We start from the raw sequence: 230686 nt of genomic DNA, 5'->3' as shown, positions 1-230686 counted from the left end.
ATAGATAATGAAGATATAAGATACAAATTTTTTCTAAGACATGAAAATTCCTTTGTTACAGATTATGCAGCTACAAGCCCAAGCGAAGATATTGCAGAATCCTTTGCTTATTTTGTGATAAATGAAAAGCCTATGGGCAATGAAATTTGGGAGCAAAAAATTAGATTCTTTTATGAATTTGAGGAGTTAGTAGAAATTAAAAATAATATTAGAAAGAGGCTTTCCTCTCTTGAAATAGCAGCCTAAAATTTTGAGTCATGTTTATAGAAGCTAGAAGCTTTTAATAAAGATGGCTCATTTTTTCTGATTAAATAAAATTAAAATATTGCATAACTATTACTTATAGTTTATACTGATAATAATAAATTTATGATAATAATTATCATTAACAATGATGAAGGAGGCTTCTTATGAAAGCATTGCTAGTTGGAGCTGATAGATTAGGAAATATTCCTGATACTTTAAATAGTTATGGAATAAATGATTATATACATTGGCCAGGAAGAAAAAAAGGTATGAGAAATTATGATATCCCTGATGAAGTAGATATGATTATTGTTTTCTATGATTTTATTGAACACGGACTTACTGAAAATGTTAAAGAGAAAGCTAGAAAGAAAGAGATTCCATGTATATTCTCAAGACGTGCCTGTAGCGATTTGGCAATGAGATTAAATAGCTGCCAGACATGTAAGTTCTGCCCTCAAAAAACATCTTAACATATTGTATACAAAATATTTCTTACATAGTCGAAAACCTGCATACTGCAGGTTTTTTTGAGTGTGTTTTTTTAAAAGATTGCAATAAAATACATTAAGTTATAGAATAGAGAAGGATAGGCTAAAATATATATTAACGAAAGAAGGGTAAGCTTTGGAAACAAAATCATTTTTCTCCTACGATATTAAAAATCTAAAAGGAGATATTATGGGAGGTTTTACAACAGCAATTGTAGCGCTGCCTCTTGCGCTAGCTCTTGGAGTAGCATCTGGAGCAGGAGCGAAGGCTGGTCTTTATTCAGCTATAATTACAGGAATTCTATCGACTTTATTTGGTGGTACGCCAGCTCAGGTTAATGGCCCTACAGGAGCTATGACAGTGGTTTTAATCGAGCTTTACGAAAAATTTGGGGCAGAAGCTTTATTTGCAGCTATGCTAGTGGCAGGAGTCACGCAGATTTTAATTGGAGGCTTGAAGCTTGGAAAGTATATTCACTTGATACCTCAACCCGTAATTGTTGGATTTACAAACGGGATTGGATTTTTGATATTTTTGAAAATGATACCATATTTTGAAACAGGCCCTGTTGTTGCACTTATAACGATAGCAGTGATGCTGTTATTTCCTTTTATAACAAAAAAAGTCCCAGCATCTCTAATGGCTCTTATTGTAGGAACAGTTGCTGGAACCTATTTGCTTCCAGGGGGAGAACTAGTTGGAGCTATTCCTAGTGGATTGCCACAGTTTACATTACCATCATTTCCAGCAAATCAGCTGGTTGATATAATCCAATCAGGAATAATACTAGCAATGCTTGGATGTATTGAATCTCTTCTAGCTGCTCTTGTGGTTGATGAGATGACAAAGACCAAGCACCATTCGAATAAAGAGCTAATAGGACAAGGTATAGGAAATACTGTAGCTACATTATTTGGAGCACTTATAGGAACAGGAGCTATAGTAAGATCTGCAGTAAATGTAAATGCAGGAGGAAGAACTAGGCTTTCTGGTATACTTCATGGAATAATTTTACTTGTAATTACACTTAAGTTTGCACCTTTAGCATCACAAATACCTCTGGCTGTTTTAGGAGGAATCCTAATGGGGACAGCTATAAAAATGGTAGAGTACAGTGCAACTAGAAAGTTTACATATGCATCTAAGCGTGCAGGGAGTGTTATAATTGTAACTACTCTTTTAACGGTATTTAGTGATTTAGTTATTGCTGTTGCAGCTGGAACACTGCTATCTATGTTTTTATTTGTACTTAGCATGGGAGAGGTTTACTTAAAGCAGTATCCTATTTCAATAAAGGGAGGCAAAAAAGTTGCTTCTTATACTGTAGAGGGGCCATTGTTCTTTGGCGTTTCAAATGCTATTGCTAGTAAGCTGGAAATAGAATCAGAGGATGCAGATATTATAGTTCTTAATCTTATGAATATGCCAGTTATGGATTCAACAGGAGCTATTGCAATTAAAAGTATAAAGCAGCTACTTGAAGGAAATGGGCAGACACTAATCCTAGCTGGAGTAAAGGAACAGGCTGGAAAGCTTCTTACAAAGCTAGAGGTAATATCTGATGAGGATTTACAAATTTCTTCTATGAGAATAAAGGATGTTTTGAGCCATATTGAAATGAATATGGTAAATGCTTAATAAATACTGAAACTGTTAAAACATAATAGCTGTAAATAATTACGAAACCTTAGCTATGCTAATAATAAAAAGCACAATCCTTATGCCAATACAGCAAAAGGATTGTGCTTTTTTAATTTTAATCTGTGTACAAAACAATACAGTTTCTACCAGCTTCCTTTGCTTTATAAAGAGCTTTATCAGCCTTGTCAAAATGCTCATGGTAATTGTATTTATGTATATTTCCAGCAGAAATACCTATGCTTACTGTGACATAACCAGATTTTTTTTCTCTAGTATATGGAATTTTTAAGTTTTCTATAGATTTTCTAATTTCTTCTCCAAGTACGGCAACATCACGTTTTTTAATGTCAGAAGTAAAACATAAAAACTCTTCGCCACCATATCTGCCTGCGTAAATACCAAAAGAAGCTAGTTTAGTCAAAGCGCCAGAAATCATTGATAAGCAGACGTCACCTTGAAGATGCCCCCAGTAATCGTTGTATAGCTTGAAATTATCTATATCTAGAAGAAATACACAGGAAATTAAATCAGAGTTACTTTGAGGACTTAAATCTGCAAACATTTTTTCTATTCCTCTTCTGTTGTAAAGCTTGGTCAATTCATCTATCAAGGTCTCTTTAGTAAGAGAAATATTTTCTTTTTTTATTTTTTCGAGCTCATTATTTACTTGAGCTATTTCTCTTTTTAGCTTTGAGGTTAGATTTTTAAAATTATCATTTTCTCGTTTCTCTTTATAGTAATTGAATTCAATTGAAATAATTTCAAGCCTTTTTGATAGATTGATAGCCTCTATTTCCTTTTCTTTATTATGATAGGCTTTAAAGTGATGAAGCGAGGTTTTATAATCTTGAATTACTTCGTAGTAGTCAGCTAATAGCTTATATATTTGACTAGTTTTGGATTGTAGCTGGTTATCTATAGAGTGATTAAGAGCTTCATTTAAATATTTAATTGGATTAAGACCTTGACGCTGGTCGCAAATAGCCATATGAATCAGTAAATCAATGAGATAAAACTTGTTATTTATTTGATTGAGCTTCATAAGTGATGACAAAAAATAATCTCTAGAAGCGGACAAGTCACCGAGTTCAAACATTACTCTTCCAAGCTTTGTCTCGATTTCAGCTTGATTTATCATATCTGTATGATTTAAAGCCAGTGCATATGCTTTATCAAGATGCTGCTTAGCGGCTTCGATTTCTCCACTAGTCAAATATACATCACCAATATTTGAGTATATAACGGATGAATTTAAATCGATTCTATTCTTTAGAGTTATTTCTAAAGCTTTGTTATAATATTCTAAAGCTGAAGTTTTATTTTTTGCTTCCCGATATATCTCGCCTATATTGTTTAGTATTGAAGATTCGAGATTTGGGTCTGGGTAAGATTTTATAATCTCTAGTGCAGTCATAAAATTTTCAAGTGCCTCAGAATATGAACCAAAATAAAAATAAGTTATTCCTATCATATTTTTGGCTTTCATAATTCCGAATTTATAATTAATATTTTCATAAATATCTAGGGCATCATATACATGTGTGAAGCATTTAGCGTAATCAGACATAACTCTGCAGGCGTAGGCCATATGAAGCATACTATCTGCTTTTAATTGAATTAAATCTAAAGATATTGCAAAATATAGAGCCTTTTCAGCTAATTTATATGATTTTTTTGGATTAGCGAAAGACATAAGCTTTGACTCTTTTATTAAGGATTCAATTTTATCTGCTGTCAAAATAATGCCTCCCATCTGCGAAATAAGCAAGAACTCGACTCATTAAAGTAGATTAATAATTATTCATATGTGTATATTATACTTTAAAAGGGTACAAAAAAATATAAGTTTTAAAGATTTTCAAATGGAAGGGGCTCTATTATGAAAATACTTGTTGCTGACGATGAAGCCATAAACAGAAAACTACTGGAGCTAGAGGTAAAGGAGCTGGGGTATAAGGTATTAACAGCCAAGGATGGCTACGAGGCAAAGCAGATATGGGAAAATGAGAGACCTTCAATAGTTCTTACAGATTGGAACATGCCAAACATGAACGGAATAGATTTGGTTAAGCATATTCGAAATAATGAAGGCAACGACTACACCTATATAATAATGGTCACTGCTATGGCTAGGGAAGATGATTTGATTGTAGGCTTTGAAGCAGGAGTAGATGATTATCTTACAAAGCCTGTTGGGAAGCATGAACTATACTGGAGGCTAAAGGCAGGACTTAGACTTATTTCGAACAATGACAAGGATATGCTTATTTTTGCGCTCGCGAAGCTTACAGAAATAAGAGATGAAGACACAGGTAACCATATAGAAAGAATAAGGCTATATAGTAGGCTGATAGCTGAAGAACTTTATAAACGAGGGGAAAGACCACTCGAAATCAATCAAAAATTTATTGATGATATTTATATTACCAGTGTACTTCATGATATAGGAAAAGTAGGAATCCCTGACAACGTTTTGTTCAAACCGGATAAGCTAAATTCAGAAGAATATAATGTCATAAAGAATCATACCCTTATAGGGTATAAAACAATTGAATCACTTATTTCAAAGAGTCAAAGAAAAACTACCCTTAGTATGGCTGGAGAAATTGCTAGAAGTCATCATGAAAATTGGGATGGGAGTGGTTATCCAGACGGATTAAATGGCGAGGATATTCCTCTAAGTGCTAGAATAGTTGCTCTTGCAGATTTTTATGATGCACTTGTAAGTAAAAGGGTATATAAAGAATCGTGGACCCATGATGATGTAGTCAAAGAAATATTTAGACAATCAGGGAAAAAGCTAGATCCATATGTTGTATCGGGGTTTTTAAGTATAGAATCAGAGTTTCAAAAAATAAGCTCTGCACTAGCTGAGTGACCTAATATTGGATTATAAATATTAAATTGATTTAGCTTCTGGCAATTAAATTATATTTTTTAATTTCAAGTAAAGAGAGTGTTTTTTAGATATGACGTTTTATCATAAAAATACACTCTCTTTTTTTATTGGCTAATTATAGAGTATAAATACTCTTGACAAATATACCCTGAGGGGGTATCCTAAAATTATAAAGGTCAATTGATATTAAAGAAATAATAGAGTATTAACTAATGCAATTTAGATATTTTTATTAGTGGACTTCTTTTTAATGAAAAAATGAGGTGAGATTATGTCAAAGAAAAAAGTTATTTTAGGTATAGATGGTATGACCTGTGCTTCTTGCTCTGCAGCAATTGAAAAAACTCTAAATAAAAAAGAAGCCGTAGAAGCAAATGTTAATTTAGCAATGGAAAAAGCCTCTATTGAGTTTGACGATTCAGTGATAGGCTTAAAGGAAATAGAGGAGACAATTGAAAAGCTGGGCTACACTGTTGTGAAAAATAAGGTGCTATTAGAAGTAGATGGTATGACTTGTGCGGCTTGCTCTAGCATAATAGAAAAAGTAGTAGGTAAATTAGAAGGGGTATATTCAGTTTCTGTCAATCTCACTACTAATACAGCTCAGATTGAGTATAATGAAAAGCTTATAAGCTTAGATGAAATTCAAAAGAAAATGGATAAGCTAGGATATCCTTCAAGGCTGAAAACTGATGATAAAGATAAAAAGGCTAAACAAAAGGATGAACTTGTCACTAAAAAAGCCAAACTAATTATTTCGATAATCCTGTCTCTACCACTTTTATATACTATGGTAGGGCATATGCCTTGGGAAACAAATCTTCCTATGCCAGATATTCTTATGAACCCGTGGTTTCAGATGCTACTAGCTACCCCAGTTCAGTTTATTATTGGCGGGAGCTTTTATGTAGGCGCATATAAGTCGCTAATGAATAAAAGCGCAAACATGGATGTACTGATTGTAATAGGAACCTCGGCGGCATATTTTTACAGTGTATACGAAGGTTTAAAATCAATTGGGACACATCATATGCCTCATTTATATTTTGAGACTAGTGCTGTGCTTATTACTCTAGTGCTACTTGGCAAATATCTTGAAAGTAATGCAAAAGGAAAGACAAAAGAGGCTATTGAAAAACTACTTAGTCTTCAAGCTAAAGAGGCTACTGTCATAAGAGAAGGAAAAGAAATAAGACTTCCTCTTGAAGAAGTTAAAAAGGGAGATGTAGTAGTTGTAAAGCCAGGAGAAAAAATTCCTGTCGATGGTATAGTGATTTCAGGAAATAGCTCAGTAGATGAATCTATGCTTACTGGAGAATCTATTCCTGTTGAAAAAAGCTCTGGGGATGAAGTTATAGGTGCAACCATAAATAAAAATGGTAATTTTACCTTCGAAGCTACTAAGGTAGGAAAAGATACTGCTCTAGCTGGAATAATAAAAATAGTTGAGGAAGCTCAAGGTTCCAAAGCACCTATACAGAGAATGGCTGATAAAATATCAGGAGTATTTGTTCCTGTAGTAGTTGCTATTGCCTTTGTAGCATTTTTAGTATGGTATTTTATAGCAGACAAAGGGAATTTTGCTCATGCTCTAGAGGTTGCTATTTCAGTTCTTGTTATATCATGCCCATGCGCCCTAGGTCTTGCTACTCCTACTTCGATTATGGTTGGTACAGGCAAGGGAGCAGAAAACGGGATACTATTCAAAGGTGGAGAGTATCTCGAAACTACGCATAAGATAGATGCAGTACTTCTTGATAAAACAGGTACAGTGACAAAAGGAAAACCAGAGGTGACAGATTATTTTGAACATGAAAAAGGTGCTTTAGCTTATATAGTGTCAGCCGAAGCGAAATCTGAGCATCCTTTAGCAGATGCAATAGTTTTATATGGAGAGACTAAAAATATTAATAAGCTAGAAATAAGTAGCTTTGAAGCTATACCAGGCAAAGGCCTACATGCTAAAGTGGATGATAAAGATGTATTAATAGGAACAAGAGCTCTTATGAAAATGTATGACATCAATATTGATTCTGGTGAGGATGAATATGTCATGCTTGAAAACGAAGGAAAAACAGTGATGTTTGCAGCAATTGACGGGAAATTTTCAGCGAGCATTGCTGTTGCTGATACAATAAAGCAAAGCTCAAAATCAGCAATAGAAAAAATAAAAAAATTAGGGATTGCAGTGTATATGGTTACAGGAGATAATCGAAGAACTGCAAATGCAATAGCATCACAGGTAGGTATAGAAAATGTATACGCAGAGGTACTTCCTGAACAAAAAGCTGATGTAGTAAAAGATTTGAAAGATAAAGGATATAAAGTTGCTATGGTAGGAGATGGGATAAACGATGCTCCAGCTTTAGCTTTTGCAGATATAGGTATGGCTATAGGAACTGGCTCAGATGTAGCGATAGAAGCGGCAGATGTTACTCTAGTTGGAGGAGATTTAGATCATATACCAAAATCAATAGATTTAAGTAGAAAAACTATGAGGAATATAAGGCAGAATCTATTTTGGGCATTATTTTACAATACAATAGGAATTCCAGTTGCAGCAATGGGATTTTTAGAGCCTTGGGTAGCTGGGGCAGCTATGGCATTTAGTAGTGTTTCTGTTGTAAGCAATGCACTTCGTTTAAAAAAAGTTAAGCTATAGGGAGATGTGTGATGAAAGATACTAAAAATGATGAAATAATGCCGTTACTTCAAGAACAGAAAAAGCCTTTAGTCCCTAGAACAGAGGATGAAATGGTAAAACTTTTGTCTAGGCTAAAGAAAATAGAAGGTCAAGTAAGAGGCCTTCAGAAAATGGTAGAAGATGAGAGGTATTGCATAGATATACTTGTTCAGATATCAGCAGTAAATGCAGCGCTTAAAAAAGTTGGTATGCAGGTTTTAAAAAGGCATACAACACACTGCGTAGCAGATGCGATTAAAAAGGATGACTCTGAAGAGACTATAGATGAGCTTATGAAAACTATAGAATTATTTATGAAAATATAAAAAGAAAAACCAGCTGTATTGGTGAATATACAGCTGGTTTTTCTTTTGTGCTTAGGGAAATATATAATTAGGAAAATTGCAATCTGCCTTTAGTTGCTACCATACAAGCCTTGTATACTACAAGAGTTATTACCATATTAGTAAGTGAGGTAGGTAGCACGATTGAAGTAAATAACACCATAAATGGAGCAGGAAGACCAACTATAAATAGTGCACTTCCTAGAAATACTGTTCCGCTTATAGCAGTACCTATTAGCCCTATGATAGCCATCTTTAGTTTATCGTTTTTAAGTGAAGCCATTGCTTTAATCATTAGATAAACTATAAGTGCTGTAACCATTTTATCTATAAAATTAGGAAGCTGGCCTCCAGGAAATGTAGTAGTAAGAGCAGTAATCATGCCACCAACTGCACCAGCTAAAAGTGCATTTTGCAAAGTTGGGTAAATAACTATGCTTAAAAACATAAATGCTAAGAATAAATCAAATTTCATTCCGAATATTCCAGGTACACTAGAGTGAAGTATAAAGCCTATTGCTAAGAAAAGTGCAGTTAAAATCATGTTTTTTGTTTTCATTGTAAGTTCTCCTTTTAATATTAATTATTTTAAATTTATACCAATGTGATATATCTGATTGAGACAATTCGTTTGAAGTTCATAACATAATTTCTACACCTCCTTTGCTTTGATACAATAAAAAAAGACTGATTACTCCCTGTAAAGGAGCAAACAGTCTGTGTTCGCGGTACCACCCTTTTTAAGATAAAAACTTTATCTCATCTCATACGGATACTAACATATCCTGCCTCTATAACGTGAGGACACGGTCAACAGCTACTACAATTTTCACCTGACATCTCATGGGTCCATTCTTCTAAAACCACTTGTCTTATCTCACCATCTAAGACTCTCTGTAATAGCTTAATTTAGAGTACTACTCCCAATCACTGATTCTGATATTAAGTTTTACTATTGATAGCTATTATACTAGCAAAAAAAATAAATGCAAGTAGGTTTTATATAAAAATTTAATTTTATTAGGAGCTTAAAAACCTTCATAGTCAATTCAAATTTTTGGACATAAAAATGATTGATTTATAATGATTGATTTATATAGAATATTAATACCCAGTTATAGACATAAGACCAAAGACTTAAATATATAGGATAAAATAATATTTATGAATAAAAAAGTTTATTTGCTCAAAATCAAGGTATATATTAACTAAGAAAATAATAATTATTGTCAATAAACATTATAATATTGACTATTAAAAGGAGGAATTATAATGGGAATTATTGCTTGGATTATTTTAGGTGCTCTTGCAGGTTGGATAGCTAGTAAATTTACTGGTAATGATGCTAGTATGGGAGCGTTTGGTAATATTATCGCAGGTATTGTAGGAGCTTCTGTAGGAGGCTTTGTATTCGGTATGATAGGTGGACAGGGAGTTACTGGATTTAATATATGGAGCTTGTTTGTAGCAGTGGTTGGTGCAGTAATAGTACTGTCTATTATAAATATGGTAAAAAGATAGTTAAATGATATAAAAAAGTATCAGTTTAAAAGCAGTTAGGAATTTGATAATTTAAAATAAAAGGGACTGTTAGAAAAATAAATATATTGTAGTTTTAAACAAAACCAATATATTGTATTTATTTCTATGCAGTCCCTTTTTAATTTTTAAGCAATCAAATTAAATTAAAGAAAATCTAATGTTATTTACAAATTAAATAAAAGAAAATTTAATGTTATTTATAGTTTTTTAATAAATTATTAACTTTATACCTTATATTGAAGTAAAATTTTATTTGATAAGTCAAATTTTTGATTTTTATTTAATAGCTTCATTAGGGAGATTAAATCTCTCTCGTTTAAAAAATTAGCTAGTTTATCTGATTTATTATTAATTACTTCTTCTAAGATATCAACAAAATTAGCTTCATTGTCACAAATAAATTCTAGTATCTTTTTATATGATATTCTATCTTTATTTTTCAGAGCAAAGGATAGAGCTGTTTTAAGATACTCGTTTGCTTTAGATATATTTTTTAAATAAGTATACCCAAAAGCCATATTAATAGAAATATCTGAAATGTAGGCTGGAATATATTTTAAAGAGCTGAGGTGGTCATCTAGGATATCAATTTCTTTTTGAACACTTTTTTTATTGCTCTTAAGTGTAAATATTTTTACTTTCATTGAATTAAGAAGGTCTTCTATTTCATCCTCGTTTTGGATAAGAGCCTCTGTAGTATTTAGAATTTCTAAAGCCTTCTTATAGTTTTTGTTTTCTATACATACTAGAATTTTTAAAATATTAATATCTACAATTCTCGATGATTCAGACACTTCTAGATATTTATCTAATTGAGTCAAATGCTTAGATGCTTCATCGTAATTTTTATTATTATAGTTTATAGAAGCAAGCTTATACCATATAGGAATCATACATTTCATATCTTCAGAAAAACAATGGGCTTGAGCTATCTTACCTATTTGAAGCGCGTCATTTGTTCTTCCTAAATGTACACATACATCCATAACCCTAGGAGCAAGATTTAAAACTATCATAGGATTTTTATCTATTTTAACTGCATTTTCAAATGTTTTTATATAATACGAATAGCTTGTTGGGATATCATTGTGTTCTAGATAATACTTTGCAATTAGCTCATAGATATAAGTGTTTTGAGGCTGAAGATCCCATTTGCTTACAAATAAAGCTATTTCATCAATTTTATCATTAGGAATTTTGTAGTTATTATAAGTGGCTTCCTTAAGATAATCCATATAACCTCTAGCCTTACTTTTTGCATCATAAATACCAGGAATGAATAAATCTCTAAATTCAAGCTCGATATCTATACCTCTAGCTTTGCATAGACTATTCATATTTCTAACCAAAATCTCAGCGTTACCTCTATTTAAGGTAGCACGGTTGTTTTCTATAAGACTAATCAAGTTTCTAGTTATATCATCAGCAGCTAATTCATGCTGCTTGAATCCAAGCTCTTTTCTTATTTTTCTTAGAATATCCCCTGGCGTAAGTGTAGTTATATTATCCATAGTTCACCTCAAATAGAGTTTAAAATAAATGTAAAAAAATTTCACATTGCTATATACTATATTATATATAAAAAAAGATAAAATAGGGAACAAAATTGTTAAAGTTAGCAAAATTGTTTGATTCTAAGTCATTATATTAATCCGTGCTCTGATTAAGAATAGTTATCAAAAATAAAAGACTTTTTTTATTTTTTAGCATATAATGAAATATAAATAGACTTATTTAGGAGATGATAAGAGTGCCTAAGATTTTAAAAAAAATAAAAGATCCTGTTAGTTGTCTTACACATATGGCAGGAGCTATAGCATCAATAGTTGGGATGATTTTTCTCATTTTATTAGCTGTTAGAGAAGGAACTCCATGGCATATAGTTGGATTTTCAATTTTTGGAGCTAGCTTAATTTTGCTTTACAGCGCTAGTACAATTTATCATATGCTAGATATCTCAGATAGAGTCAATTTGATACTTCGAAAGGTAGATCATATGATGATATTTGTGCTTATTGCAGGTACTTATACACCTATATGCATAACAGCTCTTAGAGGTGGACTTGGATGGACACTGCTTGTTGTAATTTGGACAGCTGGAATTTTAGGGATGATTTTAAAGGGTGTGTGGATGAATGCACCTAGATGGTTATCTACTCTTATTTATGCTGTAATGGGTTGGATGATTATACTTGCTATTTATCCACTAGCAAAAGCTATACCTGCTCAAGGTACAGTATTTTTGGTTATGGGAGGACTCTTCTATACTATAGGCGCAGTAATTTATGGCTTGAAATGGCCAAAGATTAATTTCAAGTATTTCGGATTTCATGAAATATTTCATATTTTTGTATTAGCTGGTAGCTTAAGTCATTTTTTTATGATGTATTATGTCATATAAAATCCTAGGTTAATTTTTGAAATAAAAAATATAAATAAGAAAAAATTAGATTGGAGAGATATATTCATGCAAGAAACAACTCTAGACAAAATCAAGCAAATATCGATTAATTTATTTAACGAAAAGAGCTACGAAGGAACTAGCTTAAAAGATATTTTCAACTTGATTGGAATATCTGCACCTTCTTTTTATTACTATTATTCATCTAAAAAAGATTTATATATAGAGCTGATTAAGGATGCAGAAGAACTTCACAGGAAAGCGTTTATGGAGGTTTTGGAAAAAGGCAAAGCAAAATCAAGCAAACAACAGCTAGAGGCACTTATAAAGCAGTACTGGGTATTTAAAGCAGAAAATCCAGATGTAGCCAATTTTTTAGCTAGGAACGCACTTTTTCCTCCTTTTGAATTTAGAGAGGAAATCTGGGCTATGCTGAAAGAGCAATATATTAAATATCATGAATTTGTTCAAGAAATAGTAACAAATGGAATGGAAACTAATGAGATAAACCAAGAGGTTTCGGTGGATTATATTGTAAAAATGTTTTTTCAAATGCTAATTGGCAGTTATATTAATGTAAGTGCCCCCACAAAAGATTCTCTAGATGATAAAGTTAATTTCAGTCTCCAAGTATTGTTCGATGGTATAGGTGCATAAGTAAAAATACCTTGAATATACTAAATTACTGGTGTACAATTTAATTATTTATTGTATACATTGAGAGGAGGCATTAGGTATTGGAAAAATATAATCATAAGCCTATAGAAAAAAAATGGCAGGATATCTGGGAAGAAAAAGGCGTATTTCATGCATCAAATGATTCAGATAAAGAGAAGTTTTATCCTCTTGTAGAGTTTCCTTATCCATCAGGGCAAGGACTGCATGTAGGTCATCCTAGATCATATACTGCACTTGATGTTGTTGCTAGAAGAAGAAGATTGGATGGATATAATGTACTTTATCCTATCGGTTGGGATGCATTTGGCCTTCCTACAGAAAACTATGCAATCAAAAACAAAATTCATCCTAAAATAGTTACAAAGGACAATATAGCTAACTTTAAAAGACAGCTTATGTCTCTTGGAATATCTTTTGACTGGTCAAGAGAAATAAATACTACTGATGAAGGGTATTATAAATGGACTCAGTGGATATTTATTCAGCTTTTCAACAAAGGTCTAGCTTACAAAAATAAAATGCCTATAAATTGGTGTAACAGCTGTAAAGTTGGCCTTGCAAATGAAGAAGTTATCCAAGGAACTTGTGAGCGCTGTGGCGGAGAAGTCGTACGTAAAGAAAAAAATCAGTGGATGCTTAAGATTACTGAGTATGCAGATAGATTGATTGATGATTTAGATTTGGTTAATTATATAGAAAGAGTTAAGATTCAGCAGAAAAACTGGATTGGTCGTTCATATGGAATGGAGATTAAATTCCCAGTAGACGATACTAGCTTAACTGTATTTACTACAAGACCAGATACTATATATGGAGCTACATATATGGTAATTTCTCCTGAGCATCCTATAATTCAGGAAAAAAGCCACAAAATTCAAAACTTAGATGAAGTTCTTGCATATAAAGAAGAAGCTGCTAAAAAATCTGAGTTTGAAAGAACTGAAGTAAACACTGAAAAAACAGGTGTAAGAGTCTTAGGCTTAGATGCTGTAAATCCTCTTACAAAACAAAATATTCCGCTTTTTGTTTCTGATTATGTTCTTATGACATATGGAACAGGAGCTATAATGGCAGTGCCAGGTCATGATACAAGAGACCATGAATTTGCAAAGGTATTTAATCTTCCTATAGTTGAGGTAGTATCAGGTGGTAATGTTCAGGAAGAAGCCTTTACTGATATAGATAATGGTACTATTGTAAATTCACCGATTATAGATGGACTTTCTGTTAAAGAAGCTAAAGAAAAGATATCTGAGTATATAGAAGCTCAGGGACTTGGAACTAAAAAAGTAAACTTTAAATTAAGAGACTGGGTATTTTCTAGACAAAGATACTGGGGAGAGCCTATTCCACTTGTGTATTGTGAAAAATGTGGTTGGGTCCCACTTCCTGATAGTGAGCTACCGCTTACACTACCAGAGGTAGAATCTTATGAACCGACAGATGATGGAGAGTCACCTCTTTCTAAAATCACTGATTGGGTAAACACTACCTGTCCTTGTTGTAGCGGACCAGCGCAAAGAGAGACTGACACTATGCCTCAGTGGGCTGGCTCATCATGGTATTTCTTAAGATATGCAGACCCTGACAATAATGAGGAGCTAGCTTCTAAAAAAGCTCTTGATTACTGGATGCCAGTAGATTGGTACAATGGAGGAATGGAGCATACTACGCTTCACCTTCTATATTCACGTTTCTGGCATAAAGTTCTATATGATATAGGTGTAGTTACAAACCCTGAACCATATGCAAAGAGAACTTCTCATGGAATGATTCTAGGTGAAAACAACGAAAAAATGTCCAAATCAAGAGGCAATGTTGTTAATCCGGATGAAATAGTAGAAGAGTATGGTGCTGACACCTTTAGAATGTATGAAATGTTCATTGGAGACTTTGAAAAGAGTGTACCATGGTCATCTCTAGGAATCAAAGGCTGTAGACGTTTTATAGAGCGTACTTGGAAGCTTCAAGAAATGATTAGAGAGGAAGACATATTCTCTGAAAAAATAGAATCTAGCTTGCACAAGACTATCAAAAAAGTGACAGAGGATTATGAAACTCTAAAATTCAACACAGCCATAGCGGCTATGATGTCATTGATAAATGAAATTTATGATATGGGTGGAATAACTAAAAAGGACTATCGAACATTCTTGATTTTATTAAATCCAGTTGCTCCTCACGTTACTGAAGAACTATGGCAGCTTATGGGATTTGATGGATTCTTAAATGAAGCTCCTTGGCCAAAATATGATGAATCAAAGCTTGTAGAGTCTACTATAGAGATACCTGTTCAGATTAATGGAAAGGTAAGAGGCAAGATAGTAGTAGCAGCAAACATATCTCAAGATGAAGTAATCACAATGGCAAAATCTGATTTAGTTGTAAAAGATATGCTAGACGGAAAAGAAATTAAGAAAATAATTTATGTTCCAGGAAAAATATTAAATATAGTTGTATAAAGTAAGAGCCTCAGTTTAGACTGAGGCTTTTTTTAATCTCAAATTTACATAGGGATAATGAAACCTTAATATTAGTGGGATATAAATGAAGTAAGTACAATTATAAGGAGTGATTACATGGCTAAGGTAGTGGATGTGATTCATGAATACAAAATTTTGAAGACGAAAAGGGATTTTGTAGTAATCAATACACGAGGTAATAATTGTAACCATTCGCACTTCCTTCATGAAAGAGCTGCAAGAAATTTAATCGATATAGTTTTGCGTAAAAAAATACCAAAAAGTATATATTTCCAAGAAGCTGCTAAAAGAATAATACTAGATGAAATTTATGCAGAAAAAATAATTTTAAACCAAAGAAAAGGTAAAAAAGATAAGTATGTAAATAATTGCAGATGATTCAATCGTTCTAAACCTCTTATAAAGTATGATATACTTATTAAAATATCAGATTAAACTCATATGGTTAAGAGGTAAACTATGATGAAAAAATATATTAGATTAAGTATAGAAACTGAAGATAAGATAGGAGTAACTCTAAAAATTCTAGGTAAAATTTATTCTAGACATATCAGCCTAAATTCAGTTGAGGTGTTTTCTAAAAGAGTAAATATCCAGATTGAGGATATTAAAAGCCAGGAAATTCAAGATATTACAAATGATTTGATGCAATTAGAGGACGTTATTTCTATTAAAGAAATTAAGCTTTTAGAATTTGAAAAAAGCTCAAAACGTCTTGAGGCCATTATAGATTCTGTAGATGAAGGAGTAATAGCTCTAAATCCAAAGCTAGAAATTGAATTTTTCAATGACTATTCAGAGAAAATATTTGATTATGATAAAACAGAGCTACTAGGGAAAAATATAAAAAGCTTTCTAGGAAAGAGTACAAATTTAATAGGTTTCTTGGAACAAGGGAAAAATTATGATAATATAGAAACTTTCATCCAAAATGAGAGAGTAGAAGGCAGATATTTGGCTAGCGGAAGAGCGATAAGGGATGATGATGGATATTCTGCTGGAGCAGTTCTAACTATTAAAGACTATAAAAAAGCAAAAGAGCTGGCAGATATAGTGATAAGCTCTGAAGATGATCAATTTAAAGATATAATAGGAAATAGCAATGCTATATACAACCTTAAAAAAATAGCTAAAGCTGTTGCGAAAAGTGATTCGACTATTCTTATAAGAGGAGAAAGTGGAACGGGCAAAGAGCTTTTTGCAAGAGCAATAAAGAATCTAAGCCAAAGAGAAAATCAGAGATTTATAACTATAAATTGTGCTGCTATTCCTGATTCTTTGATAGAGAGTGAGCTATTTGGCTATGAAAAAGGGAGCTTTACAGGAGCTCTAAACAGTGGGAAACTAGGACTTTTTAAAGAAGCGGATAAAGGAACTTTATTTCTGGATGAAATAGGAGAACTATCCCTTGCAACCCAGGCTAAACTGCTAAGAGTATTGCAAGAAGGAGTGGTTAGAAGAATAGGAAGCAGTAAAGAAGAAAAAGTCGATGTGAGAATAATTTGTGCAACTCATAGAAATTTGGAAGAAATGATTGAAAAAGGAATGTTTAGAGAGGATTTATACTATAGGCTTAATGTTATACCTTTAGAGATTCCACCTCTGCGTGATAGAAAAGAAGATATTCCACTTCTGGTTAGTTATTTCGTACAAAAAATGAATAAAAAGCTTAATAAATCTGTTGGAAGTACTAGTATGGTTTTTTTGGAAAGACTTATGAGCTATGAATATACAGGAAACATAAGAGAACTAGAAAATATTATGGAAAGAGCTATGAATTTATGTGAAGGGGCCATACTTTCAGAGGAACATCTAATGCTAAATCCTGCCAAAGAAAAGGATAATGAAAAAGCATTTGAAATTAAAAGAAGCGAAGTTTCATTAAAGAAACAATTGGAAGATATAGAAAGACAAATATTATTAAGTAATATGGAAACTGATATGAGTATAAGAAAAACAGCAAAAAAACTTGGACTTTCTCATACTGCACTAATTAATAAATTAAAAAAGTATAATTTGAAAATGTAAGTGTAATTTAAAAATGTAAATATAAATTTACAGTGGAAATATATATTTACTATTTAATTGTGATAATGGAAATTAAAAATTCCAATATATAAATTGGCAATTGGATTTTAAAGAAAATTTCAACTTTTGCTTAAATTAAAAATAAAATTATGTTGTAATAGGATAGATGTAATTAATTTTTATATAAAAATAATAACATCTATTTTTTTTGGCAAGCTTATTGCTTCTGTATTTAACCAAATAAGTATGTAATTTTTGGATAAATTAAGGAGGATATTATTATGAATAAAGATGCTTTAAAGAATATGGGATTTGCTACAAGAACTATACATGGTGGATATCAGAAAAATGAAATGGGAGCTTTAGCTACTCCTATATACCAAACTTCTACATTTATTTTCGACAGCGCAGACCAAGGTGGAAAACGTTTTGCTGGAGAAGAAGAAGGTTACATATACACAAGATTAGGAAATCCAAGTAATACTCCTGTAGAAGAAAAGCTAGCACTTTTAGAAGGAGCAGAGGCATGTATGTCAATGGGCTCTGGAATGGGAGCAATCAGTTCAGCTCTTTGGACGGCTCTTAAGGCAGGGGATCACGTAGTTGCAGCAGATACACTTTATGGCTGTACTTTTGCTCTTCTTAGCCATGGTATGCCTAGATACGGAGTAGAGGTTACTTTCGTAGATACTAAGGATCCTCAAAATGTTAAGAATGCAATGAAACCAAATACAAAGGTAGTTTATTTAGAAACACCAGCAAACCCTACTCTAGATGTAGCTGACATACAAGCAATAAGCGATATAGCTCACGAGAATGAAGGGTGCTTAGTAATGGTTGACAATACATTCTGTACACCATATATTCAAAGACCAATAGAGCTAGGAGCAGATGTCGTAGTTCACTCAGCTACTAAATATCTTAATGGACATGGAGACGTAATAGCAGGGTTCGTAGTAGGAACCAAAGCGTTTATAGATCAAGTGAGATTTTTTGGAGTAAAAGATATGACTGGAGCAGTTCTTAGTCCATTTGATGCTTTCCTTATAGCTAGAGGTATGAAAACTCTTCATATCCGTATGGAGAAGCACTGTGAAAATGCAGTGAAAGTTGCTGAGTTTTTACGTAATCATCCTGCAGTAGATAAAGTATACTTCCCAGGCTTTGAAGATTTCCCACAAGCTGAAATAGTTAAAAAACAAATGAGTCTTCCAGGAGCAATGATTGCTTTTGAAATAAAAGGAGATATCGAAAAGGGTAAAAAGGTTATGGACACTGTTCATCTTTGCGTACTTGCTGTAAGCTTAGGAGACGCAGAAACATTGATTCAGCATCCAGCATCTATGACTCACTCTCCATATACAGCAGAAGAAAGAGCAAAAGCGGGAATAAGCGATGGATTAATCAGACTTTCTGTAGGCTTAGAGAATCCTGAAGATATAATTGCAGATTTAAAGCAAGCTTTAGATGGTATTTTATAAATAGCAAATTAATTTAATATGCTTAATTAACAAAAGCCCATAGATTATTATGGGCTTTTTTGTAGGCACAAGAATGGCTTTGAAAACAATAGTTAGCATATATTTATTAAATAATTGATAAATTAATAAAGGTGTAACCTAAATGTATTTAATATAAGTTATAGATTTGATATAATAAAAAGACGTTATTAAAAACCAATATATTGGGTAAATTATATATATGATTAATTTATTTGAATTTATTGTTAATGTAATAAGGTGCAAAAGAACCATATAAATATTCGATTCTATGGTTTGTATTTTCGAAAAAAGGAGTGTTATTATGAAGTATAAAGGTGTAGGAAGTTTTATTCTCGCCTTTGCAATTTTATTTTCTCCGATATCATCATATGCCGAAACACTTAATCCTCAAATACCAATAGAGAATCAACCAGTATCCACAACTACAGATTCAGCTATAAAGGTTACAATGCCGGAGGACTATATAGGAACAATTAGAATTGCAAATGGCTTAGGTCAGATTTATGATTTTGATGCTACAAAAGTATTTAAGTTTTTACCTAATCCCAGTGGGGGAGTAATGCTTCTTCAAATGGATGAAGTAATATTTTATCAAGAGCTAGAGAACATGAAAAAAGCGCTTAATAAAAAAGGCCAAAATGCTGCGACTAGTATAAATACAAAAGGAGAGCTAGTAGCTATAACACCAGGGGTTCAAGCTATTGAAATGGACATTGAAAAAGCTAAGCAGGATTTGATTATGAAAGTGAGACATCAGGATTTTACTCCTTATCAGCCTGTGTTTAACTACGGACAAGTTCCAAGTAGGACTACTGAAGATATGAAAAAAATAAATTTTATTCTTTCTGAGTTCTCTACTTCTTTTAATTCTAAAGTTGCAGGAAGATCAGAAAATATATCACTGGCTGCCAAAGCAATCGATGGAACTATATTGATGCCAGGAGAAGAATTTTCTTTCAACAAGGTAGTTGGCCAAACTACTCTTGCTAGGGGATACAAAAATGCACCTGTAATTGTGGATGGAGAGTTTGTTGAAGGAGTAGGCGGAGGAGTGTGCCAGGTTTCTACTACTTTGTTCAATTCTGTATTAAGAGCAGGCATGACAGTGACTTCAAGAAGAAATCATTCTCTTCCTGTTGCATATGTGCCTAAAGGAACGGATGCCGCAGTAGCATCTACTTTGGATTTTAAATTTAAAAACACATTAAACAATCCGATTTATCTTCAAGCCTTTGTAGAAAATTCTAAGATATATTTTAGAATTTATGGAAGTCAAGCTGATGATAAAGAAGTAAATATTTCTGTAAAAAAACTGGCAGAGCGAAAGTATGAAATGACAAGAACTGTAAATGGTAGCATACAGGATAGATTCATTTCAAGCTATAGAGAGCCTAAAAAAACCAATTAAATTATAGTAAGCTTTTATTAATCAAAATAATAAACATATAATATAGTAATACCTGAATGAAAATAGTGATTTATGAAAAAATCCTGTATTGTTAAAACAGGATTTTTTTATGAATTTAGATACTTTAGTTTTATGATATTAGTATAAAGTAAGCGCATATAATGGAGGAGTAAAAGATGATAAGAAGAATTGAAAAAGCAGATAAAGAAATATATATGGAATTTGCGAAGGACTTCTATAGCTCAGATGCAGTAGACCATACAGTTCCAGAAAGTCATTTTGAAGCTGCTTTTAATGAGTTTTTTAGGTCTTCAGATTATTTGGAAGGATATATCTTAGAATACGAGTCTAAGTCTGTAGGGTATGGAATAATTTCAAAAACTTTTTCTCCGGAAGCTGGTGGAGTAGTAATTTGGATAGAGGAGCTTTATCTTCTCGATGAATATAGATCAAAGGGACTTGGAAGAGATTTCTTTGAGCATTTAGAACAAAAAGCTAATTCAGAAGGAATAGCAAGACAAAGACTAGAAATATCTCCAAGCAACGAAAGAGCTAAGAAGCTCTATATGAAAATGGGCTTTAAAGAGCTGGATTATAAACAGATGGTTAAAGATTATAAATAAGCATGTTAATAACTAATATTATTATTGTGAAAATAAACGGCTCCGAAACCATCAGGAACATTTGATTTTTGGATGGAGCTTTCATTAAGGTGGTGTCTATGATAAATTATACAAAACCAAATATGGATATATGGACAGGAAGAATAGATGATGATAAAAACTACAATGCTTTTAGATGGCATCAGTGGGTTAAGCCTCTTAATCTGATGGATGAGACTATTTACTTAGATTCAAATCAAGCTGGTGTTGCTTTTATTGGATTTCTTAGCGATGAAGGAGTAAGGAGAAATTTAGGCAGACCTGGAGCTGTAAATGGTCCAAAGAGTATAAGAAAGGAATTATGTAATCTTCCATGCAGCTTTTCATCGGATTTGAAATTGTTTGATGCAGGAGATATTTACTGCGAGGATAATGATTTAGAAACAGCTCAGAAATCGCTAAGCTTAGCAGTATCAAAAATTATGGATATGGGGTTGTTTCCACTTGTTTTAGGTGGGGGACATGAAGTTGCTTTAGGAACCTATATGGGAATAAAAACCAAAACCAATTTAGGGATTATAAATTTTGATGCTCATTTTGATATTAGACCATATAAAAATGGAGCTTCTTCTGGTACTATGTTCAGACAAATAGCAGATTACTGCAAGCTTAATGAACTTCCTTTTAATTATTACTGCATAGGAATTCAAAAAAGAGGAAACACTGTAGAGCTTTTTAATACTGCTGATGCACTGGGGATAGAGTATCTTTTGGCAAAGGACATCGAAGAAGGAGCCTTAGAAGATGCTTTTGCAAGCCTAGATAATTTTATAGAAAAGCAAGAAAGTATTTATGTGACTATATGCAGTGATGTTTTTTCTTCTGCATTTGCACCTGGAGTAAGTGCAGTTCAGCCACTAGGACTTCATCCGAGTAGAGTACTAAAATTCTTTGATAGAATCTTTACTCATAAAAAAGTTATAGCAATGGATATAGCAGAGGTATCGCCACGCTACGACCAAGATAATATAACCTCTAACTTAGCGGCTACCTTTATATTTGCAGCTGTAAATTCTATAGCAAGTAATAACATAAAGCTGTAATTCAGTAATATAAAATAAAACATAATAAATACCTCCGAAAAAGAAAATCTATTAACTAGGTTCTCGTTTTGGAGGTATTATTTTAAGTAAATCAAGGCTTTAAAAAACTACTTGTAATTTTCCTCAGAAATAATATTAAGAGCCTATTTGCTACTGAACATTATTTCCTTTAAGTAAGTCTCTATATAGAAAATCAGAGCCACTGATATGCTTAAATAGCCATGTAATAAGGAATTTTAGCAAATCATTAGTATGTTTAATCTGATCTTCGTCAAAGCTTGACAAATCTAACTCTTCTATGTCATTTACAAGCTTGTCGTGCTCTGACTTATGAGTATCCTTGTATTCATAAGAATACTGGTCAAAAAGATTTTCTTCATATTTGAAATGATAAATAGTATATTTTTTTAAATCACCTATAACAGCTACAACCTCGTCGTAAATATCTACGCCTTGTTTTGCTTCTATTAATAAAGCAGCCATTTTGTTAATTATGTTTACTAGTTCCTTATGCTGGTCATCTATAGACTTGATTCCTAGCTCATACTGTGTTTCCCAACTTATCATTGTAATAACCTCCATTTAGTGTTTTGAATTATAATGTTTATATTAGTAATAAAAAGTATTATCTACTACTCACTTTATTAGATTCAGTTATATAATATCATAAATTGAATCTAAATCGCTGATTTCATAGGTAGGTGAAAATTCAAAAGTATTGCTGATTTTGTTTGGATTGTACCAGCAGGTATCAATTCCAAAGTTTATACCGCCTTTTATATCAGAAGTTAAGCTATCTCCTATCATAAGTACGGATTTTTTATCGTTGTGATTCATTTTATTTAAAGCATAGCTGAAAATTTCTGGGTTTGGCTTTGAAAGATTGATAGCTTCTGAAATAATTATTTCTTCAAAGTAATGGGCTATGCTAGATTTTGATATTCTATTTTCTTGAACCTCAGTTAAACCATTGGTAATGATAGCTAGCCTATGAGATTTGGATAGCTTATCAATGATAGCTGTAGATTTTTCATATAGGAAGGATGCCTGTCCTAGATACTTCATATATGTTTTTGAAAAAAGCACCGAGTCATAATCTAAATCTAAGATATCAAAAAATCTTCTAAAGCGCTCCGCTTTAAGTGCGTCTTGAGTTATTTTTCCTTGTTCAAATTCTTTCCATATATCGTGGTTCACCTTGTGATATAAAGGTATATGAACGGATTCTTCATAAGCTATATTAAAATGCTTAAGAGATTCTTCAATTGCATACCTCTCTGCTTTTTTAAAATCAAAAAGAGTTTCGTCTGCATCAAAAAGTAATAATTTATATTTCATTTTTACCTCCATTCTTCCATACAAATTATATCATGATAAATTGTTTTTAAAAAATAAATAATTGTTAACTCTGTGGGTATTCTATATAAGAGAACTAATGAGAGGGTGTTGAGTTATGTCTAAAAGAGGCAAGTTAATAACACTAATCCTTCTTGTAATAGCTATGATTGTTATTTCTTTTTTAGTGCTACTAGGACTTCCACAGAAAAATATCGAGGAAGATTATCGCTTGACAAACGAGTCTATATCAAAGCAAGAAGAATTTGAGCTTCCTAATCAGAAGAAGCTAAATTTAGATGATATAGATAATGAAACCTTTGAGCGATATATAGATGAAATCACTAATAGCTTCATACATGTTGAGTCTGAAATAGGTACACTAGAGTCAAAATCATGGTATGATGAATATATGGAAATGCAGGTAAAAAGTTATTATAAAGAAGATAATCTATACAAAATCTACGCATATGATAAAAGTATGAATTTCGAGATATATTACTGGGACAATAAGGTGACGTTTATTCTAGCCGTACCAACTGAGTATAAGGACCAGAAAAATAAAAATGGTGAAATAATTGGGTATAGAATGTTTTTTGTTGAAAATACAATGATAGCATCTATGGATTTAGATGGAAACTCTGTAGATCCCAAATCTGCGGATTTTAAAACTATGGAGGATTTTGCTCTAAGATTATCTTATTATTTTACACTGATTAATAATAAACCATAGGGGTGGTATTTTGTCAGATATTAATACGCTAAATATAAAGGGCTGGGAAGAAGTTTCAGATGAAGCAAAAAAACAACTTGTTTCTAAAGCCCAAATTATAAACTATACTAATGAAACCTTGCTCTATCTAGAGGGTGAAGAGGAAATACCAGTATTTATAGTTTTAAGTGGAAATGCTATACTTTCTAAATTTTCGGAAACAGGTGAAGAAAAAATATTATATATTTTTGGAGAAGGAGAGCTTATAAATGAGCTTTCACTTGATGGCCTAAGAACCTCAAATAGCACTAGAGCCCTAAAAAATTCTGTCCTACTCAGCATAAAATCAACGGAGCTTTTAACTCTCATGCTTAAGTATAAAGAGCTAAATATATTAGTAATAAAATCTCTTACAAAAAAAGTAAGAAGAACTCAAAGACAGGCTCTTAATCTAGGAAGACTAAAAACTGGACAAAGAATAGCTTCAAAGCTTTGGAAGCTGTCAAGAGATTATGGAATATCACATCCAGAAGGAAGCCTTATAAACCTAGATATAAATAGAACCGATATAGCAGCAATGGTAGGAACTTCCAGAGAAACAGTAAGTAGATTTTTGACTACACTAGAAAAAGCCAAAGTCATATCACTTATAGATAATAAAATAATAATTAAAGACAAAAAAGAGCTATTGAAATATGTGAAAAGCAGTGAATAAAAAGCTATGAATCTCATGAAAGTTGAGATTCATAGCTTTTGTTGTAATAAAGCAAGTTTATCTTAAAGTAAATCTTCACCTTCAGACCAGTCTACTGGGCAAAGTCCACCTGTTTGTAGCGCTTTAAGTACTCTTAAAGTTTCATCTACACTTCTTCCAACATTCAAATCATGAACCACGCTGTATCTAACAACACCTTGAGGGTCTATTATAAATAATCCTCTTAGAGCAATTCCTTCTTCTTCGATAAGTACACCGTAATCGCTTGCAACCTTTTTAGTAAGGTCTGCAGCTAGAGGGAAGTTTAGCTTGCCTAAATCTGAGTTTATCCATGCTTTATGTGAATGCTCACTGTCTATACTTACACCAAGTACTTCAGCGTCCATACCTTTAAATGCATCGTATTTTTTTGAATATCCTGTGATTTCTGTAGGGCATACAAATGTAAAATCTAGGGGATAAAAGAAAAGTACAAGCCATTTGCCTTTATAGTCATCAAGAGAAACTCTTCCAAATCCACTACCGTCTCCTAGTGCTGTTGCCATATTAAATGATGGAGCTTTCATTCCAACTATTCTTTCCATTGTAAATTCCTCCTATAAAATTGATTTATTTTAGTAGTATTTCTTAATCTGTTTAGAATTATATCATAAATGTAATGATTACAAAAGAAGTTTTTTATTAAATTGATATAAAAATTCATTTGAACGCTTTCTTTGAAATTAAAATTGATAAGAAAATTTTGCAATACGGCGATATAAAAGATGAAATCTAGCAAATTTTACATATTTGGAGCTTATATTGTGATAATTATCACAGAAAGATATTTTTTTAAGTGATATTGTATCGTTAGATGATTAACAAACGATTAATGGGTATATTTATGAAAGTAACAGGAAAAGATTACCAAAGATTTAAATCACGAGGAGGGAAACTATGAGCTATAAGATTAGTAATTCAAAGTTCAATGAAATCCTTGAAAGGCTTTCTAATGACTATGAAATCTATGCGCCAGTTAGAATTAAAGGCAGAGGAAGATTTTCAGACACAGATAATATCAGATATCAAAAAATATCAAAGGTAGAAGAAATAGAATACAAAGAAAAATCGAGATTTTCTGCAAAGGAAATACCTTTTCCTGCAACAGAAACCATTTTTAATATAGTTGGAGAGCAGTTACTTGAGCCACTAGTTAAAAATAGAAAGTTTTTAGTATTTCTGAGATCATGTGATATTCATGCTATGGATAAACTAGATTCAATTTTTCTGAAAAATGGAGATGTTCAAGACCCTTATTATAAAAGAAAAAGAGATAATATCAGCTACATAGTAATGGGATGTAATAAAAGCTTTGAAAATTGCTTTTGCGTAAGTATGGGAACAAATAAAACTGACAATTACTCTATGGGTATAGGCTTTGAGCAAGACTCAGTAAAGCTAGAAGTAAAAGACTCAATATTTTTTGATTACTTTAATAACCTTGATAAAATTGATTTTAAACCAGATTTTGTTGAGGAAAACGATATAGTTGTAAATCTTCCAGATGGCGAAAAGATTGACACTAGCTTATTTAACGATGAAATGTGGGAAGAATATGCAAAGAGATGTATTGCTTGTGGACGCTGTAATTTTTCATGTCCTACATGTTCATGCTTTACTACTGTAGATATAGCTTATGATGACAATGTGGACAATGGAGAAAGAAGAAGGACCTGGGCTGGATGTCATGTTGATAAGTTTACAGATATGGCTGGCGGACACGTGTTTAGAAATGACTATGGCTCTAGAATGAGATTTAAAACTATGCATAAAATATATGATTTTAATAAAAGATTTGGAAGTCATATGTGTGTAGGCTGTGGCAGATGTGATGACCAGTGCCCAGAGTATATATCATTTTCAAACTGTATTAACAAGGTAACTAAAAAAGTAAACGATACTATCAAGGAGGGATAAAATGAATCCATATATTCCATTTCCAGCAGAAATAATTAAAATTAATCAGCAGACAGACATAGATTATACATTCTTTGTAAAATCAGATTTAAAGGTTAGAAGTGGGCAATTTGTTCAGTTATCCATTCCTAGAGTAGGTGAAGCGCCAATTTCAATCAGTGATTTTGGTGATGGCTATATAGAGATGACTATAAGAAAAGTTGGAAAAGTTACTGATGAATTATTTGAAAAAAAACCAGGTGATTTTATATATTTAAGAGGACCTTATGGCAACGGATTTAGAGTTGAAGATAATTTTGGCAAGGATTTAATATTAGTTGTAGGTGGAACTGGCCTAGCTCCAGTAAAAAATCTTATAAACTACTATTACAACAATCTGGATTCACTTAGTAGCTTTAGACTTATTGTTGGATTTAAGTCTATGAAAGACAGACTTTTTGTACCTGAGCTAGCAAAATGGGGAGAGAAATTCCCAGTCAATGTAACTCTTGATAGACCAGAAGAAGGATGGTTTGGAAGTACAGGCTTTGTTACTGAGCATGTTCAAAAAATGGTAATAAAGGATATTGCAAAAACTCATGTAATTATAGTAGGACCACCTCCTATGATGAAATTTACTGCACTTGGCTTCGAGCAGATAGGCATGCCAAAAGAACAGATTTGGATGTCCTTTGAAAGAAAGATGTCATGTGGACTAGGAAAATGTGGACATTGTAAAGTAGATGAAACCTATGTCTGTCTTGAAGGTCCAGTTTTCAGATATGATAAAGCTATCAAACTAGTAGATTAGGAGGGGTAAGGATGCTTGATTTAAATACTAAAAAAATAAAAAAGAATGCATTTCGTATCACAAAACATAGAGGAACTACCTCTCTAAGAGTAAGAATTCCAGGTGGAGAGCTTGATGCAGATATTATGCCAATACTTCACGATATAGCCAAGAAATATGGAGATGGCAAGATGCACATCACTATAAGACAAGGTTTTGAAATAACAGGAATAAGGTTTGAGGATATGCCTGAAGTCAACAAAATGATAGAGCCTGTAATTCAAAAGCTTGAGGTTGATAATGGTGTAGAAATAGGTGAACCAAATAAAGGATATCCAGCAGCAGGAACTAGAAATATATCAGCATGTATTGGAAATAAGGTCTGTCCATTTGCAAACTATAATACTACCCAGCTTGCAAAGAGAATCGAAAAAGCAATATTTCCTCATGACCATCACTTTAAAGTTGCCTGTACAGGATGTCCAAACGACTGTATAAAAGCTCACATGCAGGATTTTGGAGTAATAGGTACGGCAAAGGTTGAATATGACTATAGTCAGTGTATAGGCTGTGAAGCCTGTGTTAAAAACTGTAAGATTAGAGTTACAGGAGCTCTTTCTATGAAAAATGGAAAGGTAGTAAGAGACGAAAGAAGATGTGTAGGCTGTGGGGAATGTGCCCTTACTTGCCCTACTCAGGCATGGAGCCGTAATCCACAGAAATACTACAGACTTGTTATAATGGGAAGAACAGGAAAGAAAAATCCTAGAATAGCTAGAACCTTCTTAGAGTGGGTAGATGAGGACACAATAGTAAAGGTTATCAAAAATACCTATGCCTTCGTAGATGAATATATAGATAGAAGCCTTCCGAAAGAGCACGTTGGCTATATAGTAGACAGAGCTGGCTACCAGAAATTTAAGGAATATGCTCTAAAGGACGTAGTTCTTCCTAAAGGGGCAAAGGTAGCTGAATATATAGATTTTGGTGGCTACAAATACGAAAGAGATGCATTTATGATAGAAGCAGAGTAAAAGCTAATTAAATAATATCAATGACATAATACCTTCAGCATATAGTGTGTTTTATTAAAATCACATTATATGCTTGGAGGTATTTTTGATATTTTATACCAATCGTGGGTACTTATTAAATAACAAATCAAATCGTGCGCAGAAAATGTTTTAGGAGTATGTTTCTTTTTTATAACCATGAAAGGATAGGGTCATATGAAAAAACAGGTGCTAGATAGGTTTAATAGACAAAATTATTTTTGGACCATAAATCAAGACAAGAAAAAAAGACTAATAAAGACTGCTGTTGCAAGTTCTCTAGCTACGGCGCTTATAGTTTCTAGGCTTATGACACCAGTATATGCAGCCGATGAAAAAATAGGGATAAGCGAATATAAAAATGATAATGCTGTTATTTTTGCTATATCAGATTCAGATGATATTACAGATGAAACGACTGACGGCTTAACAGACGAGACTACAGACGGAATTACTGATGGCGTGACTGACGGAATCACTGATGAAGTAACAGATGGAATAACTGACACTTATACAGATGAAAATACTGATGGAATATCTGATTATAACTCTTATGATTTTTCTGATGAAATATCTGATGAGTGGAATACAGATGAAAGAGCAGTTCTTATTGGACCAAATGGGCAAAATATAGCTTTATTTAGGCTTGATAAAAATATCTTATTTATGAATAACAAAAAATTTAAGCTAGATTCACCTCCTACAATATATAACGAAAGAACATTACTTCCGGTTAAATATATAGCTTCATCAATGGGAGCGGATGTAGGCTGGGATCCAGTAGATAAAAAGATCACTATAATTCAAGCTGATAAAACTATTGAATTATGGATAGACAGCAGTAATGCTAGAGTAAATGGAGTAACTACTCAAATTGACCCAGATGATAGTAGCGTTCAGCCAAAAATAATTAAAGGAAGAACCATGGTTCCTGTGAAATTTGTTTCTGAAAATTTAGGAGCAAATGTTTTTTGGGATCAGAGCACAAAAACAATTTCAGTTAAGTTCTGATAATATTTATAAAACTTTAATTATGTTGATTGAAATAAATATAAATACTTCCGAAGAAAATTGCCTAAGGGCAAGCAAAATCCTCGGAAGTATTTTTTGTGAACGCAAGAACAGATAAAAGCTTTAGTAAGAAATATTAGCTAATTAGATTACCACAAACTTTATCATTAGTTTTTACTATTTAAAAATGCACAAAGATTTGTATTGTTATCCTTAAAAAAATGCTCAAAGCAAAGTTTAGCTAGCTTTGAACTAAAAATACCAGCTTCAACTTGAGGCCATTTTGGAGCTTGGTTATAAAAAACTACCTCATTTGTCCAAGGCTTTAGGTCAAATCTACAGATGATTTTATCATATCCAAGTGCAGCAAGTGCAGCTATTCTGTGTTGACCTTCACTTATTACATACCTATAGTCGTTTTTTCTAACAAGAAGATATCCTGTAATATACCCATCTACATACAGGTCTGGGTTATATCCATTTAATTTTAAAGATTCATAGACACTTACAAGTCTTTTAAATTCAGCTTCTCCAAATTCCTCCGTATTAGGACCGAAATTGTGATTACCTCCCTTTCTAGTTTCGAATCTAGCTAATCTAAGAGGTGGATTGGCCGGCTTTCTCCAAGGATCATACAGCCAGCCATGGTCCATGGGAAAACAATCAGCATCAAAAGACCATAAATAATTATCTCGTCTATTTGATGGGGTGAACTTCTCGTAATAGTATTTTAAGTAAGACTCTCTATAAGTGATGTTAGGATTACTGATATATTGCTTTATAGTTTCAACAAAATAATGACCTTTACTTGAGTACATAAACCCGTTATTATCTCTGCATTTATCTATATCTACTCTAAATATTAAGCTTTTGCTTTTTAAAACCTCAAGTCCGTCAAGAACTGAAGTTTTTCCATATGGAATATGTGTAGATAATTGGTTATCATATACAGAATCAGAAAAATTATAAATAGCTATAGTATCGTCGGCTAATATAGATTCTAAAAATAACTTTTCTGCTTTATAGTCATTTACTATCCAAATAAATAAGTCTATATTATGATTAAACTCATTTCCTATACAAAGCTTTGGAAGAGGAGCTTTCATATATTCTCTTTTATATACAGGAAAATTGCTAAAAACTGCTCTGCTCCAATTAGTTTCATCTAGGGTATAGCCAACAGAATTATGCCCAGAATTTGAAAAATAGTTAAACAGATATCCATCAGTATTTTCAAGATAGCCTATAGTTTTATTGGTTAAATCCACGTTATTTTCAATTTGATTTAAAAAGTTCTTATATTTGCGAGAAACACTATATGCGAATTGCTTTTCTTCATTAATGCTTTTGATTTTTATGTTATAGGATTTATAATCATCACTTAACTTTGAGTAGCTTTTTATTTCCTTTAGGATTTTTTTTGCTGAAATAACATCTTCTTCAGTGCGACTTTTCATACATTCAATAAATGCGCTTATGTGTTTTCCGGAATTTAGTAGGTTGTTTATTTCTTCTGTCATAATACACCTCCTAGTATTCAATAATACCCTTTTAATACAGTAAAAGTCAGAGAATATATTTAATGTCTATAACTTTTTACTTTGTTTTAGTTAGCCTTAGTTCGATTGATATTTTATGATATAATTAAGAAAATAATTTATATAAAAGGAGAGTTAAATATGAAGTTGGTATCTTGGAATGTGAATGGAATAAGGGCCTGCGTCAAAAAAGGCTTTTTAGAGTATTTTGACGAAGTAGATGCAGATATTTTTTGCATACAGGAAACTAAGCTTCAAGAAGGCCAAATAGATTTGATGCTTAATGATTATGAGCAGTATTGGAATTATGCAGAAAAAAAAGGCTACTCAGGAACAGCAGTATTCACTAAAATAAAACCAATTTCTGTTGCTTATGGAATAGATATAGAGCATCACGATACAGAAGGTAGAGTAATTACTTTGGAATATGATAACTTCTATCTTGTTAATGTATATACCCCAAATGCTCAGCCAAAATTAGCTAGACTTGAATACAGAATGCAGTGGGAAGATGATTTTAGAAATTATTTAAACGAGTTAGACGAGAAGAAGCCTGTTATAGTTTGTGGAGATTTAAATGTAGCTCACAATGAGATAGACCTTAAAAATCCTAAATCAAATAGGAAAAATCCTGGATTTAGCGATGAAGAAAGAGGGAAATTCACTAATCTATTAGATAGTGGGTTTATTGATTCGTTTAGATTTTTCTATCCAGATGCTACTGAAATGTATACGTGGTGGTCATATAGATTCAACGCCAGAGAGAATAATGCAGGCTGGAGAATTGACTATTTCTGTGTATCAAACAAACTGAAAAACGAGCTAAAAAATGCTGAGATTCATATGGATATTCTTGGCTCTGACCATTGTCCAGTAGTGCTTGAAATATTTTAATCTAGGAGAGATAAAATGAATAATGAATTAAATGACTTTTTTGAAGTAGATATAGCTACCCTTAATCCTACAAATAAACTATATTATTTTAATCCATACATGATAGAGGCAAGTTCTAATATAGTAGCTATACTTAAGGATAAAGATTTTTATAAAATTGTACTTGATGAAACATTATTTTATCCAGAAGGTGGGGGACAACCCAGCGATAGAGGAGAAATAGAAGAAATACCAGTTTTTGATGTAAAAGAAAAAGATGGGATTGTGTATCATTATGTAAATGAGCTTCCTAAAAGTTCAAAAGTTAATTGCAAGATAGATTTTCACAGGCGATTTGATTTTATGCAGCAACACTCTGGAGAACATGCTCTTTCTGGAGTCATTCTAAAATTATTTGGTGGAGCTAACAAGGGCTTTCATATTGGAGAGCAATTTGTAACTATAGATATCAATATAAAAGATATGACAGAAGAGATGCTGACTGAGGCAGAAAAGGAAACCAATAGATATATTTTTGAAAATCAAAAAGTAGACCAGATAGTTACAGACACAGAAGGCTTAAAAGCATACCCAATAAGAAAAGAAATAACTGCTGAGGAAGATATAAGAGTAGTATCTATGGGTGAAGCTGATTGCTGTGCATGCTGTGGAACTCATGTAAGAAATCTAGGAGAAGTGGGTATAATTAAAATAATAAAAGCAGAATCGTATAAGGGAATGACTAGGATTTCTTTCCTATGTGGATATAGAGCCCTAAACGATTATAGAGAAAAAAACGATATTATTAAATCATTAAAAAAGGAACTTTCAGCAGAAGAATCAATGATTTTGACGAAGGTACAAAAGCAAAGAGAAGATATATCTGCGTTAAAGAAGCAAAGTGATATAATAAGAAAAGATCTTGCAAAAAATATTTCACTTAATATAAAGGCCGATGAAACGATAGCTCTTATTTTTGACGATATAGATTTTCCTACACTAGCTCATATAGAGTCTATTTTGCTTGAAAAATCAAATACAGTTATTCTTGCAACTACGATTGATAATAAGATTACTGCTGTTACAAAAAATGATGCCATAAATCTAGGACAGTTTTTTAAATCAAATATAAAAACCTATAATGGAAAAGGCGGAGGTTCAAAAGATAAGGTACAGGGAAGCTTTGAAACTAAAGAAGATATAATTGCTTTTTACACTAGCTTGATGTCAGAGGTTGTCAAATAATCGTGATAGGTAATTAGTCCCTTTAGACCCATAAATTTATTTTTATGCCTAATTTAACATAGTACTATTGACTAAGATAATTTCTGGGTGTATAGTTTTAGTTAGGAGGGATGTAAAATGATTTTACTATACGATAAAAAATATGCTTGTCCAAATTGCAAGTCAAATTTTACAACTAAAAAACCCCTCAGTTCTAAATTAAGAGTAGAAAAGGTAGAATCTGATAATCATAAAATATACAAAGGGGTAAATCCTTACCACTATGAAATAAATATCTGCCCACACTGTGGATATGCATTTGGAGAGAATGCAAACAAGAGGCTGACTATACAGAAAACGGAAAAGATTATTCAGTACCTTCTAAATATAAAGGATTTTACTAGACTTACAGGTGAAAGAACACATGAGGATGGACTGAGAACCCTAAAACTAGGACTATACATCGCCCAACTAATAGAAGAGCCATATTATGTAAAAGCAGGATTGTCTTTGAAAATAGCTTGGCTTTACAGAGAGCAAGGAAATATTGAAGGTGAAATGAACTATCTTAAGCAGAGTTATGACAACTATAAAAAGTGCTATATCAACGAAGATTTTGAAGCTATAGGCTACAAAAGATATTTTATGCTTTATACTCTTGCAGAGCTAAGCAGAAGACTTAATGATTATGAAGATGCAAAAAGATGGTATGCTGAGTTATTTGCAGAAAGAAATGTTCCTAGAATAACTATGAATTCAGCTAGAGATTTATGGATAGAGTTTAAAGAAGAAAGAAAAAGTTCTGCGCATTTTGAAACACAAAAAGGCGCCTGACACAGCTCTAGTTTTTGAGGATGATTTTGAATTTAGTAATTTATAATTAAATAATTTATTTTGAAACTAAGAATCAGCTTATACGTGATTCTTAGTTTTTTATTTTTTGCAAAAAAATAATGCTTGCTTTAAAAAAATTGATTTTCAGATTATATCAAGAATCATAAAGCTATTCTATAAAGATTAAATAGCATATGCTAAAAACTTTTATTGACATCAAAAATTATAAGAGTATAATCAAAAATATAAAAGGCATATGCCAATAAAGAAATAATAGGAGATGAAAGCATGAAAATAGCTATACCAGTAGATGAAAAGAACATAGAGTCAAAGGTTTGCATATCGTTTGGAAGAACTCCATATTATATGATATATGATACTGACTCAAAAGAAGCTGAGTTTTTTGACAATGAAGCTGCATCTAGCCCAGGAGGAGCTGGAATAAAAGCGGCTCAAAGCTTAGTTGATAGAAAAATTGATGTACTACTTACTCCAAGATGCGGAGGAAATGCTGCGGATGTGATTAATGGAGCGAATATTAAAATGTACAAAACTCAAGGGGACTCCATAAAATCCAATTTAGAAGCTTATGAAGCTGGAAAGCTTAATGAACTGACTGAAATTCATGAAGGAATGCATAATCATGGAAAGTAGGCTCAAAATTGCAGTCCTTAGCGGTAAGGGTGGTACTGGTAAAACTTTAGTTTCTGTAAACTTAGCTTACACTGCGAAAAAGGCTCTTTATTTAGATTGTGATGTAGAAGAACCAAATGGCCATCTTTTTTTCAAACCCGATAACTTGACTAAAGAAGATGTATCGGTAAAAATTCCATATGTGAATGACTACCTTTGCAATGGATGCAGGAAATGTGTAGATTTTTGTAAATTTAACGCTTTAGCTTACATAAATAACAAAGTAAAAGTATTTAGTGAAGTTTGCCACTCTTGTGGAGGATGTATGGAAATTTGCCCTGAAAGTGCGATATCTGAAATTAATAAATCGATAGGGAAAATAGAAAAAGGTAATCTAGAAGATGTTACAGTTGTGTCAGGTATATTAAACACGGGAGAAGCTTCAGGAGTTCCTATAATAAAAGCTATGATAGAAAATGAAAATATAAATGAGCAAGTTACTATTGTAGATTGTCCACCAGGCAGTGCCTGCATAGTTATGGAAAGCATAAAAGATGCTGATTACTGCCTACTAGTAGCTGAACCTACATTGTTTGGTAGTCATAATCTAAAGATGGTTTATGATTTAGTAAGATTATTTAAAAAACCTTTTGGTGTTGTTCTAAATAAAGCTCAAGATGGATTCAATCCCTCAAAGGAATTTTGCGAAAATAATAAAATAAAAATATTAAGCGAAATTCCATTTGATGTTGAGCTTGGAAAACTCAACTCTGATGGGAAAATAGTTTCTAAAGAAAACAGGCGTTATCATGACTTATTTGTAAAGCTGTTAACTGATATCACTAAGGAGGCTCAAAATGAAGCAATTATTAATTCTTAGCGGTAAAGGTGGAACAGGTAAAACTACAGTAGCTACAGCATTTATTAAGCTTTCAAATGCAAAAGGTTATGCTGACTGCGATGTGGATGCTCCTAATTTGCATTTGCTTATGCATCAAAACACAAATAAAATAAGTTCAAATTATTATGGTATGGATAAAGCTGTAATTGATTCTGAAAAATGTATCAGTTGTGGGTTTTGCATGGAAAAATGCAGATTTGATGCCATAGAAAATGAATCAGATTACAAAGTAAATCCTTTTGCATGTGAAGGCTGTAGTCTTTGTGAATATGTCTGCCCGGTAAATGCCATCACTATGAAAAAAGATGTAGCTGGAGAGCTTATGCTATATAAGTCAGATGCTGTTTTTTCTACAGCAGAGCTAAAGATGGGCAGCGGAACATCTGGAATGTTAGTATCTGAGGTCAAAAAAGGATTAAGAGATAATCTAGTCACTGATGAGATAGTTATTATTGATGGTTCTCCTGGCATAGGATGCCCAGTAATAGCATCTATTACAGGAGTAGATTTTGTTCTTATAGTTTCAGAGCCTTCTATTTCAGGAATTAGTGATATGAAAAGAATAATAGAAACAGCAAATCATTTCAAAACTAAAGTTGCTGTTTGTATCAATAAATATAACACCAATATAAAAAAAGCAGAGGAAATAGAAGAATATTGCATACAGAAAAATATACCTTTTGTAGGAAATATTCCTTTTGATAGCAAGGCTGTAAAAGCTATAAATGAAGGCAAAAGCATAATAGATGAAGATACAGTTTCTGGAAAAGCAGTAAAAAATATTATAGCTAATATATTAAATTTTATAAAATGTGAGGATGGTGCTAAAAATGTCTAAACGTATCTCTTTAGGAAGTACTTTATCAAACACTAAAATGAGGACACCAGAGAATCTATCACTTAGCTCAGGCATGTGCTGTGTATGTACTGCAAATTGCGTAGGCCCATGTGAAATAGGACTATCAGCAGTGAGAGGCTCAGAAGCAATTTATCCATATGCTACAGACATAAATCAATTTGCATCAGAAAAAGAATACTCACTTGATTTTTCTCATTTTAATATCAATGGAAGAGTTTTTCAAGCAAAAGGCGAGAGTATGGATCCTTATGAAGTAACCTATCCTAAAGCAGAAATAAAGACTACATTTGGCATAAAAAATCCTATACCTGTAAAAGGGCCCTATATATTACCCGCGATTGCTAAGTTAAACTGGCAGGATTACTATGCTGGAGCGGCAGTGTTTGGAGTTCCTGTAGTTATAGGGGAGGACGTAGTAGCTAAAGATAAAGCTCTTGAGCTAGACCATAATAAAGTTGTAAATTCTCCCTTAATCAAAGAAATGGTAGATACATTTAGAAATTATTATCATGGTTATGGAGATATTATACTTCAAGCCAATATGGATGATGAGTATCTAGGAGTTTTAGATTATGCCATAGAAAAATTAGGAGTGGAATCTGTAGAAATAAAGTTTGGACAAGCAGCAAAAGGCATACAAGGAATGGGCAGAATTAAAGATATAAACGATGCTCTTAAATTTCAAAAAATGGGCTATGTGGTTTACCCTGATCCTAGTGATTCAAAAATTGCAGAAGCTTATAAAGCAGGAATTGGCCAAGTTTTTGAAAGAATTGGTAAATTACCTGTTTGGGATGAAGACCATTTTGAAAAAAGAATTGCAGAGCTTAGAGAAAAAGGAGCAAAGAGAATTTGCTTTAAAACAGGCCCATTTGACCCTGAGGATTTACTTAGAATATTAAAGATAGCCTCTAAGTGTGAAGTTGACCTGGTTACATTTGATGGAGCTGGCGGCGGAACTGGAAATAGTCCAGTTAAAATGATGAATGAGTGGGGAATCCCAACAGTAGAGCTAGAATGCATAGTATATGCACTTTTAGAAAAAATCTATAGTGAAGGCTATAATAAAGTTCAAGTTGCAATTACTGGTGGTATAGCTATGGAAGATCAAGTATATAAAGCTCTGTCCCTTGGAGCTCCATATATTAACTTTGTAGCTATAGGAAGAGCTGCCATGGCGGCTGCAATATCAGGAAAACATGTGGGAAATGCTATTGATAATGGCAAAATCTTCCCAGACATACAGCGATTTGGAAATACTAAAGAAGAGATTTTTGAAGACATTAAGCAACTCAAAACTATATATGAGGATGCTGTGAGTCTTCCAGCAGGGGCTATAGGAGTCTACTCATATTTAGAAAGAGTAAGTACAGGAGTAAAACAGCTCATGGCTCTTAATAGAAGATTTGACATAAAGGATATATCTAGAGCTGATATATTACCTATGACAGCTTTGGCTTCAGAGGTAAGTGGTTTAGATAGCTACAGTAAGCGTTTATCAAAAATATTAAAATAAAAACATTTTTAGGAGGAAGATTATGAAAATAGCAATTGCAAGTGACAGAGGTATGGTAACACAACATTTTGGACACTGTGAGCACTTTCATATTTATGAAGTGGATGGCAAAGAAGTAGTAAGCTCTGAAAAAGTTAAAAACCCAGGTCATAGACCAGGATTCCTTCCAGTATTTTTACATGAGCAAGGAGTTAATGTAATAATTTCTGGTGGAATGGGAGGAGGAGCTATTGAGATATTCAATGAAAAAAACATTGAAGTAATAATAGGAGCTCAGGGAGAACTTGAAAATACAATAAATGCATATTTAAGTGGTGAACTAAAATCAACAGGAAGTGTATGCCATGACCATATGCATGAAGGCGATGGATGTGGACATTAGAATATAGTGGATTTTAGTTGAATACAAAAAAGGTAGTGCATATGTACTACCTTTTTTTGTATGAATTATGGCTATTAAATTAAATATAGTTTGAAAAAGGATAATTATAAATATCTTATTCATACGTTATAGTTACAATATATTAATCCTCGAAGCTTTCACCATCATCTTCAGGCAAAATTGCATATCTTTTAGCCCATAGAGTTTTATACTTTACAGCATGGTTATGGAGCGCAGTAGTATCCTCAGGAAGTTGTTTAAGAATTTTTGCAGGGACACCTGCAAGCATAGAAAATGGTGGCACTACCATATTTTCCTTAACTACTGCTCCAGCACCTATAATGCTTCCTCTTCCGATTACCGCTCCGTTTAGTATAGTAGCTCCCATGCCTACTAGAACATGGTCTTCTATAGTACAGCCGTGAAGAATAGCTTTATGGCCTACAGTCACATAATCGCCAATAATTAGTGGATAGTCATCATCACAGTGAAGTACACTTCCATCTTGAACATTAGAATATCTGCCAATCAAAATTTTATTTACATCGGCTCTAGCTACAGAGTTAAACCAAATGCTACTGTATTCTAACATTTCTACATTTCCAATGACCTGACAGCCATCAGCTACAAAACATTTATTATCAATTACAGGACTATGTCCTTCGAATGCTGCATACATATTATAATACCTCCAATTTAATAGATTTTTATTGTGGATAAGCAAGGTTTTAGAGACTCACTGGCAATCTTTAGTTGCCTTAATGGATGGAGTTCTTTTTTTGTAAAATAATTTTCAATAATCAACTACTTATTTGTAGTATAATAATTATTATATCAGAATATGAGAGAGTTTTTGTATAAGATTAATTAATTAAAAATGGAGATGAGATGAATTGAGAATAAGTAATAATATGGTAGAGACTATCATAACTAAATTTAAATCGCTTTTCTACAAAAAAAATGAGACTAAAGCTATGGAAATTTTGAAAGATAAAAATAAGGTATCAAAGCTACTTGAAGAAGCTATGAATAAGGCTAAGGCAAATAGAATTGGACCTATAGATGAAATTTGGAGCAAGCTTCAAATAGTATTTTCACTATTAAAGGACTGGATTTCTGGAGAATACAAGCAGATTCCTATGGGTTCGCTTATGATATTAGTTGTAGGCCTTATATATTTTATAACGCCAATTGATATTTTGCCAGATTTAATTCCAGGTGGATTTGTAGATGATGTAGTTATTTTTGGATTTTTATTTAAGCAAATTTCCGCAGATATTGATGCATATAGATCATGGAAGGAAGAAAAAGCAGCTATTACTTTTTATGAAAAAAATGGAGATGCATATGCCGACGAAACTCTGTTTATAGATATGTCTGATGTATATGAAAGATTTGAAGTATATCTTAAAGCTGGAGATAATATATTAGATGCAGGATGTGGCGCTGGAAGAGATAGCAAGCATTTCCTAGAAAAAGGTTATGATGTAACTAGCTTTGATGGATGTAAAAAATTGACCCAAAGAGCAAGTAGCTTTATAGGAAAATCAGTTATAAATATGAAATTCACAGAGCTAAATTATAATGAAGATTTTAACGCCATTTGGGCCTGTTCATCTCTTATACATTTAACTAGAAAAGCCTTTGTAAAGGTCTTGCTAAAATTTTATGAAGCACTTAAGCCAGAAGGTCATGTATATATATCCCTTAAATATGGTGATTCTGAAAAAGTAGAGGATGGAAGAGTGTTTACTTCTTACACTCAAAGCTTAGTAAAGGATATAATAGATACCAAAACACCTTTTAAAATTGAAGAAATCTGGATTACATCAGACAAAAGAGCAGGTAGAGAAAACGAAAAATGGCTTAACGTAATCCTATATAAAAGCTAATATAAAAAATTATTTTTATTTATAATATTTCTTTCTATGTATATTATTATTTGTTACAATTATTACAATGGGAAAAAACATATACTAAGGAGGAAATATGAACTTTCATAATATCGACAAAGAATATATTCTTAACACAGCAAAGAGCCTAATGGAGTTTCATAGTCCAAGTGGATTTTGTCACGAAATAATTGAAGAAATGAAATCTTGGGTAAAAGAGCTAGGATATGAAATGACAGTGAACCAAAAAGGCTGTGGATTTATAAGCATAGCAGGGAAATCAAAGGACAGAGTAATAGGGCTTTCTTCTCATGTAGATACATTAGGAGCTATGGTAAGATCCATAACATCAGATGGTCAGCTTAAATTTACTTTAGTTGGAGGACCGATAGTACCGACACTAGATGGTGAATACTGCCAAATAAAAACTCGAGATGGAAAGCTTTACACAGGAACATTTTTAAGCACTAGTCCAGCAGTTCATGTGTTCAAGGATGCAAGCAGCAAGCCTAGAGATACTGAAAACATGGCTATTCGCATAGATGAATGTGTTAAGACAAAAGAAGATGTAGAAAACCTAGGCATAATGCCAGGAGATTTTATATTTATAGAGCCTAAAACTACTATTACGCCTAGTGGTTTTATCAAGTCTAGATTTATAGATGACAAAGGAAGCGTTGCTTGTCTTTTTGGACTGATGAAATATCTTAAGGATAACAATATAACTCCTGAATATGATTTGAGAATTGTTTTTTCAGTTTACGAAGAAGTAGGGCATGGCTCATCGAATATCCCTGAAGATATAACTGAGCTTATAGCAGTTGATATGGGATGCATAGGCGAGGACTTAACCTGTACAGAGTATGATGTATCTATTTGTGCAAAGGATTCTGGTGGACCATATGATTACAATATGACAACTACCTTGATTAATCTTGCAAAAGAAAACAAGCTTTCATATGCTGTGGATATTTATCCTTTCTATGGCTCTGATGTTAGGGCAGCGCTTACTGCAGGCTATAACATAAAAGGTGCTTTAATTGGACCAGGAGTACATGCATCTCATGGAATGGAAAGAACTCATTACTCCGCATTTGAAAACACATTAAAATTACTTATATCATACATAACACTAAAATAAATATAAAATAGACTTGATTTTTTAAATCTTTAGTTGTAAACTGAGTCACAAGAGCAAGAAATAATTTAATAAATTAGACTAGGGGTGCCGATTAAATCGGCTGAGATAAAGATGTGTTCTTTGACCCTTTAACCTGATCTGGATAATGCCAGCGTAGGGAAGTTAGGCCGTTTATTTATATTGGGCATAAATCCTAGATTGGGTTTATGCTCTTTTTATTTTCAAAAAATTATATTAGGAGGAAGTAGGATGAAGATTCAAAAAATGGTATTTGCATCATTATTGGTAGCCATAGGAACTATGGTAGGACATGTAATTTATATTCCAGTAGGGGTAGCTAAATGTTTCCCTATTCAGCACACGATTAATGTTATTTCAGCTGTACTGCTTGGACCTTATTACGCTGTATTAAACTCATTTTTGATATCACTGCTTAGAAATATACTTGGAACAGGCTCTATACTTGCATTTCCAGGAAGTATATTTGGAGCCATACTGGCCTCGTATATGTATAAAAAGTTTAACAAAATTTCGCTTTCTGCTTTGGGAGAAATAATTGGAACAGGAATCATAGGAGGTCTAGTTGCTTTTCCTATGGCAAAATTCATTCTTGGAAAAGAAGTAGGAGCATTTTTCTTTGTAGTTCCTTTTATGCTAAGCACTATCGGTGGAAGCATAATAGCAATAGCAGTACTTAAGTCTGCATTTGCTTATAAATTGACTAAAGACGATGGGAGGCATAGTGCATGAAGAAGGTTCTGACTATTGCTGGCTCTGATTCTTCTGGTGGAGCAGGAATCCAAGCTGACTTAAAAACCTTCTGTGCTCATAAGGTATATGGCATGAGCATAATAACCGCCGTAACTGCTCAAAACACTTTAGGAGTAAGCCATATAGAGACTCTCTCATCTCTCTCAGTAAGAAAACAAATAGAAGCAGTGGCAGAGGATATAGACATAGATGCAGTAAAAATAGGGATGCTGTCAAATGCTGAAATAATTCTCACAGTAGCAGAGCTAATAAAGCGCTATAAGTTTAAAAATATTGTCTTAGATCCTGTCATGATATCTACTACTGGATTTGATTTACTTGAAAAGGATGCAAAAGAAGCTCTGATTCAAGAACTTTTACCTCTAGCTGATGTAATTACACCAAATCTTCATGAGGCGTCTGCTATATTAGATGGCTTAGAAATAAAATCAAAAGATGATATGGAAAAGTCAGTTCATGCATTTAGGAAACTAACATCCTCGGCTGTACTTATTAAAGGAGGGCATCTAGTGGATGATGCGGCAGATTTACTGGCCTATGAAGATAAATTCAGATGGTATGATGCTCCAAAAATTAATACAAATAATACCCATGGTACAGGATGTACTCTTTCATCTGCTATAGCATCTAATCTAGCTCTTGGATTATCTGTAGAGCAAGCAGTATTTGATGCAAAGGAATACATCACAGGAGCTATAAGAAATAGTTTGGATATAGGAAGTGGAAATGGTCCCACAAACCACTTGTACAGACTTATTAGATAGCAAAAAGCTAAAAGTTAGTAAGAAAGGAGATTTATGATGAAAGATAAAGTTATAAGTTCGCTTCATAAACTTAGAGATATTAGTCCGCTAGTGCATCATATTACAAATAGTGTAACTATAAATGACTGTGCCAATATCACCCTAGCTATAGGAGCATCCCCAGTTATGGCTGATGATGAAAATGAAGTAAAGGAAATGGTAAACTTAGCAAAAGCTCTAGTGCTAAACATAGGAACCCTAAATGCTAGAACAGTAGAGTCTATGCTAATTGCAGGAAAAGAAGCAAATAAAATTGGAATACCTATAGTATTAGACCCTGTAGGAGCAGGAGCCACAAGTTATAGAACTATGTGGGCGCAAAGATTATTTGAAGAATTAAATATTTCAGTGATAAGAGGAAATGCTTCAGAAATAATGGCAATGTCCGGACTTACAGGAAATACAAAAGGAGTAGACTCATCTAGTGAATCAGATGTAGCTATATCCTGTGCAAAAGAACTCATTGGATTTAAACCTTGCACAGTAGCTATAACTGGAGCTGTAGATATCGTAATAGATGAGGTTAGAGAGCTAAGATTAAAAAATGGAACCAAAATGATGAAGCAAGTCACAGGAACAGGATGCATGGCTAGCTCATTAACAGGAAGTTTTTGTGCATCAGGAGTAGAGCCATTTTTGGCTGCAGCTTCAGCTCTTACAGTAATAGGAATAGCTGGAGAACTAGCAGAATGCAGTCTTAAGAACAACGAAGGAATAGGAACCTTTAGAACTAGATTATTTGACTACGTACATACTATGGATGCCAATAAAATTAATCTGTATATGGAGGCTTTGGAAAATGAAAAAATCAGAGCTTAGAAAAAAAACTGACTACTCACTATATTTAGTTACAGATAGACTTTGCCTTTCAGGGAAAGACTTATTTCATAGTGTTGAAGAAGCCATAAAAGGCGGTGTGACTGTAGTTCAGCTAAGAGAAAAAACAGCATCTAGCAGAGAATTTTATCAAATAGGATTAAAGCTAAAAGAAATCACTAGAAGTCATAATATTCCTCTCATTATCAACGACAGAGTAGATATAGCTCTAGCCCTAGATGCTGAGGGAGTACATGTGGGACAAGATGATTTAGATGCTCAGCTTGTTAGAAAACTTATAGGAAAAGATAAAATTTTAGGAGTTTCTGCAAAGACCTTAAGTCAAGCTACAAAAGCAATAGAGAGTGAAGCTGATTATATAGGAGTGGGAGCAATTTTTCCAACCTCAACTAAAGCTGATGCTAGTGAGCTTGGACTTTTAGATATTTCTGATATATGCAGTAAAATTAATATTCCAGTGCTTGGGATAGGCGGAATAAATCAGGAAAACATTTCAAAGCTAAACAATCTTGGACTAGATGGTATTTGTGTAGTATCAGCAATATTAGGGCAAGCAGACTGCCTAAATGCTACAAAAAATTTAAGACAATCAGTTGATAATCTATTAAAAATTTAAAAAATAAAAAGGAGATTACTATTATGAATTATTCAACTCAAATGGATGCAGCAAGAAAAGGCATTGTAACTAAAGAAATGGAAATAGTAGCAAAAGAAGAATACATGGATATCAATGTACTTATGGAAAGAGTTGCAAATGGAAGTATAGCAATCCCTGCAAATAAAAATCATAAAAGCCTAAGTCCTAAAGGAGTAGGTCAAGGGCTAAGTACAAAAATTAATGTGAATTTAGGTATATCAAAGGACTGCCCAGACATTGAACCAGAGCTAGAAAAAGTAAAAAAAGCTATAGAGATGAAAGCTGAAGCCATCATGGACCTTAGCTCATTTGGAAAAACAGAAGAATTTAGAAAAAGACTAGTTGAAATGTCATCTGCTATGATAGGAACTGTGCCTATATATGATGCTGTTGGATTTTATGACAAAGAGCTTAAGGATATCACAGCAAAAGAGTTTCTGGATGTAGTAAGAAAGCATGCAATCGATGGCGTAGATTTTATGACTATCCATGCAGGCATAAACAAAGAAACAGCTGAGGTTTTCAAAAGAAATAAAAGACTTACTAACATAGTATCTAGAGGGGGCTCTTTAATGTATGCATGGATGCAGCTAAACAATGCAGAAAACCCATTTTTTGAATACTATGATGAGCTACTAGATATATGCGCCGAGTATGATGTAACCCTTAGCCTAGGTGATGCTCTTAGACCAGGAAGTATAAATGATGCATCTGATGCTTGCCAGATAAAAGAATTAATCACACTAGGAGAGCTTACTAAGCGTGCTTGGGAGAAAAACGTACAGATTATAATCGAAGGACCAGGTCATATGGCTATAGATGAGATTCAAGCAAATATGCTACTTCAAAAAAGACTTTGCCACAATGCACCATTTTATGTACTTGGACCTATAGTTACTGATGTAGCCCCTGGATATGACCATATCACTTCAGCAATAGGTGGAGCAATAGCAGCTACCTATGGAGCGGATTTTCTATGCTATGTTACTCCAGCAGAGCATCTTAGACTTCCTAACCTAGAAGACATGAAGGAAGGAATAATAGCATCAAGAATAGCTGCTCATGCTGCTGATATAGCTAAAAAAATTCCAAAAGCAAGAGAATGGGATAACAAAATGAGTAAGGCTAGAGCTGATATAGACTGGGAAACCATGTTCAAGCTATCTATGGATGAAGAAAAAGCAAGAAGATATCGCAAGGAATCAATGCCTGAAAATGAAGATACTTGTACAATGTGCGGAAAAATGTGCGCGATGAGAACAATGAACAAAATAATGGCAGGAGAAGACTTGAATATTTTAAGAGAAGCATAACTTTAAAATGTAACCTATAGTACAAAAAAACCAAGAGGGACGGTTCTTTTTGATTCCATCACATCTTGGTTTTTTATTGTTTATTAGTCTAGATTTAGATAGTTTTTTGACCTAAATCTTGCATAAATCTTAATATATAGCCATCGGGATCCATAACTATAAAGTGCTTTTCTCCATGCTCCATATCGTCTTTTTTATACCAGCGTTCTTCTAAAGGACAAAGCAAGCTGATATTAGCTTTTTCCAAATTAGAAACTAGTTTATCGATGTCATCAGTTTCTATAGAAAAGTTAACGCCTCTTCCAAAAGGATATTCTAGCTCATATTTCTTCCATGCTTCATTAGAATTTTCTTGAAGTAAAAGCTGAGAGCCATAAAATGAAATAAAAGAAAAATCCTTATCCTCGCCTTCGTAAGTTTTTTCAAAGCCTAAAACATCACAGTAAAAAGAAAGGCTTTCTTTAATAGATGTTACAGTGATTTCAGGTATCAGTCTGTTATAGGTCATAAACTCCTCCTAGTTATAAAAAAATAAATTATACTCTAATTATAATGTATTTAATAATAAATGGATAAAATTTTTGTTTGAGCACCCCAGGCATAATCTGCGCCAAAGGCATCCACTATAAATGAAATAGGAACCATAGTTCTATTATTTAATATTATAGGAGCTGTATCTATACTTACATTCTCGCTATCAACACTTGCAACAGCACTATTTATTGTAAGCTTTACTGATTTTGGGCCGCGTGCCAAGGTAACAGATTTTTCTGCTTGATTCCAGTTTACTTCATAATCAAAATTCGAAGCTATTGTTGAAATAGGAACTAACATTCTATTGTTTATTATTACAGGTTTTTGTTCCAAAACTATTTGCTCGCTATTGATATAAAGTTTGATATCATCTGAAAGCTCTGTTATATTGTTCCAATTGACACTAGATTCTGCTACATATTTATAGGGATAAGTGACAGGAGCTGTTTTGTTCATAGCACCAGTAAAGAAAAAAGATTCTCCTGGTTCAAAGCTTATAGCTTTTAAATCATCTATCTCAAAAGTTCCTTGAGCAATTAGCTCATCATTCATACTTTTCAAAACTACATCGATATCATTAAACCCATTTATATTTGTATTGCCTAGGTTGTAAACTATAGCTTGAATTATTACACTTTCCTCATCCTCGTAAATATCATTGACTTTAAAATTTACATCTACGATTGGAGACTGTGCATAGCTAGGATTTAGTCCAAACAAACAAGAAAATATAACTGAAGTTATTATAATATATTTTTTTAACATAATTACTACTCCTTTAAAAATAAAATGAATGGTGAATAAAATCAAAAACAATGTAGGTTTCATCGTAGCCTTCATTATACTATAAAAATACTAATATAGAATAGCTTGGATAGTTAAAAGTGCAAATTGTGATATAATTGAAATCAAAATTAAAGATATATTCCGAATAAGTTTAACTGCAGGAGATGATAAAAATGGAAGCAACAAAAAGAAGACTGGAGATAGAAAAAAGATTAGTAGATAGCGACATTTATTTAAGTGGCTCAGAGCTAGCTAAGGAATTTAAAGTTAGCAGACAAGTAATAGTTCAAGATATTGCAATACTAAGGGCTAAAGGTATTCCAATACTTGCTACCCCTCAGGGCTATATCATTTCAAAAATAAATGAAGAAGGCTATAGAAAGGTAATTGCGTCAAAGCATGATACCTTGGAAGATTTAGAGGAAGAGCTAAAAATAATTATTGATAATGGCGGAAAGATATTAGATGTAATTATAGAGCATGATATATACGGCGATATTAGAGTTGATTTAGGTATTTCATCTAGAAAGGAGCTTAAAAATTTTATTGCAAAGCTCTCAACTGGAAACTCAAAGCCATTGTCGGCAATAACTGATGGAGTTCATTTTCACACTATAGAAGTAAATAAAAAAGATGATATGACAGACATCTTAAAAGAGCTAGATGAAAAAGGATACTTGATTGCAGAGCAATAAAATAGTATACTTGTTTAGTAGCTGACAAGACAGGTGTTTTACATATGAAAAGAGGTGTATAGTGTGAAAAATTATTTGATTAAAACCCTCAACGGAATGGCTCTAGGATTGTTTTCATCGCTTATTATTGGACTTATACTCAAACAAATAGGAGATTTAAGCTCTATAGAGCAGCTATCTTTATTCGGTAGAACTGCACAGTTTATGATGGGACCAGCTATTGGAGCAGCAGTAGCTCATGCCATAGGTGCAGGGCCTCTTGTGATTTTTGCTTCACTTGTAACTGGAGCAATGGGAGCAGGCACTGTAAAGTTCGTAGAGGGAGTCGCGACTATAGGAATAGGTGAGCCTATGGGGGCATTTGTAGCAGCTCTTATAGGAGCAGAAATAGGAAAAAGAATTACAGGAAAAACAAAAGTTGACATAGTGCTAGTACCAGCTATAACTATTATAGTAGGGAGCTTGGCAGGGATATTTATAGCACCTTTTGTAGCTATGATGATGAAGGCGATAGGGTCTTTGCTAAATAGAGCAACCGAGCTTCAGCCTATACCTATGGGAATAGTACTTGCAGTATTTATGGGTATGATTCTAACTCTTCCGATAAGCTCAGCGGCACTGTCTATTGCGTTAGGATTAGAAGGCTTGGCAGCGGGGGCTGCGCTTACTGGCTGTTGCTGCCAGATGATTGGTTTTGCAGTTATGTCTTATAAAGAAAACAAAGTAGGTGGGTTAATTTCTCAGGGATTAGGGACATCGATGCTTCAGATACCTAATATAATAAAAAATCCTCTTATTTGGATACCGCCTACATTAGCAAGTGCGCTACTAGGACCTATTTCAACTACAGTTTTCAAAATGAAAGCTGATAGCGTTGGAGCAGGTATGGGAACCAGTGGACTAGTAGGTCAGTTTTCAACATATTCAGTTATGGGAAATGAAGCGTTTATAGGAATAGCCTTACTTCATTTTTTACTTCCAGCTGTACTTAGCTATGCGATTTCTATGTACATGAGAAAAAAAGGATATATCAAAGAAAATGACCTGCTGCTACAGAATAAGTAAGATTAATATATAATAAAAATTATGGTTGTATATTATACAAATTTGATTGACTTTTGTTTGTGAATCTGTTAACTTATGTAGGAATATATATTTTTTTACATATTGGAGGGAAGTATGCAAAACAATCAAATTATTGAAAACAAAGTAGTTACTGCAGATCCTACGGCATTAGGTCAGTTTGGTCTAGCAATGGTAACTCTAGTAGCAGCATCACAAAAGCTAGGATTAACTGAAGGAACTGCTCTTGTAATACCATGGGCTATTTTCTTAGGAGCCTGCGCACAGCTTTTTGCTTCATTTAAAGATGCTCAAAAGAACAACATTTTCGGAACTACAGTTTTTGGAGCTTACGGGTTTTTCTGGCTAGGAGTAGCTATGACTTGGATGATTCAAAACGGAGTGTTTGGAGAAGCTATGGCAGCAAAAGCAGATGTTCGTCAGCTAGGAGTCGCATTTATAGGATACTTTATATTTAGTATGGGAGCTACACTTGTAGCTGCTGAAACAAACAAGCACTTATTCATTGTTATGTGTTTTATCGACTTACTTTTCCTAGGTCTGTTCTGCTCAGTTCTTGGAATAATGGAGCATGAAATGCATTTACTAGCAGCTTATTCAGAGCTTATTATTTCATTACTTGCTTTCTATGGAGCTATAGCACATTTAGCAAACAACCATTTTGGAAGAGTTTTCCTTCCACTTGGAAAGCCATTTGGAATATTTAAAAAGTAATTAAAGCATGTAAATACTCAAGGCGACTTGGGTATTTATTTTGCAAAAATTTCAATAACTTAATTAAGGTTTAAAAAATTTATCAAATTAGTATAAATTTTACATCCTAAGTATTTGACAGAATTAGTTTTAGGTTGTAATATTTTGTTATATAGGAATGAATTTAAATGCATATTTATGCATAGATTGGGGTAGTTTTGTATGAAGATAACACAAGAGTCAGATTATGCGCTTAGGATAGTACAATACTTGGCAAATCAAGAAGAGAGCAGAGTAGGTGCGTCAATAATTGCAAAAGAACAGGATGTACCCCTTAGATTTGCGCTTAAAATTCTTAGAAAACTAAACGCGGCAGGTATAACAAAAGCTTATAGAGGAGTCTCAGGGGGCTATGCTCTGACAAAGGAGCCTGGTGAAATATCTTATAAGGAAGTAATAGAGGCTATCGAAGGCGATATTTACTTAAATAGATGTCTTGCAAATAAAACAAATTGTACTAGAGATGCAGCTGATAAATGCTCTATACATAAAAAACTTTTAGGAATCCAAAAATTTTTAGACGAAGAACTAGGAAAAGCTAGATTCTAATTACATATTTTAAAACTAAAAAGCTCTTTTCGAGCTTTTTTTTACTTTTTATATTAATTCAGCTAGGTTTGGGTATTAATGGCTTAGAGTTTGGTATGAGAGGGGATTAGTTTATGGATACAGTTCTAAAAGAAAAAATAAATTTAGGAATAAGTGCTTGTATGTATGGGTGCAAGGTGAGATATAATAAAAAAGGCTGGAATATGTCAGAGCTTTTTGGAAGAGATCAGACTTCATTTATTTGGCATCCTGTGTGTCCAGAGAGTTTATCTGGAATGGGAATTCCTAGAAGTCCCATCAGAGTTATAGGAGAAAGTGGAAGAGCTGTGCTAGAGGGAAATTCAAAAATTAAAAATAGGGAAGGCAAAGATGTTACTGATATGCTCATAAAAGGCTGCAATGCCAGTATAGAAGCTCTTGAAAGAGCAAATGTTTTTGCTTTTGTATATATGGAAGGCAGTCCATCATGTGGAGTATATAGAACTACACTCAAAAACAACCGCATGGGAAAACCACCAGGAGTTTTTGGAGCTATGCTACTTGACAGAGACTTTTTCCTTATACCTGCAAATGACCTTCAAAGTCCAGTTAGAAGATGGGACTGGAAGAGAAGACTCTATGCTTTTGCTTGGGCAAAGGAAGTAGATATAAATAGTAAGGATGATTTGTTTCAGTTCTGGCATATAGTCAAGTTTTTGTGTCAGGAAATTGATGAAAAAACTGCTAGAGAAATAGGAAAAAGGCTAGCCGAGCTTCCAAAAGGATTTGATAAAGAGTCAGCTGAAACCTTAAGACACGAAGTAATGATGATATTAAGGCAGCCTTCTAGCTTAGAGAAAATCAAAAATAGACTTTGGAAGCACTATATGTATTTTAAAAGAAAAACAGGGGTAGAGCTTGAAAATGTAATGGAGCCTACTGATATGAGAAATATGAATCACATTGCAGATGAGCTTATGCTCATGGAAAAAACATCATTTAGTACAGAGGTGCTTTTTGGAGCAGCTCCTATACTATACAGAGGAAGATAAAATGACATAAGAGAGGAAAGAATCTATGGATAACGTTTTATTAGCATTTGGACTTACAGTTTTTGCTGGATTATCCACTGGGATAGGAAGTGCTATTGCTTTTTTTGCAAAGACAACTAGCAAGAAGTTCTTATCTATATCACTTGGTTTTTCAGCTGGAGTTATGATTTATGTATCTATGATTGAAATATTTTTTAAGGCTCAGGATTCTCTCATAGCTGCTCTTGGAGAAAAAAATGGAAGCTGGACTACTATTGCAGGTTTTTTTGGTGGGATGGCAGTTATAGCTCTAATAGATAAAATGATACCTTCTCATGAAAATCCCCATGAGGTTAGAAATGTAGAGGATATGCAAATTCAAAATGAACCTGAAGATGTAAGAGAGTATTGTCAAAAAATAGCTAACAAGGATAAAAGCGAAAAGATAAACGCAAGCAGAGAATTACAAGCAGAGGAATATGATGAAAAGGATAAGCAAAAGCTTATGAGAATGGGTGTATTCACTGCACTTGCAATCACTATACACAACTTTCCAGAAGGACTTGCTACCTTTGCATCAGCACTCCATGATCCTTCACTTGGTATAGCAATTGCAATAGCAGTAGCTATTCACAATATTCCAGAAGGAATAGCTGTGTCAGTGCCGATTTATTTTGCTACTGGAAGTAAGAAAAAAGCATTTATGTATTCTTTTTTATCAGGGCTTTCAGAGCCAGTAGGAGCTATAGTTGGCTATACGATTCTTAGACCATTTTTTAATGATGTGACCTTTGGTATTTTGTTTGCAGCTGTAGCTGGAATTATGGTATTTATTTCATTTGACGAGCTATTGCCTTCAGCTAGAGAGTATGGAGAGCATCACCTTTCTATATATGGATTAATCGGAGGGATGGCAGTTATGGCTGTCAGCCTTGTGTTATTCATGTAAAAAAATATCCTCTTAATGTGTAACCTATGTTACCGCGAATATTAGAATTATTCATTAGAATATGATTTATAGAGTATGAAATTCAAAGCGAAAACCATTAGGAGGATATTATGATTAGAAAGATAATAACTATAGATGAAGAAAAATGTAATGGATGCGGACTATGCGTAGATGCTTGCCATGAAGGTGCAATAGTGATGATAGATGGCAAAGCAAAGCTTATTTCAGATGAATACTGCGATGGACTAGGAGACTGCTTGCCAGAATGTCCTACTGGAGCTATTAAGCTTGAGGACAAAGAGGCTATGCCATTTAATAAAGAGCTAGTAGAAAAGAGAATGGCTGAAATCAAAGAGCAAAAAGAAAAGGAAAAAGAGAAAAAGCCTTTATTCCTAGCCGATATGCCTCCGATGTTTGCAAATGTTCATGGAAGTGGAGACTCTCAGCTGAAAACTTGGCCAGTTCAGATTAAACTAATGAATACTAAAGCAGGATGCCTAAAGGACGCACATCTTTTAGTAGCGGCCGACTGCACAGCTTATGCTTATTCTAAATTCCATGAAGAGTTTATCAAAGATAGAGTAGTTCTTATAGGCTGCCCAAAGCTAGATGACAATGAATTTTATATAGAAAAGCTAACTGAGATATTTAAGTCTAACGATTTAAAAAGCATTACAGTAGTAAAAATGGAAGTGCCTTGCTGTAACGGAATGACCTACGCTGTAAAGCAAGCTATGCTTAAGTCGGAAAAAATTGTACCATATAACGAAGTTACTATTACTACTGAAGGAAATATCCTATAAATCAAATAATAAATTTCAAAATCCGTTTTATTTAATAAACGGGTTTTGTTTTTTTGAACTAAGTTATTGACAAATCTATTTTTTTTGGTAAATTATAGTTAGCACTCGAATTAAGTGAGTGCTAACTATAACGAAAAATCTTAAATATAAATATCATATGAAAGGGAGTTATATGAATGGCAAAAAAGGAATTTAAAGCGGAATCCAAACGTCTGCTTGATTTGATGATTAATTCTATTTACACCCACAAAGAAATATTTTTAAGAGAGTTAATTTCAAATTCTAGCGATGCTATAGACAAGATATACTACAAAGCTCTTACTGATGATAACATCAGTTTTTCAAAGGATGACTATTTTATCAAAATCGAAGCTGATAAGGATAATAGAATCCTAAAAATAAGTGATACTGGAATTGGTATGACAAAAGATGAGTTAGAGGAAAACCTTGGAGTAATAGCAAAAAGTGGCTCATTTGCATTTAAAAAAGAGAATGAAATTAAAGATGGATTTGATATTATAGGCCAGTTTGGAGTAGGATTTTACTCTGCGTTTATGGTTGCTGACAAAGTAACTGTAATTAGTAAAGCTCTAGGTGAAGAAAAGGGCTACAAATGGGAATCAACTGGAGCAGAAGGCTACACTATAGAAGACGCTGATAAGGCTGAAGTAGGAACTGAAATTATTCTTCAGATCAAGCCAAATACAGAAGATGAGAGCTATGACGACTATCTTAATGAATATAGACTTCGCTCTATTGTTAAGAAATATTCTGATTTTGTGAGATATCCTATAAAAATGGATATGAAAACAAGCAAGCTAAAAGAAGGCAGTGAAGAAGAATTTGAAGAGGTAGTAGAAGAAGAGACTCTAAACAGCATGGTGCCACTATGGAGAAAAAATAAAAGTGAGCTTACTAAAGAAGACTACGAAAACTTTTACTCAGAAAAGCATTATGGATTTGATAAGCCTCTAAAGTACGTTCATATCAGTGCTGATGGAGCTGTAAGATATAATGCTATACTATATATCCCAGAAAAAATGCCATTTGATTTTTACACCAAGGAATATGAAAAAGGCTTGGAGCTGTATTCTAGTGGAGTAATGATAATGAACAAATGCTCTGACCTGCTTCCAGATTATTTCAGCTTTGTAAAAGGCATGGTGGATTCAGAGGATTTATCTCTAAATATCTCTAGAGAGCTTTTACAGCATGATAGACAGCTTAAGCTAATAGCTAAGAAAATCAAAGATAAAGTAAAAAGTGAGCTACTTAGCCTACTTAAAAATGACAGAGAAAACTATGAAGAGTTTTTCAAAAACTTTGGAAGACAATTAAAATATGGAATCTACAGCAACTATGGAATGGAAAAAGAAGTACTTCAAGATTTGCTTATGTTCTACTCTTCTACTGAAAAGAAGATGGTTACTCTTGATGAGTATGTAGAGCGTATGAAAGAAGATCAAAAATACATCTACTACGCAGCAGGAGAATCAAACGATAGACTTGATAAGCTTCCTCAGACTGAGCTTCTAACTGATAAAGGCTATGAAATTCTTTACTTTACAGATGAGGTTGATGAATTTGCAATCAAAATGCTAATGTCATATAAAGAAAAAGAGTTTAGGTCTGTATCTAGCAAGGATTTAGGAATAGATATGGAAGAAGAAAACAAAAAAACAGAGGAAATAAAAGAAGAAAATAAAGACCTATTTACATTTATGAAAGAAGCTCTAGAAGGAAAAGTTACTGATGTTAGACCGTCTGTAAGATTAAAAAATCATCCAGTTTGTCTATCTGCTGATGGAGAGCTAAGCATTGAGATGGAAAAAATCTTAAGCGCTATGCCAAATGCTGAAGGAGCAAAGGCTGAAAAGGTATTAGAATTAAATATAAATCACGAAATATTCGAAAGCTTAAAAGCAGCTTTTGAAAATGATAAAGAAAAACTTAAAATGTATACAAATCTTCTTTACAATCAAGCTCTATTAATTGAGGGGCTAAGCATAACAGATCCTGTAGAATTTACGAACAATATCTGTAAGCTAATGTCATAAACTATAAACTATCAAAATTAACAAAGGCCCCAGCAAAATCTGCAGGGGTCTTTAATATACAGCAAATTAAAACTGTCTCATTATAATTCCAAGTATTAAAAGATGAGCTGGATAAAATACATAATATACCCATCGTGGAAGCATATTTGGAGCTACGTCCTTAAATCGCTTGATGATTGGAACAGTAAGTAAGGAAGCGCTTTGAACTATCATAGTAGAAACATTAATAAGTAAAGGCAGAATGTATATGAGCTTAGGGTAGATGGACTTTTCTTCAATAGAAAAGTTATAAAAGACTAGAACCATTGCTACTCCATACATCATATAGTCAGTTCTCAAAAAGAAAGCTACTAATATCATAGCTACTACTCCAAGATAACTAAGAGCTACATTTTTTCTGTCGTTTTTATATTCCTTTGCTTGGTTTATAAATTTAATAGCCATAAGCGCGAAGCAAAAAGTAAATCCGATATTTAGCCCTGGATGACCTATAATTGCTGGATTTGCAAAGAAAGTAACCCCAGGTAAAAATGATTTAAATGAAAGCTCAAGTAGTGACATATCAGCCATGCTTACTGAAGGTGACGAGTAAACAAATGGAATTTGTGAAATAAAGGCAAAAATGAGCATTCTAGATATATAAATATCTAAATCCCTTGTTCTTTTGGCCCCAGTTGCAACCATATAGGCAAATATTGGAAAAGATAACCTTCCTATAATGCGCAGGAAAAAAAACTGAGGGAGTAACTTAGCACCGATATGGTCGATTAGCATAACTACAAGTGCGATGAATTTTAGCATGATATCCTCCTAGGCTTCTAATTCATAGCTATATGAATATATATCATATTTATTATGAATATAGTTTAATGTTTTCCAGATGTCTTCTTCATTCTGACCAAAGGTAAGAATATAAATTTTGATGCTCATGTGGTTTGTTTCATCAGAGCGTCTGCTTTCTATTCCTCTAATAGTAATATTTTTGTTTTCAACAGATGATCTAAAGCTTTTTATAACTTCCTCTTCCTGAGCATCATTGCATTGAAGCTTTATTTTATAGTTGAACTCTGTATCTCTATTGCCGTATTTGCTATGCTCTACTCTTATCGCAAGAGGCTTTAGAAATATATTAGCACCTAGAATAAAAGCAGTCCCTACAAAGGCATAGTTTATATATCCTTGACTGATAAGCAGACCAAGAGCCGCAGAGCACCAAAGTGTGGCAGCAGTGTTTAATCCTCTAATGCTAAAGCCATCTCTGATTATAACTCCTCCGCCAAGAAAACCAATTCCAGATATGACCTGTGAGGCTAATCTTGCCTGTTCATTTGCAGAGTCATGCATGGCAAAGGATAAAAATAAAAATGAGCCCATACAGACTAAAACATTTGTAACTACTGCTGACATCTTGTGCCGTAGCTGTCTTTCTAAACCTATAATTAATCCGCAGAGAAAAGCTATAAATAGTCGCTGGATGAATATATCTATAGGCATAGTAACCTCCATTCGTACTAATTTTTTATAATTATCATTATACTACTTTAGTTATGATATCAGTTGTTTTTAAACTATTTATGATTTATAAATTTATCTGTTAATAAGCGTTTTTTATTTATGTTACTTTTATTTATATCTTAAATTATAGCTAAGTGCAATTGATTAATTCTAATTATTGGGTATTAATAAGATGTAAAATCAATATAATAGTACTTTTAAACCTTATATCCTATTTAGAAAAAATTTATGGATAATATATTGCGTTTAATAAACAAAAATGTTATAATTAAACAAAAGTTATATTAATAAACAAAAGTTTAATTTTGTAAGTTGGAGAAGGATTGGAGGTTGGCATGACTTCTAGAGAAAGAGAAATACTGGAAATACTAAAAAAAGAACCCATGATAGCTCAGCAAGCCCTAGCAGATAGACTGAAGCTTAACAGGTCATCGGTGGCTGTGCACATAGCGAATCTTATGAAAAAGGGCTATATTATGGGAAAAGGCTATATAGTGAGCGAAGAAAAAAAAGTCACTGTAATTGGAGGCTCAAACATAGATCTTCAAGGATTTCCAAATGAAAGCTTAAAGCTATACGATTCAAACCCAGGAAAGATTGAAACATCGCTCGGTGGAGTAGGTAGGAACATATCAGAAAACCTAGCAAAGCTCGATATTCCAGTGAGACTCATATCTGCAGTAGGCAATGACTTTTACGGACAAAAGCTCATAAAAGAAAGCGAAGATATGGGTATAGATATGAAAAGCTCCTTGATATCTGATAGCTATCCTACATCGATGTATTTATCTATAATGGATGAGCAAAATGACATGCGAGTTGCTATATCTCAAATGGAAATATACGAGCTAATAGATGAGACCTTCATTCAGGAAAATCAGCTGCTTTTAAAAAATGCCAATATAATCGTACTGGACACCAACATTCCTAAAAAAACTATAGATTATATTGGGATGAATTTTTCAGATATCCCGATATTTGTAGACCCAGTATCCAGTAAAAAAGCTATGAGATTAAAGGATTCACTAAAGTATATCCACACTATAAAGCCCAATAGACATGAAGTAAGTGACTTACTTGGAATTCCAGCAGATACCATAGATGATATAAGAAAAGCTGGAGAAAAATTCTTAGAAAAAGGCTTGAAGCAAGTGTTTATAAGTATGGGTAGTGAAGGTGTTTTTGCCTGTGATGAGAAAATTGAAGTTTTTCTTAAGGCAAAAGCAAAGGATATAAAAAGTGCAACAGGAGCAGGAGATGCTTTTATGGCAGGAATTATCAGCTCCTATCTCAAGGGAAGTCAGCTTGATAAAGCCTGCACCTATGCGACTGGAGCTTCACTTACAGCACTGAAAAGCTACAGTACAATCAATCCAGCAATGTCAGAATCAGAAATAGAAAAAACGCTAACTGATATAGAATTTGAAATTAAATTATATTAAAAACGGAGGATAATTATGAAAAATTATTTAGAACTTAGCCCAGAGGTAGAAAAAGCAATAGTGGAAAAAAGACCAGTAGTAGCACTTGAATCGACTATCATATCACATGGTATGCCTTATCCACAGAACCTAGAAACCGCTCTTAAGGTAGAAGAAATCGTAAGATCATATGGTGCAGTACCTGCCACTATAGGTATAATAAAAGGTAAGCTAAAGGCAGGACTTACAAGAGAAGAACTAGAATATTTTGCAACAGCTAAAGATATAGTAAAAGCAAGTAGAAGAGATTTACCTTATATCACAGCAAACAAAATGAATGGAGCAACTACAGTAGCATCTACTATGATAATTGCTCACATGGCAGGAATAAAGGTATTTGTTACAGGAGGAATAGGCGGAGTGCATAGAGGCGCTACAGATACCTTTGATATCTCAGCAGACCTTATGGAGCTAGCTCAGACACCTGTTGCAGTAATCTGTGCAGGAGCAAAATCTATACTAGATATCGGACTTACGTTAGAGTATTTAGAAACTCAAGGAGTTCCTGTTCTAGGCTACCAAACAGAAGATTTCCCAGCTTTTTACACTAGAGAAAGTGGATACAAAGCTGACTATAGTATAGAAAATCCACAGCTTATGGCAAAGGTTATAGCAGATAAATGGAACATGAAGCTAAAGGGTGGAGTAGTAATTGGAAATCCTATCCCAAAAGAGCACGAGCTAGAGCCAGCATTTATCAATAAGTCTATTGAAGAAGCTTTAGAAAAAGCTGAAGCAGGTGGAATAAAAGGAAAGAAAGTAACCCCATTCTTGCTTGATTACCTTAAGAGTGCTACAAAAGGAGATAGCTTAGCAGCAAACATAGAGCTAGTATATAACAATGCGAGAGTAGGCTCTCAAATAGCAGTAGAGCTAGCTAAATTAGATTAATTTGATAAACTAACAAAGAGGTGAACATAAATGAACATGGAGAAATTAACCCAAAAGTCTCAAGAAGCCATAGTTCAATCACAAGAAATGGCTTTGAGACTTGGCCACCAGCAGATGGAAACAGAGCATCTGCACTATGCACTGCTTGCAAGCGAGGATAGTCTCATATCCAAGCTACTGACTATGATGGGCAAGAATGTTTCAGCAATTTTAATAGATCTTGGAAATCATCTAGATAAGCTTCCAAAGGTTCAAGGAGAGTCAGTAAGCAGTGTATATCCATCCAGAAGATACAACGAAATTCTTGTAAAGGCTCAAGACGAAGCTAAAGCATTTCAAGATGAGTATATATCTGTGGAGCATTTGTATCTTGCTATTTTAGAGCAAAATCAGGGCTATACTAAAGATATAATAAGCAGATACCATATTGATAAAAATGAATTTCTTCAGGCTCTAAGCAAGGTGAGGAGCAATCAAAAAATAACCAGCCAAAACCCAGAGGATACCTATGATGTTCTAAACAAATACGGTAGAGATTTGGTTGAGATGGCTAGAAAAGGCAAGCTTGACCCTGTAATTGGAAGAGATGAAGAAATAAGAAGAGCTATTAGAATTCTATCTAGAAGAACTAAAAACAATCCTGTACTGATTGGAGAACCTGGAGTAGGTAAAACTGCTGTAGTAGAAGGACTTGCCCAAAGGATAGTAAATCACGATGTACCAGAAGGCTTAAAGGATAAGACTATATTTGCACTGGATATGGGAGCCCTCATAGCTGGGGCAAAATACAGAGGAGAGTTTGAAGAAAGGCTCAAAGCTGTACTAAATGAAGTTTCAAAATCTGAGGGACAAATTATTTTATTTATAGATGAGCTTCACACTATAGTAGGGGCAGGTAAAACTGAAGGAGCTATGGATGCAGGAAACCTTTTAAAGCCTATGCTTGCAAGAGGAGAGCTTCACTGTATAGGAGCTACAACCTTAGATGAATATCGTAAATATATAGAAAAAGATGCAGCTTTAGAAAGAAGATTTCAGCCAGTTCTAGTAGACCAGCCAGATGTAGAGGACACCATATCCATATTAAGAGGGATAAAAGAGAAATTTGAAATTCATCATGGAGTTAGAATCACTGACAATGCTATTATTGCCTGCGCAGTGCTGTCAAATAAATACATCTCAGATAGATTCCTACCAGATAAAGCAATAGACCTTATGGATGAAGCGGCTTCAATGATAAGAACAGAAATTGACAGCATGCCTACGGAGCTGGATGCAATAAGCAGAAAAATCATGCAGATGGAAATAGAGCAGCAAGCACTTAAAAAAGAAACAGATACATCATCAAAAGCAAGACTAGAAGACCTTCAAAAAGAGCTAGCAATCTTAAAAGAGCAGTATAGCTCGATGAAAAGTCAGTGGGAGCTAGAAAAAGAAAATATAATAAAAATAAAAGACCTGCAAAAAGAAATAGAACAAACTAGACATAAGATAGAAGACGCAGAAAGAAGATATGATTTAGAAGAACTAGCTATGCTAAAGCATGGAAAGCTTCCAGAGCTTGAGAAAAAGCTAGAAAGTGAAAGAGAAAATCAAGCAAAAAGTAAAGCTCAGCTATTAAAAGAAGAAGTAACAGAAGACGAAATAGCTGAGATTATATCAAAATGGACAGGAATACCTGTAACAAAGCTCGTAGAAAGCGAAAGAGAAAAACTACTGCATCTTCCTAGCCTTCTTCACAACAGAGTAATAGGACAAGACGAAGCAGTCGATTTAGTTGCTGATGCAGTGCTAAGAGCAAGAGCAGGACTCAAAGACCCAAGAAGACCTATAGGTTCCTTCATATTCTTAGGACCTACTGGTGTAGGAAAGACAGAGCTTGCAAAAGCTTTAGCCCAGGCTTTATTTGATACTGAAGAGAATATCGTAAGAATAGATATGAGTGAATATCAGGAAAAGCATACAGTAGCGAGACTTATAGGAGCTCCTCCAGGATATGTAGGCTATGAAGAAGGGGGACAGCTTACTGAAGCTGTCAGAAGAAAGCCCTACAGCGTGATATTGTTTGACGAGATAGAAAAGGCTCATCCAGAGGTATTCAATACCTTGCTTCAGCTGCTTGATGATGGAAGATTGACAGACTCAAAGGGAAAGACTGTAAACTTCAAAGATACTGTAGTTATTATGACTTCAAATATAGGAAGCAATTTACTTTTAGATGGGATGCAGGAATCTGGAGAGATTTCAGATGCAGTGAAAGAAAATGTACTAAATATACTAAGAGCGAACTTTAAACCAGAGTTTTTGAACAGAATAGATGATATAGTGATGTTCAAACCTCTTACAAAGAGCGAAATAGTAAAAATAGTAGAGCTTAGTCTAGCAGATATTCAAAAGAGATTAAGTGATAGAAATATCAAGCTAGAAGTAAGTGATGATGCAAAGAATTTCATTGCAGATAATTCCTACTCAAAAGTATACGGAGCAAGACCAGTAAAAAGATATCTGCAAAAGCATATAGAAACTCCTATTGCTAGACTACTAATTCAAGGAGAGGTTCAAGATTATCAGACAATTTATATTGATAAGCATGAAGCAGACCTATCAATTGGCAGTAAAATCTGATAAAATAAAAATTAGATATAATTTTTTAATTAAGGAATGGCTATGCCATTCCTTAATTTGAATTAAAAGCGAAAAGAGGAACTAAGATGGACCTGTCTAAAGCGAATATCAAAAAAATACTGGGAATAATAACCTTTGCTATAGTTCTCTATGCTATCATGTCTAACTTGCCAAAAGTACTATCAGTGATAGGCTATGTGGTTTCACTTTTGACACCCTTTATTGTAGGGCTGTGCATAGCATTTATACTAAATGTGATAATGAGATTGATTGAGGATTTTTTAAAAAAGAGATTAGAGCAGTCTAGCAATACTAAAAATTCTTCGAAAATTGAAAAATGGATAAGACCAATTTCATTGCTATTAAGCTTATCCTTAGTAGTTGCAATGGTGTGGATTTTACTATTTTTAATTGTACCCGAATTTAAAAACACAGTAGAAATAGTGTCTAAAGAATTTCCAGATTTCATGAAAAAAATTCAAAATTGGCTAGGTGGGATATTGGCATCTCTTCCATTTGAAATAAATTCAATTGCATTTTCGGATTTAAACTGGGAAAAAATAGGGCAGTGGATATCTCAGTTTCTATCAAGAGGAAGCTCAGCACTTTTCAATACCACTATAGGAATTACATCATCGATATTTAGTGCATTATTAAACTTTGTGCTTGGGTTAGTATTTGCAATATATGTACTGCTCCAAAAAGAAACTCTATCTAAACAATTTAAAAAGCTATTATATGCTTATCTTCCGGAAAATATCGTAATAGAAATTCTAGATATTGCTAAGCTTTCAAACGGAATTTTCTCAAGTTTTGTAACAGGACAGTTTTTAGAGGCTGTTATTATAGGAGTGCTTTGCTTTATAGGAATGTTGATACTTAGACTTCCATATGCTTTAGTAGTTTCAGCACTTGTGGGATTTACTGCACTTATCCCTGTATTTGGTGCATTTATAGGAACTATAGTTGGAGTGTTTCTTATACTCATGGTCAGCCCTATAAAAGCCCTGTGGTTTGTTATATTCTTCTTGGTATTACAGCAGCTAGAAGGAAACTTAATATATCCAAAGGTAGTAGGTGGTTCGATTGGACTTCCAAGCATTTGGGTGCTTGTAGCAGTTACACTAGGAGGTAGTGCTTATGGTGTGCTTGGAATGCTACTCGGAGTTCCTCTTAGCTCAGTGCTATACAGTCTGCTTAGAAAATCTGTTCATAAAAGACTGGCAAAAAAAGAAATTGAGCCTGATAGTGTATAAAGAATAATTGAGACAAGTTTTGGTTTAAGTGGAGGATGAGTGAAATGAAAAAATTAATGGTAATGGATTCGCCTATAGGAAAGCTTACACTTATAGAAGAAAATAAAGAATTAATCTGCTTAGATTTTGGAGAGACAATCATTAAAGACATCCCTAGAGAAGAAACTGCATTTTTGAAGGAAGTAAAAAATCAGCTAGCAGAGTACTTTGAAGGAAGAAGACAAAGCTTTGATGTAAAGCTTAACCCAAAAGGTACAGAATTTCAAAAGAAAGTATGGAATAATCTCTTGACTATCCCATATGGAGAAACGGCAAGCTACAAAAAAATAGCTACATTATCAGGAAATGAAAAAGCTTCTAGAGCAGTAGGCATGGCAAACAATAGAAACCCTATACCTATAATAATCCCATGTCATAGAGTAGTAGGAAGCACTGGAAAGATGGTAGGCTACGGTGGAGGACTCGAAATCAAAGAATATCTTTTAGAATTAGAGGGAAATAATAAAAATTGATTATAAAAGATAATTACAATTTTAATCAAAAAACAATTGGATTAAAAGCTTGACTGATAATTTTGAAATATATAAATTTTATAACAAAACACTTGACATATGGATTTATTACTCGTAATATAGTCAGTAATTAAAAATATCCATAAATTATGAAAAGCGTTGAGTAAGGATAGTAGTAGTGTGAAAGGATTACAGAGAGTCGGCGTAGGTGAGAGTCCGATATCAATAAATACTATGAATGGGCTTACGAGTGGAGACTGAATTAAAGTAGGAACCCCGGGTTCTCCCGTTATAGAGATAGAATATCGGCCATTGTGGCCCGTATTTGAATGAGTGGGTTTTTCTATACCAATTTGAGGTGGCACCGCGAGCAATCGTCCTCTATACATGAGTTATTTATGTATGGGGGCTTTTTTTATGGAAAAAAGGAGGAAATGTAATGGAAAGAAACAATGGTTATTTTGGACAATTTGGAGGAGCCTTTGTACCAGAGGAATTAAAAAATGTACTAAAAGATGTGGAGGAAGCTTTTTATAAGTACATAGAAGATGAGGAGTTTTTAAATGAGCTTGCCTACTACCAGCGCCAATATATAGGACGTGAAAATCCTCTATATCTTGCAAAAAGGCTGTCTGAGCAACTTGGAGGAGCAAAGATTTATTTAAAGAGAGAAGATTTGAATCATACAGGAGCTCACAAAATAAACAATGCAATGGGACAGGTACTTTTGGCAAAGAGAATGGGCAAAAAGAGAATAATAGCAGAAACTGGAGCTGGACAGCATGGAGTGGCAACAGCAACGGTATGTGCTCTGATGGGACTTGAATGCATCATCTACATGGGATCAATCGATATAAAAAGACAAGAGCTAAATGTCTTTAGGATGGAGATGCTAGGAGCTAAAGTCGTTCCAGTAACTACAGGAACAGCAACTCTAAAGGATGCAGTAGACGAAGCTTTAGCTGATTTTGTTGCAAATGCTCACGATACATTCTATCTTCTAGGCTCAGCAGTTGGACCACATCCATATCCTACAATGGTAAGAGAATTTCAAAGCGTAATAGGAAAAGAAGCAAGAAAGCAAATCCTAGAAGCAGAAGGTAAACTGCCTGATTATATAGTAGCCTGCGTAGGAGGAGGAAGTAATGCAATAGGATTGTTTGCACCATTTGTAGATGACCTCTCAGTAAAAATTGTAGGAGTAGAGCCAGGGGGAAAAGGACTAGATACAAACGAACATGCTGCATCTATTTCTAAAGGAAGTGTAGGAGTTATCCATGGCTTCAAATGCTATACTTTGCAAGATGAAAATGGTGAGCCTCTTCCAGTTCATTCTATAGCTGCTGGACTTGACTATCCTGGAGTAGGACCAGAGCATAGCTATTACAAAGAGAGTAATAGAGCTGAGTACATTGCTATAACAGACGATGAGGCGATGCAGGCATTCTTTCTTCTATCCAGAACGGAAGGCATAATACCAGCAATAGAAAGTGCTCATGCAGTTGCATATGCAGTAAAGCTAGCGAAAACCTTATCAAAAGATCAGACAATCATTGTCAATCTATCAGGTAGGGGAGATAAAGACGTAAATCAAGTAAAAGAGATGAATCTATTAGATAAAAACTGAAAAGAAGAACCCTAGATTAATCTGTGATAAAACCATCACTATGAGTAATCTAGGGTTTTATTAGAAATTCTTTATAATATCTCTTTGCTCAGCTTTCCAGCCGAAAATTCCACCAGTATGAATAAAGAGTATATTTTTATGATTAGATAAATTGCCTTTCTTAATTTCATTATATAGACCATAAAATGCTTTGCCAGTATACACAGGGTCAAGAGCTACACCTTCTAAGCTAGCTATGTATTTTATAAAATCTATTTCATCTTTAGTACTAAGTCCATAGCCTCTTCCTGCATAGCCATTAATAATCGGAATTTCATCGTAAGAAAGGCTGATATTCTCTCCAGTATAATCGTTCATCTCAGCTATGATTTTTTTAGTTTCACCAGCGAAATACTCTCTGTCAGCTGAGATATTTATACCATAGACTACGGCATCATTTTTTACGAGGGTGTTGGCATAGAGAAGCCCTGCAAAAGTACCAGCCGAACCCACAGTTGTAACTATAGCATCAAAATGAATACCTAAATATTTTTCCTGCTCTAGAATTTCATTCATGGCATGAAAATATCCAAAACCACCTATACCATTTGATGCTCCAATAGGGAGCACGTAGCCTTTTCTTCCTTTAGTCTCTAGCTCATCTTGCTTTGCTTTTAGTAATGTATCTATATTCTTAAATTCCTCGCTACTTACAATATCTATACTTGCACCAAATAATCCATCTAAAAAGTAATTTCCTTCAAAGACATCTTCATTACTACCTCTTAAAATCAGGTGACATTTTAAGCCAATCTTTGCTGCAGCGGCAGCAGTAGCTCTGGCATGATTGGACTGAACAGCTCCGCAGGTGATAAGAGTATCATAACCGTTATCAATAGCTTCAGCTATAGCAAATTCAAGCTTTCTAATTTTATTTCCAGACACCTCAGTTCCAGTTTGGTCATCACGCTTAAGATAGATAGCTACATTTCCAAGCTCTGATGATAATCTTTTTAAATGTTCGATATTTGTTGGTAGATTAGCAATAGTTAGCTTTCTTGGCATCTTCATATTTATGAAGCCTCCTTAAATTGATTTCTTTATTTTGGATTCATTGTGAATACAGAATATTTTGGGACAGATTTATTGTTATAATTGGCGTATTTCTTATTATTACAGCATTGCTATAGCTCTTGTTGGAGAACCATCAGCATCAAAGGTCTTAAGTGGTAGAGCACTAAATGTAAATTGCTTTTCTGGAATTTCACTTAAATTAGTTAGATTCTCTATAATTATGAAATTTTGGTTAAGAAATACATAATGATTGTCAAAATCTACAGTATCTACAGCATCTATAGAGATAGCGTCAATACCTATTCCTTTAAGCTTGAAGTTAGAGAGCCATTTTGCCGCATCGTGCTCTAAAACTGGAAAGTTGTCAAAATACTGCTCTGAACCCCAGTACTTGCTCCAGCCTGTATAAAAAATTACGAAATCACAGCTTTCTATAAATCTTTCATAATCAATCAAATCTGGGAGAGTAATGTTATCTGATACCTCTGTTACATCAATTAAAATAGCTTTTCCTACAAATTTTGATATATCAAAATCATCAAGCCCAAGTCCTTCTTCTACCATGTGTTTAGGAGCATCTATATGAGTCCCTGTGTGAGAATACATACTAAACAGCTTTTCAGCAAACCCATCTACTTCTATAGTGTTAGTATTCTTAAGTGATGGGGGCTCGGTTCCTGGATAAACTGGCATTTGTTCTTTAATCATATGAGTTAAATCGAATATTTTCATAGTATCCACCGCCTATTCTTTTTTTAAGTCTATCATGTAAAAATAAATAAAAAAAGCCCATAAAAAATACTCCTCTTGAAATAAGCTTATTTATCTTGCTTATAATACAAAAGGAGTATCTTAATATACATTTTATACAGAAAATTAATATAAACTAATTTTCAGTTTTAGTAATATAACGGCTATTGACTTCTATATGATTTAGAAATAAAAGCAGTCTTTCATATACTGGATGAGCTTTGTCACCGAACTTAAGTTCAAGAGCTTCTCCTATTTCTTTAACAGTTTTTATTCCATCTATTTGAAGGAACACAAAACTTGCATACTCATCAAAAGCTATTTTTTTATATTCAGGTATTTTAAACTTTAGTTTTCTAAAGAAATTTTGAACCTTATGATTTTGCTTTTCTAAAATTGTCACTACGCCTTTGTTGTCTACATCATAGGTAAGGCTCTCATTTATTTTATAAACTATATTTAAAACATCGTCATTATTTTTGTACATTTTTTACCTTACTATTCATGATAGGAATAATAGTAGCAACTACAAGACCAGCTAATATTATAAATGCCATGCCGTTTGATGCAGCAAATCCGCTTGGACCGGCACCTTTAATAACACCAGCTACTTGCAATATAATACCGATTAATCCGATAATTGATCCACCAGCAACTAATCCAGATGATAAACTGATTCCGTTAGAAACCTTTGTATCTTTTTCTACATCTGATTTAGAAGTTCTTTCGATAAATACTCTAACTAATGCTCCAACTAAAATGATAGAAGTAGTTGCGATAGGAAGATAGAATCCTATAGCTACTGTCATAACTGGAAGGTTAAGAAGGAATAAAACAACTCCCATAACTGCTCCAACGATAATCATTACCCATGGAAGCTCTCCAGACATTATACCTGCTGTAAGTGTAGACATCAAGTTAGCTTGTGGAAGTGCAAATGGAACGTTAGCTCCTGTCATAGCTAATTGGCTAGATAGTAGCATGATAGTACCAACAACAACTGCAACACCAACTATACCAGAAATAGCAAAGTATTTATCCATTTCTGATTTATCTCCACCAACTATAAAAGTAACCTTTTGTGACTGAGAGTATCCTCCTGCCATAGCTATAGCTGTAACTATAAATGTACCAAATAGTAATAGAGCTTTGTTGTGCTCTGGATTAGTCCAGCCCATAGCAACAAACAGTAAAGTTACTAAAACTATAGATGCTATAGTCATACCTGAAACTGGAAGATTTGATGTTCCGATTGTTCCAGTTAAACGTCCAGCAACGATAACAAATAGTAGTGATAAGAATAATGATAAAATAGAAGCTGTGATAGCCATCATAATATTTCCACCAGAAACTACAAAACCAGCTAGAAAACCTACTACAAGTCCTCCAAGTAAAATCATAGTACCGATTTTAGATGCATTGTTTCCAGAAGTTTTAGCATTTAAAGTTTCTTTGATTGAAGAAATAATTGTAGGGATAAGCTTTATAGCTCCGATAAGTCCACCAGAAAGCATCATACCAGCTCCGATGTATTTTACATAGCTACCAGCGATATCACCAACTCCCATAGCGTTAATAGAAACATCAGGGTTGTTCCAAACTACAGCGCCTTCTTTTCCTAGCTCAGAGAAATAACCGATAAGAGGAAGAATACCGAAGTTTGAAAGAAGTGAACCAGCAAACATAGTAAGAGCAACTTCAAGACCTACTATAAATCCGATTCCTAGTAAAAGTGGGTTTACTTCAAGCTGAAGTCTCCACTTGTAAAAGCTTTCATTAACATAGCTGATAACGTTATTTGTAACATTTAAGAAAGAACTAGTTACAACAGTTATAGCACCACCGATACCAAAACCAATTCCCATGAACTTCATAGAATCTCCAGCACCTTCTGAAGCAACAAGTGTCTCAGAAATAGCCATTGACTCTGGGTACATAAGCATTCCGTGCTCTTCAACTATTAGGTAGTTGTAAACTAGAGATGCAATACCTATTCCAAATAGTACTCCGCCAACTCCTACAAGGAAGCCTTCTAGGAATGAAATTTGAGAACCAATTAATAGTACAGCTGGTAATACGAAAATAATACCACTAGCTACAGACTCTCCACCACTTGCCATACCTTGAACAAGGTTTTTGCCAAGGATACCCTTTTGCTTAGCAAAAGCAGCTATAAATGCAGAACCTATAATTGATCCTGGAATACCAGCAGCAACTGTAAGACCAGATTTCATACCTGAGTATGCAGTAGATGCTGCAAAGATAACAGCAAGAATAATACCGATAATTAAAACAACTGTATTTCCGCCTGATTTAGAACCAGTAGAAATATATGGAACGTAATCTTTTCCAGCTACGCCACCATATGCATCTTTTGATAACTTATGATCCATAAGTCTACCTCCTTAAAAAGTTTATAATTATTAATGCAAAACACATTATATCATATACTTTACATATATAATGTTAATTATTTATATAAAAATAAAAAGTAAATCTATTGGCAAAATTTCAACAATTTTGATAGTCAGAATTGAGAAAAAATGTTTGCGAATCAAGTATTGATAGTGTTTTACGTAAAAGACATTTACTGAATATTAATGAATATAATAGGGGTTAATATTAAATAATAATTAAAATTTAGCAATAAGATTCCTATCCATTACAAAAATATAAGCGTGTACATAAAGCTTGAAATTTTTTTATACAGACAATAAAAAAATAGCTCCTATATAAAATAAGAGCTATTTGAAATAACTTATTAAATTAAAAAACTATAACTGAACTGACTGAAGCGATACTTCTTTTTTTCCACCAGCTACCATTTGCTTTCCTACTTCTTTAAAACCAAAAGCTTCATGGAATTTTAATGACACTGGGTTTGGTGGTTTAATATCGATTTCAGCAGTCACTCTATCAACTCCAGTAGATTTTGCATGATTAAAAACTTCGTTATAAATAAGTCTTCCTATGCCCATGTGCTGATAATCCTCTGATACCACCACTCTGTCGACATATAAAAATTTATCGTAATTATCTAAGAACCATTTGTAATTTACACTAGCATAAGGCTTGTTTTCTCTTACTGCAATTAAAAAAGCAGCAACCTTTCCATCTACTTCTACCACTTTGAACATCTCAGCCATATTACCAAGCTCTGTAAGTGAACCCATATCCAAGTCTGAAAGAAAATGTACTAAATCTTGATTTAATTTTAAAATTTCTTCTAAATGTTTTTCAGTTGCGTCGAGTATAATAGGTTTATTGTTCATATCCGTCTCCTTTGATTTTATTATATAATGATACTATAATTTAGTTTATACACTATAGGGAGGTAAAAAACAATGGATAAAAAAATTGGATTTATAGGATGCGGAAATATGGCTCAGGCAATGATATCAGCTTTAGTCAAATCAAAGCTAATAGAGTCAAATCAAATAATAGCAAGCAATCGTTCAAAAAATATACTTGAGAAAATGAATAAAGAATATGGCATTACTATTGCATCTAACAACATAGAAGTTGCAGAAAAATGCGATATCGTGTTCTTAGCTGTAAAACCAAACCTTTATGAAATGGTTATGAAGGAAATCAAAGACAGCGTAACAAAGGATAAGATATTTGTTTCAATAGCACCAGGAAAGACTATGGAGTTTCTAGAGGCTCATCTAGGGGCAGATGCCAAAATTCTTAGAACTATGCCAAACACTCCATCTATGGTAAGCGAAGGGATGACAGCGATTTGTCCAAATTCTAACATTGACTCAGAAGAGCTAGAGTTACTTATTAAGCTAATTGAAAGCTTTGGAGCAGTAGAGCTAATAGAAGAAAAATTGTTTGATGCTGTAGTTGCAGTATCAGGCTCATCTCCAGCCTATGTATTCATGTTTATAGAAGCAATGGCAGATGCAGCAGTGATTCAAGGAATGCCTAGAGCTCAGGCATATAGATTTGCAGCTCAAGCAGTGCTAGGAAGTGCAAAAATGGTACTAGAATCTAAGAGCCATCCGGGAGAACTTAAAGACATGGTATGCTCGCCTGGAGGTACTACTATAGAAGCAGTAGCAGTGCTAGAAGAAAAAGGGATGCGCTCGGCTGTAATAGAGGCAATGAGGAAATGTGCTCAAAAATCTAAAGGTATGTAAAAGCAAATAAATCATTGCGACTAGTTTTGATTGCTAGAGTTCTTGCTTGTAAGTAATTTTTGTGAAAATTTATATGATAAAACTGTGCTTATAGATATTAATATAAATCCTATAATAAAGTCCTTGATAGATGCTATGGGTGGAATTAAAGTAGTTATTGAGCCTAATACAAAACCCAAAACCATGAAATAAGTCCATCCGTAGTATTTTTTAAACATATAATTAATACATTTTGACAAAAACAAAGTTGAAAAACCGAATCCTAGTCCTAAAGGAAACAAAATATCTATTTTAATAGAGCCTATTGCGTCCAAAATTAAATTATAAACTCCTGCATACATCAATAAAATTGATGAGCTGATTCCAGGTATTATGGTTCCAAGAGATATAACACCACCATAGAATATGCTTTCTCTAAAACTAAGAGATGAAAGCGTTTGAACAGCAATAGAATCATTCTCCATAAAAGCAAAGCCTACTGTCAAAAATAATGTGAAAAACATAGGCAAGAAATAATATTTTGTAAAGCCTTGTTTTTTCGCTTCATTAAATATAGAGGGAAGGGATCCAATCATTATTCCAACAAAAACGAATTTAGAGGCAAATTCATGCGAAACGAAAAGATATTCCAATATTCTGCTAAATCCTATAATGCCTATCGCAACACCTAAGCTAATAGAACATAAAAAAATCATCTTGGATTTGAAATCCACGTAAAAATTGCCTATAGCATCAGTAATTTTATCATAAATTCCAAGCATCATGGCAAAAGTACCACCACTTACTCCAGGAGCTATACTTCCTATTCCTATTAAAATCCCTTTTAATATATTCTTTAATATCATTAATTAGTCCTCATTTTCTTTTTGATTTATTATTTAACAATGAAATGTCTTCTAAAGTTTAACAATGAAATGTCTTCTAAAGTTTAACATTTGAATTATCATCTTACAACCTGATAAATGGTATATCACTTAATTTTCAGTTGACGTAATCATAAATTAGTTATAAAATTATTATCAAATTAATTTTGAAGGATGTGAAATTTAATGGAAGACGAATCGGAAGAAGCGGATAGGTATTTTAGTATAATAAGATTTAAAAAAGGAATAATATTTTTTAAAACTTCATCCTACCATCGCAGGCCGTAATCCAGTTGTTGCTGTTTTTGGGTCTTTTTTTATTGTAATTTTTTAGGAGGATGATACTATGACTACACAAATTCTTTTTTTAATATTATTGATAGGAGTAAATGCTTTTTTTGCAGCTTCTGAGATAGCCCTGATTTCTTTAAATGATAATAAAATAAAAATAATGGCTGACGAAAAAAATCTCAAAGCCATACAGTTAGTAAAATTGCTAAGTGAGCCAAGTAGATTTTTAGCAACCATTCAAATTGGGATAACATTAGCAGGTTTTCTTGCCAGTGCATTTGCAGCAGAATCATTTGCTGATCCACTAGTGAATATTATCAAGGCTTACGATTTACCAATCACGGATTCAGTTTTAAGAGTATTAACAGTAACTGTAATTACTATAATACTATCCTATTTTACGCTTGTACTTGGAGAACTAGTTCCAAAAAGAGTAGCAATGAAAAAAGCAGAGTCAATAGCTTTTTTTGTGGTGACTCCATTAACCGTACTATCAAAGGTAACAAGTCCTTTTGTAAAATTTCTTACAGCTTCGACAAACTTTTGCGTAAGATTATTCGGAATTGATCCGAGTTCTAATGATGACGATGTCACAGAGGAAGAAATAAGAATGATGATAGATGTAGGTGAAGAAAAAGGTACTATTCATGAGCGAGAAAAAATTATGATAAATAATATTTTTGAATTTAATAATAAAACAGCAGAGGATATTATGACTCATAGGATGGAACTTGTAGGAATACCTCATGATATTGGATTGAGAAAACTTATAGATATAGTTAAAACTGAGCAGTATTCTAGAATACCAGTTTATAATGAAAGTATAGATAATATAATTGGGGTACTATATGTAAAAGATTTATTGCCACTAATTGTAGAAGAGGCAGAAGATGATTTTGAATTAGATTCTTACATTAGAAAGCCTTTTTTTGTTCCCATTCAGAAAAAAATAGACGAGTTATTTTTTGAGCTTCAAGCTACCAATATTCATATTGCAATTGTTATAGATGAGTATGGAGGTACCGCTGGGATAGTAACAGTTGAAGACTTGCTTGAAGAAATTGTAGGAAATATTTTTGATGAATACGATGAAGAAGAGGATAAAGAATTTAAACAAATAGATGAGACTATTTTTGAAGTAAAAGCTATGATTAGCTTAGAGGAGCTAGAAGAACATTTAGAAGTTGAGCTTCCGGTAGAAGAATATGAGACATTAAATGGATTTTTAATCGGACTGATTGGAAATATACCTTCAAAGGATGAAGAAATTGAGGTTCAGTTTAAGAATTTATATTTTAAAGTAACTGAAGTTACAGATAAAAGAATAGAAAAAGTTATTATAGAAGTAAATAATGAAGATGATACATCTACAAAAAACAACTATCTAAAAGAGGATTTGAAATATTAGATACAATAAGATTATACATGTCAAACACTCTTTTGGTAGTGTAAAATAATTTGTGTTTTATCCTCTGAATTGGGATAATCATAAGAAAGTTTGATGATTGAAAGAAAAGTTTTAAGAGCTAAATACAATCAACAATTTAAAAACATTGAAACATAACGACAAAAAGGCTGTCAAGAGGCTTCATTTCTTGACAGCCTTTTAATATACAATTTAAATCTTTATTCTTCCTTCAAAATTATTTACAGTCTCATTAATTGAATAATATGTAAAGAATCATATCATGCATATCTTGTTTCTGCCGGTTTTCTTTGCAAGATATAATTGCTTATCAGCAGATTCAATCATACTTTTGCAACTGGTTTCCTGAGTTGGAATTACACTGGCGATACCTATACTTACAGTTACGAAAGGTTCAACCAAAGAATTTTCATTTGGAATTTTAGAGTCATAGATTTTCTTTCTAATATTTTCTGCTATTTCAAAGACTTCTTCATTTGAGTCACCTACAAATATACTGGCAAATTCCTCGCCACCGTATCTAGCTAAAAGACCCTTTTTTTCACAAGTATACTCAGAAGTCATAGATGCGATTTTCTTTAGACACTGGTCCCCCTCTTCGTGACCATATAAATCATTATACGCTTTAAAGTGGTCTATATCAAATATCATAAGAGATAGCTTTCTATTGGTATTAAAGCAATAATTCAACTGCTCCCATAAATACTCATCAAACTTTCTTCTATTAAAAACTCCAGTAAGTCCATCTAAGTAAGAAATACTTTCAAGATAATCTCTGTGCTTTTTAAGCTCAGAATGTGTATTGACCCTAGCCTTTACGATAACAGGGGAAAAAGGCTTAGAAATATAATCTACAGCTCCCAGCTTAAAGCCATAAGTTTCATCCTCAACGCTGATTTTTCCTGTAATAAAAATTATAGGAATATTTTTAGTTAGAGGAGTATCTTTTAATTTTTTACATACATCATAGCCACTGATACCAGTCATTACGACATCTAGCAAAATAATATCGGGCAAGGTATCAGAAAAAATTAAATCTAATGCCTGCTCTCCACTACTCGCTGTTACTACAACATAATCATCCTTAAGCACATCAGTAAGAATAGCTAAGTTAATTTTTGTATCATCAACTATTAAAATCTTTTGTTTGTTATGATTCTTATGCATCTTCTATACTTCCCCCAGATATAATTTAGCAGATATTTTTTAGATTCAAAATTTTTATATAGAGTAGATTGTATCATAGGAAAATAGAACTTACTATCATAATAGTTCGAAATATTTATAATTAAATATAAAATTAAAATTATACTGTATCATTAATAAAATTAATGCTTAGATTTCTAAAATGGATGTCATATTATGATTGAGTTTTCTACGTTTAGTTTATATTTTAAGACATTGGGTATTTGATATATAGTAATCTAATAAAAATTTCAGATATATAAATTTGCTTAATTTAGTTCTAAGTGTGAATAGTAATTTGATTGAAAGTTAAAGGAGGAATGAACGTGGGCATAGTTTATGAAAAAAGTACAAATAAAAGTCTAACTGAGGCAATCAGTTCTTTAGAGAGTAATTTAAAGGAAAGTGGTTTTGGGATACTATGGCAGCTTAATTTCAAAGATAAATTACAAGAAAAAGGTCTAGAGTTCAAGGATGATTTTGTAGTATTAGAGGTATGTAATCCAAAGCAAGCAAAAGAAGTTCTAGAGGAAAACATTCATATAGGTTATGTTCTTCCATGTAAGATGGTAGTTAGAAGAGAAGACGATAAAACTTATATAGGAATGACAAGCCCAGAGGCCCTTATTGGATTGTTCGAAGGTAGTGACTTAAAAGAAGTTGCTAAAAAAGTTGAAGAAGCTCTACAAAATTCAATAGAAGCTTCACTGTAAAATAAGCCTTGCAAAGGCAGGGCTTATTTTATAGATTATTTCATTATGATGACTAGTTTTATACACAATAATTTATAGTTCGCTAATTAGAATAGCAATTAAAATAGCAATAGCACCAAAAATCATTTTAAGTGTAATAACATCGCCAAGAATTAACACAGCAATAATAGTTCCAAAAACGGCTTCCATGCTAAGAATAATCGATGTAGCTGTTGGACTTGTATATTTTTGGCTTAGGATTTGAAGATAATATGCAGTAGCTGTTCCGATTATCCCGAGATAAAAAACCGATAGACTAGTTGGTGAAGTGATGTCAGTAATAATAGTTATAAAACTAAAATCTTTCATAATAAGTAAAAAAATTGTGGATAAAATCCCTATTACTCCAAACTGTACAGTGGACATTACTGCTGCATCTTCTCTATCAATATAATAGCCAGCTATTACTATTTGAGCAGCAAACATAATACTACTAATTAGAGTTAATATATCACCTATGTTGATGCTCATATCACTGTTAAATGAAAGAAGAGAAATTCCATAAAAACATATTGCAGTACCTAAATAGGTTTTTAAATTTGGCGTTTTCTTAAATGCAAACCAAGTAAGAAATGGAACGGCAATCACATATGCTCCACTTAAAAAAGCTTGCTTACTAGCTGTAGTATAAATTAATCCATAAGTTTGCAATATAAAAGCTAAAAATAAAGCAAGCCCACATAAAAAACCACCTATACAATTTTTAAATTTAATGTTCTTAAATTTTTTTCTAAAAATAGTAATCATTAGAATAAAGGCAATCATAAATCTTGTTGCCATGAGGCTTATAGGAGTTAGTCCATAAAGAGCCATTTTATTAAAAGTAAAAGTTGAACCCCAAATAATAGCAACTAGAACTAATCCGATTAGTGAAGCATTCTTTTTTGAAATCATTACTCAATTCTCCTTAAAAAAATATTTATCCCCAATAAGTTTCCAAGTATTCTGTCAATTTTGACAATCCCTTTTTAAGAATATCTTCACTATTTGCATAGCCAATTCTTATATAACCTTCCATATCTAGAACTTTACCAGGAACAAGCATTACGCCTGTTTTATCTAGTATATCTTTGCATAGCTCTTCTGAACTTATATCCATGGAATACTTTAAAAATGCTGTTGTACCACCTTTAGGGCGAATATATTTTAAGTGTTTTGACTCGTTAACCCATTTATCTAGTATTTCTATATTTTTTCTTACTATGGAAAGACTTCTTGCTAGAATCTTATCTTTGCTTTTTAAGGCAATAGTCGCAAGATAATCGTCTATCATACCACAGCTAATAATATTATAGTCTCTTCTTTTGTTGGCCATTTCAATAAATTGTTTAGAACCTACTACCCATCCAATTCTAAGCCCTGCAAGAGAAAATGTTTTTGAAAGACTTGCGGTGCTTATACCTTTTTCATATAAATCTACGATTGATGGAGTAAAGCCTTCTACATGATCAAGACCACGATATACCTCATCACACAGAACATAGGCATCAACGCTTCTTGCTACATCTACTATTTGATTTAGCAAATCAAGACCTATGACAGAACCAGTAGGATTATTAGGATTATTAATGCTAATAATTTTTGTGTTAGGTTTAATTAGCGATTTTAGTTCATCAATATCAGGAATAAAATTATTTTCCCATCGTAATGGTAATATATCTACATTGGCTCCTAGAGACTCTGGAATAGAATAGTGCTGTTGGTAGGTTGGTAAAACAGATATAGTATGGTCGTTAGGTTCTATAAGAACATCATAAACAAGAGCATTTGCTCCTATTGTTCCGTGTGTAACTGTGACATTAGCTATATCGATATTTTGATATAACTTACAAATCTCTCTTCTAAGGTCTAGGGAACCTTCTATGTCGCCATATGTCATCTTCATTTTTCTAATATTATCAAAAGCACTATCTTTTATATCTGACATCTCAAGCAATTCATTTATAGTGATTGAAGAAACACAAGTTTCAGCAATATTGTATAAAGCGTTATTTTCATACTTTGCCATCCACATTTCTACTCCAAAATCTTTTATATTCATGGTTGACCTCCCGTGCTTTATTGTAATTTAGAATTTAACTTCAGTACCGATATTGATTTTTTTTGCTTTTTGAATCGCGATGTATCCTGCAGCTATGTCTTGAAGACCAATACCTGTAGAATCGAATACAGTGATGTCATTATCAGATGTTCTTCCATCATATTCTCCATTTAATACATCACCGATTTCACAAATTATATCTTCTTTAGTTATTGTGCCATTATTGATTCCAACCTCAAACTCTCCCACACTTACAGATTGCAAAATATCATCTGTAAAAAGTTTTGCAGATTTAAGTATATTTTCATCGATTTCCTGTTTCCCAGACATGTCTGAACCCATACAGCTAAAATGAGTGCCAGCTTTTACCCACTCTTTCATAATCAAAGGTTTTTTAGATGGGGTTGCAGTAACTATAATGTCAGAATTTGCTACAGAGGTTTCTAAATCTTGTACAGGGATATATTCTATACTATCTAACTTATATTCAAACTTAGATATAAATCCTTTAGCAGATTCGAAGTTAATAGGGTCATATACAAAAACTTTTTTTAATCCTTTAATTACTGTTTGCATTGCTCTTATCTGATAAGAAGCTTGATGACCTGAACCTACCATTAACATTACTTCTGAATTATTTCTAGCTAGATATTTTGCTCCAATAGCTCCTGCGGCTCCTGTTCTCATTCCAGTCATATGTTCTGCACTTATTGTCCCAATAGGCAGTCCTGTACTTGAATCGAAAAGCATAACAATTCCAGAAAGCGATGGCAATCCTTTAGAAGGATTATTACCAAACCATGAAACAAGTTTTAATCCGTAAACTCCCATTTTATCAAGTGTGCCAGATTTAATATCCATATCAGCAACACCTTTTTCAAATTCATGAAATACTAGAGGAAAAACCTTTCCGCTTCCGCTGGATTTCTCTTTGTAAACATTTTCTATACCTTCTATAACTTCTTCTAATTCTAGCAACTGCCTTGTATCATCTTCTGATAAAACAAATATTTTATGCATTTTGTTTAAACCTCCTTTTTATTTAATAATAAGGTAATTTAAAAAATGTATCTTTGTTTTGAATAATAAAAAAAGCCATTACTTTTGTATTTGTTCACAAAAGTAATGGCTAAGGTTAAGAGTTAAAATCGTCGTGTAATAAATGAATTTTAATTGCTAAAGATAAATTCTCATAAAAAACAAAATCATTAGCATTGGGGTCTAGTTTTTCGCGGAGTTTATTCATTCGATATCTAACCGTATTTTCATGAATAAAAAGATTGTCTGCAGTCAATTTTGGATTTCCCTCACATTTAATATAAGCAATAGCAGTTTTTATTAGTTCCTTAGAAGAATCAGATGGATTATGTGTAATCGGATTGAGGTAATTTTTCATATATTGGTTTATATGCTTGGATTGCTGATTTGATATTATAATGCTCCAAGTTCCTAAATCAGAATAATTTTTTCTTTCTTCAGATAATAATTTAGCAACTTTATTACTCCATATAGCTTCTTTAATACAGAAATCCAGATTAATTACAGGATTGTGTATTGAACTAGTTCCCACTGTGTAATTCGAGATTTTAATACCAGTTAAATTAAGAATATCTAAAAAAGATTTTTCGAATTCTGATTTTAAATCCCTATTAGATATTAATATTATTAAAAAAAACTCGCGATACTTATATAGAAAGCTTTTTTCATCACGGTATGAATGATTATTGTAGCTATTTATTATATAGGTCATATCTATAGATGATAAAGGAATATATGGACTTAGACAAAATGCAACCGAATATTTTAAAGGAGAGATTCTCATCTCTTTAGAAATAAATCCAACTTCACCACGTTCTAAATCGTTTAAATACAATAATTCTATTTTTGTTTCAATTCTTTTTATCCAATCTGATACTTGAATTATATTATCAATTTCAGTGATGATTTCTTCAAAATATAATGAATTGTCAAACAAAACAATAGGAAAATCTTTATTGTTACAAAGGTCAATGATGCTTTGAGGTATTTTTTTAAAGAAAATATTTTTAATGGCTAAACCACTAACTTTAAGGGCTATAAGCTGTTCGACCATTTTCAAAAGTTCAGATTCATCCCCATTAGTAAACATAAGGCTTGCAACTAAAAAATCACCATAACCAAACGGCTTATTATTTTCAAAAAAACCTTCAATTGAAAATTCATAATCTATTATACCTGTTTTTATAACTTCGCTTTCTAACCCAGCACAACCACATACCACAGGGAAAGCACTTAGACTACTATTTTTTATAACATCGGATACTGTAATCATAATTCAACCTCATATTTTCTATTTGAAGTATTTTAAACCTTTTTTTACTTTGAATATATTATATACTGAATTATTCATATAAAAACACAATAAACATTAAAAGATTTCGATATAACAAAAACTAATATTAAAATTCTATTGACCTTTCGTTAAGTATTAAAATGACTGACCATCATTGCTAAACCAATATCAAAGCGATAAAATAGAAATAGTATATATAAAAATACCCCCAAACAATTAAGTAAACTAATCGGAGGAATAAACATGACAAGTGCAGCGCAAAGAGCTGAATTACAATCACAAATATGGAAAATAGCAAATGATGTAAGAGGTTCTGTAGATGGATGGGATTTCAAACAATATGTCCTAGGAACATTATTTTATAGATTTATAAGTGAAAACTTTTCTAAATACATAGAAGCAGGAGATGAAAGTATAAACTACGCAGAGCTTCCTGATGATATCATAACTAGCGAAATCAAAGACGATGCAATCAAAACAAAAGGCTACTTTATATATCCTAGCCAGCTATTTGAAAATATTGCAAAAACTGCCAACACAAATGAAAGCCTAAACACAGACCTAGCATCTATATTTTCAGCTATTGAAAGCTCGGCTAATGGATATCCATCTGAGCTAGATATCAAAGGACTATTTGCAGATTTTGACACTACTAGCAATAGACTAGGAAATACAGTAAAAGATAAAAATTCTCGCCTAGCCGCAGTTATAAAGGGAGTTTCAGGGCTTAAATTTGGTGAATTCGAGGATAACCACATAGACCTTTTCGGGGATGCCTATGAATTCTTAATATCAAACTACGCCGCCAACGCTGGGAAATCAGGAGGAGAATTCTTTACGCCTCAGAGCGTATCTAACCTTATCGCCAAATTAGCAATTCATGGTCAAGCCTCAATCAACAAAATCTATGATCCAGCGGCTGGGTCTGGCTCGCTATTACTTCAAGCAAAGAAGCAATTTGATGAGCATATAATAGAAGATGGATTTTACGGTCAAGAAATAAATCATACAACATATAACCTTGCTCGTATGAATATGTTCCTACATAACATAAACTACGATAAATTTCATATAGCACTTGGAAACACTTTATTAGACCCTCATTATGGAGATGAAAAACCTTTTGATGCAATAGTATCTAACCCTCCATATTCTGTAACTTGGATAGGAAGTGATGACCCTACCCTTATAAATGATGATAGATTTGCACCTGCAGGAGTTCTAGCTCCAAAGTCAAAAGCAGACTTTGCCTTTGTACTTCATTCACTGAGCTACCTATCAAGTAAAGGTAGAGCCGCTATAGTATGCTTCCCTGGTATATTCTATCGTGGTGGAGCAGAGCAAAAAATCAGAAAATATTTAATAGACAACAACTTTGTAGAGACAGTAATATCACTAGCTCCAAATCTTTTCTTTGGAACTTCTATAGCTGTCAATATCCTAGTCCTATCAAAACATAAAACAGATAACAAAACCCAATTTATAGATGCAAGTGGAGCAGATTTCTACAAAAAAGAAACCAATAACAATGTTCTAACAGAAAAACATATAGAAGAAATAATGAAGATATTTGACACTAAAGAAGATATCCCTCATGTTGCAAAATGCATAGATTATGAAGCTATAGTAGATAATGACTACAACCTATCAGTAAGCTCATATGTAGAGGCAAAAGACACAAGAGAAATAATAGATATAAATGAGCTAAACAAGGAAATAAAGACTACTGTAGCAAAAATAGACAAGCTAAGAACTGAGATTGATGAAATAATCGAGGTGATAGAGGGATGATACAGTCAAATTTTATGGAAAAGTTGCTTGATGGGGTTGAAGTTGAGTGGAAGACATTGGGAGAGGTTGCAGAAATTTATGGAGGACTTTCTGGAAAAAGTAAAAACGATTTTGCAGATGGAAATGCTTTATATATTTCATATAAAAATATATTTGATAATATAGAAATAAATTTTGATAAACTTGAATCTGTTAAAGTATCAGATTCAGAAAATCAGCATGAAGTAAAGTATGGCGATATTTTATTTACAGGTTCATCAGAAACTGCAGAAGAAGCTGGAATGTCTTCAGCTGTTACAACAAAATTTACGAACAAAATATATTTAAATAGTTTTTCTTTTGGAGTTAGATTTAATGATGATATTAATATAACACCAGAGTTTTCAAAGTACTTATTTCGCAGTCATTTTATGCGTGTTGAAATTGCAAAAACAGCTAGTGGAGTCACTAGATTTAATATATCTAAAGCAAGATTTAAAAAGATTTTAATCCCTATCCCCCCTCTAAAAGTACAAGAGGAAATAGTCCGCATTTTAGACACCTTTACAGAGCTTACAACAGAGCTTACAACAGAGCTTACAACGCGTAAAAAGCAATATACTTATTACCGTGATAAGCTACTTAGTTTTGAAGAAGGAGAAGTTGAGTGGAAAACCTTGGGAAGTGTGGTAGAAATTCAACGAGGAAAAAGGCTTGTTAAAAGTGAGTTAGAAACATTAGGAAAATATGCTGTTTTCCAAAATTCTATGGTTCCTCTTGGATACTATCATAAAAGCAATGTTAAAGCTAATACAACTTTTATTATTAGTGCAGGTGCAGCTGGTGAAATTGGTTACAGCAATGTTGATTTTTGGGCTGCAGATGATGTTTATTTTTTCTTGCATAATAATAAAATTAAAAGCAAATATCTTTATTACTTTTTATTAACCCAGAAAACTAAAATTTCTAGTCAAGTTCGTAGAGCAAGCGTTCCAAGATTGTCAAAAATGGTAGTTGAGAAGCTTATCATTCCAATCCCACCTTTACTGGAACAAGAAAGAATAGTATCCATCTTAGATAAATTCGATGCCTTAACATCATCTATCACTGAGGGTCTACCTCGTGAGATAGAGCTTCGTCAAAAGCAATACGAGTACTATAGAAATATGCTTCTTAGCTTTCCAAAACAGGAGGTCTAGTCATGGCAGATTATAAAACTATTGCAGAATCAAAGAAATTCATAGTTCTAGATAAATACACTAAGTGTCCACAGGTAAATGAAGCATATCAGAGCGAATACAATTTAGAGAGGGAATTTATCACTGATTTAGAAAATCAAGGCTATGAATATGTACAGGGGCTAAATAATACCGAGAAAATTCTAGTTAATATTCGGATTCAGCTAGAGGAGCTTAATAAAGTTAAGTTTACAGATGCTGAGTGGGTTAGATTTTGTGAGCAGTATTTAGACAAGCCTAGTGATAATCATATTGACAAGACTCGTAAGATTCACAATGACTATATATTTGATTTTGTGTTTGATGATGGGCATATTCAAAACATCTATCTAGTAGATAAAAAGAATATTGCAAGAAATAAAGTGCAGGTCATTTCTCAGTTTGAGCAAAAAGGTTCTCATGCCAATAGATATGATGTGACTATCTTGGTAAATGGTCTACCTCTAGTACAAGTAGAGCTGAAAAAAAGAGGAGTAGCTATACGAGAAGCCTTTAATCAAGTCCATAGATATAGTAAAGAGAGCTTTAACTCTGAGAACTCTCTATATAAGTATGTGCAGATTTTTGTGATTTCTAATGGTACTGATAGCAGATATTTTGCTAATACTACTAGGCGTGATAAGAACAGCTTTGATTTTACTATGAATTGGGCAAAATCAGATAATACTCTTATCAAAGATCTAAAGGATTTTACTGCTACATTTTTTCAGAAAAATACTCTGCTAAGTGTATTACTCAAATACTCAGTGTTTGATACTAGTGATATTCTCCTTATTATGCGTCCATATCAGATAGCTGCTACTGAGAGAATATTATGGAAGATAGAAAGCTCATATCAAGCAAAGAAGTGGAGAACTACTGAAAGTGGTGGGTATATTTGGCATACTACAGGCTCGGGTAAGACTCTTACAAGTTTTAAAGCGGCTAGGCTAGCAACTGAGCTGAGCTTTATTGACAAGGTGTTTTTTGTGGTAGATAGAAAGGATTTAGACTATCAGACTATGAAGGAATATCAGCGTTTTTCTCCTGATAGTGTCAATGGCTCAGAAAACACAATAGGGCTAAAGCGAAACATAGAAAAAGATGATAACAAGATTATAGTTACTACTATTCAAAAGCTAAACAATCTAATGAAAAGTGAAACAGACCTAGCTATATATGATAAGCAGGTGGTATTTATTTTTGACGAAGCCCACCGCTCACAATTTGGTGAAGCTCAAAAAAATATAAATAAGAAGTTTAAAAAGTTCTATCAATTTGGCTTTACAGGTACTCCTATATTTCCAGAAAATGCTCTAGGCTCTGAAACTACAGCAACTGTATTTGGCAGGGAGCTACATTCTTATGTAATCACTGATGCCATAAGGGATGAAAAGGTACTTAAATTCAAAGTGGATTACAATGATGTGCGCCCAAAGTTTAAAAATATAGAGACTGAGCAAGATGAAAAGAAGCTATCGGCTGAGGAAAACAAAGAAGCTCTTCTTCATCCTGAGAGAATTAAGGAAATATCTCAGTATATCCTTAATAATTTTAAGACAAAAACTCATAGATTGACTGCAAATGGAAAAGGGTTTAATGCTATGTTTGCAGTTAGTAGCGTAGATGCGGCAAAGCTATATTATGAAGCTCTAAGTAATCTTCAAAAGGGCAGTGAAAAACCTCTTAGGATAGCTACTATATTTTCATTTGCGGCAAATGAAGAGCAAAGCGCTATAGGTGAGATACTAGATGAGACATTCGAGCCTTCTGCTATGGATTCTAGTGCAAAGGAATTCCTAGGCTTAGCAATAAAGGATTATAATGCTATGTTCAAGACAAACTACAGCGTAGAAAGTAGTGAGTTTCAAAATTACTATAGAGATTTAGCTAAAAGAGTAAAGGAAAAAGAAATTGATTTACTAATTGTTGTAGGGATGTTTCTGACAGGATTTGATGCTCCTACTCTAAATACTTTATTTGTGGACAAAAATCTTAGGTATCATGGACTTATCCAAGCATATTCTAGGACCAACCGTATATATGATTCGACCAAAACCTTTGGCAATATCATTACTTTTAGAGATTTAGAAAAAGCAACTATAGATGCCATTACTTTATTTGGAGATAAAAATACTAAAAATGTAGTTCTAGAAAAAAGCTATACGGAATATATGCAGGGCTTTACAGATGTGGCAACTGGAGATGCTCGCAGAGGATATGTAGATGTAGTAAAGGAATTAAAAGAGAGATTCCCAGATATAGATAATATAGTTACGGAAAAGGATAAAAAGGATTTTGCTAAGCTATTTGGGGAATACCTAAGAGTTGAAAACATCCTGCAAAACTACGATGAATTCACAGCTTTAAAAGCTATACAGCAGCTAGATATTACTGATGAAGAGCAAGTAGAACAATTCAAGGTTACTTATTATCTAAGCGATGAAGAAATACAGGCTATGAAAGAAATAGAAGTTCCAAGCGAAAGAACCATACAAGATTACCGTTCTACCTACAATGATATACGTGACTGGCTAAGAAACCAAAATGCTGGAGAGAAACCAGAAAAATCTACTATTGATTGGGATGACGTTGTATTTGAAGTAGACCTACTTAAATCTCAAGAAATCAATTTGGATTATATTCTAGAGCTTATATTTGAGCATAACAAGAAATCAAAGGATAAGGAAGCCTTAGTTGAGGATGTGCGTAGACTCATTCGTTCTAGTGTGGGAAATCGTGCAAAAGAAAGCCTAGTAGTTGACTTTATAAACCAAACAGACCTAGACAAAATCAAGGATAAGGCTAGCATCATAGATGAATTTTTTACATTTGCCCAGGCAGAGCAACAGCGTGAGGCAGAAGAATTGATAATCTCAGAAAAACTCAATGAGGATGCTGCTAGAAGATATATATTAAGCTCATTAAAAAGAGAATATGCAAGTCAAAATGGAACAGAGCTTAATGAAATCTTACCTAAAATGAGTCCACTTAACCCTGAATACCTCACTAAAAAGCAGAGCGTATTTCAAAAGATAGCTGCTTTTGTGGAGAAGTTCAAAGGGGTGGGGGGGAAACTATAACTAAATAAAGAGTGGAGTTTATATTTCAGGAGGATATTGAAATGCAAAATAAGTTATTTAAAGTATTTAATATAATCATGATTATAATAGTACTAACTTTAGTATTAACAAATTGTAGGAGTGAATATTCGATTGATAGTGAAAACTTGTCCTATAAAGTAGATGAGTATGTCAGTGCTTTAAATAAATTAAATTCAAATCCAACTGTTAATGGAACTATACTGATTGCAAAAGGGAAAGATGCTATTTTTAATCAAAGTTATGGGTTTAGTGACATTGAAAATGAAGTTGAATTTAATAATCAAACCAAGTTTAGGATAGCTTCTGTCACGAAACTCATTACTGCAATAGCTATTATGCAATTAATTGAAGACGGAAAACTTGGACTTGAAGATGAAATATCGAAATATATACCAGATTTTAATAGAGGGAAAGAAATAAAAATACACCATCTTTTAACACATACCTCAGGGATAATAAGAGATCCTGTTGTGACAAACACACAGTACGTTTCCAAAGAAAAATTGATTAATAGTTTTAAATATAGAAATTTGGAATATACCCCTGGGACACAGTGGAGGTACAGTAATTGCAATTATCAAATATTGGCTTACATTATAGAGAAGGTATCTAAGCAAAGCTATGAAGATTATGTAGAGCAAAATATTTTTAAACCTGCAGAAATGCAAGATACCGGTTGTGATATAGGAAAAGATGAAATAGAAAATATTGCTGTTGGATATTATTCTTTAGATGGCGAAATTAAGAAAGCATCTCCAGTCAATATGTCTGTAACTTTTGGCTCAGGACATATTTATTCTACAGCACAAGATATGTATAGGTTATACAATGCATTAATCTCAGAAAAACTAATTACTAAAAACAGTTTTAAAGCTATGTCTAAAAATAATACTAAATTAGATATGGAATTTGGATATGGTACGTTTATGGGAAATATTGCAGGACATAGATGGATTGGACATTCTGGAAACTTATCAAATGGATATAGTTCAAGTTTTGTGATTTTCCCAGATGAAGATATAGCAATTATTTTATTGACAAATATATCATTCCAAGATATGAACGAGTTGACAAACACAATCGGAGCAATCATATTTAATAAAGATTATCTTCTTCCTAAAAAAATTGAGGCTGTTAAGCTTAAGAATGAAGTACTTGAAAAATATGAAGGAGTATATAAGTCGAATGACGGGCAGAGAGTCAAAATTAAACTTGTAGATGATAGGTTATGCGTTGTTGGAGAAGCATCTACTTTTTTTGAATTGGTTCCATACTCAGAAACAGAATTCTATGTTAAAGAGCATCAGTCAACAAAAATAAAAATGCTTCTAAATAAAAAAGATGAAGTAGAGGGTCTGATTTCTAAGGAAAACTCAATGATAATAGAAGCTAAAAAAATAGAATAAAGTTTAATCCATTGTTGAAGTTTGCATGTCAAACTTTCACAAAAATCAAAAAGTACTTAATTCAAAAAGCATAAACATGCTTTATACTCCAACAATTAATAAATTAGGAATTTATAGTTTAGTTTTTGATTCATATGGTCTTGGATATTACTTAGACAATCTTTCAAATGGGAATCAAGCTATTTCCCATGGAGGGATAGCTGAAACTATTTGAAGTGTTAACAAAGCCAGTATTATCTTAGAAACGTTAGAAATTTAAAACTAAAGAATAAACTATGTAAAACTTTATCAAACAACAAAAGCCTTGCAAATGCAAGGCTTTATGTTTGTTCTTCATATTGGTGGAGATGACGAGAATCGAACTCGTGTCCGAAATCCATTCAATAAAAGCTTCTACGAGTGTAGTCGTTGAATTTAAATTTCGCTTCCTTGGCGCCCCAACAACTAAGCTCCCTATCAGCTACATCTGAATTATTCTACTTTATGTCCAGATATCCACAAAGCAGTGCCCTACTATCTGACGTTTTCATCCAAGTCGTAGGAATCTCGGTGAAAACGAGCAGCAACTAAGCCGCTAAAGCGTAATTTTCGTTTGCGTTTAATTTAAGTTCCCCATAGTTTTACGTGATAAAGAGGAGTTACACGACTCGCTACCCGTACCTTCAAGACCCCGTCGAAACCATTACATCCCCGGTTGCAAACGTAGTATCTTAATGATATATTAACACAGAATCTTCAAAATGACAATTTACATAGATATTACAAAATGAAGATTCAAATGCTTAGTTTATCGTATAGGAATAAAAGTTTAAAAGTGTTAAAATATACATAGCATTTATATTATAGCAAAAGGAGAGCTTAATTATGCCTTGGAAATTAAAGTATGAAAAAGATGACGATATGGTAGCTTTGGATTTTGAAACAAAAAATCAACTAGATGATTATATTAAATCAAATAATCTAGAGCATGCCTGGAAAGTAGTAGAACAAATTAAGGCTGTTGTTCCAGCTGATAAAGAATAAGCTAAATTTCCATAAGTAGAGCCATTCTGCCAGAGCTTTCTTTATCTCTTCTGTAGGAATGAAATCTCATATCAGAAAAAGTAGATAGGTTACTCAGGTAGATATGCTCTTTTAAGATTTTGTTATCAAGGGCAACTCTTTGAATTATAGATACCAAATCAATATGATATTTGTTAGCTTTTTTAGAGATTACTTCATCAGCAAAACTAAATGAACTACGAAATATTTTAGCTACATCCTCATCCACTTCAAAATCATCATATCCTATAGATGGCCAGATAAAGCAGTGAATATCTGATGGCTTTGAATCATAGTTTGAAATCATATCAGTTATTGCTGATTCGATTATTTTTAGTGATGTGCCTTTCCAGCCTGAGTGAACAGAAGCTAAAACTTTATTTTTAGTATCCCATAAGGTTATAGGTGTGCAGTCTGCATACTGAGTTATTAAGGTAATGTTAGGCATGCTTGTTATGAGTCCATCTGTATTATCTAGATATCTGCCTAGGAAAAATTCAGTTCCATCACTTAAGGAGTTTATTATTCCTATGTTTTTGTCGTGGATTTGCTGTGCGAAGTAGGTTTGCTTGGAGTTTAGCTTAGCAAATGCTTTTGCTTTATCATAGTTTTGAATTAGGTTTGATTTATCATTGTTTGTTTTTACTCCCATATCCTCTGGATATGTTGTAAAGCAGTGCTTGATTCCGAGGTTACTTAGCTCGTCCCACTGCATATAGCGTGATGATTCAGAAGCAATAAATTTAAGAGACATTGTTACCTCCTAGATTATTTTGTTTAATTTAATGGTAATTTGAGTATATCATATCATAGCATGAGTATCGATTCTTATATGATGTTTGTTAGCTTTATAAAAAGGAGATTGAGTGTTATGAAGTTTAATGAAGGCTATTTTGATAGTCAAGGAGACATCAAGGTATACTATTATAGCTGGGTTCCTGAAAATCCAAAAGGAGTTATCCAAATAGCTCATGGCATGTGTGAGAAGGCACTAAGATATAGTTATGTAGCTGAAAAATTAGCGCAAAATGGATACGCTGTTTATGCAAACGACCATAGAGGGCATGGAAAAACAGCAGCCATGGAGTATGGATATATGGGCAAGGGCGATGGATTTTTACTTATGGTGAGAGATATGAAAAGTCTCACTGATATTATTGCGAAAGAGCATCCAAATCTGCCGATATTTTTGCTGGGACATTCTATGGGCTCTTTTTTGAGCGTAAGATATGCTCAGCTTTATGCAAATCTTCTTTCAGGTGTGATTTTTTCTGGGACTGGAGGATTTGACCAAGTAGCATCAAGTAGAGCAGGAGCAAGGCTTGCTAGAATTTCTATGAGCATTTTTGGACCGAAAAGAAAGGCTTATTATATAGAAAAGACCACTAAAAAGCTATTTAATAAAAGAATAGATAAGGTTATTACTGGGGCTGAGTGGTTATCTAGAGACAACAAAGTAGGAGAAGATTTTGCAAGTAAAGCAGATTTAGGTTTTATCTTTACTTCTTCAGCATATTACTATATGTTTAGAGGGATAATAGAAAATTTTAATGAAGCAAATATGAAAGCTATTCCTAAGTCGCTAAAGATATATTTATTCTCAGGGGAAGAAGACCCTGTTGGAAATTATAGTGATGGGGTAAAATATATGTATAGTCTTTACAAGGATCAGCTAGGTATAGCTGACGTTACACTTAGGCTTTATGAAGGAGCAAGACATGAGATGCTCAATGAAATCAATAAGGATGAAGTAATAGAGCACCTGATTGATTGGTTAAATAATAGGAGTTAGTACGATTTGTAATAGATTTGAGATGAACTAAGGAGGAGTTATTCATGGTAAGTATAGACATTCCAGGTAAAGGGAAGATGAATATAGAAAATCTTGTACTTGATTTTAATGGTACGATAGCCTATGATGGCAACATTAAAAATGGCATTAGAGAAAAAATCCAAAGAGTACATGAGATGGGAATAAATATATATATTTTGACGGCAGATACTTATCATCAGGCTGCTGAGCAGTGCAAGGATATGCCTATTACTTTAGAGATTTTTGATGTGGATAACGCAGCTCTTAGCAAAAGAGAAATCGTGAACAACATAGATTCAAAGATGACTATGACCATAGGAAATGGAAACAACGATGTAGAGATGTTTGAGGAAAGCATATTATCTGTTGCAGTCATAGGAGATGAGGGATGCGCAGTAAAAGCTATTTTTGCAGCGGATATCATAACCAATAATATCGACGATGCGATTGATTTATTATTAAATCCACATAGAATCAAGGCTACACTTAGAATGTAAGAACTAGGAAGGAGTGCGCTGATGCTTAGAATTTTTAAAACTATAGATGATGTGACTGGCGAGATAGATGAAATGGAAGATGGCGCATGGATATATATGGTTAGTCCTACCCCAGAGGAAATAGAAACTGTAAGGCTAAGATACAACGTAGATGAGAGTCACATGAAAGCAGCACTTGATGAGGAGGAAAGCCCTCGTATAGATGTTGAGGATGAAAGCACTCTTTTTATTATTGACGTTCCAGTTCCTCAGGAAGACCCTAGTGGTAGGCTTTATGGAACTATTCCTATAGGTATAATTATTGCAAAGGAAGCTATTATAAGTATATGTACTAAAGATGTAAAGATTCTTACTGACCTTATAAAAGGGCGAATGAAAGGCTTTTATACTTACAAGAAAACTAGAATTATACTTCAAATCATGTACAAAGTAGCTACTTATTTCTTGCTTTATCTAAAGCAAATTGATAGAGTGAGTGTCCAAGTAGAAAGAGAGCTTCACAAATCGATGAAGAATAAAGAGCTTATTCAGCTATTATCTTTAGAAAAATCCTTGGTTTACTTTACCACGTCCTTAAGAGCAAATGAAATGGTGTTTGAAAAGATGCTAAGGCTCGATGCAGTTAAAAAGTATCCAGATGATAAAGAATTACTAGAAGATGTAATCATAGAAAACAAACAGGCTATAGAAATGGCAAATATCTATAGCAATATACTAAGCGGTACTATGGATGCCTTTGCTTCTGTGATTTCAAATAACCTAAACATAGTGATGAAGGTGCTTACATCTATCACTATAGTTATGGCTATACCAACTATTATTGCAAGCTTATTTGGAATGAACGTGCCAGTGCCTTTTGCTGCCAACCCAATGGGCTTTTGGATAATTATTTTTATAGCATCAGTAATGTCCTTTTTAGCAGCACTATTTATGGTGAAAAAGCAGTTGTTTTAATAGCAATAAAAGACAGTGTAAACTAAGGATTTATTATCCGAAAATATACACTGTCTTTTTTGATAAAATGTTTTAAAAACTTTAAAATCAGGATTGTTTAAAACAAGTAATTAGCATGAGTTTTTATTACTTATTTAGCTAAGGATTTATAATATACTCAGGAGCAACCTGCGCCTCATCTGGATTTTCTGTGTAATTTTGTATTTTGTCACTTGAAGGTTCATCTGATTCTTTTGGTAGCAAAGGAAGCTCTTTTAAAAGGTTTTTTGCTCCATTAAGATGAACATCGTTATGAGGGACAAAAAATATTTTATAGGAGGTATAAAATGATATTGAAAATACAATGGCAAACAGAGAAAGAATGATGACTAAGTATAGTATAAATCTTATAATTGCGTGCTTTAGTTTATTTTTCATAATCCACCCCTGAGGCTATTATACCCAAAAATAATAAATGAAATACAATTTTTAGAAAATTAAAATAGCTTTTCATGAATAAACATTTATGTTATAATCGCGGATGATTGGAGGGGAAATTATGGTAAGTAAGAGACAGCTGACAAATATTTTGGAAAATACTCCTGTAATACCTGCTATAAAAAACGAGCAAGGATTAAAGAAGGTAATAGAAACAGATAATAAAATAGTATTTATTTTGAATGCTGATATTTTAGGGATAAGGAATATAATTGAAACTTTGAAAAAACACGATAAAATCCCATTTATTCACGTAGACATGATAACAGGATTTGCATCAAATCCTATAGTTATAGATTATTTAGTTTCCCAGTATAAAAATGAGTGTGGAATAATAAGTACAAAATCAAGCATGATAAAAAAAGCTATGGAATCGGATGTAAGGGTAATACAAAGATTATTTGTATTAGATTCACTTTCTATAGAAACCAATATCCAGCAGATTAAAAAAATGCGACCTGACGCAGTAGAGATTATGCCTGGAATAATTCCTAGAGTTATTAAAAGGATTAAGTCAGAAATACCGGAAATTCCAATAATAGCAGGAGGGCTTATTGAATCAAAAGAAGATATCATGGATGTATTAAAAAGTGGAGGAATAGCTGTATCTACGAGCAAAGAATCTCTATGGGATATATAGATTAAAGAAAGTGAAATCTATAAGTTATTGATATCAATATGTTTTGACTAGGTCAATATTTGGAATATTTAAAATAATTAAAAAAATTTCAGGAAAACGTTTGACAAAATTTAAAACCTAGGATAATATAGTTACAACAAGTCCATATAAAATTTATTTTCAATGACAGGAGATGGGAGAGTCGTGAAATTTCACGATTCTCCTTTTTTTGTTTTTTGAAAATGGGACTAACAATTTAAAGGGGGTTTTACTATGATTTCACCGTTTTTAGCAGAAGTAATTGGAACAGCATGTATTTTACTTTTTGGTAGTGGAGTAGTTGCTGGATGTGTACTTAAGGATTCAAAAGCCGAAAATGCAGGCTGGATTGTTATTACTTGGGCCTGGGGTATAGGCGTAATGCTTGGAATTTATGCATCAGGAAATATCAGTGGAGCTCATCTTAATCCAGCTGTAACCATAGCATTGGCTACTATAGGAGAGTTCCCTTGGGCGAGCGTTCCATCTTATATTTTGGCACAGTTTATAGGAGCATTTATAGGATCTACTTTGGTTTGGGCAGCGTATTATCCTCACTGGGAGAAAACAGAAGACAAGGGAGCGAAGCTAGCAGTATTTTCAACTGGACCAGCAATTAGAAATCTTCCTGCAAATATGCTTACTGAAGTGATTGCAACATTTATTCTAGTATTTGCAATTTTGTTTATAGGAACTAACAATATAGCAGATGGCATGAACCCATTTATAATCGGACTTTTGATTTTAGGACTAGGACTTGCTTTTGGTGGACCAACAGGCTATGCTATGAATCCTGCTAGAGATTTGGGACCAAGAATAGCACATGCAATACTTCCTATAGCTGGAAAAGGTGACAGTGATTGGGGATATGCTTGGGTGCCAGTTGTAGGACCAATAATTGGTGGAGTACTAGGAGCTTTGACTTTTGCTATGATATTTTAAATAAATGCGATTAGAGTTATGATTTTTGAATATATATCAAATAATAGAACATTTAGGAGGATATTATGAAAAATTACATACTAGCGTTTGACCAAGGTACAACTAGCTCTAGAGCAATAGTGTTTGATAAAGATGGTATGATAGTGGGCACATCTCAAAAGGAGTTTACTCAGATATATCCAAAGGCTGGATGGGTAGAGCACGATGCCATGGAGATTTGGGGAACACAAAGTGGTGTAGCTAGAGAGGTTCTTGAAAAAACAGGAGTAAGACCAGAAGAGGTAGCAGCTATAGGAATAACGAACCAAAGAGAGACTACAGTAGTTTGGGATAAAAATACAGGAAAACCTATATATAACGCTATCGTATGGCAATGCAGAAGAACAGCTGCTATATGTGACGAACTAAAAGCAAAAGGCTTAGAAGCTTCAATTAAAGAAAAAACGGGTCTTGTTGTGGATGCATACTTCTCAGGAACAAAGGTTAAGTGGATACTTGACAATGTAGAAGGAGCCAGAGAAAAAGCTGAAAATGCAGAACTTCTATTTGGAAATATAGATACTTGGCTTATTTGGAATCTAACAAGAGGAAAAGTACATGTTACAGATTACTCTAATGCGTCAAGAACCTTACTATATAATATAAAGGATTTAAAATGGGATGATGAAATTTTAAGTGAATTAGGGATTCCTAAATCAATGCTTCCTGAAGTAAAACCTTCTAGCTGTGTATATGGACATACTGACCCACAAACTTTTGGTGGAGCAGAAATTCCTATAGCAGGAGATGCTGGAGACCAGCAAGCTGCATTATTTGGACAGGCGTGTTTTGAACCAGGTATGGCAAAGAACACATATGGAACAGGATGCTTTATGCTTATGAATACAGGGGAAAAGCCAATTGAATCTAAAAACGGCTTGCTTACAACTATAGCTTGGGGAATAGGAGATAAAGTTGAATATGCTCTTGAGGGAAGTATATTTATCGCTGGAGCATCTATTCAGTGGCTTAGAGATGAACTAAAGCTAGTATATGATTCAGCTCAATCAGAGTATTATGCAAACTTAGTTGAAGATACAAATGGAGTTTATGTAGTTCCTGCGTTTACAGGACTCGGAGCACCATACTGGGATATGTATGCAAGAGGAGCAATACTTGGACTTACAAGAGGTTCAAAGAGAGAGCATCTTGTAAGAGCGACACTTGAATCTATTGCGTATCAGACAAAAGACGTACTTGAGGCTATGCAGGAAGACTCTGGAATAACTCTAAAAGATTTAAAGGTAGATGGAGGGGCAGCGGCAAACAATTTCTTGATGAAATTCCAAGCTGACATCCTATGTGTTCCAGTTAAAAGACCTAAGGTTTTAGAAACAACAGCTCTAGGAGCAGCTTATCTAGCTGGACTTGCAGTAGGCTTTTGGAATGACCAAAATGAGATAAAAGCAAAATGGGCAGTAGATGAAGAATTTACAAATTGTATGCCAGAGGCTCTTCGTACAAAGAAATACAATGGCTGGAAAAAAGCTGTTAAGAGAGCTATGGACTGGGAAACTGAAGAATAAAATATATTAACAAAAGCTTATTAGAAAATGGAGAAAAGCTTAGGCTTTTTCTCCATTTTTTGAATTTTGGACATAGTTTAGGAGGCGTAACGATGTATGATGTTACAATAATAGGAGCAGGGGTAGTAGGAGCTAGCATTGCTAGAGAGCTATCTAGATATATGCTTAAGACTCTAGTTTTAGAAAAAAACATAGAGGTTTGTCAGGGGACGACCAAGGCGAATAGTGCCATAGTTCACGGAGGCTATGATGCATATGAGGGCAGCTTAAAGGCTAAGCTAAATGTATGGGGAAACAAGCTTTACTCTCAGCTTACAGAAGAGCTAGAGGTTTCTTTTGATAGAATAGGCTCGCTAGTTGTTGCATTTAATGAAGAAGAAATGAAGGAACTTGAGGTTTTATACAAAAGAGGGCTAAACAACCAAGTAGAAGGCTTGGAGCTAGTAGATGGAGATAGAGCTAGAGAGCTTGAACCGAATTTATCAAAAGAAGTTATAGGAGCACTTTATTGTAGTAGTGCTGGAATAGTATGTCCTTTTAATATGACCTTTGCTTTGATTGAAAACGCTATAGAGAATAATGTAGAGCTAAAAACAAGTGAGAAGGTTGAGTCTATAGAGAAACTAGATGAAGGATTTAAAATTACAACATCAAAATCAGAATATAAAACAAAATACATAGTAAATGCAGCAGGTCTATATTCAGATAAAATTGCTAATCTTATAGGAGACAATGAATTCGAAATTCTTCCTCGAAAAGGAGAATATAGAATTTTAGATAGAAACGCAGGAGATAATGTTACAAAGGTTATATTTCAGGCACCTACTAAGGTAGGTAAAGGGATATTGGTGGCACCTACTGTACATGGAAATATAATAGTAGGGCCGACAGCAGATAATGTTGATAGTGTTGAAGATACTACAACTTCAAGCTCAGGAATTGAGAAAGTTGATGAGCTATCAAGAAAATCAATACCGAATCTTCCTCTGAATCAGAGCATAAGAGTTTTCGCAGGAGTGAGAGCATCTAGTGATAAAAAAGATTTTGTGATTTATCCTTCAAAAAATGCCAAAGGGTTTATAAATGTTGGAGGAATAGACTCTCCGGGTTTAGCATCTTCACCTGCTATTGCCAAGTATGTAGCGAAGCTACTTAATGAACAGGGACTTGAATTAGAAGAGAATCCATCATTTAATCCTAAGAGAAAGGCTATTTTAGGATTTGAGCATATGAGTCTTGAAGAAAAGAAAGAAATCCTAAAGCAAAATCCTAAATATTCCAAGATAATCTGTAGATGCGAGAGTATAACAGAAGGAGAGATAATAGAGGCTATAAAAAGACCAGCAGGAGCTAGAACTCTTGATGGAGTAAAGCGAAGAGTAAGACCAGGCTCTGGAAGATGTCAGGGAGGATTTTGTGCACCTAGGGTTATGGAGATTCTATCTAGAGAGCTAAACATACCTATAGAAGAGCTAGTTAAGGAAAATCACGGTTCAGCCCTTGTAGACTCAAAGATTAAAGGCGGTGACAGGTAATGAAGTATGAAGTAGTCGTAATAGGAGGAGGACCAGCTGGACTAGGAGCGGCTGTAGAAGCAAAAAAAAGCGGAGCAAACTCAGTCCTTATAATAGAAAGAGATAGAGAACTTGGTGGCATCTTGAATCAGTGTATCCATAATGGATTTGGACTTCATGAGTTCAAAGAAGAATTAACAGGACCAGAATATGCACAGAGATTTATAGAGCAGGCTAAAAAATCTGATATAGAAATAATGCTAAACACCATGGTTTTGAATATAGATGATGAGAGAAATATAATAGCACTAGGAGAGCAAGGAATTATGGAAATACAGGCAGGTGCTGTTGTGCTTGCTATGGGATGCAGAGAAAGAACCGCTGGAGCTATTGCAATAAACGGCTACAGACCAGCTGGAGTATATACAGCAGGAATGGCTCAGAGAATTATAAACATGGAAGGCTATATGGTAGGCAAGGAAGTAGTTATATATGGCTCTGGAGATATAGGTTTAATTATGGCGAGAAGAATGACTCTCGAAGGAGCTAAGGTAAAGGCTGTCGTTGAGATTATGCCATATTCTAGTGGACTTTATAGAAACATAGCACAGTGTCTTGAGGATTATGATATCCCTTTGATGCTATCTCACAACATCCACGAGATTCATGGAAAAGACAGGATAAATGGAGTTACAATTTCAAAGGTTGATGAAAATAGAAGACCTATAAAAGGCACTGAGGAATTTATTTCATGTGACACCTTACTGCTCTCTGTTGGCTTAATACCAGAAAATGAGCTATCTCAAAAAGCAGGGATAGCAATTGATAAAATTACTAATGGTCCAATAGTTGATAGTAAAATGCACACTCAAGTGGATGGAATTTTTGCTTGTGGGAATGTGCTTCATGTACACGATATAGTTGATTTTGTAACTAAAGAAAGCAGAATAGCTGGTAAAAACGCAGCCTATTATGTAAGACAGAGCCTAAATAAGGACAGCTATGTATCTACAAAAAGCAATAAAGGAATAAGATATATTATGCCTCACAAAATACTATTAAACAGCGAAGAGGATGTAAATCTATATATGCGTGTAGATGGAATATATAAAGATTCAAAAGTTATAGTAAAATGCGATAATAAAGAGATACTTTCTAAGAAAATGAGGCATATGATACCTTCAGAGATGATTAATATAGTACTTAATAATGAGCTTATAAAAGATTTGTCTGGAGAAATAACTGTGGAAGTGGAGGGCGAAAAACATGCATAGTGAATTGACTTGTATAGCCTGTCCTATGGGGTGCAGGCTTCAGATAGAGGAAACAGAAAATGGTTATATCATAGAAGGACATACTTGCCCAAAAGGCAAAAAATATGCACTTCAAGAGTTAGATGATCCTAGAAGAATGGTTACATCTACTGTAAGAGTAGAAAATGGATTTTTAGCTTTAGTTCCTGTAAAGACAGCAGAGCCAATTCCTAAAAACTTGATATTTGACGTTATGACTCAAATCAATTCTGTAGTAGTAGAAGCTCCAGTATTTTTAGGCGATGTTATAGTTAAGGATGTAGCTGGGACAGGGATAGATATAGTTGCAACTAGAGATATGCCCAAGAGCATCTAAGTAAAAAAGAGATAATATAGTTTAAAATCATAAAATTTATTATGGAATTTGAATTGATTAAGGATGATTTAAAAATCAAAAATATAAAGATACAAAACAAAAGATAAAAAATATCAAAAGAAAATGATTATCATTTCTCTAAATGGATATCTATATTAACAGATAACAAAAAAACTTTATATATAAAATATTAGATATTTTTAAGGAGAGATGAATTATGATTTTTAAATTACCTGAACTAAACTATTCTTATGATGCACTTGAGCCACATATCGATAAACAAACTATGGAAATTCACCATACTAAACATCATCAAGCTTATGTTGATAAACTAAATCAAGCTTTGGAAAAGTATCCAGAATTTCAAAATATGGAGATAGAAGAGATATTAAAATCTTTAGATAAGCTTCCAGAGGATATAAAAGCAGCTGTTAGAAATAATGGTGGAGGTCACTATAATCATGACTTATTTTGGAAGATTATGTCACCTGATGGAGAGAGAAAGCCTGTAGGAGAGCTTGCTAAGAAGATAGATGAAAAATTTGGAGATTTTGAAAGCTTTAAAGCAAAGTTTAAAGATGCTTCAGTAGGTAGATTTGGTAGTGGCTGGGGCTGGCTAGTTCTAAATTCTGATAACAGCATAGATATAGTATCTACTCCTAATCAAGATAATCCTATATCAGAAGGCAAGAAAGTTATTTTTGGATTGGATGTTTGGGAGCATGCATATTATCTTAAGTATATGAACAAAAGACCAGATTATATTGATGCTTGGTGGAATGTTGTAAACTGGAGCATAATCGAAGAGAGATACCAGTCTTTAAAGTAAAATTGAATAAATTTGATTAAAAAATCAGAGTGTAATATCAAAAATAACCCCACAAAAAAGCTATACTAATGTTTGATGGGGTTATTATTGAATTCACAATAAAAAGTGTAGATGAAGGATGCCTTACTTTGGCCTTTTGTTTACACTTGTTTTTTGTGTAATAATATTGTTAATCATAAACTTGAATTTTGGTATAATATATATAAAACTAAATCGTATATAAAACGGGAGATGAGTTATATGGGTAATAGGATTTATCGTTCGAATTCAGACAAAATATTAGGAGGAGTATGTGCTGGACTAGCTGAGTATCTAGACATAGACCCAACTATCATAAGAATTATTTGGGCAGTTTCATTTTTTTCAGGATTCGGTTTTTTAGCATATATTATAGCATGGATTGTTATTCCGCAAAGACCATATGGTATGGAAACCTATCATAATCAAACATATCATGCACCTAGTTATCCTAAAGAGCCTCAAGGCGAAGGTGAAGAAATACCAGCTGAAGAAGTAGATTATAATCAAAGTAATGAATACACAGCATCAAGTAAAGCAGAGCCAAACTATAACAAAGCTCCAGACTATAATAATGATAGAAGCGATAAAAGTGCAAAGGTTATAGGCATAGGACTGATAATAATCGGAGGAGGCTATCTTGCCAAGAAGCTTCTTGGCTTTATAAATATCGACGATAAATTGGTATTTAGTGCGCTTCTTATAGTAGTAGGACTATTTTTGATAAGTAAGAAAAATAAATAAAAAACAAGTAATAATATTAAACAATACTATAATCAAAGCTTGCAAATAAGTTCTAGAAATCTTGTTGATTACAAAATATTTATTACAATTAAAAGCCCAGATACATCATATTAAGATTTGAAATGGAACCTATAAAATAGACACTTGAAAAAGACTATTTATATAGGTTCCATTTTATGATGATAATCAAGGCTTATTTTTATGTTAAAAATAACAGGGCTACTGAAATCTTGATTAGAGTTAATACAAAAGACTATTAATTTTCTTTTAGTTTTTGTTCTAAATCCTTAGCGTACTTACTCATACTTTGGTTTATATGAGGAAGGTTTAATATTGAAAGAGGTTCATTTGCTTGCTCCATAAGAGCAAAGTTCGGAGCTAGCCTAAATCCTTTATTAAAGCAAAAAGCTGATATTATTTGCCCTGCAACCATGTCGAAACCTGAGTTTGCAGATACGATAATAGCGTAGAGGTATTTATCAGAAAAATCCTTTTGTCTATAAATATAGGTCATCCTGTTAATCATGGCGAAATAGTTTGCTGGCATAGAGTCGTTGTAGTTTGGACAGGCAACAATTAGGGCCTGTGATGAATCAAGAGATTTGAATATATCCTTTAGCTTGTCACCTTCATAATAGCACACGCCGTGATTAGAAAAATTCATGCACTGCTCAAAGTCACAGCCTCGGCAGTCCATTATTCTTTCCTCAGCTAATGAAAATATGCTTTTTTCAATAGATAGGTTATCTAATATCAGCTTCATAAGAGCATAGGTGTTTGACCTATCTATGTGACTAGCATGAACTGCAGTTATTTTAGGGTTTTGATTTAATTCATGCTTGTCATTTTTTAGCCTTTTGCCTAGATTCATACATTCTTCGAGGCACAGCTGTTTTAAAGATATATTGTTCAGCCTTTGTTTGTTTTTGAAATTATTATAGCTTTCTATAGCTTCGACCATAGGCTTTCCGATGAATTCTAGACCCATGTTGTTTGTCAAAAATGCTATATGGCTTGAAAAATATTTTGTGTAAAAAATCGTCTTGCTAAAGCATAGGATAGAGCCTTTGCAGCCACTAAAAAATTTAGGCGAGCTTAAATATGCTTTGTGAATGAGCTTTAAAATACTAGTATCAACACCGCAGATATCAGCTTCCCAGGCAAATAGGACTTTGTCATGTTGCTTTAGTGAAGGAAGATTATCTAGAGCTACAAATTTAAAGTCAGAATAAGAATGACAAAAAGCATTAATCATTTCTGAGAGCTGGATTGAAGGTGAATCCGATGAAAATATATATAGCATTGTTCTATTCCCCCTAGGTTAACCAGTTGTCTATATTATAAATCAGAAAAAGTAACAGCTAGTTTGTTTATTAGCTTTTCAGGCAAAGCTAAAGCTTCTATTTGGACACCGCTTTTAGTAAGCCTATTTTTACAGCCTAAGAATTTCCCGTTTATAAACACTGAGCTATAATGCCAGTCACCTCTTATTGTGGCTAGGAGGCTAAGACAGCCTGAAGACAGAGCAGGTGCAATATAAGGCTTGAAGCCTGTGGCTCTTACATCTAAATTTGAGTGCAGAGCAAGCTGAGTAAGCTGCTCACTTAAGTCTTCATCGTAATTATCTATGCTATTTGCTATGATTAGACCTTTTCCGTGAGGGCCATAGGCTCTTCCTTCTTCTAAATACGAAGCTAAAGCAGGATTTCTTTTAGCGTGATATACTGCTCTTGCATGCATCACTCCTAGTCCATACCCTTTGATTTGGTCGCTTGCTAGACCTAGGTAATCTTTGGTTCCAGAATCATCAGTATTGCTTTGTTCATAGGCAACTCTGCATAGCTGGTCTACTGGGTCAGAAAGAATGGCAAAAAGACCTTTGAACTTAGCTTCTCTAGCTTTTTTTGCATATATTTTTAGTATCTTAGAGTTTTGTTCTAGCTGAGCCATTCGTACATCCTTTATTTCACTGCCAACTGGAGGAATAAAGGTAGCTACTGTAAATGCGAGCACATCACAATCAAAGATGTCATTTTCATCTAGGCGAATAACCTTTGGCATACTTAGTCCGTCAAAGTGAATTTGCTCCATCTCTTGTTCATAGCGAAGCATTTTGTTTTCATCCTTATCGTAGATGCCTATAGTTGAGATATGGTTACCTCCTGTAAGCTTCAGCCCTGTAAGAAGCGTTCCGCCTACATCTCCTAGACCTACTATGTTAAGGTGTATAGGTTTAGAGGCTGGAAGAGGATTATTACCTAAGCAATCTTTCCAATTTGGATGAGATAAATTAATGCTCATCACTCTTTGAGCTTTTATTAAGCTCAGAAAATCTGGATCTATATTATTTTGAATATCACCAGCTTCTTGCTGATAAAGAAGAGATATATCTTCTTTATCAGCATTCATTAAGCCTATGCTATCTAGTAGGAATGAACGTCTAAAATCACCTTTAGGCTGAATAGTAAAATAATAGATGTCATCAGACTCCTCGATATTCTGAAATTCAATTAGATTAGAATCTGATAATAAGCTTTGAAACGCTTTTTCTATGGCTTCATTTTGAATGCATAACACTTTGCTATTAGTTTTGAAATATTTCATAGGTCACCTACTTTAGTATCATTTTTTTAAGTCGTTTAAGCCTTTCTATATCATCGAGTACATATGATGACGGAGTTTGATTTTTTGAATACTCCAAGTTGTTGCCATAGTCTACTACTCTAGGGTAGACCAAAACCTCATTTAATGCAGAAACTGTGAGTCTTCTCTCAAACAGCTCTTCATAGACTTCTTCTAAGCTCTTTAATATGGCATAAGCATTTTCAAGGCAAGTCATAGAGAAGTTATATAAATCATGAGCATTTGTATCTTTAATATAGTGTGGAGAGGTGTATGGAAGTATGAGGTTAATAGATGGAATCATTGAACCTATTAAGTTAGCATCCTCAATTCCATCTCCGCTAATAAACGGATAGAGGATTCCCTCGTTAAACCATACGTTTAATTTTGGAATAAAATACGCACTGTCCACATCTCTGCCTTGGATTTCCATAAGCTCTTTGCCTTTGCCTGTTAATATGCCTACAATTACTTTAGACACTTTGACATTCTGTCTTTTTAGTATTGGATCTAGAGCGTTGATTCTATATCCTTTGTTCAAAATATCATCCACAAGGATTACTTCTTTAGCAAAAGATTTGATGGTTTTTACCTGTTTATCTAGAGATAGATAAAATGGATAGGCTCTAACAGTAAAGCCACTCAAATCTTTGTTGAATATTTTTTCTGTGTGAAGCGATTTTGACACGGTATTAGGAATAATTAGCTTTGAAAGTATGTGTCCAAAAGGTACACAGATTTTTTCACCTAATTTTCTTGGTACAGTAGGTGTGTGTGGCACTTGATTTTCCTCACAAATTTTAGCAATTAATTTTTCCTTGAACATCCTATTGTCAAAAGGAATAATTAGATTTGCTGGATAGAGCTTTGCAATAGCAGTCTGAAGATTTGTTCTAGTGCTTTCAATAGTAGACTGTATTTTATCGTTATTTAAAAACGGCTCTTTAATAAAGTTTTCAAGGTCCAAGTTTAAAGTACACGGGTTGCTCATATTGACGTAGTAGATGGATTTTCGACTCTGAATATGAGTAAAGCCACTAAGCGTTATAATTTCTTCTAAAGCTTTATTTTCGCTAGACATTGTTTCATTTGAGTAAATCATGAAGGTGTAGTCCTTGCCTAGTGAATATGTCAGGGTTTCTGTAAATAGTATAGTCATTGTTTCTTTATTTCCAAATATTCCGCCTAGGTGCACGATTCTACCTACATATACATTTCTAATAAAGTCACATACAGTTTTATCTTCAAATCTTGAATATATGCTAGTTGATGGAAGCCACTTGAATACTGAAAAACCTAGTACTTCACTAGAATGATCGTTTAGAAGCGCTATACATCTTGTGTTTTCATCATCTATGAAAGCAAAAAGCTTATCCAAATCTACATCTGCAAAGCTCTGAGCTAGCTTGGCTATTATAGTTTTAGGCGGATGCTTGTAGATTTCAACTCTTCTATTTATTTCTTTAGCATCAGACTTAAATAGAGGTTCTTTTTTATACAGACCTTTGTCGTAGATATACTTTTCACAAAGAGGGTCTACCATGTTTGAAATATCTTTATCTTGGTCTATACAGCTTCTTATAAGAGTTGAGCTAATATGAGTAAATGCATCATCTAGCTGAACATAGGTATATGGTTTCTTTAGATATTGCTTGAAATCCTCTTGTTCATTTGCATCTTTAGGAAGCTGCATGTCTTCTCTTTCGAAAACTATATGAGGAAGCTCTCTGATTTTATAATCTCCTCTATAGGCTGAAGCGTTGTATATTACATCCTTTCCAGTGACCATGTGTACGTCTCGATTAGGAAAATTATTTACAAGGTGGTCTACATCCTTGTCATTAGCTATGTTTACAGGCATGCTACTAGGATAAAGATAGATATCAAATTCATCAGCAACAGCCATTCTGGCTATTTCTCTTCTTATCATGTGAGGCTGAGTTCTTTTTGACCACGAAAATTCATCTACAGAAAGGTAGACTTCGAGCCCCATATCTCTAATAGTTTTTGCGATGCTTTTATGACCTAAGGTAAATGGATCAAAGGTTCCAGGGAAGAATGCAATGTTTTTTTTGTTTTCATACTCCACAGCTCCATTTTCAAGCTCGTACTCGCAGATATATCTATAAATTCTATTCATGCTTGAACCTATGCTGAGCTGACCGATATCGTCTGTTTTTGGAGGAAGCAGGGTTAACATTTTTTTAGCCATTTTTTTAAATATGGATGCTTTTAAGGCCTCATCTATAGTAAGGCAATCGAAGATATCCTTTGAAATCACTTCTAAAGCTGCTCTTCTCACTTTCTTTTCATAGTGGACTAAAGCACACATGAGGATTCCAACTATACGAAACAGGCTTTTGTAATTCCTGCTTTCTTGAGGATAGTTTTCGTAATATCTACTATATAAAGAGATATATCTTCCTAAGGTTTTTAAGATAAGAAATACTATGTTTGATTCTGATGTCTTAATATTCATTTCAAAATCATCTAATATCTCATCAAACTCCTTAGGAGAGATGTAAAGCAGGATTTCGCCTAGATAATGAGGTATGAACTTTGCAAATTTATAATCTTGCATCTCAAGTGAACGTATGAGCTCTATCGCTATATCGTTTCTTTGCTCAATATTCAAGTGAGGGAAAATCTCAATAAGTGAATGCCCAGCTTTTGTTCTTACTATTTCTATTTCGCTGACCTTTAAAATATTGCAAAAGTGCATAGCTGTATATGCGCCCATATAGTTGATGTTTTCGAGGGCATTTTTTTTCAAAATGTCAATGTGTACGATTTTTTGAATAAACGAAGTAGCACTTTTGAGATTGTTTAAAAATATTTCTGAAAGTCTACTTTTAGTGCTTTGCATAGCTTGCTCATAGAGATATTCTAAATCTCTTATGCCAAGTGCTTTAGAAAGCTCTAGAGAAAGATAATTAAATGAAATATTGTCAAGATTACCTATATTGTTTTGAAGGCTTTCTTCTATTGTGGAATAAAGCACGCTGTCTTTTGTTATTTTATGTCTGTAGCCTATTAGTAGGAGCAAGGCTAGGGCTTTGATGTCTTCATTTTCACTTTTTATAGAATGTAGAGCTAAGAATAAAGCATCATTAAGAGTATTTTCATTTCTTAACTCTATGCTGATAAGTGCAAGCAATAAATATTTGATTTGATTTTCTTCACCTGCGTGATTAGTTAGTAGTTTTGCACATGAATTTTCAAAGTCAGTTCTTAAGCCATCTGGTATATATATGGACACTGTTTTGATAAAGTAAGCAAAAGAAAGCCCGAGCCATTTTTTGTGAATAGGAATAGTTTTTATATTGGGCTCTATCATTTTTGTAGCATACTGAGAAAATAATTCTAGAGCATTGGTTTCTGGATTATCTATAACGGCATTTTTAGGAAGCTCTTTTCTATATTCTTCATCAAAATTTGATATGAGCTTACCTAGGAAGGTGGCTGATTCTATTCGAATATCTTCTTCATGATGGACAGTCATATCAAACAAGAATTTCATCATAAGTAGTTTTTGCTTTTGTGAAAGGTGAGTAGAGTATTCCTTAAATACGTCTATATACTCTCTGAGTCTAAGAGGATTGCGCTCTGTTCTTGCGTATTCCAGCAAATGAGTTAGTGAAGCTTCACTTCTAAGCAGATGCATTATGGTTATATTTTTAGATATTGAATAAAATTTGAGGTTATCAGTGATTTCCTGGTCAAATAATAAAGCATAAGGCTTGGGCTTTGCACTTATTTTAGGCTTTGATTCATCTAGGATATCTATATTTAAGGATAATAAATAGTTCTCAAAGTCTTTGAGCTTTCCATAGGCTCTTTTATATCTGATAGTTTTTTGTTCGTCGACATTATCTAGCTTTTCTAGAATTACATCGAAGGATTCGTCTAAAGAAAAAATATTCATTTTTCCCTTTGCATCATTTTTTACTCTAAAATCGGAATAGATAAGAACTAAGGATTCTATAGGAAGATTTTCAAGCTCAATATCCCAAACAGAATGATTAGTAGCTATATGACCTATCATAGGCATAGCATTATCCTTAAACCATTTATCAGTATAGTAATAGTGAAGATAAGGAACTCTAGAGACCTCGTCGCCTATGCAACCGAATTTGCCTATATCATGCCCCATTGAGGCAGCTGAAACCTTCCCTAAATCTATTTCTACATGCTTTGATGTCATTTGCTTGCCTATAAAAGTTGCTAAGTGATGAATCATAATTACATGGTCAATTGTATTAAATCCTTTGAATTCCAATCCTAGCCTCATGGCTTCATAGATATATAGATTGTAATATGACTGGATAAATGTTGAGTATTCTGCAGAAGATTCGTAATGAGAAAACTCATCTTCATCTAAAAGCTCAACTTTATATTTTGAAAGATTTGATTCTGCGTCTAAATCTTTTTCTTGAGAGTAAAGCTCTCTAAGAATTAACATAAAAAATTTATACAAATTAAGAAATTTACTATCATAGGAAAATTTGTCAGGAAATGACAGGGCAAGTACGTATTCATACAAATCCTTTTCAAAATTTGACGATTCAGGATAATTGTACGAATTTAACAAAGGTGTAAAGAGATTTTTTAGCTTTGAGTATGAAAACTCAAGATTTTTTTCCATTTCTATCAAAGTTGTCTTATATTCTTCAGATTGAGCTATGGTTTTTAATATCTCATGATGAGAATCAAGTAGTGAAATGACATCCTGTGAATATATCAATCCCTTTATTTTATTTAGCAGGCTTTTCATAGCATGATACCTCCTTTATAATAGGAATATATAGAAAAATATATTGTTGTAATTTGATTATATCAAAACTAACTATTTTAGGGGGAAAATATGTTTAAAAATGTTTTGAAAGCTGGATTTTCAGACATTACTTTGGAAGAAACCTATATGATTTATCTATTGGCAAAAGCTCAAGCGGACGAAGAGGTTTGCGAGTTAGCTCTATTAATGAATCAGCTGCTTAATGAAGATGGTGATTTATCAGGGCTATTCAGTAAGGCTAGCGATAAAGCTAAAAAGCTTATCGATATAGTGTTTCAAAATAAACAAATACTACTTGAGGGTAACACTGAAAAATATTTTAATTGGATAAGGAATTTCAGAAATGATTCAATTAAATATGTGATTTGCGCAAAGGCTCTTGCAAATTTGGAGCTGTATCCAGATACTATGCAAAAAAATGATTTATTTAATCTTGTAGCTGCTTTAAATATGGATAGAAGACATACTATATATGACCATCTTTGCTGCAAAATAGAAAGCTGCTATAAGGAGGTTCCACTGAGCTATTTTTTACAGGACAAAGACATTGACGAAATTTCTGAGGTTTTTGATATTGATAAGGCTATGAATAAACAAAAAGATATAAATAGAGTTCATTGTGGTATTATTAGAGTGCTAGAGACTTTGGACAGCAATTATAATGAGCTATTTAGCGATGATACAAAAGCATTTTTTGATAGATTTAATAATATTGCAGTGTCCACAGAGTATGATAAAGATAGTGCAAAGGTTATTTTGACGATGTTTTACCTTTTGGAGGAATATTTTATGTTTAAGTGGGAATATATAAGAGAGCAAGGCCTAGAGGGCTTTGTTGAAAAATATATATGTTTTGACAAGTAATTATTTAAGGAGAGTGAACGTACTTGGATACGATTGATTATTGGCAGGGGTTATTTTTAATTGTTTTGATTGGGGCATCAGCTTTTTTCTCAGCTTCAGAGACAGCATTGCTATCGCTTAGTAAGATTAGGCTTAAGCATATGGTTAAGGAAAATGTTAAAAACGCTAAAAGAGTTGAAAAGCTTTTGGATGATCCAAATAGATTAATAGGAACAATATTGATTGGAAATAACGTTGTTAACATTGGAGCATCTTCTATAGCTACAGCTCTTGCTATAAAGCTGTACCCTAACGGAGGAGTAGGTATAGCGACCGCTATAATGACAATTTTGGTTCTTATATTTGGAGAAGTAACACCAAAAAACTTGGCGATTCAGCATTCAGAAAAGTTTTCGCTTAGAATTACTCCTATTATAGACTTTTTGGTTAAACTGCTTTCTCCTCTAGTGTTTGTACTTACGAGAATAACTAATCTCATAATAAAAATTTTAGGCGGAAAGCCTGATGATAAAAAGCCGTTTATTACAGAAGAAGAGCTAAAGACTTTAGTCGATGTTTCTAGTAAGGAAGGGGTACTAGAGCACGAAGAAAAAGAAATGATTTATAATATTTTTGAGTTTGGAGACCTAAGAGTAGCTGACGTTATGATTCAGAGAATGGATATAAAAGCAATATCTGTTGAGGATACTTACGATGAGATTATAGGGATGTTCAAAAATGAGAAATTCTCTAGACTACCTGTTTATGAAGACACTATAGATAATATTATTGGAGTTCTTTATGCGAAGGATTTATTCTTTTTGGATAGAGAAGCAGATAGGCTTAATTTTGATGTGAGAGACTATATGAGACCTCCATTTAACACTTTTGAATTTATTATGATATCTGATTTTTTCAAGCAAATGCAAGGTAATAAAATTCATATGGCTACTGTTCTCGATGAATATGGAGGAGTAGCAGGAATAATTACTATGGAGGATATAGTAGAAAGTATTTTCGGTGAAATAGACGATGAATATGATGATACTGAAGAAGAAATTGAAGTGATAAAAGAGGATGAATATGTTGTGAATGGAGCAGCAAGACTTTCTGATTTAAATGATATGCTAGGTATTAATTTGGAATCAGAGGATTTTGAATCTGTTGGAGGCTTTATTATTGGAGAAATAGGAAGGCTTCCAAAAACTGGAGAGGTAATACAGCATAAAAACATAAAGTTTATCATAGAAAACGTGGATAAAAATAGAATTAAAAAGGTAAGAATTTTTACCTGATTGAACAATTGCAAAGCTTATAGGGAAATGTGACTATAGACATTGCTGGATATTTATGTAAGAATTAAAGTAGTGTGACAAAAAACAAATCTAAAGAGGTGTAAAAAATGAAAAAATTATCACTAATTATGGCAGTTTTAATGATTATGCTTTCAACTATGGGCTTTACAAGTGTTGAAAAAGCATATTGGGAAGAAAACAAAAAAATAATGCAGTGGGAAGGCGTAGAGTCTGATCAAGATCTTAGTCTTAATTTTAAAACCACTGATGGATTTTCAATCAATTACAAAATGGATATTAAATCAAAAGGTATCATGAAAGATATGGTAACTTATATTGAGGTAAACACAGAGGCTCTAGAAAATTCTCCAGCCATTCCTCAAATTAAAATGTATACTAAAGGCGCAGATTTATATATCAATAAAGAAGCTTTTCTTGCTTTTGTAAAGCTATCTAGCCAAAAAGATATTGAAATAGCTGAAGATTTTGTGAAGATTACAAACGAGCAAAATGTAGAAATAAGTGCTTCACTTATGGATGAAATTATGAAATTTGTAGAAGAAATCGACTTAGGAATGGATATGGGTATGGTGCAAGATGGAAATAAATATACCCTTAACTTAGATTCTGATAAAATGATTGACTTATTAGATGCATATATGAGATATATCTTCAACAACATGGATAAGCTGCCTTCTAGCTTAATGCCAGCAGATTTTAAAATGACTGAAGAAGAAAAGCAAGAGATGCTAGCAATGTACGATGCTTTTGTTACTCCATACAAGGATACTGCAAAAGCAGCAATCAAAGGAAGCGCTTACTACCAAGTTGATACTTTTGAAGAATCAAAATACTCTCAAGAAGCAGTTCTAGATATCAAAACTCCTATGGGAAATGGAAAACTTGCTATGAATAGCGTATCAAACAAAGTAAGCGATTTAAAAATTTCTCTTCCTGCTTCAGTTAAAGTAGTTAATCAAGAAGAACTAAATGAGATGATGATGCCTGAAATGCCACCAATGCCACTGTCAATTAGTCTTGACGGTTCATATGTAAATTTTAAAGGAAATGATTTTACTGAAGGCAAAATAGAAATTAAAAATGTTAATGGAGCAACATATCTAAATGTAAATCAATTATCTAGATTACTATCTACTATAATTGAAACTAAAGAAGATTATATTAGAACTACTGATTTAGCTAATCTTGGATTTGATGTACAATGGAATGCTGAGTCAAAAACTATAGATATCTATTAAGATAAGGCAATATAAACTGAACATGAAGGTACAAAGCAGAAGAACAATCTTTTGAATTGTACCTTTTTTTTGCCAAAAATTAGCTGATTATAAAAATAATTTTAAGGGTATATATTCCTAGTAGCTTTATAATGAAAAGATATGGGGTGTGGATATGACTTTTGACTTAGATACTGCGCTTAAAGATAGCTTCTATATGATTGCTTCGTTTGATGAAACTGGAGATATTATTTATAAAAATAATAAATTTAATATGTACTTCCCTGATGTTAAGTCAAAAGATGATTTCATGGACATAACCTATGAGCAGGAAGTTTTTAGCAGAAACAGGAAAAGAATTATTGTGGAATCACCAGATATGGATGGGATAATTAAATTTGAGGTTAATTATTCAAAGGGCATAAGCTCTTATATAGGAACTAAAATTAATTATGATGAAATTATTGAACTGGGTCATTACACAGGGATACCTGTAAAAAAAGATAAAGCTAGACTTAACTCCAAAATATCAGTATCAAAAACTAAAATGAACGCTTATGCTACTATGCTAGTAGGTAAGGATGAAAAAATAAAGTATATAACTGATAACATATATGAGATTCTTGGCTCGAATATTTACCTAGATAAAACTCTTACTGAAGTTTTTGGAAATGACATAGCCTTAGAAATAAAAAATAGAATCAACTATCTAAGAGTATTTGACGATACTACTCTAGAAATAGATGGTAAACTAATAGTTCTATCTGAAATGAATTCAAAATACTTAGTCGTTAATATCTATCCTTATTCTGCTAATGTTATGAATAAATTTGAAGAGGTATCATATTTAAGATATAAAATAAAGAATCTAGAATCCGAGATTAGCTCTAGAGATAAATTTATTAAGGCTCAAAAGGAAGTCTACAAAAATATATCAACAGTTGACAGCCTTACTAAGCTATATACTAGACGTTATCTTATTGATAGATATAATGAAGCTCTAAATAAATCTAAGAATTATGGGTATAAATTCTCCCTTATAAATTTCCATATAGAAAATTTCAAAAAAATAAATTCTGATATAGGGTATGATAAAGCTGACGATTTACTTAAAAAGCTATCAATGCTTATTAGAAAAACCATGGACCATAAGCATGATTTAGCTTTTAGAGTTTCAAGCGCTGAGTTTGTAATTTTATCTTCATTTATAACCAAGGAATTAGCTAAAGATAAATATGAATCGATAAGAAATCAGTTTCAGGAGCAAACTGGATTTGATTTGAAGATGAGGGTTATAGATTCTGAGGATGAAGTTGCTATGAGTGAAAATACTGCACTTACCAATATAGAAGAATAAGAATTCTCCAATAAAACTATATGTATTGCTAATTGCTCCTAAAAACCTTGTTTTATTTAAAATTAGAAACTTGTTGTAGTGACAATAAGAACTTTATTGTATTAATAAAATATTAAAGGATTGCTGATGAATTATGTCTTCAGCAGTCCTTTTTTAATTGTGATTTTTAATTAAATCAAGTGGTGTATTTTAATCTAGAAGTTATTTAATATACAGCTCGCTCAGAATACTTCCATTGTTTTCTATATCAATTAGAACTATTTTACCTGAATATATGATAGCAACTGATCTTGAACCATCTTTTGGAATAGAAGTGCTTCCAGGATTTAATACTATTAAGGAATCGTATTTTGTAAGCTCCTTTTTATGAGTGTGTCCATAGATTAAAATATCGGCTTTAAACTTTTTAGCCTCTTCAATCATATCCTCTTTTGATTTAGTATAGCCATGGGTAATCAATATATTTAGATTATCCGCATCAAGAACTGTATAGGGACTCTGGATAGGGTGATTTATAACCATCTGATCAACATCGCTATCGCAATTACCTTTGGCAAATACAATATTATCTAGTGCATTTATTTTTTCAGCAAGCTCCTTTGGATTGTATCCTCCAGGGATATCATTTCTAGGACCGTGATATAATATGTCGCCTGCATGAATTATTTTATCGCAATCTTTAAGATAGCTCATTGCCATTTCAAAAAAATAAAGACTTCCATGGGTATCGCTTATTACACCTATTTTCATTTTTATCATCCTTTCTGATTCTTTACAGAAACTTTTCTGTTACCTTGCTCCAGAATTCATATCCCCCAAGTCTAAGCAGCTTGATGTTTATAGTAGAGGTCTGAAAGGTAAGGTCTACTATTTGATTATATCTATGCTCTATTCCGTCTGTAACAAATACCAAAGAGTCCTCAAACCTATATTCAGGGCTGATTTTTACTATTGCGTCAGAGGGTAGGATTATGCTAGAGGTAAAGGATCTATAAGCATTTGTATTTATAGGAGATAAAGGTGTTACTTGTATGAGCTTTAAGCTAGGGTCAACTATACTTCCTCCTGAGGAATAATTATATGCAGTAGAACCTGTGGGAGTAGATAAAATAACTCCATCTCCACTAAAGCATTCTATAAAGTTAGTATTTACGCTGAGGTTTAAATGAATAGTTCTACTTTTGTCACCTTTGACTACGAATTCATTGATAGCCTGTAGCTCAACACAGCTAGTTCTAGTGCAGATTAATGCCTCTATAGGATGAATCTCTTGGATAGTATATCTTTTATTTATATAGGCATCTATAAAGTTGTCTATTTGGGGAGGCATAATCTCTTGAAAAAAGCCTAAGTGACCTGTGTTTATACCGATAATCGGTACCTCTGGAAAATCATAATCGTGAAGTGTTTTTAAAAAGGATCCATCTCCTCCTATGGCTATAAATAGCTCAGCTTCAGGGTCAGGCTTTTCTAAAACCTCAAAGCCAGCAGATGCTAGCTTGGTACGCAGTATTTTAGCTGTTCTTATAGAACGATCATATGAGTTATACGTAATAATTATTTTTCGCTTCAATCGTATCGCTCCTGTCTCAAATTTAGATATTGCGATGGAAAATTAGGTTTAAGTAAATGTCCAGTTAATATATAATAATTGTAATTACATATACATCATATTATAATTTGACTTTGTATGCAAAGCCAATTATAATGTTTAGAGTTTTACTATAAATATATAAAGAATCTCTATACATAATAACAAGCAGTGATTTAGCTAAAGAATAGAATTAATATATGAATGCTAAAGGAGTTTAAATATGTGGTTTAATAACCAGCAATATAATAAATTAGTATGGAAAAATGAATCGAGAAACGACACCCTAAAGCAAATACTCCTAAATGATATGGGAATATCTCTTAGGTTACTATACTCTTTGAAAAAAGATAAGCAGATATTTGTAAATAAAAAATTTTACAAAATGCATGAGCTTGTAAATATAGGAGATATAATAGAAATTAATTTGCCGTATGAAGCAAATGAGTACGATGCTGAAGATATGGATATAAAACTACTTTATGAAGATGCAGATTTGATGGTTGTAGAAAAAGAGCCTTTTGTGGTGGTTCATCCGACTAAAGGACATCAAAGTGGTACTCTTGCCAATGGACTGATTAAGCTATTTAAGGATAAGTCAATAAATTCTAAGATTAGATTCGTAAATAGGCTAGATAGGGATACGTCAGGAATTTTAATAGTAGCAAAGAATAGCTACTGCCATAGTATACTTACTAAAGATGATGCAATGCACGAGATGGGAAAAAAATATTATGCTGTTGTAAGTGGGCATTTAGAGAAGGAAAGCGGAGTAATTGACCTTCCAATAGATAAAAGTGAAGATGGTATAAGAAGAATGGTTTCAGAAAAAGGACAAAGAGCAGTAACTAGATATAAGGTTATAGATAAACTAAAGCAAGCAACACTACTTGAAATATCATTGGAAACAGGTAGAACGCATCAGATAAGAGTGCATTTTTCTCATATAGGGCATCCCCTTGTGGGAGATGAGCTATATGGTGGAGATATGAGTTTATTAAATCGACAAGCTCTTCATTGCTTTGAGCTAGGATTTTATTCACCTAGAAAATCTGAAATCATCTATATAAAATCAGAGCTCCCTCATGATATGAGAGAGCTGGTTAAAGAGTTGACGCCTACTTATTGATGAGCTTCTACATATTCTACCATTTCTCTAACCGTAGTAAATTGCTCGATAGCTTCTTCGTCTACTTCGATAGAGAATGCATCTTCAATGGCCATAATGATTTCAACAGCATCTAGAGAATCTATTTCGAGATCTTCATTAATAGATGTATCAAGTGATATCTTACTTTCATTTATACCAAGATGCTCTGCAATGATAGTTCTTATTGTTTCATAAATCATAAATTCAATCCTCCTAAATCAACACTATGAGTTCTTCGAAGATAGTTTATTATAAAGTAGCCCATTTTGCAATAAAAATATTGTTATATTATAAAGGAGGTCAATCTTGAGGTATAGGAAAGCTAAAAATTACAAAGAAAAATTGTCAGTATTTGAAGGAAAAACCTATATTGATTTAAGCTCGATTACAAAGCTGGATATAAAAGAAGCATATACTAAAAATCAGCCGTTAATGCTTGAAATAGGCTGTGGTAAGGGTGGATTTTTATTAGAGCTAGCTAGGAGAAATCCTGAAGTAAATTATTTAGGGATTGAAAAAAATGATGCCCTTTTGTTAGAGGCAGTAACAAAGGCCTCCGAAGAAAATCTAGATAATATAAAATTTGTAAGCTTTGACGCTAGTAAAATAGAGAATTTTTTTGCTAAGGGTGATGTCTGCAGAATATATCTTAATTTTTCAGATCCTTGGCCTAAAGCTAGACATCATAGGAGAAGATTGACTAGCAGATGTTTTTTAAGTAAATATACTGAGGTTTTAAATGAAAGCAAAAGCTTAATATTTAAAACAGATAACAGAAACCTTTTTGAATTTACTTTACTTGAGTTAAGCGCAAGAAAAGACAGCTTGATATCAGTAGATTTAGATTTGCACTCTAAGGATTTTGAACCAGATGATGAAAGGCTTATATTAACTGAATATGAAAAAAGATTTATGGCACAAAAATTACCGATTTATCGTCTAGAGGCTCAGCTTTTGGGTAATAATAGGTTGTAAATTATTAATCGATACGATTGGGGGAGGGAAAAAATGGCAGTAACAATTAAAGATGTCGCAAAGATGGCTGGTGTTTCTATTTCTACAGTGTCTAGAGTAATTAATAATTCTAAGCCTGTAAGCAGTGACATTAGAGATCAAGTACTTAGAGTGATAAAAGAAACTGGATATGTTCCAAATCCAGTAGCAAGAAGCTTGGTTACAAAAAAAAGCAATATTATAGGAGTTATAGTTCCTGATATATCGAGCTTGTTTGTAGGAGATTTACTTAGTGGAATTGAAGAAATAGGAAGAATGTACGAATATGATATATTTCTTTGTAATACCTATGGAGAATCAGAAAGGGAGCTTAAATATATCAACCTTCTTAAATCTAAAGCAGTTGCAGGTATTATATTTGTGAGTGAAAAACTAGAAAAGCCACAAATAGACTTGGTTAAGGAGAGCCAAATTCCATCAGTTTATATTAGTAAAAATGCTAAAGATTTTGACGTATATTCGATTGGAATCGACCATAAGCAAGCTTCTTATGATATGACTCACTACTTCATAAACAAAGGGAAGAAAAAAATTGCTTTTCTAAGAGCATCAGTGGAAGATAATATTGAGGATTCAGAAAGATATAAAGGCTACAAAAAAGCTCTCGAGGATTCTGGAATTGATTTAGACAAGAGCTTGGTGCTTCAGGGTGATTCGACTAATGAATCTGGATATAGGATAGTAGAGATGCTGATAGAAAAAGGAAATATACCAGAGGCTATATTTGCATCGAGTGATGAGCTAGCAGTTGGTGCCCTTAATGCACTTCTTGATAACAGGATTAATGTGCCAAAGGACGTTTCTATAGCTGGGTATGACGACACTAGAATAGCTTCTATGATTAGACCTTCGCTAACAGTTATAAAACAGCCTATTTATGATATGGGTGCAGTGGCTGCAAGAATCATTGTAAAATTAATCGATAATCAAGATGTAGAGGAAAAATATATCATTTTACCACATACATTGATTGAAAGACAAAGCTCTTAATTATTTGTATTTAACACAAACGTAATTTGTAGTATAATAATATATATAGAACCTGGGGTGTTCGTTTATCAGCTTTAAATTCAACCGACATATTTTATACGGGAACTTTATAGTTTGGTAGTGGAAGAAATGCCTGAAGAAGGACTTCTGAAATTAACAACAAAGTACCCACCTGGGTTGATCTCGGGTATTGAATTTGGGCAATGACGGCATCCTGGGTTTTGTATTCATACTTTTAAAAATTAGTTTTAGATATACTCCATACTCAACTAGAACCATAATTGAGATTTGGAGTATTTTTTATGTCAAAAAATCCTGCAAAATGCAATTTTAAAAATGAAATTTTCATAACTTCGTATTTAATTATTGCAAAAAAACATGCAAAAAATCTCAAAAATGTTGAAAAATAAAGATAAAAACACGAATGGATATTTCAGGAAAATGTTTTTAAAAACACAAAAATGATTTTATGAATGTTAGATTATGCATTGACAGATATAAATGCAAATGATATTATAGGATTATAAAATTGCAAACAGATTATTTTATTATGGAGGTGCATAGCATGACAATGCAAAACAAAGTAGGTAAAACAACTGATAAAAAAGAAATTAAAGGATTTGCTTCGCAAAGAAAGTGCGGATTTATTACTTGCATTCATTGCATAAATGAAAGATGCACTACTAATAAATGCGATATGTTTGAAAGAGAATATATTCAAGAAGGTTAATAATCATACTATTTAAGCTTGCCTCGTAAAATGATGGCAGGCTTTTTTAATTTCGTACTGAATTTATTTTATGATAGAGATAATTTATGACTAACTTAGCAATTTTTGATTATTTTTTTTATTTATCATATAATGTAAGCTATATTAGTTAAGAAAAATACTATGGATATATAAAGAGGTAGCTATGGAAAAATTTAGAATTGATTTTAAAAAGGAAAATGGACCAAAGTATATCCAGCTTTATAAGCATATTAAAAATCTGATAGAGAATAGTAAGATAGAAGCTTCTGAGAAGCTTCCGCCTCTAAGAGAAATGAGTGCTTTTTTAAACATTAATATATCTACATCCGTAAAAGCTTATGATTTGCTTGAAAAAGAGAAATATATATATAAAAAAGAAGGCAGCGGATCTTATATTTATCCTCAAGCTTCTACCTCAAAGGAAGTGTTAAAAGCTGTTAGATTTGATCTTGCAAATCCTCAAGCTAATATGTTTCCGGTCGATAAATTTAAAGAGGCTGTGGCTATTGCTATTGAAAAAGAAGGGGAGACTTTATTTGATTATCACGAAGGCTTAGGATATGAGCCACTTAGGATGAGCCTTTGTGATTATATGAAGAGTTTATCTATAGAAAGTGGGCCAGATAGGATACAGATTATATCTGGAGCCCAGCAAGGAATAAATATAATTGTAAATTCTATACTTAATTATGGGGATGTCGTGTTTATTGAAGAGCCTAGTTATCCAGGAGCAATTGATGTATTCAAAGAGCATGGAGTAAAGGTCGTAGGGATTCCTGTACTTGACGATGGAATTGATATAGGCATTCTAAAAATGAAGCTGGAAAAAATTAAACCTTCGATATTATACACCATGCCCAATTATCAAAACCCTACAGGTGTATGCTATAGCGAAAAAAAGAAAAAAGAGATACTGAATCTTGCTAAGCAGTTTGACTTTATGATAATAGAAGATGATTATATGAGTGATTTTGATTTTAATAATACTAAAATAAAACCTCTTAGAGCTTATGACGAAGAAAACAGGGTAATATATATTAAGAGTTTTTCAAAAATACTGATGCCAGGGCTTAGAATAGGTTTTATGGAAATGCCTATTCACGTTAGAAATATAATAAGTAGAATAAAATATTCTATGGATATATCTACATCGAGCTTTACTCAGCTTTCACTATATTATTACATGACTTTTTTCGGGTGGAGAAATCATTTGGATATCATAAAAAAGGTTTATGAATCTAGATTTAAAATTGCGAAGAAGTATATAGATAGTAATTTTTCTGATATATTAACTTTTAGAAAGGCTTCAGGAGGTGTGAATTTCTTTGCAGCACTTCCAAAGGACTATAGCTCAATTGACTTAAAAACTTTCTTGGAGTCAAAAGGAGTTAAGATTCTTGAGGGACCCTTATTTTATTATAATATTAAAGCTGAAAATGAATTTCGAATAAGTATTGCACATATGCAAGAAAATGACATAGAAAACAATTTAAATACGCTTAAAAATGGTATAATAGAGTTCTTAAGTGATGAAAAAAATAAAATGAAGTATAAAATTCCAAATTAATGAGTAAGAGGTGAACCATGTCGGAAGAAGAATTGGTAAAAAGAATAAACTTTCTTTCAAAGAAATCTAAGCAAGAAGGTTTGAATGACATAGAAAAGCAAGAGCAGAAAAATTTAAGGCAAGAATACGTAAATAGATTTAAGAATAATCTAAGACAACAGCTAGATAGTATTAAAATTCAAAAAAATTAAGGAGGGCTTAGGATGGCTGAAAGAAAATATGTAGTTTTTAAACTTGACGAAGAGGAATATGGCATTGATATTATGAGAGTAAAAGAAGTGACTGAATTCGTTGAGGTGACTAAGGTTCCTAATACTCCTCACTTTGTGGAAGGTATAATAAATCTTAGAGGAGAAATTACTCCTATTATAAACCTTAAAAAGAGATTTTCAAAGCCTGAGGAAACAGCTAATGTAGCTCATAGAGTTTTGGTTCTTAATCTTGAGGATAAGCTTGTTGGATTTATGGTTGATGATGCTTCTCAAGTTATAACAATGGACGATAGTCAAATTCAAGAAACTCCAGCTATTATTGCAGGCGAGGATAAAAAATATATTGAAGGTATAGGAAAGCTAGAAGAAAGAATGGTTATAATATTAGACTTAGTACAAGTTCTAAATGAAACTGAGAAAAAAGAACTACTAGACATGTAAAAATAAAGGGCTATATGCTCTTTTTTTGCAATTTAGCTAAATTCTATATAGCAATTTGTAGAAAAAACTGTATATTATATTTATAATAATTTAAGGGGCTAGAAGGTTATGAATGAGTCAGGGTTTTCTCCTAAGAGTTTGGACAAAGTAATAAATGATGTCATTTTATCTATTCAAAGTGGACAGGAAGAGATATTCAATATTTCTGAAAACGTTTTAAAGGAATGCGAATTAATTCTTCAAGAAATAGAAAAATTTAAAGCAAAGGTTCTAGTTGTAATAAAAGAGGCAGAGAAGCTTACTAAGGAAGAAAAGGAAAGCAGGCAAAAACTTTTTTTAGTAAGCAAAAATATAGGAGAATATTCTGAGAGTGATATTAGAAAAGCTTATAATGAAGCTAAAGATAAGCAAGTTCAGCTTCTTTTAAAAAGAGAAGAGGAACAAAATCTTATTAGAGAGCGTAATCAGCTAGAAATCAGACTTAAAAAAAATTATGAAATAGTAGAGCAAGCTGAAAGTCTAATGTCTAAAATGAAATCTGTAATGGATTTTCTGGTATCAGATTTAGTGGATTTAGGAAAAACAATAAGTAATTTAGAGGATAAAACTCAAATCGGAATGAAGATTATCAAGGCTCAAGAAGAGGAAAGAAGGAGAATTGCAAGAGATATTCACGATGGTCCGGCTCAAAATATTGCGTCTTTGGTGATAAAAACAGAGATTGTTGAGAAGCTTTTAAAAAGAGGCAATATACATATAGAGGATGAACTAAAGGACATCAAAACACAGCTTAGAGCAGTTTTAAAAGAAATCAGAGGTATAATGTACGATTTGAGACCTATATCTTTAGATGAGGTTGGTCTTATTCCTACGATTGAGCGTATGGCTGCGGATATGAGTTATGAAAAGAATATTGCAATTGAGATAAAGAAAATTTCTGATTATCCAATATTCAATTCCTTAAACAAGCTAATCGTATATAGGATTGTCCAAGAATCTCTAAATAATATAATAAAGCATTCTGGAGCGAAAAATGTCGTTATACGTATGGACGTTAGACAGGACTCTATAAATGGCAGTGTTTCTGACGATGGAAAAGGCTTTGATGCCGACAGCCTTATGGAAGCCAAAGATAAGTCTTTTGGGCTTTCTTCTATGAAAGAAAGAGCAGAAATAGCTCATGGTTCAATAACAATAAAATCTGTAGTAGGAAAAGGGACTAAAATTATGTTTAGTATACCTAATGAGGAGGAGCCAAATGAATAAAATAAAAATTATGATAGTTGATGATCACGCCTTAATGAGAGAGGGTTTGACAAAAATTCTTGAGATGGAAGACAACTTCGAAGTAGTTTTTAAAGCGGCAGACGGATATGAGGCTTTGGATTATATAGAGCAAAACCCAGTAGATATTGTACTCTTAGATATTAATATGCCAAATATGAACGGTATAGAAACCCTTAAGAAAATGAAGCAGATGGATTTTGAAACTAAGATAATAATGCTTACAGTATACGACACTAGAGAGTATTTAATTGAGACTTTGAACCTAGGGGCAAATGGATATATGCTTAAAGATGCTGAAACGGATTCACTTGTAAAGGCTATTGAGGCTGTTTATAATGGAGGAAGCTATATTCATCCTAATCTTGCAGGAGAGCTGTTTAAAGAAATCAACAGACAAAGAGTAAGTAGAAACATAAAATCAGGGGTAGACTCACTTACGAGAAGAGAGTACGAAGTTCTTCTTCTGATAGCTGAAGGTATGAGTAACAAAGATATTTCAGATCATTTAGTAATCAGTGAAAAAACTGTTAAAAACCATGTTTCAAGTATTCTTAGAAAGCTAGATCTTCAAGATAGAACTCAAGCAGCAATTTTTGCAATCAAACAAAAACTAACAAACTCCTAGTCGAATGACTAGGAGTTTTTCGTTAAAATGGATAGAAGCTTTGTGAAAACCAAGTAGATTGCATAGCATTTTTAACTTCCTCTTCAAAGGAATCTCTGTGCTCTCTTTCCCATTTGGCAAGAGTGCTTAATAAATATTTTGCTTGCTCATCTTCAGTTTGCTCTAATGCTTTTTCATAGAAAGTAGCAAAGTCATTTTCCATAGCATAAGCCATTCTAAGTATTGGTAAATCAGATAAATCATATTCAAAATCAACATGCTCTAAATCTTTAGTTTTATTTTGAATGATACTTTCTCCATCAGCTTCATTTAAGTTGATTTCAGTAAAGCTGTTATTTTTCTCAAGGGAGTCTAGCTGTCTTTCTAAAATGCTGTAGTGCTCTTCTTCCATTGATGCTAAGCCTTCAAAGAGTTCCTTGATTTTTTTGCTAGAAACCTTGTCTTTGTAGAAGTTATAAAATTCTTGAGCCTTTCTTTCCATATTCATTGCATATTTTAGAATTTCTGTTGCATTTTTCATAGTTTTAGCCTCCATTCAAAAATATAATATTATAAAACACTATTACCTCATTTATTTACCCTCAATACGATTTTGAAAACAGCCACGAAATATTTATTTTATGAACATATTAAAACAATATGGTTAATAATATTCCTAATGGGGTAATTTCTTTATGTAGGTTAATAGATAAAGCTTAAGAACAGGAGTGATAAAAATGCCAATTGAAAAACAGGTTATGTCAGGTAATGCTGCTATAGCAAGAGGGTTTTATGAAGCGGGTGGAAAAGTCGCAGCAAGCTACCCAGGTTCCCCGACGGTGGAATTGCTAGAGCATGTTAGAGAATTTCCTGAAATTTATGCGGAGTTTTCTACTAATGAGAAGGTGGCTCTAGAAGTCGCTATAGGAAGCTCTATGGGTGGAGTGAGAAGTATGGTGTCCATGAAGCACGTAGGTGTAAATATCGCAATGGATCCACTTATGACTTTTACTCAAACTCATTTAAATGGAGGATTTTTATTAGTTACTGGGGATGACCCAGGAATGGCTAGTTCTCAAAATGAGCAAGATAACCGTATACTTGGAAAATTTGCTAATATGGCTATTTTAGATCCGAGTAATTCTCAAGAAGCGAAAGACTATACAAAGTTAGCTTTTGAGTTAAGTGAAGAATATAATTTGCCTATGATGCTTAGAATTACTAGTAGACTCTGTCACAGCAGAAGCGTTGTTGAGCTAGAGGAAAGAAAAGAAGTTCCAAGCAACAAATTTGAAGAAGATCCTGCAAAATACTGTATGCTACCTCCATATACCTTTAAAGCTCAATTTAATATGCAAGAAAGAATTGAAAAGCTATCAAAATGGGCAAATGAGGCAAACGTTAACAAATTAAACCATGTAAGTGACGATGTACTTATTATTACCTCAGGGTTGGCTTATGAAAACCTGATGGAAGTAACAGATAAGCTTAGCGTGCTTAAGCTTGGTATGGTTTATCCTTTACCTATGGATAAAATAAAAGAGCTTTCAAAAAAATATGCTCGTATAGTGATTATTGAAGAAATGATGCCTTTTATAGAGAATGAATTAAAAATTGAAGGCATATCTTGTGAAGGTAAAAAATGGTTCTCATTTACAGGTGAATTGAATATAGATGTAATTGAAAAAGGACTTAAAGATGCTGGGCTTATTAATGAAACGAAATATGAGGTAGCTAAGGTGGAAGAAACAATTTCTAGAGGCCCACTTTTCTGCTCTGGATGTCCACACAGACCAGTATTTGACATACTTAAAAAAGCTAAGGCTTTAGTAGTAGGGGATATTGGATGTTATTCCATGGGTATTTTATATCCTTTTGAAGTTTTAAAAACCAACATAAGCATGGGAGCTTCTCTTGGAATGATTAAAGGTATGAGGCTTGCCATGGATAAAATAGGAGATGAAAGACCTGTAGTTGGAGTTATAGGTGATGGAACTTTCTTTCATAGTGGACTTACAGGCTTTGCAAATCTTAGATACCAGCTTAAAGGTGATGAAAATATAACTATGCTAGTGCTTGATAACGGAACAACTGCTATGACTGGTGGACAGCCTACAGCAAGTTCAAAGCATAGAGATAATGTAGGGCAAGATATAAGTATAGATGAGCTTTTAAAAACTATGGGCTATGATGATATTCAAAGAATAGATCAGTTTGATTATCCTAAGGCCAAGGAAGTTATTAATGCAGCCATAAAAAGACCTGGAATTTCTATAGTTATTACATCTAGACCTTGCGCACTTAAATTTAAAATCAAAGAGCCTCATTTTTATGTGGACCCTAATATTTGTATAGGATGTAAAACTTGTATAAAAACTAATTGCCCTCCACTTAGAATGAAAAAATATGAGGGAATTGAAAAACTCAAGTCATCTATAGACAAAAATCAATGCGTAGGATGTTCTATTTGTGCTCAGGTTTGTCCAGTAAATGCAATAAAAAGAAGCGAAGTAGAGCAAGGAGGTAGCCATGAAAAATAAAAATTTAATCTTAGCTGGAGTAGGCGGACAAGGGCTTGTTCTAACTACTCAAATAATATCACAAGCTGCTTTTTTATCAGGACTTGATGTCAAAACAAATGACGTAATTGGTTTATCTCAAAGAGGTGGTACTATATGGGGAAGTGTTAAGATGGGTGAAAAAATTCACTCTCCAAATATAGCTCCAGGAGATGCAGATATACTCATTGCTTTTGAAAAGCTAGAATCTAAAAGATGGAAGCATATGCTAAAGCAAAAAGACTCTATAGCTATCATAAATGAGTATGAAATAGCTCCGACTTTAGTTCAGCAAGGAGATAAAGAATATCCTGAGGATGTGCTAGAAAATATGAAGCAAAAATCTGAGGTGATATCTCTTGATGCTACTGCAACAGGAGCAAAAATGGGAAATCCAGCAATAGCAAATATATTGCTTTTAGGAATTGCTGCTAGATATATGGATATTTCTGTTGAAACTTGGTTTAAAACCTTTGAACAATATCTACCTGCTAAATTTGTAGAGCTAAATAAAAAAGCTTTTATGTATGGATATGAGCAGGAATATTTAAAATAACTGACTAAGCTATGGTATAATTTAGTTAATAAAAAGTGATTGCTTAGCAGATGATTTCTGTAGTATTTACTATACGAGGAGCGTTTACTATGAAAAAGAAGATATCCTTGATACTGATAATATTAGGCCTTATTTTGATTTTGATTCCTATTGGAGGAAATATCTACAATAAAAATAAACAAGATGAGATGATAAGGGATTTTGAAGAGACCTTTCAGACTGTTTCCTCCACCGATGAGGGAGAGCCTTTAAAAGAAGGCGAGTTTGTAATTGTAGATATAAACTCAAATGACAATAGCAAAATCGATATAGGCTCTGTTATAGGGATAATCCATATCCCGAGGATTGAACTAACGCTCCCGTTAATGGAAGGAACTACTGAAAAGGTTTTGCTTCAGGCAATAGGACATATGAAAGAAACGCCTATGCCAGGACAAATTGGGAATGCTGCATTTGCAGGTCATAGAAGCCATACCTTTTCAAGATTTTTTAATAGGCTAGGAGAGCTTGGACTGCTAGATGAAGTTTATATAAAGACAAAGACAACTCAGCAAAAATATGAGGTATATGACATTTTGATTGTAAAGCCAACTGATATTCACGTTCTAGAACCAGATTTGGATGTGCCTACAATTACACTTATAACATGCCATCCAATGTATTCGAATAAACAAAGATTAATAGTAAAAGCAAAGCTTATAGAGGAAAAACCACTATCGGAAATTAAATAGCAAACAAAAAACAGGACTACGCGGTCCTGTTTTTTGTTTGCATTATATTAGTGTACTGAGTTCCGAATACGCCTACTAATATCATGAGTGAACCAATTATTTGGTTAATTGAGAAGCTTTCCTTTAGAAAAACTGTACCCATTATTATAGAGACAACAGTTGCTAAGTTTGCAAAAACTGATGCTTTTGATGCTTCTAGATACGTGAGGCTATAGTTGGATAGGAAAAAAGCGATTATCGAAGATACTATTCCGAGATATAGCAAAGCTGTAACAAATGCTGGATCTGACCATGGAGTAAAATATTGATTTAGATTACCGTTATTTATGTGTGTAGCTAGGTTTATAGCATTAAACACTAAAGCTCCATATAGCATCATAGAATATGTTCTCTCTGATGAGGTAAATTCCCCAGAGATTTTTCTTGAAATAATGCTATAAACAGAAGACGAAATTACAGCTCCTAAAAGTAAGATAATGCCTATAGGACTTGAGCTTTCATCAACCTGTTTTCCGTAAGCTATATATACAACACCAGCTACAGATAAAAGTATGAAGAAAATTTCCTGCTTAGTATTTTTTTCTCCCAGAAATATAGTTCCTAGAATAGCTACGCACACTGGAATAAGGGCAATCATAATCCCAGCCTGAGAGGATGCGGAATACTTTATGCCATAGCTTTCAAAAATAAAATACAAGATTGGCTGAGCAAAGCTTAACAAAAATAAATTTTTCATATTTTTTCCCTTTAGGTCGATTTTTATAACCTTAAAAAGTACCAGTATGCTCATAATAAGAAAGGCTAGTAAAAAACGATGAGCAATTAGCTCTATGGGTGTATGATTTGCAAGTGCTAATTTTGAAAACATAAAGCTCATACCGAAAATAGTTGCCATTAAAGTTGCTGCAATCTCTGGAAGATAGCTACGTTTTTCCAATATCAAATTCCTCCTTTAGCTGCTGTATCTAAGCTACAATCTAATCTGCTACATTGCTTTATAAAATCATTCATAATTTTTGCTGTTATACCCCAGATTATGTAACCGTTGTAATTGTAAAAAAATATTTTATAATTTCCAGTTTTAAAATCATAGTTTTCACCCTTAGTGAGTAAATTAAAGGGAAAATCTTCATCTGGAATAATGGACACTTTAGAATTATAAATATCAGGTTTTGTTTCAAAAAAATAAGATAATGGAACTAAAAAAATGTGGTCGACTTCATCTTCATTTATATTAATTTTCGAAAAATCCTTGATTATCCCAAGATAAGGATGAATTATTATATTAAATGGAGCAACAAAGGTATTCATTTCTGCAATTATTTCTATGTCCCCAGCTTCTATACCTAGCTCTTCACAGGTTTCTCTTATAGCTGTTTGCATAAAATTAATGTCAGAGAGTTCTTTTTTTCCTCCAGGAAAGGAGATTTCTCCCGGCTGAGCAGATATATTCTTTGATCTGACCTGAAAAAGTACATATACGGTATCATCGATATTGAGAAGTGGAATCAAAACTGATGATTCTAATGCACTGTCATGGTCTATTATATTTGTCTCGAAGTTCTTAAAATGGTGTTTTATTTGCTTAAAATAATCATGCATTTTAAAGTCTCCTTAAATTTATTTTGAAAATATATCATTAAGTTTTTCTATAAGAAGCTTGTTTTCCTCTGGTTTAAGTACACAAACTCTAAAATAGCTATCGTCTAATCCAGGAAAATTAGAACAATTTCTTATTATTATTTTATAAGGAAGCAGAGCCTGATATAACTCGTAAGCTGTTAGCTTTGGATTTAAAATTTTTGATAGAATGAAGTTCCCTTTAGAAGGGTATACCTTTAGCTGGTTTATTTTAGATAACTCATTAAAAATAAAGCTTCTTTCAGCCTCAATAAGCTCAAAGGTTTCAGCTTGATATTGCTCATCTAAGAACATAAGCTGTCCCATTCTATCTGCAAATATATTTATACTCCACAAATTCATATCACTCTGAAGATAGGATTTTATATTGGAATCACTCGATAATGCGTATCCAAGCCTTATGCCAGGAGTAGAGAAGAATTTGCTTGTACCTCTTATGACAAATAGCTTTGAAAATTCATCGACTAAAACACTGCTAGAGTAGATGCTTTGGTCTGTAAATTCAATATAGGTTTCATCAACTAAAATGTAAGCATCTGTATTTTGAAGTATTTGTTTTATTTCCTCAGAAGTTAAGATGCTTCCAGTAGGGTTATTTGGGTTACAAATAACTATTAGGTCACATTTATTTGAATTTGCATAATCTATTATTGAAGCTATATCGGGCTTAAACTCATTGCTTTCAGATAAAAAAAGCTCGAAAATATTTGAGCTTATTTTTGTTAGCTCTCTTTTATATTCTGAGTAGGCAGGTGATAAAATCATAGAATTTTGAGGATGTACATATTTTATAAAGCCTGAAATTAGACCTGTAGCTCCACTGCCAAGCAGAATATTGTCTTCTGCTGCATGAGTATAAGTGCTAATAGCTTGCTTTAATTCAGTATACGAAGGATCTGGGTAAATAGAAACTAGGTTCGGTTTTTTTGAAATCTCGCTAAGTGCTTTTGGACTAGCGCCAAAAGGATTGATATTTGAACTGAAATCCATAATTTCATCTATATTAAAACCATATTTCGATGCAAGCTCAAATAGATTAGCACCATGTTCGACTTTTGACATGATATAACCTCCAAATAATTTATTTTTAAAAAGAATATTTTGGATATATATAATATAAATCTTATTATACTTCATATTTGGAAAAATAATATAGCTTAGGAGGCTGGAAAATGAAAATTTATACGAAAACTGGAGATAAAGGTGAAACATCACTATATGACGGTACTAGAGTAAAGAAAAATTCTATTAGAGTAGAATCCTATGGTACTATTGATGAGCTAAACTCTCATCTGGGATTTGCTAGAAATTTTATTGAAGATAAGGATGTAAGTGAAAAGATATTCAAAATTCAAAAGAAACTTTTTTTTGTAGCAGGAGAACTTGCAACTACAAATGGAGAAAATTTTAAAAACAGAATAACTCTTGAACATGTAACTTCCCTAGAGGGATGGATAGATGAATATTTAAAGAAAATAGACAAAGTAGATGCCTTTATAGTTCCAGGTACTTCTCATGCTTCTGCTGCTTTACATGTAGCTAGAACGGTATGTAGAAGAGCTGAGAGAAGAATTCTTGATTTAGCTCATGAAGAAGAGATTAGCCCAGATTTAATTAAATTTGTAAACAGACTTTCTGATACTATCTATACTTTTGCAAGGTATTTAGAAAGTGAAATTATACTGATGAATTTTGAAGAAATGGGAAAAGAAAAATTATAAAAGTGTTAAATATAATATTACCTCTTTAAATTAAATATTAATGTGTGCTAGAATTAATTTACAAAGCTCTGCACGTGCAGAATATAATGCTACGTGACAGAGCTTTTTTTATGGATAAGTCAAGCTGAGTGAGAATTATAGATAATCTTTGTTATTGAAATAGTTATAATTTCAATATTTTATCTTATAATTAAATTATTTATTAGAGTAGTATACTAATTTTGGAGGTTTTAATAATGAATGTTTCAAAGGTTATGATATCAAAGGAAGAAATTGAATTAAAGGTAAAGGAAATAGCAAGCAAAATTGAAAAAGATTATGAAGGTCAAGAACTTTTTGTTATAGGAGTGCTAAAAGGAGCTTGCGTTTTTGTATCAGATTTAATCAGGGAAATAAATCTTCCTGTAACACTTGATTTTATGGCGGTATCAAGCTATGGAATGTCTACTGAAAGCTCTGGAATAGTTAGAATAATAAAGGATTTAGATATGGATATAACTGGGATGAATGTGCTTATTGTAGAGGATATTATAGATACAGGACTTACTCTTAATTATTTAAGAGAATACTTAGCGGCAAGACATGTAAAATCACTTAAAATATGTACACTTTTAGATAAACCTCAAAGAAGAAAATGCGATGTTTTAGCGGATTATGTAGGATTCAGCATAGAAGATAAATTTATAGTTGGATATGGAATAGACTGTAAAGAGCAGTATAGAAATCTGCCTTACATAGCAGCGGTTGAAGATTAATAAAATTTTTTCTGCAATAGATATAAATTTAAATTATTTTAATAATAATAAAACAATAATTGTTACAATTAAACAATTGATATAAAATAGAGTTAGCTAACAATTGATAAACAAAAAACTTTAGATATACATATAGAAATTTAAAACTGTTTGAAGATTTGAGATTTAATTAAAAAATAATATTTTTTATTGTGAATAAAGCAAGATTTCTTGGGAACATTAGCAAATTTTCATTTATTGGAAAGAGTTTTTTATTTTTAATTAGAGCTATAGAAAAATTTTATAAATAATGAAAAGAGATATTCATGAAGACATTAAACTATATTGTTTTAGTTTTATCTATTATTTTTGTACTTTTATTTACATCTATAGAAATAGTATCCGTGCTCAAACCTCTATATGAAGGTCAGTATAAATCAAATAAAGTATATGATGTAGCTTATGTGAAGGATTATCCAGTAGCTCAGGTTACTGACGATATTATATTGTATTTAGCTGATATTATAAATGATATGAATCAAAGAGGGTTTTTTAAAGACAGAGAGCATGTGCATATGATTGATGTAAAATTCCTCTTTGACCTTGGAAAAATTGTTAGGCTATTTAATATTATTATTATAGCTTATCTAATTTCTAGATTATCTAGAGAAGAGGATTTTGTAAAAAAATATCGAATTAGTTATATAGGCGTAATAGGGATAATTGTTGTCGTGGCAACGATTATAAGCAAGAATTTTAGCGCTGCATTTGTAAAGTTTCATCATATATTTTTTAATAATGATTACTGGATTTTATATCCATCAGAGAGCATCATAATAAATTTAATGCCAGAAAGATTTTTTATGAGTTTTACTGTTTATATTGGGATGATTTTTGCAGCTCTAAGCATACTATTTTATTTAGGGGTGTCAAACTTACACTGGAGAAGCGTTGACTAAGAGACAATTTTAATTCGAGCTACCATGTCTGAATCGATAGGAGGAGAGATTTTGGGGGAAAATGACTTAAGTATAAAATTAAATACCATAGTAGAAATTTCGCAGTTAGTTACATCTTCCAAAAGCTTTTATAGTATCAAGGATAAAGTTGTAGATAAGATGCTAAACGTTATATCTCCAAAGAAAGCTTGCGTAAATATATTCGACAGGTACGAATATAAATATGCATATTTAGTATGCAAAGATACTTTAGAATATATACCGAAGCTATTTGAAAAAGACCAAACGCCTCAAGGACCTAAGATACATATAGATATATATCCACCATATATTAAAGAAGCAATAGAAACTAAAAAACCTATATATATTAAAAGGCTAAGTGATGATCCAAGAGCCTCTGGAGAGCTTGAGATTGCGAATAAGGAAGGCTATATAGGAAGGGCTGTGTTTCCTCTTATATCGAGCAACTCAGTTGTAGGCTTTATGACTTGTTTTTTAGAGGAGGGTGAAGAGCTCTCATCAACCGATGTAGATTTTATTGATTCAGTAGCACTTTTGCTTGGACTATCAATGGAAATTACACGCTATAACGGAGACATAGATAGAATTGTAAAGAAGCTGAGAGAAGCTATAGCTTCTATAGCGAAAGCAACTGATGAGCTTTATAAAAACAAAGGAATAGATTCGTTCTTTACAATGATAAGCGAGCAAGTATGTAAGCTTACCAATAGTGAAGCCTCTCTTATTGTAGTAGAGGACCATGACATAAGAGTCAATACCATGGCTAAGTTTGGAAAAATAGAGGATTTTTCTCATATAGTCGAATTTGTTTTTAATGAAGAAAATAAACAAAGAGATGTTAAGCTATTCAGCAAAAAAGATTTACCAAAGCATATCGTAGACATGGGAATAACGTCGCTGATTTTTGAACCTCTAAAAAAAGAAAACGCAGTAATTGGACATCTAATTGCTATTAATAGCAAAAAATACTACAATGACGACTTAAAAATTCTAGCAATTTATGCTTCGCAAATAGTTTTGTCATTAATTATGTATATTAATAGCAGAAGAATTTTTGACAATAAGCTTATGGAAAGAGACCTAGAGATTGTAGGTAAGCAACAAGAGCTTATAATGAGCGATAAGCACATGAGATTAGATGGATGCGTAGCTATTGATTACTATTACAGTCCCTCTAGATAAATTGGAGGAGATTTTTGTAAATTAGTTAGGATGGATGATAGCAGAGCGATAGTGTTCATTGCAGATGTCATGGGTCATGGCATCTTATCAAACTATTTTGTTGCTATGATGAAGGGTGTACTTAAAACACTATTATCAGAGGAACTGACTCCAAGCAATATATTAAATAGAATGAATCGCATATTGTATAATGATTTAGATGCACTTAATTTATTTATAACAGCTAGAATAATGTATCTAGATTTTGATAAGAACATAGCAATATCTTCAAATGCTGGACATTTGTTTCCACTGTCATTTTTTAGAGATGAAGCAGGAAACTTGAAATATTCAGCTATGCAGACAGACGAAGGAATACCTTTAGGGGTTATGGAAGATGCTGAGTATGAACAGCATACATATGACATCTCGGATGTAGAGATGATAGCACTTTATACTGATGGAATAATTGAGGCAGGAAATATTGATGAATTAGAGTATGGAACAGAAGGATTAGCTGAGTTTTTAATTACTAATTCAGATAAAACTGGTGAAGAAATATGCGATATGATTTCTGATGAAATGCATAGGTTTACAGGAACTCAATATATGGAAGACGATGTTATGCTAGTTATTGTAAAGCGTGAGATGAAAGAGTGTGATTAATATGGATATCATGATAATAAATGCAAGCCCTAGAAAATCAGGAAACACTTCATATTTGGCTGATGAAGCGCTTAAAATTTTAAATAGACATGGCATACAGCCTACATATATTAACCTTAGAACTTTGGACTTTGAGCCTTGTATTGCTTGCGGATACTGTGATAAAACAGGAAAGTGCTTTATGAAGGATGACATGACACCACTTTATGAAAAGATTAACAAATCTTGTGGGACTATAGTCTTGTCTCCGGTTTTTTTTGATGGGGTGCCAGCAAAATTAAAAGCTTTTGTAGATAGAACTCAGGCTTTTTATGCAAGCAAATATATTCTTAATGAGCCGTCTATAGACAGGTACAAAAAAAGATTTGGATTACTTGTTTCTCTTGGTGGAGCAAAACCCTACGAGACACAATTTGTAGGGAATAAAACCATAATGGAGTTTTATTTTAGATGTATAAACACCAAGCTTTTAAATCATCTTCAAATTTCTGATATTGATAATTCTCCAGTGTGGGATAGAGAAGATTTTTTGAAAAACTATGAAAATGAAATTGAGGAACTTATAAAAAATATGAAAGCATCTATGTGTTAAAAAATTATTTTATTGATAATTCTAACTTGTAGCAAAATAAAATAAATAAGATTTGATTTACTATAACCATATACAGTATAATTAAGCTGATAGGTTTATTCTAATTATATATTATAGGAGGGCATTTGATGAAATTACCAATAGCACTATCTAATAGACATCTTCATTTAAGCCAAGAGCACATAGAAATTCTATTTGGAAGCGGTTATGAACTTACTCCATCTAAAGATTTATCTCAGCCAGGACAATATGCTTGTGAGGAAAAGGTTGATTTAGTAGGACCAAAAGGAACACTAAAAGGAGTTAGAGTACTTGGACCAGCTAGAAAGCAAACTCAAGTAGAGGTATCACTTGCTGATGCTAGAGCACTTGGAGTAAAGGCTCCTGTAAGAGACTCTGGAGATATAGATAACAGCCCTGGTGCAAAGCTTGTAGGACCAGCTGGAGAAGTTGAGCTAGAAAAAGGAATAATTGTTGCTTCTAGACATATACATATGAATATGGAAGATGCTGAAAAATTCGGCGTAAAGGATATGGATATTGTAGATGTTGAAACTGGTGGAGAAAGAGCAGTTGTATTCAAGAACGTACTTGTAAGAGCAAATCCAAGCTACGCACTTGAAATGCACGTAGACCTTGAAGAGGGAAATGCTGCAGGAGTAGCAAATGGAGATTTAGTAGAACTTATTAAGATTGGATAATTTGGAGGCAAAACATAAATGAAAAATCTTTCTAGATATATTGATCACACACTTTTAAAAGCTGATGCAACGGAAAACGAAGTTATTAAGCTTTGCAATGAAGCAAAAGAGTATGACTTTTTTTCAGTGTGCATAAATCCTGGATTTGTCGAGATAGCGGCAAAAGAGCTAAGTGAAAGTAATGTAGCTGTATGCACAGTTATAGGATTTCCTTTAGGAGCTAGCACTCCAGAAACGAAGGCTTTCGAAACAAGGGATGCTATTCAAAAGGGAGCAGCAGAAGTAGATATGGTGATTAATATTTCTAAATTAAAAGACAAAAAAGATGAGCAAGTGCTTAAGGATATAAAGGCTGTGGTTGATGCGGCTGACAAGAAAGCACTAGTTAAGGTAATCATTGAAACTTGTCTTTTAACAGATGAAGAAAAAGAAAGAGCATGCAAGCTAGCTAAAGATGCAGGAGCTGACTTTGTAAAGACATCTACTGGATTTTCTACTGGTGGAGCAACAAAGGAAGATATTGCTCTTATGAGAAAAACTGTTGGTACTGAAATGGGAGTAAAAGCATCAGGAGGAGTAAGAACCTATGAGGATGCAGTTACTATGATTGAAAGCGGGGCAACTAGAATAGGTGCAAGTGCTTCTATCGCTATTGTGACAGCTTCAAAATCCCAGTCTTCAGGCTATTAATTTGTTTAAAACGATTTTATCGTTTTATATATAGTTTCAATTTCTTATTTATCTAAAGTACAAATACACATACTAGGTTTTTGTGTATACATTGTACTTAAGAGTTTTTAACTAATTACTCAAATTTCAAATAACAAGGAGGAACAAATCAATGGCTAAAATTATGAAAACCATGGATGGAAACACCGCTGCTGCTTATGTATCTTATGCATTTACAGAAGTTGCTGCTATCTATCCTATTACCCCATCATCTCCAATGGCAGAATTAACAGATGAGTGGGCAGCTAATGGTCAAAAGAATATCTTTGGACAAGAGGTTAAGGTAGTTGAATTACAATCTGAAGGTGGAGCAGCAGGAGCTGTACACGGTTCATTATCAGCTGGAGCATTAACAACTACATACACAGCTTCTCAAGGATTACTATTAATGATTCCTAATATGTACAAAATTGCTGGTGAATTACTTCCAGGAGTACTTCATGTAACTGCTAGAGCAGTAGCAAGCCACGCGCTTTCAATATTTGGAGATCATTCAGACGTTATGGCAGCTAGACAAACTGGATTTGCATTCTTAGCATCTGGTTCAGTTCAGGAAGTCATTGATTTAGGCGGAATTGCTCACCTTAGTGCTATCAAATCAAGAGTACCTTTTGTACACTTCTTTGATGGATTCAGAACTTCTCATGAGATTCAAAAAGTTGAGCTAATCGATTATGCTGAGTTTGATAGATTAGTTGATAAAGAAGCTGTTGCTGACTTTAGAAAAAGATCATTAAACCCAGAGCATCCATATACAAAAGGAACTGCTCAAAACCCAGATATCTTCTTCCAAGCTAGAGAAGCATCAAACAAATTCTATGATGAAGTTCCTGGCGTTGTTAATGATTATATGAAAGAAATATCTAAAATCACAGGAAGAGATTATAAACCATTTAACTACTATGGAGCACCAGATGCAGAAAATATAGTTATAGCTATGGGATCTGTTACTGAAGCTTTAGAAGAAACTGTAGATGCATTAATTGCAAGAGGCGAAAAAGTTGGTTTAATTAAAGTTCGTCTTTACAGACCTTTTGTAGAGAAATACTTCTTTGATGTACTACCTGTAACAGTTAAGAAAATTGCTGTTCTTGATCGTACAAAAGAGCCAGGAGCAATGGGAGAGCCTCTATATCTTGACGTTAGAAACTTATTCTACGGAAAAGAAAATGCTCCAGTTATCGTAGGTGGAAGATATGGACTTGGATCAAAAGATACTACTCCAACTCATCTTCTAGCAGTATACAAAAATCTTAAAGCTGATGCTCCAAAGAACAACTTCACTATTTCTATTGAAGACGATGTTACAAACCTATCACTTCCAAATGATGAATTCTTAAGAATCGCACCAGAAGGAACTGTAAGATGTAAGTTCTGGGGACTTGGTTCAGACGGAACAGTAGGAGCTAACAAGTCTGCAATTAAGATTATCGGAGACCATACTGATATGTATGCTCAAGGATATTTCTCATATGACTCTAAAAAATCAGGTGGAGTTACAATCTCTCACTTAAGATTTGGTAAAACACCAATTAGATCAACTTACCTTATTGATGAGGCTGATTTTGTTGCCTGTCACAACCAAGCTTATGTTACTCAATATGAGCTTCTAAAAGGACTTAAAAAGGGCGGAACATTTGTACTTAACTGCAAATGGTCAGATGCTGAATTAGAAGAGCATCTTCCTTCATCAATGAAAAAATATATAGCTGAAAATGAAATCAAATTCTACACAATCAATGCTACTGATATAGCAGTTGAGATTGGACTTGGAAATAGAATAAATATGATTATGCAGTCAGCATTCTTTAAGCTTGCTGATGTTATTCCTATGGCAGATGCTGAAAAATATCTAAAAGAGTCTATTGACAAAGCTTACGGTAAAAAAGGTCAAAAAATTCTTGATATGAACTATGCAGCTGTTGATAAAGGAGCTGAGGCGCTTCATAAGGTAGAAGTACCTGCTGCTTGGGCTAGCGTTACTGCAGAGTCAATCATCACTAAAAATGAAGATGAGCCAGATTTCATCAAGAATATCCTTAGACCAGTTAATGCACAAGCTGGAGATGATCTTCCAGTATCAGCATTTGTTGGAGCTGAAGATGGACATATGCCTCATGGATCAGCAGCTTTCGAAAAACGTGGTATAGCTGTTAATGTTCCTGAGTGGCAAGCAGAAAATTGTATCCAATGTAACCAGTGTTCATTCGTATGTCCTCATGCTGCTATTAGACCTTTCTTAGTAGATGACAAAGAAAAAGCGGGTGCACCTGAAGGCTTCGAAACACTTCCAGCAATGGGTAAAGGCTTTGAAGGACTTGGATATAGAATTCAGGTTACTCCTCTTGATTGTACAGGCTGTGGAAACTGTGCAGATATCTGTCCAGGTAAAAAAGGTGAGAAGGCTCTTATTATGAAGCCTATCGAAACTCAAACAGCTGAAATTAGAAGATTTGATTATGCTCATTCAAGTGTATCTTACAAAGAAAACTTAATGGCTAAAAATTCTATCAAAGGAAGCCAGTTTGCTCAACCACTTCTTGAGTTCTCAGGAGCTTGTGCTGGTTGTGGAGAGACTCCATATGCTAAGCTAGTTACTCAATTATTTGGAGATAGAATGATAATTGCAAATGCTACAGGTTGTTCTTCAATCTGGGGTGGATCAGCTCCATCTACACCATATACTAAGAATGCACAAGGCAAAGGACCAGCTTGGGCTAACTCATTATTTGAAGATAATGCTGAGTATGGATACGGTATGGCAATAGCAGTTAAAACAATGAGAGAAAGACTTAAAAATATAATGACTGAGCTAGTAGAGATGGATATTCCTGCTGAAGCTAAAGCTGCTTTCGAAGAGTGGATGACTTCTATGGAAGATGCAGATGCTAGTAAAGAAGCTACATTAAAAGTTAAAGAAGCAATTCTTACTTTAACTGGAGATGCTAAGAAATTAGGAGATGAAATCCAAGAAAAAGCTGACTTCCTAGTGAAAAAATCAGTATGGATATTCGGTGGAGACGGTTGGGCTTATGACATCGGATACGGTGGACTAGATCACGTTCTTGCATCAGGAGAAAATGTAAATGTTCTTGTAATGGATACAGAGGTTTACTCAAATACTGGTGGACAGTCTTCTAAATCTACACCTACAGCTGCAGTTGCTAAATTTGCTGCTTCAGGTAAAAAAGTTAAGAAGAAAGACCTTGGTATGATTGCTGCAACTTACGGTTATGTATATGTAGCTCAAGTTGGTATGGGTTCTGATAAGAATCAGCTTATGAAAGCTCTTATCGAAGCTGAGAAATACGATGGACCATCTCTAATTATTGCTTACGCTCCATGTGTGGCTCACGGATTAAGAGAAGGTATGGGAAGAACTCAGGCTAATACTCAACAAGCTGTAGAGGCTGGATACTGGCATTTATACAGATTCAACCCAGAGCTTAAGGAGCAAGGTAAGAATCCATTTACTCTTGACTCAAAAGAGCCAACTGCAAGCTTTAGAGAATTTATTGACAAGCAAATCCGTTATACTTCTTTAAAAGCTACTTTCCCTGAAATAGCTGAAGAGTTATTTGATAAAGCTGAAGAAGAAGCAAAAGAAAGATATGCTGGATACAAAAGAATGGCTGAAATGCAATACTAGAATTTAATTCTGATTAGTAAAAATCGGAATACTATAAAATGACCTGAAAATATAGACCCAGAAAATACATCACAAACTAAGACCCCTAGATGAAACTCATCTAGGGGTCACTTTATTTTTTTATCTTTCTATTTCATTAAATCTTTTTAAAACTTCAAGTAGATAGCTATATGTTCTTTGGATTGAAGAGATGCTAACGTGCTCATTTGGAGTATGAACATCTGCCATATTTGGTCCTATTGATATCATATCTAGCTCAGGAAGCTTTTCTTTAAATAGTCCACATTCTACTCCAGCGTGGATAGCTACGACTTTGCTGTCTTTGTTGTACATATCCTTATAAACATTTTCAAAATGAGTTCTAAGCTTTGAATCAGGATTGTATTGCCACTCAGGGTAATCAGAATCAGTTACAAGCTCTGCACCAACAAGATAAGCTAAAGCTTTATATTGATTTCTTATAGCTTCTTTTAAGCTACCTACAGAGCTTCTAGGAGCACATTCAAAGCTTACTGAAGAATCTGTAGTAGTTAGAACACCTAGATTAACTGAGCTCTCTACAAGATTTTCAATAGCATGACTCATACTCATGATGCCATTTGGAATCATCATAAGAGTAGCAATTGCAGTCAACTTTGAGTTTTCATCAAAGACCTTAGTAGAATCTTGCTTGATTTCAGAAACAACAACTTGAACGTTATCGTCCTTGCCTCTTAATTCATTTTTTAGAATATCATTCCATTTTGAGATAAGTGCTTCTACTTTAGCTTTGTCAGATGAATTTACAGCAATTACGGCATCTGCTTCTCTTGGAATAGCATTCATTTTAGAACCGCCATTGACATTGAAAAGTTCAAAGTTAATGCCTTCAGTTATCATAGAGTCTAAAATTCTACCGATTAGCTTGTTTGCATTACCTCTGCCTTTGATTATATCCATACCAGAGTGACCACCATATAGGCCTTTTACAGATACTTTTAAATCAACTCTATTGCTATCTACATCAGTATATGATACTGGAAGAATTAATTTAATTCTTGAGCCACCTGCACAGCTTACTAAAAGCTCGCCTTCTTCTTCAGAGTCGATGTTGATTAGATATTTTCCGTCTAGTTTTGAGCCATCTAATTTTAGAGCTCCAACAAGTCCTGTTTCCTCTTCTACTGTGAAAACTGCTTCTAGTGCTGGATGTGCTACATCTGATGAAGCTAAAATTGACATAGCCATAGCAACAGCTATTCCGTTGTCTGCTCCTAGTGTAGTTTCATCTGCATAGATATCATCTCCAACTATTTTTAAAGTAAGAGGGTCTTTATCAAAATCATGCACTTTGTCGTTATTTTTTTCATTTACCATATCCATATGGCCTTGAAGTATAACAGCAGGAAGAGATTCATAACCAGGTGTAGCTGGTTTTTTTATTATTACGTTCATATATTCGTCTTGAATATATTCTAAATTATTAGTTTTTGCAAACTCTACAAGATAGTCACTAACTTCCTTTTCGTTTCCAGAACCTCTTGGTATTCTTGTCAAATCCTCGAAATATGTGAAAACTTTTTTTGGTTCAAAATTTAATATTCTTTCCAAGATTATCACCTCTCAAATTTAATTAACTCTTACACCATTATATACTATTTATACAAAAAATTAAGTATTTTTTACAAAAGAAGTTTAGATATATAACAAAATAAATATATATAAAGAATTGAAAGAAAAATGCATAGAGAAAAATTTATAACATCATATATCAAAGAATGAAACATTATTAAGAAAGAGATTAAAAGATAAGTAAACAAGTTAAGGGTTATAGAAATAATAACGAATTCCTTGGATGTCTGAAGAACTTATTTTACCAATGCTTTTTAGGTGTTCTAAATGTGCCATGGCTTCAGAGCACGCAAACCATTTTTGAGCATTTGGAAACGCGTCAAAGCTCTCGGCTCTATAGTCCCAGTGCATAGCCGAAGCTATTTCTATAACAGTTGCTTTTGAACCATTTTCATCGAGCAGTCCTAGCACTTCACTTAGCCTTTCGAAGTGATGAGCTTTAATTTCAGCTATTCTTCTTTTGTAATCCTTGATTATATTTCTGTGAGATGGAAATATTATATCTATATCTAAGGCTGAAGTTTTATCTAAGCTAGATAGATATTCTCCTAGCATATCAGGATGCTCATCACCCCAAAAAGCAATGTTTGGAGATATAGAATCTAAAATATGATCGCCTGAGAAATAGATTTTCTTATTAGAATCATACAGAGATATATGGTCAGGCGTATGCCCAGGGACAGATATGACATTTAATTCGAAATCTGCTATTTTAATAATATCATTAGGCTTGACATAAGTGAAATCTATTGCTGAATCAGGACAATATGAAACTGCAGGATGGCTACTGAAAAAATCTTCAGATGCTTCCATTCCAAAAAGTTTTAGACTCATAACAAATAAATCTGAAAAGCTGTTCTGAATCATCTTTGTGACATATGAAGCATCATTGATGCTAGAATATACTTTTCCAGATGACTCTCTCTGAAACATGCTAGCTAAGCCACTATGGTCAGCGTGAAGATGAGTCAAGAACAAGTCAGTGTTTTTAATGTCTATGCCTAGCTCTTTAATTCCACTGAAAAAATCCTCGCTTGAAATTTGGGTATTAAACCCAGAATCTATTATCAATGCGCGATTAGCATCTGTTATAATATAACTATTGAGAGACTTAAGAGGGGTATTTGGCAATCTTACACTGTTTAGATAGATATTTTCATATACTTTTTGAATCACGATAGTACCTCCTTTTGCTATAATTATGAGTCTATATTAAAAATATAAAAACTACAATAAGGTTAATTGAGAGGATGATTTAATGAATCCTGTAAAATATATTGAAAGATTAAATAAAGAGCAAAAGACAGCTTACGATAAGGTTTTTGGACCACTTATTGTAATGGCTCCAGCCGGTACAGGCAAAACAGATGTAATAGCACTTAGGGCATATAATGCATACATCTCTGGAGTAAAGCCAGAAGCTATGCTACTACTTACTTTTACAAACAGAGCTGCTAAATCCATGAAGAAGCGCTTAGAAATTGTAATTGGAGATATTGCAAATAAAATTAGAATATCTACATTTCATGGGCTTTGTGGCTTTATCCTAAGACAAGAGGCTGTTAATCTTTTTTTGAGTCCCGATTTTATTGTTATTGATGAGGACGATTCTAGACAAATTATAAGAGATATAATAGTAAATAGAGGATATAAAAGTCATTTGTATTTCAAGGAAGAGCAGCTGTTTGTAGATTATATTAGACAAGCTAGAGAATTTCCATATATAAATGAAAAAAAGTTTGATGCAAAAGCATACTTTGAAGAGCTAATAAAAGAGAGAGGATTAGGATATTCTCTAGGCAGCCTAGCTGACTCTATCTCAGAAATATTAAACTCGTATGTTTCTCAGCTAAAAGCATATAATCTTATGGACTTCACATCTTTAGTTGTAGGAGTTTCAGGGGCTTTCAAACAGGATTCTATTAGACAGCGCTGGGAAAGCTATTTTGAATGGATAGAGCTGGATGAAGTTCAGGACACAAATATGATAGAGTACAAAATAATTAAAACGCTGTTTCAAAAACATGGTAATATAGCTTTGTTTGGTGACCTTCATCAGACAATATACGAATGGAGAGGCTCTCAGCCAAATGAGATTTTAAGGGATTTTAAAATTAATAACCCAGGTTATGACACGGTGAGGTTTGAAGAGAATTATCGCTCTACAAAGCTCATATTAGAAGCGGCAGAATCTTTCTTAGGAAATAGCATAGATAATCAAAATGTCTATGAAGATACAGAAAAAATAAAGGTTAGAGGATTTAAGAATTTAAATACTGAGCATGCGTATATATTATCAAAAATAATAGAAAATCAAAAGACTGATAAGGCATATTCAAATCAAGCTGTTTTAGCTAGGACAAATAAAGATGCTAAAACTATAGGAGATTATTTAGAATCAAATAACATACCTGTGTTTGTGATGGACAAAACTAGATTTTTCAGTAGAGAAGAAATAAAAAATGCTTTAGCCTATATTAAGTTGATGTTGAACCCCAAGGATATTTTGAGCCTGAAAAGAATAAATTCCGATTTAGTTGAAAAATTTTCTAAGGAGCAGGAAAAAGCATACCTTGAAATAGGACAATTTTTAAATGAGAAGGTTTATAAAACAAAAGATCCATACCTAGAACTTTTAGAAGCATTTGAATCAAATGAAGTAGTGGTATTTGACGTAGAAACTACAGGCCTAGATATAAAAAAAGATAAAATAATTCAAATAGCTGCTTTAAAAGGTGGGAAAAATGGAGTCATACAAAAATTTGAGAGATTTATAAAAATCGACTATAGTGTTGGAGATTCATTTAAGATTCATAATATATCAGATGAGTTTCTATTTCAAAATGGAGTAGACGCTAAGAGTGCTATTGAAGATTTCCTTTTATTTTCTCAGGACTCTGTAATAGTTGGCCATAATGTCAGCTATGACATAAATATCCTAAAAGAAAATATGAAGGCTATCGATTTAAATATAGTCAAGCTATCTAGTAAAATATTTGATACTCTAATACTTACAAGAAAAACCTATCCAGGATTTTTTAGCTATAAGTTAGGAAATTTATTTAAAGAATTTTCATTAAACCATACACCTACGCACAATGCTATGGACGATGTGATATGTACCTTAGAGGTACTTGAAAAAGTAGTTGCTAAACTATTAGAAAAACAAGCAAAAAGGCAAGCTGTATTCACAAAGTATCAAGATTATTTTTATCCTATTGCTAGAAACTTAGGGATATTAGCTGAGCTAAGCAAAGAGAAACGACCTCAAGATATACTGCATGAGGCTCTTATAAGAGCTGGACTTATTGAAAAATACAGCAAATCATCAGTAGAACTCGTTAAATTAAGAGAATTGTACAGGATATTTAGAGAATACGATAAAACTGATAAGCCGACATTAGAATCCCTGGCTGAGCTACTAGAAATTGCTTCACTAGGCAATGATACAGATAGATTTTTGAATATAAAAGACCAAGTACCTGTTATTACCGTTCATCAAGCAAAAGGCTTAGAATTCAATACGGTATACCTTTACAACGCCACTGATGAAAATTTTCCATCCTCTAGAAATCAATCTGGAGAAGGGCTAAAAGAAGAAAAAAGGCTTTTTTATGTGGCGATTACAAGGCCAAAATCAAATCTCTATATCACCTATAGCGTGGGAGATGAACAAGCTAAAGAGCTAAATAAGCCAAGTAGATTTATACATCAGATTGAAAGAAAGTATATAGATTTTAGGTAAAATTAGTATTAACGGAGGATAGCATGGAAAGAAAAATCATATCTTTACCCTGTGGAGCAAGCGTAGGTGGAGATTCGTTTGTTCAGGTAATGGCAGCTGAAGTATCTGGAATAAAAAGCAACTTAAAATTAGAAATGGAAGTTATGAATCTTCATTCTAGAGCATTAGTTGCACTAGATTATGAGGTTGTATTTTATAATTCAATTTTAGAAAAATTAAACAACGACACATATATCATAAGCCAAAAGGACTTTGTGATTCAAAGTGGAGACATAGGAAGTATTGGCAAGTTTTTTATACCAGGTGAATTTTCAGATGCTAGAAAAGTAGATATAATTCTTGTGAGGGGATTTTTTGAAGATGGAAATGCACTGGATTTAAAATATGAAAACTCGGAAATGGTTGTTTTAGAAGCTTTGGATAATAAACAAAAAAGCTTGCTTAAGGATAAAGCAGGAGAAGATGCAATATCTCTTGCTCAAAACAATGATTTAAGCTGGAGATGTGTATGTGGATATTTTAATGACAAAAATTCTAGTGTTTGTGGGAATTGTGAACGAAGCAAAATTGAAGTGTTAGAAAAATATTCTTCTATAGATATTTTTATCAAAGATGAAGAAAAGACCGATGTAATCGAAGAAGAAATAGCAGATGATGTTTTTGAAAAACAAAGTGATTTAGACAATATAGATACAGTAGCTCAAGCTACAATTGAAACACAAGGAAAGAATAAACCTAAAAAAGACAAAGTAAAAAAAGAAAAGAAAATAAAAGTTAAAAAAGAAAAAACAAATAAGACAGAAAGTAAAATGAATGGAATCATCCTAAAGTTTAAGTCTCTTGAAAAGAAATCCAAATTATTATTATCCGGTTCTTTTATCCTTTTGCTAGTGTCTATTTTAATATGGCTATTATTTAGATAGCTTATGGAAGAAACTTTTCTAGTAGTGAAATTCAAAATTTTAAATGGCATTAAGTAACCTTAAAAAATGACCACCCGATTGGGTGGTCTGATATTTTACACGTTGAATCTAAATAGCACAACGTCTCCGTCTTTCATTACGTATTCTTTACCTTCTGATCTCACTAGTCCTTTTTCTTTAGCTGATGCCATATTTCCGCCATGAACTACTAAATCATCAAAGGATATAGTCTCCGCTCTAATAAATCCTCTTTCGATATCAGAGTGAATTTTTCCTCCAGCTTGTGGAGCTTTAGTTCCATCTTTGATAGTCCATGCTCTTGATTCCATAGGTCCAGCAGTTAAGAAACTGATTAAGCCAAGGAGCTTATAGCTAGCTTGAATTAGTTTATCAAGACCAGATTTATCTAGCCCCATATCCTTAAGGAATTCAATTTTTTCTTCTTTATTGAACTGAGATATTTCTTCTTCTATTTTTGCACTGACAACAACTACTTCAGCATCCTCAGTTTGTGCAAATTCACGAACCTGCTTTACATATGGGTTGTCCTTAGCATCGTCAGCTACTTCCTCTTCAGATACGTTGGCTACATATATTATAGGCTTTGAGCTAAGTAAATTGAATGATTTTACTACTGCCTTTTCATCATCAGATAAATCAAGTGTTCTAGCAGATTTTCCACTTTCTAAAGTATCTAACACTGTTTTGATTAGGTCTACTTCAGCTGCTAGTGTTTTATCTGATTTTGCAGCCTTTTGTGATTTTGCTAGTCTTCTTTCTAGCATTTCCATATCTGAGAATATAAGCTCTAAGTTTATAGTTTCGATATCTCTTATTGGATTTACATTACCATCTACGTGAACCACATTGCTATCTTCGAAACATCTTACAACGTGTACGATAGCTTCTACTTCTCTGATATGAGATAAAAATTTGTTTCCTAGTCCCTCGCCTTTGCTAGCGCCTTTTACTAAGCCAGCAATATCGTAAAATTCAATTGCAGTTGGAACTAATTTTTTTGATTCGTAAAGCTCTGCTAATTTTTCAAGTCTGTCATCTGGTACAGCAACTACACCTACATTTGGCTCAATAGTACAAAATGGGTAGTTAGCTGATTCAGCTCCTGCCTGAGTTATTGCATTAAATAAAGTACTTTTTCCTACGTTAGGAAGCCCAACAATTCCAAGTTTCATATAATCTTTCCTTCCTTACTCTCTTAAGTTTATTATCGTGAAAACATCTTAATATAATAATTAAATTTTTAAAATATCAACACAAGCACATTATTTTGATTATATTATAGAAGAACGATAAATTTCAATACATTATTATACTTATTAATTCGTTTCTTTGCTATAATAATAAAATGAGACTTTAATAAAGGGTATAATATTAAGAATAAAATTTACATTTTGCATATTTTAAGGAGGCAAAAACTTGAAGGGCTATGAAAAAATAAATATTAATAATGGGATCAATTTAATGCTCATTCCTAGAGATAATTATAAAACTAATATAGTAACAGTATATCTTAAAAGACCTCTAAAAAGAGATGAGGTTACAAAGAATTCTCTTATTCCATCAGTGCTAAAATCTGCAACAGTTGGATATCCAAATCCTATAGCAATAGCAAAGAAATTGCAGGATTTGTATGGAAGTACAATAGGGGTATCGGTTGATAAAATGGGAGAAAGGCAAGTGCTTTCCTTTAGAATGTACTGCGTAGGAGATATGTATTTGCCTGAGCCTGTATTTGAGGATTCTTTGGCAATGCTAAAGGAGATAATTCTTCATCCACTTACTAACGACGGCGGATTTATAAGGGAATATGTAGATATAGAAAAAACAATCCTAGAAGAGGATATAAAATCAAAAATAAATAACAAAGGACATTATGCTGTAGAAAAATGTATAGAGCATATGTGCAAGCAAGAGCCTTTTAGTATATCTGAGGATGGATATATTGAAGATTTGGCAGAAATAGATGAAAAGAGCTTGTATTCTCACTATAAAGAAATAATTGAAACCTCACCTATAGATATTGTAATCGCAGGAAGCTTTGACAGAGATGAAATTATAGATACAGTAAAATCTAAATTTAATTTTGAAAGAAAAGAATTAGTAAAAATAGATAAAGAACAGATTTATAAAAAGCCTGAAGCTTCTTATATTACTGAAGAAATGGATATAAATCAAGGCAAGCTAGTTTTAGGACTCAGAACCAACATGGACTACAAAGATGAAAAATACTATAATCTTATGATGTTTTCTGCAGTTCTAGGAAGTGGAGCTCATTCAAAGCTATTTTTAAATGTGAGAGAAAAGCATAGCTTATGCTACTCAATTTATTCTTCGTTAGAAAAGCTTAAGGGGCTTATGTTTATATCTGCTGGGATAGAAATTTCAGATTACGATAAAGCTCTAGAGCTAATATCCAAGGAGCTTGACGATATGAAACAGGGAAATATTACAAGTGAAGAGCTTACAAATAGTAAGAAGTTCATAATAAATAACCTTAAATCCTTAAATGATAATTTATCAGCGCTTACTGATTACTACTACAGCATGAGCATCCAAGACTCAAATAGAACAATAGATGATGTAATTAGCCTTGTTAGTAAAGTAGAAATAAGCGATATTGTAGAAGTAGGCAAAGAAATATATCTTGATACAGTATATTTCTTAACAGGGAAATCAAATAATTAAATTTAAACCTAAGTAGGAGACTATATATGCAAATAATAAAAAATGAACTTTTGAATGAATATGTATACCATGAAAAACTTCATAACAATATGGACGTATTTTTCATGCCAAAACGTGGCTTTACAAAAAAATACGCTGTACTAGCGACAAATTATGGCTCAAATGACCTTGAATTTATAAGCCCACATACAAATGAAAAAATAAAAGTGAATGAAGGAATAGCACATTTTTTAGAGCATAAAATGTTTGAACAGCCAGATGGAAGCAATGCTTTTGATGATTTTGCCAAAATTGGTGCAAATGCAAATGCATTTACAAACTTTAATATGACGGCCTATCTTTTTTCTTCAACTGAAAATTTTGAAGAAGGACTTAGGCATTTGATTTCATATGTTCAGGAACCATATTTTACGGAAGAAAATGTAGAAAAAGAAAAAGGCATAATAGCTCAGGAAATTAAAATGTATGACGATAATCCAGATTGGAAGCTGTTTTTTAACACGCTAAAGGCTATGTACAAAGTACATGCCAATAGCATAGATATAGCAGGAACTGTTGAAAGCATCTATAAAATTACTCCAGATGAGCTTTACAGCTGCTATAAGACTTTCTACAGCCCATCCAACATGGCTTTATTTGTCATAGGAGAGCTAGATAAAGATGAAGTTATGAACATTGTAAAATCTACAGTAAAAGACGAATTTATGTTTGATGGTGAGATAAAAAGAATTGAGCCTTTAGAAACTGATGAGGTAAGACAAAAAGAGATTATTGAGCAGCTTGATGTATCAGTGCCTATGTTTTCTATTGGTTATAAAGATAAGGCAGCAGTTTTGGGCGCAAAGGACCTTATGAAAAAATCTATAGTGACTGAGCTGATTTTGGATATATTATTCAAAAAAGGAAGCCAGTTGTACGATAAACTTTACAGAGAAGGATTGGTCTTTGGCGGAATAAGCTGTGATTACACAGAGCACATCGACTATGGCTATACAATAATATCTGGAGAAACTAGAGATATAGAAGCAGTTAAGCATGAAATATTTTCAGCTATAGAAAGTGCAAAAATAGCAGGAATTGATGAAGCAGATTTTGAAAGAGCTAAAAAGAAAAAAATAGGAAGCTTTATAAAATCCTTTGACTCAATTGAGTTTATTGCCAATAACTATCTGTCATATTATTTTAAAGGTATGGATATACTAGACTATTATGAGGTACTAAAATCTATAGAAATTGAAGCTTTAAATGAAAGACTCAAAGAACATTTTGACAATGATATGAGCGTAATTTCAATTATTATGCCAAAAGAAGATAAGTAAGGGAGGATATTATGGATCCCGTAGCATTTAATTTATTTGGAATGGAAGTTCGCTGGTATGGAGTCATCATATCAGCGGCTATGATAATAGGTGTACTGTTAGCAATTAGAAATGGTAAAAAAGAGGGCTTCGTAGAAGACCACATTTTAGATGTGAGCCTACTTGCTTTACCTCTTGCTGTTATTGGAGCTAGGCTTTATTATGTAATATTCAATCTTGAGCTTTATCAAGACAACTGGTTATCGATGTTCAATACAAGAATGGGAGGTATGGCCATTCATGGAGGACTTATAGGAGGAATCTTAGGTGGCCTAATCATTTGTTTTAAGCGTAAGATGAATGTGCTTAAGGTGGCAGACATAGTAGCTCCTTCAGTGATTTTAGGTCAAGCTATAGGCCGATGGGGTAATTTTATCAATCAGGAAGCCCACGGAGGACCTACTAATTTGCCTTGGGGTATAATGGTAGATGGAGTAAAAGTACACCCCACATTTTTATATGAATCTATCTGGAATCTAATAATCTTTGTTTTTCTTATGAAGATTTTTAAAAACAAAAAATTTGATGGACAAATGGCAAGCATATATCTTATAGGGTATTCTATAGGAAGATTTTTTATAGAGGGCTTGAGAACCGATAGTTTAATGTTTGGGTCGTTTAGAGTGGCTCAGCTGATTAGCGCATTGATGATAGCTTCGGGAATTTTATTATATAATTTACTCAAAAATAAAAAAATTGGCCCAGCTTATCGTGAAAATTAATAGAGTGTAGGAGAGGAAGCTTGTGGAATTTAAACATGTAACTGTGTTGCTAAATGAAGCTGTTGACATATTGGATATAAAGCCAGAGGGAATATATGTCGATGGTACCTTGGGAGGAGCAGGTCATTCTCTTGAAATCGTAAAAAAGCTTACTTCAGGAAAGCTTATTTGTTTTGATCAAGACATTAATGCTATTTCTGCTGCAAAGGAAAAGCTAAAGGATTTTATGGATAAGACTATACTTGTTCATAGCAATTTTGAAAATTTAAGAGAAGAGCTTAATAAATTAGGCATTGAAAGCATAGACGGATTTTTAGTGGATCTGGGAGTATCCTCTCATCAGCTAGATGTTCCAGAAAGAGGCTTTTCTTATATGCAAGATGCACCACTAGATATGAGAATGGACAATAATGCAGAGCTTTCTGCATACGATGTTGTTAACACATACTCTGAAGCTGAGCTTAAGCGAGTTATTAAGGATTATGGCGAAGAAAATTGGTCGGCTAGAATTGCAAAGCTTATTGTTGAAAGAAGAGCAACTATGCCAATAAGAACGACCTTTGAGCTAGTAGATGCTATAAAAGCGGCTATACCAAAGAAGATGAGGGATGAAAATCAGCATCCTGCGAAAAGAACCTTCCAAGCTATTAGGATTGAGGTTAATAGAGAGCTAGATGTAATAGAAAAGACATTGCTTGCAGCTGTGGACATGATGGATGAGGGCGGCGTTTTAGCAGTAATTACATTTCACTCTCTTGAAGATAGAATAGTTAAAAATGTGTTTAAAAAATTACAATATAGCTGCACTTGTCCACCTGAGTTTCCAGTATGCATATGTAATTCTAAGCAAGTAGTTGAAATTATAACTAGAAAACCTATACTTCCAAGTGAAAATGAAGTGGAAATGAATCCTAGGTCAAGAAGTGCAAAGTTAAGAGCGGCAAGAAAGCTCTAAGGCTGGGAGGATTGTATGAAAAAAGATACGGACTCAAATTATAAAAGCCGAAGTTTACAAAAATACTCAGGCTCGCACTCTACAAGAAAAGATAATCCTAGAAAGGATTTTCCTAAGAAAGAATCATCAAACACTTCATATGATAGAAAAGAGCCAGTAAGCTATGGCTCTCACTACGAATCATCTAGAGAAAGAAATAATATTGATAAGCCTAAGGTAAGGGAAAGCTCTCCAAGAAAAAAAATAGTAAAGAAAAGAAAAAAATTAGATAAAAAAACTGTAAGAACTAGAATCTTAATTTCTGTTTTAGGACTTTCCTTGTGTTTTGTAGGCGTTTTGTTTGGCTCGCTTATGTTTAGATATTCTATAATTTCGGAACTCAAATATGAAATTAATACCTTGACTCGTGATTTAGATGAGATAAAGAACCAGAAAAAGGAAATAGAAGTACAGCTAGAGCACTCGAACAGAAGTGATGTAATTGAAAAGATAGCAATGGAACAGCTTCAGATGCAGTATCCTAGCGATGACCAAATCGTATATATAGAGATAGATTAGAGAGAGTGAGATAATTGGCTAAAAAAGTAGTTGATATAAAAAAAACTAGAATTAAAATTTCAGCATTTCTTTTTCTTACAGCTATCTTTGCTTTGATAGTTAGATTAGGGTATATACAAATAGTAGCAGGACCTACATATTCTCAGGAAGCCATGAAGCAGCAATATAAGGATACTGTAATCTATCCCATGAGAGGGATAATATATGACAGAACTGGTAAAGAACTAGCAGTAAGTGTTCCTAAAAATGATTTGTGGATTGAGCCTGACAATATTAAAGACTCTGAAAAAGATGCTGCGATAGAAACTTTGTCAAAAATACTTGAGCTTGATAAGGAAGAAATTAAAAAAAGCTTGAGTTCTGGCAAAAAGAGGTTTGCTCTTGCAAAAAATATAGATTCGGATAAAGTAAAAAAAATAAGGGAAGCCAAGATATCAGGTATTTGGTTTGAACAGTCAAGTAGAAGGTACTACCCTTATGGGAAATTTGCTTCGTACGTAATAGGCCATGTATCTAACGAAAATGTTGGTCTTGCAGGAGTAGAGGCATCCTTTAATACTTACTTAAAGGGTATTCCAGGAAGAGAGATTTTCATCAAGGATGCAAGAAATAGAGAGATATCGACAAATAGCTTAAGCTATAATGAACCAGTGAATGGAAGAAACCTAATCTTGACAATTGATGAGGTAATTCAGCATCACATGGAAAGAGCTGTCGAGCAGGCTCTTGTAGATAACAATGCCAAGAGAGTTATTGCAATTGCAATGGATCCACAAACAGGAGACATCCTAGGTATGGTATCAAAGCCTGATTACGACCCTAATGATTCTAGAACTCCGCTTTATCCATTGTTTCAAGAAAAAATTGATGCAGCCCTAAGCGATGAGGAAAAGCTAAAAGAGCTATATACTATGTGGAGAAATCCTGCTGTAAATGACATTTATGAACCAGGGTCTCCATTTAAAGTTGTAACTGCATCTGCAGCCTTAGAAGAAGGGCTTGTGTATCCAGAAGAGTGGTTTAACGATATAGGTTACACCGAGGTTGCTGGAAGAAAGATAAAAAACTGGACTAGTAAGCCATTTGGTAGCATAACTTTTACTAAAGCAGTAGAGCAGTCCGTAAACTCAACTTTTATACAGATTGCACAAAGATTAGGAGCCCAAAAATTCACTGAATATATCACTGCTTTTGGGTTTGGAAAGCCTACTGGTATAGCGCTTCCAGGCGAAGGAGTTGGAATGCAGTATACAGTTTCTAAGATGGGGCCTGTAGAGCTAGCTACTACTTCTTTTGGACAGAGTATATCTGTCACACCAATCCAAATGGTAAGTGCAATTTCCGCAGTTGCAAATGATGGAAAGCTTATGAAGCCTAGAATTGTAAAAGAGGTTACAGATGAAAATGGTGAAATAGTTGAGTCATTTGAGCCTGAGGTAGTTAAAAGAGCTGTATCTAAAACCACTGCAGATCAAATGCTTGCAATTATGGAATCTGTTGTAGCCAACGGTTCTGGGTCAGCTACAAAAATAGATGGATATAGAATTGGCGGAAAAACTGGAACAGCTCAAAAGGTTATAGATGGAAAATATCAAAGCGGATACTACATAGCTTCCTTTGCTGCTGTTGCTCCTATTGAAGATCCTCAGGTGGCTTTGCTAGTAATAGTGGATGAGCCTAAAGGAGCTTCTTATTTTGGAAGTACAGTTTCCGGTCCTGTAGTTCGTCAAATAATGCAGGATATACTTAGGTATTTAGGAGTAAAGCCAAATGCTCAAGCTGTAATTGAAAATAATGACTCAAAAATTGTAATACCTGAAATTAGAAATAGAAAATACTCTGAAGTAGCAATCGAACTTGATAAGCTAGGAATAGGGCATGCTTTAGATGCTCAGCAAGAGATTGATACATCTGGAATAGTAATCGATTCCTTCCCAAAACCTGGAGATAAAGTTCCACAGGGGTCTTCAGTTATGCTATATATTGGATCATCGACGGATGAGACGATTATTATGCCTGATTTGAGTGGGAAAACTGTAAAAGAGGTCACTGAGCTTCTAAAAAATATGGGTCTTGAATTTACACCTGTAGGTTCAGGAAAAGCTGTAAAGCAAATGCCAAGTGCAGGTACTATGGTTAAAAAAGGCAACATGGCTAGTGTGGAGTTTGAATAGGCAATGCCCTTGGCATTGCCTTTAGAAGTTTTATAGATTAGTCGAATAGGAGAGTATTATGATTAAGCTTACAAAAAATCAAATTTTATCGTGGACTGGTGGAGAAAACAATTTCAAGGATTATAATCCAGAGATTGCTAATGTGGTAACCGATAGCAGAAAAATTCAAGAAAATGACTGCTACATAGCAATAAAAGGTGAAAATTTTGATGGGAATGATTTTATAGAGCAAGCAATAAATAATAAAGCTAGTGTTATTTTATCAAATAGACAGTCTTCGCATAAAGAAGTAATAACAGTTGAGGATACTGTAATTGCACTTGGAAATATAGCAAAAAAATACCTGATGCAATTTGATATAAAAAAACTAGCGGTTACTGGAAGTAGCGGAAAAACTACAACAAAGGATATGCTATACTACGTGTTTAACGAGCATTTTTCTACACACAGGACAGATGGAAACTATAACAATGAGATAGGGCTTCCTCTTACAGCACTGAATATAGATAAAGGATATGAGGCAGCTATTTTTGAAATGGGAATGTCGGCTCTTGGAGAGATTGATTATTTAGCTCAGCTTGTAAGACCGAATATAGCAATAATAACAAATATAGGTTCTTGCCACATTGAGATATTGAAGAGCCAAGAAAACATTTTTAAGGCTAAAATGGAAATTTCAAATTACTTGAGCAATGATGACTATTTGATAGTAAATGGCGATGACAAATATCTGACTTCTCTATCAGAAAATGAATATAAATTTAATTTAATTAAATATGGATTCAGTGGAGAGTGTCAGTTAAGAGCAAGTGACTATAAGGCAGTAGATGGGCAAAGTGAATTTTGGGTTACTGGTATGGGAATAAATAGAAGGTTTACCCTTCCTGCAATAGGCCTACATAATGTAAGCAATGCTCTAAGCGCTATAGCGGCTGGATTGATTTATAAAATTCCTACTGAGAAAATTCAAGCTGGACTTATGAAATTTCAGCCTTCAAAGCTTAGAATGCAAATTTTAGAAAAAAATAATATTAAATATATCAATGATTCATATAACGCTAATCCTGAATCTATGGAAGCTGTTATAACATCTTTTGAGAGCTATGCTAGAGGTAGAAGAATTGCAGTACTTGGAGATATGCTCGAGCTTGGTGAATTTTCAGTAGCTGCTCATGAAAAAATAGGTATACTAGCAAGTGAAAAATTTGATTTAGTATTTTTTATTGGAAGCCAGATGAAGCATGCTTTTGATAATTTTAACATAGATGAAAATACCGATAAAAGAAAATATCATTTTATTGATAATAATATAGCAATTGAGGAAATAAAGCGTATAATAAAATACGGTGATACAATACTTTTAAAAGGGTCAAGAGGCATGAAGCTTGACGAAATATTTTCTGCCTTAACTGATGATAATATGGAGGGTTAAATTTTGAGTTATTTCTTTGATTTTAAGATTATTTTAGCATTTATTATTTCATTTGGAATAGCATATATTATAGGGCCAATGCTGCTTCCGATGTTAAAAAAATTAAAATTTGGACAAACCATACGTGAGGATGGTCCAGCATCTCACCTAGTTAAAAATGGTACCCCAACGATGGGTGGAATTATTTTTATTATTTCTGTTGTGCTTACTGTGATAATATCCGGTAGATATAGCAATGAAATCTGGTTTGCTCTAAGCTTTATGCTTTTATTTGGATTAGTTGGATTTTTAGATGATTATATTAAGGTTGTACTTAAGCGCTCGCTGGGACTTAGAGCATATCAAAAAATAATACTTCAGTTTTTATTTGCACTTATTTTAGCGATTTATCAAAAAAATACAAGTCCTATGGGAACACAGCTTATAGTTCCATTTTTTAGGGACATGACTTTAGATATAGGAATATTATATGTACCGTTTCTTGTATTTGTAATAATAGCTATCACAAATAGCGTAAACTTAACAGACGGATTAGATGGACTAGCAAGCAGCATAACCTTTGTAGTTGCAACCTTTTTTACTTTGATGGCAATTTATACAGGCTATGGTCATTTGGCGATTTTTATGGCTGCTGTTTCAGGAGGCTGTGTAGGCTTTTTAAGAGTTAATAGATTTCCGGCCAAGGTCTTTATGGGTGATACTGGCTCTATGGCACTTGGAGGAGCAGTTGCAGCCGCAGCAGTTATATTAAATCTATCACTACTTGTACCTATAGTAGGTTTTATTTATTTTGCAGAGAGCTTATCGGTAATCATTCAAGTGTTTTCATTCAAAGTGTTTAAGAAAAGAGTGTTTAAGATGAGTCCTATTCACCATCATTTTGAGCTTTCTGGATGGAAAGAAACTAAGGTAGTTAAGGTTTTTTATTTGGTGACTATTGTTTTATGCTTTATAGGAATATTTGCGATATAAAGGAGAACTTCTATGAAAAACAATATAATAATTGTGGGACTTGGAAAAACAGGCTTTTGTGTTTTAGACTATTTTATTAATCAGGATGTAAATATTCAAGTTTTTGATTCTAAAACAGATTATGATTCTGATAAAATAGCTAAACTTTCTTCAAATAAAAATGTAATTTTTAACTTAGGGAAGAATCCTACTGGAGATGAAGAAGCTGATATGGTTGTCATGTCTCCTGGAATTTCGCTTGACCTAGAGTTTGTAAAAAAATTTATATCAAGAAATATTGAAGTAACAGGTGAAATTGAGCTTTCATATAGATATGGCAAGGGCAGATTTGTTGGAATTACAGGAACTAATGGTAAGACCACAACGACTACTTTGGTTGGGGATATATTTAAGGCATATAAATCAGATACGAAGGTAGTTGGAAATATTGGATATCCCGCACTTGAGCAGGCAGTTGTATCAGACGCTGATACTTTTTTAATTACAGAGCTTTCTAGCTTTCAGCTTGAGTCAATTAAGACGTTTAGACCATATATTTCAGCTATTCTAAACATTACTGAGGATCATCTAAATAGGCATAAGACTATGAGCGAGTATATGAAAGCTAAATTTAGGATTTTTGAAAATCAATCATCTGATGAATTTCTCGTTTTAAATTATGATGATGAACTGCTTAGACTAAGTCAATCTGAAATTAAACCTAAAATAATTTATTTCAGCAGAAGGGAAATTCTAAAAGAAGGAATTTTTGTTGAAAATGAGCAAATAGTTGCTTGTATTGGCAATACTAAAGAGTATATTATGGATGTGAAAGATATTTTACTTCTTGGGCAACATAATTTGGAAAATGTTCTAGCTGCTGTATCGATAGCGGTACTAGCAGGGATAGATAAATCTATCATAAAACAGGAAGTAATGAATTTTAGAGGCGTAGAGCATAGATTAGAGCTTGTTAGAACTTACAACGATGTAAATTACATAAACGATTCAAAAGCCACAAATCCAGATTCATCAATTAAGGCTTTAGAAGCTATGAATACACCTGTTATTTTAATAGCTGGAGGAATGGATAAGCAAAGTGATTACTCAAGCTTTATTGACTCATGCATTCCAAAAGTCAAGCACCTTATTTTGCTAGGAGAAACAAAGGATGTTATAGAAAAAACTGCGATTTCAAAAGGCTTATTAAACATTACTAAAGTAGAGGATATGAAACAAGCAGTAGATGTGGCTTTTTTAAAGGCTAAAGAAGGAGATACTGTACTGCTTTCCCCTGCATGTGCTAGCTGGGACATGTATGAAAGCTTTGAGCATAGAGGAAAAGATTTTAAAAACTTTGTACTTGGCTTATAGTTAAATGGAAAAATTTCTGTGGCTGAGTAGCAATCCTTGGTTTTTTAAATAATCATATTTCCTAAAAATAATATGGGTGGTAATTATGGAAAAAAACATAAGAAAATCTTCAGGAAATTTTGATGCTTGGATATTTTCTCTTACAGGTATTTTAGTTTTATTCGGTACCATAATGGTTTTTAGTGCGAGCTATGTTCAATCAGGGGTCAAACATAATGACCCTTTATTTTTCCTTAAAAAAAATATTGTATTTTCGATAATAGGCTTTGCCGGAATGCTATTCGTATCAAAAATTAATTATAAAGTTTATAAAAAATTTGCCCTTCCCCTTATGGGCGTAAATATTTTATTATTGCTGATGACAAGATTTTCGCCACTAGGAATAGAATTAAATTATGCTAAGAGATGGCTTGATATTGGTTTTTCTACTTTGATGACATCAGAGGTTACTAAGTTTGCTTGTATTATAATGACAGCTACAATCATAAGCAATAGAAAAAACCTAATAAATAATCCCAGCACTATAATTCAGCCATTTATTTATGTAGGACTATCGGTTTTGTTAATAATAATTCAGCCAGATTTATCAACTAGCGTTACTATTTTGTTTGTAACCTTTGGAATGCTTTTTATTGCAGGGATGCATTATATCTACGTATTAGGGATAGCTGGAATGGGAATATTTGGAATCATACTTCTGATTTTATTTGAACCCTATAGGTTGAAGCGATTTACTACATTTCTAGATCCATTTAAAGATCCTCTTGGAAATGGTTATCAAGTAATTCAATCTCTTTATGCTCTTGGTTCAGGAGGGATTTTCGGACTAGGTCTAGGCAAAAGCAGACAAAAGTTCTTTTATCTTCCAGAGCCACAAAATGATTTTATATTTGCAATTATAGGAGAAGAGCTGGGATACATAGGAGGTATTTTTGTACTTATATTATTTGCATTTCTAATTCTAAGATGTCTTCAGCTTGTTGTGAAAGCTCCTGATATGTTTTCTTCTATGCTAGTTGCTGGTATAACTCTTCAGATAGGAATTCAGGTGCTTATTAATATTGGAGTTGCTACCTCTTCTATACCAAATACAGGATTGCCACTGCCATTTATAAGCTATGGAGGAACATCACTGGTGATTTTTATGTGTGCTATGGGCATAATACTAAATGTGTCTAGATACTCAAAATAATGTAATAAAATTTTATATATATAATATGAGATATTGAAATAAAGGAGAAAATTTAATGAAAGTAATAGTTTCAGGGGGAGGAACTGGAGGACATATCTATCCAGCTCTATCCATAGCAAATTCTTTTAAGGTAAATAATCCAGACTGCGAAGTGACCTATATAGGAACGCCAAATAGCCTAGAAGAATCTATTGTGCCTAGCTATGGATACAAATTCGTACCTATTGAAGTAAAGGGATTTCAACGTAAGCTTTCTTTAGAAAATATAAAACGTTCATATAAGCTTATAAGCTCTATTTCTAGAGTGAGAAAAATTTTGAAAGAAGAAAAACCAGATATTGTAATAGGTACAGGAGGTTATGTTTCTGGTCCTGTTGTTATGATGGCTGCGCTTATGGGTATAAGAACTGCTATACATGAGCAAAATGTTTTTCCAGGAATAACAAATAAGCTACTTGGGAAAAAAGTCAATAATGTGTTTTTAGGCTTTGAAGAGGCAAAGAAGTTTTTTGATTCTAAGAGTAACCCTGTGTTCGTTGGAAATCCAGTTAGAAATGAAAATTTTTCTATGACAAAATCTGAAGCTAGAGAAAAGCTTAACTTAAAACAAGAAAGCTTTATTCTACTAAGTGTTGGAGGAAGCGGAGGGTCTAAGAGTCTTAATAAAGCAATAAGAGATATGATTCCACAATTTGTTACTAAGGATGTAGTTGTGGTACATGCTACGGGTAAGTTCCATTATGACACCTTTGCCGAGGGTTTTAATATTGAAGATTACAAAGAAAATATAAAAATATATCCATATATAGAAAATATGGGTACTTATATGGCAGCAGCAGACGTTATTGTGTGTAGTGCTGGAGCTATAACGCTGGCTGAAGTAAATTATCTTGGGAAGCCTAGTATAGTAATTCCTAAAAAATATACTGCGGAAAATCATCAAGAATACAATGCAAAAACAATTGAAAGCGCTGGAGCTGGATTTTGCATATTAGAGGATGAGCTTTCAGCTGAGGTACTTAGGGAAAAACTATATAGTATTATGGAAGATGATAAGCTTAGACAAGCTATGGAAGAAAATAGCTTAAGCTTATCTAAGGAAAATCCTGCTCAACTGATTTATAATATTTTGATGAAGAAAAGTGAATAATATGGAAAGAATTAATACAAGCAAAAAAAAAATAATTATAGGCATATTTGCATTCTTGATTTTGACTGTTTTTGGCTATTTATTTCTACCTTATTTTTATTTTGAGAATGCAATTGTATTAGGGGAAACTAGCCTATCAAAAAAAGAAATATTAGAGCTTTCTAAAATAGATAAGGATAATAATATTTATAAAATTAGCCTGAAGGCAGCAGAAGGAAACATAAAGAGCAATCCATATATAAAAGATATAAAAATTAAAAGAAAATTTCCAAAGACACTTGTTTTTTCAATAAAGCAGAGATTTGAGTCAGCTATTATACCTGTTACTGGAGGCTATGCAATAATAGATGAAGAAGGAGTTGTCCTTAAAATCCAAACAGATGTTGCAGCTATGCAAAAACCAATAATCAGTGGAATAAAGCCTGTGAAAGTTCAGCTAGGAAAGAAAATCCCAATAGAAAATGAAGAGCAATTTACAGCTATACTCAGTATGATTTCAGTTTCTCAAAATGCAAGATTACTTGAGAGCATATCCGACATAAACTTAAAGAATCTAGAAAATATATATATGACAACCTCAAATGGTATAACGGTGCTTCTAGGTGACGGAAGTGGACTTAATGACAAGATGCTTAGACTAAATAAGATTTTGGTGGACTTGCACACTAAAGGAATCCACTATGGAGTAATTGATATGAGATATAATAGTAATCCTGTGTATAGGGAAGGATAGATTTAGTATGAAAAAGGAAAAGTTAATTTTTCTTATTTTTAGCTTTATAATTGGTATTACAATTGCCCTACAGCTTAAGAGTATAGATGACTTGACCGGTGGGGTAGCTTCGTCTCAAAAGTCCAGACAGCTTCAATCTGAGCTTAAATCTCTTAGAGACAAAAAACTAGGTCTAGAACAAGAGCTACAGGCATTAGAATTGAAAGCCAAGGAGCTAAAGGATTCTGAACTTCAAGAGGATTATATGGAGCAGGAGCTAAGAAAGGAAATTGATAAATTTGAGCTCATGCTAGGTCAAAAGGAAGCTATTGGACCAGGAATCGTAATTAAATTTCAATCCTCAGATCAAGAATCTCAGCAAACAGCTCTACTTACATATAATTATGAGCTTTTACTTTCGGTTATCAATAAGCTAAATGCTTCAGGAGCAGAAGGCATTGCCATAAATGAAGAACGTTATGTAAATACTACTTTTTTTCAGCTAGTTGGAGATAAGCTTTATGTCAATGGGAATCCTATTTTTGAGCCTTATGAAATAAGAGCAGTAGGGAATCCGGATACTATGGAATCGGCATTAAACTTAAGATATGGGGTTTTATGGGAAATTCGAAAACACTATAATATAAATGCCAGTATAGAAAAAAAACCAGAGCTGAAATTGCCAAGGTTCACAAAAAATGTTGAGTTTAAATACTCTATGCCAGTAGAAAATTAAGGGTGAGAAAATGTCGGGTAATAAAACAAAAATAAATATGTTGGTTTTTATGACTTTTCTACTGGGTATTATTTTAGTGCTTCAAATAAAAAGTGTTAGTTCTACTCATGGATTAGTCACCTTAAAGTCAATCCAAGAAATAGAGAAGCAGATTGAAGTAGAAAAAAACGAAATTATAAATCTTAATAATTTAATTAAGCAAAAAGAAGATGAGTACAAACGCTATGAAGATGAGCTTGACAATAGTGGCTCAATAGTTCCAGTACTACAAGAACAGAAGCTTATGATGGCTGACATATCTGGAAGCACGGATATTAAGGGCAGAGGAATTGTAGTAGAAATCAGAGATAGTGATAGAGAAATAAAAGATGGAGAAAACCCAAATAATATAATCGTGCACGACCAAGACGTGCTTCATATAATAAATGACCTCAAGCTTGCAGGAGCTGAGGCGCTATCAGTAAATGGACAACGACTTCTTTTTATGTCTGAGATAAGATGCAGTGGACCTACAATTACTATAAATGGAAAGACCTTTGGGCAGCCTTTTGTGATTGCAGCCACTGGGCCTCTAGATGAAATGAAGCAAGCTATTACTGCGCCAGATTCATATGCCTACTTACTAAAAAGTGTTTATGGCATAGGAATAGATTTTTTTACAGAAGAAAGCTTAACTATACCTAAATACAGCAAGACTATTAATTTTAAATATCTAAAGGAGGCACAGTGATGATTTGGGCTATTATTGGATTAGCACTAGGTGTTGTAGTTGGTTACTATGTGCCATTTACTTACCCTGATAACTATTCACTTTACGTTTCAGTAGCAATACTTGCTGCGATGGATTCGGTTTTTGGTGCTATAAGGTCATCTATGGAAAATACCTATGATAATCTTATGTTCATCACAGGTTTTTTTACTAATGCAATACTAGCTGGATTTTTAGCTTACCTTGGAGATAGGCTAGGAGTACCTTTGTATTATGCGCCTATTATTGTGTTTGGTGGAAGGCTATTCCAAAATTTTGCATCTATAAGAAGACTTATTTTTAATAAACTTTACTCATCAAAAAAGAGAACAATGACAAAAGAACTAGAATAAGTTAAAATAAAATTATATATTATTTTGCGCAAATACTAGTTTATAGATTATAATAAAAGTATTAAAATGACGAATAGTTAATTTTAGGAGGGCATGCCATGCTACAATTTGATATTAGTACCAATGACAGCAAAGAAAAAATAAGAATAGTAGGGGTTGGCGGCGGAGGAGGAAACGCTGTTAACAGAATGATTCATGCAGGAATAGTAGGGGTTGAATATATAGCTGTTAACACAGACTCTCAGGCTCTTAACAAATCAGAAGCTGAATCAAAACTTCAAATTGGAGAAAAGCTAACTAGAGGGTTAGGTGCAGGAGCAAATCCTGAAATTGGACAAAAAGCTGCTGAGGAGAGTATTGAGGATATCAAAAATTCTCTAGACGGTACAGATATGATTTTTATTACTGCAGGTATGGGAGGCGGAACAGGAACTGGAGCAGCTCCTGTTGTAGCTAGAATAGCAAAAGAATTAAATATACTTACAGTAGGAATAGTTACAAAGCCGTTCTTTTTTGAAGGACCTCAAAAAATGAAAAAAGCAGAAAAGGGAATTGACGAACTTAAGAAAAATGTTGATACCTTAATTGTTATACCAAACGACAGAATATTAGAAATCTGTTCTAAAGATACAAAAATGGAAGACGCTTTTGAAATGGCAAATGAAGTACTTAAGCAAGGCGTTAAGGGTATTACAGACATAATTAAAGTACCTGGACTTATCAACGTAGACTTTGCAGATGTTAGAACTACGATGCTTGACAGAGGAATTGCCCATATGGGTACTGGAAAAGCTAAGGGAGAAAACAGAGCTCTTGAAGCTGCAAAAGCAGCTATTCATAGTCCATTACTTGAGACTACTGTTAAGGGTGCAAAAGCTGTGCTACTAAATGTTACTGCATCTAAGGATACTTTTACAATACACGAGTTTAATGAAGCTTCTAAGTTTATTACTGAAGCTGTAAATAGAGATGATTCTGAGATAATAGTTGGAACGGCTTATAGTGAGGATGCAGGAGATGAAATAAGCATCACTGTTATAGCTACAGGATTTGATGGACATCCAGGAGGATTGGAATCAAAGACCTTTAATCTGCTAGATGAGGCCGAAGTGGCCGAGGAGGAAATAATAGCAGAAGAGGAAGAAACAAAGGAAGAAGTAGAAAGTCTTGAGCTTCCTCCGTGGTTAGTTAGAACCAACAAGAAATAAGCTTTATACATGACCTGAAAAAGTCTGTCTCATTTTGAGTAGACTTTTTTCTTTACCAATTTAAAAATTTTGAGGTGGATGAAATGAAATGCCCTTACTGTGATTTTGATACATCAAAGGTTGTTGATTCACGACCTATTGAGGAAGGCAATTCCATAAGACGAAGAAGAGAATGTGAAAATTGTAAAAGAAGATTTACTACCTATGAGAAAATTGAGCAAGTAAATGTAATGGTAGTTAAAAAAGATGGAGCAAGAGAGTTCTTTGACAGAGAAAAAATTTTAAAGGGAATAATTAGATCCTGTGAAAAAAGACCGATATCAATAAAGCAGATGGAAAATATAGTTACTGATATAGAAAAAGAAATAGTAAATATGATGCAAAGAGAAATTTCCAGTGAAGAAATTGGAAATCTAGTTATGGATAAACTCAAAGATATAGATGAAGTAAGCTATGTTAGATTTGCTTCTGTATATAGGCAGTTCAAGGATGTGAATAGCTTTTTGGATGAACTGAAAAATATAATAGAGGAAAAAAGCAAAAAATAGCTAATATTTATTTACAAACTTAACATGAGTTTTACAAAAGAAGGTTAATTTTCATATATACTTGTGCTAGGGTGATTGGAAAATAGCATGGAGGTAGACTATGAATAAAAAAGTATTAATTGTAGATGACGAAGAAAATATAGTTGAGCTTCTGAAGTTTAATATGGAGCTTAAAGGATACGAAGTTGAATATGCCTACGATGGAGAAGAAGCTTTAAAAAAAGCAAAGGATATAAAACCAGCATTAATTTTACTCGATTTGATGCTACCTATTATGGACGGGACAAAGGTTTGCAGTAAGATAAGAGAAGATGAAGAGTTAAAAGATACACCAATAATCATGCTTACAGCTAAAAATATGGAAAAAGACAAAATTTATGGCCTTGAGCTAGGTGCTGATGATTATATCACTAAGCCATTTTCCATAAAGGAATTGATGGCTAGAGTAAAAGCTGTCACTAGAAGATATGCAGCTCCGAGCCAGCCTATTATGGACACAAGCTTAGAAATAGGTGAGCTTTATATTGACATGGAAAATTATGAGGTTTTTAAAAGAAATGAGAAAATTGATTTAACCCTAAAGGAGTTTGAATTATTAAAGCTTCTTGCGTTAAACAGAGGAAAGGTTCTAACTAGAAATTATCTTCTAGATAAAATATGGGGATATGAATATTTTGGAGAAACTAGAACTGTAGATGTCCACATAAGGCATTTGAGAAAAAAAATAGAGGATAACGATAAAAAACCTCAGTATATAGAAACTATAAGAGGAGTGGGGTATAAGATAAAATGACAATGGAAGCCATTATGAATGTTTTAGTTTTTCTGTTAGCAGCAGCGACTATTCTAATGGGCAAGTATACTCTTTCACTTAGAAGATATGTAAAAGAGCTAGGAAAAGCTTATGATGAAGTAACTAAGGGAAATTATATGGCCCAGATAAATTCATCATTTTCTGGAGATTTAGGTAAGGCTGGAAAAAGCTTTAACCTTATGACTAAAGAAATATATGGTAATATAGAAACACTCAAAGATAGAAACTCAAAGCTTAAAGCAATATTAAAAAGCATATCAAATGGTATAGTTGCAATAGATAAAGAACAAAATGTACTTCTTATGAATAAGGCAGCTAAAAATATCTTTGATTACCATGAAACTGATTACGAAGGAAGACCTTTCGAAATGATAGTAAAGGATCAGAGATTGCTTTTATGTATTTTGGATTTGTTTCATAAAAGAGAAAGAGCGCATACCCAGCTTCATCTTGGAACGGTTGATTATAAAATAAATGTAGACCCAATTAGACTCGATGACAATGATAAGATTGTAATAGGTGCTATAGTAAATATCGAAGACATAACAGAGAGAATAAAGCTTGAAACAATTAGAAGTGATTTTGTTGCAAATGTTACTCATGAGCTCAAAACTCCACTAACTTCAATAAATGGCTTTGTCGAAACCTTAAAATCAAATGCTGGAATTAATAAAGCTATGAGAACAAAATTCTTAGATATAATTGAGGTTGAATCCAATAGGCTTCAAAGATTAATTGATGATATACTTATACTATCTTTTATTGAAGGCAACAAAAGCCATTATTCAAATGAACCAGTAAACTTGGCTGATATAATAAATGAATGTATAAATTTAGTTTCTGAAACAATAAAGGACAAAAATGTAACTATAGAGTTCAGCCCTATGGACAATGAGATTTATTTAAAATCCAATCCTGATTTGATGAAACAGCTGATACTGAATCTTATCGACAATGCTATAAAATATTCTAAGGAAGAAGGCTTTGTAAGGCTGACACTGCTTGAGGATTCTAAAAAGATTCTTTTCTCGGTTGAAGATGATGGAATAGGTATACCAAGTGAAGATATTGATAGAATTTTTGAGAGATTCTATAGAGTAGATAAAGCTAGAAGCAAAAAAGTCGGAGGAACAGGTTTGGGGCTTGCAATTGTAAAGCATATAGTGTTAAACTTAAATGGTAATATAAAAGTTCATAGTGAGCTTAATAAGGGAAGTAAATTTATTATTGAATTTCCAAAAAACGATAAAGATGACTCCAAATAACGATTGAGTTTATTGGAGTCTTTTTTTGCATTAATGCCAAAAGGGCGCTAGTGTGGTATATTAGTATGTAGTTGAATATTGGAGTGGATGAATGTGGAACTAAAAAAAATGAAGTTTGAAAACAAAATAACTAAAATAGAGCCAGATTCTATTGCAGAGGAACTGGAAATAGAAGTAGGAGATATCTTAGTTGCAATAAATGCGCAAAAAATTGAAGATATAATAGAATATCAGTTTCTTGAAGCTGATGAATATATTGAGCTTGAAATAGAAAAGCAATCTGGAGAACATATTATATATGAAATTGATAAGGATATAGATGAAGCCTTGGGCTTAGAATTTGAAAATCCAATTATAGATTCAGTTAAAACCTGTAGAAATAAATGTATTTTTTGCTTTATAGATCAGCTTCCAGAGGGTATGAGAGAAACACTATACTTTAAAGATGATGATTCTAGGCTTTCGTTTTTGCAGGGGAATTTTATAACTATGACAAATATGGGCGATAAAGAAATTGATAAAATGATAAAATATAGAATAAGCCCAGTAAATGTGTCTGTACACACAACAAATCCAATACTTAGAGCAAATATGCTTGGCAATAGATTTGCAGGAGATGTACTGGATAAAATGAAACGACTTAAGACTGCAGACATAACTATGAATGCTCAAATTGTACTTGTGCCAGATGTAAATGACAAAGAGGAGCTAGATAAAACCATAAATGATTTAGCTAGCCTATATCCTCAGCTTAACAGTGTTGCTATAGTTCCAATAGGAATAACAAAGTATAGAGAAAATTTATGCAAGGTTGAAATTTTTGATAAAGAATCAGCAAACGAGGTTATAAATCAGATTGAAAAAATTCAAAATGAGCTATTGGATAAATTAGGAACTAGGTTTGCTTTTCTATCTGATGAATTTTATGTGATGGCAAATAGAAATCTTCCAACAAAAGAAGCTTATGAAGGCTATGTGCAATTAGAAAATGGAGTTGGGCTTATATCGAAATTAGAACATGAAATTTATGAAGAGCTTGAAAAAACACCTAAATTTCCTATAAATAGGCATATTTCTATAGCGACAGGAAAAAGTGCTTTTGAGTTTATAAATAGTATGGCTAAGCTCATCATGAAAGAATTTGAAGGTCTAAAAATTGATGTGCATATGATTAGCAACGAGTTTTTTGGCGAAACCATAACAGTAGCTGGATTAATAACGGCTAGTGATATTGAAAAGCAGTTAAAGGATAAGAACCTTGGACAAGAGCTAATTATACCAAGAAGTATGATGAAAGCTGATGAAGACATTTTTCTGGATAATATTACTCTAGATGAACTCAAGCAAAGACTGAAAATAGAAATTATCATATCAGAGGTTGAAGGAAGAGACTTTATAGATAAGCTTGTAGGAAGAGTACAAAAGAATTAGGAAAATATATAAGGGCAGTTTAATGCCAAAAAGAAAAGCTTTTAATAGCTATTACCAAGATTATCTTTTTAGATGAGGGTTTGGTGTTTGAATGTATAAAAATAAGAATTATAAAGGAGTATGATTTATGAATCCAATAGTAGCAATAGTTGGAAGACCAAATGTCGGGAAATCGACATTATTTAATAGGATTGCTGGAGAAAGAATCGCAATAGTTGAGGATACCCCAGGAGTTACGAGAGATAGAATATATGCTCAGGCAGAATGGGTGAGTAAGCACTTTACAATTATAGATACTGGAGGAATAGAGCCGGATTCTGAGGAGCTGATTCCTAAAAAAATGAGACAACAAGCAGAGCTGGCTATGGATATGGCTCAGGTAATTCTATTTGTAGTAGATGGAAAAGCTGGACTTACTCCATCAGATAGAGATGTTGCACTTATGCTGCTAAAAACTAAGAAGCCAGTGCTTTTAGTAGTAAACAAAGTAGACAATAAAAATCTACCAGATGATTTTTATGATTTTTATGAGCTAGGTTTTGGAGAACCAATACCAGTATCTTCAAGTATAGGTCTTGGAACGGGAGATTTACTAGATGAAGTTGTTAAAAACTTCCCACAGGATATGGATACTGAGCTAGATGAAGATGTTGTAAAGGTAGCTATTGTTGGAAAACCAAATGCAGGAAAATCTTCGATTCTAAATAGACTTATTGGAGAAGAAAGAGTTATAGTAAGTCCGATAGCAGGAACTACTAGAGATGCAATTGACACCTATATAGAAATGGATGGAAAAAAATATCTGTTCATAGATACTGCAGGGATTAGAAGAAAAAGCAAGGTTTACGAAAATATTGAAAAATACTCAGTTATTCGTGCTTATGCTTCAGTAGAAAAAGCCGATGTAGTTTTAACTGTTATAGATGCGACTGAAGGAATTTCTGAGCAGGATAGTAAAATTGCAGGGCTGGCACATGACGCTGGAAAGGCGTCAATAGTTGTAGTAAATAAATGGGATTTAATTGAAAAGGATAATCACTCAGTAAAGGAATATACTAAAAAAATTAGAGAAGAGCTACCATTTATGCAATACTGCCCTATTCTTTTTGTATCAGCACTTACTTCACAAAGAATGGGAAAAATAAAAGAAACTGTAGATTTCATTTTTGATGAGGCATCAAAGCGTGTAGCTACAGGAGTACTAAATGATGTAATCGGAGAGGCTGTAATGATGAACCAACCTCCATCTGATAAAGGTAAGCGTCTTAAGATATACTATGCAACTCAAGTAGGGGTAAGACCACCAACGTTTGCAATTTTTGTAAACGAAAAAGAGCTATTCCACTTTTCTTATCAGAGATATATTGAGAATAAACTAAGAGAAAACTTTGGATATGAAGGAACTCCTCTTAAAATATACGTAAGAGAAAAAAATAGAAAATAGCTTTGGGGGTACAGTTATATGAGCTGGATTTCGATAGTATTGATAAGTTATTTATTAGGAAACATTTCACCATCGTATTTTATAGGTAAAAAATTTAAAAATTTAGATATAAGAGAGCATGGTTCAGGAAACGCTGGAACTACAAATACACTTAGAGTGTTGGGAGCAAAATATGCGCTCATAGTTTTTGTGATTGATTTTCTAAAAGGTCTAATTGCAACGCAGATAGGCTACAAAGCAGGCGGACTGGAGTTTGCTCTAGTTGCTGCAGTGGCTGTTGTATTTGGACATGTTTTTCCGGTACTGCTTAAGTTCAAAGGTGGTAAAGGAGTAGCAACTAGTGTTGGAGCACTTCTTGGCCTATTTCCTATTTATGGACTTATCGCGCTTTTGCTTGCGATAGCGCTTATAATGAAGACAAGATATGTATCACTTGGCTCTATTGTGGGTATGTCAACGCTTCCATTTATTTTATACTCAGCGCGTCAGCCTAGAGAATCAATTATAACTAGCATTGTTTTGGCAGGGTTTATTATATTTACTCATAGAGAAAATATTAAAAGACTCATAAACAAAACTGAGAGAAAATTAGGAGAGAAAACAAAGTAGGAGGATAATATGGATACTATTTGTATTATGGGAGCAGGAAGCTGGGGAAGTGCCTTAGCTTTGCTTTTAAATAATAATGGACATAAAGTGAACCTATATGTTAGAAATGAATCTCAAGCAAATGAAATGATTAATACAAATAAGAACAGCAAATATCTAGGAGATATAATTATACCTTCTGAGATAAATATTTTTACAGATTTAGACTCAGCGACCAAGGATGCATCAGTAATAGTGCTAGCTGTCTCTTCTCAAGCTACTAGAGCAGCTGTTTTGAGTCTCCAAAATAAAATCAGTTCAAATGTAATTTTAGTAAATGTATCGAAAGGCTTGGAAAAAGGCACTAATAAAAGAATATCTGAGGTTGTAGGAGAGCTTTTGCCAAGCAATAGTTTCGTGGTTCTATCAGGACCATCTCATGCAGAAGAGGTTGCAGTAAAAATGCCTACGACTGTTGTAGCAGCTTCTGAAAATATTGAAGCAGCTGAGTATATTCAGGATGTTTTTAGCAGTGAGTTTTTTAGAGTTTATACAAATCCAGATGTAATTGGAGTAGAGCTTGGAGGAGCCTTAAAAAATATCATAGCCTTTGGAAGTGGAATTATCGATGGACTAGGCTATGGAGATAATACAAAGGCTGGAATAATGACTAGAGGACTTGCTGAAATAGCTAGGCTAGGAGTTGCTCTAGGGGCTGATATATCCACTTTTGCAGGTCTATCAGGTATAGGAGATTTAATTGTAACCTGTACATCTATGCACTCAAGAAATAGAAGAGCTGGAATAATGATAGGTCAAGGTAAAACTTTAGAGGAAACCCTAGCAGAAATACAAATGGTAGTTGAAGGGATAACTGCAACTGAGGTAGCCTATAATCTAGCTCTAGAAAAAAACATAGATATGCCTATAACAGCTGAAATATATAAGGTTTTATACGAAGGCAAAGACATTAAAGAAACTATAAAAAGTCTAATGACTAGAACAAAAAAACATGAGACTGAGGACTTGATTCATTTAAAATATTCAGAGTTTTAAATACTAGATTTTTATTTTGCCATCTTAGGCTATAAACTATCAATAAGAATAAGAAAGTGTGAAAAATATATGCCAAAGTCAAAAAAGAAACGTTTTAATTTATTATATTTTTTAATATTTGGTTTTATGCTGTATTTTTGCTTTCATGTATACTTTGTTGTAAATGCGGCTACTATTAAAACTTACACTTTAGATTTGGGAGAAATATCTAATACTATAGAAAAAGATGTACTTATCCTAAGAGAAGAATATCAGCTTAAGGCTCCATCTGCAGGATATGTATCCTACTTTGTAGATGAGGGAGATAGAGTTAAAAGAGCAGATTTGGTAGCAAAAATTCAAAATGAAGAGCTAAGTGGAGATGAACAGTCGACACTTCAGATTTTAAACAGAAGGATAAATGAGTTGAAAAACAACGCAGCTATTCAAAACCCTGAAAAAGAAATTGAAGAGATAAATAATAAAATTGATTTTTTATATACTGATATATCTCATAGAATTGCTGAAAATGATATATCTTATATACCAGATTTAAAAGAGCAAATTCTTACGCTTATGGATAGAAAAAAGCTTCTAACAGGTGCATCGAGTCTAGGAAACATGACTGTGGAGCAGCTTGAATCAAAAAAAGCTGAAATTCAGAATAAGCTTAGCTCGGAAAAATTTTATATAAAATCTGTTAATCCTGGAGTTTTAGCTTTTTATAGCGACGGTTTACAAGATGAATTTTCTATTATAAATAAAGACAAGCTATCTGTTACAAAAATAAATAAATTTCAAGATAAAAATCTAGTATCAGAAAGCGAAAGTGTCAATCAAGGAGATGTAATAGCATCTATTATCAACAACCACATGTGGTACTTAGCTACTGAAGTTACACCTGAGGATATTAAGGTAATAGAAAGAGGCAAAGCAGTTGAAATCATTATTGATAAGGAAACTATTAAAGCAAAGCTAGAAGACTTTTATAAAGGCGAAGATGAAAAATTTGTTGGGCTATTCAGTATTGAAGATGAAAATTTTGATTTTACTAAAAAGAGAAAGTATAAGGCTCAAATTTGCTATGAAAATCCTAGCGGCTTATTGATTCCAAAAGAAACTGTTACTAATTATGAAAACAAAAAAGGGGTATTTATAGTAAATGAGGTTGGAAGTGCTGTATTTAAGCCTATTGATACTATAGCTGGAGAAAATGAAAAATATTATGTATTGAGGTATGACCCTAATGCCTTACAAAACTCAGAAAATATAAATCTTTATGATGAGCTTATAGTATCTCCTAAAAATATAAAAGATGGACAGAGGGTGAGATAATGAGTCAAATTAAGACTAATATTGAATTTGTAAAAGAAGAAATAAAAAAGACACTAAATAAATGCGAAAGAAATGACGATGTAACTCTCATAGCTGTGAGTAAAACTGTAGGGGTCGAACAAATAAATGAGGCTTTAGACTCAGGAATTGAAAATTTGGGTGAGAATAAAGTCCAAGAGGTAGAAAAAAAACATCCAAATGTATCAAAAAAAGCCATTTGGCACCTTATTGGCACTTTACAGACTAACAAAGTAAAATATATAATAAAGACAATAGACTTAATTCATTCATTAGATAGAATACCTCTTGCAAAAGAAATTGATAAAAGAGCTAAAGAAAACGATTTAATCATGGATTGTCTCGTTCAAGTGAATATATCACTTGAGGATTCAAAGCATGGGTTACTTGCAGAGGATGTTGAGGCTTTTGTTAAAGAGGTTTCTTTGAACTATAATAATATAAGAATTGTAGGACTTATGGGAATGGCTCCCTTTGAAGCTGAACCAGAGCAAACTAGACCTTATTTTAAAAAGTTAAAAAACCTATTTGATGAATTGTCAAGTTTATCACTTGAAAATGTAGAGATGAAGTATCTTTCGATGGGCATGACCAATGACTATAAAATAGCAATAGAAGAAGGCTCTAACATGATAAGAGTAGGAACAGGCATTTTTGGTGAAAGAAATTATGTATAGGAGGATTAGTTATGGCAGAAAAATTATCAGGAAAGATTAAAGACTTCCTTTTTGGAGGTTTAAGAGAAGATGATTTTGAGGATGATGAATATTTTGAAGAGGAAAACCTTTCTGTAGCACCAATTATTTCAAAGGCTTCATCTAATAAGGTTGTAAATATCAATCCTAATCAGCAGCAGATGAAGGTTATAGTTTATGAACCAACATCATATGATGATGCACCTACTATAGTTAATAGCTTAAAAACTAGAAATGCTGTAGTTGTAAATCTTGAAAATATCCATGATCCAGAAGTTTCAAAAACTATTTTCCATTTCTTAAATGGGGCTATTTATGCTATGGATGGAGATATTAGAAAGATATCAAAGGCTATATTTGTTCTTGCTCCTTCAAATATAGATATCGATGGAAACATTAAAAAAGAGCTTGAAAGTAAAGGTCTATTTAGATGGTAGACAAAAGGAGATTTTAGATGTGGGCAATTAGGACAGCTGTTAATTACTTTTTTGAAATCGTACAACTATTGGTGCTAATAAGAGTAATATTGTCATGGGTTCCAAATGTAAATATGTATTCTAAGCCAGTGAAATTTATTTATAATGTCACTGAGCCTATAATGGAGCCTGTTAGGGAATTTACTGCAAGATACATAAATCTAGGGCCAATAGATATTTCACCTATAATTGTCTTGTTCCTTCTAAGTTTTGTTAGAAATGTAATTTTAAGACTATTGTTTATTTTATAAGTGAGAGTTAAATGGATAAAGAAAAGCTAACTTCTTTTATAAAAAATGTTGAACTTAAAAAAACTATAATTAAAAATCTTTCTAAGGCTGAAGGGGTCATTGACAATTATGACATTAGGAATACTGACTTTATGAACCCTTTTGAAAAAAAGAACTTCATATCGATTCTTAAGGGACTAGATTCTATAGGGTTTAGAGAGTGTAGTCCTTCAGCTATGCCCGAAAGGAGTATAATACAGATATTTCCAGAATACATAGCAGAAGAGTCTTTAGAAAAACCCTATGATATTATAAAAATAAGCGGAAATTTTAAATTTAATAAGCTCAGCCATAGAGACTATTTAGGAGCATTATTAGCTCTAGGGATAAAAAGGGAAAAGCTAGGAGATATTCACGTTCATGAGGACTGCGCATATATAATTGCAGACAAAAATGTAAGCCACTATATAATGTTTAACCTAACTTCTATAAACAAGGCTTCAATAACAGCCAAAATAATAGATGAATACGATTTTGAAGAATCTATACCAAATTATCAAGAAAAAATTATCACCACTTCTTCGAGAAGAGCTGATGCTGTAGTTTCTGAAATTTTCAATCTTTCTAGGGCCAAAATTCAAGAATATATATTAAAAGAAAGATTGTATGTGGATTTTGAGCTATTTACTACAAATTCAAGAGAAATTAAGGACGGCTCTTTGATATCACTTAAAGGATATGGAAGAGCTATTTTTGATGAAGTTATATCTGAAACTAAAAAAGGCAAAATGAGGGCTAGGGTAAAAAAAGTACTTTAGGAGGATATATATGATTACACCACTTGATATAGAAAACAAAGAATTTAAAAAAGGCTTAAGAGGATATAACGAAAATGAAGTCGATAGCTATTTAGATGAAATCAAAAAGGAATATGAAAACCTTTATAGGGAAAACATAGAACTTAAAGATAAGTTAAATGCACTGACTGAGCAGATTAAAAGATATAAGACCATAGAGGAGACTTTAAAGGAAACTCTTATTGTAGCTCAGCAGACTGCTGAGGAAGTAAATGCAAGTGCCCAGAGAAAATCATCGCTTATAATTGATGAGGCGCATCATCAAGCGAAGAAAATTGTAGAGCAGGCAAACAACGATGTTATTCAAATTAAAAAGGATTACGAAAACATCAGAAAAGAATTTGTAATATTTAAAGGAAAGTTTAAATCCTTGCTAGAAGATGGAATTTCAAGTATTGAAGAGACATTCAAAGATATAGAATAAATTCTTGCGTTTTTTAACAATATAGTATAAAATAATCACTAAATATGAATACAAAAAGGCTATGATTAGGAGAGTAACTGATATAAATATTTCAGAGAGTAGAGGAAGAGGTGGGAACTCTACATAGGATTATCAGTGAAAATCACCTAGGAGCTAAAAAATCGAAAATAAGAAGTCTTTATTTAGTAGATTTTTTCATCTTGCACGTGTTAAGTGCATTTGAGAGGTTCTGGCTAGATGCCATGAACAACTAGGGTGGTACCGCGGAATTATTCGTCCCTGCATTTTTGCAGGGATTTTTTTGTGTAGATAATATAAGTGTATTTTATAAGCTTATTGTCGAAATAATAAGGATTTACATTTTGAGTACGGAATATGATTTGAAGGGAGATATATTATGAAGTTTGAGAACTTGAACAATGCTGCAGTAAAAGATAATGAACAAAGCTTAACGGCATTTTGGAATGAGATTGACTTGCTAAAGAAGAGTGTAGAGGCCAGAGAGGATTCTCCGTCTTTTGTATTCTACGAAGGACCTCCAACTGCAAATGGTAAGCCAGGAATCCACCACGTTTTAGCTAGAACACTTAAAGATTCTGTATGTAGATATAAGACCATGAGTGGATATCAGGTTAAGAGAAAAGCAGGATGGGATACTCATGGACTACCTGTTGAGATTGAAGTAGAAAAAAAATTAAGCCTTGGCTCAAAGCAAGAGATTGAGGAATATGGAATTAAAGAATTCAATGAGGCTTGTAGAGAATCTGTATTTGAGTATGAGAGCTTGTGGAGACAGATGACAGAAAGAATGGGCTATCTTATCGATATGGATAATCCATATATCACTCTAGACAACAATTATATAGAATCTGTATGGTGGATTTTAGATAAGTTCCATAAAGAAGGCTATATCTATGAAGGACATAAAATTCTTCCATATTGCTCTCGTTGTGGAACAGGACTTGCTTCACACGAGGTTGCTCAAGGCTACAAGGAAGTTAAAACAAACACTTTGATTGCTAAATTCAAAAGAAAAGATGCAGAAAATGAATATTTCCTTGCATGGACAACTACACCTTGGACTCTAGCATCAAACGTAGCGCTTGCAGTATCACCAACAGAAGTTTATGTAAAAGTACAACAAGAAAGTGAAATATACTATCTTTCAAAAACACTTGCACCAAAGGTATTAAAAGGCGAATATACTGTTTTAGAGGAAATTTTAGGAAAAGACCTTGAGTACATTGAGTATGAGCAGCTTATGCCATTTGTAAAGCCTGACAAAAAAGCATTCTTTGTTGTGCTTGGAGATTATGTTACAACAGAAGATGGTACAGGTATAGTTCATACAGCTCCTGCATTTGGTGAAGATGACTACAATGTTGGAAGAAAATATGGTCTTCCAGTGGTTCAGCCAGTAGGCGAAGATGGAAAGTATATAGGTACTATCTGGGATGGCAGATTTGTAATGGAAGAAGGCTTGGATGTAGATATTATCAAGTGGCTAGCTGCAGAAAACAAGCTTTACAGCAAAGAAAAAATGGACCACAATTATCCTCACTGCTGGAGATGCCAAACTCCACTTTTATATTATGCAAAGCCAAGCTATTATATAGAAATGACAAAATTAAAAGATCAGCTAGTAAGCAATAACAACACAGTTAACTGGTTCCCAGATTATGTAGGAGAAAAGAGATTTGGAAACTGGTTAGAAAATGTAAACGACTGGGCAATATCACGTTCTAGATACTGGGGAACTCCACTTAACATCTGGACGTGCAGTTGTGGACATAAAGAGTCAATAGGCTCAATTAGTGAATTAGTTGAAAAGTCAATAGAGCCAATAGATGAGTCAATTGAACTTCATAGACCATACGTAGATGATATTCATATAAATTGCCCTAAATGTAATGAACAGATGACTAGAGTTAAAGATGTTATAGATTGCTGGTTTGATTCAGGCTCAATGCCTTTTGCTCAGCATCATTATCCTTTTGAGAACAAGGAAAACTTTGATGAGCTGTTCCCAGCTGATTTTATTTGTGAAGGAATAGACCAAACTAGAGGATGGTTCTACTCACTTATTGCTATATCTACATTTGTAATGGGAAAATCACCATACAAAAATGTACTAGTAAATGACCTTATACTAGATAAAGATGGCAAAAAAATGAGTAAATCAAGAGGAAACACTGTAGATCCGTTTGAAATGTTCGATAAGTATGGAGCGGATGTTTTAAGATGGTACCTACTTTATGTGTCTCCTGCATGGACTCCTACTAAGTTTGATGTGGATGCACTTAAAGAAGTTCAAAGCAAGTTCTTTGGAACAATTAAAAATGTATATAACTTCTTCTCATTATATGCAAACACAGACAATATAGACCCTAAGGAGTTTTTCATACCTTACAATGAAAGACCTGAGCTAGATAGATGGATACTTTCAAAATACAATAACCTAAAGAAATATGTGGAAGTTGAGCTTGAAAGATATGACATGACAAAAACTGTTAGAGCAATTCAAGATTTTGTAAATGAAGATTTATCAAACTGGTACATCAGAAGAAGCAGAAGACGTTTCTGGGATACTGAGCTTACTTTAGATAAAAAATCGGTTTACAATACAACCTTTGAGGTTTTGGTTGGAATAGCTCAGATGGTTGCACCGTTTTCGCCATTTTTATCTGAAGAGCTTTATAGAAAGCTAACTGGAGAGCTATCTGTTCATATAAGCCACTACCCAAGATGTAATGATGAGCTTATAGATGAAAAGCTAGAGCATAAGATGGACCTTGTTAAAAATCTTGTTACACTAGGAAGAGCATCTAGAGAAGCAGCTAAAATCAAAGTTCGTCAGCCTATAGGAAAAGCATATATAGATGCATCTTATGAAGCTATAATGAAAGATTTGCTTCCGCTGATAGAAGAAGAGCTAAATGTTAAAGAGGTTATTTTCTCTAAAGATATCAATCAATATATGAATTTCAGCTTAAAGCCTAACTTTGCAACGCTTGGAAAGACTCTAGGACCTAAGCTTAAGGAATTTTCAAGTAAGCTTTCAGCATTAGATGCTCCAGAAGCAGTAAATAAGCTTCAAAATGGAGATTCAATTGCTTTTGATTTAGCAGGGGAAAGCTTTACATTTACTAAAGACGATGTGCTTATAAATGTATCTCCTAAAGAAGGCTTTGACGTTGCTACAGAAAACAACTTATTTATAGTTCTTGATACTAATCTTACTCCAGAGCTTATAAATGAAGGCTTTGCTAGAGAATTTATATCAAAAATCCAACAAATGAGAAAAGCTCAAGATTTAGAAATGATGGATAAGATAAAAGTTTACTTTACTTCCACAGAAGAAGTTGCAAAGGCTATAGAGATTCACACTGATTACATCAAGGATGAAACCCTAGCTGTAGAAATAGTAAACGGTGAAACAAGCAATATGCAAGAAGATATAATCAATGGACATGATGCTAAAATAGCTGTTGAAAAACAATAAGCATAAAGAAATATAGATTTGTTATCAATATAGATTTACTTTATTGTCCATATAGTATTAAAAAGGATTCAAACATCAAAGTTTGAATCCTTTTTTTAATAAAAAAGTTTAAATTTTCTATGGGAATTATGATATTAGTATAATGAAATGTGCAGATTAATTTATATTAGAAAATAGTATATTTATTAAGCTATACCTATAAATTTGATTTAAGATAATATAGCTCTTTTGATATAAAAAAGATTGCTACAGATGAAGCTATAAAATCAGATATAACATTGCTTATAAATACTCCTTGAATACCCAAATAGTGTGGAAGCACAAACAAAAGAGGAATAAGAATAAGTCCATATCTTAGCAAGGACAAAATACTAGCTTTTTTAGGCTTACCTACAGCTTGGAAATATTGAGAGCTAACAGTATGAAGGCCTATAAGTGGTAGCATAAACAAATATAGCTTCATGGAGTAGTTTGTAAGACTAAGAAGCTCTTGATTCGAAGTAAATATTCCAGATAAAATCGAAGGATATAGCTGAATTATTCCAAATATACTAATAGATATAACAAAAGCTGAACCTAGCGTAAGGATAAGGGTCTCTCTTACTCTATCATAACGTTTTGCCCCGAAATTATAGCCAGCAATAGGCTGAGCTCCTTGAACTATACCTACAACCACCATATGATAAAAGCTGTACACTGCTTGCACTATTGTCATTGCAGCTAAATATAAATCGTTGCCATACTGAACCACAGCTCTATTGAATATAATATTTACAACAGTTGCAAAGATTTGCATATAAAAGGATGGTGCTCCGTTTTGTATTATTTCTTTTATAAAGGATTTCTCTACAGGCATAATGAATTTTAAATTAATTGGAAAGTTTTTGGATTTTGCAAATAGCCAAAATACCATTACGGTAACATAAGTTTGAGATATTACTGTAGCTAAAGCTGCTCCCTTTACACCCATATTAAAGGTGAAAATAAAAAGAGGATCTAGTAAAATGTTAATAACAGCACTTGATACAACTATTTTCATTGAGATAGAAGCTTTACCTATGGCTCTTAGAGAATTATTGAGGCAAAATCCAGGAAGACCAAAAATTGAACCTATGACCATAATAAAGATATAATCCTTTGCATAAGGATATACTTCTTTCGAAACATTTAAAATATCTAAAATTGGATTCATAAAAAGTATCATTATTAAAGAAAATAAAGCCATAGATATCATTATATATTTATAGGCTTGATGAAGTATTACTTCAGCCTCATGAGCTTTTTTTTCTCCGAGCTTAATAGAAATAAGAGTAGAAGAGCCTATACCAATAAGCAGTACAAATGCCATTTGAAGTATTTGAATTGGCATAGTTATACCTACACCTGAAAGCGCGAGTGGGCTTATTTTTTCTACAAATATTCTATCGACTATATTATAAACAGCTGAAATAAGCATGCTGGTTATAGCAGGAAGAGATAACTGAAAAAGTAAGGCAGGTATTTTTTTTGATTCTAAGTCTTGGTTCATGGTATCCTCCGGTATGGATTTTATTGTAAATACAAAAGGTTTAAATGGCTAATGGGCAATAGCCAATTGCTTTAATTTGGATTCTTATTTAATACAAAGTCACTTTACATTATATCAAAATCTATCTATACTATATACAATAATATAAATCGATTTTTATCGATATGAAGGAGGCTCTTATGAAGTATAAATTAGCATTTGTCTGTGTTCACAATTCTTGTAGAAGCCAAATGGCAGAAGGCTGGGCAAAGGAATTAGGCTCTGATATTTTTGAAGTGTACTCAGCTGGAACTGAAGAGTATCATGAAGTAAAGCCACTAGCCGTAGAAGTGATGAAAGAAGCTGGGGTAGATATAAGTAATCATAAACCCAAACTGCTATCAGACATACCTTATGAATTAGACATATTAATTACTATGGGTTGCAATGTAGTTTGCCCTTTTGTACCAAATAAGTTTATGCAGGACTGGGGACTGGATGACCCGTCAGGAGGACCTATCGATGGCTATAGAACGACTAGAGATATCATAAAGCAAAAAGTAGAGGAGCTAATAGAAAAAGTAAAATCAAAGGAAATTCAATTATAATTATCTTTGCTCTATTTTAGTACGAATTTTAGAGTATTTTATCCAAAAAATTTAATTTTATGATATACTTTGAAGGATTAATATACTTATAATAGAAAGTAAATCATAAATGTAAATTTTAGGAGGCTTGTATGAATAAAATAGGCATAATAGGAGCAATGGAAGAAGAAATAACTTTAGTAAAAGAGCTCATGAATGATATAACAGTTTCAGAGATAGCTGGACTTACATTTTATATGGGTAGAATCAATGACACCGATTTAGTTGTAGTTCGTTCAGGCATAGGAAAAGTAAATGCGGCTATGTGTACTCAAATACTTATAGATAGATTTGAAGTCAAGGCTATTATCAATATAGGAGTAGCTGGAGCTATTGCTGATGATTTAGGAATAGGGGATATAGTATTATCGACTAAGCTTATTGAGCATGACTTTGATGTTACTGCTTTTGGACATAAAAAAGGTGTAATTCCAAGAATGGATTCGAGCGTATTTATAGCTGATGATAAGCTAATAGATATGGCATCTGATGCGGCAAAAGATTTAAAGGATGTATATGTAAAAAAAGGCATAGTGGTATCAGGAGACGTATTCGTTTCTTCCTCTGAGCTTAAAGATGCTCTTCAAACAGAATTTAATGCAGACTGCGCAGAAATGGAAGGAGCAGCCATAGCTCATGTTTGTATGCTTAATAAAATGCCATTTTTAGTAATAAGAGCTATGAGTGATAAAGCAAACGGAGAAGCGCCAGGCAATTTCGATGAGTTTGTATTTGAAGCAGCAAAGAATTCAAAAAAACTTATACTCAATATGCTGACTAAGTAGAATGGAGGAATTACAATTGGATAAAAAAACTATATTTAGCGGCATGCAGCCATCTGGAAAACTAACTCTTGGAAATTATCTAGGAGCTATGAAAAATTGGGTAGCATTACAAGATGAATATAATTGTTATTACTGCGTTGTAGACCTTCATGCCATAACAGTTCCCCAAGTTCCAAAGGATTTGAGAAAAACTACATTAGATGTGCTTGCTCAGTATATTGCAAGTGGAATTGATCCTGAGAAAAACACTTTATTTATTCAATCTCATGTGCCTGAGCATGCAGAACTTTCATGGGTGTTAAATACAATGACCTATATGGGAGAGCTAAATAGAATGACTCAGTTCAAAGAAAAATCTCAGAAAAAAGCTGAAAATTTAAATGCGGGTTTATTTACCTACCCTGTGCTTATGGCTGCCGATATACTATTATATTCGACTGACCTAGTTCCTGTTGGAGAGGACCAAAAACAGCACTTAGAGCTTGCAAGGGACTTGGCACAGAGATTCAACTCTAGATACAGCGATACCTTTATAGTTCCAGAAGGCTTTATACCTAAAGAAGGAGCTAGAATTATGAGTCTTCAGGAGCCGAGCCAAAAAATGTCAAAATCAGATGAGAATCCTAATGCTACGATTCTCATGTTAGATTCTGCCGATGCTATCACAAACAAAATAAAAAGAGCTGTAACTGATTCTATAGGTATTGTTGCTTATAACGACGAGCAAAAAGGGATAAAGAATCTCATTAACATATATTCAACCTTTACAGGAGATTCTACTGAAGCTATAGTAAGTAAATACGAGGGTAAAGGCTATGGTGATTTTAAGCGAGAAACAGCAGAAGTAATAGTTGAAGGGCTAAGACCTGTAAGAGAAAAATATGAATATCTTATGGAGAATAAAGACTATCTAGAGGAAATCTATGCAAAAGGTGCAGCAAAGGCACATAATAAGGCTAGAAAAACTTTAGATAAGGTTTATAGAAAAGTAGGATTTGTTCAAGCTAAAAGATTTGAATAGGTGAAAGGAAAAAGTAGATGTACTTTACATTAATTAGCATTCTAATAATAATAGACCAAGCTATAAAATGGATTTCCAGAACAAAGCTCACAAAATTTGAATCATATCCTGTAATTGATGGTTTTTTTCATTTTACCTATGTAGAAAACAGAGGAGCAGCTTTTGGAATGCTTCAAAATAAAACATGGTTTTTTGTTTTAATAACATTGCTAGTCGTAGGCTACATGATTTATTTTACTAAAAAAAATAAAAATATAGATAAAAAGCTAACCTTTGTTTTAAGCATAATAACTGCTGGGGCTATAGGAAATCTAATTGACAGAATATGGCTTGGATTTGTAGTTGATATGTTTGATTTTAGAGGTATTTGGCAGTTTGTATTCAATTTTGCTGATATTTGCGTTGTAGTCGGTGGGATTTTGCTCATTTTTTTAATTATTAAGGACAAAGAAATTTTGGAGAAAATATGATAGAAGAAAAAAAATATTTTATAGTAGATGAGGAAGAAGAGGACTTAAGACTAGATGTGTTTATCTCATCTGCACTTAGTGATTTATCTAGAACCTATATCCAGTCACTCATAAAAGATAAAAAAGTTACAGTTAATGATAAGATAGAAAAATCAAGCTACAAGGTTGCTCAATTAGATAACATTTGCATTTTAATTCCTCCAGCAAAAGAGCTGGTTATTGAAGCAGAGGATATTCCTATAGAAATTTTATATGAAGATGAAGATTTAGCTGTTGTATATAAGGAAAGAGGAATGGTAGTTCATCCTGGAGCTGGAAATGCAAATCATACCCTCGTAAATGCTCTTATGTATCATTTCAAAGGGCAGCTTTCGTCTATAAATGGAATAATTCGCCCTGGAATAGTACATAGGATTGACAAGGATACATCTGGCCTACTTATGATTGCTAAAAGTGATATAGCCCATAGAGGACTAAGTGAGCAGCTTAAGGAGCACACAGTTCAAAGAACGTATACCTTTATATGCCATGGCAATATAAAGGCAGATGAATTTACAATAGATGCACCAATAGGAAGAAATCCAAGAGACAGAATGAAGATGGCTGTTGTAAGCGATGGCAAACATGCTGTGACTCATATAACAAAAATAAAGTCTAATGAAAACTATTCGTATGCTATGGCAAATCTAGAAACAGGACGAACACATCAGATTAGAGTGCATATGGCAAGTAAAGGACTTCCACTTGTTGGGGACACCCTATATGGTCCTCATAACTCTAAGTTTAAAGCCCAAGGACAGCTTCTTCATGCTAAGACCCTTGGCTTTGTTCATCCAGTAACTGGTGAGTTTATGTTATTTGAAAAAGAAGAGCCAGAAATTTTTAAATCATTTTTGCAAAGATTTTTACTTGATTAAACTGTAGTAAAAAGGTATAATCATTAGAGAATTTAATGGAGGCTTCAAAAAATCCATTAAAGGAGGGATAAGATGCAAGAAAAAGCTCTTATTATGGATGACAAGGCTATGGATAGAGCAATAACTAGAATTGGCCATGAAATTATTGAAAAAAACAAAGGTGTAGATGAGGTAGCTCTAGTAGGAATTAAAACTAGAGGAGTCCCACTTGCCAAGAGAATTGCAAAAAAAATAGAACAAATTGAAGGTAAAAAAGTCACTGTTGGCGAGCTTGATATTTCACTTTATAGAGATGATTTATCTGAAAAAGCTGATCAAGCTGTCGTAAAGGAATCCAATTTGGGATTTGATGTGACAAAAAAAATCATTGTATTAGTAGATGATGTGCTATATACAGGAAGAACTGTAAGAGCAGCACTTGATGCTATTATGGATGTGGGAAGACCTCTTACTATTCAGCTAGCTGTTTTAATCGATAGAGGCCATAGGGAGCTACCGATAAGAGCAGATTATGTAGGAAAGAATGTCCCTACATCAAAGCTAGAGGTTATTAAAGTCAGCATTGAAGATGTTGATGGCAAAAACTATGTTTCAATAAATGAGTAATATAATGTTAACCTTTTAAATCAGTCCAGGGAGGCTGAAAAGGGGAGAAAATATAGTCTTTCTCCTCGCACGTAATCATAAGGAGGAAAAGATAATGTCAGAAAAAGCTATTAATGTTTCAGAAGTTAACACTCAATCAGTAAGTACAGCATTTAATCAATTAAAAAGAATAATACTTGCAGCTCAGCATCTTATTGCTATGTTTGGCGCTACTGTTTTAGTACCAATATTAACAGGAATGAACAGCTCGGTTGCACTTGTATGTGCCGGTATTGGAACCCTTATTTTTCATTTATGTACAAAGGGTAAAGTGCCGGTATTTTTAGGTTCAAGTTTTGCTTTTATACCTGTTATTATATCTGTTGGCGAAATATATGGAGATTTAGCATATGCTCAAGGTGGAATCATGGTTGCTGGTATGATGTATGTGCTTATGTCTTTTATTGTAGCTGCCATAGGAGTAGAGAGAGTAAAAAGCTTTTTCCCATCTCAAGTTATAGGCCCTATGATAGTTGTTATAGGACTAAATTTAGTACCTGTAGCATTTTCAATGGCCTCAAATAATTTTATGTTAGCAGGAGTTACACTTGCTACAGCTTTACTTATAACATTTTTCGGTAAAGGCTTCTTCAAGCAGTTAGCTATAATAACAGCTGTTATTGTAGGCTATGTATTGTCGCTAAAAATGGGAGTAGTTGATATGACTCCAATTACAAGTGCAGGATGGTTTCAAATGCCAGCATTTACAACTCCTAAATTTGATATAGGTGCTATTTCGATAATCGCACCAGTTGTATTAGCTGTATTTATGGAGCATATAGGTGATATTACAACTAATGGAACTGTTGTTGGGAAAAACTTTATGGAAGACCCAGGGCTTAATAGAACCTTAATAGGTGATGGATTAGCTACAATGGTTGCTGGACTATTAGGAGGACCTGCAAACACTACTTACGGAGAAAACACTGGAGTACTAGCTATTACCAAAAACTACGACCCATCAATCCTTAGAATAACTGCTGTTATAGCAATATTACTTGGAACAATAGGAAAAGTAGGTGGGTTCCTACAAAGTATACCTCAAGCAGTAATGGGTGGCATCTCACTTATGTTATTTAGCATGATTTCGCTTATTGGAGTTAGAACTATAAGAGATAGCAAAATTAAAATGGATATAAAAAATGTAATAATTATGGCTGCTGTATTAATAATTGGACTAGGTGGAAATGTTGGAATCAATATTGCAATCCCTGTTACAGAGCAAGTTAGTATAGCTGGACTTAGCTTAGCGGCTTTAGTGGGAGTAATCCTTAATAAAATAATATATAGCGTAGCAAAATAATTAATCATTTAGAGCTATAAACAAAACTAAAAAGCTATATTAAATAAATTTTAATAGTAGAAATAATCAACTGTAAAATACCTCCAAACTAGAGAGTCTAACTAGATTACACTTTCTAATAAGGAGGTATTTTATTAGTTTTTGGAATAAAGATTGTGTGTAAATGGCTCTTATTATCATTCAAAATATGAGATGTATTTATTGGCATCAGTATTTTTAAGATATACAAAGTTAAACTCTCTAGTGATGTGGTTATTTTTTATTTTGAAGGTCATAAGCTTAGAATCACTTTTTGCAACAGCATTATAAACAAATGAAATTCCAGCCTCGTAAATAACGAGCTTTTTTATAACCTCAAAGCTGCTGATACAAGTAGTAGTTTTAAATGAATCAAGAGAATGATTATTATTTATTAGGATTTGCTCTAGAATTGCTCTAGTACCTGAACCTTCTTCTCTAATTATAAGATTTTCATCAAATAATGATTCGATGGGGACTTCTTTACCTGCAAAGGGATGATTTTTAGCACAGATGCCTATAAAGGCTTCTTCTCGTAGCAGTTTATATTCGTAGTGTGCTTTATCAAAAAATCCTTCTATTAAAGCCAATGAAATTTTTTTGTGATTTAAAGCATCAAGCAAATTGCTAGTATTATCAACATAAAGAGATAAATCAATATCTTTGCTATTTAATAGAGCTATAATATTATCTGTTATTACATAATCTCCAATTGTTTTTGTAGCGCCTATGCGTATAGCTTGCTTGATTTTCTTAGAAAGCTGGTTTTTTATAGTAGCTTGGTTATAGTCAGCAGATCTTAAATAAGCTTCAAATAATACTCCCTCAGGAGTTTTGGATAATTTTCTTGAGCTGTATTTAAAAAAATTACATCCGTAATAGTTTTCTAAAAACTTAATATGTTGAGTAACAGCAGGCTGAGTCATATTAAGCTCCTCGGCAGTAATCCTATAATTCATAACATCGCAAAGCTTTAAAAACGTATATATTCTGCTATCTAACACAAAACCACCTCATAATAAAAAATTATTGATTAATAAAATATAATAATTAGAATTTATCATAAAACAATGATAATATCAATTCATAGAATACAATACTTATTAAGGCAATAATAGATTATAGAAATGGAGTGACCTCAAGATGAGCAAAAAAATATTGGACTTATTACCAGGATTGGCTTTAGCAGTTGTTATTGCAATAGTAGCTAGATTTTTAGAAAATATGCTTCCTATTCATTTGATAGGAGCCTCTGTCATAGCTTTATTTATTGGGATGCTTATAAATCACTACTATAAGTCAGATAAATTAAAGCCAGGGCTAAAATTTACATCTAAAAAAATATTAAAATTTGCAATTGTACTTTTAGGAGCATCGCTTAGCATTAAAACAGTACTTACAATAGGAAAATTATCACTTACTGTTATGATATTTACACTTTTGACTTGCTTTGGAGGAGGATATATTATTGGAAAGCTTTTAAAGCTTAATTGGAAGCTATCTAATCTTATTTCTGCTGGAACTGGAATATGTGGAGGGTCAGCAATAGCAGCTATTGCTCCAGTAATAGAAGCGGATGACAACGATATAGCTTATGCAATTTCAGCAACATTTTTATTTGACATGGCTATGATACTGCTATTTCCTGTTATGGGAAGAGCCTTGGGACTTAGTGATATGGCATATGGATTATGGGCAGGGACTGCTGTAAATGATACCTCTAGTGTTGTTGCAGCTGGGTTTGCATTTAGTGAAGCAGCTGGAGATTTTGCAACTATGGTTAAACTTACAAGGACTCTTTCTATTGTTCCTGTAGTTCTCATTTTTTCAGTTGTAAGTGCTAAAATCAAGCAAAGCGAAGCTGGAGAAAAGCAAAATAGTGCGTATAGCCGCAAAAAAGTAAAAATTTCCTCTATTTTTCCTTGGTTTATATTAGGCTTCGTAGCTCTTACTATGGTAAATTCAACTGGTGTTATTCCTAACGAGTTTGGACTATTAGCAAAAGACATAAGCAAATTTTTAATGGTAGCAGCACTTGCAGCCATAGGATTAAATACTGATGTAACTGAAATGAAAAAATCGGGAATAGCTCCTATGGTACACGGCTTTATAATTTCTGCACTTGTAGTCATAGTAGCATTGGTAGTGGAGTATTTTATGGGTATAATATAGAAGTTTAGTTAGAATCTATTAGAGTTTCTTTTAATTCATTAAACTTATCATCTAAAATAGCTTCATCGGTTTTTGGAGCTATTTTAACTTCATCATTCTTAGAATTACTTGTTTCATAATATCTGTATAGAATATCGTTTATTTCTCCACCTAGCACTAATATTATTCCAGTTAGATATAACCAGAACATAAGGGCGATTACTGCCCCTATAGAGCCATATACAGCGCTATAATTAGCAAAGTTGTTTACATAAATACCAAAGCCATAGGAAACTAATAACCAGCTTGTAACAGCAAAAAATGTGCCTGGTAGAGAATTTTTAAAAGGCTGATTTACATAAGGAACTATATGATATAAAAGAGCTATTGTAATAAATAATATAAAAAATACAATGACCCATCTAATATAAACCCAAACAAAAACTATAATATTAGATATTCTAAAAAAATCAGCTATTAAAAATGCAACATTTTTGCCTAAAGCAGGAAGCAAAAGTGAAATCACAATTGCAAACCCTAAAATAAGTGTAAAAAAAATTGAGACTGCTTTTTTTGTTATAAAATTTCTTTTATTCTCTACACCATAAGCTGTATTTAAGGCTATAATCAGAGAGTCTACAGCCTTTGAGGCTGAAAAAAGTGAAGCTAAAAGACCAATAGAAAGTAAAGAGGTGTTTCTAGTCTCAACTACTGATTCTAGATAGCCTCTTAAGAGCACCACTATTTCTTCAGGTGCTATTGCACTTATTTCACGGATTATAGACTCTACAGATATATTTAAAAAACCCAAAAGAGCATTGAGAAATATTAAAAAAGGAAAAACCGAAAGCAAAAAGAAATAAGCAAGCTGACCGCCAGTTTGACTTATATTGTCTCTTGCAAATCTTTTTGGTAGCTCTAAAATCAAGTTTTTCAAACTATGCTTAGTTATAAGGTTTAGTGAAATACTTTCGTTTTTATCCAATTCAAACACCTCTGCTTTATCTTTTTAATTCCATCTTTTTCTATGTGTATACCCTAATAAGGATGTATTTCACATCAAAAATCTTCTGAAGATAAATTAAGTACCCATGAAGCAATTTTTAATTGTCCATGGGTACCAAGGAATAAAATTTAAGCTCTAAGTTTTACTACCTTTTCTTCATCAGGATTTACAAAAACTGTAGTTTGATTATCATAGATTACCATTCCTGGCTTTGCACCAGATGGTTTTTTAACATTTTTTCTAGCAGTATAATCTACGGCTACCTTTGATGACATTCTTGCCTTGCTAAAATAAGCTGCAAGCTCGGCAGCCTCCTCAAGAGTTTGGTTTGTTACTATATCTAATGTAGCTTTTATAATAACATGTGAGCCAGGGATATCTTTAGTATGGAGCCATATGTCATCAGGAGATGAAAGCTTTGTAGTAAGCTCGTCGTTTTGCTTATTATTTTTTCCAACTAGTATTGTAATATTATCTGAGGATATAAACTGCATAGGGGCTGATGCTTCTATGGCTTTTACTTTTTTGGATGAAGTTTTTAATTTCAAATAGCCTTCACTATAAAGCTCCGTTCTAATTTCTTCGAGTTCATTTAGAGATTCAGAGCTTTCGATTGAAAGCATTACGTTTTGTAGATACATAAGCTCTTCTTTTGCAGAAGAAATCTGAGAGGATAGCTCTGATTTTCTTGTTTTTAGCTTATTATATTTTTTGTATAAGGATTGAATATTTTCGCTAGGAGTTTTGTTTACATCCAATTTTATGGTGATTTCAGCAGAGCTGTCTTCTTGATTATAGTAATCTGAAACCGTAATCTCATCCATTCCTTTTTGGAGCATATAGATATTTGCTGTTAGCAAATCCGCTTGTTTTTTGTATTCTTCCATTTTATCTGTATCATTCATTTCTTGAAGCTGTTTTCCTAGCTTGTTTTCCAATCTTTCTATCTTAGTTTGAAGGAGCTTTCTCATGCTCATAGATTTCTGGCTTAATCGCTCATTTCTATCTTTTGAGCTATAAAATGTCTCTGTTGCAAGACTTATTGATTCATAATTTTCTATACTCAAAAATTCATACATGGTCAGCTTTATCAGGCTGAAATCGATATATTTATCTAAGCGCTTATCGATTACTATGCAGGGATGAAAAATTTCATTTTTAATTTGATTTATTATCCTTTCAAAGGAATTAAAAATTCTCTCAAGAGATATATCAGAAATTAAATTTGTAGATAAATCTAAATCTATCGATGACCTGTAGCAAATTTCTTTAGCAATTAAAGGACTGATTCCGTCATAGCTGTTATATATGGCTTTGTACAAAGGACTATCCTTTTCAGTGAGCTTAGATTTGAATTCACTTAAGCTAAGGTTAGAAAGGGGATTGATTTTGTTTTGAGAAGGAGCAAACTTATATTCCTTGCCTGGAAGAACCTCTCTTACTGAGCTAACAGTTATAGGAATTCTTTTTATAGAATCGAGAATTTTGTTTGATTCCTTATCCACTAAGATAATATTGCTATGTCTTCCCATTATTTCTATTGATAAAGTTCTAAGCTTAGGAGTTTTCAAATCATCTAGAGCCTCAATATCAATATTGATTACTCTTTCAAGCCCTTCTTGTGATATAGAAATTATTCTTCCACCTTGAAGATATTTTCTAAGAATCATCAAAAACATAGGAGCTTTTAAGGGATTTTCTTTTTTATAACTTTCAGTAAGATAAATCCTCGGATTCGAGCTACTTGCACTTATTAGCAGCTTGTAAGTTTTTCCTTCATTTCTTATTGCAAGAAGAACCTCATCCTTTTCTGGCTGAGTAATCTTGTCAATTTTTCCACCTTTTAGAGTAGTGTTTAACTCGCAAATGATGCCATATATAGTTAAGCCATCTAAAGCCATAAAACTCACCTTCTTAATTTAAAATTTTGTTGTGATAGAAAGATTATATTCAATATTTCAGATAATGTCCAATTCAGCTATATAATTAGGCAAGATAATAATTATCATGTTAATAAGATGTCAAATTATAAAATATTTTTAATATTTTATTCGATTTTCATTTATTTTTTTCTATTTCCTTTATATAATATACACTAATGGAAAAATAAAATTGCCACTAGGCAATATATAGTAAATTCAACGATTTTAGGCTTTGAATAATTTAAATAATTTTTTATGGACAAATACAGGACAAATTTATTTAGATTTTATGTTTTTTTGTTCAATTTCTTTAAATCTTTTGTCAAAATTATCGGCTATATTTTTATCTTTTTCATTTATTCCATGCAGGTATGTGTTAATGGTTGTTGATACACTTTTATGGCCAAGTCTTTTGGCTACTGAATGGATATCAGTACCATCATTTACTAGCAAGGATGCATTTAAATGTCTTAAATCATGAAAGCTTATATTAGGCAAATTGTTTTTTTCTATTACAATTTTCAATGTATAGTTAAAGAAGTTTTTTGACACTGGCCTTTGTGTATCGGGGTTAAAGAATATATATCCGTCCTTTGATATAATTTTTCTAGCAAATATGATTTCTCTAAGTGGCTGAATAACGAACTCTGGTGCTATTATGGTTCTATATGAATCATCCTTTGGGCCTTTCTCTCCTTCTATCTTGTAATTGTCTTTTGAAATCGAGTTTATTTGTCTTTCTATTTTTATAGTGTTAGTTTCAAAATCTATGTCAGTTGTTTTTAATCCTCTAATCTCAGATTTTCTAAGTCCACATCCTAATGCTAAATATATTCCAGCTCTTTGATAAACATTTTTTTCTTTATATGCATTAATCAGAGTGGATATCTGTTCTATAGATAATATTTCGTCCATATTGTTTTTTCTTTTCATTTTATTATTTTTAGGTTTACTTATTGTTCCGCTAAATGGGTTGTTAGGAATAAGCCTCCATAGCACACCTTTGTTGTAGATAAGCATAAATACTGCTAAAAACAATTTGATTGAGTCTGGTTCGTATGTTTTAGAGAGTTTATTTAAATACTTCTCTATAGTTATAGGTTCTATTTTGATAGCTTCTTTTTTGCCGAAAACTGGGAGTAATTTATCTAGACAGTTTCTGTATGTTATTACAGTATTAGGTTCTAAATTTTTATTTATATGATTTTCCCATACTATATCAGTTAGCTCTTGAAATGTTAAATCTCTAGGTTTGTCATAATCACCTCTTCTAACTCCGTAAATAAATTCTTCGTGTGCTTTTTTAGCTTCTTTTTCGCTTCCATAAAATGTATCTGTATAAGCTTTACCTTTATGCATTTTTCTAAATCTAAATACTCCAGGAGCTCTCTTATCTATACTCATTGATTATAATCTTCCTTTCTAAATGATTTAGCAAACGTAAGTTCGTTATAAATTTAAAAAGAAAAGCCCTAGGGCTTTTGAACAGTTAAATTATGATATAGGATGAATTATTGGAGCTATTTTTTTTGAATATATCATTATTTCTTTACCTTTATAAACCTTCTGAGCGCTATAGTTAATATTATATTCTTCAATGTGGTAATCGCTATAAAGTTCTTTTATTTTATTGACATTGTCATATGTTACAATCCAATGCTTATTAATTTTAGAAGTAGTGTTTCTCAATGAGGTATGATTATCTTCATTGTAAAAATTAGTATATAATTCTGGACCTTTTGCAAAATATGGAGGATCTAAAAAAATAAATGTTTTTTGTTTTTGTCTTGATACAATATTTTTTATAAAAATTTCTGCATCAAGATTATAAAAATGAATTTTTTTCTTATTTGATGATATTTTCATAATCTTATTAATAATATCCTTTTTATTAAATCTACAATCTAGAGTATAATTACCAGTTTGCTCATATCCTCCAATTGGGCCAGCAGATATTATTCCAGATCTATTGGTTCTATTTAAAAATAATGTTGAATAAGCTAATTCAAATTCAGTTACTATATCTTTTTTGTTTTGAATATTTTTTTGAAGCTTCCATTCATCAATAGTAACTTCTGTTGTTTGAATTTTTTTACATAGTTCAGATGCATTATTAAGAACTGTATTCCAAAATGAGTAAATAGATGTATCAATATCATTTAATACCAGTTTACTAACAACATTATCATATAGAAGTTGGAGTGAAAGGCCACATCCACCAGCAAAGGGCTCCACGTAAGTACATCCACTAAGATTGTTTAATCTGATTAATTCTTTAGTATATTTATATAGTTTTGTTTTTCCTCCAGGATATCTTAAGGGAGAATGAGTTATGGGCATAGTACCACCTACTTTCTACTCTTATAAGGATATCAAATATAATTATTCTTGGCCAGCCTTATATTGAATTAAAGGCAAAGATTTTTTTTCATATAGGTTATTTAGAGACTTTACAAAATTAGTTCTAAAATTTACAAAATTTTCATCTCTAGAATGCCTATTAATAAAAAAAGTTATATATGTATCAAAGTTTTTATCTGAAGCTGCCCATTTTTTATAATTTTTTGCAGGAGATTTTTGTAAATCAACTATTGTAAAAGACTGAATATTATAATCTGAAAAGTCAGATATAAAAGAATCTCTTTCTTTGTTATATTTAACAAAGAAATGGTCACTTCCTTTTAAAGAATAAATAAAGAAAACGATAGCTTTTTCTATACATAAGTCTTCAATGGATGGTAATTTTAGGACATTTAAATTATCTTTATATTTGTCTATATTAACATCTGGATCTAAAACAAAAATGGTGTCTGTGAAAAGCTTCTTTCCATTATCTATTAACAAAAAAATATTTTTATAACTCATACCATCATTAGTTTCATTTGATGTTAATCCTGTTAAAAAATCAACTTTATTTATGATATCACGAGTTTTTATTATACGCTTTAAGTAAGTTATAGCTAATTTATCTTCCATTATTATAACGGGTTTAAATAGAATGTTGTTTTCTTCGCTATCACGGAAAGTAAGTTCTTTATAGGCATCTGAATAAGTTGGATTTAGTATAATATTATAATTATTATCATCTACAAATTGAGTGCTGATGATATTCAAAACTATATCGTCACAGTTTTTCTTTTTTTGCATTTCGATTATACATTGAATAAGATATAGTGAGTGAGAAGTTAGAACTACTTGTACTTTATTTTTAGCGCTCCAAGTATATAAATATTCAATAAGTTTTTTTTGGGCAATTGGATGAAGACCAGCTTCTATTTCATCAATACACAATATTCCATTAAGACAATCCTTTCCAAGAGAATTCTTCTCGAACGCAAATAATTTACTTAATATATGACCTAAATTGTCTTCACCAGAGGATATAGAGGCATAATCATAATATGTTTCAGTAGGACCAAAAGTAGTTTTTATAGATTTATCCTCAACTAATACAGGATTATTAAAAGTTTGTTTTTGCAGAATTTTGTAATATCCTCGATCAATAAATTTTTTATATTCTTCAGTTAAAATTTCTTGCAAAGGCTTAGAATTAGTATCAACAATTGGATATAATCTTTTAAAGTTTAAATAGCTGGTATTAAGAGAAAAATTCCCCAATCCTTTTTCATTTGATTTACCAACAGTTATACGGTGTCTTGTATTATCAGAACTTGGATAAACACGAATTGGAGTTTCAAAATCATTTCCATCTATATCTTTAGCATTTAAGTAGTAAATATATTGTTTATTGTCTTTTTCTAAACTTAGGTTAAAAACTTCTTTTAATGTAGTTTTAAGTTGTTTACCAAAAATATCTTTAGCATCACTAGGACTGCTAAATGGATGAGCAATTAATCCTAATAATGTAGATTTCATAGTACCGTTTTTACCAGATATGACTGTTAGATTATTTCCTAAAGTAATTTCTTTATTTTTTAAACTTCTAAAATTACTTATTTTTATGCTATTAATTTTCTTGAATTTTATATCTTTATTGTCTTGGATATTATTTTTATCCATATTAATCCCCCTTTGTCATGATAACAATAATCTTAAGGCCTCCTTACAATTCTTAAATAGTAATTTAGTATATTAATTTTCTTTTCAATTTCGGATGGATTATTAGTAAAATGATAGAAAGATAAAAGAAATAATCTTAGAATTGTACCAATAAATAAAAGCTTTAATATGAAAATAATAGAATCAGGATACATTCCTTCATTGGGCCATTCTGGTATTAATTTTGTAGTAGTAGCTCCTGTTAGAAATAAAAGTGTAGAAGATGTATGAGTTTTATAATTATTAGATATATCTTCAAGAATTTCTTTTAGTAGTATTATTTTACATTGCGGATATTTCGAAAGTTCTCTAAAATATGAAACATTGCTATATATTGTTGCTGGATACTTTTTGATTTGCAGATCAAGAAATTTATTGATTTTCTTACATTGGAGATTATGGTCATATGAGGTTGAAATTTTATCATTTATTTCATTTTTAATTATTTTTTTTGTTATAAAAATAATAATAAAACTAAATGAAATTAGAATTAATATACTTAAATTAAAATCTAATAAAAAAGGTGAGTGTTTCATGATTAAAGCTAGTATGTAAGAGAAAATAGCAATTATAATAATAATTTTATAGTTTTTTCTTATATAAATAAAATTCATCTTTTTTATTGAACTGAGTATATTAAATAGAACACCAAATGTAGCACCTAAATATAAAGATAATACAATAAAATATATGCTTAAAAAAAAGTAATTATTTATTAATAGCTCTATATTTTCGTTTATAAAGTTAGACATATATTTATTCCTCGATTTTAGAATTTAGACAGACTTTAATCGTTTGCACGTTATTTAAATCTGTTTTCAAGTAAACTCATTAATTTCCATATAGCATCCACCCCCCTGGATAATATACTTATATCAAAGTTAATTAATATATTTTTTAATTTTTTTTAAAACCCAACTTAGCTATTATTAGAATAGCTATCTATACTTAAAATATGAATCTAACCAAGAGCAACGTCTAGAACCATCATGATAGTAAATCCAATCATACAACCTATTGTGGCTATATCAGTTTTTGAGCCACCTTCTTCACGTTGGGCTTCTGGAATAAGTTCTTCAATAACAACATAAATCATAGCTCCAGCTGCAAATGCTAGCGCATAAGGCAAAATAGGCTGCATCTTCACGACAGCAAAGGCTCCGATTACACCTGCAATAGGCTCAACTATCCCAGATGCTTGACCATATAAGAATGATTTTGTTCTGCTAAAACCTTCTCTTCTAAGCGGTATTGAAACAGCAGCTCCTTCAGGAAAGTTCTGTAAACCTATACCAATTGCAAGAGCTATAGCTCCAGCTAGTGAAGCTGAACTGCCAGTTCCTGCAGCTACGGCTCCAAATGCAACTCCAACAGCAAGTCCTTCTGGAATATTATGAAGGGTAATTGCTAAAACTAACAATACACTTCTTTGCCAATTTGTTTTAACACCTTCAGCTTGTGAAGTTTCTAATCCCATATGTAGATGGGGTAATAATTTATCAACTAAATATAAAAATGCTCCTCCGCCTAAAAATCCAATTGCAGCAGTAAGAAATGCTATTTGTCCGAGTTCTTCAGCCATAGTTATTGCAGGAGAAAGTAATGACCAAAAGCTTGCTGCTATCATAACCCCAGCAGCAAATCCAAGCATTCCATTAAGAATAGTTTTATTTATTGATTTAAAAAAGAAAACAAGTGATGCGCCAAGAGCTGTAACACCCCAAGTGAATAGAGTTCCTATGAGGGCTTGTTCAACTGGACCGAATTTTTCAAAGAAAAGTATCAATTGATTTCCTCCTAGTAGTATATTTATATAGATGAATACTCGCTGTTGAGTCTAAAAATAAATTTTTAGTGACATTGGAGATATTTTTATTATGTTTGCTTATTATATAAGTTGACTAGCTCTATTGATTAAATTATCAGCCAAATTATAAATATCATCCACTGATGAAATTTGATATTTTATATTTTGCTTGTCATTATCAGGAATTATGATAAATTTCACATTTTCTTTTAAGAATACTCTACATACCCATTTAGTAACTTTTCCATCGATTAATATTGCGAAATAAGAAAGAGTATCTTTAAATTGGACTCTTTGTACATCTATAGAATTTCTTAAGATTGATTTTACTATATAGAAAGATTCTAATTCTTCTTCTGTAGTAAGTATTTGATCGTAATCATCGATATTCTCAGGAATATTTTCTACTTCAAAATCTTCACTAATTATTTTTGTTTGATTTTCATCTTTATTTAGGGCGCTTTGAATTCTATCATTTACTAGTTCATTTATATATGAGTTTAAAGATTTTTTTACTAAAGGAGTATATCTATCAACCACATTTTGAGTTTTAACTCCTTCGTATACCCCAGAATTCAAAACAAAACGAACAAAATCCTCTGATGGATTACTAAATTCATTTTTTAATATATTTCTTATTAATCCAAGGTATTTTAATTCTGAAGCTGTATCCATAATCCTTTCCACGCTAAAGTTTTCTTTATGAAATTTTTTCAATTCGACTATGTGAGAATCTTTTAAATCAAGCATATTTAACTCAAAAAAAGGATTTTCATCCATTATATTTTGTTGATCTAAATCTGTATAAAATCTATATATAATTCCATTTGTTAATATGGCAAATTTAGCTTTTGTAGTTCCAAAATATCTAAACAGTTGAGAATCATGTTTGGTTAAAATGTCATTAACAGATTTTGCTTCAATAAGTAATACTGGCTCTCCATTATTATCCAAAATTGCATAGTCAACTTTTTCTCCCTTTTTTATACCAACATCTGCTACATATTCTGGGGTAAATTCTTGAGGATTGAAGACATCGTAACCTAGAATTTGAAAGAAAGGCATAATAAGTGATGTTTTAGTAGCTTCCTCAGTTAGAATATTATTCTTTATTGCGTTAGTCCTGTCAGCAAAACTTTTAATACTTTCTTCGAATCCCATATAAATCTCCTCCTATTATTTTTATATAAAATAAACAATTAATAAACTATTCAGATAATTTTTCTATCGTACATATGTTAGGCAAAGTAGTAAGTAATATTGCTTTCTTGTCATCTAAGTCAATGTAATCGAACTTATGAGATAGAAACTTAAGTCTAGCCAGTAGAAACTCATGGGGAACCTCAAGCTCCTGAGTCACACCATCAATCTGCCTATTGTGCATTTTTAAGAAAGCTTCTTTTAGTCTGTCGATAGGAAGTAAAAACTCAGTGGCCCATTTTAAAGCCGTTATTTCTGATTTATCCAGCTGCAATCTTCTAGTATAAGAGTTAAACATAACCCTAGAGTCTCCAACACTAGTGAAATGATGGCCAAGTTCTTCAGCTAAAACTATTTTAAATTTCATGGAGTCATTTTCTAATTTTTTATTTATTACAATTATTGGATAGCTAGATTCAGATTTTAAATACATTCCATCTATATGATTAGGAAGGGAATCTAAAATCTCTAGCTTGATATTTTCTTCTTCAATTAGTTGATATAATTTTTCTAATTGTCCCATAATACACCTTATCTTTAGGTAAATTACCTAATATATGTTTAAAAAAAATAACATTAAGCTATTTTTCTTTTCTATGCTTCTCTAACAAATTTTTAGCAAGATTAGATATTAATTCTCTATCTTCTTCAGGAAGCTCTTTATACCCATCTGTTTTAGAAAGCCAAAGGTCTATATCTTCATCTGTTTTTTCGGGAGCTTCTTTGTATGGGTTTTTTATGTCGGAGTTACCTAAGAGAAAGTCCAGTCCGACCTGAAAAAACTCTGCCCATTTTTGCAGTACTTCTACCTCAGGTATTCGCTTATTATTTTCATACTGAGATATAGCGGATTTTCCAAATTTATAATGATATTGTTTGTTGAATAAATCTACAAGTTCTTGTTGAGTTAATCCTTTTTCTTCTCTAAGCGCTTTAAATATATTTCCAAATTTATTCATATTCTACACCTCTAGCTTAATTATATTTCTTATTCACATAAAAAGAACAATAGTTCACAAAAAAGGAAACTTTTTTCAAAAAAAAGGTTGTAAGTTTTGTTTGCGTGTACTATAATTAGTTAACAAGAACGAAACAAGAGAGGAGGAACTTAAGAAATGCCAGTACAATCTAAGTTAAAAGGACTAATAGCAGAGTTTGGGTTATCACAGAAGCAATTGGCTAAACATCTTGGAATTACACTAAGAACTTTCAATGATAAAATTAATGGTAAAACAGATTTTTCGTTAAAAGAAGCTAGAATTGTTAGCTCTTATTTTGGGAAAACAATTGAAGAAATTTTTTTAGAGTCTGAGTTAACTCAAACGAAACAAAATTAAAAATTAGAGAGGAGCTTTGAAAATGAATTTACAAGTGTTAAACAAAAGAGAGCTATTAGGAAAACAGTTCGTAATTTATGGAGATTTAGAAAATCCATTATTTTTAGCTAGAGATGTTGCTGAATGGATTGATTATGATTTATCTAGTGTTAACAAACTAGTTAGTCAAGTTGATGATGATGAAAAGGTACGGAAGAATGTTCCGACCCTTGGTGGAAATCAAGAAATGTGGCTTTTATCTGAAGACGGATTATATGAAGTATTAATGCAAAGTAGAAAACCTATAGCGAAGGAGTTCAAAAAGAAGGTAAAGGAAATACTTAAAGACATTAGAAGCAAAGGAATGTATGCAACTGATGAACTTCTAGATAATCCTGATTTACTCATAAAAGTTGCTACTCAACTAAAGGAAGAAAGAGCAGCAAGGAAAGAACTTGAAACAGAAGTAAAAAAACAAGGTCAGATAATAGGGGAGCTTAGACCAAAAGCTGATTATGTAGACAGAATTCTAAAATCTAAAAGCCTACTTAATATAGGGCAAATTGCAAAAGATTATGGATTATCTGGACAAGCATTAAACAAGATACTTCACAATCTAAAGGTTCAATACAAACAAGGCAACCAATGGCTATTATATTCAAAATATCAAAGCAAAGGATATACACATTCAGAATCAATAGATATTCAGCTATCAGACGGTTCTACTAAAGTTGAACTTAGAACTAAATGGACTCAAAAGGGAAGACTGTTTTTATATGAATTGCTAAAAGATAATGGATATTTGCCAATGATAGAGAGAAATTAGGAGGGGTGTAAATGATTTACACAAAAATAACCACATGCCAAGGTTATGTAATTGAAATACCGCTAGATGAAGGTATCTTCTCAAATTGTAATCAATGTTGTAAAGAAATGGAGCTAGATGGCGAAGATATGTACCACATATTAGAAGAAGGAGATTTAGCTACAACAAAGATTCTTTGTGGTGATTGCACAGCTAAGAAATTTAAATAGGAGGGAAAGAAAATGATTGTAGTCAATACAACACAAAAAAACGCAGATAAATTTAACGAAAATCCTAAGAATTTTTTATTAGCTGAAGCTATGAAAATATTCACGGAATCAAATGATGAAAATACAAAGTTACAAGCTTTAGAACTGATTTGCAAGGTTGAGAGAACCTACTAATTAGGAGGTCGAAAATGGAAAATAGTCTTTTAATTTTTATGTTAAAAAGCATTGCATTTATTAGCTTCATCATTTTTATATGGTTCATAAATTTTCTTATTTTCAAAAAATTAAGAAGCAAATGCTTAAAGCTAGGTCATTTTTTTAATCAGAAATTGAAAAATAGGAATAAATAAACCAATAAAAGTAAGTGAAGTAACTACAACCGTGAATTGTTCAAAAGATAGTTCGCTTAAGCAAGCAATGATAAAAGCAGTAGGTAATAGTAAAAAAGCTAATGTGATTTCTATTTTATTCATTTGATCTGGCAATTTTAAAAAATAAGCAAAAATCAAATCACAAATAAGAAAAATAATGTACAAAGCTAGGCATGAATATAGGTATGTCAAACTTAAATCTAGAAAATTGATTTTTAAAATTAACGATAATGTAGATTCTGGCTTAATGATTCCAATTATAAAAATTTTTAAAACTGAAAAAGATGCTATTAACCCTGCAGAAATCAAGATGCTTGCAATAATTTTTTTAAAAATAAATTTAATAAATCTAATCATGAAATCTCCTCCTGAAAATTATTATAACTCAGTTGGGAATTTAAATTCTATAGAAAAAGAGGCAAAAATTATGGAAAAATTTATGAGCAGAAAAAGACTGGAATATTTAATGACAACATTCCTGGCTTTGTCTAATGAAATAAGCAATTTTTCTCCAACAAGTGCTGAGCTAGTTGAGAAATATAAAGAGTTTGATGAAAGCTTTAACAAAATTATTGATGAAGAAACTAAATATCTAAATAGTGTTTTATAACATTTTCTTAAAAAAATTATGAGGAAAGGAGATTGCTTATGTCAATTGAGGAAATGATTGAGCAAACGATAAAAAGCGTGCTTGCTGAAACTATTACTGAGGCTTTAGAGGAGATTGTTCCCAAGTCAAATGTAAAAGAGGTTATGAGTGTAAAAGATTTGGCTGAATATCTCAATATGTCTGAGGGCTATATAAGACAGGAAAAAATGAATATTCCTCATTTTTATTTAGGAACTAGGTTGCTTTTCAATAAAGAAGACATTGATAAATGGAGGTTAAGCAAATCAAATAGAAATGGAATGAGGAAAAGATTGTCAGTTGTATAAAAAAGAGCATTGGAGATTTTGAGGGATTCGCCAATGCCGAGGAAGGGGTAAAAGATGTTTTTTTACGATAAGGTTGATTGGATGGGAGTAGCTGACTTTCTATCGGCTATGTTTGGGAATGGAGGAATAATAATAGCTGTGTTCTTAAGACTTATATCCATATGGATATTATCTCCGATTATTTTTTCTCTTATTTATTTAGTACCGATTGTTGTTCTTATATTAATTATAACAAAATTGAAAGGAGTTATTAATGCGAAGAGATTTCATAAATTTCTATCAGGTAGCCAGAAATAACGCAGGTTTAACACAAGAATATGCAAGTGAATTGCTACACATAAGTATTAGGACATTATCTGATTACGAGAATAACAAATATAAGGTCCCGGATGAAATCGTAGTAGCTATGACAGAAAAATACAATGCATCATGGTTGCCTCTAATGCATCTTAAAAATATTTCTCCTGGTGTAAATCTAGAGGAGCTATGTCTTAAGGAGCTATCCGGGAGCACAATATCATTTCAAAGTTCACTTGGACACATCCAAGATGTGCTGAGGCATTTAATAGATGTAGTTTCAGATGAAGTAATAGATGAAAAAGAAGTTTACACTGTAAAAATTATACAAGAAAAATTATTTGATTTATTAATTGCAACACTAAACCTTATAGTTTCTCTACAAGAAAAAAGCCCATCGCGAGCTGGCACTCACAAAAGGGCTTAAGAAAATATTCTAAAAATATTATACCATAGGAGGTCCAAAATGATAATAGGTATTGAGAAGTTATCTAAAGAGCAAAAAGATTTGATGTTTAGAACAAATGAGCTGCACACTAAATGCGTAGGAAATGACTACAAGGACGGAATGAAAATCACTAAAGTTTGGTTAGACGAAAATAATACAGTATGTGTAAAGCTAAGAAATGGGGAATGGTACCACTACTATGAAAATGATACTTGGGCCTAGGAATTGGGATAGGAGTATTGAATTATGGATAACTGGAATGAATTCATAAAAACAATATCAAAGCTGCAAGGAGTTAATTCTATAACTTTTAATGAAATTACAAAGCCTTTGATAAAAATGAAATTAAAAGATTTCTTAGAAATATATAAAGAGTTTTCAGTTGTTAAAATTCCAAACGATAGTGTTTGCAAATTATATGTAGAAAATTTTGGCGTTATTATAGAAACTTTTGCTACATTTAATGATTTGAAAGAATTATAAGAAATCATGGAGGTACTTTATGAACCAAAATCTTGATGAAATGTATAACCAATATTGCTTAGACAATTACAAGAAAATAAATGGATACGATTACTTTGATGATTCATATGAAGATGATACAGAAGATGAAGGAGATGATGAGTAATGATAGCTAAGGTACTAATTCAAACCCTAGATTTAAATTATGAGCAGTGGCTTGAATATAGAAAAAAGGGAATAGGCGGTAGTGATGCTGCAGCCATAGCAGGGCTTAGTCCTTTTAAAAGTGCTATTTCAGTCTTTATTGATAAGACTGAGCCTAAGAGCGAACCTATAGACTCAGAAAGAATGAGAATAGGAAGGGATTTAGAAGACTATGTAGCTAAAAGATTTGAAGAAATGCTAGGTAAGAAAGTAAGAAAAAGAAATGCTATACTTCAGCATCCAGAACATGAATGGATGCTTGCAAATGTAGATAGATTAGTAGTAGGTGAAAGCGCTGGACTTGAGTGCAAAGTTACTAATTCATATGCTAAAAAGCAGTGGGAAGAAAGTATTCCACCAATGTATGAATTGCAATGCCATCATTATATGGCTGTTACTGGACTAGATAAATGGTATATTGCAGCACTGATTGGAAATGAAGCAGTTTCTATACATGAAATTAAAAGAGATGAAGAGATTATAAATTATCTCATAAATATAGAAAAAGATTTCTATGAGAATCATATATTGAAAAATGAGATGCCAGCTCCTGATGGATCAAGTGATGCTTCTGATTTAATAAAAATGATGTACCCAGATAGTGATGCAAGTGAGACTGTTGTGATAGACAAAAATGAATATATAGAAATGGTTAACAGATATGACCAAATAAATGAGCTTATTAAGACTTTAGAAAAAGAACAGGAGCTTATTAAGCAAGACATTCAAATGCAAATGAAAGAAGCAGAAAAAGCAATTATATCTGATAGGACAGTAATTTGGAAAACAGTTGAATCAAATAGATTAGATTCTAAGAAGTTAAAAGCTGAACTACCTAACATATATGAAAAATACACTAATAAATCTTCAAGTAGAAGATTTCAAATTAAATAAATGGAGGATGATAATATGTCAAATTTAAAAAATGAACTTGCAAAGAAAGCAAATAATAGCGTGACTGATGGTAATAAAGAACCTCAGACAATTAAAGATTGGATTAAGGTTATGGAACCAGCTATTAAAAAGGCTCTTCCAAGTGTAATTACTCCAGAAAGATTTACAAGAATGGCCCTAACTGCAATATCGGTTAACCCAAAACTAGCTGAGTGCACTCCTAAAAGCTTTATGGGTTCTCTTATGAATGCAGCCCAGTTAGGCCTTGAACCAAATACACCACTTGGACAAGCATATTTAATTCCTTATAAGAATAAAGGGAATATGGAAGTACAGTTTCAGATAGGTTACAAAGGCCTTATAGAGCTTGCATATAGAAGTGGTGAGTTTGCAAATATTTATGCTAAAGAAGTATTTGAAAATGATGAGTTTGAATATGAATTTGGCCTTGAGCCAGTTCTTAAGCATAAGCCTGCTAGTGGTAATAGAGGAGAAGTAATAGCTTATTACGCAGTATTTAAGCTTACAAATGGAGGTTTTGGATTTGAGGTTATGTCTAAAGAGGATATAACAAATCATGCTAAAACATACTCTCAGGCATATAGTTCATCTTACAGTCCTTGGAGCAAGAATTTTGATGAAATGGCCAAGAAAACTGTCCTTAAGAAAGTTTTAAAGTATGCACCTATAAAGGTTGAGTTCGTGAAACAAATAGTTCAAGATAGCACAATTAAGACTGAAATCAATTCAGATATGACTGAAGTAGAGAGCCAAAATGTGTTTGAAGCTGAAGAAACTGATTATGAAGTTATAGATCAAGAAGAAACTAAATAAACTGACAGGGAGGGTTTATCCTCCCTTAAAAGGAGGTGAATACCCTGGAAGGATGGATTAGTTTACACAGAAGTATACAAGAACATTGGTTGTATCAAGAACGAAGAGTCTTTAGTAAATATGAAGCATGGATTGACATGATAATGATGGCCAGCCATAAAGATAATAGGTTTCTACTTGGCAAGGAATTGGTTGAAGTTAAAAGAGGCAGTTTTATTACATCTGAATTGAAACTCATGGATAGATGGAGATGGTCAAAAGCTAAAGTTAGAAACTTTTTAAATTTATTGGAAGAAGACAAAATGATTTTGAAAAAAAGTGACAAAAAAAAGACCACCTTAACAATAGTAAACTACAACGATTACCAAGATAGAGAAACCACACAGAGACCACAAAAAGACCATACGGAGACCACAAAAAGACCACAAAAAGACACAATCAATAATGTAAATAATGATAATAATGTAAATAATAAAGAGATAGAGTACTCTATGCAAAATATTATCGATGCATGGAATGATTTAAAACTAACTCAAATTAAATCAATTAAACCCAATACAAATAGATTTAAGTTATTAAATGTTAGGGTTAGAGAATATGGAGAATCCGAAGTTATTAAAGCAATAGAAACCATTAAACATTGTCCATTCCTTTTAGGACAAAGCCAAAGTGGTTGGATAATTACTTTTGATTGGTTTATTAAGCCTAATAATTTCTTAAAAGTTCTTGAAGGAACTTATATGAATAATGGAACTTCAGATAAAGCAAAGAATAAAAATAATCAAAATTTGCAGGGAGCATATAAATCAGTTAGTAACGATGACTTAGAGAACCTGCTTATAAATAAAAGAGTTAGGGCTAGGAGTGAGGATTCTATATGAGTAATTTAGATAAGGCACTTAGATATATAGACAAACTGTATTTTAAGAAGAATTTACCGCTAGATAAAGCAATTGAAGCAGGAAGAGCTTATTTATCAGCTATTAATAGATTAAATTAGGAGGGAATATTAATGGAAAACATATCAAATTATTCAGATTATAAAAAGAAAGTTAAAGATATAAATGTTAGAAGTGAGATTTTTAATAATATGCTTAATATATTTGATAATCACATCACTGAAAGCATAAGAGAAATTGAAGAAAGCAATTTTGAAGGCGCAGAGATAACTTTGAAATTGAAAATAGAAGTTGTTGAGCAAACCGAAGATGGAGACCAAAATACAGGAATGCCATCATATTATTATAAACAACCTGTATTTAACTATAATATAAATTCTACTCTTAAAAAGACTAATAAATCTGAGGGTATTTATAGCGAAAAATCAGAGCTTTGTTATCAAAATGGAAAATATGTTTTAGTACCAGTGAACGAGCTTCAAATCAGTATTTTTGATGAGGTGAAATAATGAATATAGTAATGCTTATTGGAAGACTAACAAGGGATCCTGAACTTAAGTACATTCCTTCATCAGGCAACGCTGTTACTAATTTTGATATAGCTGTTGACCGCTCATACCAGGGTAATGATGGAAATAAAAAGACTGATTTTTTTAAGATTCAGGTGTGGGGTAAAAAGGCTGAAAGCTGTGCTAACTATCTTGCTAAAGGAAGACTAGTAGCAGTTAAAGGCTCTATTCAAAATAGGAGCTACGAGACTACTGAAGGAGAAAAGAGATACATTACTGAGATAGTTGCTGAAAATGTACAGTTTCTAGAATGGGGAGATAAGAATAAGGCTCCTGAAACAAATAACACATATGAACCTGAGGGTTTAGATTCAGATGGATTTCGTGCTCTTGATGATGCTGATGTACCTTTTTAGATAAGGAGAAGAATATGGACCTTAATCAATTAGTTGTAAAACAGAAATATCTAGACGATGTTGTTGTTAAGAATTACAACAGTAATCACTCGGATAAGCTTGGATTTTATTTAGATCATAAAGATTTTATAACTCATAGACTTCTTGGGCTTGTAGTAGAACTTGCAGAAGTGTGTAATGAGCAGGATTTACACAAGTATTGGAAAAACAACAAAAAAGTCGGTGGTAATACCTTGGAAGAGTTAGCAGATGTTCTTCACTTTCTATTATCGATAACTCACACACTAGGATATTCAGGAGCTGACTTAGAAACAGCTTACCTAGAAAAGTTTCAAGAGAACCTCAGAAGGCAGGAAAACGGATACTAGGAGGATATCATGAACAGAACCGAGAAGAGAGATAAAACAAGAAACTGGTATAAGCAAATAAACAAAATGTCTCTAGGACAGTTTGAAATATTTCTTGAATCATTAGTACAGCAACATGTCGATGAGACTGAGGAACTTATCGAAGCTGCACTAAGAAAAGAATTTAAATTTGGTGATAAAAGAATTACTAAGCTAAGAGAAACTGCTCAGGCTATGTATGACAGTAAATCAGAGGTGAATACAAATGACTAAAGAAGAATTTGTTTCTAGAGTTTCACATATGCAGTACTTAAATAAACTAAATAAAAGAATGATTGAAAGAGAGATAGAACACTATACAAGAGAATCAAAGTGCACTAAGTTCACTCATAAATTCAAACATGCTAGGAGGAAATGAAATGATTAGTGTTAAGACTAAGAGCTTTGAATATAGAATCAGCAAGGTTTCAATCTTAGAAAATGGAAAGCCAGACTGCTTCGCACAAAGAAAAAGAGAAGATGGTAGCTGGGGCAAAGTGGAAAGTAATACTCTTAGAAGGTTACTAGCTGAATTAGCACTTAAGCAAAATAGAGGAGTGAGAAACATTGGCCATAAGAATGACAATGGAAGAATATCAAGATTATCTAAAAAGAAAAAAAGAGCCTGCTAATAAAACCGTTGCAGCGGAAAAGCAGACTCCAAATAAAAAAGGCGGGGGAGCAATCCCCCATAAACAAAATAACACAAAAAGCAAATATAGCAATAGAAAAGTAAATATAGATGGGATAACATTTGACAGCAAAAAAGAAGCTAATAGATACAAAGAGCTTAAAATTTTAGAAAATATAGGAAAAATTAGTAATCTTGTATTACAGCCTATATATGTACTTCAAGAAAGTTTTGAGTATAAAAGTAAAAAGATAAGAGCTATAAAATATATTGGAGACTTTGAATATGTAGATAGTAAGACAGGAAACAAGGTGCTAGAAGATACCAAGGGATTTAAGACAAAGGACTATCTTATTAAAGTTAAATTACTTAAAAATAAGTATCCAGACATAGACTTTAGAGAATTATAGGAGGTTATATGACACAGGAGATTCGCTGTAAGTCTTGTAACAAGCTATTAGGGAAAGTAAGTGTAAAAACTGATCATGGAGATTTTGATATTAATCTTAAATGTGCAAGGTGCAAGCATCAACAAACATACACAGTACAAATAAATAATGTAGAGGACCAAGAGTCCCAGGAGTAAATCTTCCTGGGATTTTTCTTTTTTGAGGGAGGGCTAGATATGAAGGCAGATTACTATAAAGGGACTGAGAAGATTCTATACAATTACAACTATCTCAAGGCTAATCTTGAGATTAAGTTAAAGGAGCTACATGAGATTCAATTAGATGATGGAGTAAGTGGTATAAACTATGAGGGAGTTTCTACCTGCAAAACCTATAAAATTTCACAGCCAGTTGAGGATATAGCTGTTTTAAATCTAGAAATGATAAATAGCATTACACAAAACATTAAAAAGCTTAAATCTAAAATAAATAGCATAGAAATGAGCTTATCATTACTTAGTGATGAAGAAAGAGAAATTATTCAGATGAAGTACTTTGACTCGATGAACTGGCCACAAATTTCTAATAAGGTTAATATGTCAGAGAGGCATGCTCAAAGAATAAAAAACAATGCTATAAACAAGATGAAAGTTGGGCTATTTGGAATAATTGCACTTGAAGAAGAAGTTCCTATAATAAAATCTATGTAGATGTCGGTTTTATGTCATTTACACGTGTCGGTTTTATGTCGCTTTTGTGTCGTACTTTTGAGCGGAATGAGAGATATAATAGTAAGTGGATATTTATATAAGATTTTAGAAGAATATAGTTTATTTATTCACAAAGTAGTTTCCTTCTGATATAGTTAAATTAAAAATCAGGAGGTAGAATGAGATATGAAATTTTTAAAAAAAATAAAAAATAACTTATTAAGTATTATGTTATTGTTTCAAGTGTTAATTTCTTTTGTAGTTACATTTTTTTTAAATATTATTAAGGCAAATATTACTACTGAATTATTTTGGTTAATTTCTGTTGGATTAATAATTATGTTTATAACATCATGTGTAATGGATTACATTTTTAGCATAGGATTTATTAATATAGAAAAAGATAAAAATTATAAAATGTTATTACAAATTTTTGACGATAATGAGATTAGGAATTATTTAAATGAATCTATGGAGATTAAAGAGGATAATAAATCATCTATCATGATGGATAAATGCAAAATATATGAGGAATATCTTAAAAAAAATTGTGAATATTATAAATCTGAAACAGTTTATCCAATACTAATATCTATAATTGCTGTTGTTATTGCCATTCCTGAGTATTCTGGAGACAACAGTATGCAAGTTGGATTAAGAACATTTTGTATATCGTTAATTGCTTATGCAGTTATGTTAATGAGAATGGCGAGAGATTATTGGGAAAATGAGTTAGTAAAGCATAAATTAAAAAGAATAAATAATATAAATCTGGATTATAATAAAAAAATATAAGTACTTAAAATATTAAGTGGATACTATTTGATTTAGAAGTAACCTTTCATAAATGGGAAAAAGCAAGTAATATTATAAAATTAAAATTTTAACAAAGAGTAGCTTTATAGCTGCTCTTTTATTTTGGATTTAAACTGGATACTGCGACAATACTTAACAGTATGTTCATACATAGCAGGGGTGGGAGCTAGAGTATAATGCACACAATAGAACAATTAGTTGATTCAATCAAATCAGGTAATGAGATAGCATTTTATAAGAGTATGGTATGGCTTCGTAAGAGAAAGCAAATACTTAAAAGAGATAACTATGAGTGTCAGCATTGTAAACTTAAAGGAATGTATTCCAAAGCGGAAACAGTTCATCACATAAAACATTTAAAAGATTATCCAGAACTAGCAATTGAGGACAATAATCTCATAAGTTTATGTAATGTTTGCCACAATATAGTTCATCCTGAAAAATTAAAAATAATAAAAAAAGAAATTGTAAGTGAAGAAAGATGGGAATAGCCCCCCAGTCCGAAAAATAGAATTTTTTCTAAAATCTCTGGGAACGGTAAGGGGTGTAGACTGTAGACATTTTTAGTAATATCGCATGATGGTAGGTAGGGAGGTGTTGAAATGGCAAGAAAAAAAGCACAAACTTGCAATAATGATGTCAAAGAAACTAAAGAAGAATGGTTACAAATTGAAGAAGATTTACTAAGACAGATTGAAGAAAAGGGGCTATTACAACAGCACTATCGTTCCCTCGTTGCAGACTATATAGCATTTTGGCAAACTAAGAATATGTTAATAGCTGATATTAGAGATAGAGGAGTTAGTGTTGTTTGGGATAATGGCGGAGGACAAACTGGAGTAAAGAAAAATGATTCAGTAGCTGAAGTTGTAAAGGTAAGTGGACAAATGTTAAAGATACTTCAAGAGCTTGGCCTTCGGGGAGCGGATGTGAAGCCAGTTGAAAAAGCAGTCAAGATATAGAAAACCTAATTTTCATCCATACATAAATATTTGGATGGAAAAAGTTGAAAGAGATAAAGTTCCAGCATGTGAAGAACAAAAGCTTCTCATGAAATTTCTAAGAAAAGAATTGTATAAGAAAAGCATAGTTATTGATAGTGAAGTAATTGAAGAAACAGTAGCTCTAATGGAAAGAAGATTTTATAAGCAACATGATTTTCAAAGGTTTATGACTGCATTAATTGTAGGAGTAAGGCATAAGAGAAATGACATGTTGCTATTTAATCAGATTTTCATTGAAGGTGGTAGAGGTTTTGGTAAGAATGGATATGTATCTGCTTTAACTACTGCACTTATCAGCGAAGTTAATGGAATAAAAAACTATAATGTTGATATAGTGGCCACAGCAGAAGACCAAGCGAAAACAAGTTTTGAAGATATATATACAATGATTGATGATAACGAAGAGATACAGCCAGCATTTAATTACACCAAAATCAAGATAACTCATAAGGGAACAAATTCAACTGTTAGGTATAGAACAAGTAATGCTAAAACTAAAGATGGATTAAGACCAGGATGCGTTATATTTGATGAAGTGCATGAGTACACAGATTATAAGAATATTAATGTGTACACATCAGCACTTGGAAAAACTAAAGACCCTAGAAGAATATACATCACTACAGATGGATATGTAAGAGATGCAGTTCTTGATGATCTAAAAAATAAATCTAAGCAAATACTTAATGGAGAGATGCCACATAATGGGTTTCTTCCCATCATTTTCAAGATGGATAATCTTGACCAAATAGAAAATAAAAAATTATGGCCCATGGCAAACCCAAGGCTTCCATATGCACCTGAATTAATGCATGAGATGGAAATTCAATTCAATGATATGTACACCAACGATGCAGTAAAAGAAGAATTTATAACTAAAAGAATGAATCTTGTGTATGTTTCAGCTGATAAAGTGGTAGCAGTTTGGGATGATATCAAAGCTGCTTGCAGGGACCCGTGGCCAGATATTATAGGATGTGAATGCCTTGGAGTATTAGACTATGCAGATATAAATGACTTTGCTTCTGTAGGATTATATTTTAAGTATGGAAATAAAAGACTATTCAAACAGCATAGTTTTATACATGAAAAAGCATTAAAACTTAAACATTACAATATAGATATTGATGAAGCAGTGAAAAAAGGATGGGCAACAATAGTTAGAGATACTCCTACAATACCAGGCGAATTGATAGCTAGTTGGTTTGTAAGGCAATCTCAAGTGTACAACATAAAGAAAGTAGTAGGCGACCGATACAGGATATCAGGCATTTCGCAAGATTTTGCAAATGCAGGAATACCTTTTGAGGGTCGCTTTTTTGGACCCAAAACACATATGATGATACATCCATTTGTAAATAAACTTTTCACAGAAAGACTTATACAACTAGAAGATGATAAGTTAATGCGTTGGTATATCAACAATGTAGGAGTAAGAACTAATGAAGTAGGCAACAAAGAATTTTATAAAATAGAGCCTAAAAGAAGAAAGACAGATGGAATGTTTGCTTTTCTTCATGGAGTTGCAGCAGATGATGATTTAGCAGATGCAACAACAGTACATGAGATTTATGAGCCAATGATTTTCTAGATAGGAGGTGAGGACATGGGAATATTTAATTCGGCGTGGGAATGGTTCACTAGACAGGTAGGAGCAGATGGAACTATAACTTTAGATGCTTGCATTGAAAAATTACAAGCAGAGGCTTATTTCAAGAGACTCGCTATGCAGTGTTGTATTAACTTGATAGCAGATACTATCTCACTTGCTGAGTTTCAAACTTATGTAGATAAGAAAAATAAAAAGGGAGATAACTACTACTTGTTTAATGTTGAACCTAATGTTAATAGGTCTGCTTCTGCGTTTTGGAGATATGTAATAAGGCGATTAGTTTTAGATAATGAATGCCTTATTATTATAAGGCCTGATGGACAAATGTATCCAGCTGAAAGCTTCACTAAGAAAACCTATGCATTTGTGGAGAACATTTACACTGACATAGTAGTAGATGGATTCAAGCTTAATACAAGTCTTAAAGAAAGTGAAGTAATACATCTGCAGCTTAATGATGAAAGAATAACGAGCATAGTTAATGGGGTTTTTGAAACTTATAGTGAGCTTATAGCTTACAGTAAGAAAACTTATAAGAGATCTAACGCAAGAAGAGGTATCTTAGAAATTCCAGCGAAGACTTCTGAAAGAGATATAGATAAACAGACAGAAGAAAAACTAATGAACGAAAGATTTAAAAGATTCTTTGATGCAGAAAATGGGGCAGTACTTCCACTTAGCAATGGCTACAAATACACAGACTTAGCAACACAAGGGTATAAGCAAGGCTCTGATAGTAGAGATATTAAAGCCTTGATAGACGATATGTTTTACTTTACAGCTATTGCTTTTAAAATCCCGCCATCATTATTTTTAGGGACTGGGGCTGATACATCTTCTGCAATGATTTCATATATTAATTTATGTATAAATCCACTTGCAGACCTTATAGCTAGTGAAGTTAACAGAAAGATGTATAGAAAAGATGCATATCTAGCTGGTAATTTCTTAAAAATAGATACAACCAGAATTAAGCTTACGGATATCAAAGACCTAGCCAATGCTATGGATATTCTGTTTAGAGCAGGTGTTCATACAATTAATGATAATAGAGAACTCATTGGAAAGGAAAAGTCAGCTGATGAAATAGCTGATGAAGTATTTGTTACAAAGAACTACATGAGAGCAGCAGATATTCAGAAAGGGGGTGAAAGTTAAATGCCAAGACCTAATATTCAAAAAATCAATCCTAAATGTGAAGCAGTAAAGACTGATGAAACAGCAAAGCTATACTTATACGGAAACATAACTAGGAATAGTTGGTGGGATGAAGAAGCCATAACATCTAGTTCAGTAAAAGAACAACTAGCTAATTTGTCAGATGTTAAAAAACTAGAAGTGCATATTAACTCAGGAGGTGGAGATGTCTTTGAGTCTATAGCAATCCTTAATTTATTAAAGCAACATCCAGCAAGTATAAATATCTATATTGATGGACTTGCAGCTTCTGGAGCTTCGGTTATAGCTATGGCTGGTGAAAATATCATAATGCCTAAAACAGCTATGATGATGATTCATAAAGCCTGGACATTCGCGATGGGAAATGCTGACGAACTGAGAAAAACAGCAGAAGATATGGACAAGATGGACTCAGCAGTACTTGAAGCTTACAAAGAAAAGTTTACTGGTGATGAAGAAGATTTGAAAACTCTAGTTAAAAATGAGACATGGCTTACTGCTCAAGAGTGTTTTGAGCTGGGATTATGCTCAGAGTTATTCGAAGAAGAAAAGCCAGAAGAAGACATCAAAACAGCTGACGAAATCAAAAACTCTATCTTAGAAAAGATGAGAGTAAATGCACAAGCAAGAAAAGTTGATAAAACAAATAACATACTAAACAAGTTTAAAAGGGAGGAAATATAAAATGCCAAGACCAATGATAAATCCAGATTTAAGTAATACTGATGAGGTACTAATAGGTTTAAAAAATGATTTTGTTGCAGCACTTGAAAGTGGAGATGCTGACAATGTAGCAGCTGCACAAGTAGCAATGGCCCATCATATTCAATTAGGAGTACTTGATCAAGCTAAAAGAGAAGCAGTAGAAGCTGCAAGAATGGAAGCCGCTGACCAACATGCAAGAGCAGCCAGAAATATGAATTATCTTACTGCAGATGAAAGAAAATATTACAATGCAGTAATTGAAGCTAACGGATTTGAGACTGCTGAAGTAGTTAGCCTTATGCCTGCAACTATAATTGATAGAGTGTTTGAAGATTTAAAGAAAAAACATCCACTTCTTGATAAGATTAATTTTGTAAACACTGGTGGAGTTACTCAGTGGATTACAAGAACTAATGATGCAGAGGCCGCTTGGTGGGGTCCTTTATGCGATACAATTAAGAAAAAACTTTCTGCAGCTTTCAAAATAGAAGACATGAATTTATACAAGCTTTCTGCATATATGCCTGTTTGCAAGTCTATGTTAGTTTTAGGACCTGAGTGGTTAGACACATATGTAAGAACAGTTTTAGGAGAATCAATTGCAATGGCTCTTGAGCTAGCAATTGTTAATGGTACTGGTAAAGACCAACCTATAGGAATGATGAAGAATTTAGCAGGAGCAGTAGTTGAAGGAGTTTATCCAGATAAAACTCCAGTTGCACTTACTGAGTTTACGCCAGCTTCTATAGGAACTGCTATCATGGCGCCTCTTACTAAAAATGGTACAAAGATAGTAGATGCTGCTGATGTAGTGTTTATTGTAAATCCATTAGATTACTGGTCTAAGATTTACCAAACTATTATGACTAAAAATTTAAATGGTCAATGGGTTTCAAACTTCCTTTTCCCAATGGAAAATATTATCCAGTCCGTTGCAGTACCACAAGGTAAGATGGTAACAGGAGAAGCACCTAACTATTTTATGGGAGTTGGAATGGCCCAAAAGATTGAGCATTCAGACGAATACAAATTCCTTGAAGACCAAAGAACTTATCTTACTAAGTTTTTAGGAAATGGTAAAGCTAAAGATAATGAGTCATTCACTGTATTTGATATTTCTGGAATGGCTCCTGCAGTTTAGGAGGATAAAATATGAAAGCTAGAGTTAAGATTGCCTTTCAAGATTTAAAAGAGAGAGCTTTTCGCAATGCGGGGAGCTCTTTTGAATTGACTCCTGAAAGGTTCAAAGAGATTAATAATGCTGGATATGGAGTTTTAGTTGAAGAAATAAAAGAAGAAAAAAAGTCTAGTGAAGTTAATAAAATAAGTATGGATGATCTAAAGAAAATGAGAAAAGATGATTTAATATCTCATGCAAATAGTTTAAAAATTAAAGTATCTGAAGAAGATACAAAAGCTGAAATTATAGAGAAAATATTAGGAGCGTGATAACATGCTCGAAGAGATAAAAGGCTATTTAAAGATAACATGGTCAGATGAAGATAGTTCTATATCTACAATGATAGATGCAGGTAAAGCTTATATTGATTCAGTAACAGGAACAACTATTGACTATGAGTCTGATAACCAAGCTAAATCTTTGTTATTTGATTACTGTAGATACAGATATAATATGGCCACAGAAGAATTTGAAAGCAATTTTTCTTCTGTTATATTAAATCTTCAGCTTAAATATGCTTGCAAGGATATGGAAGTGACGCCATGATAGATAAGAAAACAAGGGTTAAAGATGCTCAGATGGTTTATAACAAGAAGATAACTATTCAGAAAAAGACAACTGCGAGAAATGAAGAAGGTATATATATTGACACTTGGATGGACTATGTAAGCGTTTATGCTTATGCTAAGAAGCTATATGGAAAAGAATACTTTGCTGCTGCAGTAGTTAATGCTCAAGATTCACTGAAAGTCTATGTTAGATATATTTCTAAACTAGATAGCTCTAAGGTAGATATCTCTACTACTAATCTTAGGATGATATTTGAAAATCAAACTTATGATATTAAAAATATAGACGATATAGGGTTTGAAAATAGAACCATTGAGATATTAGTAGAAAGTCAAAGAGGTGATGCACTATAGAACTAATAAACATTGATGAATTAGTTGAAGAAATGCAGGCCATGATGGAAACAGTGGGTTATTATGTTGAAGGTATTGTTGAAACTGCATCTTTAGAGACAGCAAAAGAAACAGTTAAAAAATTGAAAGCTTCTAGTCCAAAGAACAATGGAAAGTATGCGAAAGCATGGACATTTACTCCAAGAAATAATGGGCTTTCTAAATCTTATGTGGTCCATGTTAAAGCTCCACATTATAGACTTACGCATTTATTAGAATATGGGCATGCTACTAGAAATGGTGGTAGAGTTCCAGCAAGACCACATATTGCTACAGCAGAAAAAGAAGCTATAGAAGAATTTACTAAAAAGGTGGTGCAAGGAATTGAAGAGTCTTAGTGATTTAATAACTATACTAGATGAAACAGGATATCCAGTAGCTTTTAGTAGCTTTTCATCAGAAGGTTCTACTCAAGCTCCAGCACTACCATATATTATTGTTATGGATCCTTCAAGTGACAATATGTTTGCTGATAACACTGTGTATGTTCAAATTGATGAATACAGAGTTGAACTTTATGCTGAGCATAAATCAACAGCTACAGAAAAAGTACTTGAAGATGTATTTAGGACACATGAAATACCATGGAATAAAGATTCTGATTATATTGAGTCTGAGAAAATGAATAGAACTTCATATTATATTGAGATATAGGAGGGTAAAATGAATAGAAATAAAGTTGAATTTGGTTTGAAGAATGTACTTGTAGCAGTAGGAACAGAGGGAGAAGGCGGAGTAGTAAATTATGCAGCTCCAGTTGCTATTCCAGGTGCAGTAACTCTAAAGGTTGATGAGAAGTCAGACATGTATCAATTCTTTGCTGATGATAGAGTGTACTACTCCGAAGCTCAATCAGAAGGAGCAGAGGGTACACTAGAAATGGCACTATTTCCTGATACTTTTAAAACCGATGTACTTGGCTTTATAAGAGATGCTGATGGTGGGCTAGCTGAGAAGTTAAACCCTACAACTAAACCTTTTGCTCTAATTTTTGAATGTGATGGAGATGCAAATAAAGCAAGACATGTTTATTTTAACTGTAAGGCAGGGAAAATAAGTGATGAATATAAGACTGCTGAAGGGAAAAAGAATGTGAAAACTCAAGTGCTTCCTATAACAGTTATGGGTGATGCTAATGGATACATTAAAGTTAGATATAATCAAGATGAAGCTGGATATGATAAGGTGCTTACAGCTGTACCAACTATTACCCCAGCACCAGTAGTGCCATAGAAAAGAGGGCTATATGGAAAAGACAATATTAATATCAGGCAAAGAAGTTAGATTGAAAAATACAGGTTCATTTGCGCTTAGATATAAAGAGCAGTTTGGAAAAAATCCAATTAGTGAAATAATGGGTATGATAGAAGTTTTTAAAGATATGGATATCGATTCAATAAGTCCTGAACTAGATTTAGGAGATCTAAAAAAAATAGATTTTGATGTTTTTTACAATGTTACTTGGACTATGGCCAAGACTGCCGATAAAAGCATAGTTTCTCCACTTGATTGGCTAGATGAATTTGACGAATTTCCAATTATAGATATTCTTCCAGAAGTAATGGATATGCTGATTCAAAGTTTTACATCTACAATTCAATCAAAAAAAAACATGAATCATCCAGCAATGAAGCGGTAAATATTGAAGACATAATGGTGGGGGCTTCTATAAGAGGAATGCCCCTACAGATGTTTGAAGATATTACAATAGGGCAGATAGTTGATTATTGTATAACTTATAATAATATGCAAGATGAAGAAAAGGATGAAGATAGTCCTAGAATAAGAAAAGCAACTCAAGAAGACTTTGATAGATTGTAAATATATGAAATTTTTGCCACTCATTAGAGTGGTTTTTTTATGTAAAAAGGTGGTGAGATTTTGGCAGGTAACATAAAAGGAGTAATTATAGAAATAGGCGGGAACACCACTAAACTTCAAACAGCGCTTAATGATGTGAATAAGAATACTAAAAATGTTCAAACAGAACTTAAGGCAGTAGAAAGACTTTTAAAATTTGACCCAGGAAATACAGAAGCATTAGCGCAGAAGCAAAAGCTTTTAGCGGAGCAAATAGAAAACACTAAGAGTAAATTAGATACTTTAAAAGATGCACAAGAGCAAGCAAAAAAACAACTTGCAGAAGGTAAAATTGGTGAAGAACAATATAGAGCTGTTGCAAGGGAAGTAGAATTTACAACAAAGCAACTAAAAGATTTAGAAGAAGAATTAAAATCCACTAATAATAAGTGGAAAGAGTTTGGCGATAAAGCAAATGAAGCTGGCGAGAAAATGAAAGGTGTCGGCGAAAAGATGAGTTTAGGCATAACTGCACCTATCATGGCAATAGGGGCAGGTGCTATGGTAGCTTTCAATGAAGTTGATGGGGCTCTAGACACAATTGTAACTAAGACTGGCGCAACTGGAGAAGCTATAGAAACTCTTAGTAGTTCTTTTGATAATGTGGCAGGAAATGGACCTTATGAAATTCAAGCAGTTGGAGATGCAATAGGTGAAGTAAATACTCAGTTTGGACTTCTAGGTCCTGAACTAGAACAAACTACTGAATTAATGTTAAGATTCTCTGCGATAAATGGCCAAGATGTAACATCATCTACAATAAGTAGTAAGCAAGCTATAGAAGCTTTTGGTTTAACTGCAGCAGATATTCCTACTGTGCTTGATGCAGTAACAAAGACTGCACAAAACACAGGAATAGCTACAGATAAACTATTTGATTCTATAATAAAGGGTGCTCCACAATTGAAAGCATTAGGGTTGGATTTTGCTACATCAGCAGCAGTAATGGGTAGATTTGAGCAAAAAGGTATAGATGGCGGAAAAGCTTTGTCCTATATGGCTAAAGCTCAGGTTACTTTTGCTAAGGATGGAAAAACACTGCAAGAAGGAATGGGAGGGTTAATTGAAACTCTAGGAACTACAAGCAGTGAAACAGAAAGGCTTACTTTAGCTTCTGAATATTTTGGAAGCAAGGGCGCTGCATTTATGCTTAATGCTATTGAACAAGGTGCATTATCATTAGGTGATTTCAAGAATGCAGCCACAGATGCTACTGGAGCAGTTAATTCAACTTTTGAAGGAACACTTGATCCAATAGATAACTACACTACTGCTATGAATAATTTGAAGTTAGTAGGAAATGATTTAGCTTCAATCATGCAAGAAGTTATGGCACCAGCATTAGTAACTATATCTGAAAAATTACAAGAGTTTGCTACATGGTTTAAAGATTTGCCTGGACCAGTAAAAGAAACTATGGTTGTTATCGCAGGACTTGCTGCTGCAATTGGTCCTTTGCTAATTATATTCGGAACAATAGCAAGTTCTATAACATCTATAATTACTGTGTTTGGTACATTAGGAACTACCTTTGCAACAATTGGTGCAGCAGTAGCTCCATTAGGTGCTGCAATAGGAGCAATATCTTTACCTGTAGTTGCAGTTGTAGCTGCAGTAGGAGTACTGATAGCAGCAGGAGTAGCTCTATATAAAAACTGGGACGAAGTTAAAGCTTTTGCTCTAAAGACTTGGGAAGATATTAAGACTACCATTTTAGGGATACTAGATAAAGTTAAAGCTGATTTTAATAAATTTGGTACAGATATATCTACTTTATGGACTAATACATGGAATAGTGTTAAAACATTTATTTCAGACACTCTAAGTAATATAAGAATATTTATTACAACATTTATTCAAGTTATAAAAGATAGCTGGAATATGTTTGGAGAAAATCTAAAAATTGTTACAACAGCAATGTGGGATGGAATAAAGAATACTTTTTCTGTAAAAATTGAAGAAGCAAAAGATCTTGTAAGAAGAGGACTAGATGCTATAGTAGGATTCTTTAGAAATTTAAAGATACCACAGTTTAAGATTCCATTACCGCATTTTAAAATTAATGGTTCTTTTAGTCTTAATCCTCCATCAGTTCCTAAACTTGGTGTGGACTGGTATGACAAAGGTGGAATTTTTACAGGACCTACTGTAATTGGAGTTGGAGAAAAGAGACCTGAATTTGTTGGTGCGCTTGATGATTTAAGAAAAATAGTGAGAGAAGAATCTAACGAAGGCCAAAAGATAGAAAACAATTTTAATATATCTTCTCTTATTGTTAGAGAAGAAGCTGATATTAAAAAAATAGCTAGAGAATTGTATGATATGCAGAAAAGAACAGGAAGGGGGCTTGGAATGGCATGATAGGATTTAGCTTTAATGGAGTACATTCAAATTTTTATGATCTGCATATTAAAACGATAGTACCACCAAAGCCACCCAAGCCTAGGTATAAAGAAGTTAAAGTAATTGGAAAAGATGGAACATACAAATTTCTTGATGGATATGAAGATATTCCTATACAGTTTGATGTATTGATTTTAGGAACAATAAGTGAAAGGCGAGAAAAAATTAGAAATATTGGAGCATGGCTACAAGGAGAACACAATCTAGTAATTGACTATGATAATTTGGTAGTCTACAAAGCATGCTTAGTAGATATGGTCACACAAAAATTTGATATAAATTTTGAGGTTTTGAGAATTACTTTTAGTGCTAGGTTGGTGGTTTAGTAATGAAAATATTAGACAATAATCTAAACTTTATAGTAAATCTTGACAATATACTTGATGCCAAAATAAAGCAAGGAATTAATAAGGAATACAATCTTGAATTTACAGCTATCTTAGATTCTACTGCTAAAAATTATATTAATCATAACTATATAGTAGAAGCAGATGAAAATTATTTTGATATTGTTACTTTTGAACAGTATAGAAATGATGCTGGTTTATTTGTAAAAGCTTATTGTGAACATATATCTTATAGATTAAATAAAGTGGAGTATGATAAGGATTACTTCACTGAGGATGGAACTCCAGAATATATACTTTCTAAAATATTAGAAGGTACTGGATTTATTGTTAGTACTGTAGATTTTAATCAAATCCAAACATTTTCAATTCAAGAAAAACTATCGTGTAGAGCTATTTTGCTTGAGTTTGCATCGTATATAGGTGCTGAAATTAAGTATGATAAATTCAACATTTCTTTATTACAGCGACTAGGAAGCATAACAGGCAAAGAATTTAAGATTGGAAAAGATATTATTGGAATAAGAAAATTTGTAGATGCTAGAGAAAATGTAAATGGAATTCCAAAGCTCGCATATGATATAGATGTTGTCGAGCTTAAAACATTACCTGAATTTGGGCAGTTTGAAGAGTTTGGTTTAGGAGATACAGTAAAAGTTATAGATCCTGATTTAGAAATAAATACTGAAGTTAGAATTATAAGTTATGAATATAATCCACTTGAAAAAATCAATTCAAAAGTTGAAATTCAAAATTTTTTTAGTACACTTGCTGATGATATTTTTAGAATACAAAGAGATACTCTTGCAAAAGGAAAATTATATCATGGAATTAGAATTAGTCCAGATATGGGATTCGAAGCAATTAGAAGTGACGAAAAAGCTAGAGCATGGTTTAATTCAGATACCTTAGCCATGCAATCTAAAGAAGATGGCCAGTGGAAAAATAAGCTCTGGTTTGACCCACTTGAAGGAGTTTATAAATTTGATGGTTTATTATCAGCAACTGCTATTGAAGCTATCTCTGCAGAAATAGACGTAGTAGTTTCTGAGACAGTGATAGTTAATAACCTATATGCAAGTAGAGGTAGAATTGCGGAGCTAACAGTAGACCACCTTTTAACAGGAGATTTTTTAAAAGGTGATGAAACTCTATTCTACATTGAGGCAGAAAAGCAATTTTTAAAATTCATGCAAGCTCAGCGAAATGATAGCCTTCCTATGGTTCAATACACAACTAGAGATGGAGCGCTTTTGTTCTGGACAGATGAATATCAAAAAGAAATGCATACAGCAGAAACAGATTATCCAGTAATGGTATATCAGTATGATGCTATTCCAGTTATGCAGATGCAGTTTGAAGAAATTACTGATTCTGTTGGCAATTTAAGAGTTCCTACAATAACATTAGGCAGAGGAGATGGAGTTACTCCAATGTCAAGCAAAGGTAGAATTTATAAAGATCGTAAAGGTATGGTAGTTGAGTACTTCAAAAGTAATTCTGGTGATAGGCTCGCAGTTACTATTACAGATGATGGAATTGAAGTTCCAGGAAACACAGGTCCTAAAGGCTTAAGAAATATAGCAGTAGGAGCAACACCACCGACTAGCCCACAGAATAACGATTTATGGATTGATACTACGGGAGGAGTGATGTCTTAATGCCAGAAAAGTTAATGCGATGGAATGGTAGTGAGTGGGTTGAAGTAACGAGTTTAGTAAGAAATGAAGTGACTACAGTGGTTGGATTACGAAAGAAGTTGGAAGATAATTTGGTTCCCATTACACCAGCAGATGTAGCATTATTTGTTGATATTGACTTTATTAGAAAGGATTTAAATGTCAATTATGATGTTCGTGTTTCGGGCTTAACGAAGCTGTAAAAAAAGGAGATAGATATATGGCTCTAGTTCAAAATAAATATAGTTTTTCTTATGCGCCGTTAGCAGGTGATTTAGCATATTCAAAGCAAAATAGAATACTACTGGAAATTGTTAACTTTTTAATAAATAATGGTTGCACAATGGTATATTCCTATTATCCAGCAGCTACAGATACTAGTTCTAACAGATACACATTTCATGTTAGAGGCAATATTTATATAAATATTTATTTTAGTGGTCCATCAACTTTAAGTCTTAATTCGGGTTTTGGTCCTTTAAATTCTAGTGGTAATATAAATGGATATATGAATAATGCGCGTTCTATTTCTCCATTACCTTCAAGTGGGGTTTTAGCAATGAATTATGTATCATCTAATAATTATAAAATATTTTTATTGAATGATTATTATGTATTTTCTTGTTGTTTGTTTAACAAAGGATGGGTTAATTGCGAATATCATAATAATAGATTTGTTTTGGAGTTAGATGGTTTGTATTTTTTTTGCTCAAAAGTAACAGTGGAAAATAGTTTTAGCATGACCGATATTAATGATAAACATTTATTGCTAAATCCAATATTTACTTTTAATAAGGTACCAAAGAATGCTAATGATTTTAAAATTGATGATGATATTATTTATGTGGGTGAGTGTTATGTATATCCAGCAAGTATGGGCACCTTGCAAGAAAATATTTTTTATCAGGCAAGTGATGGTACTAAATATTTTAATGGTGGTTTATTATCAAAAATATTAATAGTTGACTAAAAAGGAGAAACTAATGTTTACAGGATTATTACTAATAGGCTTAACGTACTTAATACTGACAGTAATTATGTTATTTTGGAATAGATGATAATCTAATTATTTAGTTAAAGGAGCACCTTTATACTGGAGGGAGAGCATGATAGAAGAAAAACTATGTACTGAAAAACATAAGAACATTGAAGATAAGTTTGAAAACCATCAAAAAAAATTAGACGAGCATTCAGATGAAATTGATGATATAAAAGAAACTATAGGAACTATAAAAGTAGATAATCGTGAGTTTAAAACTAAAATTACAGAATTATGCAAGCAGCTCACAGAACTAACAACTACTATTCGCTGGTTTATTGGATTAATAGTAGGCGGTTTTGTAGGTTTCTTTTTTTATATGGTCCAGCAAGGGGTGTTATAGATGTCACCAAGAAAATCTATATCAGAGCTTGAAGCAGAACTAAAAGCTGCAAAAGAAAAAGAGAAAATTAAAGTTAGAGAACGAAGATATGTTGAAGCTAGTAAGCTAACTCTCTTTATTATTGTAGGCATCGTAATAGGTGCTTTTTTTATTGCTTCTTTTTTGGCCATAATAACTGGAGATACCACTTCGGCCACAAAAAATCTAGAAATTTTGACGAATTGGGCACAAATAGTCCTCGTGGCTATAATTGCTAAAAGTGGTTTCGAAAATCTCTCTAAAGGCAAAATACGAAGTCGAATTATAGCAAATAAGATTAGAAATAATGAAAATGTTACTGAAGGAGCTGAAGATTTTAGAAATGGTGTATAGGAGGAAGAAATGATAAACAGGAACAAAATTCTTGAAGCAGCTTTAATGCTGAAAAGTAAAAACATTAAATATAAGCTTGGAGCTAAGGCAATGCCACCAACAATTCCGAAGGTATTAGATTGTTCAGGATTTGTAAGGTACTGCTATAAAATAGTAGGAGTTGATATACCAGATGGAACTTGGTATCAGTGGCATGCGAGTAATTCAATAAAAGTATCAGATTTGAAAATAGGAGATTTAGGATTTAAACATGATCCAGGAGTTGAAAGAGGAATAAATCATATAGGAATCTATGCTGGAGATGGGAAGTGGATTCATTGTAATGCTAGTAGAAACGGCATCACTTTAGAAAAAACAACTATATTTCCTTATGCACGAAGAATCAAAGGTGTAAGTTTTACTAATGTGAAACCAGAGGAGGATGAGGACATGGCCAGAAAACCTGTATCACAAAAAGAACTAGATTATGGGATAGATGCTATAAATAACCTTGCTAAATTAAAGATTATTAATAGTCCAGAGAGACATATTGCTGATTTAAAAGAATATCCTTGGGACTGGAAAATGTGGGTTATACAGAATAATATTGCGGAAAAGTGTGGGGGTACTAAATGAAAATAGACTGGAAAAGGAAGTTATCTAGCAGGAAGTTTTGGGCAGCTCTTATAGGTTTTATAACGGCCATTCTTGTAGCTATTAATTTTACTGAAGCTGAAATAGCTCAAATAACAGCTATAGTTTCAGCATTTGCTACTTTGATTATATATATTCTAACTGAGGGATATGTGGACGGAAAAAGAGAAGATAATATATAAAAAAAATAGCCTACTCCTTAAATGTAGTAGGCTATTTTTTTTGCTATTAATTTTATGTTAATATTATTCTAAATCACCTTTTAAAATCACAGGAAAATTTATGGTAAAAGATAAATCTCAATAGCCTCATCACATTTATCTTTTTTATTATTATATCTTACATTAAATTTTACTTTACACTTATGGATATTTTGACCATTCTTGATATTTTTATAATTACGTAATGGAGCAAAATAATCAACATCCTTCGCTTTTATAAAGGAGAATCCTTTGTTTATTGAGACATTTATAACTTCGCCTTGGTGCTCTTCCTTTTTAATAGCAGTTGTTTTTTTATTTACAGGAGGTTTAAAAGCTGGATTTTTAATAGAACAAAGATATTTTCTTAATGCTGGGTGTACAAGAATATTATACATATAACCTGTTAAGATTTCTTCTTCTCCTCTTGAAGCCCACCTTTGCACACCTTTACTAATATTTCCAATTACACCAATTCTAAATAAGTCATCTAATAATTCATCGGGTTTATTAAGTACATTAGGAATAGGGTTAAATAATTTTTTTGTATTTTCGACCTGTATTAGAAATTCTTCATAAGTGAATTCCTTATAATAACCGTAAAATATTTTTCTGATTGCTTTTAATTCTTCACTGTTATATTTTGCTTTTAATTCTTCAATAGTTTCCATCCAGCTATCTTTAGAATATTCAATTATAATATGAGAGAACAATTTATTATCAAAAGTTTCATCACTTGGCCTCATAGTTTTTGCTAAAGTTAAAATCCTAATAATATCTCTAGGTCTAAACCAAGTTAATCTTAAAATATACTGCTCCATATCCTGACCTTCAGTAGTAGATCCAAACCACTTATTCCATATTTTATCGCTAGTTACTTCGTGACTTCCTGCATTTTTTTCTGAAAGTCTAATTCTATTAATAAATAATTCTATAAGGGGATGTCGAGTGCCTACAGCACAAGCTTCATTCCAATATATGGGATATCCATAGCTAGATATATATTTATTTACTTCCTTTCCCGATGCATCAACTGATAACAATACCTCGCTTCTTACACTACAAATGATTTTTATATTTAAAGATTGTTTTTCAAAGAGCTGATTCATTCTATAAACAGAAATTATTAAGTCTCTGATTAAAATTTGATCTCTACGATAACTTTCTTCTGATTCGTAACTCAACTCTAATTCATCTACAAATATAAACATTTTTCTATTTAAAGGAATAATATCTGCTAATAGTCTATCGGCTGTACTAACTGCATCATTCAATTTAGATTTATTGGTTTGAATATCATCAAAATTAAACTCAAAACCTAGTTTAGCCCCTAAATTGCCATCAAAAATTGCTCCATTTATTTCTACAGTAGCTTTAGCCAAACTTTTCTGAATTTTTTTAAATTTAGTATCCGGAAAAGGGTTTGTTACAAACTTTTCATATGTGTCCCATGCAGGATTTCCTTCAAACAATAAATTATCTTTTCCATGGTTTGAAGAAATATTTTCAACAATATGGCGGTGAAGTAACCATTTCCATATAATCTCATAATCAGCATTACTATAATTTTCTAAAGAATTCACAAAATTCTTGTCAATTAAACGAATCATATTTTCTTTATCATATGTATTGAAATTACTTTTAAATAGTATAAAAGAGTTTAATGAATTTAATTCTTCTTCCGCCATAATACCAATATATCTAAGTAAAGCTGTTTTCCCAGTTCCTTTTAATCCAGTTATAAAGCAGTAATGTTTTTCCCAAAAGCTTTTAACATCCAAATTTTCAGGTATTATATAGGTTTCTATAAACCTTTCTTTAACTTCGGGTGTTGCTTTAATTAATTCATCTTTTGCATCCATCATACCTACATGCAGATCTTTCATTTTTAATTTCTCCATAGTTTCCCCCTAAAAAATAATATTAGAATTATACCATATATTATTAATAGTATACATTCAACTTAGGCTTGATTATTATTATATTTACAGGGTATAATTATATTGAAAAATAAATCGAACTTACGAAGTTAATTTTTTACTGGGTTACTTACTTGTAATCTAGATTAATTGGGTAAATCCAATAGCGCAATGACGAGACTCTAGTCTCGTCATTTTTTTGTACATAAATTAATCTATTTTTAATACTACTTACTATTTATGTGATTTTAATACTATGATATAAATTTTTTTATATCGTAATATTTTTATACTTAAATTAATATGTCGCTCTATTTTTTCATAGTAAAAAAGAGTAGTCCTTTAAGGGCTTACTCTCTTTTTTTGTTTGGACAAATTTAGGACAAATTTTGTTTAAATTTTTCATAAACTATGGTAATCTATTTTTTACAAGTCGGTTTTATTGTTCAAAATATTTATATGCTTTATTGAATAGTGATGTATATTAAAAAAATACCATAATATACACTAATGGAAAAATACCTTGTAAAGGAAGTGTCTTATGTTATTTTGGAAGATGCAAGGTGCAGGCAATGATTTCATATTGTTTAATAATTTGGATGGAAGATATGTGGACTATTCACAGCTTGCAAAAAAATTATGTGATAGACATTTTGGAATAGGCGCGGATGGTATGATGGCTTGCGAAAAATCTACAAGCTGTGACATAAAAATGGTCTACTATAATCAAGATGGTAGTAAAGCAGATATGTGTGGCAATGGAATAAGGTGTTTTTCTAAATTTATTTATGAAAATAAAATTGTTGATAAGACTTCTTTTTTAGTAGAAGCAGCGGCTAGGAATTACGATATTAGCTTGATTACTCAAAATGACGAAGTTAAGCTAGTTAAGGTAGAGATGGGATTACCTACCCTAGAACCTAAACTAATTCCAGCTCTAACAAATTATGCTGAGTTTATAAATGAAGAAATTGTAATTGAGGATAGAAAATTTCTTGCAAGCGCTGTTTTAATTGGGGTTCCGCATTTAGTAATTTTTGAAGATGATATATCACTACAAGAATTGGATTATTACGGCTCCAGACTTGAACAAAATACAAAACTATTTCCTAAGAAAATAAATGTTAATTTTGTAAAGATAATAGATAAATCAACTATTGGTGTAAAAACTTATGAAAGAGGTTGTGGCTACACCTTAGCTTGTGGAACAGGGATGACATCGAGTGCATATATAGCAAATAAACTAGGCCTTGTAAATGACAAAGTAAAAGTTAGTTCTCCAGGGGGCGAGGTTGAAATAGAAATCCTAAAAGAAAAGCTTTATATGACTGGACCAGCTCAGAAAATATGTGATGGAAGGGTGGATGACGATTGGCTATTAGCATGACTGGATTTGGAAGAGGAGAATGTAAGACTGAAAAGTTTCAATTTACAGTGGAGGTAAAGTCCATAAATCACAGGTATCTTGATATAAATGTTAAGATGCCAAGAAAGATTATGCTTTTAGAAGAATGGGTCAGACAGCAAATAAAAAAGTATGTGCAAAGAGGTAGGGTAGAAGTTTTTATCAGAATGGAAAACATAGGTATCTCAGATGCAAAACTTTCAGTTGACACTGAGCTTGCGAAAGGATATTATGAATCTCTAGTTTTAATTAAAGACACCTTAAATACAAGAGATGATATTACAACTTCAGTTATAGGAAGATTCCCTGATGTAATAGTAAGCAGTGAAAATGAGCTAGACCAAGAGGAAATTCTATCCGTTTTAGAATCAGCTTTAGTGGGCGCTCTTACAGAGCTTAAGAAAATGAGAGAAACAGAAGGACAACTACTTCAAAAGGATACTCTTGAGCGTTGTGACGTTTTGGAAAAGGATATATTATCTGTAGAGGCATTGGCAGCTGATGTCGAAGCTGAATATAGAAATAAAATAAAACAAAAATTAGATGAATTTTTAAAGGTTTATGGATTTGAGTCAGATCCTCAAAGAGTACTTCAAGAAGCTGCACTGTATGCCGATAGAAGTAGTATTACTGAAGAAATCGTAAGATTTAAAACTCATATATCTCAGCTTAGAGACACAGTTATTAGCAATGATGGACTTGGAAGAAAGATGGACTTCTTACTTCAAGAAATGAATAGAGAAATCAATACTATTGGCTCGAAATCCTCTAACATAGATGTTACTTCTTATGTGGTAGATTTGAAAAGCCAGCTAGAAAAAGTTAGAGAACAGATACAAAACATAGAGTAGGAGTTGCCAATCATATGAAATTGATTAATATCGGTTTTGGTAATGTTGTTTCTGCTGCTAAGGTAGTAGCTATAGTAAGCCCAGAATCTGCACCCATTAAAAGAGTTATTCAAGATGCTAAGGATAAGGGCAGAGTCATTGATGCTACTTATGGAAGAAGAACGAGAGCAGTTATTATTACAGATAGTGATCATATAATTTTATGTCCAGTTCAGCCAGAAACTATGGCACATCGCTGTAATATAAAAGATGAGGGTCATCACGAAGAGTAAAAATAGGAGATTAATATGAAGAAAAAAGGTTTATTAGTAGTAGTTTCTGGGCCATCTGGAGCCGGAAAAGGTACTATATGCAAAAACTTCATGGAGCTAAATAAAGAAATGCTCCTTTCGATTTCATCTACAACTAGAAATCCAAGAGAAAATGAAATAGATGGAGTAAATTATAATTTTATATCAAAGCAGGATTTTGAGGATTTGATAGGGACAGATTCCCTTTTGGAATATGTTCATGTATTTGGAAACTATTACGGAACACCTAAAAAATGGGTGCTTGAATGCATAGAAAAAGGAAAAGATGTGCTTCTTGAAATAGAAATAGTAGGGGCCATGAAAGTGAAAGAAAAGTATCCAGATGCTATTTTGGTTTTTGTTCTGCCTCCTTCACTTAAGGAGCTAAAAAATAGAATTGTAACTAGAGGGACAGAAACTATTGAACAAATAGAAAACAGAATGGCAAGAGCAATGCAAGAAATAAAAACTATAGAAAAATACGACTACTTTATTTTTAACGACAATTTGACTAGAGCAGTAGATGATCTTGAAGCTATAATAAGCGCAGAAAAAAACAAAGTGAACCGATACAGCCAGGAAATTGTCAAAATTTATGAGGAGGAATTATAATATGCTTTATCCATCTATTAATGATTTATTAAATAAGGCTGATAGCAGATATTGCCTTGTAAACGAGGTATCAAAGCGTGCAAGACAGCTAGTTGAAGGAAGCGACAAAATGGTAGAGACTGTAGAGGAAAAACCTGTATCAGTAGCTACATTTGAAGTTTTCGAAGAAAAAGTAACTTACAAGACTACATATTTTGAAGATTTTATGTTAAACGAGATGGAGGAAGCTTCTAAGGATAATAATGAGGTGAAATAAATGTCTAAAACAGTAGTTTTAGGAGTAAGTGGAGGAATTGCTGCATACAAGGCTTGTGATGTTGTATCTAGACTCAGAAAAGAAAACGTACAGGTTAATGTGATTATGACAAAACATGCTACTGAATTTGTATCAGCACTTACATTTCAGAGCATAAGCCAAAATCCAGTTGCAGTTGAGATGTTTGAACCAGTTACAAATTGGGATATTGAACACATATCTTTGGCAAAAAAAGCTGATATTTTTTTAATTGCGCCAGCTACTGCAAATGTAATTGGAAAAATAGCAAATGGAATTGCTGACGACATGCTTTCAACTACAGTCATGGCTACTAAAGCTCCTGTAGTAATAGCACCCGCTATGAATACTAATATGTATGAAAATCCTGTCACTCAGGCAAATATTCAAAAACTTAAGGATTTGGGATATATTTTTATTGAACCAGGATACGGAAGACTAGCCTGTGGAGATTTAGGACCAGGCAAGCTAGCTGAACCTGATTTAATAGTTGAAAATATAAAATTTTTACTTAACAAGACTGATGAGTTAAAAGGGAAAAATGTTCTAGTAACAGCTGGCCCGACTCAAGAAGCGATAGATCCAGTAAGATATATAACCAATAAATCGACTGGTAAGATGGGTTATGCTCTTGCATATCAAGCAGCGCTTATGGGCGCAAAGGTAACTCTTGTTACTGGTCCTACAAATCTTGAGATACCTTTTGGAATTTCTGAGGTTATTAAAGTTAAAAGTGCTCAGCAGATGTATGAGGCAGTGACTTCTAGCTTTGATGAAATGGATATTGTTATTAAGTCTGCTGCGGTTGCCGATTATAAGCCTAAAAATATTTCAGATTCAAAAATTAAAAAATCTGATTCAGATTTAGTATTGGAGCTAGACAGAAATAAGGATATTTTATTTGAGCTTGGAAAACTAAAAACAAAACAAGTTTTAGTGGGCTTTGCTGCTGAAACTGATGATCTAATCGCTAATGCGCAAAAAAAATTAGCGAAGAAAAATCTAGATTTTATAGTTGCAAATGATTTAAAACAAGAGGGAGCTGGTTTTGCAGGAGATACCAATATTGTAAAGCTGCTGTTTGCAGATGGAAATATTGAAGAGCTACCGATTATGACAAAAAATCAGTTATCAAAAGAAATTTATGATAAAATCATATATATAATGCACAATAAATAAGCACAATGTGCTTATTTTTGTTTTACTTTGAATATAACGAAGTAATAAATCAAGTCTAAGTCAGGTGGCTATGTATGGTTGAAAAATATTGTAAAGTAATATTAATTCAAAAATCTAGATATATAGATAAAAAATTTACATATAAAACTTATCTCGATGTTTGCTTAGGTCAAATAGTACATGTTCCGTTTGGAAGAGGTAATAAGCAATTGGAGGCTATAATTGTCGAAATTCAAGAAAAATTGCCTTGCGATGAGGATAAGCTAAAAGAGATAGTTTCTCT

At 32.8% G+C, this 230686-nt stretch carries 242 protein-coding genes, 2 other RNA genes, 1 riboswitch and 3 other annotated features (2 of these 248 cut by a window edge); of the genes, 192 read left to right on the top strand and 52 right to left on the bottom strand.

Going from position 1 to position 230686, the window contains the following annotated elements; genetic code table 11:
- From B5X47_RS03195 to B5X47_RS03185, 3 genes are all read left to right on the top strand, one after another.
- Positions 1-246: the end of a hypothetical protein gene (locus B5X47_RS03195; protein ID WP_079588758.1), read on the top strand. The gene continues 1050 nt to the left of window position 1, outside the view; the window shows 246 of its 1296 coding nt (coding positions 1051-1296); the start codon falls outside the window, past its left edge; its stop codon occupies positions 244-246.
- 164 nt (positions 247-410) lie between these two features.
- The gene (locus B5X47_RS03190) at positions 411-719 is read left to right on the top strand and encodes a DUF2325 domain-containing protein (protein WP_079588757.1); all 309 of its coding nucleotides are present in this window, start codon (positions 411-413) and stop codon (positions 717-719) included.
- Positions 720-873: 154 nt separating this feature from the next.
- A complete protein-coding gene (locus B5X47_RS03185) occupies positions 874-2376 on the top strand; it encodes a SulP family inorganic anion transporter (RefSeq protein ID WP_079588756.1) in 1503 nt (500 codons plus the stop codon).
- A 118-nt stretch (positions 2377-2494) separates the two neighbouring features.
- Here the strand turns inward: B5X47_RS03185 and B5X47_RS03180 are convergent, their stop codons facing one another.
- Entirely contained in the window at positions 2495-4117 is a 1623-nt protein-coding gene (locus B5X47_RS03180; RefSeq protein ID WP_159446381.1) for a diguanylate cyclase, read from the bottom strand.
- 141 nt (positions 4118-4258) lie between these two features.
- Here B5X47_RS03180 and B5X47_RS03175 point away from each other — a divergent pair, with 141 nt between their 5' ends.
- From B5X47_RS03175 to B5X47_RS03165, 3 genes are all read left to right on the top strand, one after another.
- Positions 4259-5257: an HD domain-containing phosphohydrolase gene (locus B5X47_RS03175; protein ID WP_079588754.1), complete on the top strand. Its 999-nt coding sequence runs from the start codon at positions 4259-4261 to the stop codon at positions 5255-5257.
- Between the two features lie 292 nt (positions 5258-5549).
- Positions 5550-7940: a heavy metal translocating P-type ATPase gene (locus B5X47_RS03170; RefSeq protein ID WP_079588753.1), complete on the top strand. Its 2391-nt coding sequence runs from the start codon at positions 5550-5552 to the stop codon at positions 7938-7940.
- An 11-nt stretch (positions 7941-7951) separates the two neighbouring features.
- A complete protein-coding gene (locus B5X47_RS03165) occupies positions 7952-8287 on the top strand; it encodes a metal-sensing transcriptional repressor (RefSeq protein ID WP_347451034.1) in 336 nt (111 codons plus the stop codon).
- 67 nt (positions 8288-8354) lie between these two features.
- Here the strand turns inward: B5X47_RS03165 and B5X47_RS03160 are convergent, their stop codons facing one another.
- Positions 8355-8864, bottom strand: a complete 510-nt coding sequence (locus tag B5X47_RS03160) for a tryptophan transporter (RefSeq protein ID WP_013362260.1) — start codon at positions 8862-8864, stop codon at positions 8355-8357.
- A 142-nt stretch (positions 8865-9006) separates the two neighbouring features.
- Positions 9007-9245 (bottom strand) — a binding site (T-box leader).
- Positions 9246-9577: 332 nt separating this feature from the next.
- Between B5X47_RS03160 and B5X47_RS03155 the strand changes: the two genes are divergently transcribed.
- On the top strand, positions 9578-9826 hold the full coding sequence (locus tag B5X47_RS03155) for a GlsB/YeaQ/YmgE family stress response membrane protein (RefSeq protein ID WP_079588752.1): 249 nt from the start codon (positions 9578-9580) through the stop codon (positions 9824-9826).
- 245 nt (positions 9827-10071) lie between these two features.
- Here the strand turns inward: B5X47_RS03155 and B5X47_RS03150 are convergent, their stop codons facing one another.
- Positions 10072-11358 carry a helix-turn-helix domain-containing protein gene (locus B5X47_RS03150; protein ID WP_079588751.1) on the bottom strand — a complete coding sequence of 429 codons (1287 nt, stop codon included), beginning with the start codon at positions 11356-11358 and terminating at the stop codon, positions 10072-10074.
- Positions 11359-11597: 239 nt separating this feature from the next.
- On the opposite strand from B5X47_RS03150, the gene trhA reads away from it, so the two are divergent.
- From trhA to hutG, 9 genes are all read left to right on the top strand, one after another.
- Complete coding sequence (gene trhA, locus B5X47_RS03145) at positions 11598-12248, top strand: PAQR family membrane homeostasis protein TrhA (RefSeq protein WP_143215741.1); 651 nt, start codon at positions 11598-11600, stop codon at positions 12246-12248.
- A 66-nt stretch (positions 12249-12314) separates the two neighbouring features.
- Positions 12315-12905: a TetR/AcrR family transcriptional regulator gene (locus B5X47_RS03140; RefSeq protein WP_079588750.1), complete on the top strand. Its 591-nt coding sequence runs from the start codon at positions 12315-12317 to the stop codon at positions 12903-12905.
- A gap of 80 nt (positions 12906-12985) precedes the next feature.
- Entirely contained in the window at positions 12986-15388 is a 2403-nt protein-coding gene (leuS, locus tag B5X47_RS03135; protein ID WP_079588749.1) for a leucine--tRNA ligase, read from the top strand.
- A 117-nt stretch (positions 15389-15505) separates the two neighbouring features.
- Complete coding sequence (locus tag B5X47_RS03130) at positions 15506-15787, top strand: hypothetical protein (RefSeq protein WP_079588748.1); 282 nt, start codon at positions 15506-15508, stop codon at positions 15785-15787.
- Between the two features lie 81 nt (positions 15788-15868).
- Entirely contained in the window at positions 15869-17437 is a 1569-nt protein-coding gene (locus B5X47_RS03125; RefSeq protein ID WP_079588747.1) for a sigma 54-interacting transcriptional regulator, read from the top strand.
- Positions 17438-17718: 281 nt separating this feature from the next.
- On the top strand, positions 17719-18918 hold the full coding sequence (megL, locus tag B5X47_RS03120) for a methionine gamma-lyase (protein WP_079588746.1): 1200 nt from the start codon (positions 17719-17721) through the stop codon (positions 18916-18918).
- A gap of 322 nt (positions 18919-19240) precedes the next feature.
- A complete protein-coding gene (locus B5X47_RS03115) occupies positions 19241-20347 on the top strand; it encodes a VanW family protein (RefSeq protein ID WP_159446380.1) in 1107 nt (368 codons plus the stop codon).
- 176 nt (positions 20348-20523) lie between these two features.
- Positions 20524-20970: a GNAT family N-acetyltransferase gene (locus B5X47_RS03110; RefSeq protein WP_079588744.1), complete on the top strand. Its 447-nt coding sequence runs from the start codon at positions 20524-20526 to the stop codon at positions 20968-20970.
- A 98-nt stretch (positions 20971-21068) separates the two neighbouring features.
- Positions 21069-22052: a formimidoylglutamase gene (gene hutG, locus B5X47_RS03105; protein WP_079588743.1), complete on the top strand. Its 984-nt coding sequence runs from the start codon at positions 21069-21071 to the stop codon at positions 22050-22052.
- Between the two features lie 150 nt (positions 22053-22202).
- Here the strand turns inward: hutG and B5X47_RS03100 are convergent, their stop codons facing one another.
- Together B5X47_RS03100 and B5X47_RS03095 are read right to left on the bottom strand one after the other, a co-directional pair.
- Complete coding sequence (locus tag B5X47_RS03100) at positions 22203-22619, bottom strand: bacteriohemerythrin (RefSeq protein WP_159446379.1); 417 nt, start codon at positions 22617-22619, stop codon at positions 22203-22205.
- A gap of 87 nt (positions 22620-22706) precedes the next feature.
- Positions 22707-23390 (bottom strand): YjjG family noncanonical pyrimidine nucleotidase, encoded by a 684-nt coding sequence (locus B5X47_RS03095; RefSeq protein WP_013362245.1) that lies wholly within the window; start codon positions 23388-23390, stop codon positions 22707-22709.
- Between the two features lie 115 nt (positions 23391-23505).
- Here B5X47_RS03095 and B5X47_RS03090 point away from each other — a divergent pair, with 115 nt between their 5' ends.
- Both B5X47_RS03090 and B5X47_RS03085 read left to right on the top strand, forming a co-directional pair.
- On the top strand, positions 23506-24120 hold the full coding sequence (locus tag B5X47_RS03090) for a hypothetical protein (RefSeq protein WP_079588741.1): 615 nt from the start codon (positions 23506-23508) through the stop codon (positions 24118-24120).
- A 10-nt stretch (positions 24121-24130) separates the two neighbouring features.
- On the top strand, positions 24131-24814 hold the full coding sequence (locus B5X47_RS03085) for a Crp/Fnr family transcriptional regulator (protein ID WP_079588740.1): 684 nt from the start codon (positions 24131-24133) through the stop codon (positions 24812-24814).
- A gap of 62 nt (positions 24815-24876) precedes the next feature.
- On the opposite strand, the gene B5X47_RS03080 is transcribed toward B5X47_RS03085, so the two are convergent.
- Positions 24877-25398, bottom strand: coding sequence for a peroxiredoxin (locus B5X47_RS03080; RefSeq protein WP_013362242.1), 522 nt, complete (start codon positions 25396-25398; stop codon positions 24877-24879).
- Between the two features lie 352 nt (positions 25399-25750).
- Here B5X47_RS03080 and asrA point away from each other — a divergent pair, with 352 nt between their 5' ends.
- The 4 genes from asrA (at position 25751) to B5X47_RS03060 (ending at position 29602) form a co-directional block, all read left to right on the top strand.
- Entirely contained in the window at positions 25751-26770 is a 1020-nt protein-coding gene (asrA, locus tag B5X47_RS03075) for an anaerobic sulfite reductase subunit AsrA (protein WP_013362241.1), read from the top strand.
- Between the two features lies 1 nt (position 26771).
- Entirely contained in the window at positions 26772-27560 is a 789-nt protein-coding gene (asrB, locus tag B5X47_RS03070) for an anaerobic sulfite reductase subunit AsrB (RefSeq protein ID WP_079588739.1), read from the top strand.
- 11 nt (positions 27561-27571) lie between these two features.
- A complete protein-coding gene (asrC, locus tag B5X47_RS03065) occupies positions 27572-28573 on the top strand; it encodes a sulfite reductase subunit C (protein ID WP_079588738.1) in 1002 nt (333 codons plus the stop codon).
- A 195-nt stretch (positions 28574-28768) separates the two neighbouring features.
- On the top strand, positions 28769-29602 hold the full coding sequence (locus tag B5X47_RS03060; RefSeq protein ID WP_079588737.1) for a copper amine oxidase N-terminal domain-containing protein: 834 nt from the start codon (positions 28769-28771) through the stop codon (positions 29600-29602).
- Positions 29603-29769: 167 nt separating this feature from the next.
- Here the strand turns inward: B5X47_RS03060 and B5X47_RS03055 are convergent, their stop codons facing one another.
- The gene (locus B5X47_RS03055) at positions 29770-31122 is read right to left on the bottom strand and encodes a ParB N-terminal domain-containing protein (RefSeq protein ID WP_079588736.1); all 1353 of its coding nucleotides are present in this window, start codon (positions 31120-31122) and stop codon (positions 29770-29772) included.
- 159 nt (positions 31123-31281) lie between these two features.
- Here B5X47_RS03055 and B5X47_RS03050 point away from each other — a divergent pair, with 159 nt between their 5' ends.
- From B5X47_RS03050 to B5X47_RS03015, 8 genes are all read left to right on the top strand, one after another.
- Positions 31282-32034, top strand: coding sequence for an exodeoxyribonuclease III (locus B5X47_RS03050; RefSeq protein WP_079588735.1), 753 nt, complete (start codon positions 31282-31284; stop codon positions 32032-32034).
- A gap of 15 nt (positions 32035-32049) precedes the next feature.
- Positions 32050-33258: an alanyl-tRNA editing protein gene (locus B5X47_RS03045; RefSeq protein WP_079588734.1), complete on the top strand. Its 1209-nt coding sequence runs from the start codon at positions 32050-32052 to the stop codon at positions 33256-33258.
- Positions 33259-33375: 117 nt separating this feature from the next.
- Positions 33376-34071, top strand: a complete 696-nt coding sequence (locus tag B5X47_RS03040) for a DUF2225 domain-containing protein (RefSeq protein WP_079588733.1) — start codon at positions 33376-33378, stop codon at positions 34069-34071.
- A 288-nt stretch (positions 34072-34359) separates the two neighbouring features.
- Positions 34360-34725, top strand: coding sequence for a NifB/NifX family molybdenum-iron cluster-binding protein (locus B5X47_RS03035; RefSeq protein WP_079588732.1), 366 nt, complete (start codon positions 34360-34362; stop codon positions 34723-34725).
- Positions 34697-35584, top strand: a complete 888-nt coding sequence (locus B5X47_RS03030) for a nucleotide-binding protein (RefSeq protein WP_242950989.1) — start codon at positions 34697-34699, stop codon at positions 35582-35584. The genes B5X47_RS03035 and B5X47_RS03030 overlap by 29 nt, the downstream gene beginning before the upstream one ends.
- The gene (locus B5X47_RS03025) at positions 35562-36443 is read left to right on the top strand and encodes an ATP-binding protein (protein ID WP_079588730.1); all 882 of its coding nucleotides are present in this window, start codon (positions 35562-35564) and stop codon (positions 36441-36443) included. The genes B5X47_RS03030 and B5X47_RS03025 overlap by 23 nt, the downstream gene beginning before the upstream one ends.
- A complete protein-coding gene (locus tag B5X47_RS03020) occupies positions 36436-37980 on the top strand; it encodes a glutamate synthase-related protein (RefSeq protein ID WP_079588729.1) in 1545 nt (514 codons plus the stop codon). The genes B5X47_RS03025 and B5X47_RS03020 overlap by 8 nt, the downstream gene beginning before the upstream one ends.
- Positions 37981-38002: 22 nt before the next feature.
- Positions 38003-38362: a NifB/NifX family molybdenum-iron cluster-binding protein gene (locus B5X47_RS03015; protein WP_200805069.1), complete on the top strand. Its 360-nt coding sequence runs from the start codon at positions 38003-38005 to the stop codon at positions 38360-38362.
- A 142-nt stretch (positions 38363-38504) separates the two neighbouring features.
- Here B5X47_RS03015 and B5X47_RS03010 read toward each other — a convergent pair whose 3' ends face one another.
- The gene (locus B5X47_RS03010) at positions 38505-39041 is read right to left on the bottom strand and encodes a gamma carbonic anhydrase family protein (RefSeq protein WP_079588727.1); all 537 of its coding nucleotides are present in this window, start codon (positions 39039-39041) and stop codon (positions 38505-38507) included.
- Between the two features lie 214 nt (positions 39042-39255).
- Between B5X47_RS03010 and B5X47_RS03005 the strand changes: the two genes are divergently transcribed.
- The 7 genes from B5X47_RS03005 (at position 39256) to thiC (ending at position 45756) form a co-directional block, all read left to right on the top strand.
- Positions 39256-40254: a methyltransferase domain-containing protein gene (locus B5X47_RS03005; protein WP_079588726.1), complete on the top strand. Its 999-nt coding sequence runs from the start codon at positions 39256-39258 to the stop codon at positions 40252-40254.
- Positions 40255-40351: 97 nt separating this feature from the next.
- Positions 40352-41395 carry a M42 family metallopeptidase gene (locus B5X47_RS03000; RefSeq protein ID WP_079588725.1) on the top strand — a complete coding sequence of 348 codons (1044 nt, stop codon included), beginning with the start codon at positions 40352-40354 and terminating at the stop codon, positions 41393-41395.
- A gap of 70 nt (positions 41396-41465) precedes the next feature.
- A riboswitch (TPP riboswitch) is annotated at positions 41466-41572 on the top strand.
- Between the two features lie 72 nt (positions 41573-41644).
- Positions 41645-42145: an energy coupling factor transporter S component ThiW gene (gene thiW, locus B5X47_RS02995; RefSeq protein WP_079588724.1), complete on the top strand. Its 501-nt coding sequence runs from the start codon at positions 41645-41647 to the stop codon at positions 42143-42145.
- Entirely contained in the window at positions 42142-42930 is a 789-nt protein-coding gene (gene thiD / locus B5X47_RS02990; protein WP_079588723.1) for a bifunctional hydroxymethylpyrimidine kinase/phosphomethylpyrimidine kinase, read from the top strand. Before thiW ends, thiD begins: the two co-directional genes overlap by 4 nt.
- A 36-nt stretch (positions 42931-42966) precedes the next feature.
- Positions 42967-43788 carry a hydroxyethylthiazole kinase gene (thiM, locus tag B5X47_RS02985; RefSeq protein ID WP_079588722.1) on the top strand — a complete coding sequence of 274 codons (822 nt, stop codon included), beginning with the start codon at positions 42967-42969 and terminating at the stop codon, positions 43786-43788.
- Entirely contained in the window at positions 43769-44422 is a 654-nt protein-coding gene (gene thiE, locus B5X47_RS02980; protein ID WP_079588721.1) for a thiamine phosphate synthase, read from the top strand. The genes thiM and thiE overlap by 20 nt, the downstream gene beginning before the upstream one ends.
- 23 nt (positions 44423-44445) lie before the next feature.
- A complete protein-coding gene (gene thiC, locus B5X47_RS02975) occupies positions 44446-45756 on the top strand; it encodes a phosphomethylpyrimidine synthase ThiC (protein ID WP_079588720.1) in 1311 nt (436 codons plus the stop codon).
- Positions 45757-45850: 94 nt separating this feature from the next.
- Here the strand turns inward: thiC and B5X47_RS02970 are convergent, their stop codons facing one another.
- Both B5X47_RS02970 and B5X47_RS02965 read right to left on the bottom strand, forming a co-directional pair.
- Positions 45851-46264 carry a bleomycin resistance protein gene (locus B5X47_RS02970; protein WP_013362217.1) on the bottom strand — a complete coding sequence of 138 codons (414 nt, stop codon included), beginning with the start codon at positions 46262-46264 and terminating at the stop codon, positions 45851-45853.
- A 50-nt stretch (positions 46265-46314) separates the two neighbouring features.
- A complete protein-coding gene (locus tag B5X47_RS02965) occupies positions 46315-47055 on the bottom strand; it encodes a stalk domain-containing protein (protein ID WP_159446378.1) in 741 nt (246 codons plus the stop codon).
- A gap of 194 nt (positions 47056-47249) precedes the next feature.
- On the opposite strand from B5X47_RS02965, the gene B5X47_RS02960 reads away from it, so the two are divergent.
- From B5X47_RS02960 to htpG, 8 genes are all read left to right on the top strand, one after another.
- Positions 47250-47771 carry a transcription repressor NadR gene (locus tag B5X47_RS02960; protein WP_079588718.1) on the top strand — a complete coding sequence of 174 codons (522 nt, stop codon included), beginning with the start codon at positions 47250-47252 and terminating at the stop codon, positions 47769-47771.
- A gap of 63 nt (positions 47772-47834) precedes the next feature.
- The gene (locus B5X47_RS02955) at positions 47835-48836 is read left to right on the top strand and encodes a PTS sugar transporter subunit IIC (protein WP_079588717.1); all 1002 of its coding nucleotides are present in this window, start codon (positions 47835-47837) and stop codon (positions 48834-48836) included.
- 114 nt (positions 48837-48950) lie between these two features.
- The gene (locus tag B5X47_RS02950) at positions 48951-49568 is read left to right on the top strand and encodes an acetate uptake transporter (RefSeq protein ID WP_013362212.1); all 618 of its coding nucleotides are present in this window, start codon (positions 48951-48953) and stop codon (positions 49566-49568) included.
- Positions 49569-49769: 201 nt separating this feature from the next.
- Entirely contained in the window at positions 49770-50156 is a 387-nt protein-coding gene (locus B5X47_RS02945; RefSeq protein ID WP_079588716.1) for an RrF2 family transcriptional regulator, read from the top strand.
- A gap of 113 nt (positions 50157-50269) precedes the next feature.
- Positions 50270-51187, top strand: coding sequence for a 2-thiouracil desulfurase family protein (locus tag B5X47_RS02940; RefSeq protein WP_079588715.1), 918 nt, complete (start codon positions 50270-50272; stop codon positions 51185-51187).
- A gap of 25 nt (positions 51188-51212) precedes the next feature.
- Positions 51213-52115 (top strand): zinc transporter ZupT, encoded by a 903-nt coding sequence (gene zupT / locus B5X47_RS02935; RefSeq protein ID WP_013362209.1) that lies wholly within the window; start codon positions 51213-51215, stop codon positions 52113-52115.
- A 110-nt stretch (positions 52116-52225) separates the two neighbouring features.
- Positions 52226-52918: an ATP-binding protein gene (locus B5X47_RS02930; protein WP_079588714.1), complete on the top strand. Its 693-nt coding sequence runs from the start codon at positions 52226-52228 to the stop codon at positions 52916-52918.
- 176 nt (positions 52919-53094) lie between these two features.
- Complete coding sequence (gene htpG, locus B5X47_RS02925) at positions 53095-54975, top strand: molecular chaperone HtpG (protein WP_079588713.1); 1881 nt, start codon at positions 53095-53097, stop codon at positions 54973-54975.
- Between the two features lie 66 nt (positions 54976-55041).
- Here htpG and B5X47_RS02920 read toward each other — a convergent pair whose 3' ends face one another.
- Together B5X47_RS02920 and B5X47_RS02915 are read right to left on the bottom strand one after the other, a co-directional pair.
- On the bottom strand, positions 55042-55776 hold the full coding sequence (locus B5X47_RS02920; protein WP_079588712.1) for a TraX family protein: 735 nt from the start codon (positions 55774-55776) through the stop codon (positions 55042-55044).
- Positions 55777-55785: 9 nt separating this feature from the next.
- Complete coding sequence (locus B5X47_RS02915; RefSeq protein WP_159446377.1) at positions 55786-56469, bottom strand: MgtC/SapB family protein; 684 nt, start codon at positions 56467-56469, stop codon at positions 55786-55788.
- A 356-nt stretch (positions 56470-56825) separates the two neighbouring features.
- Between B5X47_RS02915 and B5X47_RS02910 the strand changes: the two genes are divergently transcribed.
- The 6 genes from B5X47_RS02910 (at position 56826) to trpB (ending at position 64882) form a co-directional block, all read left to right on the top strand.
- Positions 56826-57932 carry a PfkB family carbohydrate kinase gene (locus B5X47_RS02910; protein ID WP_242950988.1) on the top strand — a complete coding sequence of 369 codons (1107 nt, stop codon included), beginning with the start codon at positions 56826-56828 and terminating at the stop codon, positions 57930-57932.
- 15 nt (positions 57933-57947) lie between these two features.
- Positions 57948-58862: a pseudouridine-5'-phosphate glycosidase gene (locus B5X47_RS02905; RefSeq protein ID WP_079588709.1), complete on the top strand. Its 915-nt coding sequence runs from the start codon at positions 57948-57950 to the stop codon at positions 58860-58862.
- Between the two features lie 30 nt (positions 58863-58892).
- The gene (clpB, locus tag B5X47_RS02900; protein WP_079588708.1) at positions 58893-61487 is read left to right on the top strand and encodes an ATP-dependent chaperone ClpB; all 2595 of its coding nucleotides are present in this window, start codon (positions 58893-58895) and stop codon (positions 61485-61487) included.
- 86 nt (positions 61488-61573) lie between these two features.
- On the top strand, positions 61574-62743 hold the full coding sequence (locus tag B5X47_RS02895; RefSeq protein ID WP_079588707.1) for an AI-2E family transporter: 1170 nt from the start codon (positions 61574-61576) through the stop codon (positions 62741-62743).
- Positions 62744-62787: 44 nt separating this feature from the next.
- Entirely contained in the window at positions 62788-63255 is a 468-nt protein-coding gene (locus tag B5X47_RS02890; protein ID WP_079588706.1) for a methylated-DNA--[protein]-cysteine S-methyltransferase, read from the top strand.
- Between the two features lie 150 nt (positions 63256-63405).
- Positions 63406-63640 (top strand) — a binding site (T-box leader).
- A 54-nt stretch (positions 63641-63694) separates the two neighbouring features.
- Positions 63695-64882 (top strand): tryptophan synthase subunit beta, encoded by a 1188-nt coding sequence (trpB, locus tag B5X47_RS02885; protein WP_079588705.1) that lies wholly within the window; start codon positions 63695-63697, stop codon positions 64880-64882.
- A 60-nt stretch (positions 64883-64942) separates the two neighbouring features.
- On the opposite strand, the gene B5X47_RS02880 is transcribed toward trpB, so the two are convergent.
- The 5 genes from B5X47_RS02880 to B5X47_RS02860 all read right to left on the bottom strand — a co-directional run bounded on the left by B5X47_RS02880 (position 64943) and on the right by B5X47_RS02860 (position 69957).
- Positions 64943-65932 carry a D-cysteine desulfhydrase family protein gene (locus B5X47_RS02880; protein ID WP_079588704.1) on the bottom strand — a complete coding sequence of 330 codons (990 nt, stop codon included), beginning with the start codon at positions 65930-65932 and terminating at the stop codon, positions 64943-64945.
- 102 nt (positions 65933-66034) lie between these two features.
- Positions 66035-66667, bottom strand: a complete 633-nt coding sequence (locus B5X47_RS02875) for a cyclase family protein (RefSeq protein WP_013362189.1) — start codon at positions 66665-66667, stop codon at positions 66035-66037.
- Positions 66668-66821: 154 nt separating this feature from the next.
- Positions 66822-67172 carry a PqqD family peptide modification chaperone gene (locus tag B5X47_RS02870; RefSeq protein WP_079588703.1) on the bottom strand — a complete coding sequence of 117 codons (351 nt, stop codon included), beginning with the start codon at positions 67170-67172 and terminating at the stop codon, positions 66822-66824.
- Positions 67159-69078, bottom strand: coding sequence for an OPT family oligopeptide transporter (locus tag B5X47_RS02865; RefSeq protein WP_079588702.1), 1920 nt, complete (start codon positions 69076-69078; stop codon positions 67159-67161). The genes B5X47_RS02870 and B5X47_RS02865 overlap by 14 nt, the downstream gene beginning before the upstream one ends.
- Positions 69079-69459: 381 nt before the next feature.
- Positions 69460-69957 carry a GNAT family N-acetyltransferase gene (locus B5X47_RS02860; RefSeq protein ID WP_079588701.1) on the bottom strand — a complete coding sequence of 166 codons (498 nt, stop codon included), beginning with the start codon at positions 69955-69957 and terminating at the stop codon, positions 69460-69462.
- A gap of 72 nt (positions 69958-70029) precedes the next feature.
- Between B5X47_RS02860 and proC the strand changes: the two genes are divergently transcribed.
- Positions 70030-70830 (top strand): pyrroline-5-carboxylate reductase, encoded by an 801-nt coding sequence (proC, locus tag B5X47_RS02855; protein ID WP_079588700.1) that lies wholly within the window; start codon positions 70030-70032, stop codon positions 70828-70830.
- A 20-nt stretch (positions 70831-70850) separates the two neighbouring features.
- Here proC and B5X47_RS02850 read toward each other — a convergent pair whose 3' ends face one another.
- On the bottom strand, positions 70851-71675 hold the full coding sequence (locus B5X47_RS02850; protein ID WP_079588699.1) for a DUF368 domain-containing protein: 825 nt from the start codon (positions 71673-71675) through the stop codon (positions 70851-70853).
- A 364-nt stretch (positions 71676-72039) separates the two neighbouring features.
- On the opposite strand from B5X47_RS02850, the gene B5X47_RS02845 reads away from it, so the two are divergent.
- Positions 72040-73392 (top strand): hemolysin family protein, encoded by a 1353-nt coding sequence (locus B5X47_RS02845; protein ID WP_079588698.1) that lies wholly within the window; start codon positions 72040-72042, stop codon positions 73390-73392.
- Positions 73393-73665: 273 nt separating this feature from the next.
- Here B5X47_RS02845 and B5X47_RS02840 read toward each other — a convergent pair whose 3' ends face one another.
- A complete protein-coding gene (locus tag B5X47_RS02840; RefSeq protein ID WP_079588697.1) occupies positions 73666-74577 on the bottom strand; it encodes a diguanylate cyclase in 912 nt (303 codons plus the stop codon).
- A gap of 338 nt (positions 74578-74915) precedes the next feature.
- On the opposite strand from B5X47_RS02840, the gene B5X47_RS02835 reads away from it, so the two are divergent.
- Positions 74916-75308, top strand: coding sequence for a DUF302 domain-containing protein (locus B5X47_RS02835; RefSeq protein WP_242950987.1), 393 nt, complete (start codon positions 74916-74918; stop codon positions 75306-75308).
- Between the two features lie 72 nt (positions 75309-75380).
- Here the strand turns inward: B5X47_RS02835 and B5X47_RS02830 are convergent, their stop codons facing one another.
- From B5X47_RS02830 to B5X47_RS02815, 4 genes are all read right to left on the bottom strand, one after another.
- Positions 75381-76241, bottom strand: a complete 861-nt coding sequence (locus B5X47_RS02830) for a DMT family transporter (RefSeq protein ID WP_079588695.1) — start codon at positions 76239-76241, stop codon at positions 75381-75383.
- A gap of 25 nt (positions 76242-76266) precedes the next feature.
- A complete protein-coding gene (locus B5X47_RS02825) occupies positions 76267-77388 on the bottom strand; it encodes an aminotransferase (RefSeq protein WP_079588694.1) in 1122 nt (373 codons plus the stop codon).
- A gap of 27 nt (positions 77389-77415) precedes the next feature.
- On the bottom strand, positions 77416-78408 hold the full coding sequence (locus B5X47_RS02820; protein ID WP_079588693.1) for an ornithine cyclodeaminase family protein: 993 nt from the start codon (positions 78406-78408) through the stop codon (positions 77416-77418).
- Between the two features lie 115 nt (positions 78409-78523).
- On the bottom strand, positions 78524-79699 hold the full coding sequence (locus B5X47_RS02815; protein WP_079588692.1) for a PucR family transcriptional regulator: 1176 nt from the start codon (positions 79697-79699) through the stop codon (positions 78524-78526).
- A gap of 264 nt (positions 79700-79963) precedes the next feature.
- Here B5X47_RS02815 and B5X47_RS02810 point away from each other — a divergent pair, with 264 nt between their 5' ends.
- From B5X47_RS02810 to B5X47_RS02790, 5 genes are read left to right on the top strand one after another with little or no spacing between them, the layout of a single operon-like run.
- Positions 79964-81511, top strand: a complete 1548-nt coding sequence (locus B5X47_RS02810; protein WP_079588691.1) for a type I restriction-modification system subunit M — start codon at positions 79964-79966, stop codon at positions 81509-81511.
- Positions 81508-82689, top strand: a complete 1182-nt coding sequence (locus B5X47_RS02805; RefSeq protein ID WP_079588690.1) for a restriction endonuclease subunit S — start codon at positions 81508-81510, stop codon at positions 82687-82689. Before B5X47_RS02810 ends, B5X47_RS02805 begins: the two co-directional genes overlap by 4 nt.
- A gap of 2 nt (positions 82690-82691) precedes the next feature.
- Positions 82692-85790, top strand: coding sequence for an HsdR family type I site-specific deoxyribonuclease (locus B5X47_RS02800; RefSeq protein WP_079588689.1), 3099 nt, complete (start codon positions 82692-82694; stop codon positions 85788-85790).
- A 41-nt stretch (positions 85791-85831) separates the two neighbouring features.
- Positions 85832-87217, top strand: coding sequence for a serine hydrolase domain-containing protein (locus B5X47_RS02795; RefSeq protein WP_079588688.1), 1386 nt, complete (start codon positions 85832-85834; stop codon positions 87215-87217).
- A gap of 25 nt (positions 87218-87242) precedes the next feature.
- Positions 87243-87431 (top strand): hypothetical protein, encoded by a 189-nt coding sequence (locus B5X47_RS02790; RefSeq protein ID WP_079588687.1) that lies wholly within the window; start codon positions 87243-87245, stop codon positions 87429-87431.
- Between the two features lie 125 nt (positions 87432-87556).
- Here B5X47_RS02790 and ssrA read toward each other — a convergent pair.
- Positions 87557-87909, bottom strand: a transfer-messenger RNA (tmRNA) gene (gene ssrA / locus B5X47_RS02785).
- A gap of 172 nt (positions 87910-88081) precedes the next feature.
- Here ssrA and B5X47_RS13760 point away from each other — a divergent pair.
- Positions 88082-88240 (top strand): hypothetical protein, encoded by a 159-nt coding sequence (locus tag B5X47_RS13760; protein ID WP_013362172.1) that lies wholly within the window; start codon positions 88082-88084, stop codon positions 88238-88240.
- A gap of 1 nt (position 88241) precedes the next feature.
- On the opposite strand, the gene B5X47_RS02780 is transcribed toward B5X47_RS13760, so the two are convergent.
- Complete coding sequence (locus B5X47_RS02780; RefSeq protein WP_079588686.1) at positions 88242-89012, bottom strand: purine nucleoside phosphorylase YfiH/LACC1 family protein; 771 nt, start codon at positions 89010-89012, stop codon at positions 88242-88244.
- A 117-nt stretch (positions 89013-89129) separates the two neighbouring features.
- Between B5X47_RS02780 and B5X47_RS02775 the strand changes: the two genes are divergently transcribed.
- From B5X47_RS02775 to B5X47_RS02765, 3 genes are read left to right on the top strand one after another with little or no spacing between them, the layout of a single operon-like run.
- A complete protein-coding gene (locus B5X47_RS02775) occupies positions 89130-90050 on the top strand; it encodes an alpha/beta hydrolase (protein ID WP_159446376.1) in 921 nt (306 codons plus the stop codon).
- Positions 90051-90094: 44 nt separating this feature from the next.
- Entirely contained in the window at positions 90095-90568 is a 474-nt protein-coding gene (locus B5X47_RS02770) for an HAD family hydrolase (RefSeq protein ID WP_079588684.1), read from the top strand.
- Positions 90569-90589: 21 nt separating this feature from the next.
- Complete coding sequence (locus B5X47_RS02765; protein ID WP_079588683.1) at positions 90590-91522, top strand: magnesium transporter CorA family protein; 933 nt, start codon at positions 90590-90592, stop codon at positions 91520-91522.
- A gap of 138 nt (positions 91523-91660) precedes the next feature.
- On the opposite strand, the gene B5X47_RS02760 is transcribed toward B5X47_RS02765, so the two are convergent.
- Entirely contained in the window at positions 91661-91939 is a 279-nt protein-coding gene (locus B5X47_RS02760) for a hypothetical protein (RefSeq protein WP_079588682.1), read from the bottom strand.
- A 121-nt stretch (positions 91940-92060) separates the two neighbouring features.
- Between B5X47_RS02760 and B5X47_RS02755 the strand changes: the two genes are divergently transcribed.
- The 8 genes from B5X47_RS02755 to B5X47_RS02720 all read left to right on the top strand — a co-directional run bounded on the left by B5X47_RS02755 (position 92061) and on the right by B5X47_RS02720 (position 99898).
- The gene (locus tag B5X47_RS02755; RefSeq protein ID WP_079588681.1) at positions 92061-92639 is read left to right on the top strand and encodes a glycerol-3-phosphate responsive antiterminator; all 579 of its coding nucleotides are present in this window, start codon (positions 92061-92063) and stop codon (positions 92637-92639) included.
- 252 nt (positions 92640-92891) lie between these two features.
- Positions 92892-93599, top strand: coding sequence for an MIP/aquaporin family protein (locus B5X47_RS02750; RefSeq protein WP_330395728.1), 708 nt, complete (start codon positions 92892-92894; stop codon positions 93597-93599).
- Positions 93600-93664: 65 nt separating this feature from the next.
- A complete protein-coding gene (gene glpK, locus B5X47_RS02745; RefSeq protein ID WP_079588680.1) occupies positions 93665-95164 on the top strand; it encodes a glycerol kinase GlpK in 1500 nt (499 codons plus the stop codon).
- A 92-nt stretch (positions 95165-95256) separates the two neighbouring features.
- Positions 95257-96699, top strand: a complete 1443-nt coding sequence (locus B5X47_RS02740) for an NAD(P)/FAD-dependent oxidoreductase (protein ID WP_079588679.1) — start codon at positions 95257-95259, stop codon at positions 96697-96699.
- A complete protein-coding gene (locus B5X47_RS02735) occupies positions 96699-97952 on the top strand; it encodes an NAD(P)/FAD-dependent oxidoreductase (RefSeq protein WP_079588678.1) in 1254 nt (417 codons plus the stop codon). Before B5X47_RS02740 ends, B5X47_RS02735 begins: the two co-directional genes overlap by 1 nt.
- Positions 97945-98307, top strand: coding sequence for a DUF1667 domain-containing protein (locus B5X47_RS02730; protein WP_079588677.1), 363 nt, complete (start codon positions 97945-97947; stop codon positions 98305-98307). The genes B5X47_RS02735 and B5X47_RS02730 overlap by 8 nt, the downstream gene beginning before the upstream one ends.
- 217 nt (positions 98308-98524) lie before the next feature.
- Positions 98525-99136: a superoxide dismutase gene (locus tag B5X47_RS02725; protein WP_079588676.1), complete on the top strand. Its 612-nt coding sequence runs from the start codon at positions 98525-98527 to the stop codon at positions 99134-99136.
- Between the two features lie 240 nt (positions 99137-99376).
- A complete protein-coding gene (locus tag B5X47_RS02720) occupies positions 99377-99898 on the top strand; it encodes a PspC domain-containing protein (RefSeq protein WP_079588675.1) in 522 nt (173 codons plus the stop codon).
- A gap of 256 nt (positions 99899-100154) precedes the next feature.
- On the opposite strand, the gene B5X47_RS02715 is transcribed toward B5X47_RS02720, so the two are convergent.
- From B5X47_RS02715 to B5X47_RS02705, 3 genes are read right to left on the bottom strand one after another with little or no spacing between them, the layout of a single operon-like run.
- On the bottom strand, positions 100155-101201 hold the full coding sequence (locus B5X47_RS02715; protein WP_079588674.1) for a flavodoxin family protein: 1047 nt from the start codon (positions 101199-101201) through the stop codon (positions 100155-100157).
- Positions 101202-101236: 35 nt separating this feature from the next.
- On the bottom strand, positions 101237-102502 hold the full coding sequence (locus B5X47_RS02710) for a Rossmann-fold NAD(P)-binding domain-containing protein (protein ID WP_079588673.1): 1266 nt from the start codon (positions 102500-102502) through the stop codon (positions 101237-101239).
- Between the two features lie 7 nt (positions 102503-102509).
- Complete coding sequence (locus tag B5X47_RS02705; protein WP_079588672.1) at positions 102510-107294, bottom strand: nicotinate-nicotinamide nucleotide adenylyltransferase; 4785 nt, start codon at positions 107292-107294, stop codon at positions 102510-102512.
- Positions 107295-107384: 90 nt separating this feature from the next.
- Between B5X47_RS02705 and B5X47_RS02700 the strand changes: the two genes are divergently transcribed.
- The 4 genes from B5X47_RS02700 to B5X47_RS02685 all read left to right on the top strand — a co-directional run bounded on the left by B5X47_RS02700 (position 107385) and on the right by B5X47_RS02685 (position 112048).
- Positions 107385-108179 (top strand): hypothetical protein, encoded by a 795-nt coding sequence (locus B5X47_RS02700; RefSeq protein WP_079588671.1) that lies wholly within the window; start codon positions 107385-107387, stop codon positions 108177-108179.
- 23 nt (positions 108180-108202) lie between these two features.
- Positions 108203-109453 carry an HlyC/CorC family transporter gene (locus B5X47_RS02695; protein WP_079588670.1) on the top strand — a complete coding sequence of 417 codons (1251 nt, stop codon included), beginning with the start codon at positions 108203-108205 and terminating at the stop codon, positions 109451-109453.
- A gap of 107 nt (positions 109454-109560) precedes the next feature.
- Positions 109561-110712, top strand: coding sequence for a hypothetical protein (locus B5X47_RS02690; protein WP_079588669.1), 1152 nt, complete (start codon positions 109561-109563; stop codon positions 110710-110712).
- A gap of 154 nt (positions 110713-110866) precedes the next feature.
- Positions 110867-112048 carry a GGDEF domain-containing protein gene (locus tag B5X47_RS02685; protein ID WP_079588668.1) on the top strand — a complete coding sequence of 394 codons (1182 nt, stop codon included), beginning with the start codon at positions 110867-110869 and terminating at the stop codon, positions 112046-112048.
- Positions 112049-112249: 201 nt separating this feature from the next.
- Here the strand turns inward: B5X47_RS02685 and yfcE are convergent, their stop codons facing one another.
- Positions 112250-112798, bottom strand: coding sequence for a phosphodiesterase (gene yfcE, locus B5X47_RS02680; protein ID WP_079588667.1), 549 nt, complete (start codon positions 112796-112798; stop codon positions 112250-112252).
- 22 nt (positions 112799-112820) lie between these two features.
- Positions 112821-113621, bottom strand: a complete 801-nt coding sequence (locus B5X47_RS02675) for an NAD(+)/NADH kinase (protein ID WP_079588666.1) — start codon at positions 113619-113621, stop codon at positions 112821-112823.
- 241 nt (positions 113622-113862) lie between these two features.
- On the opposite strand from B5X47_RS02675, the gene B5X47_RS02670 reads away from it, so the two are divergent.
- The gene (locus tag B5X47_RS02670; protein WP_079588665.1) at positions 113863-114768 is read left to right on the top strand and encodes an RluA family pseudouridine synthase; all 906 of its coding nucleotides are present in this window, start codon (positions 113863-113865) and stop codon (positions 114766-114768) included.
- Here B5X47_RS02670 and acpP read toward each other — a convergent pair.
- Positions 114762-114989 (bottom strand): acyl carrier protein, encoded by a 228-nt coding sequence (gene acpP / locus B5X47_RS02665; protein WP_079588664.1) that lies wholly within the window; start codon positions 114987-114989, stop codon positions 114762-114764. The genes B5X47_RS02670 and acpP overlap by 7 nt on opposite strands.
- Before the next feature lie 106 nt (positions 114990-115095).
- On the opposite strand from acpP, the gene trmB reads away from it, so the two are divergent.
- From trmB to B5X47_RS02625, 9 genes are all read left to right on the top strand, one after another.
- Positions 115096-115764: a tRNA (guanosine(46)-N7)-methyltransferase TrmB gene (gene trmB / locus B5X47_RS02660; protein WP_079588663.1), complete on the top strand. Its 669-nt coding sequence runs from the start codon at positions 115096-115098 to the stop codon at positions 115762-115764.
- A gap of 33 nt (positions 115765-115797) precedes the next feature.
- Positions 115798-116793, top strand: a complete 996-nt coding sequence (locus tag B5X47_RS02655) for a LacI family DNA-binding transcriptional regulator (protein ID WP_079588662.1) — start codon at positions 115798-115800, stop codon at positions 116791-116793.
- A gap of 46 nt (positions 116794-116839) precedes the next feature.
- Positions 116840-117018: non-coding RNA, 6S RNA (ssrS, locus tag B5X47_RS02650), on the top strand.
- Positions 117019-117358: 340 nt separating this feature from the next.
- Positions 117359-117523 carry a hypothetical protein gene (locus B5X47_RS13755; RefSeq protein ID WP_159446375.1) on the top strand — a complete coding sequence of 55 codons (165 nt, stop codon included), beginning with the start codon at positions 117359-117361 and terminating at the stop codon, positions 117521-117523.
- Between the two features lie 184 nt (positions 117524-117707).
- On the top strand, positions 117708-119111 hold the full coding sequence (gene pdxR / locus B5X47_RS02645) for a MocR-like pyridoxine biosynthesis transcription factor PdxR (RefSeq protein WP_079588661.1): 1404 nt from the start codon (positions 117708-117710) through the stop codon (positions 119109-119111).
- 17 nt (positions 119112-119128) lie between these two features.
- A complete protein-coding gene (locus B5X47_RS02640; protein ID WP_013362143.1) occupies positions 119129-119302 on the top strand; it encodes a DUF896 domain-containing protein in 174 nt (57 codons plus the stop codon).
- A gap of 12 nt (positions 119303-119314) precedes the next feature.
- A complete protein-coding gene (locus B5X47_RS02635) occupies positions 119315-119764 on the top strand; it encodes a chemotaxis protein CheW (RefSeq protein WP_079588660.1) in 450 nt (149 codons plus the stop codon).
- A 108-nt stretch (positions 119765-119872) separates the two neighbouring features.
- Positions 119873-121030, top strand: coding sequence for a sensor histidine kinase (locus tag B5X47_RS02630; protein ID WP_079588659.1), 1158 nt, complete (start codon positions 119873-119875; stop codon positions 121028-121030).
- Positions 121023-121676 carry a response regulator gene (locus B5X47_RS02625; RefSeq protein ID WP_079588658.1) on the top strand — a complete coding sequence of 218 codons (654 nt, stop codon included), beginning with the start codon at positions 121023-121025 and terminating at the stop codon, positions 121674-121676. Before B5X47_RS02630 ends, B5X47_RS02625 begins: the two co-directional genes overlap by 8 nt.
- A gap of 22 nt (positions 121677-121698) precedes the next feature.
- On the opposite strand, the gene B5X47_RS02620 is transcribed toward B5X47_RS02625, so the two are convergent.
- The gene (locus B5X47_RS02620; protein ID WP_200805067.1) at positions 121699-122196 is read right to left on the bottom strand and encodes a ferritin family protein; all 498 of its coding nucleotides are present in this window, start codon (positions 122194-122196) and stop codon (positions 121699-121701) included.
- 196 nt (positions 122197-122392) lie between these two features.
- On the opposite strand from B5X47_RS02620, the gene B5X47_RS02615 reads away from it, so the two are divergent.
- The 3 genes from B5X47_RS02615 (at position 122393) to B5X47_RS02605 (ending at position 125500) form a co-directional block, all read left to right on the top strand.
- Positions 122393-124195: a thiamine pyrophosphate-dependent enzyme gene (locus B5X47_RS02615; RefSeq protein ID WP_079588656.1), complete on the top strand. Its 1803-nt coding sequence runs from the start codon at positions 122393-122395 to the stop codon at positions 124193-124195.
- Positions 124185-124769: an indolepyruvate oxidoreductase subunit beta gene (locus B5X47_RS02610; protein WP_079588655.1), complete on the top strand. Its 585-nt coding sequence runs from the start codon at positions 124185-124187 to the stop codon at positions 124767-124769. Before B5X47_RS02615 ends, B5X47_RS02610 begins: the two co-directional genes overlap by 11 nt.
- Before the next feature lie 89 nt (positions 124770-124858).
- Positions 124859-125500 carry a class D sortase gene (locus tag B5X47_RS02605; RefSeq protein WP_159446374.1) on the top strand — a complete coding sequence of 214 codons (642 nt, stop codon included), beginning with the start codon at positions 124859-124861 and terminating at the stop codon, positions 125498-125500.
- Between the two features lie 16 nt (positions 125501-125516).
- On the opposite strand, the gene B5X47_RS02600 is transcribed toward B5X47_RS02605, so the two are convergent.
- The 3 genes from B5X47_RS02600 to B5X47_RS02590 are packed head-to-tail and all read right to left on the bottom strand — an operon-like array spanning position 125517 to position 128203.
- Positions 125517-126437 (bottom strand): DMT family transporter, encoded by a 921-nt coding sequence (locus B5X47_RS02600; protein ID WP_079588653.1) that lies wholly within the window; start codon positions 126435-126437, stop codon positions 125517-125519.
- A 2-nt stretch (positions 126438-126439) separates the two neighbouring features.
- Entirely contained in the window at positions 126440-127102 is a 663-nt protein-coding gene (locus B5X47_RS02595) for an NUDIX hydrolase (protein WP_079588652.1), read from the bottom strand.
- A gap of 18 nt (positions 127103-127120) precedes the next feature.
- Positions 127121-128203, bottom strand: coding sequence for a pyridoxal phosphate-dependent aminotransferase (locus B5X47_RS02590; protein WP_079588651.1), 1083 nt, complete (start codon positions 128201-128203; stop codon positions 127121-127123).
- A gap of 110 nt (positions 128204-128313) precedes the next feature.
- Between B5X47_RS02590 and B5X47_RS02585 the strand changes: the two genes are divergently transcribed.
- The 9 genes from B5X47_RS02585 (at position 128314) to nifJ (ending at position 138074) form a co-directional block, all read left to right on the top strand.
- The gene (locus B5X47_RS02585; protein WP_079588650.1) at positions 128314-128862 is read left to right on the top strand and encodes a cob(I)yrinic acid a,c-diamide adenosyltransferase; all 549 of its coding nucleotides are present in this window, start codon (positions 128314-128316) and stop codon (positions 128860-128862) included.
- Between the two features lie 236 nt (positions 128863-129098).
- Positions 129099-129617: a hypoxanthine phosphoribosyltransferase gene (gene hpt, locus B5X47_RS02580; protein ID WP_013362131.1), complete on the top strand. Its 519-nt coding sequence runs from the start codon at positions 129099-129101 to the stop codon at positions 129615-129617.
- A 305-nt stretch (positions 129618-129922) separates the two neighbouring features.
- Complete coding sequence (locus B5X47_RS02575) at positions 129923-130555, top strand: TIGR01906 family membrane protein (protein WP_079588649.1); 633 nt, start codon at positions 129923-129925, stop codon at positions 130553-130555.
- Positions 130556-130606: 51 nt separating this feature from the next.
- On the top strand, positions 130607-131758 hold the full coding sequence (locus B5X47_RS02570) for a GAF domain-containing protein (RefSeq protein ID WP_079588648.1): 1152 nt from the start codon (positions 130607-130609) through the stop codon (positions 131756-131758).
- Between the two features lie 30 nt (positions 131759-131788).
- Positions 131789-132403, top strand: coding sequence for a PP2C family protein-serine/threonine phosphatase (locus B5X47_RS02565; RefSeq protein ID WP_079588647.1), 615 nt, complete (start codon positions 131789-131791; stop codon positions 132401-132403).
- Between the two features lies 1 nt (position 132404).
- A complete protein-coding gene (locus tag B5X47_RS02560) occupies positions 132405-132995 on the top strand; it encodes a flavodoxin family protein (RefSeq protein WP_079588646.1) in 591 nt (196 codons plus the stop codon).
- A gap of 128 nt (positions 132996-133123) precedes the next feature.
- Positions 133124-133696, top strand: coding sequence for a phosphate propanoyltransferase (gene pduL / locus B5X47_RS02555; protein ID WP_079588645.1), 573 nt, complete (start codon positions 133124-133126; stop codon positions 133694-133696).
- A gap of 18 nt (positions 133697-133714) precedes the next feature.
- Complete coding sequence (gene deoC / locus B5X47_RS02550) at positions 133715-134386, top strand: deoxyribose-phosphate aldolase (protein WP_079588644.1); 672 nt, start codon at positions 133715-133717, stop codon at positions 134384-134386.
- 151 nt (positions 134387-134537) lie between these two features.
- On the top strand, positions 134538-138074 hold the full coding sequence (gene nifJ, locus B5X47_RS02545; protein WP_079588643.1) for a pyruvate:ferredoxin (flavodoxin) oxidoreductase: 3537 nt from the start codon (positions 134538-134540) through the stop codon (positions 138072-138074).
- 120 nt (positions 138075-138194) lie between these two features.
- Here the strand turns inward: nifJ and B5X47_RS02540 are convergent, their stop codons facing one another.
- Positions 138195-139673 (bottom strand): aminoacyl-histidine dipeptidase, encoded by a 1479-nt coding sequence (locus tag B5X47_RS02540; protein ID WP_334293171.1) that lies wholly within the window; start codon positions 139671-139673, stop codon positions 138195-138197.
- Positions 139674-139874: 201 nt separating this feature from the next.
- Positions 139875-140861, bottom strand: coding sequence for an MBL fold metallo-hydrolase (locus tag B5X47_RS02535; protein ID WP_159446373.1), 987 nt, complete (start codon positions 140859-140861; stop codon positions 139875-139877).
- An 82-nt stretch (positions 140862-140943) separates the two neighbouring features.
- Between B5X47_RS02535 and B5X47_RS02530 the strand changes: the two genes are divergently transcribed.
- Positions 140944-143430, top strand: coding sequence for a 3'-5' exonuclease (locus B5X47_RS02530; RefSeq protein ID WP_079588640.1), 2487 nt, complete (start codon positions 140944-140946; stop codon positions 143428-143430).
- Between the two features lie 23 nt (positions 143431-143453).
- Entirely contained in the window at positions 143454-144353 is a 900-nt protein-coding gene (locus tag B5X47_RS02525; RefSeq protein WP_079588639.1) for a hypothetical protein, read from the top strand.
- Between the two features lie 95 nt (positions 144354-144448).
- Here the strand turns inward: B5X47_RS02525 and ychF are convergent, their stop codons facing one another.
- Entirely contained in the window at positions 144449-145546 is a 1098-nt protein-coding gene (gene ychF / locus B5X47_RS02520) for a redox-regulated ATPase YchF (protein WP_079588638.1), read from the bottom strand.
- A gap of 244 nt (positions 145547-145790) precedes the next feature.
- Between ychF and yfmF the strand changes: the two genes are divergently transcribed.
- The 30 genes from yfmF (at position 145791) to ileS (ending at position 177344) form a co-directional block, all read left to right on the top strand.
- The gene (gene yfmF, locus B5X47_RS02515; protein ID WP_079588637.1) at positions 145791-147059 is read left to right on the top strand and encodes an EF-P 5-aminopentanol modification-associated protein YfmF; all 1269 of its coding nucleotides are present in this window, start codon (positions 145791-145793) and stop codon (positions 147057-147059) included.
- 26 nt (positions 147060-147085) lie between these two features.
- A complete protein-coding gene (gene yfmH / locus B5X47_RS02510; RefSeq protein ID WP_079588636.1) occupies positions 147086-148378 on the top strand; it encodes an EF-P 5-aminopentanol modification-associated protein YfmH in 1293 nt (430 codons plus the stop codon).
- A gap of 11 nt (positions 148379-148389) precedes the next feature.
- On the top strand, positions 148390-149139 hold the full coding sequence (gene lgt, locus B5X47_RS02505; RefSeq protein ID WP_079588635.1) for a prolipoprotein diacylglyceryl transferase: 750 nt from the start codon (positions 148390-148392) through the stop codon (positions 149137-149139).
- Between the two features lie 22 nt (positions 149140-149161).
- Positions 149162-150094: a 16S rRNA (cytosine(1402)-N(4))-methyltransferase RsmH gene (gene rsmH / locus B5X47_RS02500; RefSeq protein WP_079588634.1), complete on the top strand. Its 933-nt coding sequence runs from the start codon at positions 149162-149164 to the stop codon at positions 150092-150094.
- 15 nt (positions 150095-150109) lie between these two features.
- Entirely contained in the window at positions 150110-150652 is a 543-nt protein-coding gene (locus B5X47_RS02495) for an FtsB/FtsL family cell division protein (protein WP_079588633.1), read from the top strand.
- Between the two features lie 14 nt (positions 150653-150666).
- On the top strand, positions 150667-152826 hold the full coding sequence (locus tag B5X47_RS02490) for a PASTA domain-containing penicillin-binding protein (RefSeq protein WP_079588632.1): 2160 nt from the start codon (positions 150667-150669) through the stop codon (positions 152824-152826).
- A gap of 58 nt (positions 152827-152884) precedes the next feature.
- The gene (locus tag B5X47_RS02485; RefSeq protein WP_079588631.1) at positions 152885-154258 is read left to right on the top strand and encodes a UDP-N-acetylmuramoyl-tripeptide--D-alanyl-D-alanine ligase; all 1374 of its coding nucleotides are present in this window, start codon (positions 152885-152887) and stop codon (positions 154256-154258) included.
- Positions 154259-154261: 3 nt separating this feature from the next.
- Positions 154262-155230 carry a phospho-N-acetylmuramoyl-pentapeptide-transferase gene (gene mraY, locus B5X47_RS02480; RefSeq protein ID WP_079588630.1) on the top strand — a complete coding sequence of 323 codons (969 nt, stop codon included), beginning with the start codon at positions 154262-154264 and terminating at the stop codon, positions 155228-155230.
- Between the two features lie 12 nt (positions 155231-155242).
- Entirely contained in the window at positions 155243-156583 is a 1341-nt protein-coding gene (murD, locus tag B5X47_RS02475) for a UDP-N-acetylmuramoyl-L-alanine--D-glutamate ligase (RefSeq protein ID WP_079588629.1), read from the top strand.
- An 85-nt stretch (positions 156584-156668) separates the two neighbouring features.
- On the top strand, positions 156669-157775 hold the full coding sequence (gene ftsW / locus B5X47_RS02470) for a putative lipid II flippase FtsW (protein ID WP_079588628.1): 1107 nt from the start codon (positions 156669-156671) through the stop codon (positions 157773-157775).
- Positions 157776-157830: 55 nt separating this feature from the next.
- Positions 157831-158925 (top strand): undecaprenyldiphospho-muramoylpentapeptide beta-N-acetylglucosaminyltransferase, encoded by a 1095-nt coding sequence (gene murG / locus B5X47_RS02465; protein ID WP_079588627.1) that lies wholly within the window; start codon positions 157831-157833, stop codon positions 158923-158925.
- Between the two features lies 1 nt (position 158926).
- Positions 158927-159658, top strand: coding sequence for a cell division protein FtsQ/DivIB (locus tag B5X47_RS02460; protein ID WP_079588626.1), 732 nt, complete (start codon positions 158927-158929; stop codon positions 159656-159658).
- Positions 159659-159665: 7 nt separating this feature from the next.
- Positions 159666-160373, top strand: a complete 708-nt coding sequence (locus B5X47_RS02455) for a DUF881 domain-containing protein (RefSeq protein WP_079588625.1) — start codon at positions 159666-159668, stop codon at positions 160371-160373.
- A 10-nt stretch (positions 160374-160383) separates the two neighbouring features.
- Positions 160384-161103 (top strand): DUF881 domain-containing protein, encoded by a 720-nt coding sequence (locus tag B5X47_RS02450; protein WP_079588624.1) that lies wholly within the window; start codon positions 160384-160386, stop codon positions 161101-161103.
- Entirely contained in the window at positions 161103-161474 is a 372-nt protein-coding gene (locus B5X47_RS02445) for a small basic family protein (RefSeq protein WP_079588623.1), read from the top strand. The genes B5X47_RS02450 and B5X47_RS02445 overlap by 1 nt, the downstream gene beginning before the upstream one ends.
- Positions 161475-161572: 98 nt before the next feature.
- The gene (gene ftsZ, locus B5X47_RS02440; protein WP_079588622.1) at positions 161573-162682 is read left to right on the top strand and encodes a cell division protein FtsZ; all 1110 of its coding nucleotides are present in this window, start codon (positions 161573-161575) and stop codon (positions 162680-162682) included.
- An 83-nt stretch (positions 162683-162765) separates the two neighbouring features.
- Positions 162766-163230, top strand: a complete 465-nt coding sequence (gene nrdR / locus B5X47_RS02435) for a transcriptional regulator NrdR (RefSeq protein WP_079588621.1) — start codon at positions 162766-162768, stop codon at positions 163228-163230.
- Between the two features lie 100 nt (positions 163231-163330).
- Positions 163331-164023: a response regulator transcription factor gene (locus B5X47_RS02430; protein ID WP_079588620.1), complete on the top strand. Its 693-nt coding sequence runs from the start codon at positions 163331-163333 to the stop codon at positions 164021-164023.
- Entirely contained in the window at positions 164020-165309 is a 1290-nt protein-coding gene (locus B5X47_RS02425) for a sensor histidine kinase (RefSeq protein ID WP_079588619.1), read from the top strand. The genes B5X47_RS02430 and B5X47_RS02425 overlap by 4 nt, the downstream gene beginning before the upstream one ends.
- Positions 165310-165402: 93 nt before the next feature.
- The gene (locus B5X47_RS02420; protein WP_079588618.1) at positions 165403-166740 is read left to right on the top strand and encodes a DUF512 domain-containing protein; all 1338 of its coding nucleotides are present in this window, start codon (positions 165403-165405) and stop codon (positions 166738-166740) included.
- 127 nt (positions 166741-166867) lie between these two features.
- Positions 166868-168184, top strand: a complete 1317-nt coding sequence (gene der, locus B5X47_RS02415; protein ID WP_013362097.1) for a ribosome biogenesis GTPase Der — start codon at positions 166868-166870, stop codon at positions 168182-168184.
- An 18-nt stretch (positions 168185-168202) separates the two neighbouring features.
- Positions 168203-168793: a glycerol-3-phosphate 1-O-acyltransferase PlsY gene (plsY, locus tag B5X47_RS02410; RefSeq protein ID WP_079588617.1), complete on the top strand. Its 591-nt coding sequence runs from the start codon at positions 168203-168205 to the stop codon at positions 168791-168793.
- Positions 168794-168802: 9 nt separating this feature from the next.
- Complete coding sequence (locus B5X47_RS02405) at positions 168803-169828, top strand: NAD(P)H-dependent glycerol-3-phosphate dehydrogenase (RefSeq protein WP_079588616.1); 1026 nt, start codon at positions 168803-168805, stop codon at positions 169826-169828.
- A 69-nt stretch (positions 169829-169897) separates the two neighbouring features.
- Complete coding sequence (locus tag B5X47_RS02400) at positions 169898-171142, top strand: biotin/lipoyl attachment domain-containing protein (RefSeq protein ID WP_079588615.1); 1245 nt, start codon at positions 169898-169900, stop codon at positions 171140-171142.
- Positions 171142-171837 (top strand): YggS family pyridoxal phosphate-dependent enzyme, encoded by a 696-nt coding sequence (locus B5X47_RS02395; protein WP_079588614.1) that lies wholly within the window; start codon positions 171142-171144, stop codon positions 171835-171837. Before B5X47_RS02400 ends, B5X47_RS02395 begins: the two co-directional genes overlap by 1 nt.
- An 11-nt stretch (positions 171838-171848) precedes the next feature.
- Positions 171849-172292, top strand: coding sequence for a cell division protein SepF (locus tag B5X47_RS02390; RefSeq protein ID WP_013362092.1), 444 nt, complete (start codon positions 171849-171851; stop codon positions 172290-172292).
- Positions 172293-172309: 17 nt separating this feature from the next.
- Complete coding sequence (locus B5X47_RS02385) at positions 172310-172582, top strand: YggT family protein (RefSeq protein WP_079588613.1); 273 nt, start codon at positions 172310-172312, stop codon at positions 172580-172582.
- 11 nt (positions 172583-172593) lie between these two features.
- Positions 172594-173379, top strand: coding sequence for a YlmH family RNA-binding protein (locus B5X47_RS02380; RefSeq protein WP_079588612.1), 786 nt, complete (start codon positions 172594-172596; stop codon positions 173377-173379).
- A 10-nt stretch (positions 173380-173389) separates the two neighbouring features.
- A complete protein-coding gene (locus B5X47_RS02375) occupies positions 173390-173842 on the top strand; it encodes a DivIVA domain-containing protein (protein WP_079588611.1) in 453 nt (150 codons plus the stop codon).
- A 52-nt stretch (positions 173843-173894) separates the two neighbouring features.
- Positions 173895-174126 (top strand) — a binding site (T-box leader).
- Between the two features lie 113 nt (positions 174127-174239).
- Positions 174240-177344, top strand: a complete 3105-nt coding sequence (gene ileS, locus B5X47_RS02370; protein WP_079588610.1) for an isoleucine--tRNA ligase — start codon at positions 174240-174242, stop codon at positions 177342-177344.
- A 196-nt stretch (positions 177345-177540) separates the two neighbouring features.
- On the opposite strand, the gene B5X47_RS02365 is transcribed toward ileS, so the two are convergent.
- Positions 177541-178872: an MATE family efflux transporter gene (locus tag B5X47_RS02365; RefSeq protein WP_079588609.1), complete on the bottom strand. Its 1332-nt coding sequence runs from the start codon at positions 178870-178872 to the stop codon at positions 177541-177543.
- A gap of 179 nt (positions 178873-179051) precedes the next feature.
- Here B5X47_RS02365 and B5X47_RS02360 point away from each other — a divergent pair, with 179 nt between their 5' ends.
- The 7 genes from B5X47_RS02360 (at position 179052) to B5X47_RS02330 (ending at position 184639) form a co-directional block, all read left to right on the top strand.
- The gene (locus B5X47_RS02360) at positions 179052-179459 is read left to right on the top strand and encodes an arsenate reductase ArsC (RefSeq protein ID WP_079588608.1); all 408 of its coding nucleotides are present in this window, start codon (positions 179052-179054) and stop codon (positions 179457-179459) included.
- Positions 179460-179590: 131 nt separating this feature from the next.
- Positions 179591-180283: a 5'-methylthioadenosine/adenosylhomocysteine nucleosidase gene (locus tag B5X47_RS02355; RefSeq protein ID WP_079588607.1), complete on the top strand. Its 693-nt coding sequence runs from the start codon at positions 179591-179593 to the stop codon at positions 180281-180283.
- Between the two features lies 1 nt (position 180284).
- Positions 180285-181304, top strand: coding sequence for a tryptophan--tRNA ligase (trpS, locus tag B5X47_RS02350; RefSeq protein WP_079588606.1), 1020 nt, complete (start codon positions 180285-180287; stop codon positions 181302-181304).
- Between the two features lie 17 nt (positions 181305-181321).
- A complete protein-coding gene (lspA, locus tag B5X47_RS02345; RefSeq protein ID WP_079588605.1) occupies positions 181322-181774 on the top strand; it encodes a signal peptidase II in 453 nt (150 codons plus the stop codon).
- Positions 181771-182691, top strand: a complete 921-nt coding sequence (locus B5X47_RS02340) for an RluA family pseudouridine synthase (RefSeq protein ID WP_013362082.1) — start codon at positions 181771-181773, stop codon at positions 182689-182691. Before lspA ends, B5X47_RS02340 begins: the two co-directional genes overlap by 4 nt.
- Positions 182692-182763: 72 nt before the next feature.
- Positions 182764-183297 carry a bifunctional pyr operon transcriptional regulator/uracil phosphoribosyltransferase PyrR gene (pyrR, locus tag B5X47_RS02335; RefSeq protein ID WP_013362081.1) on the top strand — a complete coding sequence of 178 codons (534 nt, stop codon included), beginning with the start codon at positions 182764-182766 and terminating at the stop codon, positions 183295-183297.
- Between the two features lie 94 nt (positions 183298-183391).
- The gene (locus tag B5X47_RS02330; protein WP_079588604.1) at positions 183392-184639 is read left to right on the top strand and encodes a uracil-xanthine permease family protein; all 1248 of its coding nucleotides are present in this window, start codon (positions 183392-183394) and stop codon (positions 184637-184639) included.
- Between the two features lie 176 nt (positions 184640-184815).
- Here B5X47_RS02330 and B5X47_RS02325 read toward each other — a convergent pair whose 3' ends face one another.
- Positions 184816-185661 (bottom strand): LysR family transcriptional regulator, encoded by an 846-nt coding sequence (locus tag B5X47_RS02325; RefSeq protein WP_079588603.1) that lies wholly within the window; start codon positions 185659-185661, stop codon positions 184816-184818.
- A 139-nt stretch (positions 185662-185800) separates the two neighbouring features.
- Here B5X47_RS02325 and B5X47_RS02320 point away from each other — a divergent pair, with 139 nt between their 5' ends.
- Positions 185801-186829 carry a YeiH family protein gene (locus tag B5X47_RS02320; RefSeq protein WP_079588602.1) on the top strand — a complete coding sequence of 343 codons (1029 nt, stop codon included), beginning with the start codon at positions 185801-185803 and terminating at the stop codon, positions 186827-186829.
- Positions 186830-186833: 4 nt separating this feature from the next.
- Here the strand turns inward: B5X47_RS02320 and B5X47_RS02315 are convergent, their stop codons facing one another.
- The 10 genes from B5X47_RS02315 to B5X47_RS02270 all read right to left on the bottom strand — a co-directional run bounded on the left by B5X47_RS02315 (position 186834) and on the right by B5X47_RS02270 (position 197761).
- A complete protein-coding gene (locus B5X47_RS02315) occupies positions 186834-187793 on the bottom strand; it encodes a YihY/virulence factor BrkB family protein (RefSeq protein ID WP_159446372.1) in 960 nt (319 codons plus the stop codon).
- 149 nt (positions 187794-187942) lie between these two features.
- Entirely contained in the window at positions 187943-189715 is a 1773-nt protein-coding gene (locus tag B5X47_RS02310; protein WP_079588600.1) for an Rqc2 family fibronectin-binding protein, read from the bottom strand.
- A gap of 297 nt (positions 189716-190012) precedes the next feature.
- A complete protein-coding gene (locus B5X47_RS02305; RefSeq protein WP_079588599.1) occupies positions 190013-191140 on the bottom strand; it encodes a tyrosine-type recombinase/integrase in 1128 nt (375 codons plus the stop codon).
- A gap of 90 nt (positions 191141-191230) precedes the next feature.
- Positions 191231-192076: a DNA adenine methylase gene (locus tag B5X47_RS02300; protein ID WP_079588598.1), complete on the bottom strand. Its 846-nt coding sequence runs from the start codon at positions 192074-192076 to the stop codon at positions 191231-191233.
- Positions 192077-192118: 42 nt separating this feature from the next.
- Positions 192119-193756: an ATP-dependent nuclease gene (locus B5X47_RS02295; RefSeq protein WP_079588597.1), complete on the bottom strand. Its 1638-nt coding sequence runs from the start codon at positions 193754-193756 to the stop codon at positions 192119-192121.
- Between the two features lie 32 nt (positions 193757-193788).
- Entirely contained in the window at positions 193789-194547 is a 759-nt protein-coding gene (locus tag B5X47_RS02290; RefSeq protein ID WP_079588596.1) for a hypothetical protein, read from the bottom strand.
- A gap of 209 nt (positions 194548-194756) precedes the next feature.
- Positions 194757-195581 (bottom strand): ZIP family metal transporter, encoded by an 825-nt coding sequence (locus tag B5X47_RS02285; protein WP_330395724.1) that lies wholly within the window; start codon positions 195579-195581, stop codon positions 194757-194759.
- Between the two features lie 102 nt (positions 195582-195683).
- The gene (locus tag B5X47_RS02280) at positions 195684-196763 is read right to left on the bottom strand and encodes a type I restriction endonuclease (RefSeq protein WP_013361776.1); all 1080 of its coding nucleotides are present in this window, start codon (positions 196761-196763) and stop codon (positions 195684-195686) included.
- A 46-nt stretch (positions 196764-196809) separates the two neighbouring features.
- Entirely contained in the window at positions 196810-197325 is a 516-nt protein-coding gene (locus B5X47_RS02275) for an ImmA/IrrE family metallo-endopeptidase (protein ID WP_079588595.1), read from the bottom strand.
- A gap of 58 nt (positions 197326-197383) precedes the next feature.
- Positions 197384-197761 (bottom strand): helix-turn-helix domain-containing protein, encoded by a 378-nt coding sequence (locus B5X47_RS02270; protein ID WP_079588594.1) that lies wholly within the window; start codon positions 197759-197761, stop codon positions 197384-197386.
- A 156-nt stretch (positions 197762-197917) separates the two neighbouring features.
- Between B5X47_RS02270 and B5X47_RS02265 the strand changes: the two genes are divergently transcribed.
- From B5X47_RS02265 to B5X47_RS02055, 48 genes are all read left to right on the top strand, one after another.
- Positions 197918-198139, top strand: coding sequence for a helix-turn-helix transcriptional regulator (locus tag B5X47_RS02265; RefSeq protein WP_079588593.1), 222 nt, complete (start codon positions 197918-197920; stop codon positions 198137-198139).
- 22 nt (positions 198140-198161) lie between these two features.
- Positions 198162-198944 (top strand): phage antirepressor, encoded by a 783-nt coding sequence (locus B5X47_RS02260; protein ID WP_079588592.1) that lies wholly within the window; start codon positions 198162-198164, stop codon positions 198942-198944.
- A gap of 11 nt (positions 198945-198955) precedes the next feature.
- The gene (locus B5X47_RS02255) at positions 198956-199153 is read left to right on the top strand and encodes a hypothetical protein (RefSeq protein ID WP_079588591.1); all 198 of its coding nucleotides are present in this window, start codon (positions 198956-198958) and stop codon (positions 199151-199153) included.
- 12 nt (positions 199154-199165) lie between these two features.
- The gene (locus B5X47_RS13750) at positions 199166-199327 is read left to right on the top strand and encodes a hypothetical protein (protein ID WP_159446371.1); all 162 of its coding nucleotides are present in this window, start codon (positions 199166-199168) and stop codon (positions 199325-199327) included.
- A 405-nt stretch (positions 199328-199732) separates the two neighbouring features.
- Positions 199733-200134 carry a hypothetical protein gene (locus B5X47_RS02245; protein WP_159446370.1) on the top strand — a complete coding sequence of 134 codons (402 nt, stop codon included), beginning with the start codon at positions 199733-199735 and terminating at the stop codon, positions 200132-200134.
- A 38-nt stretch (positions 200135-200172) separates the two neighbouring features.
- A complete protein-coding gene (locus B5X47_RS02240) occupies positions 200173-200460 on the top strand; it encodes a helix-turn-helix domain-containing protein (protein ID WP_079588588.1) in 288 nt (95 codons plus the stop codon).
- Positions 200461-200514: 54 nt separating this feature from the next.
- A complete protein-coding gene (locus B5X47_RS02235; RefSeq protein ID WP_079588587.1) occupies positions 200515-200757 on the top strand; it encodes a hypothetical protein in 243 nt (80 codons plus the stop codon).
- The gene (locus B5X47_RS02230) at positions 200714-201184 is read left to right on the top strand and encodes a helix-turn-helix domain-containing protein (protein WP_079588586.1); all 471 of its coding nucleotides are present in this window, start codon (positions 200714-200716) and stop codon (positions 201182-201184) included. The genes B5X47_RS02235 and B5X47_RS02230 overlap by 44 nt, the downstream gene beginning before the upstream one ends.
- Before the next feature lie 39 nt (positions 201185-201223).
- Positions 201224-201427 carry a hypothetical protein gene (locus tag B5X47_RS02225; RefSeq protein WP_079588585.1) on the top strand — a complete coding sequence of 68 codons (204 nt, stop codon included), beginning with the start codon at positions 201224-201226 and terminating at the stop codon, positions 201425-201427.
- 24 nt (positions 201428-201451) lie between these two features.
- On the top strand, positions 201452-201688 hold the full coding sequence (locus tag B5X47_RS02220) for a hypothetical protein (RefSeq protein ID WP_079588584.1): 237 nt from the start codon (positions 201452-201454) through the stop codon (positions 201686-201688).
- Between the two features lie 19 nt (positions 201689-201707).
- On the top strand, positions 201708-201833 hold the full coding sequence (locus tag B5X47_RS13995; protein ID WP_278278397.1) for a hypothetical protein: 126 nt from the start codon (positions 201708-201710) through the stop codon (positions 201831-201833).
- Positions 201833-202765: a YqaJ viral recombinase family nuclease gene (locus tag B5X47_RS02215; protein ID WP_079588583.1), complete on the top strand. Its 933-nt coding sequence runs from the start codon at positions 201833-201835 to the stop codon at positions 202763-202765. The genes B5X47_RS13995 and B5X47_RS02215 overlap by 1 nt, the downstream gene beginning before the upstream one ends.
- Positions 202766-202780: 15 nt before the next feature.
- Positions 202781-203599: a recombinase RecT gene (locus B5X47_RS02210; RefSeq protein ID WP_079588582.1), complete on the top strand. Its 819-nt coding sequence runs from the start codon at positions 202781-202783 to the stop codon at positions 203597-203599.
- 143 nt (positions 203600-203742) lie between these two features.
- Complete coding sequence (locus tag B5X47_RS13850; protein ID WP_200805065.1) at positions 203743-204480, top strand: hypothetical protein; 738 nt, start codon at positions 203743-203745, stop codon at positions 204478-204480.
- Entirely contained in the window at positions 204477-204599 is a 123-nt protein-coding gene (locus tag B5X47_RS13990; protein WP_278278396.1) for a hypothetical protein, read from the top strand. The genes B5X47_RS13850 and B5X47_RS13990 overlap by 4 nt, the downstream gene beginning before the upstream one ends.
- A 12-nt stretch (positions 204600-204611) precedes the next feature.
- Entirely contained in the window at positions 204612-205007 is a 396-nt protein-coding gene (locus tag B5X47_RS02200; protein ID WP_079588581.1) for a hypothetical protein, read from the top strand.
- The gene (locus B5X47_RS02195; protein WP_079588580.1) at positions 205007-205423 is read left to right on the top strand and encodes a single-stranded DNA-binding protein; all 417 of its coding nucleotides are present in this window, start codon (positions 205007-205009) and stop codon (positions 205421-205423) included. Before B5X47_RS02200 ends, B5X47_RS02195 begins: the two co-directional genes overlap by 1 nt.
- A 14-nt stretch (positions 205424-205437) precedes the next feature.
- A complete protein-coding gene (locus B5X47_RS02190) occupies positions 205438-205791 on the top strand; it encodes a dUTPase (protein WP_079588579.1) in 354 nt (117 codons plus the stop codon).
- A gap of 9 nt (positions 205792-205800) precedes the next feature.
- Complete coding sequence (locus B5X47_RS02185; RefSeq protein ID WP_079588578.1) at positions 205801-206043, top strand: hypothetical protein; 243 nt, start codon at positions 205801-205803, stop codon at positions 206041-206043.
- Entirely contained in the window at positions 206036-206188 is a 153-nt protein-coding gene (locus B5X47_RS13745) for a hypothetical protein (protein ID WP_013361751.1), read from the top strand. Before B5X47_RS02185 ends, B5X47_RS13745 begins: the two co-directional genes overlap by 8 nt.
- Position 206189: 1 nt before the next feature.
- Complete coding sequence (locus B5X47_RS02180; protein WP_079588577.1) at positions 206190-206441, top strand: hypothetical protein; 252 nt, start codon at positions 206190-206192, stop codon at positions 206439-206441.
- Positions 206377-206850 carry a DUF1064 domain-containing protein gene (locus B5X47_RS02175; protein WP_242950986.1) on the top strand — a complete coding sequence of 158 codons (474 nt, stop codon included), beginning with the start codon at positions 206377-206379 and terminating at the stop codon, positions 206848-206850. Before B5X47_RS02180 ends, B5X47_RS02175 begins: the two co-directional genes overlap by 65 nt.
- Positions 206851-206858: 8 nt before the next feature.
- Positions 206859-207026, top strand: coding sequence for a hypothetical protein (locus B5X47_RS13740; RefSeq protein WP_159446369.1), 168 nt, complete (start codon positions 206859-206861; stop codon positions 207024-207026).
- Positions 207027-207065: 39 nt separating this feature from the next.
- The gene (locus B5X47_RS02170; protein WP_079588575.1) at positions 207066-207539 is read left to right on the top strand and encodes a sigma factor-like helix-turn-helix DNA-binding protein; all 474 of its coding nucleotides are present in this window, start codon (positions 207066-207068) and stop codon (positions 207537-207539) included.
- Positions 207540-207725: 186 nt separating this feature from the next.
- A complete protein-coding gene (locus B5X47_RS02165; protein WP_079588574.1) occupies positions 207726-208334 on the top strand; it encodes a hypothetical protein in 609 nt (202 codons plus the stop codon).
- A 197-nt stretch (positions 208335-208531) separates the two neighbouring features.
- Positions 208532-208846 (top strand): HNH endonuclease, encoded by a 315-nt coding sequence (locus B5X47_RS02160; RefSeq protein ID WP_079588573.1) that lies wholly within the window; start codon positions 208532-208534, stop codon positions 208844-208846.
- 111 nt (positions 208847-208957) lie between these two features.
- Entirely contained in the window at positions 208958-209317 is a 360-nt protein-coding gene (locus B5X47_RS02155) for a P27 family phage terminase small subunit (protein ID WP_143215739.1), read from the top strand.
- Positions 209295-210950 (top strand): terminase large subunit domain-containing protein, encoded by a 1656-nt coding sequence (locus B5X47_RS02150; protein WP_079588572.1) that lies wholly within the window; start codon positions 209295-209297, stop codon positions 210948-210950. Before B5X47_RS02155 ends, B5X47_RS02150 begins: the two co-directional genes overlap by 23 nt.
- 15 nt (positions 210951-210965) lie before the next feature.
- On the top strand, positions 210966-212129 hold the full coding sequence (locus tag B5X47_RS02145) for a phage portal protein (protein ID WP_079588571.1): 1164 nt from the start codon (positions 210966-210968) through the stop codon (positions 212127-212129).
- A complete protein-coding gene (locus B5X47_RS02140) occupies positions 212130-212834 on the top strand; it encodes a head maturation protease, ClpP-related (RefSeq protein ID WP_079588570.1) in 705 nt (234 codons plus the stop codon).
- A 1-nt stretch (position 212835) separates the two neighbouring features.
- Complete coding sequence (locus tag B5X47_RS02135) at positions 212836-213996, top strand: phage major capsid protein (protein WP_200805062.1); 1161 nt, start codon at positions 212836-212838, stop codon at positions 213994-213996.
- Positions 213997-214007: 11 nt separating this feature from the next.
- Entirely contained in the window at positions 214008-214304 is a 297-nt protein-coding gene (locus B5X47_RS13845; RefSeq protein WP_079588569.1) for a hypothetical protein, read from the top strand.
- 4 nt (positions 214305-214308) lie between these two features.
- Positions 214309-214581: a head-tail connector protein gene (locus B5X47_RS02125; RefSeq protein ID WP_079588568.1), complete on the top strand. Its 273-nt coding sequence runs from the start codon at positions 214309-214311 to the stop codon at positions 214579-214581.
- A complete protein-coding gene (locus tag B5X47_RS02120; RefSeq protein WP_079588567.1) occupies positions 214578-214958 on the top strand; it encodes a phage head closure protein in 381 nt (126 codons plus the stop codon). The genes B5X47_RS02125 and B5X47_RS02120 overlap by 4 nt, the downstream gene beginning before the upstream one ends.
- A 41-nt stretch (positions 214959-214999) precedes the next feature.
- Entirely contained in the window at positions 215000-215335 is a 336-nt protein-coding gene (locus tag B5X47_RS02115; protein ID WP_159446368.1) for an HK97 gp10 family phage protein, read from the top strand.
- Positions 215322-215651 (top strand): hypothetical protein, encoded by a 330-nt coding sequence (locus tag B5X47_RS02110; protein WP_079588565.1) that lies wholly within the window; start codon positions 215322-215324, stop codon positions 215649-215651. The genes B5X47_RS02115 and B5X47_RS02110 overlap by 14 nt, the downstream gene beginning before the upstream one ends.
- 9 nt (positions 215652-215660) lie before the next feature.
- Positions 215661-216230 carry a major tail protein gene (locus B5X47_RS02105; protein ID WP_079588564.1) on the top strand — a complete coding sequence of 190 codons (570 nt, stop codon included), beginning with the start codon at positions 215661-215663 and terminating at the stop codon, positions 216228-216230.
- Between the two features lie 13 nt (positions 216231-216243).
- Positions 216244-216636 carry a hypothetical protein gene (locus tag B5X47_RS02100; RefSeq protein ID WP_079588563.1) on the top strand — a complete coding sequence of 131 codons (393 nt, stop codon included), beginning with the start codon at positions 216244-216246 and terminating at the stop codon, positions 216634-216636.
- Positions 216637-216686: 50 nt separating this feature from the next.
- Complete coding sequence (locus tag B5X47_RS13985) at positions 216687-216818, top strand: hypothetical protein (protein WP_278278395.1); 132 nt, start codon at positions 216687-216689, stop codon at positions 216816-216818.
- 60 nt (positions 216819-216878) lie between these two features.
- A complete protein-coding gene (locus B5X47_RS02095; protein ID WP_079588562.1) occupies positions 216879-219218 on the top strand; it encodes a phage tail tape measure protein in 2340 nt (779 codons plus the stop codon).
- Positions 219215-219586, top strand: coding sequence for a hypothetical protein (locus tag B5X47_RS02090; RefSeq protein ID WP_079588561.1), 372 nt, complete (start codon positions 219215-219217; stop codon positions 219584-219586). Before B5X47_RS02095 ends, B5X47_RS02090 begins: the two co-directional genes overlap by 4 nt.
- 2 nt (positions 219587-219588) lie before the next feature.
- On the top strand, positions 219589-221268 hold the full coding sequence (locus tag B5X47_RS02085; protein ID WP_079588560.1) for a phage tail protein: 1680 nt from the start codon (positions 219589-219591) through the stop codon (positions 221266-221268).
- Entirely contained in the window at positions 221268-221489 is a 222-nt protein-coding gene (locus B5X47_RS02080; protein ID WP_079588559.1) for a hypothetical protein, read from the top strand. The genes B5X47_RS02085 and B5X47_RS02080 overlap by 1 nt, the downstream gene beginning before the upstream one ends.
- Before the next feature lie 17 nt (positions 221490-221506).
- Positions 221507-222256 (top strand): hypothetical protein, encoded by a 750-nt coding sequence (locus tag B5X47_RS02075; RefSeq protein ID WP_079588558.1) that lies wholly within the window; start codon positions 221507-221509, stop codon positions 222254-222256.
- A gap of 136 nt (positions 222257-222392) precedes the next feature.
- Entirely contained in the window at positions 222393-222668 is a 276-nt protein-coding gene (locus tag B5X47_RS02070) for a hemolysin XhlA family protein (protein ID WP_079588557.1), read from the top strand.
- Positions 222669-223040, top strand: a complete 372-nt coding sequence (locus B5X47_RS02065; protein WP_079588556.1) for a hypothetical protein — start codon at positions 222669-222671, stop codon at positions 223038-223040. It abuts the gene before it with no gap.
- 9 nt (positions 223041-223049) lie between these two features.
- Positions 223050-223655, top strand: coding sequence for a C40 family peptidase (locus B5X47_RS02060; protein ID WP_079588555.1), 606 nt, complete (start codon positions 223050-223052; stop codon positions 223653-223655).
- Positions 223652-223855, top strand: a complete 204-nt coding sequence (locus tag B5X47_RS02055; RefSeq protein ID WP_079588554.1) for a phage holin family protein — start codon at positions 223652-223654, stop codon at positions 223853-223855. Before B5X47_RS02060 ends, B5X47_RS02055 begins: the two co-directional genes overlap by 4 nt.
- Positions 223856-223953: 98 nt before the next feature.
- Here B5X47_RS02055 and B5X47_RS02050 read toward each other — a convergent pair whose 3' ends face one another.
- Positions 223954-225774 (bottom strand): P-loop ATPase, Sll1717 family, encoded by a 1821-nt coding sequence (locus B5X47_RS02050; protein WP_079588553.1) that lies wholly within the window; start codon positions 225772-225774, stop codon positions 223954-223956.
- 559 nt (positions 225775-226333) lie between these two features.
- On the opposite strand from B5X47_RS02050, the gene dapF reads away from it, so the two are divergent.
- From dapF to priA, 7 genes are all read left to right on the top strand, one after another.
- Positions 226334-227179, top strand: coding sequence for a diaminopimelate epimerase (dapF, locus tag B5X47_RS02045; protein WP_079588552.1), 846 nt, complete (start codon positions 226334-226336; stop codon positions 227177-227179).
- A complete protein-coding gene (locus B5X47_RS02040; protein WP_242950985.1) occupies positions 227164-228048 on the top strand; it encodes a YicC/YloC family endoribonuclease in 885 nt (294 codons plus the stop codon). Before dapF ends, B5X47_RS02040 begins: the two co-directional genes overlap by 16 nt.
- Before the next feature lie 14 nt (positions 228049-228062).
- A complete protein-coding gene (remA, locus tag B5X47_RS02035) occupies positions 228063-228320 on the top strand; it encodes an extracellular matrix/biofilm regulator RemA (protein WP_013362073.1) in 258 nt (85 codons plus the stop codon).
- A 15-nt stretch (positions 228321-228335) separates the two neighbouring features.
- The gene (gene gmk, locus B5X47_RS02030; RefSeq protein ID WP_079588551.1) at positions 228336-228950 is read left to right on the top strand and encodes a guanylate kinase; all 615 of its coding nucleotides are present in this window, start codon (positions 228336-228338) and stop codon (positions 228948-228950) included.
- 1 nt (position 228951) lies between these two features.
- Positions 228952-229206, top strand: a complete 255-nt coding sequence (gene rpoZ / locus B5X47_RS02025) for a DNA-directed RNA polymerase subunit omega (protein WP_013362071.1) — start codon at positions 228952-228954, stop codon at positions 229204-229206.
- Positions 229207-230403 carry a bifunctional phosphopantothenoylcysteine decarboxylase/phosphopantothenate--cysteine ligase CoaBC gene (gene coaBC, locus B5X47_RS02020; protein ID WP_079588550.1) on the top strand — a complete coding sequence of 399 codons (1197 nt, stop codon included), beginning with the start codon at positions 229207-229209 and terminating at the stop codon, positions 230401-230403. It abuts the gene before it with no gap.
- A gap of 74 nt (positions 230404-230477) precedes the next feature.
- Positions 230478-230686: the beginning of a replication restart helicase PriA gene (priA, locus tag B5X47_RS02015; RefSeq protein ID WP_079588549.1), read on the top strand. The gene runs 2038 nt beyond the window's last position; the window shows 209 of its 2247 coding nt (coding positions 1-209); it begins with the start codon at positions 230478-230480; its stop codon lies beyond the right edge, outside the window.

It is taken from the genome of Acetoanaerobium noterae (assembly GCF_900168025.1).
GTDB classification, from domain to species: Bacteria; Bacillota; Clostridia; order Peptostreptococcales; family Filifactoraceae; genus Acetoanaerobium; species Acetoanaerobium noterae.
The sequence above is the reverse complement of the archived record's forward strand: the minus strand, read 5'-3'. Positions and strand labels throughout refer to the sequence as shown.

Coding starts and splice junctions, on each gene's coding strand:
- B5X47_RS03190 (WP_079588757.1), top strand. CDS start 411: ATGAAAGCATTGCTAGTTGGAGCTGATAGATTAGGAAATATTCCTGAT.
- B5X47_RS03175 (WP_079588754.1), top strand. CDS start 4,259: ATGAAAATACTTGTTGCTGACGATGAAGCCATAAACAGAAAACTACTG.
- B5X47_RS03170 (WP_079588753.1), top strand. CDS start 5,550: ATGTCAAAGAAAAAAGTTATTTTAGGTATAGATGGTATGACCTGTGCT.
- B5X47_RS03165 (WP_347451034.1), top strand. CDS start 7,952: ATGAAAGATACTAAAAATGATGAAATAATGCCGTTACTTCAAGAACAG.
- B5X47_RS03160 (WP_013362260.1), bottom strand. CDS start 8,864: ATGAAAACAAAAAACATGATTTTAACTGCACTTTTCTTAGCAATAGGC.
- B5X47_RS03155 (WP_079588752.1), top strand. CDS start 9,578: ATGGGAATTATTGCTTGGATTATTTTAGGTGCTCTTGCAGGTTGGATA.
- B5X47_RS03150 (WP_079588751.1), bottom strand. CDS start 11,358: ATGGATAATATAACTACACTTACGCCAGGGGATATTCTAAGAAAAATA.
- B5X47_RS03140 (WP_079588750.1), top strand. CDS start 12,315: ATGCAAGAAACAACTCTAGACAAAATCAAGCAAATATCGATTAATTTA.
- B5X47_RS03130 (WP_079588748.1), top strand. CDS start 15,506: ATGGCTAAGGTAGTGGATGTGATTCATGAATACAAAATTTTGAAGACG.
- B5X47_RS03125 (WP_079588747.1), top strand. CDS start 15,869: ATGATGAAAAAATATATTAGATTAAGTATAGAAACTGAAGATAAGATA.
- megL (WP_079588746.1), top strand. CDS start 17,719: ATGAATAAAGATGCTTTAAAGAATATGGGATTTGCTACAAGAACTATA.
- B5X47_RS03115 (WP_159446380.1), top strand. CDS start 19,241: ATGAAGTATAAAGGTGTAGGAAGTTTTATTCTCGCCTTTGCAATTTTA.
- B5X47_RS03110 (WP_079588744.1), top strand. CDS start 20,524: ATGATAAGAAGAATTGAAAAAGCAGATAAAGAAATATATATGGAATTT.
- hutG (WP_079588743.1), top strand. CDS start 21,069: ATGATAAATTATACAAAACCAAATATGGATATATGGACAGGAAGAATA.
- B5X47_RS03100 (WP_159446379.1), bottom strand. CDS start 22,619: ATGATAAGTTGGGAAACACAGTATGAGCTAGGAATCAAGTCTATAGAT.
- B5X47_RS03095 (WP_013362245.1), bottom strand. CDS start 23,390: ATGAAATATAAATTATTACTTTTTGATGCAGACGAAACTCTTTTTGAT.
- B5X47_RS03090 (WP_079588741.1), top strand. CDS start 23,506: ATGTCTAAAAGAGGCAAGTTAATAACACTAATCCTTCTTGTAATAGCT.
- B5X47_RS03080 (WP_013362242.1), bottom strand. CDS start 25,398: ATGGAAAGAATAGTTGGAATGAAAGCTCCATCATTTAATATGGCAACA.
- asrA (WP_013362241.1), top strand. CDS start 25,751: ATGAGCTATAAGATTAGTAATTCAAAGTTCAATGAAATCCTTGAAAGG.
- asrB (WP_079588739.1), top strand. CDS start 26,772: ATGAATCCATATATTCCATTTCCAGCAGAAATAATTAAAATTAATCAG.
- asrC (WP_079588738.1), top strand. CDS start 27,572: ATGCTTGATTTAAATACTAAAAAAATAAAAAAGAATGCATTTCGTATC.
- B5X47_RS03060 (WP_079588737.1), top strand. CDS start 28,769: ATGAAAAAACAGGTGCTAGATAGGTTTAATAGACAAAATTATTTTTGG.
- B5X47_RS03055 (WP_079588736.1), bottom strand. CDS start 31,122: ATGACAGAAGAAATAAACAACCTACTAAATTCCGGAAAACACATAAGC.
- B5X47_RS03050 (WP_079588735.1), top strand. CDS start 31,282: ATGAAGTTGGTATCTTGGAATGTGAATGGAATAAGGGCCTGCGTCAAA.
- B5X47_RS03045 (WP_079588734.1), top strand. CDS start 32,050: ATGAATAATGAATTAAATGACTTTTTTGAAGTAGATATAGCTACCCTT.
- B5X47_RS03040 (WP_079588733.1), top strand. CDS start 33,376: ATGATTTTACTATACGATAAAAAATATGCTTGTCCAAATTGCAAGTCA.
- B5X47_RS03035 (WP_079588732.1), top strand. CDS start 34,360: ATGAAAATAGCTATACCAGTAGATGAAAAGAACATAGAGTCAAAGGTT.
- B5X47_RS03030 (WP_242950989.1), top strand. CDS start 34,697: ATGAAGGAATGCATAATCATGGAAAGTAGGCTCAAAATTGCAGTCCTT.
- B5X47_RS03025 (WP_079588730.1), top strand. CDS start 35,562: ATGAAGCAATTATTAATTCTTAGCGGTAAAGGTGGAACAGGTAAAACT.
- B5X47_RS03020 (WP_079588729.1), top strand. CDS start 36,436: ATGTCTAAACGTATCTCTTTAGGAAGTACTTTATCAAACACTAAAATG.
- B5X47_RS03015 (WP_200805069.1), top strand. CDS start 38,003: ATGAAAATAGCAATTGCAAGTGACAGAGGTATGGTAACACAACATTTT.
- B5X47_RS03010 (WP_079588727.1), bottom strand. CDS start 39,041: ATGTATGCAGCATTCGAAGGACATAGTCCTGTAATTGATAATAAATGT.
- B5X47_RS03000 (WP_079588725.1), top strand. CDS start 40,352: ATGAACTTTCATAATATCGACAAAGAATATATTCTTAACACAGCAAAG.
- thiW (WP_079588724.1), top strand. CDS start 41,645: ATGAAGATTCAAAAAATGGTATTTGCATCATTATTGGTAGCCATAGGA.
- thiD (WP_079588723.1), top strand. CDS start 42,142: ATGAAGAAGGTTCTGACTATTGCTGGCTCTGATTCTTCTGGTGGAGCA.
- thiM (WP_079588722.1), top strand. CDS start 42,967: ATGAAAGATAAAGTTATAAGTTCGCTTCATAAACTTAGAGATATTAGT.
- thiE (WP_079588721.1), top strand. CDS start 43,769: ATGAAAAAATCAGAGCTTAGAAAAAAAACTGACTACTCACTATATTTA.
- thiC (WP_079588720.1), top strand. CDS start 44,446: ATGAATTATTCAACTCAAATGGATGCAGCAAGAAAAGGCATTGTAACT.
- B5X47_RS02970 (WP_013362217.1), bottom strand. CDS start 46,264: ATGACCTATAACAGACTGATACCTGAAATCACTGTAACATCTATTAAA.
- B5X47_RS02965 (WP_159446378.1), bottom strand. CDS start 47,055: ATGTTAAAAAAATATATTATAATAACTTCAGTTATATTTTCTTGTTTG.
- B5X47_RS02960 (WP_079588718.1), top strand. CDS start 47,250: ATGGAAGCAACAAAAAGAAGACTGGAGATAGAAAAAAGATTAGTAGAT.
- B5X47_RS02950 (WP_013362212.1), top strand. CDS start 48,951: ATGCAAAACAATCAAATTATTGAAAACAAAGTAGTTACTGCAGATCCT.
- B5X47_RS02945 (WP_079588716.1), top strand. CDS start 49,770: ATGAAGATAACACAAGAGTCAGATTATGCGCTTAGGATAGTACAATAC.
- B5X47_RS02940 (WP_079588715.1), top strand. CDS start 50,270: ATGGATACAGTTCTAAAAGAAAAAATAAATTTAGGAATAAGTGCTTGT.
- zupT (WP_013362209.1), top strand. CDS start 51,213: ATGGATAACGTTTTATTAGCATTTGGACTTACAGTTTTTGCTGGATTA.
- B5X47_RS02930 (WP_079588714.1), top strand. CDS start 52,226: ATGATTAGAAAGATAATAACTATAGATGAAGAAAAATGTAATGGATGC.
- htpG (WP_079588713.1), top strand. CDS start 53,095: ATGGCAAAAAAGGAATTTAAAGCGGAATCCAAACGTCTGCTTGATTTG.
- B5X47_RS02920 (WP_079588712.1), bottom strand. CDS start 55,776: ATGCTAAAATTCATCGCACTTGTAGTTATGCTAATCGACCATATCGGT.
- B5X47_RS02915 (WP_159446377.1), bottom strand. CDS start 56,469: ATGCCTATAGATATATTCATCCAGCGACTATTTATAGCTTTTCTCTGC.
- B5X47_RS02910 (WP_242950988.1), top strand. CDS start 56,826: ATGACTTCTAGAGAAAGAGAAATACTGGAAATACTAAAAAAAGAACCC.
- B5X47_RS02905 (WP_079588709.1), top strand. CDS start 57,948: ATGAAAAATTATTTAGAACTTAGCCCAGAGGTAGAAAAAGCAATAGTG.
- clpB (WP_079588708.1), top strand. CDS start 58,893: ATGAACATGGAGAAATTAACCCAAAAGTCTCAAGAAGCCATAGTTCAA.
- B5X47_RS02895 (WP_079588707.1), top strand. CDS start 61,574: ATGGACCTGTCTAAAGCGAATATCAAAAAAATACTGGGAATAATAACC.
- B5X47_RS02890 (WP_079588706.1), top strand. CDS start 62,788: ATGAAAAAATTAATGGTAATGGATTCGCCTATAGGAAAGCTTACACTT.
- trpB (WP_079588705.1), top strand. CDS start 63,695: ATGGAAAGAAACAATGGTTATTTTGGACAATTTGGAGGAGCCTTTGTA.
- B5X47_RS02880 (WP_079588704.1), bottom strand. CDS start 65,932: ATGAAGATGCCAAGAAAGCTAACTATTGCTAATCTACCAACAAATATC.
- B5X47_RS02875 (WP_013362189.1), bottom strand. CDS start 66,667: ATGAAAATATTCGATTTAACTCATATGATTAAAGAACAAATGCCAGTT.
- B5X47_RS02870 (WP_079588703.1), bottom strand. CDS start 67,172: ATGTACAAAAATAATGACGATGTTTTAAATATAGTTTATAAAATAAAT.
- B5X47_RS02865 (WP_079588702.1), bottom strand. CDS start 69,078: ATGGATCATAAGTTATCAAAAGATGCATATGGTGGCGTAGCTGGAAAA.
- B5X47_RS02860 (WP_079588701.1), bottom strand. CDS start 69,957: ATGAACAATAAACCTATTATACTCGACGCAACTGAAAAACATTTAGAA.
- proC (WP_079588700.1), top strand. CDS start 70,030: ATGGATAAAAAAATTGGATTTATAGGATGCGGAAATATGGCTCAGGCA.
- B5X47_RS02850 (WP_079588699.1), bottom strand. CDS start 71,675: ATGATATTAAAGAATATATTAAAAGGGATTTTAATAGGAATAGGAAGT.
- B5X47_RS02845 (WP_079588698.1), top strand. CDS start 72,040: ATGACTACACAAATTCTTTTTTTAATATTATTGATAGGAGTAAATGCT.
- B5X47_RS02840 (WP_079588697.1), bottom strand. CDS start 74,577: ATGCATAAGAATCATAACAAACAAAAGATTTTAATAGTTGATGATACA.
- B5X47_RS02835 (WP_242950987.1), top strand. CDS start 74,916: ATGAACGTGGGCATAGTTTATGAAAAAAGTACAAATAAAAGTCTAACT.
- B5X47_RS02830 (WP_079588695.1), bottom strand. CDS start 76,241: ATGATTTCAAAAAAGAATGCTTCACTAATCGGATTAGTTCTAGTTGCT.
- B5X47_RS02825 (WP_079588694.1), bottom strand. CDS start 77,388: ATGAATATAAAAGATTTTGGAGTAGAAATGTGGATGGCAAAGTATGAA.
- B5X47_RS02820 (WP_079588693.1), bottom strand. CDS start 78,408: ATGCATAAAATATTTGTTTTATCAGAAGATGATACAAGGCAGTTGCTA.
- B5X47_RS02815 (WP_079588692.1), bottom strand. CDS start 79,699: ATGATTACAGTATCCGATGTTATAAAAAATAGTAGTCTAAGTGCTTTC.
- B5X47_RS02810 (WP_079588691.1), top strand. CDS start 79,964: ATGACAAGTGCAGCGCAAAGAGCTGAATTACAATCACAAATATGGAAA.
- B5X47_RS02805 (WP_079588690.1), top strand. CDS start 81,508: ATGATACAGTCAAATTTTATGGAAAAGTTGCTTGATGGGGTTGAAGTT.
- B5X47_RS02800 (WP_079588689.1), top strand. CDS start 82,692: ATGGCAGATTATAAAACTATTGCAGAATCAAAGAAATTCATAGTTCTA.
- B5X47_RS02795 (WP_079588688.1), top strand. CDS start 85,832: ATGCAAAATAAGTTATTTAAAGTATTTAATATAATCATGATTATAATA.
- B5X47_RS02790 (WP_079588687.1), top strand. CDS start 87,243: ATGTCAAACTTTCACAAAAATCAAAAAGTACTTAATTCAAAAAGCATA.
- B5X47_RS13760 (WP_013362172.1), top strand. CDS start 88,082: ATGCCTTGGAAATTAAAGTATGAAAAAGATGACGATATGGTAGCTTTG.
- B5X47_RS02780 (WP_079588686.1), bottom strand. CDS start 89,012: ATGTCTCTTAAATTTATTGCTTCTGAATCATCACGCTATATGCAGTGG.
- B5X47_RS02775 (WP_159446376.1), top strand. CDS start 89,130: ATGAAGTTTAATGAAGGCTATTTTGATAGTCAAGGAGACATCAAGGTA.
- B5X47_RS02770 (WP_079588684.1), top strand. CDS start 90,095: ATGGTAAGTATAGACATTCCAGGTAAAGGGAAGATGAATATAGAAAAT.
- B5X47_RS02765 (WP_079588683.1), top strand. CDS start 90,590: ATGCTTAGAATTTTTAAAACTATAGATGATGTGACTGGCGAGATAGAT.
- B5X47_RS02760 (WP_079588682.1), bottom strand. CDS start 91,939: ATGAAAAATAAACTAAAGCACGCAATTATAAGATTTATACTATACTTA.
- B5X47_RS02755 (WP_079588681.1), top strand. CDS start 92,061: ATGGTAAGTAAGAGACAGCTGACAAATATTTTGGAAAATACTCCTGTA.
- B5X47_RS02750 (WP_330395728.1), top strand. CDS start 92,892: ATGATTTCACCGTTTTTAGCAGAAGTAATTGGAACAGCATGTATTTTA.
- glpK (WP_079588680.1), top strand. CDS start 93,665: ATGAAAAATTACATACTAGCGTTTGACCAAGGTACAACTAGCTCTAGA.
- B5X47_RS02740 (WP_079588679.1), top strand. CDS start 95,257: ATGTATGATGTTACAATAATAGGAGCAGGGGTAGTAGGAGCTAGCATT.
- B5X47_RS02735 (WP_079588678.1), top strand. CDS start 96,699: ATGAAGTATGAAGTAGTCGTAATAGGAGGAGGACCAGCTGGACTAGGA.
- B5X47_RS02730 (WP_079588677.1), top strand. CDS start 97,945: ATGCATAGTGAATTGACTTGTATAGCCTGTCCTATGGGGTGCAGGCTT.
- B5X47_RS02725 (WP_079588676.1), top strand. CDS start 98,525: ATGATTTTTAAATTACCTGAACTAAACTATTCTTATGATGCACTTGAG.
- B5X47_RS02720 (WP_079588675.1), top strand. CDS start 99,377: ATGGGTAATAGGATTTATCGTTCGAATTCAGACAAAATATTAGGAGGA.
- B5X47_RS02715 (WP_079588674.1), bottom strand. CDS start 101,201: ATGCTATATATATTTTCATCGGATTCACCTTCAATCCAGCTCTCAGAA.
- B5X47_RS02710 (WP_079588673.1), bottom strand. CDS start 102,502: ATGAAATATTTCAAAACTAATAGCAAAGTGTTATGCATTCAAAATGAA.
- B5X47_RS02705 (WP_079588672.1), bottom strand. CDS start 107,294: ATGAAAAGCCTGCTAAATAAAATAAAGGGATTGATATATTCACAGGAT.
- B5X47_RS02700 (WP_079588671.1), top strand. CDS start 107,385: ATGTTTAAAAATGTTTTGAAAGCTGGATTTTCAGACATTACTTTGGAA.
- B5X47_RS02690 (WP_079588669.1), top strand. CDS start 109,561: ATGAAAAAATTATCACTAATTATGGCAGTTTTAATGATTATGCTTTCA.
- B5X47_RS02685 (WP_079588668.1), top strand. CDS start 110,867: ATGACTTTTGACTTAGATACTGCGCTTAAAGATAGCTTCTATATGATT.
- yfcE (WP_079588667.1), bottom strand. CDS start 112,798: ATGAAAATAGGTGTAATAAGCGATACCCATGGAAGTCTTTATTTTTTT.
- B5X47_RS02670 (WP_079588665.1), top strand. CDS start 113,863: ATGTGGTTTAATAACCAGCAATATAATAAATTAGTATGGAAAAATGAA.
- acpP (WP_079588664.1), bottom strand. CDS start 114,989: ATGATTTATGAAACAATAAGAACTATCATTGCAGAGCATCTTGGTATA.
- B5X47_RS02655 (WP_079588662.1), top strand. CDS start 115,798: ATGGCAGTAACAATTAAAGATGTCGCAAAGATGGCTGGTGTTTCTATT.
- B5X47_RS13755 (WP_159446375.1), top strand. CDS start 117,359: ATGACAATGCAAAACAAAGTAGGTAAAACAACTGATAAAAAAGAAATT.
- pdxR (WP_079588661.1), top strand. CDS start 117,708: ATGGAAAAATTTAGAATTGATTTTAAAAAGGAAAATGGACCAAAGTAT.
- B5X47_RS02640 (WP_013362143.1), top strand. CDS start 119,129: ATGTCGGAAGAAGAATTGGTAAAAAGAATAAACTTTCTTTCAAAGAAA.
- B5X47_RS02635 (WP_079588660.1), top strand. CDS start 119,315: ATGGCTGAAAGAAAATATGTAGTTTTTAAACTTGACGAAGAGGAATAT.
- B5X47_RS02630 (WP_079588659.1), top strand. CDS start 119,873: ATGAATGAGTCAGGGTTTTCTCCTAAGAGTTTGGACAAAGTAATAAAT.
- B5X47_RS02625 (WP_079588658.1), top strand. CDS start 121,023: ATGAATAAAATAAAAATTATGATAGTTGATGATCACGCCTTAATGAGA.
- B5X47_RS02620 (WP_200805067.1), bottom strand. CDS start 122,196: ATGAAAAATGCAACAGAAATTCTAAAATATGCAATGAATATGGAAAGA.
- B5X47_RS02615 (WP_079588656.1), top strand. CDS start 122,393: ATGCCAATTGAAAAACAGGTTATGTCAGGTAATGCTGCTATAGCAAGA.
- B5X47_RS02610 (WP_079588655.1), top strand. CDS start 124,185: ATGAAAAATAAAAATTTAATCTTAGCTGGAGTAGGCGGACAAGGGCTT.
- B5X47_RS02605 (WP_159446374.1), top strand. CDS start 124,859: ATGAAAAAGAAGATATCCTTGATACTGATAATATTAGGCCTTATTTTG.
- B5X47_RS02595 (WP_079588652.1), bottom strand. CDS start 127,102: ATGCATGATTATTTTAAGCAAATAAAACACCATTTTAAGAACTTCGAG.
- B5X47_RS02590 (WP_079588651.1), bottom strand. CDS start 128,203: ATGTCAAAAGTCGAACATGGTGCTAATCTATTTGAGCTTGCATCGAAA.
- B5X47_RS02585 (WP_079588650.1), top strand. CDS start 128,314: ATGAAAATTTATACGAAAACTGGAGATAAAGGTGAAACATCACTATAT.
- hpt (WP_013362131.1), top strand. CDS start 129,099: ATGAATGTTTCAAAGGTTATGATATCAAAGGAAGAAATTGAATTAAAG.
- B5X47_RS02575 (WP_079588649.1), top strand. CDS start 129,923: ATGAAGACATTAAACTATATTGTTTTAGTTTTATCTATTATTTTTGTA.
- B5X47_RS02565 (WP_079588647.1), top strand. CDS start 131,789: ATGGATGATAGCAGAGCGATAGTGTTCATTGCAGATGTCATGGGTCAT.
- B5X47_RS02560 (WP_079588646.1), top strand. CDS start 132,405: ATGGATATCATGATAATAAATGCAAGCCCTAGAAAATCAGGAAACACT.
- pduL (WP_079588645.1), top strand. CDS start 133,124: ATGAAATTACCAATAGCACTATCTAATAGACATCTTCATTTAAGCCAA.
- deoC (WP_079588644.1), top strand. CDS start 133,715: ATGAAAAATCTTTCTAGATATATTGATCACACACTTTTAAAAGCTGAT.
- nifJ (WP_079588643.1), top strand. CDS start 134,538: ATGGCTAAAATTATGAAAACCATGGATGGAAACACCGCTGCTGCTTAT.
- B5X47_RS02530 (WP_079588640.1), top strand. CDS start 140,944: ATGAATCCTGTAAAATATATTGAAAGATTAAATAAAGAGCAAAAGACA.
- B5X47_RS02525 (WP_079588639.1), top strand. CDS start 143,454: ATGGAAAGAAAAATCATATCTTTACCCTGTGGAGCAAGCGTAGGTGGA.
- ychF (WP_079588638.1), bottom strand. CDS start 145,546: ATGAAACTTGGAATTGTTGGGCTTCCTAACGTAGGAAAAAGTACTTTA.
- yfmH (WP_079588636.1), top strand. CDS start 147,086: ATGCAAATAATAAAAAATGAACTTTTGAATGAATATGTATACCATGAA.
- lgt (WP_079588635.1), top strand. CDS start 148,390: ATGGATCCCGTAGCATTTAATTTATTTGGAATGGAAGTTCGCTGGTAT.
- B5X47_RS02495 (WP_079588633.1), top strand. CDS start 150,110: ATGAAAAAAGATACGGACTCAAATTATAAAAGCCGAAGTTTACAAAAA.
- B5X47_RS02485 (WP_079588631.1), top strand. CDS start 152,885: ATGATTAAGCTTACAAAAAATCAAATTTTATCGTGGACTGGTGGAGAA.
- murD (WP_079588629.1), top strand. CDS start 155,243: ATGAAAAACAATATAATAATTGTGGGACTTGGAAAAACAGGCTTTTGT.
- ftsW (WP_079588628.1), top strand. CDS start 156,669: ATGGAAAAAAACATAAGAAAATCTTCAGGAAATTTTGATGCTTGGATA.
- murG (WP_079588627.1), top strand. CDS start 157,831: ATGAAAGTAATAGTTTCAGGGGGAGGAACTGGAGGACATATCTATCCA.
- B5X47_RS02460 (WP_079588626.1), top strand. CDS start 158,927: ATGGAAAGAATTAATACAAGCAAAAAAAAAATAATTATAGGCATATTT.
- B5X47_RS02455 (WP_079588625.1), top strand. CDS start 159,666: ATGAAAAAGGAAAAGTTAATTTTTCTTATTTTTAGCTTTATAATTGGT.
- B5X47_RS02450 (WP_079588624.1), top strand. CDS start 160,384: ATGTCGGGTAATAAAACAAAAATAAATATGTTGGTTTTTATGACTTTT.
- B5X47_RS02445 (WP_079588623.1), top strand. CDS start 161,103: ATGATTTGGGCTATTATTGGATTAGCACTAGGTGTTGTAGTTGGTTAC.
- ftsZ (WP_079588622.1), top strand. CDS start 161,573: ATGCTACAATTTGATATTAGTACCAATGACAGCAAAGAAAAAATAAGA.
- nrdR (WP_079588621.1), top strand. CDS start 162,766: ATGAAATGCCCTTACTGTGATTTTGATACATCAAAGGTTGTTGATTCA.
- B5X47_RS02430 (WP_079588620.1), top strand. CDS start 163,331: ATGAATAAAAAAGTATTAATTGTAGATGACGAAGAAAATATAGTTGAG.
- B5X47_RS02425 (WP_079588619.1), top strand. CDS start 164,020: ATGACAATGGAAGCCATTATGAATGTTTTAGTTTTTCTGTTAGCAGCA.
- der (WP_013362097.1), top strand. CDS start 166,868: ATGAATCCAATAGTAGCAATAGTTGGAAGACCAAATGTCGGGAAATCG.
- plsY (WP_079588617.1), top strand. CDS start 168,203: ATGAGCTGGATTTCGATAGTATTGATAAGTTATTTATTAGGAAACATT.
- B5X47_RS02405 (WP_079588616.1), top strand. CDS start 168,803: ATGGATACTATTTGTATTATGGGAGCAGGAAGCTGGGGAAGTGCCTTA.
- B5X47_RS02400 (WP_079588615.1), top strand. CDS start 169,898: ATGCCAAAGTCAAAAAAGAAACGTTTTAATTTATTATATTTTTTAATA.
- B5X47_RS02395 (WP_079588614.1), top strand. CDS start 171,142: ATGAGTCAAATTAAGACTAATATTGAATTTGTAAAAGAAGAAATAAAA.
- B5X47_RS02390 (WP_013362092.1), top strand. CDS start 171,849: ATGGCAGAAAAATTATCAGGAAAGATTAAAGACTTCCTTTTTGGAGGT.
- B5X47_RS02385 (WP_079588613.1), top strand. CDS start 172,310: ATGTGGGCAATTAGGACAGCTGTTAATTACTTTTTTGAAATCGTACAA.
- B5X47_RS02380 (WP_079588612.1), top strand. CDS start 172,594: ATGGATAAAGAAAAGCTAACTTCTTTTATAAAAAATGTTGAACTTAAA.
- B5X47_RS02375 (WP_079588611.1), top strand. CDS start 173,390: ATGATTACACCACTTGATATAGAAAACAAAGAATTTAAAAAAGGCTTA.
- ileS (WP_079588610.1), top strand. CDS start 174,240: ATGAAGTTTGAGAACTTGAACAATGCTGCAGTAAAAGATAATGAACAA.
- B5X47_RS02365 (WP_079588609.1), bottom strand. CDS start 178,872: ATGAACCAAGACTTAGAATCAAAAAAAATACCTGCCTTACTTTTTCAG.
- B5X47_RS02360 (WP_079588608.1), top strand. CDS start 179,052: ATGAAGTATAAATTAGCATTTGTCTGTGTTCACAATTCTTGTAGAAGC.
- B5X47_RS02355 (WP_079588607.1), top strand. CDS start 179,591: ATGAATAAAATAGGCATAATAGGAGCAATGGAAGAAGAAATAACTTTA.
- trpS (WP_079588606.1), top strand. CDS start 180,285: ATGGAGGAATTACAATTGGATAAAAAAACTATATTTAGCGGCATGCAG.
- lspA (WP_079588605.1), top strand. CDS start 181,322: ATGTACTTTACATTAATTAGCATTCTAATAATAATAGACCAAGCTATA.
- B5X47_RS02340 (WP_013362082.1), top strand. CDS start 181,771: ATGATAGAAGAAAAAAAATATTTTATAGTAGATGAGGAAGAAGAGGAC.
- pyrR (WP_013362081.1), top strand. CDS start 182,764: ATGCAAGAAAAAGCTCTTATTATGGATGACAAGGCTATGGATAGAGCA.
- B5X47_RS02330 (WP_079588604.1), top strand. CDS start 183,392: ATGTCAGAAAAAGCTATTAATGTTTCAGAAGTTAACACTCAATCAGTA.
- B5X47_RS02320 (WP_079588602.1), top strand. CDS start 185,801: ATGAGCAAAAAAATATTGGACTTATTACCAGGATTGGCTTTAGCAGTT.
- B5X47_RS02310 (WP_079588600.1), bottom strand. CDS start 189,715: ATGGCTTTAGATGGCTTAACTATATATGGCATCATTTGCGAGTTAAAC.
- B5X47_RS02305 (WP_079588599.1), bottom strand. CDS start 191,140: ATGAGTATAGATAAGAGAGCTCCTGGAGTATTTAGATTTAGAAAAATG.
- B5X47_RS02300 (WP_079588598.1), bottom strand. CDS start 192,076: ATGCCCATAACTCATTCTCCCTTAAGATATCCTGGAGGAAAAACAAAA.
- B5X47_RS02295 (WP_079588597.1), bottom strand. CDS start 193,756: ATGGATAAAAATAATATCCAAGACAATAAAGATATAAAATTCAAGAAA.
- B5X47_RS02290 (WP_079588596.1), bottom strand. CDS start 194,547: ATGTCTAACTTTATAAACGAAAATATAGAGCTATTAATAAATAATTAC.
- B5X47_RS02280 (WP_013361776.1), bottom strand. CDS start 196,763: ATGGGATTCGAAGAAAGTATTAAAAGTTTTGCTGACAGGACTAACGCA.
- B5X47_RS02275 (WP_079588595.1), bottom strand. CDS start 197,325: ATGGGACAATTAGAAAAATTATATCAACTAATTGAAGAAGAAAATATC.
- B5X47_RS02270 (WP_079588594.1), bottom strand. CDS start 197,761: ATGAATAAATTTGGAAATATATTTAAAGCGCTTAGAGAAGAAAAAGGA.
- B5X47_RS02265 (WP_079588593.1), top strand. CDS start 197,918: ATGCCAGTACAATCTAAGTTAAAAGGACTAATAGCAGAGTTTGGGTTA.
- B5X47_RS02260 (WP_079588592.1), top strand. CDS start 198,162: ATGAATTTACAAGTGTTAAACAAAAGAGAGCTATTAGGAAAACAGTTC.
- B5X47_RS02255 (WP_079588591.1), top strand. CDS start 198,956: ATGATTTACACAAAAATAACCACATGCCAAGGTTATGTAATTGAAATA.
- B5X47_RS13750 (WP_159446371.1), top strand. CDS start 199,166: ATGATTGTAGTCAATACAACACAAAAAAACGCAGATAAATTTAACGAA.
- B5X47_RS02240 (WP_079588588.1), top strand. CDS start 200,173: ATGTCAATTGAGGAAATGATTGAGCAAACGATAAAAAGCGTGCTTGCT.
- B5X47_RS02235 (WP_079588587.1), top strand. CDS start 200,515: ATGTTTTTTTACGATAAGGTTGATTGGATGGGAGTAGCTGACTTTCTA.
- B5X47_RS02230 (WP_079588586.1), top strand. CDS start 200,714: ATGCGAAGAGATTTCATAAATTTCTATCAGGTAGCCAGAAATAACGCA.
- B5X47_RS02225 (WP_079588585.1), top strand. CDS start 201,224: ATGATAATAGGTATTGAGAAGTTATCTAAAGAGCAAAAAGATTTGATG.
- B5X47_RS02220 (WP_079588584.1), top strand. CDS start 201,452: ATGGATAACTGGAATGAATTCATAAAAACAATATCAAAGCTGCAAGGA.
- B5X47_RS13995 (WP_278278397.1), top strand. CDS start 201,708: ATGAACCAAAATCTTGATGAAATGTATAACCAATATTGCTTAGACAAT.
- B5X47_RS02215 (WP_079588583.1), top strand. CDS start 201,833: ATGATAGCTAAGGTACTAATTCAAACCCTAGATTTAAATTATGAGCAG.
- B5X47_RS02210 (WP_079588582.1), top strand. CDS start 202,781: ATGTCAAATTTAAAAAATGAACTTGCAAAGAAAGCAAATAATAGCGTG.
- B5X47_RS13850 (WP_200805065.1), top strand. CDS start 203,743: ATGATGGCCAGCCATAAAGATAATAGGTTTCTACTTGGCAAGGAATTG.
- B5X47_RS13990 (WP_278278396.1), top strand. CDS start 204,477: ATGAGTAATTTAGATAAGGCACTTAGATATATAGACAAACTGTATTTT.
- B5X47_RS02200 (WP_079588581.1), top strand. CDS start 204,612: ATGGAAAACATATCAAATTATTCAGATTATAAAAAGAAAGTTAAAGAT.
- B5X47_RS02195 (WP_079588580.1), top strand. CDS start 205,007: ATGAATATAGTAATGCTTATTGGAAGACTAACAAGGGATCCTGAACTT.
- B5X47_RS02190 (WP_079588579.1), top strand. CDS start 205,438: ATGGACCTTAATCAATTAGTTGTAAAACAGAAATATCTAGACGATGTT.
- B5X47_RS02185 (WP_079588578.1), top strand. CDS start 205,801: ATGAACAGAACCGAGAAGAGAGATAAAACAAGAAACTGGTATAAGCAA.
- B5X47_RS13745 (WP_013361751.1), top strand. CDS start 206,036: ATGACTAAAGAAGAATTTGTTTCTAGAGTTTCACATATGCAGTACTTA.
- B5X47_RS02180 (WP_079588577.1), top strand. CDS start 206,190: ATGATTAGTGTTAAGACTAAGAGCTTTGAATATAGAATCAGCAAGGTT.
- B5X47_RS13740 (WP_159446369.1), top strand. CDS start 206,859: ATGACACAGGAGATTCGCTGTAAGTCTTGTAACAAGCTATTAGGGAAA.
- B5X47_RS02170 (WP_079588575.1), top strand. CDS start 207,066: ATGAAGGCAGATTACTATAAAGGGACTGAGAAGATTCTATACAATTAC.
- B5X47_RS02165 (WP_079588574.1), top strand. CDS start 207,726: ATGAAATTTTTAAAAAAAATAAAAAATAACTTATTAAGTATTATGTTA.
- B5X47_RS02160 (WP_079588573.1), top strand. CDS start 208,532: ATGCACACAATAGAACAATTAGTTGATTCAATCAAATCAGGTAATGAG.
- B5X47_RS02155 (WP_143215739.1), top strand. CDS start 208,958: ATGGCAAGAAAAAAAGCACAAACTTGCAATAATGATGTCAAAGAAACT.
- B5X47_RS02145 (WP_079588571.1), top strand. CDS start 210,966: ATGGGAATATTTAATTCGGCGTGGGAATGGTTCACTAGACAGGTAGGA.
- B5X47_RS02140 (WP_079588570.1), top strand. CDS start 212,130: ATGCCAAGACCTAATATTCAAAAAATCAATCCTAAATGTGAAGCAGTA.
- B5X47_RS02135 (WP_200805062.1), top strand. CDS start 212,836: ATGCCAAGACCAATGATAAATCCAGATTTAAGTAATACTGATGAGGTA.
- B5X47_RS13845 (WP_079588569.1), top strand. CDS start 214,008: ATGAAAGCTAGAGTTAAGATTGCCTTTCAAGATTTAAAAGAGAGAGCT.
- B5X47_RS02125 (WP_079588568.1), top strand. CDS start 214,309: ATGCTCGAAGAGATAAAAGGCTATTTAAAGATAACATGGTCAGATGAA.
- B5X47_RS02120 (WP_079588567.1), top strand. CDS start 214,578: ATGATAGATAAGAAAACAAGGGTTAAAGATGCTCAGATGGTTTATAAC.
- B5X47_RS02115 (WP_159446368.1), top strand. CDS start 215,000: ATGATGGAAACAGTGGGTTATTATGTTGAAGGTATTGTTGAAACTGCA.
- B5X47_RS02105 (WP_079588564.1), top strand. CDS start 215,661: ATGAATAGAAATAAAGTTGAATTTGGTTTGAAGAATGTACTTGTAGCA.
- B5X47_RS02100 (WP_079588563.1), top strand. CDS start 216,244: ATGGAAAAGACAATATTAATATCAGGCAAAGAAGTTAGATTGAAAAAT.
- B5X47_RS13985 (WP_278278395.1), top strand. CDS start 216,687: ATGTTTGAAGATATTACAATAGGGCAGATAGTTGATTATTGTATAACT.
- B5X47_RS02090 (WP_079588561.1), top strand. CDS start 219,215: ATGATAGGATTTAGCTTTAATGGAGTACATTCAAATTTTTATGATCTG.
- B5X47_RS02085 (WP_079588560.1), top strand. CDS start 219,589: ATGAAAATATTAGACAATAATCTAAACTTTATAGTAAATCTTGACAAT.
- B5X47_RS02080 (WP_079588559.1), top strand. CDS start 221,268: ATGCCAGAAAAGTTAATGCGATGGAATGGTAGTGAGTGGGTTGAAGTA.
- B5X47_RS02075 (WP_079588558.1), top strand. CDS start 221,507: ATGGCTCTAGTTCAAAATAAATATAGTTTTTCTTATGCGCCGTTAGCA.
- B5X47_RS02070 (WP_079588557.1), top strand. CDS start 222,393: ATGATAGAAGAAAAACTATGTACTGAAAAACATAAGAACATTGAAGAT.
- B5X47_RS02065 (WP_079588556.1), top strand. CDS start 222,669: ATGTCACCAAGAAAATCTATATCAGAGCTTGAAGCAGAACTAAAAGCT.
- B5X47_RS02060 (WP_079588555.1), top strand. CDS start 223,050: ATGATAAACAGGAACAAAATTCTTGAAGCAGCTTTAATGCTGAAAAGT.
- B5X47_RS02055 (WP_079588554.1), top strand. CDS start 223,652: ATGAAAATAGACTGGAAAAGGAAGTTATCTAGCAGGAAGTTTTGGGCA.
- B5X47_RS02050 (WP_079588553.1), bottom strand. CDS start 225,774: ATGGAGAAATTAAAAATGAAAGATCTGCATGTAGGTATGATGGATGCA.
- dapF (WP_079588552.1), top strand. CDS start 226,334: ATGTTATTTTGGAAGATGCAAGGTGCAGGCAATGATTTCATATTGTTT.
- remA (WP_013362073.1), top strand. CDS start 228,063: ATGAAATTGATTAATATCGGTTTTGGTAATGTTGTTTCTGCTGCTAAG.
- gmk (WP_079588551.1), top strand. CDS start 228,336: ATGAAGAAAAAAGGTTTATTAGTAGTAGTTTCTGGGCCATCTGGAGCC.
- rpoZ (WP_013362071.1), top strand. CDS start 228,952: ATGCTTTATCCATCTATTAATGATTTATTAAATAAGGCTGATAGCAGA.
- coaBC (WP_079588550.1), top strand. CDS start 229,207: ATGTCTAAAACAGTAGTTTTAGGAGTAAGTGGAGGAATTGCTGCATAC.